201 protein-coding genes and 1 riboswitch (2 of these 202 cut by a window edge) are annotated in these 230,686 nt (G+C 67.9%); of the genes, 110 read left to right on the plus strand and 91 right to left on the minus strand.

What is annotated here, in order from left to right:
- From FZ938_RS10430 to FZ938_RS10455, 6 genes are all read right to left on the minus strand, one after another.
- A protein-coding gene (locus tag FZ938_RS10430) for a D-alanyl-D-alanine carboxypeptidase family protein (protein ID WP_149198417.1) crosses the window boundary here: on the minus strand, window positions 1-777 show its 5' portion. 414 nt of this gene lie to the left of the window's left edge; 777 of the gene's 1,191 nt are visible here — the first part of the coding sequence; its start codon is at window positions 775-777; the stop codon falls past the left edge of the window.
- A gap of 87 nt (window positions 778-864) precedes the next feature.
- Window positions 865-1,824 (minus strand): septal ring lytic transglycosylase RlpA family protein, encoded by a 960-nt coding sequence (locus tag FZ938_RS10435; protein WP_149198418.1) that lies wholly within the window; start codon window positions 1,822-1,824, stop codon window positions 865-867.
- 133 nt (window positions 1,825-1,957) lie between these two features.
- A complete protein-coding gene (locus FZ938_RS10440; RefSeq protein WP_246457830.1) occupies window positions 1,958-2,752 on the minus strand; it encodes a YdcF family protein in 795 nt (264 codons plus the stop codon).
- A gap of 99 nt (window positions 2,753-2,851) precedes the next feature.
- Window positions 2,852-3,433 (minus strand): class I SAM-dependent methyltransferase, encoded by a 582-nt coding sequence (locus FZ938_RS10445; protein WP_149198420.1) that lies wholly within the window; start codon window positions 3,431-3,433, stop codon window positions 2,852-2,854.
- Window positions 3,434-3,487: 54 nt separating this feature from the next.
- The gene (locus FZ938_RS10450) at window positions 3,488-4,189 is read right to left on the minus strand and encodes an exopolysaccharide biosynthesis protein (protein ID WP_246457833.1); all 702 of its coding nucleotides are present in this window, start codon (window positions 4,187-4,189) and stop codon (window positions 3,488-3,490) included.
- Complete coding sequence (locus FZ938_RS10455; RefSeq protein ID WP_149198421.1) at window positions 4,186-6,096, minus strand: ABC-F family ATP-binding cassette domain-containing protein; 1,911 nt, start codon at window positions 6,094-6,096, stop codon at window positions 4,186-4,188. The genes FZ938_RS10450 and FZ938_RS10455 overlap by 4 nt, the downstream gene beginning before the upstream one ends.
- Window positions 6,097-6,380: 284 nt before the next feature.
- Here FZ938_RS10455 and betB point away from each other — a divergent pair, with 284 nt between their 5' ends.
- The 5 genes from betB (at window position 6,381) to FZ938_RS10480 (ending at window position 12,012) form a co-directional block, all read left to right on the plus strand.
- Window positions 6,381-7,850, plus strand: a complete 1,470-nt coding sequence (betB, locus tag FZ938_RS10460) for a betaine-aldehyde dehydrogenase (RefSeq protein ID WP_149198422.1) — start codon at window positions 6,381-6,383, stop codon at window positions 7,848-7,850.
- Between the two features lie 44 nt (window positions 7,851-7,894).
- Complete coding sequence (gene betA, locus FZ938_RS10465; RefSeq protein WP_425529365.1) at window positions 7,895-9,670, plus strand: choline dehydrogenase; 1,776 nt, start codon at window positions 7,895-7,897, stop codon at window positions 9,668-9,670.
- A gap of 52 nt (window positions 9,671-9,722) precedes the next feature.
- The gene (locus FZ938_RS10470; protein ID WP_149198423.1) at window positions 9,723-10,700 is read left to right on the plus strand and encodes a choline ABC transporter substrate-binding protein; all 978 of its coding nucleotides are present in this window, start codon (window positions 9,723-9,725) and stop codon (window positions 10,698-10,700) included.
- Window positions 10,701-10,920: 220 nt separating this feature from the next.
- Window positions 10,921-11,343: a nucleoside-diphosphate kinase gene (ndk, locus tag FZ938_RS10475; protein ID WP_085089708.1), complete on the plus strand. Its 423-nt coding sequence runs from the start codon at window positions 10,921-10,923 to the stop codon at window positions 11,341-11,343.
- A gap of 156 nt (window positions 11,344-11,499) precedes the next feature.
- Window positions 11,500-12,012, plus strand: a complete 513-nt coding sequence (locus FZ938_RS10480; protein WP_149198424.1) for a hypothetical protein — start codon at window positions 11,500-11,502, stop codon at window positions 12,010-12,012.
- A gap of 27 nt (window positions 12,013-12,039) precedes the next feature.
- Here FZ938_RS10480 and FZ938_RS10485 read toward each other — a convergent pair whose 3' ends face one another.
- Complete coding sequence (locus tag FZ938_RS10485; RefSeq protein WP_149198425.1) at window positions 12,040-12,393, minus strand: cupin domain-containing protein; 354 nt, start codon at window positions 12,391-12,393, stop codon at window positions 12,040-12,042.
- Window positions 12,394-12,668: 275 nt separating this feature from the next.
- Between FZ938_RS10485 and FZ938_RS10490 the strand changes: the two genes are divergently transcribed.
- From FZ938_RS10490 to FZ938_RS10500, 3 genes are read left to right on the plus strand one after another with little or no spacing between them, the layout of a single operon-like run.
- Window positions 12,669-15,203, plus strand: coding sequence for a response regulator (locus tag FZ938_RS10490; RefSeq protein ID WP_246457835.1), 2,535 nt, complete (start codon window positions 12,669-12,671; stop codon window positions 15,201-15,203).
- Between the two features lie 8 nt (window positions 15,204-15,211).
- Window positions 15,212-17,110 (plus strand): response regulator, encoded by a 1,899-nt coding sequence (locus FZ938_RS10495; protein WP_149198427.1) that lies wholly within the window; start codon window positions 15,212-15,214, stop codon window positions 17,108-17,110.
- Window positions 17,111-17,169: 59 nt separating this feature from the next.
- The gene (locus FZ938_RS10500) at window positions 17,170-17,364 is read left to right on the plus strand and encodes a hypothetical protein (RefSeq protein WP_149198428.1); all 195 of its coding nucleotides are present in this window, start codon (window positions 17,170-17,172) and stop codon (window positions 17,362-17,364) included.
- A 40-nt stretch (window positions 17,365-17,404) separates the two neighbouring features.
- Here FZ938_RS10500 and FZ938_RS10505 read toward each other — a convergent pair whose 3' ends face one another.
- From FZ938_RS10505 to tssJ, 6 genes are all read right to left on the minus strand, one after another.
- Window positions 17,405-17,590, minus strand: coding sequence for a hypothetical protein (locus FZ938_RS10505; protein WP_136704195.1), 186 nt, complete (start codon window positions 17,588-17,590; stop codon window positions 17,405-17,407).
- A gap of 413 nt (window positions 17,591-18,003) precedes the next feature.
- The gene (locus FZ938_RS10510; protein WP_174757275.1) at window positions 18,004-18,423 is read right to left on the minus strand and encodes an ATP-binding protein; all 420 of its coding nucleotides are present in this window, start codon (window positions 18,421-18,423) and stop codon (window positions 18,004-18,006) included.
- A 47-nt stretch (window positions 18,424-18,470) separates the two neighbouring features.
- Complete coding sequence (locus FZ938_RS10515; RefSeq protein ID WP_149198430.1) at window positions 18,471-20,492, minus strand: serine/threonine-protein kinase; 2,022 nt, start codon at window positions 20,490-20,492, stop codon at window positions 18,471-18,473.
- Window positions 20,474-24,142 (minus strand): type VI secretion system membrane subunit TssM, encoded by a 3,669-nt coding sequence (tssM, locus tag FZ938_RS10520; RefSeq protein ID WP_149198431.1) that lies wholly within the window; start codon window positions 24,140-24,142, stop codon window positions 20,474-20,476. The genes FZ938_RS10515 and tssM overlap by 19 nt, the downstream gene beginning before the upstream one ends.
- A gap of 17 nt (window positions 24,143-24,159) precedes the next feature.
- Window positions 24,160-25,692 carry a type IVB secretion system protein IcmH/DotU gene (icmH, locus tag FZ938_RS10525; protein ID WP_149198432.1) on the minus strand — a complete coding sequence of 511 codons (1,533 nt, stop codon included), beginning with the start codon at window positions 25,690-25,692 and terminating at the stop codon, window positions 24,160-24,162.
- On the minus strand, window positions 25,689-26,381 hold the full coding sequence (tssJ, locus tag FZ938_RS10530) for a type VI secretion system lipoprotein TssJ (protein WP_149198433.1): 693 nt from the start codon (window positions 26,379-26,381) through the stop codon (window positions 25,689-25,691). Before tssJ ends, icmH begins: the two co-directional genes overlap by 4 nt.
- A gap of 264 nt (window positions 26,382-26,645) precedes the next feature.
- Here tssJ and FZ938_RS10535 point away from each other — a divergent pair, with 264 nt between their 5' ends.
- Complete coding sequence (locus FZ938_RS10535) at window positions 26,646-27,383, plus strand: tetratricopeptide repeat protein (RefSeq protein WP_246457842.1); 738 nt, start codon at window positions 26,646-26,648, stop codon at window positions 27,381-27,383.
- Window positions 27,384-27,405: 22 nt separating this feature from the next.
- On the opposite strand, the gene FZ938_RS10540 is transcribed toward FZ938_RS10535, so the two are convergent.
- The 9 genes from FZ938_RS10540 to tssA all read right to left on the minus strand — a co-directional run bounded on the left by FZ938_RS10540 (window position 27,406) and on the right by tssA (window position 38,099).
- Window positions 27,406-28,947, minus strand: coding sequence for a class I SAM-dependent methyltransferase (locus FZ938_RS10540; protein WP_149198435.1), 1,542 nt, complete (start codon window positions 28,945-28,947; stop codon window positions 27,406-27,408).
- A 43-nt stretch (window positions 28,948-28,990) separates the two neighbouring features.
- The gene (tssG, locus tag FZ938_RS10545; RefSeq protein WP_149198436.1) at window positions 28,991-30,076 is read right to left on the minus strand and encodes a type VI secretion system baseplate subunit TssG; all 1,086 of its coding nucleotides are present in this window, start codon (window positions 30,074-30,076) and stop codon (window positions 28,991-28,993) included.
- Window positions 30,040-31,872 carry a type VI secretion system baseplate subunit TssF gene (gene tssF / locus FZ938_RS10550; protein ID WP_149198437.1) on the minus strand — a complete coding sequence of 611 codons (1,833 nt, stop codon included), beginning with the start codon at window positions 31,870-31,872 and terminating at the stop codon, window positions 30,040-30,042. Before tssF ends, tssG begins: the two co-directional genes overlap by 37 nt.
- Window positions 31,865-32,341 (minus strand): type VI secretion system baseplate subunit TssE, encoded by a 477-nt coding sequence (gene tssE / locus FZ938_RS10555; protein WP_085089694.1) that lies wholly within the window; start codon window positions 32,339-32,341, stop codon window positions 31,865-31,867. Before tssE ends, tssF begins: the two co-directional genes overlap by 8 nt.
- A gap of 154 nt (window positions 32,342-32,495) precedes the next feature.
- Entirely contained in the window at window positions 32,496-33,293 is a 798-nt protein-coding gene (locus FZ938_RS10560) for a type VI secretion system accessory protein TagJ (protein ID WP_149198438.1), read from the minus strand.
- Window positions 33,294-33,343: 50 nt separating this feature from the next.
- The gene (tssC, locus tag FZ938_RS10565) at window positions 33,344-34,906 is read right to left on the minus strand and encodes a type VI secretion system contractile sheath large subunit (protein WP_149198439.1); all 1,563 of its coding nucleotides are present in this window, start codon (window positions 34,904-34,906) and stop codon (window positions 33,344-33,346) included.
- A gap of 7 nt (window positions 34,907-34,913) precedes the next feature.
- Window positions 34,914-36,407 (minus strand): type VI secretion system contractile sheath large subunit, encoded by a 1,494-nt coding sequence (gene tssC, locus FZ938_RS10570; protein WP_149198440.1) that lies wholly within the window; start codon window positions 36,405-36,407, stop codon window positions 34,914-34,916.
- A gap of 4 nt (window positions 36,408-36,411) precedes the next feature.
- Window positions 36,412-36,918, minus strand: coding sequence for a type VI secretion system contractile sheath small subunit (gene tssB, locus FZ938_RS10575; protein ID WP_149198441.1), 507 nt, complete (start codon window positions 36,916-36,918; stop codon window positions 36,412-36,414).
- Window positions 36,919-36,962: 44 nt separating this feature from the next.
- Window positions 36,963-38,099 carry a type VI secretion system protein TssA gene (tssA, locus tag FZ938_RS10580; protein WP_149198442.1) on the minus strand — a complete coding sequence of 379 codons (1,137 nt, stop codon included), beginning with the start codon at window positions 38,097-38,099 and terminating at the stop codon, window positions 36,963-36,965.
- A 278-nt stretch (window positions 38,100-38,377) separates the two neighbouring features.
- On the opposite strand from tssA, the gene FZ938_RS10585 reads away from it, so the two are divergent.
- The 22 genes from FZ938_RS10585 (at window position 38,378) to FZ938_RS10690 (ending at window position 66,508) form a co-directional block, all read left to right on the plus strand.
- Window positions 38,378-38,689 (plus strand): hypothetical protein, encoded by a 312-nt coding sequence (locus tag FZ938_RS10585; RefSeq protein WP_149198443.1) that lies wholly within the window; start codon window positions 38,378-38,380, stop codon window positions 38,687-38,689.
- Window positions 38,690-38,707: 18 nt separating this feature from the next.
- Window positions 38,708-39,091, plus strand: a complete 384-nt coding sequence (locus tag FZ938_RS10590; protein WP_085089687.1) for a PAAR domain-containing protein — start codon at window positions 38,708-38,710, stop codon at window positions 39,089-39,091.
- A 4-nt stretch (window positions 39,092-39,095) separates the two neighbouring features.
- The gene (locus FZ938_RS10595) at window positions 39,096-40,163 is read left to right on the plus strand and encodes a class I SAM-dependent methyltransferase (protein WP_149198444.1); all 1,068 of its coding nucleotides are present in this window, start codon (window positions 39,096-39,098) and stop codon (window positions 40,161-40,163) included.
- A 249-nt stretch (window positions 40,164-40,412) separates the two neighbouring features.
- On the plus strand, window positions 40,413-43,097 hold the full coding sequence (gene tssH / locus FZ938_RS10600) for a type VI secretion system ATPase TssH (RefSeq protein WP_149198445.1): 2,685 nt from the start codon (window positions 40,413-40,415) through the stop codon (window positions 43,095-43,097).
- 152 nt (window positions 43,098-43,249) lie between these two features.
- The gene (locus tag FZ938_RS10605) at window positions 43,250-43,726 is read left to right on the plus strand and encodes an Hcp family type VI secretion system effector (protein WP_085089684.1); all 477 of its coding nucleotides are present in this window, start codon (window positions 43,250-43,252) and stop codon (window positions 43,724-43,726) included.
- Between the two features lie 141 nt (window positions 43,727-43,867).
- Window positions 43,868-45,988 carry a type VI secretion system Vgr family protein gene (locus tag FZ938_RS10610; protein WP_149198446.1) on the plus strand — a complete coding sequence of 707 codons (2,121 nt, stop codon included), beginning with the start codon at window positions 43,868-43,870 and terminating at the stop codon, window positions 45,986-45,988.
- 64 nt (window positions 45,989-46,052) lie between these two features.
- Entirely contained in the window at window positions 46,053-46,622 is a 570-nt protein-coding gene (locus tag FZ938_RS10615; protein WP_246457844.1) for a DUF6931 family protein, read from the plus strand.
- A gap of 4 nt (window positions 46,623-46,626) precedes the next feature.
- Window positions 46,627-47,934, plus strand: coding sequence for a type VI secretion system-associated FHA domain protein (locus tag FZ938_RS10620; RefSeq protein ID WP_149198448.1), 1,308 nt, complete (start codon window positions 46,627-46,629; stop codon window positions 47,932-47,934).
- Between the two features lie 54 nt (window positions 47,935-47,988).
- Complete coding sequence (gene tssK / locus FZ938_RS10625) at window positions 47,989-49,323, plus strand: type VI secretion system baseplate subunit TssK (protein ID WP_109073059.1); 1,335 nt, start codon at window positions 47,989-47,991, stop codon at window positions 49,321-49,323.
- 30 nt (window positions 49,324-49,353) lie between these two features.
- Window positions 49,354-50,124 carry a hypothetical protein gene (locus FZ938_RS10630; RefSeq protein ID WP_149198449.1) on the plus strand — a complete coding sequence of 257 codons (771 nt, stop codon included), beginning with the start codon at window positions 49,354-49,356 and terminating at the stop codon, window positions 50,122-50,124.
- Window positions 50,121-52,277: an MFS transporter gene (locus FZ938_RS10635; protein WP_149198450.1), complete on the plus strand. Its 2,157-nt coding sequence runs from the start codon at window positions 50,121-50,123 to the stop codon at window positions 52,275-52,277. Before FZ938_RS10630 ends, FZ938_RS10635 begins: the two co-directional genes overlap by 4 nt.
- A gap of 5 nt (window positions 52,278-52,282) precedes the next feature.
- On the plus strand, window positions 52,283-53,362 hold the full coding sequence (locus tag FZ938_RS10640) for an ABC transporter substrate-binding protein (RefSeq protein WP_149198451.1): 1,080 nt from the start codon (window positions 52,283-52,285) through the stop codon (window positions 53,360-53,362).
- A 10-nt stretch (window positions 53,363-53,372) separates the two neighbouring features.
- Complete coding sequence (locus FZ938_RS10645; protein ID WP_149198452.1) at window positions 53,373-54,164, plus strand: GNAT family N-acetyltransferase; 792 nt, start codon at window positions 53,373-53,375, stop codon at window positions 54,162-54,164.
- 73 nt (window positions 54,165-54,237) lie between these two features.
- The gene (locus tag FZ938_RS10650; RefSeq protein ID WP_149198453.1) at window positions 54,238-55,053 is read left to right on the plus strand and encodes a hypothetical protein; all 816 of its coding nucleotides are present in this window, start codon (window positions 54,238-54,240) and stop codon (window positions 55,051-55,053) included.
- Window positions 55,050-56,477 carry a HAMP domain-containing sensor histidine kinase gene (locus FZ938_RS10655; protein ID WP_149198454.1) on the plus strand — a complete coding sequence of 476 codons (1,428 nt, stop codon included), beginning with the start codon at window positions 55,050-55,052 and terminating at the stop codon, window positions 56,475-56,477. Before FZ938_RS10650 ends, FZ938_RS10655 begins: the two co-directional genes overlap by 4 nt.
- 9 nt (window positions 56,478-56,486) lie before the next feature.
- Window positions 56,487-58,640, plus strand: coding sequence for a PP2C family protein-serine/threonine phosphatase (locus tag FZ938_RS10660; protein ID WP_149198455.1), 2,154 nt, complete (start codon window positions 56,487-56,489; stop codon window positions 58,638-58,640).
- 104 nt (window positions 58,641-58,744) lie between these two features.
- The gene (locus tag FZ938_RS10665; RefSeq protein WP_085089672.1) at window positions 58,745-59,083 is read left to right on the plus strand and encodes an STAS domain-containing protein; all 339 of its coding nucleotides are present in this window, start codon (window positions 58,745-58,747) and stop codon (window positions 59,081-59,083) included.
- A 74-nt stretch (window positions 59,084-59,157) separates the two neighbouring features.
- Entirely contained in the window at window positions 59,158-59,559 is a 402-nt protein-coding gene (locus FZ938_RS10670; protein ID WP_149198456.1) for a response regulator, read from the plus strand.
- 250 nt (window positions 59,560-59,809) lie between these two features.
- Window positions 59,810-61,222 carry a BON domain-containing protein gene (locus FZ938_RS31360; protein WP_281399719.1) on the plus strand — a complete coding sequence of 471 codons (1,413 nt, stop codon included), beginning with the start codon at window positions 59,810-59,812 and terminating at the stop codon, window positions 61,220-61,222.
- A gap of 244 nt (window positions 61,223-61,466) precedes the next feature.
- Entirely contained in the window at window positions 61,467-62,075 is a 609-nt protein-coding gene (locus FZ938_RS10680; RefSeq protein ID WP_149198457.1) for a TetR/AcrR family transcriptional regulator, read from the plus strand.
- A gap of 42 nt (window positions 62,076-62,117) precedes the next feature.
- Window positions 62,118-63,392: an efflux RND transporter periplasmic adaptor subunit gene (locus tag FZ938_RS10685; protein WP_149198458.1), complete on the plus strand. Its 1,275-nt coding sequence runs from the start codon at window positions 62,118-62,120 to the stop codon at window positions 63,390-63,392.
- Window positions 63,389-66,508 (plus strand): efflux RND transporter permease subunit, encoded by a 3,120-nt coding sequence (locus FZ938_RS10690; protein WP_149198459.1) that lies wholly within the window; start codon window positions 63,389-63,391, stop codon window positions 66,506-66,508. Before FZ938_RS10685 ends, FZ938_RS10690 begins: the two co-directional genes overlap by 4 nt.
- Window positions 66,509-66,528: 20 nt before the next feature.
- On the opposite strand, the gene FZ938_RS10695 is transcribed toward FZ938_RS10690, so the two are convergent.
- The gene (locus FZ938_RS10695) at window positions 66,529-66,993 is read right to left on the minus strand and encodes a hypothetical protein (RefSeq protein ID WP_149198460.1); all 465 of its coding nucleotides are present in this window, start codon (window positions 66,991-66,993) and stop codon (window positions 66,529-66,531) included.
- A gap of 246 nt (window positions 66,994-67,239) precedes the next feature.
- Between FZ938_RS10695 and FZ938_RS10700 the strand changes: the two genes are divergently transcribed.
- Both FZ938_RS10700 and FZ938_RS10705 read left to right on the plus strand, forming a co-directional pair.
- Complete coding sequence (locus FZ938_RS10700) at window positions 67,240-69,228, plus strand: PAS-domain containing protein (RefSeq protein WP_246457383.1); 1,989 nt, start codon at window positions 67,240-67,242, stop codon at window positions 69,226-69,228.
- Window positions 69,229-69,397: 169 nt separating this feature from the next.
- The gene (locus tag FZ938_RS10705; protein ID WP_149198461.1) at window positions 69,398-69,610 is read left to right on the plus strand and encodes a hypothetical protein; all 213 of its coding nucleotides are present in this window, start codon (window positions 69,398-69,400) and stop codon (window positions 69,608-69,610) included.
- An 84-nt stretch (window positions 69,611-69,694) separates the two neighbouring features.
- Here FZ938_RS10705 and FZ938_RS10710 read toward each other — a convergent pair whose 3' ends face one another.
- Together FZ938_RS10710 and FZ938_RS10715 are read right to left on the minus strand one after the other, a co-directional pair.
- A complete protein-coding gene (locus FZ938_RS10710) occupies window positions 69,695-73,198 on the minus strand; it encodes an indolepyruvate ferredoxin oxidoreductase family protein (protein ID WP_149198462.1) in 3,504 nt (1,167 codons plus the stop codon).
- A 258-nt stretch (window positions 73,199-73,456) separates the two neighbouring features.
- Window positions 73,457-74,494, minus strand: a complete 1,038-nt coding sequence (locus FZ938_RS10715; protein WP_149198463.1) for a response regulator — start codon at window positions 74,492-74,494, stop codon at window positions 73,457-73,459.
- Between the two features lie 377 nt (window positions 74,495-74,871).
- On the opposite strand from FZ938_RS10715, the gene FZ938_RS10720 reads away from it, so the two are divergent.
- A complete protein-coding gene (locus FZ938_RS10720) occupies window positions 74,872-75,432 on the plus strand; it encodes a cation diffusion facilitator family transporter (RefSeq protein ID WP_246457385.1) in 561 nt (186 codons plus the stop codon).
- 23 nt (window positions 75,433-75,455) lie between these two features.
- Here the strand turns inward: FZ938_RS10720 and FZ938_RS10725 are convergent, their stop codons facing one another.
- Window positions 75,456-76,730, minus strand: a complete 1,275-nt coding sequence (locus FZ938_RS10725; RefSeq protein ID WP_149198465.1) for a lytic murein transglycosylase — start codon at window positions 76,728-76,730, stop codon at window positions 75,456-75,458.
- A gap of 377 nt (window positions 76,731-77,107) precedes the next feature.
- On the opposite strand from FZ938_RS10725, the gene FZ938_RS10730 reads away from it, so the two are divergent.
- Together FZ938_RS10730 and FZ938_RS10735 are read left to right on the plus strand one after the other, a co-directional pair.
- Window positions 77,108-78,175, plus strand: coding sequence for a CgeB family protein (locus tag FZ938_RS10730; RefSeq protein ID WP_149198466.1), 1,068 nt, complete (start codon window positions 77,108-77,110; stop codon window positions 78,173-78,175).
- Window positions 78,176-78,268: 93 nt separating this feature from the next.
- On the plus strand, window positions 78,269-78,766 hold the full coding sequence (locus FZ938_RS10735; RefSeq protein WP_149198467.1) for a GNAT family N-acetyltransferase: 498 nt from the start codon (window positions 78,269-78,271) through the stop codon (window positions 78,764-78,766).
- Between the two features lie 9 nt (window positions 78,767-78,775).
- On the opposite strand, the gene FZ938_RS10740 is transcribed toward FZ938_RS10735, so the two are convergent.
- Window positions 78,776-78,991: a hypothetical protein gene (locus FZ938_RS10740; protein WP_149198468.1), complete on the minus strand. Its 216-nt coding sequence runs from the start codon at window positions 78,989-78,991 to the stop codon at window positions 78,776-78,778.
- 360 nt (window positions 78,992-79,351) lie between these two features.
- Window positions 79,352-79,600, minus strand: a complete 249-nt coding sequence (locus tag FZ938_RS10745) for a hypothetical protein (protein WP_149198469.1) — start codon at window positions 79,598-79,600, stop codon at window positions 79,352-79,354.
- Between the two features lie 305 nt (window positions 79,601-79,905).
- On the opposite strand from FZ938_RS10745, the gene fumC reads away from it, so the two are divergent.
- The 4 genes from fumC (at window position 79,906) to FZ938_RS10765 (ending at window position 82,784) form a co-directional block, all read left to right on the plus strand.
- Entirely contained in the window at window positions 79,906-81,297 is a 1,392-nt protein-coding gene (gene fumC / locus FZ938_RS10750; RefSeq protein WP_149198470.1) for a class II fumarate hydratase, read from the plus strand.
- A gap of 85 nt (window positions 81,298-81,382) precedes the next feature.
- Window positions 81,383-81,598 carry a ribbon-helix-helix domain-containing protein gene (locus tag FZ938_RS10755; RefSeq protein WP_149198471.1) on the plus strand — a complete coding sequence of 72 codons (216 nt, stop codon included), beginning with the start codon at window positions 81,383-81,385 and terminating at the stop codon, window positions 81,596-81,598.
- Window positions 81,599-81,690: 92 nt separating this feature from the next.
- The gene (locus FZ938_RS10760; protein ID WP_246457387.1) at window positions 81,691-82,440 is read left to right on the plus strand and encodes a DUF599 domain-containing protein; all 750 of its coding nucleotides are present in this window, start codon (window positions 81,691-81,693) and stop codon (window positions 82,438-82,440) included.
- 137 nt (window positions 82,441-82,577) lie between these two features.
- Window positions 82,578-82,784 (plus strand): hypothetical protein, encoded by a 207-nt coding sequence (locus FZ938_RS10765; RefSeq protein WP_149198472.1) that lies wholly within the window; start codon window positions 82,578-82,580, stop codon window positions 82,782-82,784.
- A gap of 15 nt (window positions 82,785-82,799) precedes the next feature.
- On the opposite strand, the gene FZ938_RS10770 is transcribed toward FZ938_RS10765, so the two are convergent.
- From FZ938_RS10770 to purE, 5 genes are all read right to left on the minus strand, one after another.
- On the minus strand, window positions 82,800-84,518 hold the full coding sequence (locus FZ938_RS10770; RefSeq protein WP_246457389.1) for an EAL domain-containing protein: 1,719 nt from the start codon (window positions 84,516-84,518) through the stop codon (window positions 82,800-82,802).
- A 373-nt stretch (window positions 84,519-84,891) separates the two neighbouring features.
- Window positions 84,892-86,055, minus strand: a complete 1,164-nt coding sequence (locus FZ938_RS10775; RefSeq protein ID WP_149198474.1) for an acyltransferase family protein — start codon at window positions 86,053-86,055, stop codon at window positions 84,892-84,894.
- A 70-nt stretch (window positions 86,056-86,125) separates the two neighbouring features.
- Complete coding sequence (locus FZ938_RS10780) at window positions 86,126-86,566, minus strand: hypothetical protein (RefSeq protein WP_149198475.1); 441 nt, start codon at window positions 86,564-86,566, stop codon at window positions 86,126-86,128.
- Between the two features lie 61 nt (window positions 86,567-86,627).
- Window positions 86,628-87,752: a 5-(carboxyamino)imidazole ribonucleotide synthase gene (locus tag FZ938_RS10785; RefSeq protein ID WP_149198476.1), complete on the minus strand. Its 1,125-nt coding sequence runs from the start codon at window positions 87,750-87,752 to the stop codon at window positions 86,628-86,630.
- Between the two features lie 36 nt (window positions 87,753-87,788).
- A complete protein-coding gene (purE, locus tag FZ938_RS10790; RefSeq protein WP_149198477.1) occupies window positions 87,789-88,325 on the minus strand; it encodes a 5-(carboxyamino)imidazole ribonucleotide mutase in 537 nt (178 codons plus the stop codon).
- A 215-nt stretch (window positions 88,326-88,540) separates the two neighbouring features.
- Here purE and FZ938_RS10795 point away from each other — a divergent pair, with 215 nt between their 5' ends.
- Complete coding sequence (locus FZ938_RS10795; RefSeq protein WP_246457391.1) at window positions 88,541-89,005, plus strand: group III truncated hemoglobin; 465 nt, start codon at window positions 88,541-88,543, stop codon at window positions 89,003-89,005.
- A 122-nt stretch (window positions 89,006-89,127) separates the two neighbouring features.
- On the opposite strand, the gene FZ938_RS10800 is transcribed toward FZ938_RS10795, so the two are convergent.
- Window positions 89,128-89,328 carry a YdcH family protein gene (locus FZ938_RS10800; protein WP_085089646.1) on the minus strand — a complete coding sequence of 67 codons (201 nt, stop codon included), beginning with the start codon at window positions 89,326-89,328 and terminating at the stop codon, window positions 89,128-89,130.
- Window positions 89,329-89,600: 272 nt separating this feature from the next.
- Here FZ938_RS10800 and FZ938_RS10805 point away from each other — a divergent pair, with 272 nt between their 5' ends.
- Together FZ938_RS10805 and FZ938_RS10810 are read left to right on the plus strand one after the other, a co-directional pair.
- Entirely contained in the window at window positions 89,601-90,695 is a 1,095-nt protein-coding gene (locus tag FZ938_RS10805; protein ID WP_149198478.1) for an ATP-dependent 6-phosphofructokinase, read from the plus strand.
- 24 nt (window positions 90,696-90,719) lie between these two features.
- Window positions 90,720-91,175: a TIGR02444 family protein gene (locus FZ938_RS10810; RefSeq protein ID WP_246457393.1), complete on the plus strand. Its 456-nt coding sequence runs from the start codon at window positions 90,720-90,722 to the stop codon at window positions 91,173-91,175.
- Window positions 91,176-91,180: 5 nt separating this feature from the next.
- Here FZ938_RS10810 and FZ938_RS10815 read toward each other — a convergent pair whose 3' ends face one another.
- Window positions 91,181-91,615, minus strand: a complete 435-nt coding sequence (locus FZ938_RS10815; RefSeq protein WP_149198479.1) for a hypothetical protein — start codon at window positions 91,613-91,615, stop codon at window positions 91,181-91,183.
- 183 nt (window positions 91,616-91,798) lie between these two features.
- On the opposite strand from FZ938_RS10815, the gene FZ938_RS10820 reads away from it, so the two are divergent.
- Window positions 91,799-93,595: a tetratricopeptide repeat protein gene (locus FZ938_RS10820; protein ID WP_149198480.1), complete on the plus strand. Its 1,797-nt coding sequence runs from the start codon at window positions 91,799-91,801 to the stop codon at window positions 93,593-93,595.
- On the opposite strand, the gene FZ938_RS10825 is transcribed toward FZ938_RS10820, so the two are convergent.
- The 5 genes from FZ938_RS10825 to FZ938_RS10845 all read right to left on the minus strand — a co-directional run bounded on the left by FZ938_RS10825 (window position 93,571) and on the right by FZ938_RS10845 (window position 97,384).
- Complete coding sequence (locus tag FZ938_RS10825; RefSeq protein WP_149198481.1) at window positions 93,571-93,834, minus strand: hypothetical protein; 264 nt, start codon at window positions 93,832-93,834, stop codon at window positions 93,571-93,573. The genes FZ938_RS10820 and FZ938_RS10825 overlap by 25 nt on opposite strands.
- Before the next feature lie 101 nt (window positions 93,835-93,935).
- Complete coding sequence (locus FZ938_RS10830; RefSeq protein ID WP_149198482.1) at window positions 93,936-94,616, minus strand: carbonic anhydrase; 681 nt, start codon at window positions 94,614-94,616, stop codon at window positions 93,936-93,938.
- 144 nt (window positions 94,617-94,760) lie between these two features.
- Window positions 94,761-95,357 carry a UbiX family flavin prenyltransferase gene (locus tag FZ938_RS10835; RefSeq protein WP_149198483.1) on the minus strand — a complete coding sequence of 199 codons (597 nt, stop codon included), beginning with the start codon at window positions 95,355-95,357 and terminating at the stop codon, window positions 94,761-94,763.
- Window positions 95,358-95,482: 125 nt separating this feature from the next.
- The gene (locus FZ938_RS10840) at window positions 95,483-96,097 is read right to left on the minus strand and encodes a DUF1013 domain-containing protein (RefSeq protein WP_109073098.1); all 615 of its coding nucleotides are present in this window, start codon (window positions 96,095-96,097) and stop codon (window positions 95,483-95,485) included.
- 270 nt (window positions 96,098-96,367) lie between these two features.
- On the minus strand, window positions 96,368-97,384 hold the full coding sequence (locus FZ938_RS10845; protein ID WP_149198630.1) for an NAD(P)H-quinone oxidoreductase: 1,017 nt from the start codon (window positions 97,382-97,384) through the stop codon (window positions 96,368-96,370).
- Window positions 97,385-97,522: 138 nt separating this feature from the next.
- Here FZ938_RS10845 and FZ938_RS10850 point away from each other — a divergent pair, with 138 nt between their 5' ends.
- Entirely contained in the window at window positions 97,523-97,720 is a 198-nt protein-coding gene (locus tag FZ938_RS10850; protein ID WP_109073099.1) for a DUF1192 family protein, read from the plus strand.
- A 61-nt stretch (window positions 97,721-97,781) separates the two neighbouring features.
- Here the strand turns inward: FZ938_RS10850 and FZ938_RS10855 are convergent, their stop codons facing one another.
- Together FZ938_RS10855 and FZ938_RS10860 are read right to left on the minus strand one after the other, a co-directional pair.
- Window positions 97,782-98,606: a DUF2189 domain-containing protein gene (locus FZ938_RS10855; RefSeq protein WP_246457395.1), complete on the minus strand. Its 825-nt coding sequence runs from the start codon at window positions 98,604-98,606 to the stop codon at window positions 97,782-97,784.
- A gap of 176 nt (window positions 98,607-98,782) precedes the next feature.
- Window positions 98,783-98,965: a DUF4169 family protein gene (locus FZ938_RS10860; RefSeq protein WP_149198485.1), complete on the minus strand. Its 183-nt coding sequence runs from the start codon at window positions 98,963-98,965 to the stop codon at window positions 98,783-98,785.
- A gap of 276 nt (window positions 98,966-99,241) precedes the next feature.
- On the opposite strand from FZ938_RS10860, the gene FZ938_RS10865 reads away from it, so the two are divergent.
- The 9 genes from FZ938_RS10865 (at window position 99,242) to FZ938_RS10905 (ending at window position 109,127) form a co-directional block, all read left to right on the plus strand.
- Window positions 99,242-102,478 (plus strand): AsmA family protein, encoded by a 3,237-nt coding sequence (locus FZ938_RS10865; RefSeq protein ID WP_149198486.1) that lies wholly within the window; start codon window positions 99,242-99,244, stop codon window positions 102,476-102,478.
- Window positions 102,479-102,600: 122 nt separating this feature from the next.
- Window positions 102,601-102,945, plus strand: coding sequence for an accessory factor UbiK family protein (locus tag FZ938_RS10870; protein ID WP_174757277.1), 345 nt, complete (start codon window positions 102,601-102,603; stop codon window positions 102,943-102,945).
- A 232-nt stretch (window positions 102,946-103,177) separates the two neighbouring features.
- Window positions 103,178-103,681 (plus strand): type III secretion system chaperone family protein, encoded by a 504-nt coding sequence (locus tag FZ938_RS10875; RefSeq protein WP_111066289.1) that lies wholly within the window; start codon window positions 103,178-103,180, stop codon window positions 103,679-103,681.
- A gap of 37 nt (window positions 103,682-103,718) precedes the next feature.
- Window positions 103,719-104,543 carry a pyrroline-5-carboxylate reductase gene (proC, locus tag FZ938_RS10880; RefSeq protein WP_149198487.1) on the plus strand — a complete coding sequence of 275 codons (825 nt, stop codon included), beginning with the start codon at window positions 103,719-103,721 and terminating at the stop codon, window positions 104,541-104,543.
- Between the two features lie 12 nt (window positions 104,544-104,555).
- Window positions 104,556-105,038 (plus strand): YbaK/EbsC family protein, encoded by a 483-nt coding sequence (locus tag FZ938_RS10885; RefSeq protein WP_149198488.1) that lies wholly within the window; start codon window positions 104,556-104,558, stop codon window positions 105,036-105,038.
- Window positions 105,039-105,116: 78 nt separating this feature from the next.
- On the plus strand, window positions 105,117-105,815 hold the full coding sequence (locus FZ938_RS10890) for a TetR family transcriptional regulator (protein WP_149198489.1): 699 nt from the start codon (window positions 105,117-105,119) through the stop codon (window positions 105,813-105,815).
- Between the two features lie 173 nt (window positions 105,816-105,988).
- A complete protein-coding gene (locus FZ938_RS10895; protein WP_149198490.1) occupies window positions 105,989-106,423 on the plus strand; it encodes a phasin family protein in 435 nt (144 codons plus the stop codon).
- Between the two features lie 154 nt (window positions 106,424-106,577).
- Window positions 106,578-106,913 (plus strand): tRNA-binding protein, encoded by a 336-nt coding sequence (locus FZ938_RS10900; RefSeq protein ID WP_149198491.1) that lies wholly within the window; start codon window positions 106,578-106,580, stop codon window positions 106,911-106,913.
- A gap of 213 nt (window positions 106,914-107,126) precedes the next feature.
- A complete protein-coding gene (locus FZ938_RS10905; protein WP_149198492.1) occupies window positions 107,127-109,127 on the plus strand; it encodes a methyl-accepting chemotaxis protein in 2,001 nt (666 codons plus the stop codon).
- Window positions 109,128-109,207: 80 nt separating this feature from the next.
- Here FZ938_RS10905 and FZ938_RS10910 read toward each other — a convergent pair whose 3' ends face one another.
- A complete protein-coding gene (locus tag FZ938_RS10910; RefSeq protein ID WP_246457397.1) occupies window positions 109,208-109,948 on the minus strand; it encodes a response regulator transcription factor in 741 nt (246 codons plus the stop codon).
- 951 nt (window positions 109,949-110,899) lie between these two features.
- Between FZ938_RS10910 and FZ938_RS10915 the strand changes: the two genes are divergently transcribed.
- The 4 genes from FZ938_RS10915 to der all read left to right on the plus strand — a co-directional run bounded on the left by FZ938_RS10915 (window position 110,900) and on the right by der (window position 115,273).
- Complete coding sequence (locus FZ938_RS10915; protein WP_085089627.1) at window positions 110,900-111,541, plus strand: response regulator transcription factor; 642 nt, start codon at window positions 110,900-110,902, stop codon at window positions 111,539-111,541.
- 283 nt (window positions 111,542-111,824) lie between these two features.
- Window positions 111,825-112,469 carry a tetratricopeptide repeat protein gene (locus tag FZ938_RS10920; RefSeq protein ID WP_149198493.1) on the plus strand — a complete coding sequence of 215 codons (645 nt, stop codon included), beginning with the start codon at window positions 111,825-111,827 and terminating at the stop codon, window positions 112,467-112,469.
- A 9-nt stretch (window positions 112,470-112,478) separates the two neighbouring features.
- Window positions 112,479-113,837: an outer membrane protein assembly factor BamB family protein gene (locus tag FZ938_RS10925; RefSeq protein WP_149198494.1), complete on the plus strand. Its 1,359-nt coding sequence runs from the start codon at window positions 112,479-112,481 to the stop codon at window positions 113,835-113,837.
- Between the two features lie 41 nt (window positions 113,838-113,878).
- Window positions 113,879-115,273, plus strand: a complete 1,395-nt coding sequence (der, locus tag FZ938_RS10930) for a ribosome biogenesis GTPase Der (RefSeq protein WP_109149973.1) — start codon at window positions 113,879-113,881, stop codon at window positions 115,271-115,273.
- A 79-nt stretch (window positions 115,274-115,352) separates the two neighbouring features.
- Here der and FZ938_RS10935 read toward each other — a convergent pair whose 3' ends face one another.
- From FZ938_RS10935 to FZ938_RS10950, 4 genes are all read right to left on the minus strand, one after another.
- Entirely contained in the window at window positions 115,353-115,565 is a 213-nt protein-coding gene (locus tag FZ938_RS10935; RefSeq protein ID WP_085089623.1) for a SlyX family protein, read from the minus strand.
- 75 nt (window positions 115,566-115,640) lie between these two features.
- Entirely contained in the window at window positions 115,641-116,930 is a 1,290-nt protein-coding gene (locus FZ938_RS10940) for an Nramp family divalent metal transporter (RefSeq protein ID WP_149198495.1), read from the minus strand.
- Between the two features lie 230 nt (window positions 116,931-117,160).
- Window positions 117,161-119,362: a helicase-related protein gene (locus tag FZ938_RS10945; protein WP_149198496.1), complete on the minus strand. Its 2,202-nt coding sequence runs from the start codon at window positions 119,360-119,362 to the stop codon at window positions 117,161-117,163.
- Window positions 119,359-120,168: a TrmH family RNA methyltransferase gene (locus FZ938_RS10950; RefSeq protein ID WP_246799001.1), complete on the minus strand. Its 810-nt coding sequence runs from the start codon at window positions 120,166-120,168 to the stop codon at window positions 119,359-119,361. The genes FZ938_RS10945 and FZ938_RS10950 overlap by 4 nt, the downstream gene beginning before the upstream one ends.
- A 159-nt stretch (window positions 120,169-120,327) precedes the next feature.
- On the opposite strand from FZ938_RS10950, the gene FZ938_RS10955 reads away from it, so the two are divergent.
- Entirely contained in the window at window positions 120,328-121,425 is a 1,098-nt protein-coding gene (locus FZ938_RS10955) for a patatin-like phospholipase family protein (protein WP_149198498.1), read from the plus strand.
- A 3-nt stretch (window positions 121,426-121,428) separates the two neighbouring features.
- Here the strand turns inward: FZ938_RS10955 and FZ938_RS10960 are convergent, their stop codons facing one another.
- Together FZ938_RS10960 and FZ938_RS10965 are read right to left on the minus strand one after the other, a co-directional pair.
- A complete protein-coding gene (locus FZ938_RS10960) occupies window positions 121,429-124,557 on the minus strand; it encodes an efflux RND transporter permease subunit (protein WP_149198499.1) in 3,129 nt (1,042 codons plus the stop codon).
- Window positions 124,558-124,572: 15 nt separating this feature from the next.
- Entirely contained in the window at window positions 124,573-125,790 is a 1,218-nt protein-coding gene (locus FZ938_RS10965; RefSeq protein ID WP_149198500.1) for an efflux RND transporter periplasmic adaptor subunit, read from the minus strand.
- A 358-nt stretch (window positions 125,791-126,148) separates the two neighbouring features.
- Here FZ938_RS10965 and FZ938_RS10970 point away from each other — a divergent pair, with 358 nt between their 5' ends.
- Window positions 126,149-127,213 carry a lytic transglycosylase domain-containing protein gene (locus FZ938_RS10970; protein ID WP_246457398.1) on the plus strand — a complete coding sequence of 355 codons (1,065 nt, stop codon included), beginning with the start codon at window positions 126,149-126,151 and terminating at the stop codon, window positions 127,211-127,213.
- A gap of 445 nt (window positions 127,214-127,658) precedes the next feature.
- On the opposite strand, the gene guaA is transcribed toward FZ938_RS10970, so the two are convergent.
- Window positions 127,659-129,227: a glutamine-hydrolyzing GMP synthase gene (gene guaA, locus FZ938_RS10975; RefSeq protein ID WP_085089616.1), complete on the minus strand. Its 1,569-nt coding sequence runs from the start codon at window positions 129,225-129,227 to the stop codon at window positions 127,659-127,661.
- Between the two features lie 36 nt (window positions 129,228-129,263).
- Window positions 129,264-129,842 carry a GNAT family N-acetyltransferase gene (locus FZ938_RS10980; protein WP_149198501.1) on the minus strand — a complete coding sequence of 193 codons (579 nt, stop codon included), beginning with the start codon at window positions 129,840-129,842 and terminating at the stop codon, window positions 129,264-129,266.
- Window positions 129,843-130,122: 280 nt separating this feature from the next.
- Here FZ938_RS10980 and lptG point away from each other — a divergent pair, with 280 nt between their 5' ends.
- The 3 genes from lptG to pdxA all read left to right on the plus strand — a co-directional run bounded on the left by lptG (window position 130,123) and on the right by pdxA (window position 133,875).
- Window positions 130,123-131,217 (plus strand): LPS export ABC transporter permease LptG, encoded by a 1,095-nt coding sequence (gene lptG / locus FZ938_RS10985; RefSeq protein ID WP_149198502.1) that lies wholly within the window; start codon window positions 130,123-130,125, stop codon window positions 131,215-131,217.
- Between the two features lie 172 nt (window positions 131,218-131,389).
- The gene (locus FZ938_RS10990) at window positions 131,390-132,850 is read left to right on the plus strand and encodes a peptidylprolyl isomerase (protein WP_149198503.1); all 1,461 of its coding nucleotides are present in this window, start codon (window positions 131,390-131,392) and stop codon (window positions 132,848-132,850) included.
- The gene (gene pdxA / locus FZ938_RS10995) at window positions 132,847-133,875 is read left to right on the plus strand and encodes a 4-hydroxythreonine-4-phosphate dehydrogenase PdxA (protein ID WP_149198504.1); all 1,029 of its coding nucleotides are present in this window, start codon (window positions 132,847-132,849) and stop codon (window positions 133,873-133,875) included. Before FZ938_RS10990 ends, pdxA begins: the two co-directional genes overlap by 4 nt.
- Before the next feature lie 74 nt (window positions 133,876-133,949).
- Here the strand turns inward: pdxA and FZ938_RS11000 are convergent, their stop codons facing one another.
- A complete protein-coding gene (locus FZ938_RS11000) occupies window positions 133,950-134,591 on the minus strand; it encodes a LabA-like NYN domain-containing protein (RefSeq protein WP_246799002.1) in 642 nt (213 codons plus the stop codon).
- 265 nt (window positions 134,592-134,856) lie between these two features.
- Between FZ938_RS11000 and rpoZ the strand changes: the two genes are divergently transcribed.
- From rpoZ to era, 7 genes are all read left to right on the plus strand, one after another.
- Window positions 134,857-135,291 (plus strand): DNA-directed RNA polymerase subunit omega, encoded by a 435-nt coding sequence (rpoZ, locus tag FZ938_RS11005; RefSeq protein ID WP_085089611.1) that lies wholly within the window; start codon window positions 134,857-134,859, stop codon window positions 135,289-135,291.
- A gap of 142 nt (window positions 135,292-135,433) precedes the next feature.
- Window positions 135,434-137,593: a RelA/SpoT family protein gene (locus tag FZ938_RS11010; protein WP_149198506.1), complete on the plus strand. Its 2,160-nt coding sequence runs from the start codon at window positions 135,434-135,436 to the stop codon at window positions 137,591-137,593.
- A 141-nt stretch (window positions 137,594-137,734) separates the two neighbouring features.
- Window positions 137,735-138,487: a pyridoxine 5'-phosphate synthase gene (locus FZ938_RS11015; protein WP_149198507.1), complete on the plus strand. Its 753-nt coding sequence runs from the start codon at window positions 137,735-137,737 to the stop codon at window positions 138,485-138,487.
- Window positions 138,484-138,984 carry a holo-ACP synthase gene (acpS, locus tag FZ938_RS11020; RefSeq protein ID WP_246457399.1) on the plus strand — a complete coding sequence of 167 codons (501 nt, stop codon included), beginning with the start codon at window positions 138,484-138,486 and terminating at the stop codon, window positions 138,982-138,984. Before FZ938_RS11015 ends, acpS begins: the two co-directional genes overlap by 4 nt.
- Window positions 138,981-139,748 carry a signal peptidase I gene (gene lepB, locus FZ938_RS11025; protein ID WP_149198508.1) on the plus strand — a complete coding sequence of 256 codons (768 nt, stop codon included), beginning with the start codon at window positions 138,981-138,983 and terminating at the stop codon, window positions 139,746-139,748. Before acpS ends, lepB begins: the two co-directional genes overlap by 4 nt.
- The gene (gene rnc / locus FZ938_RS11030; RefSeq protein WP_149198509.1) at window positions 139,749-140,534 is read left to right on the plus strand and encodes a ribonuclease III; all 786 of its coding nucleotides are present in this window, start codon (window positions 139,749-139,751) and stop codon (window positions 140,532-140,534) included.
- A 271-nt stretch (window positions 140,535-140,805) separates the two neighbouring features.
- The gene (era, locus tag FZ938_RS11035; protein ID WP_149198633.1) at window positions 140,806-141,711 is read left to right on the plus strand and encodes a GTPase Era; all 906 of its coding nucleotides are present in this window, start codon (window positions 140,806-140,808) and stop codon (window positions 141,709-141,711) included.
- 119 nt (window positions 141,712-141,830) lie between these two features.
- Here the strand turns inward: era and FZ938_RS11040 are convergent, their stop codons facing one another.
- Window positions 141,831-142,136 (minus strand): hypothetical protein, encoded by a 306-nt coding sequence (locus FZ938_RS11040; protein WP_149198510.1) that lies wholly within the window; start codon window positions 142,134-142,136, stop codon window positions 141,831-141,833.
- A gap of 472 nt (window positions 142,137-142,608) precedes the next feature.
- On the minus strand, window positions 142,609-142,890 hold the full coding sequence (locus tag FZ938_RS11045) for a (2Fe-2S)-binding protein (protein WP_149198511.1): 282 nt from the start codon (window positions 142,888-142,890) through the stop codon (window positions 142,609-142,611).
- Between the two features lie 207 nt (window positions 142,891-143,097).
- Between FZ938_RS11045 and FZ938_RS11050 the strand changes: the two genes are divergently transcribed.
- On the plus strand, window positions 143,098-144,069 hold the full coding sequence (locus FZ938_RS11050) for an SAM-dependent methyltransferase (RefSeq protein WP_211101045.1): 972 nt from the start codon (window positions 143,098-143,100) through the stop codon (window positions 144,067-144,069).
- 24 nt (window positions 144,070-144,093) lie between these two features.
- Here the strand turns inward: FZ938_RS11050 and FZ938_RS11055 are convergent, their stop codons facing one another.
- Window positions 144,094-145,674 carry a matrixin family metalloprotease gene (locus FZ938_RS11055; protein ID WP_149198512.1) on the minus strand — a complete coding sequence of 527 codons (1,581 nt, stop codon included), beginning with the start codon at window positions 145,672-145,674 and terminating at the stop codon, window positions 144,094-144,096.
- Between the two features lie 95 nt (window positions 145,675-145,769).
- Window positions 145,770-146,765 carry a patatin-like phospholipase family protein gene (locus tag FZ938_RS31365; RefSeq protein WP_149198513.1) on the minus strand — a complete coding sequence of 332 codons (996 nt, stop codon included), beginning with the start codon at window positions 146,763-146,765 and terminating at the stop codon, window positions 145,770-145,772.
- A 324-nt stretch (window positions 146,766-147,089) separates the two neighbouring features.
- Between FZ938_RS31365 and FZ938_RS31370 the strand changes: the two genes are divergently transcribed.
- The 5 genes from FZ938_RS31370 (at window position 147,090) to FZ938_RS11080 (ending at window position 153,301) form a co-directional block, all read left to right on the plus strand.
- On the plus strand, window positions 147,090-147,218 hold the full coding sequence (locus tag FZ938_RS31370) for a hypothetical protein (protein WP_256379245.1): 129 nt from the start codon (window positions 147,090-147,092) through the stop codon (window positions 147,216-147,218).
- 283 nt (window positions 147,219-147,501) lie between these two features.
- Window positions 147,502-148,209, plus strand: coding sequence for a protein phosphatase CheZ (locus FZ938_RS11065; RefSeq protein ID WP_149198514.1), 708 nt, complete (start codon window positions 147,502-147,504; stop codon window positions 148,207-148,209).
- A gap of 121 nt (window positions 148,210-148,330) precedes the next feature.
- Complete coding sequence (locus FZ938_RS11070; protein ID WP_246799004.1) at window positions 148,331-149,026, plus strand: hypothetical protein; 696 nt, start codon at window positions 148,331-148,333, stop codon at window positions 149,024-149,026.
- Window positions 149,023-149,745, plus strand: coding sequence for an OmpA/MotB family protein (locus tag FZ938_RS11075; protein ID WP_149198516.1), 723 nt, complete (start codon window positions 149,023-149,025; stop codon window positions 149,743-149,745). Before FZ938_RS11070 ends, FZ938_RS11075 begins: the two co-directional genes overlap by 4 nt.
- A gap of 1 nt (window position 149,746) precedes the next feature.
- Window positions 149,747-153,301: a tetratricopeptide repeat protein gene (locus FZ938_RS11080; RefSeq protein WP_149198517.1), complete on the plus strand. Its 3,555-nt coding sequence runs from the start codon at window positions 149,747-149,749 to the stop codon at window positions 153,299-153,301.
- A gap of 68 nt (window positions 153,302-153,369) precedes the next feature.
- Here the strand turns inward: FZ938_RS11080 and FZ938_RS11085 are convergent, their stop codons facing one another.
- The 6 genes from FZ938_RS11085 to FZ938_RS11110 all read right to left on the minus strand — a co-directional run bounded on the left by FZ938_RS11085 (window position 153,370) and on the right by FZ938_RS11110 (window position 158,178).
- The gene (locus FZ938_RS11085; protein ID WP_149198518.1) at window positions 153,370-153,915 is read right to left on the minus strand and encodes a fasciclin domain-containing protein; all 546 of its coding nucleotides are present in this window, start codon (window positions 153,913-153,915) and stop codon (window positions 153,370-153,372) included.
- 158 nt (window positions 153,916-154,073) lie between these two features.
- On the minus strand, window positions 154,074-155,972 hold the full coding sequence (locus tag FZ938_RS11090) for a potassium transporter Kup (RefSeq protein WP_149198519.1): 1,899 nt from the start codon (window positions 155,970-155,972) through the stop codon (window positions 154,074-154,076).
- A 264-nt stretch (window positions 155,973-156,236) separates the two neighbouring features.
- Window positions 156,237-157,037: a flagellar type III secretion system pore protein FliP gene (gene fliP / locus FZ938_RS11095; protein WP_149198520.1), complete on the minus strand. Its 801-nt coding sequence runs from the start codon at window positions 157,035-157,037 to the stop codon at window positions 156,237-156,239.
- Window positions 157,034-157,372, minus strand: coding sequence for a FliO/MopB family protein (locus FZ938_RS11100; protein ID WP_149198521.1), 339 nt, complete (start codon window positions 157,370-157,372; stop codon window positions 157,034-157,036). Before FZ938_RS11100 ends, fliP begins: the two co-directional genes overlap by 4 nt.
- 21 nt (window positions 157,373-157,393) lie before the next feature.
- Window positions 157,394-157,807, minus strand: coding sequence for a hypothetical protein (locus tag FZ938_RS11105; protein ID WP_149198522.1), 414 nt, complete (start codon window positions 157,805-157,807; stop codon window positions 157,394-157,396).
- Complete coding sequence (locus tag FZ938_RS11110) at window positions 157,804-158,178, minus strand: EscU/YscU/HrcU family type III secretion system export apparatus switch protein (RefSeq protein WP_149198523.1); 375 nt, start codon at window positions 158,176-158,178, stop codon at window positions 157,804-157,806. Before FZ938_RS11110 ends, FZ938_RS11105 begins: the two co-directional genes overlap by 4 nt.
- A 232-nt stretch (window positions 158,179-158,410) precedes the next feature.
- Here FZ938_RS11110 and flgB point away from each other — a divergent pair, with 232 nt between their 5' ends.
- From flgB to recA, 8 genes are all read left to right on the plus strand, one after another.
- Window positions 158,411-158,815 (plus strand): flagellar basal body rod protein FlgB, encoded by a 405-nt coding sequence (gene flgB, locus FZ938_RS11115; protein WP_109150050.1) that lies wholly within the window; start codon window positions 158,411-158,413, stop codon window positions 158,813-158,815.
- Between the two features lie 44 nt (window positions 158,816-158,859).
- Window positions 158,860-159,270, plus strand: coding sequence for a flagellar basal body rod protein FlgC (gene flgC / locus FZ938_RS11120; protein ID WP_109073147.1), 411 nt, complete (start codon window positions 158,860-158,862; stop codon window positions 159,268-159,270).
- 52 nt (window positions 159,271-159,322) lie between these two features.
- Window positions 159,323-159,622, plus strand: a complete 300-nt coding sequence (gene fliE, locus FZ938_RS11125; RefSeq protein WP_149198524.1) for a flagellar hook-basal body complex protein FliE — start codon at window positions 159,323-159,325, stop codon at window positions 159,620-159,622.
- Window positions 159,623-159,664: 42 nt separating this feature from the next.
- Window positions 159,665-160,024, plus strand: a complete 360-nt coding sequence (locus tag FZ938_RS11130; RefSeq protein ID WP_149198525.1) for a flagellar biosynthetic protein FliQ — start codon at window positions 159,665-159,667, stop codon at window positions 160,022-160,024.
- Entirely contained in the window at window positions 160,021-160,791 is a 771-nt protein-coding gene (gene fliR / locus FZ938_RS11135; RefSeq protein ID WP_149198526.1) for a flagellar biosynthetic protein FliR, read from the plus strand. The genes FZ938_RS11130 and fliR overlap by 4 nt, the downstream gene beginning before the upstream one ends.
- A 13-nt stretch (window positions 160,792-160,804) precedes the next feature.
- Window positions 160,805-161,881, plus strand: coding sequence for a flagellar biosynthesis protein FlhB (flhB, locus tag FZ938_RS11140; RefSeq protein ID WP_149198527.1), 1,077 nt, complete (start codon window positions 160,805-160,807; stop codon window positions 161,879-161,881).
- A gap of 131 nt (window positions 161,882-162,012) precedes the next feature.
- The gene (locus tag FZ938_RS11145; RefSeq protein ID WP_149198528.1) at window positions 162,013-164,544 is read left to right on the plus strand and encodes an ATP-binding protein; all 2,532 of its coding nucleotides are present in this window, start codon (window positions 162,013-162,015) and stop codon (window positions 164,542-164,544) included.
- A 153-nt stretch (window positions 164,545-164,697) separates the two neighbouring features.
- Entirely contained in the window at window positions 164,698-165,777 is a 1,080-nt protein-coding gene (recA, locus tag FZ938_RS11150) for a recombinase RecA (protein ID WP_014247796.1), read from the plus strand.
- 94 nt (window positions 165,778-165,871) lie between these two features.
- Here recA and FZ938_RS11155 read toward each other — a convergent pair whose 3' ends face one another.
- Together FZ938_RS11155 and FZ938_RS11160 are read right to left on the minus strand one after the other, a co-directional pair.
- The gene (locus tag FZ938_RS11155) at window positions 165,872-166,447 is read right to left on the minus strand and encodes a hypothetical protein (RefSeq protein ID WP_149198529.1); all 576 of its coding nucleotides are present in this window, start codon (window positions 166,445-166,447) and stop codon (window positions 165,872-165,874) included.
- A gap of 106 nt (window positions 166,448-166,553) precedes the next feature.
- Window positions 166,554-169,166: a glycosyltransferase family 2 protein gene (locus FZ938_RS11160; protein WP_149198530.1), complete on the minus strand. Its 2,613-nt coding sequence runs from the start codon at window positions 169,164-169,166 to the stop codon at window positions 166,554-166,556.
- A 256-nt stretch (window positions 169,167-169,422) separates the two neighbouring features.
- Between FZ938_RS11160 and FZ938_RS11165 the strand changes: the two genes are divergently transcribed.
- Both FZ938_RS11165 and FZ938_RS11170 read left to right on the plus strand, forming a co-directional pair.
- Entirely contained in the window at window positions 169,423-169,833 is a 411-nt protein-coding gene (locus FZ938_RS11165; protein WP_149198531.1) for an HIT domain-containing protein, read from the plus strand.
- Window positions 169,834-169,890: 57 nt separating this feature from the next.
- Window positions 169,891-170,088, plus strand: coding sequence for a hypothetical protein (locus tag FZ938_RS11170; RefSeq protein ID WP_149198532.1), 198 nt, complete (start codon window positions 169,891-169,893; stop codon window positions 170,086-170,088).
- A 62-nt stretch (window positions 170,089-170,150) separates the two neighbouring features.
- Here FZ938_RS11170 and FZ938_RS11175 read toward each other — a convergent pair whose 3' ends face one another.
- The 3 genes from FZ938_RS11175 to FZ938_RS11185 all read right to left on the minus strand — a co-directional run bounded on the left by FZ938_RS11175 (window position 170,151) and on the right by FZ938_RS11185 (window position 175,132).
- Window positions 170,151-171,104 carry an ACT domain-containing protein gene (locus FZ938_RS11175; protein ID WP_149198533.1) on the minus strand — a complete coding sequence of 318 codons (954 nt, stop codon included), beginning with the start codon at window positions 171,102-171,104 and terminating at the stop codon, window positions 170,151-170,153.
- Window position 171,105: 1 nt separating this feature from the next.
- Entirely contained in the window at window positions 171,106-174,747 is a 3,642-nt protein-coding gene (mfd, locus tag FZ938_RS11180; RefSeq protein WP_149198534.1) for a transcription-repair coupling factor, read from the minus strand.
- A gap of 76 nt (window positions 174,748-174,823) precedes the next feature.
- Entirely contained in the window at window positions 174,824-175,132 is a 309-nt protein-coding gene (locus tag FZ938_RS11185; protein ID WP_149198535.1) for an FAD assembly factor SdhE, read from the minus strand.
- A gap of 225 nt (window positions 175,133-175,357) precedes the next feature.
- On the opposite strand from FZ938_RS11185, the gene sugE reads away from it, so the two are divergent.
- Entirely contained in the window at window positions 175,358-175,675 is a 318-nt protein-coding gene (gene sugE, locus FZ938_RS11190; protein ID WP_149198536.1) for a quaternary ammonium compound efflux SMR transporter SugE, read from the plus strand.
- A 171-nt stretch (window positions 175,676-175,846) separates the two neighbouring features.
- Here the strand turns inward: sugE and FZ938_RS11200 are convergent, their stop codons facing one another.
- The 4 genes from FZ938_RS11200 to tldD all read right to left on the minus strand — a co-directional run bounded on the left by FZ938_RS11200 (window position 175,847) and on the right by tldD (window position 179,013).
- Window positions 175,847-176,386, minus strand: a complete 540-nt coding sequence (locus tag FZ938_RS11200) for a glycine cleavage system transcriptional repressor (protein ID WP_149198538.1) — start codon at window positions 176,384-176,386, stop codon at window positions 175,847-175,849.
- A 108-nt stretch (window positions 176,387-176,494) separates the two neighbouring features.
- Window positions 176,495-176,782 carry an immunity protein Tsi6 family protein gene (locus FZ938_RS11205; RefSeq protein ID WP_149198539.1) on the minus strand — a complete coding sequence of 96 codons (288 nt, stop codon included), beginning with the start codon at window positions 176,780-176,782 and terminating at the stop codon, window positions 176,495-176,497.
- A gap of 86 nt (window positions 176,783-176,868) precedes the next feature.
- Entirely contained in the window at window positions 176,869-177,429 is a 561-nt protein-coding gene (locus FZ938_RS11210) for a polymorphic toxin type 46 domain-containing protein (protein ID WP_149198540.1), read from the minus strand.
- 150 nt (window positions 177,430-177,579) lie between these two features.
- Entirely contained in the window at window positions 177,580-179,013 is a 1,434-nt protein-coding gene (gene tldD / locus FZ938_RS11215; protein WP_149198541.1) for a metalloprotease TldD, read from the minus strand.
- 229 nt (window positions 179,014-179,242) lie between these two features.
- Between tldD and FZ938_RS11220 the strand changes: the two genes are divergently transcribed.
- The 10 genes from FZ938_RS11220 (at window position 179,243) to FZ938_RS11270 (ending at window position 189,419) form a co-directional block, all read left to right on the plus strand.
- Window positions 179,243-180,622 (plus strand): DUF3422 family protein, encoded by a 1,380-nt coding sequence (locus tag FZ938_RS11220; protein ID WP_246457401.1) that lies wholly within the window; start codon window positions 179,243-179,245, stop codon window positions 180,620-180,622.
- 692 nt (window positions 180,623-181,314) lie between these two features.
- Window positions 181,315-182,166 (plus strand): cytochrome c oxidase subunit II, encoded by an 852-nt coding sequence (coxB, locus tag FZ938_RS11230; protein ID WP_149198543.1) that lies wholly within the window; start codon window positions 181,315-181,317, stop codon window positions 182,164-182,166.
- Window positions 182,167-182,298: 132 nt separating this feature from the next.
- On the plus strand, window positions 182,299-183,933 hold the full coding sequence (gene ctaD / locus FZ938_RS11235) for a cytochrome c oxidase subunit I (RefSeq protein ID WP_174757279.1): 1,635 nt from the start codon (window positions 182,299-182,301) through the stop codon (window positions 183,931-183,933).
- 151 nt (window positions 183,934-184,084) lie between these two features.
- On the plus strand, window positions 184,085-184,996 hold the full coding sequence (gene cyoE / locus FZ938_RS11240; RefSeq protein WP_149198544.1) for a heme o synthase: 912 nt from the start codon (window positions 184,085-184,087) through the stop codon (window positions 184,994-184,996).
- Entirely contained in the window at window positions 184,993-185,178 is a 186-nt protein-coding gene (locus tag FZ938_RS11245; RefSeq protein WP_149198545.1) for a hypothetical protein, read from the plus strand. Before cyoE ends, FZ938_RS11245 begins: the two co-directional genes overlap by 4 nt.
- On the plus strand, window positions 185,178-185,819 hold the full coding sequence (locus FZ938_RS11250) for a cytochrome c oxidase assembly protein (RefSeq protein WP_149198546.1): 642 nt from the start codon (window positions 185,178-185,180) through the stop codon (window positions 185,817-185,819). Before FZ938_RS11245 ends, FZ938_RS11250 begins: the two co-directional genes overlap by 1 nt.
- A gap of 21 nt (window positions 185,820-185,840) precedes the next feature.
- Window positions 185,841-186,716, plus strand: coding sequence for a cytochrome c oxidase subunit 3 (locus FZ938_RS11255; RefSeq protein ID WP_211101046.1), 876 nt, complete (start codon window positions 185,841-185,843; stop codon window positions 186,714-186,716).
- 33 nt (window positions 186,717-186,749) lie between these two features.
- The gene (locus FZ938_RS11260; protein WP_149198547.1) at window positions 186,750-187,157 is read left to right on the plus strand and encodes a DUF983 domain-containing protein; all 408 of its coding nucleotides are present in this window, start codon (window positions 186,750-186,752) and stop codon (window positions 187,155-187,157) included.
- Entirely contained in the window at window positions 187,154-187,954 is an 801-nt protein-coding gene (locus FZ938_RS11265; RefSeq protein ID WP_149198548.1) for an SURF1 family protein, read from the plus strand. The genes FZ938_RS11260 and FZ938_RS11265 overlap by 4 nt, the downstream gene beginning before the upstream one ends.
- Window positions 187,932-189,419 carry a carboxypeptidase M32 gene (locus FZ938_RS11270; protein WP_149198549.1) on the plus strand — a complete coding sequence of 496 codons (1,488 nt, stop codon included), beginning with the start codon at window positions 187,932-187,934 and terminating at the stop codon, window positions 189,417-189,419. Before FZ938_RS11265 ends, FZ938_RS11270 begins: the two co-directional genes overlap by 23 nt.
- Window positions 189,420-189,833: 414 nt before the next feature.
- Here FZ938_RS11270 and trpE read toward each other — a convergent pair whose 3' ends face one another.
- The 5 genes from trpE to FZ938_RS11295 form a co-directional block, all read right to left on the minus strand.
- The gene (gene trpE, locus FZ938_RS11275) at window positions 189,834-191,345 is read right to left on the minus strand and encodes an anthranilate synthase component I (RefSeq protein ID WP_149198550.1); all 1,512 of its coding nucleotides are present in this window, start codon (window positions 191,343-191,345) and stop codon (window positions 189,834-189,836) included.
- A gap of 42 nt (window positions 191,346-191,387) precedes the next feature.
- Window positions 191,388-193,268, minus strand: coding sequence for a peptidylprolyl isomerase (locus tag FZ938_RS11280; RefSeq protein ID WP_149198551.1), 1,881 nt, complete (start codon window positions 193,266-193,268; stop codon window positions 191,388-191,390).
- A 220-nt stretch (window positions 193,269-193,488) separates the two neighbouring features.
- Window positions 193,489-193,668: a CsbD family protein gene (locus FZ938_RS11285; protein ID WP_149198552.1), complete on the minus strand. Its 180-nt coding sequence runs from the start codon at window positions 193,666-193,668 to the stop codon at window positions 193,489-193,491.
- Window positions 193,669-193,779: 111 nt separating this feature from the next.
- Window positions 193,780-194,106 (minus strand): hypothetical protein, encoded by a 327-nt coding sequence (locus FZ938_RS11290; RefSeq protein ID WP_149198553.1) that lies wholly within the window; start codon window positions 194,104-194,106, stop codon window positions 193,780-193,782.
- A 35-nt stretch (window positions 194,107-194,141) separates the two neighbouring features.
- A complete protein-coding gene (locus FZ938_RS11295; protein WP_149198554.1) occupies window positions 194,142-194,357 on the minus strand; it encodes a hypothetical protein in 216 nt (71 codons plus the stop codon).
- A gap of 187 nt (window positions 194,358-194,544) precedes the next feature.
- Here FZ938_RS11295 and FZ938_RS11300 point away from each other — a divergent pair, with 187 nt between their 5' ends.
- A complete protein-coding gene (locus tag FZ938_RS11300; RefSeq protein ID WP_149198555.1) occupies window positions 194,545-194,886 on the plus strand; it encodes a YnfA family protein in 342 nt (113 codons plus the stop codon).
- Here the strand turns inward: FZ938_RS11300 and FZ938_RS11305 are convergent.
- Window positions 194,858-195,118 (minus strand): hypothetical protein, encoded by a 261-nt coding sequence (locus FZ938_RS11305; RefSeq protein ID WP_149198556.1) that lies wholly within the window; start codon window positions 195,116-195,118, stop codon window positions 194,858-194,860. The genes FZ938_RS11300 and FZ938_RS11305 overlap by 29 nt on opposite strands.
- Window positions 195,119-195,693: 575 nt before the next feature.
- On the opposite strand from FZ938_RS11305, the gene FZ938_RS11310 reads away from it, so the two are divergent.
- The 3 genes from FZ938_RS11310 (at window position 195,694) to FZ938_RS11320 (ending at window position 200,021) form a co-directional block, all read left to right on the plus strand.
- Window positions 195,694-197,844: a putative bifunctional diguanylate cyclase/phosphodiesterase gene (locus FZ938_RS11310; RefSeq protein WP_149198557.1), complete on the plus strand. Its 2,151-nt coding sequence runs from the start codon at window positions 195,694-195,696 to the stop codon at window positions 197,842-197,844.
- Window positions 197,845-197,941: 97 nt separating this feature from the next.
- Entirely contained in the window at window positions 197,942-198,964 is a 1,023-nt protein-coding gene (locus FZ938_RS11315) for a Fe(3+) ABC transporter substrate-binding protein (protein ID WP_149198558.1), read from the plus strand.
- 1 nt (window position 198,965) lies between these two features.
- Window positions 198,966-200,021 (plus strand): ABC transporter ATP-binding protein, encoded by a 1,056-nt coding sequence (locus FZ938_RS11320; protein ID WP_149198559.1) that lies wholly within the window; start codon window positions 198,966-198,968, stop codon window positions 200,019-200,021.
- 42 nt (window positions 200,022-200,063) lie between these two features.
- Here the strand turns inward: FZ938_RS11320 and FZ938_RS11325 are convergent, their stop codons facing one another.
- Window positions 200,064-201,851 carry an ABC transporter ATP-binding protein gene (locus FZ938_RS11325; protein ID WP_149198560.1) on the minus strand — a complete coding sequence of 596 codons (1,788 nt, stop codon included), beginning with the start codon at window positions 201,849-201,851 and terminating at the stop codon, window positions 200,064-200,066.
- Window positions 201,852-202,041: 190 nt separating this feature from the next.
- Between FZ938_RS11325 and FZ938_RS11330 the strand changes: the two genes are divergently transcribed.
- Window positions 202,042-203,040 carry a patatin-like phospholipase family protein gene (locus tag FZ938_RS11330; protein WP_149198561.1) on the plus strand — a complete coding sequence of 333 codons (999 nt, stop codon included), beginning with the start codon at window positions 202,042-202,044 and terminating at the stop codon, window positions 203,038-203,040.
- Window positions 203,041-203,104: 64 nt separating this feature from the next.
- Here FZ938_RS11330 and FZ938_RS11335 read toward each other — a convergent pair whose 3' ends face one another.
- Window positions 203,105-203,284, minus strand: a complete 180-nt coding sequence (locus FZ938_RS11335) for a hypothetical protein (RefSeq protein WP_246799005.1) — start codon at window positions 203,282-203,284, stop codon at window positions 203,105-203,107.
- A 166-nt stretch (window positions 203,285-203,450) separates the two neighbouring features.
- Between FZ938_RS11335 and FZ938_RS11340 the strand changes: the two genes are divergently transcribed.
- Window positions 203,451-203,957, plus strand: coding sequence for an RT0821/Lpp0805 family surface protein (locus FZ938_RS11340; RefSeq protein WP_149198562.1), 507 nt, complete (start codon window positions 203,451-203,453; stop codon window positions 203,955-203,957).
- A gap of 119 nt (window positions 203,958-204,076) precedes the next feature.
- Window positions 204,077-205,975: a potassium/proton antiporter gene (locus tag FZ938_RS11345; RefSeq protein WP_149198563.1), complete on the plus strand. Its 1,899-nt coding sequence runs from the start codon at window positions 204,077-204,079 to the stop codon at window positions 205,973-205,975.
- A gap of 16 nt (window positions 205,976-205,991) precedes the next feature.
- Here FZ938_RS11345 and FZ938_RS11350 read toward each other — a convergent pair whose 3' ends face one another.
- Entirely contained in the window at window positions 205,992-207,665 is a 1,674-nt protein-coding gene (locus FZ938_RS11350) for an ABC transporter permease (protein ID WP_149198564.1), read from the minus strand.
- Between the two features lie 97 nt (window positions 207,666-207,762).
- Window positions 207,763-209,589: a translational GTPase TypA gene (gene typA / locus FZ938_RS11355; RefSeq protein WP_149198565.1), complete on the minus strand. Its 1,827-nt coding sequence runs from the start codon at window positions 209,587-209,589 to the stop codon at window positions 207,763-207,765.
- Between the two features lie 275 nt (window positions 209,590-209,864).
- Here typA and FZ938_RS11360 point away from each other — a divergent pair, with 275 nt between their 5' ends.
- Complete coding sequence (locus FZ938_RS11360; protein WP_246457402.1) at window positions 209,865-211,835, plus strand: autotransporter assembly complex protein TamA; 1,971 nt, start codon at window positions 209,865-209,867, stop codon at window positions 211,833-211,835.
- Between the two features lie 104 nt (window positions 211,836-211,939).
- Window positions 211,940-216,247 (plus strand): translocation/assembly module TamB domain-containing protein, encoded by a 4,308-nt coding sequence (locus FZ938_RS11365; RefSeq protein ID WP_246457403.1) that lies wholly within the window; start codon window positions 211,940-211,942, stop codon window positions 216,245-216,247.
- A 52-nt stretch (window positions 216,248-216,299) separates the two neighbouring features.
- Here the strand turns inward: FZ938_RS11365 and FZ938_RS11370 are convergent, their stop codons facing one another.
- The 4 genes from FZ938_RS11370 to FZ938_RS11385 all read right to left on the minus strand — a co-directional run bounded on the left by FZ938_RS11370 (window position 216,300) and on the right by FZ938_RS11385 (window position 219,069).
- Window positions 216,300-217,160 (minus strand): class I SAM-dependent methyltransferase, encoded by an 861-nt coding sequence (locus FZ938_RS11370; RefSeq protein ID WP_246457405.1) that lies wholly within the window; start codon window positions 217,158-217,160, stop codon window positions 216,300-216,302.
- A complete protein-coding gene (locus tag FZ938_RS11375; RefSeq protein WP_149198568.1) occupies window positions 217,157-217,468 on the minus strand; it encodes a hypothetical protein in 312 nt (103 codons plus the stop codon). Before FZ938_RS11375 ends, FZ938_RS11370 begins: the two co-directional genes overlap by 4 nt.
- 137 nt (window positions 217,469-217,605) lie before the next feature.
- Window positions 217,606-217,941, minus strand: coding sequence for a hypothetical protein (locus tag FZ938_RS11380; protein WP_109152017.1), 336 nt, complete (start codon window positions 217,939-217,941; stop codon window positions 217,606-217,608).
- 201 nt (window positions 217,942-218,142) lie between these two features.
- Window positions 218,143-219,069: a lytic transglycosylase domain-containing protein gene (locus FZ938_RS11385; protein WP_246457407.1), complete on the minus strand. Its 927-nt coding sequence runs from the start codon at window positions 219,067-219,069 to the stop codon at window positions 218,143-218,145.
- A gap of 563 nt (window positions 219,070-219,632) precedes the next feature.
- Between FZ938_RS11385 and FZ938_RS31030 the strand changes: the two genes are divergently transcribed.
- Window positions 219,633-220,553: an RNA polymerase sigma factor gene (locus tag FZ938_RS31030; RefSeq protein ID WP_246457408.1), complete on the plus strand. Its 921-nt coding sequence runs from the start codon at window positions 219,633-219,635 to the stop codon at window positions 220,551-220,553.
- Between the two features lie 327 nt (window positions 220,554-220,880).
- Here the strand turns inward: FZ938_RS31030 and FZ938_RS11395 are convergent, their stop codons facing one another.
- Window positions 220,881-221,045, minus strand: coding sequence for a DUF1328 domain-containing protein (locus FZ938_RS11395; protein WP_085090676.1), 165 nt, complete (start codon window positions 221,043-221,045; stop codon window positions 220,881-220,883).
- 339 nt (window positions 221,046-221,384) lie between these two features.
- On the opposite strand from FZ938_RS11395, the gene FZ938_RS11400 reads away from it, so the two are divergent.
- Complete coding sequence (locus tag FZ938_RS11400; protein ID WP_149198570.1) at window positions 221,385-221,807, plus strand: hypothetical protein; 423 nt, start codon at window positions 221,385-221,387, stop codon at window positions 221,805-221,807.
- Between the two features lie 2 nt (window positions 221,808-221,809).
- Here the strand turns inward: FZ938_RS11400 and FZ938_RS11405 are convergent, their stop codons facing one another.
- Window positions 221,810-223,876 (minus strand): YjbH domain-containing protein, encoded by a 2,067-nt coding sequence (locus FZ938_RS11405; protein WP_149198571.1) that lies wholly within the window; start codon window positions 223,874-223,876, stop codon window positions 221,810-221,812.
- Window positions 223,877-223,965: 89 nt separating this feature from the next.
- A complete protein-coding gene (locus tag FZ938_RS11410; RefSeq protein WP_109109402.1) occupies window positions 223,966-224,385 on the minus strand; it encodes an OsmC family protein in 420 nt (139 codons plus the stop codon).
- Window positions 224,386-224,555: 170 nt separating this feature from the next.
- Here FZ938_RS11410 and FZ938_RS11415 point away from each other — a divergent pair, with 170 nt between their 5' ends.
- The gene (locus FZ938_RS11415; protein ID WP_149198572.1) at window positions 224,556-225,500 is read left to right on the plus strand and encodes a cation diffusion facilitator family transporter; all 945 of its coding nucleotides are present in this window, start codon (window positions 224,556-224,558) and stop codon (window positions 225,498-225,500) included.
- Window positions 225,501-225,521: 21 nt separating this feature from the next.
- Here FZ938_RS11415 and FZ938_RS11420 read toward each other — a convergent pair whose 3' ends face one another.
- The 3 genes from FZ938_RS11420 to murJ all read right to left on the minus strand — a co-directional run bounded on the left by FZ938_RS11420 (window position 225,522) and on the right by murJ (window position 229,114).
- A complete protein-coding gene (locus tag FZ938_RS11420) occupies window positions 225,522-226,037 on the minus strand; it encodes a phasin family protein (protein WP_149198573.1) in 516 nt (171 codons plus the stop codon).
- Between the two features lie 87 nt (window positions 226,038-226,124).
- Window positions 226,125-227,333 (minus strand): O-succinylhomoserine sulfhydrylase, encoded by a 1,209-nt coding sequence (gene metZ / locus FZ938_RS11425; RefSeq protein ID WP_149198574.1) that lies wholly within the window; start codon window positions 227,331-227,333, stop codon window positions 226,125-226,127.
- A gap of 80 nt (window positions 227,334-227,413) precedes the next feature.
- Window positions 227,414-227,493: riboswitch (SAM riboswitch) on the minus strand.
- 34 nt (window positions 227,494-227,527) lie between these two features.
- On the minus strand, window positions 227,528-229,114 hold the full coding sequence (murJ, locus tag FZ938_RS11430; protein WP_149198575.1) for a murein biosynthesis integral membrane protein MurJ: 1,587 nt from the start codon (window positions 229,112-229,114) through the stop codon (window positions 227,528-227,530).
- A 247-nt stretch (window positions 229,115-229,361) separates the two neighbouring features.
- Between murJ and FZ938_RS11435 the strand changes: the two genes are divergently transcribed.
- Window positions 229,362-230,686, plus strand: partial view of a hybrid sensor histidine kinase/response regulator gene (locus tag FZ938_RS11435; RefSeq protein ID WP_246457409.1) — the 5' portion only. Its footprint extends 1,165 nt past the window's final position; the window shows 1,325 of its 2,490 coding nt (coding positions 1-1,325); the start codon lies at window positions 229,362-229,364; its stop codon lies off the right edge, out of view.

A 230,686-nucleotide genomic window follows, 5' to 3' on the forward strand; every position in this document is an offset into this window, starting at 1 on the left:
CAGCAGGCGCCGCCCCTCGCGCTCGCCCGACGCGGTCAGACCATAGCCGCCTGCGTCGGTGTGGCCGGTCTTCAGCCCGTCCACATTCATGTTGCGATAGAGCAGCGGGTTGCGGTTGCCCTGGGTGATGCCGTGATACTTGAACTCCCGGATCGAATCATACTTGTAGAATTCGGGGAAATCCTTGATCAGGCGTTCGGCGAGGATCGCCAGATCGCGGGCGGTCATATAGTGGTTCGGGTCGGGCCAGCCGGTGGCGTTGACGAAGTTGCTGCTTTTCAGCCCCAACTCGCGCGCCTTCTTGTTCGCCTGTTCGGCGAAGGCCCCTTCCGATCCTGCCAGCCCTTCGGCCAGCACGATGCAGGCGTCGTTGCCGGACTGAACGATCATGCCCTTTAGCAGGTCGTCGACCTTGATGTTGTTGTGAAGCTCCACGAACATCTTGGAGCCCTGCATCCGCCAGGCCCGCTCGCTTACCGGCAGCGTGCTCTCCAGCGTCAGGCGGCCGGCCTTGATCGCCTCGAAGACCATGTAGGCGGTCATGATCTTGCTCATCGACGAGGGCGCCATCCGCTCGTCGGCGTTCTTCTCGAACAGCACGGTGTCCGAGGTCAGATCGACCAGGATCGCCTGCTTGGCGATGGTGTCGATGGTCGCGGCCTGGACCGAGACCGCGGTGAAGCCGGCGCCAATCGTGGCCCCGGCCATCGCAATTCCGGCCGCAACAGCAACGGAACGGCCGAAAACGGCACACAGGCGGACGACAACAGCGTTCATGGCAACAATCCTCCAAGGGCACTCGGTACAGGCATTGGGTCACTGGCGCTCGTGCAGAGCGGCCGGGAATGAGGTCGGGTGGACGGATCAATCCACCACGATTTTGGCCTCCGTAAGGCCGGCCTGGATGATCTGGTTCAGCAGGCTGTCGGCACGCTCCACATTGTCCAGCGGGCCGACGCGGACACGGTGCAGGGTCATGCCGGCCGACCGCGTCTGGCTGACGCTGGCGCGCTGGCCGATGGTGGACAGCCGGGCGCGGGCCTTCGCCACATTCTCCTCGCTGCCGAAGGCGCCGACCTGCACATAGATGGCCTCGTGGGCCTTCACCGGCAATTGCGCCACGACGGGGGCCGGCACGAATCGTCCCTCCGACATGCTGCCGGCGATGGTGGACGGCGGCGGAATGGGGGCGCCGACCACCGCCGGGCGCGCGGCGGCCAGGGTCGTCACCGGTCCGGCCGGCCCGGTCACCTCGATCCGGCCGCGCGGAGCGGCCTTCGGCGGCGGACCGTCGAGTTCGGCCAGCATCGGGGCGGGCGTGCCCTGGCGCGCCGCGGCGGCGATGGCGCGGCTTTCCTCCGCCAGGATCTGCACGCGCACCTTGGCGGTGCCGGGACCGTCGAAGCCCAGCAGCTGGGCGCCGCGGCGCGACATGTCGATGATGCGGCCGTTGGCGTAGGGGCCGCGGTCGTTGACCCGCACGACGATGGACCGGCCGTTGTCCAGATTGGTCACCCGCACCAGGCTCGGCATAGGCAGCGTCTTATGCGCGGCGGTCAGCTCGTTCTGGTCGTAGATCTCACCGTTGGCGGTGTTCTTCTCATGGAAGCCGGGGCCGTACCAGGACGCGATGCCGGTCTCGTCGTAGCTGTAATCTTCCTTGGGATAGTACCAGACGCCGTTGATCTGATAGGGCTTGCCCACCTTGTAGATACCGCTGGTCGGAAGGCCCGAGCCGGTGCCGGCGGGCTTCTGCGCGCAGGCGGCGAGCGCTGACACGCCCACCAGCACGACGACCCTGCTCACCCCGCGCCAGCGACGCATCCGCCAAACCCCTTCCTTCCCCAAACCCGGCCGGAACGCCGGGGCGGCGGCACTCTAGCGGAGTGGCATCGCCGCGCCAATGCCTCGAACGCGGCAGAAACACGATGACACAGCCCGTACGCGGGCAGGACGCTCAGGGGCCGGGGAACAGGCTTCCGGTGCGGCCCATCAGCCGATAGGCGGTCAGCCCGATCCACTCCCGCACCGCATCGTCGAGGATCACCAGATTCTGCCCGAACTCGAAGCGCAGGTAAGGCTTGGCGTCGTGGCGGGTGCGGTAATCGACGGGGTAGGGGATCACCTCCCACCCGATCTGCCGGAAGATGCCGACCGACCGCGGCATGTGCATGGCCGACGTGACGAGGACCCAGCGCTCACCCGGTGCCGGCTTGACCATCTCCTTGCTGAAGACGGCGTTTTCCCAGGTATTGCGGGAGTCCGCCTCATAGATCACGCGATCTTCGGGAATGCCGGCCTGGAGCAGGGCGGCGCGGGCGGTCACGTCCTCCTTGTACTCCTGGCCCAGCAGCCGGCCGGACCCGCCGGTGAAGACGGCCTTGGCTTCCGGATGGCGGCGGACGAGGTCGGCGAACCCCAGGATCCGCTCCGCCGCCTCATTGACGGAGGGATCGCCGCGGTCGGCGGTGATCGGCGGGTTGACCGCGCCGCCCAGCATGACGATGCCGTCGATCCGCCCCTCCGGCTCCACCCGCGGGAAGCGGTTCTCCAGCGGCAGGGCGACCAGCGCGCCCACCCCCGTATACATGACCACCAGAAGCAGCACCGCCGCCAGTGTCACCAGCCGCCGCCCCGCGCGTTGCCAGCGCCGCGTCCGCAGCAGCAGCGCCCCCAGCGCCACCGCCAGCACCAGCGCATTGCCGGGCGCGAAGACGCCCCACAGCAGCTTCGACAGGATGAAGGACAGCACCGGGGCATCCATGACTGTGAGCGAGAGGGCGGAGCATAAGCAGGGCAATTGGAGGGGGCAATGACGCTCCCTCTCCCGGGGCGGGAATGGGCTTCAGCCTCACCCCCGCCAGTACCCCCACACCGATGCCGGCGGCAGGTTCCGCAGCGTGAAGCCCAGCCTCTCGCCCTTCAGGTCCAGCGCATTGCGGTTCAGCGGCGAATGCGGCATGAAGCTGTAGAGGAGGAAGCGCCCACCCGGCCGCAGGATGCGGAAGGTGGCGTCCAGCACCTCGCGCTGGAACTCCAGCGGGAAGGTGATCATCGGGATGCCGATCACCACCGTGCCGACCTTGCCGCACAGCGCTTCGCCCAGCAGTTCCGGCGCCTTGCGGCAATCGTCGGCGATGACGGTTACGGCCGGGCATCGGACGCGCAGATGGCGGGCGAGGTCGCGGTCGATCTCGAAGCTGTAGAGCCGGTCGGCGGAGATGCCGGACTCCAGGATCGCGGCGGTGATCGGGCCGGTGCCGCCGCCGAACTCCACCACCACCTCGTCGGCCTCACAGCGGATCTCGCGGGTGATCCGGCGGCGCAATGCCCGGGAGGACGGAGCGACCGACCCCATCGCCCAAGGATCGGCCAGCCAGCGGCGGAAGAACAGCCAGGATTCGGAAAGCGTGGCGGATGCTGTCTCGGTCATGCGGGCCTCCCTGGTTTGGGGCGGCCCGTCACCCATCGTCCCGATGCGGCCGCCTTAATGCAGAGTTGCTGCCAGAAGTTGGTGACCTGCGTATGACAGGCTGCTCGCCACCAGCGTCAGGAACACCAGCGCCGCGGCGGTCAGCCCGAGGCCGAGGCCGATGGCGCCGCCGTCGCGCTCGATCAGCCCCAGCGAGATCAGCACCAGCGCGAAGCCCGGCAGCCAGCCGGTCAACGGCAGCGGCACGATGCAGGTCAGCGTCAGGATGAACAGCAGAAGCCCGAACCAACGTTCCTGATCGATGCGGGCAAGCCGGTGGAGCCGCGGCTTCAGCATCCGCTCGATCCCCGTCAGGCGCGGCATGGCGGCATCCAGCGTGCGCGCCGCCAGCCCGGTGCCGATGGACCGCCGCAGCAGCCAGTCCGGCAGCCGCGCCCCGCGCCGGCCGAAGGCGAGTTGGGCGGTGTAGAGCACGATGGGCAGGTCGAACAGGCAGGACACGCCCAGCGGCACCGGCGCGATGGTGGGCAGCGACAGCGCCAGCAGGATGGTGCCGAGCGAGCGGTCGCCCAGCGCCCGGATCAGGTCGCCCAGCGTGACCCGCCCGGCCGGCAAATTGGCGCGGAAGCGGGCCAGCACGTCCGACGTGCGCTCCTCCTCCGTTCCGCACAGGGCGGGCAGGGCGATGGCGCCGTCGCGCTGCGGCTTGCCGACCTCGTCGGCGAGCGGGTGGTCGATGTGATGATCGGCGTTCAAACGCCGGCCTCCGCCGCGGCGCTCTCGTAGAGTTCGAGCGCCTCCAGCCAGGTTTCCTCTGCGGTCGCCAGCTTCTTCTCCACGGTGCCCAGTTCGATCTGCAGCTTGGTCAGCTTGTCCGACGGACCGCTGTAGAGCGCGGGGTCGGACATCTTCGTCTCGATCTTGCGTTTTTCCTCGCTCAGCTTCGTCACCAGCGCCTCGGCGTCGGTGGCCTTGCGCTTCAGCGGGGCGAGCGCGGTGCGCGCCTCGGCCGCGGCGCGGCGCTGGTCCTTCTTGTTCGGTCCGGCGTCGCGCTCCGCACCGCCCTTGGCGCCGTCATTCTTGGCTGCCGCCCGCTCCGCCTTGGCGCGGTCGAGCAGATAGCGGCGGTAGTCGTCCAGGTCGCCGTCATAGGCCTGCACCGTGCCGTCGGCGACCAGCAGCAGCCGGTCCACCGTCATCTCGATCAGGTGGGGGTCGTGGCTGATGATGACGACGGCGCCGGGGAAATCGTTGATCGCCTCGATCAGTGCTTCGCGGCTGTCGATGTCCAGATGGTTGGTCGGTTCGTCCAGCATCAGGATATGCGGGACTTCCCGGCTCATCAGCGCCAGCAGAAGCCGGGCCTTCTCGCCGCCCGACAGATTGGCGATCTTGGTCTCCGCCTTCGCCTGGGGGAAGCCGAAGCGGCCGAGATGGGCGCGCACCTTCTCCTCCAGCGCCAGCGGCATGATGCGCTGGGTCTGCTGGATCGGCGTCAGCGACAGGTCCAGCTCCTCGGCCTGATGCTGGGCGAAATAGCCGATGCGCAGCTTGGGCGGGCGCCGCATCTCGCCGGCCATCGGCTGCAGCCGGTTGGCCAGCAGCTTGACCAGCGTCGACTTGCCGTTGCCGTTGGCGCCCAAGAGGCCGATGCGGTCCTCCATGTCGATGCGCAGGTTGACCCGCCGCAGGATCACCTTGTCGCCATAGCCGATGCTCACCCCCTCCAGCGCGATCAGCGGCGGCGCCAGCTCGTCGGGAGGAGGGAAGTTGAAGACGACCTCCGGATCGTCCTCCATCAGCGTGATCGACTCCATCTTCTCCAGAAGCTTCAGGCGGCTCTGCGCCTGACGGGCCTTGCTGGCCTTGAAGCGGAAGCGGTCGACATAGGACATCATGTGCTTGCGCCGCGCTTCCTGCTTGGCGGCCATGGAAGCGATGCGCTCCTGGTTGGCGCGGCGCTGCGCCAGGAACTGATCGTAATTGCCGCTGTAGGTGACGAGCTTGCCCTGGTCGATGTGGATCGTCGTGGTCGGAACCGCGTTCAGCAGTTCGCGGTCGTGGCTGACCAGCAGGATGGTGTGCGGGTAGTTCTTCAGATAGCCCTCGAGCCAGATGGTCGCTTCGAGGTCCAGGTGGTTGGTCGGCTCGTCCAGCAGCAGCAGGTCGGGGCGGGAGAACAGCACGCCGGCCAGCGCCACGCGCATCCGCCAGCCGCCGGAGAAATCCGAACAGGGCCGCTGCTGCGCTTCGGCGTCGAAGCCCAGGCCGGACAGCACCTGCGCGGCGCGCGACGGAGCGGAATGGGCCTCGATGTCGGCAAGGCGGGCATGGATTTCGCCGATGCGCATCGGGTCGGTCGCCGTCTCGGCCTCCGCCAGCAGGGCGGTGCGTTCGGTGTCGGCGGCCAGCACGGCGTCGATCAGCGTGGTGGGGCCGCTTGGGGCCTCCTGCGCCACCATGCCCATCCGCATGCCCGCCGGCAGGGTGACTGCGCCGGCATCCGTCTGCAGCTGGCCCGAGATCAGCTTCAGCAGGGTCGATTTCCCGGTGCCGTTGCGCCCGACCAGCGCCACGCGGTGCCCCTTGGGCACCACCGCCGTCGCATGGTCGAACAACACTCGGCCGCCGAAGCGGAAGGTCAGGTCATTGATGTGCAGCATAGCGCGCGAGGATGTAGCACGAGGGGCCGCCGATTTGAAGCGGGGGTCGCCGAATGGCACGGCTTTGTCTCGCGCGGGACGGCCCGATTGCCCTGCCCAGGACCGGGTGCGGGCCGACAAATTTGTTTGAACACGACCAATGTGGAGAACGGAATCGCCACCCGCTTTTTTTTAATTGAACGTTCAATCAATAAAAATCAGGCTGTGCTTCTGGAAAGATGGTGCTGCGAACCAATGCACTTTTGGACCCTGGGACCTGGGCTCAGGAGGAGGGGAGACAGGAGATGACGCGATTCGGACGGCAGGCCCATTACGTCCACGGTCGCCCCTTCCCGGGCGAGGGTGAGGAGCGCTTCGCCACCGTCAATCCGGCGACCGGGGAAACGCTGGCCGAGGTCGCGCAGGCGACATCTGCGGACGTGGACCGCGCGGTCGACAGCGCACGGGCCGGGCAGGCGGTGTGGGCGGCGATGACGGCGATGGAGCGGGCGCGGGTGCTGCGCCGGGCGGTATCCCTGCTGCGCGAGCGCAACGACGCGCTGGCGGAAATCGAAACGCTGGACACCGGCAAGCCGCTGAGCGAGACGAGGGCGGTCGACATCGCCACCGGCGCCGACGTGCTGGAATACTACGCCGGTCTCGCCCCCGCGCTGGAAGGGCGGCAGATCCCGCTGCGTCCAAGCTCCTTCGTCTACACGCGGCGCGAGCCGCTGGGGGTGGTGGCCGGGATCGGCGCCTGGAACTATCCGATCCAGATCGCGCTGTGGAAATCGGCACCGGCGCTGGCCGCCGGCAACGCCATGATCTTCAAGCCGAGCGAGTTGACGCCGCTGACCGCCCTCCATCTGGCGGCGATCTACAGCGAGGCCGGGCTGCCCGACGGCGTGTTCAACGTGGTTCAGGGCGATGGCCGGGTCGGCGCCCTGCTGGCGACCCATCCCGGCATCGAGAAGCTGTCCTTCACCGGCGGGGTGGAGACCGGCAAGCGGGTGATGGCCGCGGCCGGCGGATCGACCCTGAAGGAGGTGACGATGGAGCTGGGCGGGAAATCGCCGCTGATCGTCTTCGCCGACGCCGATCTCGACCGCGCCGCCGACATCGCCATGATGGCGAACTTCTACAGCTCCGGTCAGGTCTGCACCAACGGCACCCGCGTGTTCGTCCACCGCAGCATCGCGACCGCGTTCGAGGAGCGGCTGATGGCCCGCGTGCGCCGCATCCGCATGGGCGATCCGCTGGACCCCGACACCAACTTCGGCCCGCTCGCCAGCTTCGCCCACCGCGACAAGGTGCTGCGCTACATCGAGACCGGCAAGGGGGAGGGCGCGCGGCTGCTGGCCGGCGGCGGCGTTCCGGAGGGGCCGGCCTTCGCGCGCGGCGCCTATGTGGCGCCCACGATCTTCACCGACTGCCGCGACGGCATGACCATCGTGCGCGAGGAGATTTTCGGCCCGGTCCTGTCGATCCTCACCTTCGATGACGAGGAGGAGGTCGTCACGCGGGCCAACGCCACCAGCTACGGCCTCGCCGCCGGGCTGGTCACCAGCGATCTGGCCCGTGCCCACCGGGTGATCCACCGGCTGGAGGCCGGCATCTGCTGGATCAACGGCTGGGGCGAATCGCCGCCGGAGATGCCGGTCGGCGGCTACAAGCAGTCGGGCATCGGCCGCGAGAACGGGGTCGAGACGCTCGACCATTACACCCGCGTCAAATCGGTCCAGGTCGAGCTGGGATCCTACTCGTCGGTGTTCTGAGACCGTCTTTCAGGGAAGCCCGCTTTTCAAAGAAGGGGTGTTCGATGTCGAATCAACCGACCTCCGGTGCCGCTGTGCCGGAGAACGGCACCGCCATGCCCTCCGTCTCCCAGGCGGTGCGCGAGTATGACTACATCATCGTCGGCGCCGGGTCGGCGGGCAATGTGCTGGCCTGCCGCCTGACCGAGGATGCCGGCGTCAGCGTCCTGCTGCTGGAAGCGGGCGGACCCGACCACCGGCTGGACTACCGCACCCAGATGCCGGCGGCGCTGGCATTCCCGCTGCAGGGCCGCCGCTACAACTGGGCCTACGAGACCGAACCCGAACCGCACATGGACAACCGTCGCATGGAGTGCGGGCGCGGCAAGGGGCTGGGCGGGTCGTCGCTGATCAACGGCATGTGCTACATCCGCGGCAACGCGCTGGACTATGACGGCTGGGCCGAGCTTCCGGGTCTGGAGGACTGGAGCTATCTCGACTGCCTGCCCTATTTCCGCAAGGCGGAGACGCGCGACGTCGGCCCCAACGCCTATCACGGCGGCGACGGCCCGCTGTTCGTCACCACCGCCAAGCCGGGCGTCAACCCGCTTTACGAGGCGATGGTGGAGGCGGGGGGGCAGGCCGGCTATGGCCGCACCGACGATCTGAACGGCTACCGCCAGGAGGGCTTCGGCCCGATGGATCGCACGGTGACCGCGCAGGGCCGGCGCTGCAGCACGGCCCGCGGCTATCTCGACCGGGCACGGGAGCGGCCGGGGCTGACCATCGTCACCCATGCGATGACCGACCGCATCCTGTTCGACGGACGCCGCGCCGTCGGCGTCGCCTATCTGCGCAACGGCACGCCGGTGACGGCGCGGGCGCGGCGGGAGGTGCTGCTGTGCGCCGGCGCCATCGCTTCCCCGGCGATCCTGCAGCGGTCGGGGGTGGGGCCGTCGCCGCTGCTGCGCGAGCTGGGGGTGGCGCCGGTGATCGACCTGCCGGGGGTCGGCGGCGATCTCCAGGACCATCTGGAGATGTACATCCAGTATCACTGCCGCCAGCCGGTGTCGCTCTATCCGGCGCTGAAATGGTGGAACCAGCCGGCGATCGGCGCCGAATGGCTGTTCCTGGGCACCGGCATCGGCGCCAGCAACCAGTTCGAGGCCGGCGGCTTCATCCGCACCGGCGACGACGTGCCCTGGCCCAACATCCAGTATCACTTCCTCCCCGTCGCCATCAGCTACAACGGCACCAACGCGGTGGAGGCGCACGGCTTCCAGGCCCATGTCGGCTCGATGCGTTCGCCCAGCAAGGGGCGCGTGCATGCCCGCTCGCGCGATCCGGGGCAGGCGCCCAGCATCCTGTTCAACTACATGGCCGATCCGCAGGACTGGCAGGAGTTCCGCGCCGGCATCCGCATCACCCGCGACATCATGCGCCAGCGTGCCCTTGCTCCTTATCGCGGGGAGGAGATCAGCCCCGGCGCCGATTGCGTCACCGATGCCGACCTCGACGCCTTCGTCCGCCATCACGCCGAGACGGCCTATCACCCCTGCGGCACCTGCCGGATGGGGACCGACGACGGCGCGGTGGTGGACGGCCAGGGCCGGGTGCATGGGCTGGAGGGACTGCGCGTCATCGACGCCTCGATCATGCCGCGCATCATCACCGGCAACCTGAATGCCCCCACCATCATGATGGCGGAGAAGCTGGCCGACGCGGTGCGCGGCCGTCCGCCGCTGCCGCGCGCCGACGTCCCCTATTACGTCGCCGACGCCGCCATCAGACAGAAGGAGTCCCAGAGGGAGTCATTGAAGGACCAGCGACTGCGGGCCTGAGACCCGCGCGCCGATAACGACAACGATAACCACAAGCAAGGAGAACAGGGATATGGGCAAGACTTTCGGTAAACTCTCGGGCCTCGCCGTCGGCCTGATGCTGGCAGCCGGGACCGCCGCCCTGCCGGCGGGGACGGCTCTCGCCGCCGATCCGGCATCCTGCAAGTCGGTGCGTTTCGGCGATGTGGGCTGGACCGACATCGCCGCGACGACGGCGCTCGCCTCCGTCACGCTGGAGGCGCTGGGCTACCAGCCGACCACCAGCATCTCGTCGGTGCCTGTCGTCTATCTCGGGCTGAAGACCAAGTCGCTGGACGTGTTCCTGGGCAACTGGATGCCCACCATGGAAACCTTCATCAAGCCGGTGCTGGAGGATGGCTCGGTCGAGGTGACGCGCGTCAACCTCGAAGGCGCCAAATACACGCTGGCCGTCCCGACCTATGCCGCCGCCGCCGGGTTGAAGAGCTTCAAGGATCTGGCGAAGTACAAGGACAAGCTGGACGGCAAGATCTACGGCATCGAGGCCGGCAACGACGGCAATCTCATCATCGACAAGATGCTGAAGGCCGATGCCTTCGGCCTGAAGGACTTCAAGCTGGTGGAATCCAGCGAGGCCGGCATGCTGGCCGAGGTGAAGCGCGCGACCCGGACCAAGAAATGGATCGCCTTCCTGGGCTGGGCGCCGCACCCGATGAACAAGACGATGGACATCACCTATCTGGCCGACGGCGACGACTGGTTCGGCCCGAACTTCGGCGGTGCCACCGTCAGCACCAACGTGCGCAAGGGCTATGCCGCCGAATGCCCGAACGTCGGCAAGTTCCTGTCCAATCTGGTCTTCACCGTGGACATGGAGAATTCGGTGATGGACGGCATCATGAACGGCGGCCGCAAGCCGGAAGCGGTGGCGGCCGACTGGCTGAAGAAGAACCCCGCCGTCCTGAAGACCTGGCTGTCCGGCGTCACCACGCTGGACGGCAAGGACGGTCTGGCCGCCGCGCAGGCCAGGCTGGCCGCGCTCAAATCCTGACCTGACGCCGTCTTTCCGCATTGCCTCCTCGACTCCGGCCGTGGCGGGATTCCGCCGCGGCCGTTTTTTCGGGAGGCAGGCGACGTCCGCCTCCAAACGAACGCCTTGCCGCGCCGCGAAAGCGCCTCTATAAAGCGGCCCATCCGGCGCCCCGGTCTTCCGGCGGCGCCTCCGTGTTTTTCAAACGGCGAAAAGCCCCATTCCCGCAGGAGTCACCACCATGGCCGTCGAACGGACCCTCTCGATCATCAAGCCCGATGCCACCCGCCGCAACCTGACCGGCAAGATCAACGCCAAGTTCGAAGACGGCGGCCTGCGCATCATCGCCCAGAAGCGCGTCCAGCTGTCCAAGGCCCAGGCCGAGCAGTTCTACGGCGTGCATCGCGAGCGTCCGTTCTTCGGCGATCTGGTCTCCTTCATGATCTCCGGCCCGGTGGTCCTGCAGGTTCTGGAAGGCGAGAACGCCATCGCCCGCAACCGCGAGATCATGGGCGCCACCAACCCGGCCAACGCCGCCGAGGGCACCATCCGCAAGGAGTTCGCCGAGTCGATCGAGGCGAACTCGGTCCACGGTTCGGACGCCCCGGAGACCGCCGCCCAGGAGATCGCCTTCTTCTTCGCCGGCATCGAGCTGGTGGGCTGATCCTGCTCGCTTGACCGTCGGTCAGGCTTGCCGAAAGGGCCGCTCCCGCAAGGGGGCGGCCTTTTTTGCGTTTTGCGTCAAGCTCTGGCAGTATCGGGGGCCGTGAACATTTTGCCCCGCAGATGCCGGGGCCGATCCCGACAGGAGTTGCCCGCGATGGAATCCCAATCCGCAAAGCCGATCATCGCGGCGCTGCTGCAACCGCTGCCGGTGCTGACCCAGCCGCAAGCCCGCAACGACCTGTCCGACGAATCCGTGGTGCGCCTTCTGGTCCGCCAGTTCATCGACCTCAGCCTGGACGCCTTCAACCAGGTCCTGCAGGGCAAGCTGGACCAGGATGAGGCGGTGGACGGCATCAATCGTCAGGCCATCGCCCTGAACTCCGTCTTCCTCGGCAACAGCGGCTTCGAATCCGTCATCACCCACCCGTGGAACACGCCGGAACAGCTGGGCGCCTTCCTGAAGGACGTGGTGGCGTTGGAATATCCGGAGGACGACTGCGTCCGCGCCATGCTGATCCATCTGGCGACCCAAGTGATGCACGCGCTGCGCCTTCCCGACGAGGAGCGCAACGAGGAGGTGGAGGCGCTCACCCTCGACGCCGCCGACCTGCTGCTCGGCCGCGCGCCGGAAGACGACGGCGAGATCGACATCGACATCGACGTCTGAGCGGTCGCCTCCCTTACCCCGGCGGCTTCATCCCGCCGGGTTCAGGTTCACTTCGATCAGCACCGTGTCCTCGATGAAGTCGGCGCTGTGCCAGGCTTCGGGGTCGAAGCGGATAACCATCCCCGGCCGCAAATCCACTGGACCGGCTTCGCAGGTCAGCAGGGCGCGGCCTTCCACGACGATGACGAACTGTTCGTGCGCATGGGCGTGGCGCGGGGCGGCGGTCCCGGCCTTGATGACGATGTGCTTCAGCGACGCACCGGTGCCGGGAAAGCTGCGCCGCTCAACGCCCTCTGCGGTCTGGGCCGGCAGGTTGCTCCAGGTGATCACGTCGGCATTCGGTGCGGCATTCGGGGCGGCCTTCGGCGTGGCGGGGGGCATGGTGGGGTCCTTCCTTGCGAAACTCACCGGCTTTTCAACGTCAACCCGTTGATACGGGCACCGTCGCATCCCGGATCTCCCGCCGCTCGCCGGAACTGCTTCAGGCTGTCGAATTCGTGCCAAAGCCGGGGTGCTAAACCTGCTGTTAACGCCTGACCTTCTAAGACGGGACAATCCGGCGGCATTGCCGCCGGACGATCTTCCGGACCGACGGAGGCTATGTGGACGTTGCAGACACCGACCGACCGCTCCGCACTGCGGGTGCCGCTGAACCGGTGTCCGGGCCGTCCCGTCTTTCCGCCGCGCTGCCCTGCGTCCTGGGCGGGCTGATCGGCTTCGGCACGCTTCTGGCCCTGTCCGCATCCGGCAGGATCGATCTGCCGGCCGCCGCCGCACTGGCCGTCGCCGGCGGGCTGTCTTTGTGGGGCGCGCTTCGTGCCGGGTCCGCCGCCTCGGCGCTGGCCCGCTCCGACGCCGCCCTGGTCGAGGCACTGGACGAGTTGGACGGGTTGCGCGCCCGCGCCCGCGACTTTGCCGCCGTTTCCCCCGGCTGGTTGTGGGAAACCGGGTCGGATCACCGTTATCTGTCGCTGTCGGGTGGGCTGACGGCTCTGCTCCGTTGCGATCCGCGGACGATATTCGGCGATTCGCTGTTCGACCTGGGGACCTTGGTCGCCGACGAGGCGACCTGGGCCGAATACCGTGCCGACATCGAGGCCGGCCGGCCCTTCCGCGACCTGGAGGTGAGTTTCGAAGGGGTGGACGGCCGCGACCTCGTGCTGCGGCTCAACGCCGTGCCGGTGCGCGGCGCCGACGGGCGCTTCCGCGGCTATCGCGGCTGCGGCGTCGATGCCACCGCCGAAACGCTGGCGCTGGTGGAGGCGCGCTTCATGCAGGCGGTGGTGCATGATGCCATCGACAGCGTGTCCGAAGGCTTCGTCCTGTTCAGCGCCGACGGCCGGCTGCTGATCTGCAACGAGCAATACCGCCGTGCCTATCCGACCATCGCCGACATGCTGACACCCGGCAGGAGCTTTGCCGAGATCCTGCGCGCGGCGGCCGAACGCGGCGGTTTGGAAGGTGCGGACGACATCGGCGCCTGGGTGGAGCAGCGGCTGACCCGCCACCTGCAGCATTCCGCCCCGGTCGACGGCCGGCTGTCCGACGGGCGCTGGTACCGCATCAGCGAACATGCCACCGGCACCGGCGGCGTGGTGAAGATCCTGATGGACATCACCGAGCTGAAGACGCGGGAGGAGGAGCTTGCCCAGCAGACCGCCCGCCTGGAACAGACGGTCGCCGCCCTGCGCGAAAGCGAACTGCGCTACCGCCAGTTGGTGGAACTGGCGCCCTACGGCATCGTCATCTGGGACCGCGCCGCCATCCGCTTTGCCAACGGCGCCGCCGCCGCGATCCTGGATATGGCGGCCGAAGCGCTTGAGGGCCGGCCGCTCGCCGGCTTCCTGGAGGATGGCGATGCGCTGGCGGCGATGCTCGCCGGTGCCGCCGATGGCGAGGAACAGCGGCTGGAATGCGACGCCCTGCGCCCCGATGGCGAGCGCCGCCGGCTGGAGGTCGCCGCCAGCCAAGCCGTCTATGCCGGCGGGCCGGCGGTTCTGCTGGTGTTGAACGACATCACCGACCGCCGCCGGGTGGAAGGCGAACTGCAGCGCGCCCAGAAGATGGAGGCGGTGGGCCGGATGGCCGGGGGCATCGCCCATGAATTCAACAACATGCTGACCGCCATCGGCGGCTTCGCCCGGCTGGCGGAGCGCAACCCCGCCGATCCCGACCGCGTGCTGACCTGCGTGCAGGAGATCGCCAAGGCGTCCGAACGGGCGGCGGCGCTGACCGGCCAGCTTCTGGACTTCTCCCACCGCCGCGTCACCGACGAACGCGAGGTGGTGGCCGTCGCGCCGCTGGTGCGCGACCTGCGCGTCTTCCTGAAACCGCTGCTCAGCGCCGGCATCGACGTGGCGATCCTGGCGGAAGATGAAGGCGCGCATGTGCTGGTCAACCCGGTCACGCTGAATCAGGCGCTGCTGAACCTCGCGCTGAATGGGCGCGACGCCATGCCCCACGGCGGCACCCTGACCATCGCCCTGACGACGGAGGTTCCGGACGATGCCTTCTTCGCCCGCCATCGCAGTCTGAGGCCCGGCCGTTACGTGGTGATCCGCGTGACGGACCAGGGCACGGGCATCCCGGCCGAAATCCGCGACCGTATCTGGGAGCCCTTCTTCACCACCAAGGAGCCGGGGAAAGGCACCGGGCTCGGCCTGTGGATGGTTTACGGCACGGCGCAGCAGTCCGGCGGTGCCGTTGAACTGGAGGACGTGGCGGGGGAGGCTGGGCACGGCGCCAGCTTCGCCCTCTACCTGCCCGCCGTCGATACGCCCGCCGAGCCGACCGGGTTCGATCCACTGCACGTTGCCGAGGGAGAAGGGGCGGTCATCCTGCTGGTCGATGACGAGGACTCGGTCCGCCGCTACCTGCGCCTCGTGCTGGAGGAGGCCGGCTGCACGGTGGTGGAGGCGTCGGACGGCCAGGAGGCGTTGACCCGTTATGACGAGGCCGGCGGCCTGTTCGACGCGGTGGTCAGCGACGTGTCGATGCCGCGGATGAACGGCCTGGAACTGGCCCGTGCGCTGGAGACCCGCAACCAGCTTCTGCCCATCCTGTTCCTGACCGGCTATGCCTCGCGCGAGACGGCGGCCGGGCTGACGGCGCAGGAGGGGCGGCAGATCGTGATGAAGCCGGTGACGCCGGAGCGGCTGCTGGCCGCGCTCCGCGATCTTCTGGCCTTGTGAGGGCGGGGATGGAGGCTTCCCGTCACGACAGTCCGGCAAAGGGACCGGCAGCGGAGCCGGCGCCGGACGAGGCGGAGGGAACGGCTCCGGCCGCCTGTCGCGAGCCTGCCGATTTCTATACGCCCGCCGGCCGCGACGGTGTCGGCCGCTTCTGCCGCCGCTTTCTCGACGAGAATGCGCTGACCGCAACGGAACTGCTGCACCACCCGCGCCACCAGACGGCGCTGTCCAACACCGCCACTTTCGTCGCCATCCTGACCCAGGCAGAGCGGGCGATGGACCGGAAGGGCGGGATGACCCCGCTGGTCAACGAGATCGCCCGGCTGTCGCGCGAACGGCTGAAGGAAAATCCGCCGCCCGACTTCCTGCCCGACGCCTATCCCGGCACGGCGGCGGAACTGCTGTCGGTCGGCGGCTTCCTCGGCCGCTTCCTGCTCGATGCCGCCGTCACCCAGCACATCGCCGCCTGCCGCAGCTTCGCCGAGAAGGCCGAATCGCTGCTCGATCTGGCGGAGACCACCGAGCATCCCGACGCGCTGACGCCGCTGGAGCGGTTGCTGGGCGAAATCCTGCTGAGCGACGCCGGTACCGCGTCCTGCGCGCGCGATGCGCCCTTCGTCACGCTGATCGACTTGATCGTGACGCTGATCGCCGCCGACCGGCCGATGCCGGACGAGGCTCCGCCGGTGTTCCGCCGGCTCGACGCGCTGATGCGCCGGGTACCGATGCCGGGATTGCGCGATGCGCTGGCCGCCGCCTTCCGCCGCGAGATGGCCAAGCCTGCCTGCTTCACCATCGCCAGCGCCGGCGACATGTTCGGCATCGAGGCGGTGCAGCGCGAGATCCTGGCGTTGAGCGATCTGTCCACCCGCCTGCGCGACCGCGAGGGCGCCTATGTCGGCGGCGCCCGCACCGAAGCGGCCCTGCAGCGCCGCACCGCCCTGCTGGTCAACGAGGACACGGTTCCGGAGATCACCCGCGGCCGCAATTTCGTGCAGAAGCTGCGCATCCTGCTGGTGCTGCAGAAGATGCCGCTGTCGCCCTCCGCGGCCAAGGCGGTGACCGATTACCTGAAGAGCTTCTTCGACAGCCGCGATTTCGCCGGCCGCCTGCTGGACTGCTGGAAGGACCGGAACGAGAAGCTGAAGGGACTGGCGGAGGTGCAGCGCATGGTGCTGTCCAGCGCCTTCCCGGAGGAGGAGCGGGAGTATCTCGGCAGCCAGCTCGACGACATCCAGAACGCCTTCCTGCGCACCCAGCGTGTGTTGGCTCCGCTGATCCAGGCCAAGGACGATCCGCCGGTGGACAGCGTGCTCGACATCGTCCGGCTGGCAGGGGAGGGGGGGATCTGCAGCGGCAAGAGCCGGCTGGCGGTGGCCCGCGTGCTCTACCGCCACTGCCACCGCCCGCGCTTCGTCCGCCATGTGCTGCTGAACGCGCCGGGAGCGAAGGAACGGGCGGCGCGGGCGAACTGGCTGCGGCAATCGCTGGCGATGGTGGGCGTGCCCTTCATCGACCTCGCCGCGCAGCGCGTGCTGGTGGTGGATGACGAGGCCGGGCCGCGCGCCCTGGTCGCCTCCGTCCTGCAGGACCTCGGCGTCGGTCATGTCGACACCGCTGCCGATGGGCAGGAGGCGCTGGAGCGTTTCCAGGCCGATGGCACGGCCTACGACCTGATCATCTGCGATTGGATGATGCCGCGTTTGAGTGGTCTCGACCTGCTGAAGCAGGTCCGCGGGTCCCGCAGCGACCTGCCGTTTTTGATGGTCACCGCGCTGGCGACGCTGGAGGCGGTGAAGAAGGCGCTCGCCCATCAGGTCAGCGGCTACATCGCCAAGCCCTTCACGCCGGACCAGCTGGAAGAGAAGATCTTCCTGGTGCTGGCGCAGAAGGGAATCGGCGAGTAGGGGACTTCCGCCGCGCCGGACTGTTGTGGTGTGCGAGACCCCATCGAAGGAGCCATCCCATGACAGACCAGAAATCCGCCAGCAGCAATGTGCTGTCCAACGAACCCGACCGCGACATCGCTGATCCGCTCGACGCGGCCAAGGAGGTGTCGGATACCGGCAAACCGATCACCCCCGATACCGAATCGGCCAAGCATATCGACCGCCCGGCGGAAAAAGGCAAAGCCGGAAAGACTGCCAAAAAGACTGAATGAAGGGGAACCTCTCTCCCAGGGCGGGCGAGAGACATCGGGCTCAGCGCAACTCCAAGCCGGCCTGCTTGAAGGCGCGGGCGAGGGCATCGACGATGGCCGGGTCGACCTCGCCCGTTCCGTAATCGAGATTCATGACGGCGTACCACGGCACGCCGGCCTTGTTCGCCAGCATCCGTGTCGACCAGCCAAGGCGCAGGCGTGCCTCTTGGCACTGCGACCCGGTCATGATGCGTCGACTCCACACGTTAGCGTTTGCCTTCCATGGCCTAGCCCCTGGTCCGCCGCGAGAAGCCCGAATGGCCTATCCCACCCGCAACCTGGGGCTATCCATGATAGTGCAAGAAATTGCCCGGCTTGTCATGTGTCGGGTTGTTGCATAGCGAAACGCTCTGCTTTGCTGGATTGTCATGGAAGACAATTCGCCGGCATTCGATGAAAACCGCAGGAAGTCCGCAAGGCCATCAATAAGACCGCACCAGTGATGGGGACTTGCCCCCGACTGCCGGCTTATGCATCGAACCGCAGGCTCGACAAGGGATCTATGAAGATTTTTTGGAGTGAGTTTTACAGAGTGCCTCGCCGCTTCCGGTTGCGTCATTCCGCACGCCTTCAGCCCCAGAGTCCTTAGCGCCAGAGCCCTCAGCCGATGCTCTTGGACAGCAGGATCAGGTTGCGGCCGCCCTCGCGCCGGTAGCTGGCATGGTCCATCGTCTTCTGGACCAGGAACACGCCCAGGCCGCCGACGCGGCGGTCGTCGACGTCGCTGGTCAGATCGGGGGGCGGGGCTTCGGCGAAGGGGTCGAAGGCGTCGGCATCGTCCTCCACCTCCGCCCGCAGTTCGGTACCGCCCGCTTCCATCCGCACCCGGATCTCGTGCGGGCCGGCATCGCCATAACCGTAGGACACGGTGTTGGTGATGAGTTCGTCGAAGCAGAGGTTGAACTTGAAGGAGAGGTCGGGGGGCAGGTCGTTGCGCTCGATGAACTCTTCCACCGCGGCGGCCAGCCTTTCCAGTTCGGACAGGTCGTTGCGCAACACCATTTCCAGGCGGTTCGTCACGGTATCGTCCATCCGCTCTGCCCCCATTCCGGCCCCCATTCCGCCCGCTATGCCGCCACGCCGGCCACTGCCCAGCGGCGCAGGGCCGTCAGGGCGATCCGTTCCACCTCGCTCCAGCCGAGCCCGCCCGCCATATCCGCCAGCGCCACCAGCCGGCTGCGGGCGCCGGTGTCGCCGACCGGCGCGTTGCCCAGGTCGGCGGTCAGCCCGGCGACGAGGCCGTAGAGCATGGTCGACAGGCTGTGCATCAGCGCCGCGCAATCCGGCGCGGTCAGCCGGGTGGCGAACAGATACAGCTGGCCGACACCGCGCAGTCGGGCGGCGAAGCTCTCCGCCGTACCGGCTCCAGTCGCGACCTCGCCGCGCAACTCTTCCACCGACAGGCTGGCGAAGCGGCCGGCGGCGGCGATGAATTCGGCCACAGCGTCCTGGGGCAGGCCGCCGGTGGCTTGGCCGCCGGTCTCGAACAGGCGTTGCGCCATGACGATCAACTCCTCGATGTTGGCGAGGATGATGGCGACGCCGAAGCGGGCCAGCCCGTCGTTGCCGTCGGTGCAGGCGCGCAGGATCTGCGTCACCTTGCGGATGACCTGCACGGCGAACATCAGCATGGCACTGCGGCTCTGCGCCAGTTCGGCCTCGGCGCCCAGCTCCTCCAGCGCATGCTGCAGGATCTCCAGCCGCAGGAAGTCGAGCGACAGCATCTGGATGTCCGGGTTGTCGCCGTCCATCAGCACGCGGTTCAGCTCGCCGGAATAGAGGAAGAAGCGGCCGGACAGGTCGAAGGCGATGCGCGCCGCCGACATCCTGGCCCGATCGGCCGCCGGCGTGCCGGCCAGCGCACGGGTCATCGCCGCGAACAGCCGGACCATCGGCATCCAGTCGCGCCGCTGGCTGGCGGGCGCGGCGCGCGGCGCCGGGGTGGAGGCGACGATCAATTCGGTCAGCGGCTCGATCCCGGCACCGAGCAGAACCGACTGCCAGCGCTGAATGTCGCCGCCGCTGCCCGCCTGCCAATCCGCCAGCATGTCCAGCAGTTCGGTCAGCTTGCGGGCGTCCAGCGGCTGGCCGGGGATGGCGCGCAGGGCCGTTTCCAGCGCCGCCGCCAGCGCATCCCGGTCGCGCAAGGGGGCGACGGTCGGAACCTCAGCATTGAACAGGGTCAGTTCGGCCGTGGGCACCGCCGCCTGCATGGTGCCGGCAACCACCAGCGCGTGGCGCAGCGCCTCGGCGAACTCCGCGGCGCTGGCGTAACGGTCGGCCGGCGCCTTGGCCAACGCCTTCAGGATCACCGTGTCGAAGGGCGGCGGCAGTTCCGGATTGCCGTGCGACGGCGGTGGCGGCTCGACGAACAGGATCTGCTGCATCACCGTGGCGACGGAGCCGGAGAAGGGCCGCCGCTGCGCCAGCAGGTAATAGAGCACCACCCCGGCGGAGAACAGGTCGCTGCGCGCGTCGGCCTTCTCCCCGCGCAGCACCTCCGGCGCCATGTAGGCGGGGGTGCCCAGCAGGTCGCCGGCCTGGGTCAGGTCGGAGGAGGAGATTTGCGCGATGCCGAAATCGGCCAGCTTCGGCGTCAGGTCGTCCTGCACCACGATGTTGGCCGGCTTGATGTCGCGATGGATGACGTTGCGGGCGTGCGCGAAGGCCAGCGCGTCCAGCACCGACGCCATCAGGGCGCCGCCCTGCTGCACCGACAGCGGCGTGTCGGCCTCCAGATACTGCTTCAGCTCCCGCCCCTGGATCAGCTCCATGGCGAGGTAGGGTGCGGCGCCCTGGCCCATCTCTCCAAGGCCGGCATCCAAGGTGCCGTAATCATGGACCCGGACGATGTTGGGGTGGTCCAGCTTCAGCCCGATCTGCGCCTCCCTCCCGAAGCGGGCGAGCACGGCGTTGCGCTCCGCCGCCGCCAGCAGCTCGGCGCGCAGCAGCTTCAGCGCGACCGGCCGTCCGGACCGCCCGTCGGTGGCGCGATAGACCACGCTCATCGCACCCTGGCCTAGCACCCCCTCGACCCGATAGGGGCCGATGGGGCCGGGAAGCGCGCCGCCTACAGCGCCGTCGGGCATCGGAAACTCTCCAGCAGGTTCTTGCCGAAGGGGTTGTTCACGCTGTCGGCCCGCAGGGCGAAGACCGCCTTGCGGGTGCCCACCGTCACCGAGAAGGTGAAGCGGTCGGGCTGCGGCGTGGACTCCAGCTTGCCGTCGGCGAGGAAATGGAACAGGGCCCAGGGACCCTGACGCGAAATGCCGGCCGGTTCGCCCGGCAGCGGCGGGCCGAAGCCGAGACGCACGCTGCTGGTGCCCTCCGCCCCCGGCCATTTCATCACCTGCGGGCGCGGCGGGCCGTGCTGGTAGATCAGCGTCTGGCCGTCGATGTCCATCGCCACCTGGGTTGCCTTTGCGTCCAGCTCCACCGGCGTGATCTCGAACACCACCTTGGCGGCGGTCGCCCCGGCCGGGAACAGACTGTCGCGGATGCGCGCCGCCCGTTCGAACTGGTCGAGCACGGCGGGCGGAATGCCCAGATCGACCTGATCCACCTTTTGCCATGCCCAGGGGCTGACCGTCATGTCGACGAAGGGGCGCAGGTTGGTGTTGAAGAACTGGTCGATCATGCCGCCCGGCGCGAACAACTTGGCGAAATCGGCCGCGGTCACGTCGACCGGGCTGTTCGGCACCATGGGGAAACGGTTGTCGAGCGCCGCCCGGCAGAAGGGCAGGACGGTGGACTGCCAAGCCTTGTTGATCTGCACCCGCGCGCCGCCGGCGCTGACCGTCGCCGCGCTCTGCGCCACGGTGGCGACCATGCCGCCGACCGGATCGGGCAGGTCGCGGGCGAGATTGCGAAGCTGCGCCGCCACCGCCCCCTTGTTATCACCAACTCCGGCGCCGCCGGCCAGCCCGGCCAGCAGCGCGCCGTTCTGGTCGGGCGCGTTGGCGGCCCGCGCGATCTGCTGGTACAGCTCGCCCAGCAGCTTCAGCGAGTCGTCCAGCTTCGGCGGCGCGCCGCCTTCACCCTGCACCAGCTCGCGCAGAGCCTTGAAGTGGTCGTTGATCGGCTGGCCCGGCGGCGGCCCTTCCGGCTGCAGCGAAACCCCGGCCAGCCGCGCCAGATAGGCGGCGTTGGTGCCGGTGGACTCCACCGCCTTCTCACCCGCCTGCGCCTGCTGCGCCACCCCGGCCAGCGGCCCGCCGGCCACCGGTCCCTTGCCATCCGCCGGCTTGTCGCCATTGGGCTTGTCGGCCGGGCCGGGCGCCAGCGTGGTCTGCCGCACCATGGCGGTCAGCCACAGCTTCAGCGGCGATTGCGGGCCGGACAGCGTGTTCAGCACGTCGGCGGCCTGGTTGAGGCTGCGCAGCGGCACGATCACCACGTCGCCCAGCATCTCGTCCCACTGGCGGGCGTAGCGGTCGAGATAGACGGCGAGGATGCCCTGTTCCAGCCGCTGCGCGCTGGCCACAGCCTGCGGGCCGCTGCTCGGCTGGCCCAGCACCCAATTCTCCGCCACCAGCGCCTTGGCGACCTTGGGCAGCGCCGGCAGCACAGCCTTGTGGAAACCGTCATAGGTGTAGAGGCCGGGGACGCCGTCCGACAGCGGCTTGCCCGACGGGCGGATCAGCACCCGCCCGGCCAGCGGCCCGGCATTGTCGACCAGCCGCCAGTCGGCCAGCGCCTGGATCTCCGGACGGTCGCGCAGGATGGCGAAGCCGCGTTCGGCCAGCGGATAGTTGGTCAGGCTCTGCCGAGCCTCCTCGACCAGCGCCTCGTCCAGCGGCATGGCGGGCAGGGGGGCGGCCAGCATGGCGTCGAGATGGGTGCGCAGGTCGCGCCGGATGCCGTCATAGGCTGGCCCCGGCAGCGACGCCATCCAGTCCAGCGCCATCCACTCCGACACCAGCGACTTGTCCATCGGCCCCTTGCCGGCCAGCATCAGATAGACCTTCAGCGCCTGGAACAGGTATTCGGGCCGGCCACGCTCGTGGCGCAGCTGCCCTTCCACCCGCAGGAAGACGCGCGGCAGCAGCACGGCGTTCAGCGCCCGGCCATAGACCGTCCCGCTCAGCCGGCCCAGCCGGTCGCCCTGATAGAGGCCGCCGGTCATCTCCAGCGGCGGCGGCTCGGTCCAGCCGGCGGGGATGGCGCGCAGCGTGTTCAGCGGCGGCACGATGGTGATGAAATCGGTGTCGTCCACCTTGGTCAGCGACCGCGGTGCGGCGGCGAGCGGCTCCAGCTCGGCCTGCGCCTTGGCGGCGGCGGCATCTACCCCGGCGACCAGGGCGGCATTGCCGGTGAAGCTGTTGGCCCAGAAGGCGGCGACCGCCAGCCCGGCCAGCAGCATCGCCGCCATTGCCCCGCCGCGCAGCAGGCGCCGCCGCCGCTCCAGCCCGCTGTCGGCGCCGACCAGCCCGGCCTCGGCGAACACCACCTCGCGCAGGGTGCGGGTCAGGAAGTAGCTGCGCCCGCCGCTGGCCGCCGGCAGCACCGGCCGCTCCAGCCCGAAGGACCCCGCCACCATCTCCGACAGGCGGTCCACCGGGGCGCCGTCCTGGGTGCCGCTGGTCAGATAGACGCCGCGCAGCAGCGCCCGTTCCTCGTAGCGGTTGGGCTCGAAGATCACCATCAGCAGGTCGGCGATGGCCGGCTTCAGCGCGGCGATCTGCGCCGGGAACAATGTGTCGAGCGAGCGGCGCTGGATGTCGGATTCGCCATGGACGCGGTCCAGCACCCGGCGGGCGATGCGGCCTGTCAGTGCGTCGAACTCCTCGCCGAAACGGTAGACCGGGGCGTCGTCGCCCTTCCTGCCGTCGTCCAGCGGGAAGGTGACGCCCCAGACCTGCTCGCGCTCCTCGCGGCTGAGATCGTCGAAGAACTCGGCGAAGCCGGCGATCAGGTCGGCCTTGGTCAGCAGCACATAGACCGGAACGCGCGACCCGACCTGCCCGCGCAGCTCCTTCAGCCGCAGCTTCAGCTGCTCGGCATGGCCCTTGCGCTCCGGCTCGCTCCAGGCGGCAAGCTCGGCAAGGCTGACGGCCAGCAGGATGCCGTTCACCGGCTGGCGCGGGCGGTGGCGCTTCAGCAGGGCGATGAAGTTCTTCCACACCTTGCCGTCGATGGCCGGCTGGCTGTCCTGAGTGATGTAGCGCCCGGCGGTGTCGATCAGCACCGCCTCGTCGGTGAACCACCAGTCGCAGTTGCGGGTGCCGCCGACGTCGCGCAGTGCAGCCCGCCCCATCTCCGCCGCCAGCGGAAAGCGCAGGCCGGAATTGGCGAGCGCCGTCGTCTTGCCCGCCCCCGGCGCGCCGATCAGCAGATACCAGGGCAGCTGGTAGAGATAGCGCTGTCCCCATTTGCCGCCGAAGCGCGCCTTGCGCAGCTGGTCCAGCGCTTCGCGCAGCCGGCCGCGCAGCAGGTCGGTCTCCTGGCCCACCGCTTCGGAGTCAGGATCGGCCTTGGCGGCCGGCGTCGCCTTGGTCAACGCCTGCACCATGCGGTCGTTGGCGCTGCGGTGGCGGTACAGCGACCACTGCATCGCCAGCGCCCACACCAGCAGGATGCCGAACACCGCCGCCAGCCGGATGGTCGCATCCTCCAGCGGGAAGGCGCCGGACACGGCGACGAGCGGCCCCAGGAACCAGACGATGGCGCCCAGGCACAGGGCCGCGACCAGCGTCAGGAACCAGCGGGAGGTCAGGGCGGAGAGGATGGATTTCAGCATCGGTGTTTCGCCATCGGTCAGGGCGCCAGCACGATGTCGACGCGCCGGTTGGCCTGCCGGCCCTCCGCCGTCGTGTTGGGGGCGATCGGGTCGGTGTCGCCGCGCCCTTCGGCGCTCAGGCGGCTTCCACCGTCCTTTGAGGCGTCGGCGCCCAGGATCTCGGTCATCAGCCGCTGCACCTTGTCGGCCCGCGCTTCCGACAATTCCTGGTTGGACGGGTAGCGCAGCGAACGGATGGCGACGCTGTCGGTGTTGCCGATCACCGAGATCCGGCCCTTCTCGGGGCGTAGCGCCTCGGCCACATGCTTGAACACCTCGACATAGCGCGGCTCGATGCGGTCGCTGCCGGACGCGAAGACGTTCAGGCGGGTGCGGACCAGCACGCGACCGTCGGTGCCGCCACTGACCTCGACCAGCCCGGCCTTGATGTCGGCGGCCAGCGCGGTGGCCACGCGGTCGGCCACGGTCCGGCTGGGCGGCGGGGCGGGCAGGGTGGCCGGCGCCTCGATCCGCGCGACCTGAACCGGCTTGTCCGGGATCAGCCCGGCCAGCCGGCGATAGGCGGCGTCGGACTGATCGGCCAGGGCGAAGACGAACCAGGCATAGAGCGCTGCCAGCAGCGCCACGATCATCACCGCCGGAACCCAAAGCGGGATGGTGGCCGCCAACGGGCGGAAGCCATCGGCCTGCCCGCGCCAATGGGGCGACAGGTCGCGTTCCGCCTCGCCGCGCTGCTTGCGGATGACGCGGTACAGCCGGTCGCGCAGCTTCGCCAGATCGCTGTAGCCGCGCTGCATGACGCGGAACTTGCCCTCGAACCCCAGCGAAACGCAGAGGTAGAACAGCTCCAGTTCCATCAGGTGGCGGTCAGGCGCGTCGGCCATCTGGTCGAGCAGGTCGAAGAAACGCTCGCCGCCCCAGGTCTCCTTCTGGATGGTGGAGACCATGCTCTTGTGCGCCCACAGGCTCTGGCTGCCCCAGGGGGTCGCCAGCACCACGTCGTCCACCGTGGCGCACAGTGCATAGCCGGCATTGCGGATCTGGGCGGCGGGCAGGCCGGCGCGCACCGTCGCCGCCTCGAACCGCTGCATCTCCGCGATCACCCGCTCGCGCAGGGACTCCACGTCGCGGTGCTGGGGCAGATCGCGCACCCGCACCACCATCGCCAGGATGGGCGCCGCGGCGGTGATCAGCGGGTTGTCGCTGACCGCGGTCAACGCCGTCAGCGCCGCGTCGTCCAGCGGCCGGAAACCGGGGGAGAACGGCGCCTGGACGGGGGCGGACGCGGATGCCGGCGGTGCGGACGCCTTGGCCGATGCGAAGGCGGGCGGCGAGAAGGCTGCCGGCGAGAAAGCTGCCGGAGCGGGGGCGGGGGAAAAGGATGGGGCGCCCTGACCGAAGGCGGGCGGCACCAGCCCGGCCGCCGGATTGGCGGCAGGACCGCCGGCCGGTGCGGCCGGGCGCTGGAACGCCATCGGCTGCATCACCGTGGCGTCGATGTCGTCCGGTTCGTCGAACGGGTTCTTGTCGGGCGGCGGCCGGACGCTCATGACGGCCCCTTCACGATCAGGTTGTGCTTGGCGGCGGGCGGCTGGTCGGTGGAGACCTTCGGCGCGGGTTCAGCCTTTTCGGCGCCGGGCTTTTCCGCCTTCGGCTTCTCGGCATCCGGCTTATCGGCGTCGGCTTTGTCCGCGTCCGGCTTGTCCGCGTCGGGCTTGTCGCCCTTGGCCTCGCCATCGGCGGCTGCGCCCTCGCCGTCCTCGCCATCCTGCCGGACCAGCGAGATGGTGCTGCCCTTGGCGGTCAGGACAAAATTGTTCGCCTTGTTCGGCTCCACAGGCTGCAGGGCGCGCCAGCCGGCTTCCTCATAGGCGCGGAAGGCGGCGGCGATGGCCAGCGTCTTGACGTCCGGCTTGGGCTGGATCGTCACGGTCTGCCTGTTGTCGGGCTGCGCCGCCACTTCCTGCCGGTCGAGCAGGGTGGGGCCGAGCGTCGCCTTGTCCTGGTCCATGACTTGGAAGAAATCGGCGTTGGCGAAGGCGTCGCTTGGACCGAGCTGGTAGAGCCGCAGCATCACCGGAGACGGCCGGCCGCTCGGATCCGGGTTCAGCGCCTTCGCCCCAATCACGGTCAGCCGGATGGTGGTCGGCGGCGGAGGCTTCGGGGCGGAGGAGCAGGCGGCCAGCGCCAGCGCTGCGGCCAGGGCGGCAGCGGACCATGTCGTCTTCCGGATCCGCATCCAGCCGGCAATCCTCTGCATCACCACACCTTTCCCCTTATACGTTCGGGTATAGCAGGGCACGAACGGATGGTCATCCCTAACCAAAGGCGCCGGCGTGACAATTCCTCGACCGCCGGCTGGAGAGGTTGAACCGGGACCGCCAGCGGGACAGACTCGGGGGGAGGGGACGGTCCACAACGAAGCGGCGAATGGAATAAAGCCGGTTCGCGCGCTGTTCGTGTTGCGGATCCCCAGGGGATAATTGACGAAGGTACCAACGCCATGCCCACGCTTTGGACCCGGATGAGAGCCGAACTGGGCGACAGCGACGCGCAGTACCGGCTGGCGGAGATGCTGCGGACGGCCGATGTCGTCGCCTCCGTCCCCTGGTACCGGCGCGCGGCCCGCCAGGGCCATGTCGCGGCGCAGACCATGCTGGCCTTCCTGCTCGCCAACGGCATCGGCGTGCCGCCCGACCCGCGCCGGGCGGTGTCCTGGTACCGCCGCGCCGCCGCCAAGGGTGATGTCGGGGCGCAGAACAACCTGGGCTTCATGCATGAACATGGCGCCGGCGTGCCGTGCGACCCGGCCAAGGCGGCGCTGTGGTACCGGCTGGCCGCGCTGCAGCATTCGGCCCCCGCCCAGGTCAACCTCGCCCTTCTGCTGCTCGACGGCCGCGGCGTCGACCGCGACGAGGCCGAGGCGGTGCGCTGGCTGCGCGCCGCCGCCGAACAGGGCCACCCCGCCGCCCAGTACCGCCTGGGCCTGTGCCTGCGCGAGGGGGTGGGCATCGAACGTGACGCCGCCGAAGCCGCCCTGTGGCTGCAGGCCGCGGCCGCCGCCGGTGACCGCGAAGCGCTGGTGGCGTTGGCCGAACTGCGCCAGACCGTCGTGCCGGCCTGGGCCGGTGGCGCGGAGGAAAGCGGCGCGGAGGATGAGGACGAGGCGATCGAATGGCGGCATCAGGCGGAACGGCGTCCCATGCAGGACGCCCGTGCCGGAGCGATGCCGCCGGGCTGACGCCCGTCCCGACCGGTTCCTGTCATTCGATCACGCCCAGCTTGCGCCAGACCGGCAGGCTGTTGCGCAGGCACCAGTCCATGCTGTCGGCGATGGCCTTCCGGCTGGCGTCGTCGGCATTCTCCGGCGCGGCCAGCCGGCGCATCGCGTGGCCGACCAGCGCATCCAGCGTCTCCGGCACGCCTTCGCAGAGGCCGTCATAGAGCAGCGCCTCCATCGTGCTGACATGCAGGCCGGCCCCGCCGACCGAGGCGGCGAAGGCGCTGCTCTTGCGCCCCTCGCTGGTGGCGAGTTCGTTGGCGGCGGCGCGGTTGTGGGCCAGCACGCCCGGCAGCGGCGTCACGGTCTCGGGCGGGTTCGGCACCGGGATCGCCTGGTTGGAGCCGGTCAGCATGCCGGCGATCTCCACCGCCGACAGGTTGCCGCCGGCCCGCCGCACCTCCGGCAGGTCGATCAGTTCGGCGATGCGGCGCGGGCCGTCGGCCAGCACGTCGAAGATCGGCTCGTAATGCTTGGCCTCCAGCGTCGCCTCGCCCAGCGGCACCTGGATGGTGGTGCGGGCATCGGCGCGCGGGATGGTCAGCGCCATCGCCATGTCCATCAGCATCGCGTCGCGCTTGGCCACGCTGATGCGCCGGGCGCCGCGCACGAAGACGTCGCGGCGGAAGGGCCGGCCGACGCAATAATCCTTGAAGGTCTCGCGCAGGCTGGGCACGCCGATGGTGTCGAGCGCCTTGCGCTGGTCGGGCGTCAGGGCGAGGTCCGGGTAGTTCTCGAACAGGGTGGCCGAACCGGCATAGGTCAACTTCGCCTCGCCCAGTTCGCGCGCGACATCCACATGGTAGAGCGGCTGCCAGCTGCCGTTCAGATACTCGTGCGCCAGATAGACCGACTGGTCGGTGGCGCTCTGCGTCTTGGTCTCGCCGCGCAGCTTTCCGAACATCGCCTCGTCGCCCAGGATCTTGGCCCCGGCCTTGTAGAGCTGTTCGGCGAAGTCGAGCCCCGCCTTGACCTGCCGGTCGCTGCGCTCGTGGACCAGCCCGGAATACTCGTAGAGCAGCCGCTGCAGCGGCATCATCGGCGCCCAGCCCGGCATGGCGTTGTAGCTGACATAGACCAGCCCGCCCGGCTTCAGCTTCTTCGCCAGGAAGCGCGCGATGGCGCCTCGGTTCATCGGGCTGACCCAGCTGTAGACGCCGTGCAGCGTGACGAAGTCGAACTCCGGCAGCTCCGGCCCCTCGCCGTCGGCCATCTCGGCGAAGCTCGCCTCATGGAAGCTGATGTTGGTCAGGCCGGCCGCCTCTGCGGCATCGCGGGCGCGGGCGATATGGGCGGGGTGAAAGTCCACCGCATGGAACCGCCCCTGCGGGTTGGCCGCCGCGAACAGCGCCACCGTCGTGCCGTGGCCGCAGCCGAGTTCGCAATAGTCGAACCCGTTGGCCGTGGATGGCGGAGCGATGCCGTTGATCAGGCAGCTCAGCGTCAGATGCGCCGGCCCCTGTTCACGGTAGAAGCCCGGCAGATATTCGATGTCCGACACATAGCCGGCGCTCCAGTCGCTCATTGGGTCCTCGTCGTTCTAAGGCGGGGCGTCGCAACGGCGCGCCTCACAAATCCTGCATCGGAAACACCGCGTCCTTGCGCTCGACCGGGCTCGGCGCATGCAGCACCCAGCCGTTCCAGCCCAGCCGCGTGGCGTCGCGGTCGTCCTCCCCGGCGGCCAGCCGGGCGCCCGGCACCTCCGGCGCCTGCAACGTTACCTGAAGCTCGAAATCCAGCTCCGGCCCGACATACATGCGCACTAGATCCCGCAGCTTCCGGAACTCGCGGCCTTCCGGCATGAAATCGCGGAACTGGTCATGGTTCAGCGGGCCGATACGCAGGCGGAACTTGCCCTGGACGTCCCAGGCGCGGTCGCCGGCCAACGCGTCGATGCCCAGCCGGCAATGCCGGCCCTCCGGTTCGGCCAGCGTCGGCAACCGGGTCTGCCCGTCCGCAGCGATGGGCAGCCAGCCGCCGACGAAGCTCTCCACCATCACCGGCCGGCCGAGGAAATCCGACAGCATCTCCTGCAGATCGACGGCCGAGCGGGTCCCGCGCGACAGCAGCCCGGAATAGTGCAGGAGCGTCTCGTCCTCCACCACCAGCCGCTTGGTTAGCGACGGCTGGCCGATGCCGACGAAGCTGGACAGCGTGGTGCTGACCGGATCGGGCTCGCGCGAGCCTTGCCCCCGCTCGAAGGACACCGGCAGCCGGTATTTGGCCCAGGCGCGGTAGAACAGCGAAAAGCTGCGGTGATGGAAGACGTCGAAGAAGTCGCGCAGGGACCGGTTCCGCTCGCGCAAGCTGCGGATCATGATCTCGGTGTAGTGCTGCGGCAGCACGCCCAGCGGCCCGACCAGCCCGAGGAAGGCGCCGACCACCGTCGGCGGCCGTCCGTTCTGGCCCGGCTCCGCCCCCGCCACCTGATTGCCGGGGAAGGTCAGCGAGGTTTCGGCGCGCAGGCGCACCACCTCCTCGCGCGGGTCATGGTCATGGCCCACGGCGTGGCGGCGGGCGTTGCGCGGGTCGCGCGCATCGCGCCGGGCCTGCCATTCCAGCACCCGCACCGCCTGGAAGAAGTCGAAGCGGTGGGGGGTGCGGAACAGCCGGTCGATCACAGAAGCGGGCGGTTGCCGGCGCGGGCGGGCCATGTGCGGAGCACTCCGGTGCGGCCCTTGACCGTAGCGGTCAGCCGCGTGAAGGAATTGATCGAGCAGTACAGCCCCAGGAAATGGTCGAGGATCATCGCCAGCAGGAACATGCCGCTGCCGCTGAAGCGCTGCGGGTCGAATTCGATACCGACATCGATGCCGCGGCAGATGGCGTCGCCCCAGGCGACGTCGCCCGGCCGCGATGGCGCCCGCGCAGTGCCGCGCTTGGTCGTCACCTTGACGAGGCCGTCGGCGATGCCGCGTGTCTCGGCCGAATCGCGGAAGTCATAGAGCCGCAGGATCTCGCGCAACGCCTCCGTCCCCTCCGCCCCGCCGGAGATCGACAGGTGGTTGAGCAGCAGGTGGGAGACGAGACGCCAGCGGTGCCCCTTGCGTTCGGCGATGCGCAAGGTGGGCGTCGGCGGCGTCAGGCAGGCGACACCGGCGACTGCCGCCATCCCCTCCATCAGCTTCAGGTGCGGATGGCCGCCACCATAGGGCAGCTGCGACGGCAGATCGCGGTTCAGGCAGGTCGTCTCGACCGACAGCACCGATTCCGCCGGGCTGGACGGGTCGAAATCGAGATCGACCAGGGCCAGATGCACCTCCGTTCCCGGATCGCGACCGCCGGCCGGGCGGCGGCTGGCGGTGAAATAGGTGCGGCTGACCGCCTCCACCCCGCCATGGCGCAGGCCGTAGAAGGGCAGGAAGCGCCGCTGCTTGCCGTCGGGATCGGTGGCCAGCACGCTGTCGACCGAATAGACCTCCAGCGCGCCGGGGCGGCGGGCGTCGGGCACCACCCGGTGCTCGTGCTGGGTCTGGGTCAGCGCCACCGGCTCCGCCCGCTGGCGGAACAGGTTGACCACCGGGGTACAGCCCAGGGCGAAATTGTCCTTCGACACCGCGCGTTCCATGTCGCCGTCGGTGCTGTTCAGATAGATGAAAATCTCCAGCGTGTTGCCGGCACGGCGCAGCACCTTCGGCGAGATGTTCAGGTCGAAGAACAGGAACTTCTCGGGAAAGGCGAAATATTCGGTCAGCAGCCGGTAGCCGCCATGGGAACGGGCGGGGTAGGGCAGCATGCCCTCCTCGTCGCCGAAACCGACCGGGCGGATGGCGTCGGGGCCGAGGATCACCGCGTTCGGGTCATGCGGATCGTCGGCCAGCGCCACCGAGACGGCGTTGTTGAAGATCAGTTCATGCAGGGCATAGACCTGCTGCGGCTGGCCGCGCAGGAAGAAGCGCAGGGTTTCCGGACCCAACTCGGTGAAGGTCATCTCCGGCACGCGGCAGCGCAGGGTCAGCCGCAACGCCGCCACCGCGTCGCCCGCCCGCGGGTTGGGCGGCGCCACCAGCGGCCGGCCGCTCAGAACCGCCTGATCCAGATCGACCGGCCACAGCGTCGCCGGGTAGACGGTGCGGAAGCGGCAGGTCTCGCCGCGCAACGCCTCGGTCTCCAACTCCGTCCCCTTCGGCACGGTGTGGGCGCCGGTCAGGTCGGGGCTGCTCCGCATCTGCACCACCGCCATCGACGGGATCGGCGCCAGGTAATGCGGATAGAGCACGTCGAGCAGCGTGTCGACCAGCTCCGGATATTCGTCGTCCAGCTTGCGGCTGATGCGGGCGTTGAGGAAGGCGACGCCCTCCAGCAGCCGGGCGACATGCGGATCCTCCACCGCGTCGGCGCTGAGCCGCAGCCGGCCGGCGATCTTCGGATGCGCCTCCGAGAACTCCGCCGCCATGCGGCGCAGATAGGTCAGCTCGCGGTTGTAGTATGGGAGGAGTTCGTCAGCCACGGGCCTTGCTCGTCACGGTGACCATGTTGGAGGTGGGATCGACCACCGAATCGAAGACCATCGGCTCGGGCGCCGGATCGGCATGGATCAGCGCCTCGATCCGGAAGCGCAGCGTGCGGTCGGCCGGGTCGCTGTTCTCGACCATGCTCACCGCCAGTTGGGCGAAGCGCGGCTCCCACCGCCGGATCGCCGCCTCGATCTGCGCCACCACCTCGCGCCGGCGGGATTCGGTGCCGACATTCTCGACCAACAGGTCGTGGCAGCCATAGCCGAGGATCGAGTCTGCCAGCTCCGTCAGGTCGTCCGGCCAGCCCAGCACCCGCCGCCGGGTGTTCAGCAGGTTCTCCAGGTCGCGCCGGATCGCCGCCCGCAGGTCCGCCACGGTGTGCGGCCGCGGCGCCATGTGCTCCGGCGTGTCGTCGAGCAGACGGTCCAGGACGGACAGGGTGATGGACTGGTTGCGATCCATGAGGTGGCTTTCGGAAGGTGCTTAAGTACTTACCCCCACCCTGACCCTCCCCCGCTGGGTGGGGGAGGGGACAGCTGCTGATGCGGGAGAGCGGCGGCAGTCCCTCCCCCGCCCAGCGGGGGAGGTTAGGTGGGGGCACCTGACTTGAGCTTCCTCACACCGCCCCCGAAAACTCCAGCGTGCCCAGCTGCATCATCGGCACCGCCTCTTCCCCCACCAGGAAGCAGCGCTGACCCTGTCCACGCACCGGCGCGTCCTCCGACCATTCCGTCACCCGGCCCAGCTTCACCGCGGCGTCGGCATCGGCGGGCGCGCCGCCGTACAGCGCCGGCAGATAGACCTCGCCGTCCGGGCCGCCGCGCACCACCATGTGGGCCGGGCGCCACAGCAGGTCGCGCGGCCGTTCGGGCGCGCGGAACTCGACCAGTTCCACCGTCTCGGTGGCGATCCAGAAATACTTGCCGGTGCTGGTGAAGACCTCGAAGAAGCCGCCGGCCAGATCGTCCAGGTCGCGGAAATCCTCGAACGGCGTGCCGTCATGGCTGCCGGACACCGGCGGGCGCATTTCCTCCGCCTGGGCCAGCTTCGCCACCGCGTCGGCGGTGTCACCGGCCCGGAGCGCCACCAGCGCCTCCAGATGCAGGCGCAGATGGTCGGCCGGCTGGTCGATGAACTCCGGCACCCGGCCGTCGGCGAACAGCTGGCCCCGTGCCTGCTCGGCGCGCACCAGCTGGCGGAACAGCGCCATGGTGACGGCGACCTGCGGCTCCTGCGTGCCGATGGTGTCGAGCTGCAGGTCGGCGCGCTCCAGGTTGCCGGCGAAGCTCAGCAGCTCGGCCAGGAAGACGCGGCGGTCGAGATCGGTCGGCTTCTTCTTGATCTCGCCGTTCAGCGCGGTGATCGCCTCGTCGAGGCGGCCCGCCTGGAACAGCTGGGCTGCGGTTTCGCTCATGATCGGTTTCTCCCCTGGATGGAACGCCTGACCTCGCCGTTGTCGCCGGGTCACGCCGCTCCGCCGGTTTGGGCCAGCTCCGTCACCAGCTTGAAGGTCGAGAAGACCTGATCGAGCTGGAAGTGCGGCCGTAGATGGATGACACATTGATAGTTGCCGGGCTTGCCCGGAATGGCGCGGACCTGGATGCTGCCCTCGCGCAAGGGATAGCGCGCCTTCTGGTCCAGGCTGGCATCGTCGTTGCCCAGGCAATAGCCGTGCAGCCAGCTCTGCAGGTCGCGCTCGCATTCCTCCGGCGTGACGAAGGCGCCGACGCGGTCGCGCACCATCACCTTCAGGAAATGGGCGAAGCGCGCCACGCAGAACATGTAGCGCATCATGGCCGACAGCCGGGCGTTGGCGGTCGCCGTCATGTTGGTGTACTGCCCGACCCGCTGGACCGACTGGTTGCCGTAGAAGACCAGATAGGGCGTGTCCTTGCAGCGGCTGACCGGGATGAAGCCCAGATCGTCCAGATCCCGTTCCAGCTGGTCGGAGATCGAGACCTCGACCGAGAATTTCTGTGCCACCTTGGTGGCGTCGGTGGCGAAATCCGGCACCACCAGTTCGGTCACCAGCCCACCGCCGACCACGTCGCGCTGGGCGCCGCGGATGTCGGCGAACCAGCCGTGATGCAGGAAGGAGCGGATCAGCACGGTGCCGAAGGCGTATACCGCGTTGCCCCAGCAATGGTCCTCCAGCCGCATACCGCCGGCAACTCCACCGGCCCCGCCGAGGGATTCTTCGCGGTAGCGGAAGCCGTGGCGGGCCTGCGGATCGTCGCCATAGGGTTCGCGCATCAGCACGCGCGGCAACGCCACGCCGATGAAGCGCGAATCCTCCGTCTCCTGGAAGCGGTGCCAGCGCTGGTATTCCGTCTGCCGCAGCACCGATTTCAGGTCCAGCGGCAGGCCAAGCTCGTGGAAGGTCTCCAGCCCGAACAGCTCCGGCGCGGCCCCGACGATGGCCGGGGCGAAAGCCGCCGCGGCGACCTGGGCCAGCCCCTTCAAGCCGGACACGTCGTCGGTCGGCCGTTCCTTGGTCGGGCGGTGCTGTACCGCATAGTCGCACAGCAGCACGCCGAACGGACGGCCGCCGGGCATGCCGAATTCATCGCTGTAGACCTTGTTGAACAGCTGGCTTTGGTCGAACTCGATGGCGCGTTCCTGGTCACGGCACAGTTCGGCCCAGGTCAGGTTCAGCAGCCGCAGCACCACCGTCTCGGCGGTCTGCGCCTGCTTCACCAGCGTCCGCACTCCGCGCCACGACGCCTCCAGCGATTGGAAACGCTTGTGGTGCAGGATGGCGTTGACCTGCTCGGACAGCAGCGCGTCGATGGCCGCGATGTCGCGGTCGAGCGCGGCGCGCAGCGTGTCCAGGCTGTCGTAGACGGGAAGGGTGATCCCGAACCACAGCCGAAGCGCCTCGCCCGGCCCTTTCGCCGCCAGAAAGGCGTCGAGCAGGCCGGGGTCGTCGCGGCCGATCGCCATGTCGACCGCCCGCAGACGCAACGGCCGTTCAAGGACCGTCGCCTCCGCGTCGTCGGCATGAAATTCAGCCGCTGCCTCGCTCATGCGGCTATCAGCCGGCCTGCGGGATGCGGGCGACCATGCGCATGGAGGTGGTCAGTTCCTCCATCTGCAGCCACGGGCGCATCCAGGCGACGGCGTTGTAGGAGCCGGGCTTGCCCGGGATCTCCTTCACCTGCACCTTGGCTTCGGCCAGCGGGTACTTCGCCTTCATCTCCTGGCCCGCGGCTTCGTTGCCGTTGACGTAGTTCAGGATCCAGCGGTTCAGCCACGCCTCGCAGTCGCTCGCCTCCATGAAGGAGCCGATCTTGTCGCGCGCCATGATCTTCAGGTAATGGGCGAAACGCGAGGTCGCCATGATGTAGGGCAGGCGGGCGGAGATCGCGGCGTTCGCGGTCGCCTCCGGCCGGTCGTACTTCTTGGGCTTCTGCGTGGTCTGGGCGCCGAAGAAGACGGCGTAGTCCTGGTTCTTGTAGTGGCAGAGCGGCAGGAAGCCCAGCTTCGACAGCTCGGCCTCGCGGCGGTCGGTGATGCCGATCTCGGTCGGGCACTTGGCGTCGCTGTCGCCGTCGTCGGAGGTGAAAGTGTGGAAGGGCAGGTTCTCCACCTTGCCGCCGCCTTCGGCGCCGCGGATGGCCGTGCACCAGCCATACTGCGAGAAGGCGTTGGTCAGGCGCTGGCCCATCGCGTAGGACGCGTTCATCCAGCAATAGTCATTGTGCTCCATCGGCCGGGCGATACCGCCCTCGTAGGGAGCCTCTTCGTACTCGAACTCTTCGATCGGCTTGGTGTTGGCACCGTAGGGCATACGGGCCAGCACGCGCGGCATCGTCAGCGTGACGAAGCGGCTGTCGTCGCTCTCACGGAAGCTGCGCCACTTGGTGTATTCGACGCTGTCGAAGATCTTCTCGAGGTCGCGCGGCTTCGACAGCTCGGTCATGTCCTCGAAGCCGAACAGCTTGGGGCTGGCGGCGGAGATGAAGGGCGCAAAGGCTGCGGCGGCGACGTTGGAGACGCCGGTCAGCAGCTCCATGTCGTCGGGGTGGTTGGTGAACTCGTAATCGCCGATCAGGGCGCCGTACGGCTCGCCGCCGGCCATGCCGAACTCGTTCTCGTAGATCTTCTTGAACAGCTGGCTCTGATCGAACTCGACCGCCTTGGAGATGTCCTTGTACAGGTCCTTCTTCGGGCAGTTCATGACGCGGATCTTGAGATTGCTCCCCGTCTCCGAATTCATGACCAGATAGCTCAGGCCGCGCCACGATCCTTCCAGCTTCTGGAATTTCTCGTGGTGCATGATGGCGTTGAGCTGCTTGCTGATCTTGGCGTCGATCGCGGCGATCGCCTTGTTGATCGTCTGGCCCAGGTTCTTGTTGAAGGTGACCGTGCCGGCCAGCGCTTCCTGGGTCAGGGTGCGCAGCAGCTCCTGCGCGCGATCCGGCTCGGTCTGCTTGGTCGCGGCGATGGCCTGGTCGAGGATCGAGAGGCCGGTACCTTCGGCGACCGCGCCGGCGGCGGCAGCGCCCTGGGTCTGAGCGTCGCTCATGGGATCAGCCCTCCTTCGTCTCGGAGCCGAGCTCGCCGCTCAGCGCCTTCAGCTCGTCGGTGTTCTGCAGCACGCGCTCCAGCAGCCCTTCCAGCTCTTCCGAGCGGTCGGCCTTGCTCAGCAGGTCGCGCAGCTGGTTGCGGGTCTCCAGCAACTTGCGCAGAGGCTCGACCTGCTGGACGACGCGGCCCGGCTCGAAATCCTCCATCGACTTGAAGGCGAGATCGACCGACAGCTGGGTGCCGTCGTCGGCCAGAGTGTTGTCGACCTTCATCTTCAGGCCGGGCGTCATGCGGGCCATGACGTCGTTGAAGTTGTCGCGGTCGATCTGAATGAACTTGCGGTCCTTCAGCGGCTTCAGCGGCTCGGTCGGATCGCCCGAGAAGTCGCCGAGGACGCCCACGACGAAGGGCAGCTCCTTGACGACGGTCGCGCCTTCGGTCTCGACGTCGTAGGTGATGTGGACGCGGGGCTTGCGCACGCGATCCAGCTTCTGGTGGATACTCGCCATGTGATCGGACCTCCCTGCTCACGCCGTAGGATAGGCGATGATCGTCAATACCCGGATTGCTCTGCCGGCGGCGGCGCCTTGGCGCCGGAAGCGATGAAGAACTGCCGCCGCGTTTCCTCGTCGGTGATGAGTTCCTGCAAAAGCTCCTGCAGCGACATGCGGCCGCGGCGCACCACCTCCTCCAGCGTGTAGGAGATGGGGGAATGGGGTTCCGTCTTGCGGAAGAAATCGGCGACCTGCAAGAGGACCTTGAAGGCCTCCTCGCGCGTTGTCACAGCCCCGCTGGCCTGGACCTTGGCCGTCGCGGCCACCGCCCCGCCGCCGGTCGCCACCAGTTCGGTCGATCCCGAAGGGCTGTCGGCCGCCGCCGGATCGTCGCCGGACAGGGTCGCCAAACGGTCGCGCGCGGCATAGTTCACCGCGTCCAGCGCCGCCGTCAGCACGTTGCGGATGTTGCCGGCGGGCGGCGAATCGTAGCCGGCCTTGTCGTAAAGGATCTTGCCCAGCGCCTCGAACTCGTCGATGGCGCCCTGGATGTCCTCGACCAGCGTCTTGAACTCCGGCGCCGGCGTCTCGCGCACGCTCTGCTCGAACTGCTCCCAGGTGACGGCGCCGTTGTCGATTCGCGCCTGTCGGCGCGCCTCGTCGGTGATCTTCGCCAGCTCGATGGCCTGCTCGTACTGCCAAAGCGAATAGGGGATGTCCCCCATCGTCAGCGGCACCTTGCGGATCGGCTGGATCAGCGTGCCGTCGGCCGATTCGCCGTTCAGGCCGGTCAGCGGCCCGACGCGTGTGGCGATGCCGTCCTCGTCCGGCGCGGGATACAGACCGTCCCAGAACCGCTCCACCAGGCCGCGGGCCAGCGCGAAGCCGTCACGCAGTCCGGCATAGCCCTCCGCCCGCAGCAGCGCCTCGATGAACCAGGCGGTGACCTCCAGGTCCTTCGCCTGGGTGCGCAGGATTCTGGGGCTGACCTCCAGGATGGTGCGCCATTCGGGCAGCAGCCCGCCGGCGTCGTCCTCCACATCCATGGAACGTTCCGCGGCGCGGGCGGCGCTGCGCGCATCCTTCACCGTGTAGTAGTCGGCCGAGGCATTCTCGCGCAGGTCGATTCCGGATTCGGAATCACCCTCGATCGGCTGCAAAAGCTCTTCAATGTCGAAAATTTGCGGTGACGCCATGTAAGGAGAACACCCTTTCCGCATTCATATGAAGGAAGCGATAGTCGACCGCCGACTCTCCCGCGAATTTGGGAGCAAGCGTTCGAGCCGCAAAATTGATAGCGTTACTTACAACGGTTCGACAAGGCTATTCGTCATGGCAGGCCTGGACGAACGAAATATTGCAGATGCGTAACAAATTAGCCGGTGGGCTACCCAGACAAGCTTGACGAAACGCAATTGCGGATGAATGCTGCCGGTCTGACGTCGGAACGAAGCCCCTCGGGATGCCTTTTGCGATGACTCCTGGCGCCAACCCGTACAACCCGCAAGACATGGCCATAGGCCCGCCGGTCGATGTGGCCGTGACGGTCGAGACCGCCATGCCCGTGCTGGTGGAGAAGCGCGACGCCTCCGGCCGGCTGCTGGCACGGGTCGGCATCGCCGCGGGGATGCTGGAGGGGCCTTGCTTTTTCTATGCGGAGGATGGCGAGACGGTGGTTTCCCGGATGATGTTCCGCGCCGGCCGCCCGCTTCTGCCGCAACCGCCGGGCGTCCCGTCGCCCTTCCTGTCCGGCAGCCCGGTGGCTGCCGGCGAATCGCTTTTCTGACCGGCCGGAGTCACCAGGATGCCGCCCGCCGCCCGCCTCGGCGACCTGATCAAGCAGGACACGCCGCACTGCCACGCACCGATCCACCCGCCGGCCCCGGTGCCGGCGCCGGCACCCCATCCGGGCCTGCCGCTGGCGATCATCCTGGGCAGTCCGACGGTGCTGATCGGCAAGATGCCGGCGGCGCGGCTGACGGACATCTCCGCCCCCTGCGTTCTGCCCGGCTGCATTCCCGCCGGTCCCGGCATGATCTCGCAAGGGTCCGGCACTGTTCTCATCAACAGCCTGCCGGCTGCCCGGATCAACGACATGACCGCACACACCAGCTGCGTCGCCCCGATCCCCGCACCGGTCGGCAAGGTGCTGCCGCCCGGCTGCCCCACCGTCATCATCGGCGGCTGACCGCATGCGCCTCGGCCATTTCGAGAGCCTGCGCCCGGTCTGCCCGCGCTGCCTCGCCACCGGCGGAGCCGCGGTGCCGCTGGTGCTGGGCATGGTGGAGGAGGCGACGGCGGAGGATGTGCGCTGGGGCACTCTGGTGTGCGGCGACGCCGCCTGCGCCATGGAATATCCCATCGTCGACGGGGTTCCGATCCTGGTTCCCGACCTGCGCGGCTGGATGGCCGCCAACGGTCATCTGCTGACCACGCGCACCGACCTGCCGGCGGCGATGGAGGGTGTGCTGGGCGACGGCTTCGGCCCCGACAGCGCCTTCAACGCCACGCGCCAGCACCTGTCCAGCTATGGCTGGGACCATTACGGCGACCTCGACCCCGAGACGCCGCCGGGCGAGGCGGGGTCGGTGGTGCGCTGTCTCGACGCCGGGCTGGATCGGCTGGGTGCGCTGCCGGCCGGTCCGGTGCTGGATCTTGGCTGCGGCGCCGGACGGACCAGCTTCGAACTGGCGGAACGGACCGGCGGTCTCGTGGTCGGGCTCGACCTGCACTGGCCGCTGCTGATGCTGGCGCGGCGGGTGATGGAACGGGGGGAGGCGGTCTTTCCGCTGCGCCGCTCCGGCATCGCCTATGACCGCCGGCGGATCGAGGCCCGGTTCACTGGGGCGGAGCGGGTCGATTTCTGGATCGGCGATGCGATGTTCCCGCCCTTCCCGCCACGGCGATTCGCCCTGGTCGCGGCGATGAACGTTCTGGACTGCGTGGCCTCGCCGCCGGCGCTTCTGCGTGCGATCGACGGGGCGGCGGCGGACGGCGGCGGCGCGATTCTGGCGACGCCCTTCGACTGGTCGACGCAGGCGACTCCGGTGGAGGCCTGGCTCGGCGGCCATTCCCAGCGCGGCGACGATGCCGGCCGCTGCGAAGCGGTGCTGGCCCGGCTGCTGACGCCGGGGGCCCATCCGCAATCGGTCGGGCGGCTGCACGCCGAAGGAGAAGCCCTGGACATGCCATGGACCGTCCGCATGCATGACCGCGCATGCATGCAATATCTTGCGCATATCGTCATGTTGCGGACGTGAAACGGGCAAGTCGCGGAGTGACAATCCGTCTGCTGCGAGGTATCGCAGTGGATTTTTCCAAATGGCTTGGCCACAGTTCGACTTGCAGCCGCAGGATGAACCACCCGGATGGGGGCCAGCCGGATTTTTGAGGTCGAGCGGTTCCGGTTCCCGATGCGCGCCGCGCGGCGCCGATCGGCGGGGCCGGCCGCGGAAGGTCCGAAGGGCCTTCGGTTGGAACGATAAGGGTCACACGAAGGGGGTGGAGCTATGGTGGCGGTCGATCTGCAGAGCATGATTTCCCGGCTGAATCCTCTGTGCCGGCGGGCGCTGGAGGCGGCGGCCGGACAGACGCTGTCGCGTACGCATTACAATTGCGAGATCGAGCACTGGCTGCTCCAGCTGATCGGTGCCGCGGACGGCGACATCTCCGCCATCCTGCGCGTCTATGAGATCGACGCCGGCCGGCTGTCGGCCGACCTGACGCGGGTGCTGGACAAGCTGAAGACCGGCAACAGCCGCGCCCCTGCGCTGTCGCCCAACCTCGTCCAGCTGATGCGCGAGGCGTGGGTGCTGGCCTCCCTGCAGTATGGCGAGGGGGCGGTGCGCTCCGGCCATCTGCTGGCCGCCCTGCTGTCCGACGAATCGCTGTCGGCCCAGGCGCGCGACATGTCCGGCCAGTTCGCCAAGATCACCGCGGATGTGCTGCGCCGCGACCTTCCCAAGATCGTCGCCGACACGGCCGAGGCGCGCACCAGTGCACCGGTCGCCGCCGCCGGTGGTGCTGCCGGCGGGGCCGCCGCCGCGCCGAAGGTGGGCGGAGCGACCCCTAACCTCGACCAGTACACCATCGACCTGACCGACCGCGCCAAGAACGGCAAGATCGATCCGGTGCTGGGCCGCGACGCCGAGATCCGCCAGATCATCGACGTGCTGACCCGCCGCCGCCAGAACAACCCGATCCTGACCGGCGAGGCCGGTGTCGGCAAGACGGCGGTGGTGGAGGGCTTCGCGCTGCGCATCGCCGCCGGCGACGTGCCGCCGGACCTGCGCAACGTCCGCCTGCTGTCGCTCGACCTCGGCCTGCTGCAGGCCGGCGCCGGCATGAAGGGCGAGTTCGAAAACCGGCTGAAGGGCGTCATCGACGAGGTGAAGGGCTCCAGCCAGCCCATCATCATGTTCATCGACGAGGCGCACACCCTGATCGGCGCCGGCGGGCAGGCGGGCCAGAACGACGCCGCCAACCTGCTGAAGCCCGCCCTGGCGCGCGGCGAGATGCGCACCATCGCCGCCACCACCTGGGCCGAGTACAAGAAGTATTTCGAGAAGGACCCGGCGCTGACCCGCCGCTTCCAGGTGGTGAAGGTGGAGGAGCCGGCGGAACCGGTCGCCGTCGACATGATGCGCGGCCTGACCGCCACGCTGGAGAAGCACCACAAGGTCCGCATCGTGACCGAAGGGCTGATCGAATCGGTCCGCCTGTCCAGCCGCTACATCCCGGCGCGCCAGTTGCCCGACAAGGCGGTCAGCCTGCTCGACACCGCCTGCGCCCGCGTGGCGATGAGCCAGACCGCGACCCCGCCCGCCATCGAGGACCGCCGCCGCACCATCCAGCTGACCGAGACCGAGGTCGCGATCCTGGAGCGCGAGGAGGCCATCGGCATCGACCATGCCGAACTGCTTGCCGCGCTGAAGGACAAGATCGCCGCCACCCAGGCCGACCTTGAGGCGCTGGAAGCCCGCTGGACCAAGGAACTGGAGCTGGTCAAGGCGATCAACGAGACGCGCGACCAGCTGGTTGCCGCGCACGAGCAGGCCAAGGCGCCGGCCGCGGAGGGCGCGGCTCCCGCCGAGCCGCTCGACGCTGAGGCGCTGAACGCCAAGCTGAGCGCGCTGACCGCCGAGCTGACCGCGCTGCAGGGCGAGGATCCGCTGGTCAAGGTCGCGGTGGACGGGCAGGCGGTGGCCGAGGTGGTCGCCAACTGGACCGGCGTGCCGGTCGGCCGCATGGTCTCCAACGAGATCAAGACCATCCTGTCGCTGGCCGACCGCATGAAGGAGCGGATCATCGGCCAGGACCACGCGCTGGACGCCATCGCCCAGGCGATGTGGACCAGCCGGGCCAAGCTGACCGACCCGCGCAAGCCGATCGGCGTCTTCCTGATGGTCGGCACGTCGGGCGTCGGCAAGACCGAGACGGCGCTGACCCTGGCCGACCTGATCTATGGCGGCGAGCAGAACGTCACCACCATCAACATGACCGAGTACAAGGAGGAGCATAAGGTCTCCCTGCTGCTCGGTTCGCCTCCCGGCTATGTCGGCTTCGGCGAGGGCGGCGTCCTGACCGAGGCGGTGCGCCGCCGGCCCTACAGCGTCGTGCTGCTGGACGAGCTGGAAAAGGCCCATCCCGGCGTGCAGGACATCTTCTTCCAGGTGTTCGACAAGGGCACGATCAAGGACGGCGAAGGCCGCGACATCGACTTCAAGAACACCGTCATCATCATGACGTCGAACGCCGGCACCGACCTGATCCACAAGCTGTGCGCCGATCCGGAGACCGCGCCGGACGCCGACGGACTGCTGGAGGCGCTGCATCCGGAACTGCAGAAGAGCTTCAAGCCGGCCTTCCTCGGCCGCTGCACGGTCATCCCCTACTTCCAGCTGTCCGACGAGAATCTGTCGAAGATCGTGGTCCTGCAGTTGAACCGCATCGCCAAGCGGGTGGTGCAGAACTACAAGGCCGCCTTCTCCTACTCCGACGATCTGGTGCAGAGCATCGTCAGCCGCTGCCAGGAAGTGTCGAGCGGTGCCCGCAACATCGAGACCATCCTGAGCCGCACGCTGCTGCCGGAAATCTCGTCCCGCATCCTCGCCCGCATGGGCGACGGCGAACCGATCACCCGCGTCCACGTCTCGGTCGATGGCGAAGACCGCTTCGTCTACGACATCGCCTGATACGCAATGACGCGGGAGGGCCGGGGCGGGAGCGTGAAAAAAAAACCGGGCGGTGATGCCCGTCACAGCACCCGCCTCAATTCTTTCGTAACCATACTGCACAGATCAAGCTTACCCGTTAAGACCGACCTTCAAAGAGCGAGGAGACCAACATGGCGATCTACATCAAGTACGAAGGCATCGACGGCGAGGCCACCCACGAGACCCACAAGAAGTGGCTGGACGTCGGTTCGCTGCAGTGGGGCGTCGGCCGCGCCATCAGCACCCCGTCGGGTTCGACCGCCAACCGCGAGGCCTCGGAGCCGTCGGTGTCGGAAGTGACCATCACCAAGCTGATGGACAGCTCCTCGCCGAAGTTCTTCGTCGAATCCTGCACCGGCGCCATCGGCAAGAAGGTGCAGATCCACCTCGTCACCACCGGCAGCCCGGGCAACACCTATGCCGAGTACACCCTGACCAACGCCCTGGTCTCGGCCTACTCGATGTCGTCGGGCGGCGACCGTCCGTCGGAGTCGATCTCCATCAGCTTCACCAAGATGGAGTACAAGTTCATCCCGTACGACGACAAGAACAAGGCCGGCACGCCGATCTCGGTCTCCTACGACCTGTCGACGACCAAGAGCGCCTAAGTTCGCCTGCGCTTGCCCCCCCGACCCTCCCCCGCTTCGCAGGGGAGGGAGAGATTCCCTCCCCCGCCCAGCGGGGGAGGGTTAGGGTGGGGGCAAGACCTTCCTCGAGCATTGCTTCCCAACACATAGGACCAAGCCCGCATGTCGGATGCGCCCACCATCTCGCAGACCGGCCGGCTTCTGTCGCTGACCTCGCCGTTGGGCGCGGACGTGCTGATCCCGGTGGCCGTCGAGGGGGAGGAAGGGCTGTCGCGCCTGTTCCGCTACACCATCACGCTGATCTCTCCGCGGATGACGATCGCGCCGGCCGACATCCTGGGAAAGTCGCTGACGCTGTCCATCGCGCGCAAGGGCGGCGATCCCCGCATCGTCAACGGCATCGTCAGCAGCTTTTCCGCCGGGCCGCTGGCCCTGCGCGGCTACCGCCAATACACCGCCGAGATCGTGCCGACCCTGTGGCTGGCCACGCTGCGCTCCGACTGCCAGGTCTTCCAGGAGAAGACCGTCGTGCAGATCGTCGACGCCATGCTGTCCGACTGCGGCGTCACCGAGGTGAAGAAGCAGGGGCTGTCCGGCACCCACAACGCCCGGCCGGTCTGCGTCCAGTACCGCGAGACGCACTTCGATTTCATCGCCCGCCTGCTGCAGGACGAGGGCATCTATTTCTATTTCCAGCACGAGGCCGGCAAGCACACGCTGGTGCTGAGCGACAGCGCGTCCGGCTACACCGATTGCCTGGACAAGGATGTCATCCACGCCGCCTCGGTGCAGGGCAACACGCTGGCCATCGACGGCTGGGCGCATTCGCAATCCTACGTGTCCGGCAAATGGACGCTGAAGGACTATAATTTCGAGACGCCCAGCACCGACCTGACCGCCAGCACCACGACGGTGCTCAGCGTTCCCGCCTTCAAGTCGCACGAGATGTTCGGCTACCCCGGCGGCCATATGGTGAAGGCCGACGGCACCACCCTGTCGCGCCTGCGCATGGAGGAGACTGAGACCGGATACGAGCGGGTGGAGGGCAGCGCCACCTACCGCGGCCTGTTCGCCGGCGGCAAGATCTCGATGACCGGCCATGCGGTGACGGCGGAGGTCGGCAAGGGCTATGTCCTGACCGATCTGGCGCTGAGCGCCCAGGACCAGAGCCATCTGGGCAACGGCGGCGTTCCGCCCTCCTTCTCCTGCCGCTTCGCCGCGATCCCCGACGCCACCGTGTTCCGTCCGCCGCCGGTGCCGCGCCCGCGCACCCATGGGCCTGACACCGCGACCGTGGTCGGCCCCAGCGGCGAGGAGATCTACTGCGACAAGTACGGCCGGGTGCGGGTGCAGTTCCATTGGGACCGTAAGGGCACCAACGACGAGAAGAGCTTCGTCTGGCTGCGCGTCGCCCAGACCATGGCCGGCAAGAACTGGGGCACCATCTTCACGCCGCGCGTTGGCATGGAGGTGCTGGTCGATTACATCGGCGGCGATCCCGACCGGCCCCTGATCGTCGGCTGCGTCTACAACGCGGAGAACATGCCGCCCTACACGCTGCCCGACAACAAGACGCAGAGCGGAATCAAGACGCGCTCCAGCAAGGGCGGCGACACGGCCACCTTCAACGAGCTGCGTTTCGAGGACAAGAAGGACGCGGAGGAGATCTACTTCCACGCCCAAAAGGACTTCACCCGGATGGTGGAGAACGACGACAAGCTGACCGTCGATCACGACCAGACCATCACCATCAAGAACAATCGCACCGAAACGGTGTCGGAAGGCAACGAGTCGGTCACCATCGCCAAGGGCAACCGCAGCGTCACCGTGTCGGAAGGCAACGACAGCCACGAGGTGTCGACCGGCAACCAGTCCCTGACGGTGGGGGAAGGCAACCGGACAGTCACCGTCAGCAAGGGCAACGACACCCACACGGTCAGCAAGGGCAACCGGACGGTGGAGGTCGGGCAGGGCAACGACAGCCTCACCGTCGGCCAGGGCAACATGGCGATCGACGTGAAGCAGGGCGACTATGCGCTGAAGCTCGGGCTGGGCGACGTGTCGGTGAAGGCCAGCACCGGCAAGATCACCATGGAGGCCACGACCTCGATCGAGCTGAAGGTCGGCGGCAACAGCGTCAAGATCGACCAGACCGGCGTCACCGTCAAAGGCCTGATGGTCAAGGTCACCGGCGACAGCCAGGTGCAGATCAAGGGTGCGATGACGCAGGTGAACGGCGACGCGATGGTCCAGGTCAAGGGCGGCGTGGTAACCATCAATTGACGAAACACCGTCCAGAGTGGGGCGGTCTTCACAAGCGGGGTTTGGGACGGTGGACATCGGGTTGTTGCCGAAGTTGCGCTTCGCCCGTGCGGCCGAAGCGGTCGCGGGGCTGGACCTGTCGGCGGAGGCGAAGGCGCTGTTCGCGCCGAACGCCCCGACATCCGCCTACCTGAAGGCGCTGATCGACGCCGAGCTGTATGCGGACGCCATTCGCCTGCTGGGTATCGCGCTGCCGCGGCGCGAGGCGGTGTGGTGGGGCTGTCTGGCCGCCCGCGGCGCGCTTCCTGCCGAGCCGGCGCCTGCCGACGGGGCCGCGCTGGAGGCGGCGGAGGCCTGGGTCTTCCGCCCGACGGAGGAGAACCGCCGCGCCTGCTTCGCCCCGGCCGAGGCGATGAATTTCGAGACGGCCTGCGCCAATGCCGCCATGGCGGCCTTCTGGTCCGGCGGCAGCCTCGCCCCGCCCGACGCGGCGGTGGTGGTGCCGCCGGGCGACGGGCTGACCGGCACCGCCGCCGCCGCCGCGGTGCTGCTCGCCGCCGCTGCGGTCCCGAAGGAGATCAAGGCCCGTCACCACGCGTCGCTGGCCCAGGCACTGGACATCGCCAATGGCGGCAGCGGCAAGGTGGGAGGGTGATCGGATGAAACTTCGCCTGACCCTGATCCAATGCCCGCCGTCGCAGGGCGCCGACATCGCCCGCGACCTCGGCACCGGCCGGCTGGTGATCGGCCGCGGTCCCGATTGCGACTGGATACTGAACGATCCGGAACGGACGCTGTCCAAGATCCACTGCATGGTGGAGTTCAAGGGCGGCGTCTACATCGTCATCGACAGCTCGACCAACGGCGTCTTCCTCAACGACGCGCCGGCTCCGATCGGCCGCGGCAACTCCGCCGTGGTGGGGGAGGGCGACCGGCTGCGCCTGGGCGGCTTCGTCATGCGCGCCGGCTTCGCCGCGGAGGAGGCGCCGGCCGCCAACGATCCCTTCCTGGCGGTGCTGCGCGGCTCAGACACCCCGGCGCAGGCGGCGCAGGCGGCGGAGGACGACCCCTTCGCCGTGTCGGCCTTCAACAGCGGCGCCGTTCCGGTGATGCCGATCCCGGAGGACGAGGACCTGTTCGGCGACCTGCCGCGTGCCGACGACCGATGGAGCGGCAAGCCGTCCGGCGGTTGGCAGCCGACGGCTGCTGTGGCGCAGCCCGACGCCTACGGCCGCGATGCCGACTGGGCCGGTGCGGCCCAGCGCGATTTCTCGCCGGACAGCCTCGGCACCATCCGCGTGGAGCCCGAACGACTCGCCTTCGATCAGGGAAGCGGCAGCGCCGCCGGCGGACAGTCGATCCCCGACGACTGGCTGGACGATCCGGTCGATCTGCCGCCGGCCCAGCCGTCGCCGCTCCCCGCGGCGCCGGTCTCGCCCCCGCCACCGCCCCTTGCAATGCCCCCGCAATCCCTGGCGGACGGCCTTCCGCCCGAGGACTGGGCGGACGATCCGCTGGTGCCGCCCGCCTTCGGCGCGCGCCCGGCGCCCTCGGCGCCGCCGGCCGCTGGCACCGGTCCTGAATCCAGCTTCGCATCCGCCTTCGCATCGGGCGCCGGTTCCGACCCTCTGGCCCGCGCGCTGGCCGATGTGGTGCTGTCGCTGGTTCGGCGGCAGGCGGCGCTGGAATCGCTGCTCGGCCTCGATCCGGAGGACACGCTGACGCAGGGGAACTCGCCCCTGCTCCGTGCGGCGGATGCCGACGATGCACTGAGCCGGCTGCGCGCCTTGCCGCCGGGCGAGGCGGAGGCACTGCTGCAGTCGGCTGCGGCGGACGGCGCCGCCCACCAGTCGGCCCTGCTGGCGGCGGTGCGCGAGCTGACGGGCGAGACGGCCGACGGCGGCACCCGGCTGGCGGCGCTCTACCGCCGGCTCCTGCCGATCCACCGCCACGCGCTTGGCGGCTGACGGCGGAGGACGACCCATGACGACGACCACCAGCCTGCAAGAGGGAAAGCGCCCATGAGTTGGGACGACAAGGTCATCTGGTCCGAAGGCATGTTCCTGCGGGCGCAGCATTTCCAGCAGCAGGACCGCTATGTCGAACGGCTGGTGCGCGGCCGGGTGGCGGGCCTGCGTCCCTTCGCCTGGGGCATCAGCGAACTGACGATCAACCGCGAGCTTCTGGCCGTCGGCAAGTTCGCCGTGCTGCGCTGCAAGGGTATCCTGGAGGATGGGACGCCGATCAACATCCCCGACGACGACGATCCGCCGCCGCCGCTCGACCTGCCGGAGACGCTGGCGAACAGCATCGTCTATCTGGCGCTGCCGGTGCGCCAGCGCGGCGGCGTCGAGTTCGAGGTGGGCGAGAGCGCCGACGCCGCCACCCGTTATGTCGGCGAGGAGACCGAAACGGTCGACGCCATCGCCGGGTCTGCCAGCGTGTCGCGCATCCGCACCGGGCGGCTGCGCCTGCGCTACCGGCTGGAACGGCAGGAGCGCGCCGGCTACCATTGCCTCGGCCTCGCCCGCATCCAGGAGGTCCGGTCGGATCGCCGGGCCACGCTCGACGAGCGCTACATTCCGCCGGCCCTGAACGTCCAGGCGCTGGCCCCTTTGGCCGGCTACGTAACCGAGATCCAGGGCCTGTTGAACAGCCGGTCGGAGGCGCTGGCCGCCCGCGTCGCCGGGTCCAACGGGCGCGGCGCCGGCGAAATGGCCGATTTCCTGATGCTTCAGGTCGCCAACCGCTCCGAACCGCTGTTCGCCAACATCGCCCGCATGCCCGACATCCATCCGGAACGGCTGCACGGCATGATGCTGTCGCTGGCCGGCGAACTGGCCACTTTCACCGCGGTCAACAAGCGGCCACCCGCGTTCCCGCCCTACCGGCACGACGACCTGCAGGCGACGATGGAGCCGGTGATGGCGGAGATCCGCCGGTCGCTCAGCGCGGTGCTGGAACAGACCGCCATTCCAATCGACCTGCTGGAACGCAAATACGGCATCCGCGTCGGCACCATCGCCGACCGCTCGCTCATCACCACGGCCACCTTCGTGCTGGCGGTGCGGGCGGACATGCCGGGCGAGGCGCTGCGCCGCAATTTCCCGGCGCTGGTCAAGATCGGTCCGGTCGAACAAATCCGCGAGCTGGTCAATGTCCAGTTGCCCGGCATCCGAGTAAGACCGCTGCCCGTCGCACCCCGGCAACTGCCCTATCATGCCGGGGCGGTGTATTTCGAACTCGAACGCGGTAGCCCGATTTGGAAACAGCTTGCAACGTCGGGCGGAATCGCGGTTCATCTAGCGGGTGACTTCCCCCAAGTGGCGATGGAGCTTTGGGCGATCCGTGGCTGATGCATCACCAATTCGTCATGTAGGGCTGCGATGAGGCTGGGCGGCGTGCTGGCCTTGCGCACGGGCGCCGTCATTGCCGCGACGGTGGCGACGGCGGTTCTACTGTCCGTCGCCCTGTCCGGGCTGAAATTCGAACAGAAGCTGCGCGAGGTCACGACGTCCCGCCTGACGGTGGTGGCGGACGAGATGAGGCGGCGGGTCGAATACGGGCTGACGCTCGGGCTCGACCTGTCCGAACTGGTCGATCTGCAGGCGCAGGCCGAACGCGCCGCCTCCGGCGAGGAGATCCTCGGGGTGGAGGTGGTGGACGACCGCGGCATCGTGCTGTTCGCGTCCGACCGCAACAGCGTCGGCCGCCCCAGCCCGATCCATTGGAACGAGGACCCCGGAAGCATGCTGCGCCAGCGCGTCGACGGCGACGTGCTGGTCATCGGCACCGGCGTGCGCAACAGCTTCGGCCAGACGGTGGGCGAGGTGATCCTGCGCTCCTCCCTCACCGGCCTGAAGGCGCGGGTCGCGGCGGTCGAAGGCGGGCTGCGCTTCGGTACCCTGGTCCTGGTGCTGATCGCCGCACTTGCGACATTCGCCGCCGTCTTCGTCGTCGTGCGCCAGGGCGGCGGTCGCCGCGGACTGGCCGCCGGCGCGGCACCCCTGGGCGTGGTGCGCGACCGTCTGAACCACGGCATCGCCGACGCCGACCGGGCCATCGAGGACCTGGAGCGGGAGTTGGATGCGATGGCTCCCCTCGGCATTCCATCGGTGAACATGGCATCGCCGATGCCGAAAGGGGCCGCGCCATGACCGGAAAAGGACAGTCCAACGCCGCGAAGGCCGCGCCGGACCGGCAGCGCGACCCGATCAGCGCGCTGGTGCTGCGGCTGACCATCGTCACGGTGGCGGTCCTCCTCGTGGCGGCGGGGGCGGCGTCCTGGCTGTCGTTGCGCAGCTTCGACCCGTTGTTCCAGCCGGAACTCGCGCGCAAGGCGCAGACGGTCGGCGGCCTGCTGGCGGTGCAGATCGACCGCGGCCTCGGCGTCCGCATCCCGCTGGACCGCATGGCCGGCCTCGACGCCCTGCTGGCGGCGGAAGTCGATCGCCACGACGACATCGCCTACATCGCGGTGACCGATCCTGCCGGACGCATCGTGGCGACGGCGGGCAAGCCGCTCGCCGGGCTGTCGTCCGTGCCGGCCGACCGGCTGTCCGGCCCCGCCGACGGACGGCTGGTGAGCGGCTTCGTCGATGTCGAGAACCCGCTGGGTGGAACGAATGCTGCGGCCGGCGCGCTGCATGTCGGCATCGACAGTGCCTTCCTGGCGAAGGCCTCCACCGATCTGGCGCTCGACGTGCTGTCCGTGGTCATCGTCTCCGTCCTGCTGATCTTCGAAGTGCTGCAGCTGGTGGTGAATCTCGCCATGCGGCGGGTGCTGACCCTGCGGCTGCTGGCCGACCGGGCGGAGGAGGGCGATTTCCGCGCCACCTTGCCGGTGATTCCCGAACCCGCCGGAACGCAAGCTGCCGGGGCAAATGACGACCGCGCGCTGGAGGGCGGCGTGCGCGCCGCGCTCGACAGCGTGAATGCCCGCCATGCCGGCCTTGCCGCGCGGGTGGCGGACCTGCGGCGGCGGCTGGGCAACGACGATCCGCGGGTCGACCGGGCGGAGGCCGGGCTGGCGGCGCTCGCCAGCCGTTTCCGCTTCCGCGATCCGCAGTCCGCGACGCCGCCGCCGACACCGCTGAACCTCGTCTTCCTGCGTCTGCCGGTCTTCCTGTTCTGCCTGTCGGAGGAGCTGTCGCGACCCTTCCTGCCGGCCTATGCCAAATCCTTCGCCGGCGAGGTGCCCTGGCTGACGCCGGACATGGTGGTCAGCCTGCCGATCACGCTGTTCATGCTGATCTGGGCGCTGTCGCAGCCGGGCGGCGCGCGCTTCTCCGAACGCTGGGGCAGGGCGCGTTCCTTCACCATCGGGGCGCTGCTCGGCTCCGTCAGCCTGGCGCTGACCGCCTATGCCGACTCGCTGTTCGAACTGATGCTGTGGCGCTGCCTGACCGCGCTCGGCTACGGGTTGGTGCTCATCACCGCGCAGGGCATCGTGGTGGACCACACCACGCCGCGCAACCGGGCGGCCGGCATGGCGATGTTCATCGGCGCCCTGCTGGCGGCCGGCGTCTGCGGTCCGGTCGGCGGCGGCATCATCGCCGATCAGGCGGGCTTCCGCGCCACCTTCCTGCTGGGCGCGGTCCTGGCGCTGGGGTCCGGCCTGTCGGTCAGCCTGCTGCTCCTGCGTGGCCGTTCGGCGGCGCGTCCGGCCGGCGCCGCGCCGCGTCCGGCGATGGGCAGCGCGCTGCCGCTGTTCCGCGATTTCCGCTTCTCCGCCCTGATGGTGCTGAGCGCGATCCCGACCAAGATCGCCTCCACCGCCTTCCTCTTCTGCCTCGTGCCATTGCTGCTGACCGCCGACGGTGCCACCAAGGCGGAGATCGGCCGGGTGCAGATGATGTATTTCGTCGCCTTCATCCTGGTGTCGCCGCTGGCCGCCAGCCTGTCCGACCGCTGGCAGGCGCGGCGCGGCTTCATCGCCGCCGGCGGCATCGGCACGCTGGCCAGTTGCCTGCCCATCGTCGCCACCGAGGCGCTGTGGGGGCCGCCGCTGGCCATCGCCCTGTTCGGGCTGTCCCAGGCGCTGGTCGGCGCGCCGCAGCTGACGCTGGTCTCGCAGATCGCCCGCGAGGGCGGCCTGCAGGAGACCGCGGCCATCGGCTGGTACCGGCTGATCGAGCGGCTCGGCGGCGCGCTCGGCCCCGTCACCGCGATGGCGGTGGCGGTCGCCACCTCCTACCGGGAGGCGATGCTGGGCATCGGCCTTCTGTGCGGGGCGAGTGCCCTGCTGTTCTGGATTCTCTTTCGCACCGGCCGGCCGGCCACCCCGGCGACCCGGCCGCAGGAGGCTTGACCGCGATGAGCGCTAACTTCTTCGACGAGGACGACCTCCTCCGCATCCGTCGCCGTTCGCTGCTGCGGCTGGCCGCCGGTGGGCTGGCGCTGCCGGGCCTGCCGCTGGCCGGCAACTCGCTGATCGGGTCGGCGCTCGCCGCCGCTGTGCCGGACAGGACCTTCCGCATCACCATGGTGCTGGGTCGCGGCGAGAGCGACAATGAATATGGCTTCAAGGACTATCTGGCCCGCCGCGGCCTGAAGGTCGACTACACCATCCGCAACACCGGCGGCGACACCGCCAAGCTGCCGGGCATCATCGAAGAGATCAAGGATACCCGTCCCGATCTGATCTACAGCTGGGGCACGCCGCAGACCCGCGGCCTGATCGGTCCGTTCGACCAGCCCGATCCGCGCAAATACGTCACCGACATCCCGGTCGTCTTCACCTTCGTCGCCGCCCCGGTGGATGCGAAGATCGTACCCGACCTCGCCCGTTCGGGGCGCAACGTCACCGGCACCATCCACATCGCCCCCATCGCGGTCCAGTTGAACACCATCCAGGCTTACCGTCCGATCAAGCGGCTGGGCGTCGTCTACAACCCGCAGGAACGCAACTCCGTCCTCACCATCGAGGGGCTGCGGGCGGAGACGGCGTTGCGCGGGCTGGAACTGATCGAGGAGCCGGTGCCGCTAAACGACCGGGGCGAGCCGATTTCCGCCGCGGTTCCCGACGCCATCGCCCGCGCGGCGCAGCGCGGGGCGGAGATGCTGTATATCGGCCCCGACACCTTCATCGCCTTCCACAACCGCAGCGTCGTGGCGGCGGAGGCGTTGCGGCTGCACCTGCCGACCTTCTCCGTCACCGAGCTGATCGTGCGCACCGACAAGGCGATGCTGGCGCTGGCGAGCAGCGCCTACGGCATCGGCCGCTTCACCGCCTTCAAGGCGGCGCAGATCCTGCTGGACGGCGTCAAGCCGGCCGAAATCCCGGTGGAAACGCTGAAGCGCTTCTCCGTCATCATCAACATGGCAACGGTGCGGTCGCTGGAATATTACCCGCCCATCGGCCTCCTAAATTTCGCGGAAATCATCGAATCGTGAGTGGCGAATTATGAGCGTCCTGCCCCCCGTCCCCCTGCCGTTCGGCGCGATCCCCTTGCGCGGCGACGCCGCGCGCGCGGTCGCCGCCGTCCGCCTGCGGGCGCTGGCCGCCAACCTGCCGGACGGGCTGACCGTCCGCATGATGGACCTGGACGATTCCAATCTGCTCGCCGACTTCCGCGTCCGCGTGGTGGCGACGCTGGAGGACCCCGACCATTACCGCATGGCGGGGGAGGTCGGGAACTTCGTCGCCGACCATCTGGGCGACCGCGGCCTGACCGCCGGCATCTTCCGCAAGGGCGCGCTGGTCGCCTATGGCGCGCTGGGCCTGCCGTCGGCCGCCGATCCCAACCGGGGCCGCGATCTCGATCTGCCGGAAGCGGAGCTTCCCTGGGTCGCGCACATGTCGTCGGCGATGGTCGATCCCTCGGAGCGCGGGCGCGGTTTGCATCACCGCCTGATCGACTGGCGGATCGAAGTGGCGGAGGCGCTCGGCCGCCGGCATCTCGTCACCACCGTCAGCACGCGCAACCACCGCAGCTGGGGTCATCTGGCGCGGCACGGCATCTATCCGAAGCGGCTGGTCCGCGTCGGCGGCGATCTGGTGCGGCTGCTGGTCCACCGCGATTTCACCGTCGACCCGGTCTTCGACACCGCCAGTGCCGAACTGGTCGCGGTGGAGGAGCTGGCGTCCCGCTGGGACGTGTTCGATCGCGGTCATGTCTGGGGCCGCGTCGCGGTGGGCGAGGGAGCGTCGCAACGCTGGTACGCACTGTGCGGCCGGGAGCGCGATCCGCGCTGATTGGGCCGCGCTGATTGGGTGGCGCTGATCGCGCCGATGCGGATCGGCGTGTGGCCGGAGGGAGAGGACCGGGATGGGATCGGGCAGTTTCGGGGCGCGGCTGGCGGCGTTCGTGGCGGTGGCGGTGTTCGTCGCCGGCCTGTCCGCCGTCGTGCTGTGGACGCGCGAACAGGCGCGCCGCCTGGACGAGGCCGTGACCTCCCAGGTCGGCTTCGTGCTGAGCGAGGCGAAGACCTCGCTCGAAACCCAGCTGAACCTCGGCCTGGCGCTCGGCGACCTGCCGCAGGTCGATGTGCTGCTCGCCCGCGCCCGTGCCGCCCTACCGGGCATCCAGTCCGTCGCGGTCCTCGACGAGGCCGGCACCATCCTCTTCTCCACCAACGCCGTGGAGGTGGGGGAGGCGCTGCCGCCCCGCGCGGCATCGGCGTCCGACGGTCCCGAAAGTGACGTCAGCGGCTTCTGGTCGGAGGAGCGCGGGGCCGAGCGGGTCTATGGCGTCGGTCTTGCCACCAGCTTCGACACCGCGGCCGGCAGCGTCCTGGTGCGCATGCCGTCCGGCGCGATGGCCGAGCCGATGCGCCATTATGCCCTGACCCTGTCCATCGGCGCGGTGCTGATCGTGCTGCCGCTGGCCCTGGTCGGCTGGCTGGCCGGGCTGGGGATCGCCGCCGGGCCGCGCCGCTCGCTGGCCGAACTCGCCGCCGCCCTGGAAGGGCTGGGGGAGGGCGCGACCGCTGTTGCCGCCCCATCCGCCGCCCGGATCGACACCCGATCCACCGCCCAGGCCCTCGGCCTGCCCGCACCCGCCTTCGCCGATGCGGTGCGGCGGCGCCTGACCATCCTCGACGAGGCGGAGCGCGAAGTCGCCCGTCTGGACGAACTCGCATGACATCGCGCAGCCACCGCTCCTTCATGCTCGGCATTCCCGCGGTCATCCTGCTGGCGGCAGCGCTGGCGATGGCCGGGGTCGGGCTTCTCGGCACCTGGCTGGCGCAGGAGCAACTGGGCGAGGCGCGGGCCGCCAAGGCCGCCGCGGTGGCGGAGGCGATGCAGCACGATCTGGAGCGCGCCATCGGCTACGGCATCCCGCTTCCGCGGATCGAGGGAGTCGGCGCCTTCCTGCAAGGCATCGCCGACCGCAACCCGGATATCGGTTTCCTGGCTCTGACCGGCGCCGACGGCCTGCTTCTCCAATCGGCGGCCAGCGGCGGCTCCCTTCCCGACCGCAAGGAGATGGAGACGCTGGTCGGCTCGCTGCGCAGCCTGCCGACGCCGGAGACACGCGCCGCGACCCTCCAGCCGATCGAACGCGATGGTTTCCTGATCCTGCGCCTGCCGGTGCGTATCGGCCGCCTGTCTTCGGAAGGCGGTGGCGGCGGGGTGGGGCAGCCGCCCGCCGGCCATGTGCTGGTGGGGGTGCAGCCCGGACAGGTGCGCGGCCAGATCGCCGGGGAACTTGCGACCGTGGCTCTCGGCGGTCTGGCGGTCCTGCTGCTGCTGGCCGAGTTGGCCGGCGTGCTGGCCCGTGCCAGCTTCCGCGCGCCGCTGCGCCGGCTGGCCCGCGCGATGGAGGAGGCAGCGGCCGGCCGTTTCGCCACGCTGCTGGGCCGCCGTCCGCGCGATCAGGTCGGCCGTCTGCTCTTCTCCTTCAACGCCCTGGTCTTCGGCCTGCACGAGCGACGCCAGCGCTTCGCCGCCCATGCGGAGGAGGTGCGCGCCGCCGTCTTCGACCCGGAGGTCGCCGAGGCCGTCGACCGCACCCGCCGCTCCGCGCTGGAGGCGCTCGGCTCCGGTCTTGAGGCCGCTCCCCGGCGCGAGGTCGATTCCCGCGCCGACGACATCCATTCCTTCGCCCTGCTGGCTGCGACCTCCGCGGCGATGCTGGCACCGGGCGCCGGGGACCTGTCCGGCGGCATGCTCGCCGCCCTGCCGGCGGTCGCGCTTGCCGGTCTGGCCGCCGGTTACGTGATTCCCGCCCGGCTGCGCCGGATCGCCGCTCTGCTGACCGCGCTGCTTCTGCTGGCGGCGGCGGTCTCGGCGATCGCCGCGCCGTCTGGGTCCGCTCCGGCGTCCGGCTTCCTCGGCGCGCTGTCGGGAGGTTTCGCCGGCGGGCTGGCGCTGTCCTATGTGCGGCATCAGGCCGGGGACGGTGGTCTTCCATCGATCCTGCGGGCGCTGGCGGTCGGTGCCTTGGCCGCGCTGCTTTGGGCGGTGGCGGTCGATTGGGATGGCGGGTTGCTCGCCGCGTCGGCCATGCTTCCCGCCGGGCTGGCCCTGCTGCTGGCGCGGCCCATCGTCGTTCCGCGGAGCTGAGAGACCCCCATGCTGCTCCAGACCCGCATTATCCTGTTCGTGCTCGCCACCGTCACCATCGTGGCTGGCCTGCTTCTCGGATTCGCCGCGCTGCGAGAGGACGCCGCCGACCACCGTGCTCGCGAACTGGAATTGGCACGGCTCGAAACCTCCTGGCAGCTCGCCGTCTCGGGTGCCGTCGGCCGCATCGACCAGGGCCTCGGCCGGTTGGCCGGCGACGCAGAGATCGCCCGCGCGGTGGAGGTGGAGGAGCGCGGCGCGCTCGACCGCCGGGTCGCCGCGCTGGGGATTCTCGCCGCCCCCGCCACCGGCGGCATCACCGACGTCAACCTGCTGTCGAAATCGGGCGACCTGCTCTACAGCAGCGATCCGGCATTCGATCCGGCGCCTCTGCTCAATCGCGGCGCGCTCGATGCCATCCTGTCCGGGCAGAAGCTGGCGCGCGGCGTCCGTCTGGTCGATGGCGAGCGTCTGGTGGTGGTGGCCGGCGTGCCGATCTATGCCGGGACCGGGGCCGGCGGCGGCGCGGGAAGCGGGGCCGGCGTCACCGGTGCGGCGGTGGCAGGCTTGGATTTCGTCGCGGCGCTCGACGTGCTGCGGCGGACCACCGGCGGGCGCGTCTTCGCCGTCAGCCGCAGCGGTGCCGCACTGGATGGCGAGACCGATCCGCTCTGGCCGGCGGTGAAGCCGCTGGTCCGCCCGGCGGAGCGCAGCATCGCCCATGTCGCCGACGGCGGGCGCCGCTACGCGCTGGCCAGCCTGCCGGTCGCCGATCTCGCCGGCGGGCGCGTCGCCACCGTGCTGATCGCCACCGACGTCACCCAGGCGGTGGAGGAGCAGGCACTGTGGTCGGTCGCCTATGTCGCGGCGGTCGGGCTGGTGCTGCTGGGCGCGCTGGGATTGCTCTACGGCTTCCTGCGGCGGAACTTCTCCACGCTCGACGGGGCGGTGAAGGCGCTTCAGGACCTCTCCCACGGCCGCGTCATGGGCTATGTCGAGCTGCCGGCCGGCAATGACGAGATCGGCCGGATCGCCGGCGCGGTGGAGGTCTTCCGCGGCGTGATGCGCGAGATTGAGCGCAGCGCCGGCCAGCGCGAACGCCGCCTGCGCCGCCAGCAGCGCTTCATCCGCCGCCAGATGGAGGCGCTGGCGGTCACGCTGGAGGAGGACGCCCGCCAGACGCTGTTGGAGGAGCTTCGCCAGATCGAGGCGGAGACCCACGACACCCAATCCGCGCAATCCAAGGGGGTGGGCGACGAACTTGGCCTGCTGGCGCTGGGCTTCTCCCGTCTGGCGACGCGGGTCAGCACCCAGCAGGTGCAGCTGACCCAGATGGTGCGCGACTTGCGCGAGGCCTTGGAAGACAAGCGCCGTCTCATCAGCCTGCAGCAGGAGCTGGAAATCGCCCGCACCATGCAGCTGACCATCCTGCCCCAGGTCTTCCCCGATCTGGCCGAGCTGGACATCGCGGCGCGCATGATCCCGGCCAAGGAGGTCGGCGGCGATTTCTACGATTTCTTCCCGATCTCCGAGCACAAGGTGGCGCTGGTCATCGCCGACGTGTCGGGCAAGGGCATCCCGGCGGCCTTCTTCATGCTGATCACCCGCACGATGCTGCGCGCCATCGCCGAATCGGGCGTCGGCCCGGCTGAGACGATGCGCCGGGTCAACAACCTGCTGGCGGCGGAGAACGAACAGATGATGTTCGTCACCGTCTTCTATGGCGAGCTGGACCTGCGCACTGGCGTGCTGGCCTATTCCAACGGCGGCCACAACCCGCCGCTGCGCATGACCGCGTCCGGGACGGTGAAGGAGCTGGAGCGCACCCCCGGCATCGCGCTGGCCGCCATGCCCGACATGCCATTCGGCGAGAAGAGCCTCATGCTCGACACCGGCGACATGGTCTTTCTGTTCACCGACGGCGTCACCGAGGCGTTCAACGGCGAGAATGTGATGTATGGCGACCCCCGTCTTGCCGCCGCGGTCGCCGGCCAGTCCAGCGCGTCCGCCCGCGACGGGCTGGACGGGGTGCTGACCGACGTGGCCCGGTTCACCGCCGGTGCGCCGCAGTCCGACGACATCACCTGTCTCGTCCTGCGCTGGCGCGGGGCGGCGGACGCTCCGGTGTCCGCCCTGGCGGCGCTGTCCGATCCGGTCGCCTGACGGCGGCGGCCGGGAGGAATCATTCGCTGCACCGCGAATGCATCGTCGGGCGACTGCCGACATGGTATAAGCACCAATGTGGTAATACGAGGCGAGGGCAGGGTATGAACATCACCGAACAGTCGGTCAACGGCGTCACCGTTCTGCGGGCGGAGGGTCGGATCGACAGCGGCAATGCCGGCGAATTCGAATCGGCTCTGCTGTCGGCCATCGGTGCCGAAGGCACGCGGCTTGTTGTCGATATGGCCCAGCTTTCCTACATCAGTTCAGCCGGGCTACGTTGCCTGCTGGTCGCCGCCAAGGCGGCACGGACGAAGCGCGGTTCGATCGCCCTTTCGGCCATGGCGCCGCACATCCGCGAGGTGTTCGACGTCAGCGGCTTCTCGTCCCTGTTCGAGATCCACGCCGACGCGGCTGCGGCGGTCGCGGCACTCGGCGGGTGAGGGGATAAGGGGGCGGGCTTCCGCCGGCCGTTGCCGGCTTTTCGATAAGGCGGTTCCCAAAAGGAACCGGGTGCATGATGGGAAGTGCCATTCGGCCCAACATCCTGGTCGTCGAGGATTCTCCGGCCGTCCGTTTGTCCGTTGCCGGCTATCTGGAAGGGCGCGGTTTCGAGGTGACGGAGGCGGAGAACGGACGTGCGGCCATCCGCGCGCTTGACCGCCGCAGCTTCGACCTGATCGTCACCGACGTGCTGATGCCCGAGGTCGACGGGATCGAACTGATCAAGGCCGCGCGCAACGCCCAGCCCGAGGTGAAGATCCTCGCCATGTCCGGCGGGGCACCCAACATGCCGGCGGGCTATCTGCTGAAGATGACGCGCATGTTCAATGCGGATGAGATCATCTACAAGCCTTTCCTCAACGAAGAGTTGGGAGCCGCGGTTGCCCGTCTGCTCGACCAGCCGCTGCCAAATTAAGCAGATCGAGGCGTCTGCCCAATAATGGGGCGCAAAAGAAAACGGCTTCGGTGCATGAAGCGCCGAAGCCGCAAGTGATGCGTGGAACCAACCGCTCTCCACCACGCAAGTACCGTGCCAGAACTCTCGGGATCGCCGGGGGCCGGCTGCTGAAAATCCGGAACGCCGTTTGACCGCTCCTGTTGTTCGGGGAAGGACGGGCGCGCCCACGCCATGCGTGACGCGAAGCCCGCACTCCAAGAATCCGGAAATGAGGGAGCCGACCACGATGGCGCAGTATGAGAATCGGTGGCGGGGCGAAGGCCGCGACTGGCGCGACGACGACCGGGAGCCGAACCGGCATCGCGACTGGGGCGAGGGGCCGCAGCGCAGCGGCGTCTATGGCCAGGACGACGACCACCGTCACGAAAGCATGTATCGTCCGCAGGCCCACCGCCACCAGGACGACCAGGGCCGCAGCTACCGCGATGCCGGTTACGGCGGGCACGTCGGCAACGAATCCGGCAGCTACGGCCGCGAGTCCCGTTTTGACAGCGACGACCGCCGTGGCGATACCTCCCGCGAGACGGAACGAGTTTATGACCGCAACTTCGGCGGCGGCCGTGACATGAACCGCGGCGGCTACGGCGCCGGCTATGGCGGGCGCTCCGGCGGCAGCGGTTATGGCGGCTATGCCGGGGCCGGCAATGCCGGGACCGAGGGCAACTATACCAGCCGCGACATCGGCAGCGCCGATTACCGAGACCGCGATTACGGCGTGCGCCCCTATGGCGAGAACGACCGCGGCGTGCGTGGCCGCGGCTCGCTCGGCTATGGCGGGCGGGAGTATGGCGAGCGCGACGATCGCAACCGCGATTACGGCTCGCGCGGCTATGGTTCCCAGGGTGGCTATGGCGTCGGCTATGGGTCTGACGACCGCAACCGCTCCTGGGGCGAGGACCGCGGCACCATGTTCCGCGGCGGGGAAGGCCGCCGCGATTATGGCGGCGGCTATGCCGACGACCGGTACGAGCGCCGGGGCGACGACCGTGGCCGGAACCGCGATCGCGGCTTCTGGGAACAGGCCGGCGACGAGATCGCCTCCTGGTTCGGCGACGACGATGCCGAGCGGCGCCGCCACGAGGACGAACGCCGTGCCGCCCAGCATAGAGGCCGGGGCCCGCGCGGCTACAGCCGTTCCGACGATCGGGTGCGCGAGGACGTCAGCGACCGCCTGACCGACGACGCTTATGTCGACGCCTCCGACATCGAGGTGACGGTCAGCGGCGGCGAGGTGACGCTGACCGGCATGGTCCCCGACCGCCACACCAAGCGCCGCGCCGAGGATGTCGCCGAATCGGTGTCCGGCGTCACCCATGTGCAGAACAACCTGCGCGTCCGCAGCCAGACCGGAAGCCAGGGCGGCACCGGCTGGGGCAGCTCCACCGGCGCCGGCGCCTCCGCCATGGCGACCGCGGGCAGCGGCACCACCTCTGGATCGATGTCCGGAACCACCGGCGGGCATCAGGGCTCCGACACCACCACCGGCACCGCCGGCGGGCTGGGTGCCGGCACCAGCGGCGGCCCGGCCGGCGCCTCGGCGGGTACGGGGTCGATGGCCGGCTCCACAACCGGCGTGACCGGCTCCAGCGGCACCGGCCGCTCTCCCACCACGCGGAGCTGACCGGCAGGCATCGCATGCTGCCGCAAGGGCGCGAAGACCGGCCTCCCAGGCATCTCCGCCTGGGCGGGTCGGGCTTCGCGCCCGTTTCATTAGGGGACGGCGCCTGCCGCGGTGACGCCGTCAGTCCGTTGCCGGGCAAGGGTTTTCCACAGATGACGTGGAATTCATTTTTCTTGGAGACTGGTTCCTTGACACTCTAAGGATCTCGACTATCGTCAGTTTTTGAAACCCGTGAGTTCCATTCATGCCTCTTGATGCGGAAGAGATACCTGACTGGCGCGCTCGCCGGCGCGAGGTGATCCTCAACGCCGCGGCGGAGCTGTTTGCCGGCCGCGATTACGCCTCCGTCCAGGTAGAGGAGGTGGCGAAGCGGGCTGGCGTGGGCAAGGCCACGCTCTACCGCTACTTCCCCTCCAAGGAAGAACTGTATCTGGAATCGCTCGAACGGGCGCTGGGTGGGCTGGAGCACAAGCTGAACGCCGAACTGGCGCCGCAGCAGGTTCCCGCTTCCGTTCGCCTGTCGGCGATGGTCTCCGCCCTGGTCGATACGCTGAGCGAGCAGCTGCAGACGCTGAAGCTTCTGGGCGGCGATCAGTCCGATCTGGCCGACCGCACCCGCCGCATCCTGCGCCGCCGCAGCCAGCGCAGCGCGACGGCCCTGCAGCAGGTCCTGGCGGATGGCATGCAGTCGGGCGAATTCCGCAAGATCGACCTGGAAATCGTTCCGTTGCTGATCATCGGCATGGTCCGTGGCGGGATCATGCAGGTGGGCGACCGCCCGCGCGAGGCGCTGGAGCGCTCCGTCATCGATCTTCTGATGTCCGGCATAACCAACCTGCCCCCCTTCATATAAGCGTTTGCCGGCCACAGGCTCCGGCGTTTGGAGTCCCATCCGATGAGACGGTTTTTCCTGGTCCTGCTGATCGCCGCGCTGATCGGCGGCGGCGGGTACTACTGGTATGCCTTCCACAATGCCGGGGCAGGTGGCCATAGCACGGCGGGGAATGGGCCGAACTTGCAGGCGCAGGCATCCGCCCGCACCGTGCCGGTGGTGACCCAGACGGTGGCGGTGCAGGCCGTGCCGGAACAGATCGTCACCATCGGCAGTGTCCAGCCCATCGCCGCCATCGCGATCAAGGCCCGCGTCGACAGCGTGGTGGATACGGTTGCCTTCACCGAGGGACAGGAGGTGAAGGCCGGCGACACGCTGTTCACGCTCGACAGCCGCTCTCTCGACGCCCAGCTGCGTCAGGCCCAGGCCAATCTGGAGCGCGACCGCGCCAATCTGGACAAGGCCAGGGGCGACGTGAAGCGCTATGGCGAGCTGGTCCGCACCAGCGCCATCTCCCGCACCACCTACGACGCCGCCGTCGCCACCGCCGATGCGCTGGAAGGGACGGTGAAGGCCGACCTCGCGGCGATCGAGGCGGCGAAGGTGTCGCTCAGCTTCACCCGCATCACCGCGCCGATGGACGGCCGCACCGGCACGATAACCGCCAAGGTCGGCACCATGGTGCGCGCCGCCGACGCCAACCCGCTGGTCACCCTGACCCAGCTGCGCCCGATCAACGTCTCCTTCAACGTCCCGGAAAAGCATCTGCCGGCGATCCGCGCCGCAATGGCCGCCGGATCGCTTCCGGTCACCGCCAGCATCGCCGGCGGCCACGGCGAGAAGGCCCAGGGCAAGCTGTCCTTCGTCGACAGTCAGGTCGATCAGCAGACGGGCACAATCCTGGTGAAGGGCGAGTTCCCGAACGCCGATACCCGGCTGTGGCCGGGCCAGTTCGTCGACACCGCCCTGACCCTGCGGGTCGAGCAGGACGCGCTCACCATCCCCGATCTGGCGGTGCAGACCGGCCAGAAGGGCCGCTTCGTCTATGTCGTCAAGGCCGACGAGACGGTGGAGGTCCGCCCGGTCACCATCGAGCGCAGCCACGGCGGCCTCAGCGTCGTCGCCTCCGGCCTGCAGGCGGGGGAGCGGGTGGTGGTCGACGGCCAGTCGCGCCTGTTCCCCGGCGCCAAGATCAGCGAACGCGCCGGCAAGCCGGCCGCTCCCACGGCCGAAGGCGGCCGGCGCCAGGGCTCCGCCGCCCAGGGTTCCGCCGCCAAGGGCTCTGCTGTCGAGGAGACCGCCGGTACCCGGACGCAGACCGCCGGGGGTGCGACGTGAACCTCTCCGAACTCTGCATCCGCCGTCCGGTGATGACCATTCTCCTGACGGCGGCCCTGGTGCTGAGCGGTCTGGCGGCCTACCGCCAGCTGCCCACCGCGGCGCTGCCTCGGGTGGATTTCCCGGTCATCAGCGTCAGCGCCAGCCTGCCCGGCGCCTCGCCGGAGACGATGGCGGCATCGATCGCCAGTCCGCTGGAGCGCGAGTTCTCCACCATCGCCGGCATCGACACCATCACCTCGAACAGCACGCTCGGCAGCACCAGCATCACCATCCAGTTCGTGCTGGAACGCGACATCGACGCGGCGGCGGCCGATGTGCAGGCGGCCATCGCCCGCACCCAGCGCCGGCTGCCGGCGGAGATGACGACCCCGCCCAGCTACCGCAAGGTAAACCCGGCCGACCAGCCGATCCTGTTCCTGTCGCTGAACTCGCCGACCCTGCCGCTGGCGCGCCTGAACGACATCGCCGAGACGTTGATCCAGCCCAAGGTCGCGACCCTGCCGGGCGTGGCCCAGGTGCAGATCTACGGCTCGCAGAAATATGCGGTGCGGGTACAGGTCAACCCCAACGCGCTGGCCCTGCGCGGCATCGGCATCGACGAGCTGCAGAAGGCGCTGGCCGCCGCCAACGCCAACACGCCCGTCGGCACCCTGACCGGCCAGCAGCAGCAGCTGGTGATCGCGGCCAACCCGCAGCTTCCCGATGCCGACGCCTTTCGCCAGCAGATCGTCGCCTACCGCAACAACGCCCCCGTGCGGCTGGGCGACGTGGCGAAGGTGCTGGACAGCGTGGAGAACGACCGAACCGCCAGCTGGCTGAACGGCACCCGCAGCATCATGCTGGCGGTGCAGCGCCAGCCCGACGCCAACACCGTCGACGTGGTGGACCGTGTGCGCGAACTGGTGCCGGTGTTCCAGGCCCAGCTTCCGGCGTCGACCGCCATCCAGGTGGTAAACGATCGGTCGCAATCGATCAGGCAAGCGGTGGAGGACGTGCAGTTCACGCTTGCCCTCACCATCGTGCTGGTCGTTCTGGTGATCTTCCTGTTCCTGCGCCGACTGTCGGCGACGCTGATCCCGGCGCTGGCCGTGCCGATCTCGCTGATCGCGACGGCGGGCGGCATGCATCTGCTGGGCTTTTCCGTCGACAACATCTCGCTGATGGCGCTGACGCTGGCGGTCGGGCTCGTGGTGGACGACGCCATCGTCATGATGGAGAACATCGTCCGCTACGTCGAAGAGGGGATGAAGCCGTTCGATGCCGCGATCAAGGGCTCGCGCGAGATCGGCTTCACCATCCTGTCGATCACGCTGTCGCTGGTCGCGGTCTTCATCCCGATCCTGCTGATGGGCGGCGTGGTCGGGCGGCTGTTCCACGAATTCGCCCTGGTCGTGACGATGGCGATCGCAGCCTCGGCCTTCGTGTCGCTGACGCTGACGCCGATGATGTGCTCGCGCTTCCTCACCCATGCCCATGACCAGAAGGAGAACTGGTTCGGCCGCACGCTGGAGGCGGGCTTTTCCGCCCTGCTGAACGGCTATGGCCGCACGCTGCGCTGGACCTTGCGCCACCGGCCGCTGATGGGGCTGGTGATGATCGGCACCATCATCGGCACCGTCCTGCTCTATCAGGCGATCCCCAAGGGCTTCTTCCCGACCGAGGACATCGGCCAGATCTTTGTGACGACGGAGGCGCGGGCCGATATCGCCTTCCCGGCCATGGCGGAACGGCAGCAGCAGGTCGCCGCCATCGTCAAGGCCAACCCGGCGGTGGTGGACGTCATCTCCTCCGTCGGGACCGGCGGCAACACCGGCAACATGGGCCGCATGTTCATCACCCTGAAGCCGCGCGACGAGCGTCCGTCGGCGACCGAGGTGATCCAGCAGCTTCGCCGTCAGGTCGCCGGCATCCCCGGCATGGCGGTCTACATGCAGCCGGTGCAGAACCTGCGCATCGGCGGCCGGTCGTCAAAGAGCCTCTACCAGTACACCATCCAGGGCCTGGATCTGGACGAGCTGTACCAGTGGTCCGACCGGCTGGAGCAGGCGCTGCGCGGCATCCCGATCCTGCAGGACGTGACCAGCGACCTTCAGCTAAACAACCCGCAGGCCTATGTCCACATCGACCGCGAAAAGGCGGCGACGCTGGGCATCGGCGTCGATCAGGTGCGCTCGACCCTCTACAGCGCCTTCGGCCAGCGGCAGGTCTCGACCATCTACACCCCCAGCAACGATTATCAGGTGCTGATCGAGCTGGAGCCGAAATACCAGGGCGACGACAGTTCGCTGTCGCGCATCTATGTCCGTTCCGCCACCAGCGGCAAGCTGGTGCCGCTCGACGCCTTCGCGCGGGTGGAGCGCACGGCCGGCCCGCTGGCGGTGGCGCACCAAGGGCAGCTTCCCGCCGTCACCCTGTCCTTCAACCTGGCCCCCGGCGCCTCGCTTGGGCAGGCGGTCGACCTGATCCGCGGGGCGGAGCGCGAGATGGGGCTGCCCGCCACCATCACCACCGGCTTCGCCGGCACCGCGCAGGTGTTCCAGGATGCCCAGTCCGGGCAGGCCCTGCTGCTGGCGGCGGCGGTGCTGGTGATCTACATCGTGCTGGGCGTGCTTTATGAAAGCTTCATCCACCCGCTGACCATCCTGTCGGGCCTGCCCTCGGCGGCCATCGGGGCGCTGGCAACGCTGATTCTGTTCGACACCGAACTCAGCGTCATCGCCATCATCGGTATCCTGATGCTGATCGGCATCGTGAAGAAGAACGCGATCATGATGATCGACTTCGCGGTGGAGGCCCGGCGCAACGGCATGGCGGCGCGCGACGCCATCGAGCAGGCCTGCCTGCTGCGCTTCCGCCCGATCATGATGACCACCATGGCGGCGATCATGGGCACCCTGCCCATCGCCATCGCCCACGGTGCCGCCGCCGAACTGCGCCAGCCCCTGGGCCTCGCCGTGGTCGGCGGGCTGTGCGTGTCGCAGGTGCTGACGCTCTACATCACGCCGTCGCTCTACCTCTACATGGAAGATTTCGGCCACTTCGTCGGCAACCTGTTCCGCAGCCGCAAGGCGGACGTGCCCCATGGCCCGATGCCGGCCAGTGGGGACGATTGAGGCGGCAACAGGGGGGAGGCTTACACCGCGATCTGCGTGACCATCGGCGTGTTCACCCCGGCATCGGCGCGGCGGTAGGCGTCGATGGCCTCCGACCAGGGTTCGATGGTCAAGCCACTGCCCATGGCTTCCTGATGGATGCTTTGCGCGACATAGCCGGCATTGGGAAGTGCGTTCAGCGGCACCGGCCCGCCATTGACCGGTCCGGCGTTCTCATCCGCACCGCCGATGGCAAATCCGCCGGTCGAGCTGGCCGACGATTTCGCCCGTGTCGCCGTCGAGTCGGCATCGGCGCGCCCGCTGCTCTGCAGGGCGTCGCCGGTCGCCTCGGTGCCGTCCTTGCCGCGTTTGCGTTCCTCCTCGCCTGGGATGCGGCGGATCGGCTGGACCGCCGCGGCGTCGCTCGCCAGCATCTGACGCAGCTTCGCGAGGCCCGCGTTGGGCGACGCGCCGGTCGGTGCGGGAAGGGCGGCCAGTCCGGACAAGGGGCGGTTACCTCAGAACTGCCAATGGGAGACGGAGTAGTGATGCATCGCTCAAGCAGTATCGCTCATCCGGCGATCTTGCACAAACCACCGGCGATTCGAAACAGGGTAGTGCGGCAAAGGTTCCGAAATACTTAAAATGCCCCACAAATGTCCCCGGATTGCGACTCCATGGCGCAGAGGAGAACTCGGCAGGAGTGAATGGGGCTGTTACAGTAGCCCGTTCGATAGCGGACCAGCAAAACGATGGATGGCGCGCAGACCTTGCCAGCCCAGATTCCCGACCTACCGACGACCCGTCCCCTTCCTGGTGACGGACCTGGGCCGGAGCCCGCGGCCGGCGACGATCTCGCCGTGCTGGCTTTGGAGCAGATGGACCAGGGCGTCATGCTGGTCGATGCCGACCTGACAGTGCGCGTCATCAACGGCCGGATGTACGAGATGTTCGAGGTGCCGCGCGGCTACATTCCCGGCGCCGACTATGCCCGTATCGTCCGTTACCTGGCCCAACGCGGCGAATACGGTCCCGGCGACCCCGAGGCCATCGCCGCCCGCCATCTGGATCGCGCGCTCCGCGCCGACCCGCCTCTGTACGAGCACCGCCGCCCCAATGGCCGGGTGCTGGAGGTGCGGACCCGCCCGACCTCCGGCGGCGGCTTCGTCCGTACCTACTCCGACGTGACCGAGCGGCGGCGGGCGGAGGACGACCTTGCCACCCAGCGCCACCTGCTGCGCCTGACGCTGGAGAATATGGGGCAGGGCATCGTCCTGCTCGACCGCGACCTGCATTACATCGCCTGGAACAGCAACGCGCTGGACATATTGGGCGTCACCGAGGAGGTGATACGCGCCAACCCGGCGTTGCCTGATCTGGTGCGGCACCAGATCGCCAGCGGCATGGTCGGCCTGCCGTCCGGCGCCCCCGACTTCGGCGACGACCTGGACGCCAAGACCGTTTATCTGATGGACCGCATCGGCCGGCCGGAACGGGAGTTCGTCTATGCCCGGCCCCAGGGCGACGGCCGCTTCATCGAGGTGCGGGTGGTGCCGCTGCCGGACGGCGGGCAGGTGCGGACCTTCACCGACATCACCGACCGCCTGATCGCCGACGAGGCGCTGCGCCAGAGCCGCGAGATCCTGACTGGGGTGATCGACGCCATTCCGGCCCTGATCGACGTGAAGGACCGCGACGGCACGGTGCGCCTGACCAACCGCTACTACCGCGAGACCTATGGTCCCGCCGCCGCCCCGCCGCCCGGCCCATCCACGGACCGCGCCATCGCTCTCGACCGGCTGGTGGTGGACAGCGGCCAGGGAGTCCCCTTCCACGAGGACCGCGCCCCCGACGGCGACGGCGCGATGCGCGACTGGCTGACCACCAAGATGCCGCTGACCGACGATGACGGCGAGGTTACCCACATCGTCACCGTGGCACTGGACATCACTGCGAGAAAGCGGGCGGAAGCCGAACTGCGCGACGCCCAGGCCAGCCTGATCCAGGCGGAGAAGCTGTCTTCGCTGGCCCAACTGGTCGCCGGCGTGGCGCATGAGGTGAACACCCCCATCGGCGTCACCCTGACCGCCATCTCCCATCTGGCGGAGGAGGTCGGCCGCATCCGCACATTGTTCGAGGAGAACCGCATCCGCCGCAGCGATTTCCAGGAATTCCTGGACGTCGCATGGGAATCGACGCGGATGATCCTGTCGAACGTGGAGCGCGCCACCGGCCTGATCCAGAGCTTCAAGCAGGTCGCCTCCGATCAGGCCAGCGGCGAGCGCCGCGCCTTCGACCTTGCCGCCTATGTCGACGAGGTCCTGCTGAGCCTGCGCCCCCGCCTGCGCCGCACCCGCGTGTCTGTGGAACTGGACATTCCCACCGGCCTGATCGTCGACGGCTATCCCGGTTCCTTCGCGCAGGTGCTGTCGAACCTGATCATCAACGCCCTGGTCCACGCCTTTGACGAGGGCGAGCCCGGCCGCATCCTGCTGTCCGCCCGCGAGCAGCCGGCCGGCTGGATCGAGATGCATTACGCCGACGACGGCAAGGGCATCCCCGCCGACATCCGCTCCCGCATCTTCGACCCCTTCTTCACGACCAAGCGGGGCATGGGCGCCAGCGGCCTGGGCCTCAGCATCTGCGCCAACATCATGACCGGCACCATGCGCGGCAGCATCGCGCTGGAGGACGGCGAGGGGAGGGGGACGCGCTTCGTGCTGCGGTTTCCGGTGGGGTAGGGGATGGCTTGCTCGGGACCGTGCTCAGGGTGAATCTACCCAGGAATAGTCTACAAGGATTGGCCATCCCCTTGCGAATTCGCAATGCCACCTGCTCAACATACCATTAGACTGCGCTCATATTCCTCATCAATGCCGCGAATCGCGGCACTGGAACGGAGCACACGCCATGGCCTCCCACGCCGACCTGAACGCCCCGATCTATGAGCACTTCAACCCCGGCATCTTCCTGCTTGGGTTGCTCGCGGCAGCGCTGATGCTGCTGATCCTGCCGATCGGCTTCATCTTCCACCCGAGCATCGTCCTCTATGCCGCTCTGCTCGGCACGGCGTTGTTCTTCGTCGCCATCTGGAAGATGACCGCCGGATCGAAGCGTCCCTGATAAAAGAATGCGCCCTCCCCAGCATCACCGGGGAGGGCGCCTTCGCCTCACCTCACCTCACCTCACTGAACGACCCGAACCGCCTCACTCCGCCGCCAGCGGCTGCGGGGTGGCGACCGGGGTGCGGAACGTCTCCAGCAGCTTGGCTTCCTTCGCCTTCGCCGCCGCAACATTGCGAGCCTTCACCGGACCGTAGCCGCGCATCTCCATTGGCAGGGTGGCGATCTCCACCGCCAGAGCCAGCTTCTCGCGGGTCAGGCCGTTCAGCAGCTCGCCCACCACCGCCTCGTAATCGGCGATCAGCTGGCGTTCCTGCCGGCGCTCGGCGGTGCGGCCGAACGGGTCCAGCCGGGTGCCGCGCAGGCGCTTGCCCTTGGCCAGCAGGCGCAGGGCGTGCAGCATCCACGGGCCGAAGGTCTTCTTCTTCGGCTCGCCACCGTCCACCTCGGTCTCGCCCATCACCGGCGGGGCCATGTGGAAGGTCAGCTTCCAGTCGCCTTCGAACATGCGCTGCACATTCTCGACGAAACCGCTGTCGGTGTAGAGGCGCGCCACCTCATACTCGTCCTTGTAGGCCATCAGCTTGAAGTGGGCGCGGGCGACCGCCTCGGTCAGCGCGGTGGAGCCGGGGACCTTCTGCTGCTCCGTCCGGCGGGTCCAGTCGATCAACGCGTGGTAACGGGCGGCATAGGCGGCGTCCTGGTAATCGACCAGGAAGCGGTGGCGGCGCTCGATCACCTCCTCCAGGCTGCCGGACTGGCGGCGCTGGTCGAGCAGCAGCGACGGCGTGGTCTGCACCGCGTCCTGAGGCTTCGCGGCGGCTTCCACCGCGGCCAGATCGACGGCGGCGCGGCGGCCCCACTGGAAGGCGTCGAGGTTCAGCTTCACCGACACGCCGTTCAGCTCGATCGCCTTGACGATCGACTCCTCGGTCAGCGGGATCAGCCCCTTCTGCCACGCATAGCCCATCAGGAACGGGTTGGCGTAGATGCTGTCGCCCAGAAGTGCGGTGGCCAGCTTCGTCGCGTCGAAGGCGTCGACATTGGCGTCGCCGCCGCAGGCCTTGCGGATGTCGCCGACCAGATCGCGCACCGGGATCACCATGTCCGGCTTCTTGATGAAGTCGGCGGTGATGCTGTCATGGGTGTTGATGACGGCGCGGGTGCGGCCGGCGGTCATCTTCGACAGGCCGTCGCCCGCCGCCGCGACGATCAGGTCGCAGCCCAGCACCGCGTCAGCGCCGCCGGCGGCGATGCGGACGGAGTGGATGTCCTCCGGCGAGTTGGCGATGCGGATGTGGCTGGTGACGGCGCCGCCCTTCTGGGCGAGGCCGGTCATGTCGAGCACGCCGACGCCCTTGCCCTCGATGTGGGCGGCCATGCCCAGCAGCGCGCCGATGGTGACGACGCCGGTGCCGCCGACGCCGGTGACATACAGGCTCCAGGTCTTGTCGAAGGCCGGGATGGCGGGGGCGGGCAGGGGGGTGGCGTCGGCCGACTTCGCCTGCGCAGGCTTCGGTTTGCGCAGCTGCCCGCCTTCCACCGTCACGAAGCTGGGGCAGAAGCCCTTGGTGCAGGAATAGTCCTTGTTGCAGCTGGACTGGTCGATCTGGCGCTTGCGGCCGAACTCGGTCTCCTGCGGGATCACCGACACGCAGGACGATTTGGCGGAGCAGTCGCCGCAGCCTTCGCAGACCAGCTCGTTGATGACCACGCGCTTGGCCGGGTCGACCATCTTGCCGCGCTTGCGGCGGCGGCGCTTCTCGGTGGCGCAGGTCTGGTCATAGATCAGGACGCTGACGCCGGGGACCTCGCGCATTTCCTTCTGCACGCGGTCGAGGTCGTCGCGATGCTCGACGTTGGCGTATTGCGGCAGGCCGCTGTTGATGCCGTACTTCTCCGGCTCGTCGGAGACGACGGTGATGCGCTGGACGCCCTCCGCCCGCAGGACGTTGGCGATGGACTGCACGGTCAGCGTGCCGTCGAAGGGCTGGCCGCCGGTCATGGCGACCGCGTCGTTGAACAGGATCTTGTAGGTGATGTTCACCTTGGCGGCGATGGCCTGACGGATCGCCAGGATGCCGGAGTGGAAATAGGTGCCGTCGCCCAGATTGGCGAAGATGTGCTTTTCATCGGTGAAGGCGGCCTGACCGACCCACGGCACGCCCTCGCCGCCCATCTGGGTGAAGGTGTCGGTCGAGCGGTCCAGCCACGTCGCCATGTAATGGCAGCCGATGCCGCCCAGCGCCCGGCTGCCTTCCGGCACGACGGTGGAGGTGTTGTGCGGGCAGCCGGAGCAGAAGGTCGGCTTGCGCACCACGCGGGCGACATGGGCCTTCTGCTTCTCCTGCGCGTCGAGGAAGGCGATGCGGCGGACGAGGTTTTCGTTGTCGATGAAGCGCTGCAGGCGGCGGCCGATCACCACGGCGATCTGGGCCGGGGTCAGCTCGCCGGCGCTGGGCAGAATCCATTCGCCCTGTTCGTCGAACTTGCCGACCACCTTCGGGCGGACGTCGGGGTTCCAGTTGTAGAGCTGTTCCTTCAGCTGGTTCTCGATGACCGCGCGCTTCTCCTCGACGACGACGATCTCTTCAAGACCCTCGGCGAAGTGGCGGACGCCATCGCGCTCCAGCGGCCAGGGCATGCCGACCTTGTAGACGGTGATGCCCCAGTCGGCCGCCATCTCCTCGGTGATGCCCAGCTCGTCGAAGGCCTGACGGACGTCGAGATAGCTCTTGCCAGTGGTGACGATGCCGAAGCGCGGACGCGGGCTCTCCATAACCACTTTGTCCAGCTTGTTGGCACGCGCGAACGCCAGGGCGGCGTACAGCTTGTGCTTCATCAGCCGGTGTTCCTGTTCCAGCGGCGGGTCGGGCCAGCGGATGTTCAGGCCGCCCGGCGGCATCGGGAAGTCGGCGGGGATGATCGGGGACACGCGGTGCGGGTCGATATAGACCGACGCCGAGGTGTCCACCGTCTCCGCGATCGTCTTCATGGCGATCCAGCAGCCGGAAAAGCGGCTCATCTGCCAGCCGATCAGGCCGTAGTCCAGGATCTCCTGCACCCCCGACGGGTTCAGCACCGGGATCATGGCGTGCATGTAGGCGTGTTCGGACTGGTGCGGGAAGGTGGAGGATTTGCAGTTGTGGTCGTCGCCGGTCAGCACCAGCACGCCGCCGTTCTTCGAGGTGCCGGCCGCGTTGGCATGCTTGAACACGTCGCCGGAACGGTCGACGCCGGGGCCCTTGCCGTACCACATGGCGAAGACGCCGTCATACTTGGCGCCCTTGAACATACCGACCTGCTGGCTGCCCCAGACGGCGGTGGCGCCAAGCTCCTCGTTCACGCCGGGCTGGAACTGGATGTGGTTCTTTTCCAGGAACTTACGGGCGTTCCACAGATTCTGGTCGAAGCCGCCCAGCGGCGAGCCGCGATAGCCGGAAATGAAGCAGCCGGTGTTCAGCCCGGCGGCGAGATCGCGCTGGCGCTGCATCATCGGCAGGCGCACCAGCGCCTGGGTGCCGGTGAGGTAAACGCGCCCCTCTTCGAGCGCGTACTTGTCTTCCAGTGAGACAGTTGCGAGCGCCATTCTTCATTTCCTCCCATCGGTCGGCAGCCTGGCAAAATCCTGGACGGAGTGCTGGGGCGCCGATTTGTTCGCTGGGCAAAAAGGTAATGAAGGCTGTCTTATATCGCAACGCCTGTGGCCGGCCGGATCGCAAAAAGCAAGGATCGGCCGGCAACCGGCGGTCTTCCGTAACGGAGCGTATGGAATGCCCTGCCTTGCGGAAATTCCCGCTCCGTTTCCTTCTCGCCCTGAGCCCGCCCAAGCGATATGGGGATGGACTCAGCGGCTGGTGAGGGGGGATTTGCCCGGAGGGGTCGGGCTGCCGCCTTCGGGCCAGCTGCCGAAGTCGCTGTGGCCGCGGGCGGCGAGGGTGCGGACGCTGGCGCGCAACGTGCGGATCAGGCAAAGCGCCACCGCCATCGACTGGGTGCTGCCGTCCGACCCCACCAGCCAGCGCAATGCCGCGGCATGGGCCTGCAGGGCGTCGGTATAGCCCTCGACATCAGGCTCCACCCAGGTGACGCAGGTGGACAGCGACGCGACGATGGAGGACGCGGCGGAATCGCCGGCGGCGGCGATCTGCAGGTCGGACAGGGAGTGGCGCAGCCGGCTGCCGATCGGGTCGGGCCGGTCGATCGCCGCCTCCAGCTTGTCGAGCGCCAGCAGCAGCCGCACCCGCTTCGGATCGTCGCTGCGCATGGTGGCGGCGCTGCGATCCGGCGGTGCCGCCGATGCGGGGACGGTTGAGGGCGGGAAGGTTGAGGGCGGGGTGGGAGGGGGCAGTTGCGCCGCACCGCTTGCCGCCGGGCGCGGCGCCGCGGGCCGGGGGGAGGGCAGTCCGGCGGTGGAAGCGCCACCTTGATCGGCCGGACGCGCACTGTCGCGGCTCGGCTCCGCATTGCCGGTTCGGGCGGCGCCGTCACGGCGGTTCAGAACCGCGTCGATGCGCCGGGCCAGCGTGGCGGCTGGCACCGGCTTGGCCAGCACGGAATCGGCGCCGGCGTCCCAGGCGCTGCGCACGGTGGCGAGGTCGGCGTTGGCGGTCAGCACGATGATCGGCATGTTGGGCCGCAGGCTGCCCGGCGACTGGCGGATCCATTGGATCAGCTGCGCGCCGCCCACCGGCTCCATCACCCAGTCGGTCACCATCAGGTCGAACACCTCGCGCCGCAGGGCGTCCTTGGCCTCCTGCCCGTTGGCGACCGCGGTGATCTGGCCGACGCCCCAAAGCCCCAGCATGTCCTTCAACGCCCGCTGCAGCAGCGGATTGTCGTCGACAATCAGGATCTTGATGGGGGAGGCGGGGCGCTTCGTCATGGAGTGGTTCCGATGATGCGGCTGTGTCTGTCCCCATATCCGCCTCGCCCAGCTCCTTTTCATGGAGGGGGACGGGTAAGCGACCAATGAGACGCCCGATGCGCCGTTGGGTGGACCGGGTTATCCCCTCAGCCGTTCGAAAGGGTAGCAGGCCGGCGGCGCCACCCCTTTCGATGCGCAGCCATGGATGCGGCGCATATCAGGAAATACTGATGGCGATGGACGCGCCGCCCCCGTGATCCTATGATTCCCACCATTCTCCTATGGGAAAGGGCAGTGCGATGGATGGCGGATGCGGTGGCGGATCCTGCGGTGGCGGATCTTGCGGCGGAGGGTCATCTCGTCCGTCCGGCGGGCCGGACGACCTGAAGCACACGATGCGGATGGCGATGGTGGTGAACGGGCTGCTCGGCGCCCTGCTGCTCGCGGCCGCCAACGCGACGCAGGCGGTGTCGCTGTGGGCGGCGGCGCTGCTGGTGCTGAACCACGCCGCCGGCCATGCGGTGACCCTGGCCGGAATGGGGCGGCGACCCGACCTGCGCGCCCGGTTGTCGCTGCTGCAGGGGGTGGCGCTGGCCGTCGCCGCCGTGGCCTTGGTGGTGACGGCGGGGCGCAGCATCGCCGGCATGGCGATGCCCGACGTGCCGCTCGCCAGCCTTGCCCTGCTGCTGGCCATCGGCGTGACGGTGGCGAGCGCGACCCTGCTGTTCGCCAACCGGCGCGGCACGCTGACCCTGCGGGCGATCTGGCTGTGTTCGCGCAAGGATGTTCTGCCGCTCGCCGCCGGGCTGGTCGGTCTGGCGGCAAGCTGGCTTCTGCTGGACGGCGCGCCGGATGCGCTCGTCGGCGCCGGCGTGGCGGCGGTTCTGCTGGCCGGCGCCTGGGGGCTGCTGCGCGGCTGGATGGTGGGGGAGGGGAAGTCTGCGCCGATGCGTTAGACCGCCCCCCGACACCGCCCCCTTTACGACCGCTGCCGCAACCGCTCCAGCAATCCCTTGGTGGCGAAGCCGTCCGGGATTTCCCCGATGGACGCCTGGAACCGCCGCACCGCGTTGCGCGTGTTGGCCCCGACGATGCCGTCCGCCGCGCCCGGCTCCATGCCGAGCGCCCCAAGCCGCTGCTGCAGGTCGATGCGCTCGTCGCGGCTCAGCGCCTGTTCCTCGCGCGGCCAGCTGCCGCGGACGCCGGGCTTGCCGGTCATGCGGTCGGCCAGCAATGCCACGGCCAGCGAATAGCTGGTCGACGGGTTGTAGCGCATGATCGCGCGGAAATTGTCACGCACCAGGAAGGCCGGCCCGCGATGCCCGGCCAGCACCAGGATCGCCGCGGAACCGTCGCCGTCCAGCTCGCTTTCGTCCAGCGGACGCACGCCCAGCCGGCGCCATTCCGAAAGCGGCTTGGTGATGCTTAGCTCCGCCTGATCGTAGGGGAAGCCGTCGGGCAGCCGCACTTCCTGCCCCCAGGACTCGCCCGGCCGCCAGCCGTTGGCGAGCACGAACTTGGCGGTGGAAGCCAGCACGTCGGGCATGCTGCCCCAGATGTCGCGATGTCCGTCGCCATCCTCGTCCACCGCGTTGCGCAGGAACACGGTCGGCATGAACTGGGTCTGGCCCATGGCCCCAGCCCAGGAGCCGCTCATCCGTTCCGGCGCGATGTCGCCGGACTCGAGGATGCGCAGGGCCGCCAGCAGTTCCGAGCGGAAATAGGCGGCGCGGCGGCCTTCGAAGGCCAGCGTCGTCAGCGCGTCGATGACCGAGAAGTTGCCGGTGGACTTGCCGAAATCCGACTCCACCCCCCAGAAGGCGACCAGGATCTCCCCCGGCACGCCGGTGCGGCGGGTGATGCGGGAAAGCAACGCCGCATGCTCCTGCAGCTTCTGCCGGCCGTCCTGGACGCGCTTTTCATTCACGGCGCTGTCCAAATACTGCCACACTTGCCGGGTGAACTCGGGCTGGGCCGAGTCCAGTTCCACCACGCGGTCGGACAGCTTCACCCGCTGGAAGGCGCGGTCGAAGGTCTGCGGACGGATGCCCTGGCTCAGCGCTTCGGCACGCAGGGCCGCCAGCCATTCGGTGAAGGAGACGGACTGCTGCGCCGCCGCCGCCGCCGGGGCCGGGATGGCGGCAGCCGTCGGGGTGCCGGAGACGACCGGGGCGGTGGCGCCGGTGCTCTGGCAGCCGGCCATCAGAAGGGTGGCGAGAAGGAGGCGGGCGGGATGACGGAACGGGACTCGCATGCGCTCGACCGTGATCGGAGGGGGAACCGGGGCGTGACCCTAAGGCTCCCGGCCGCAAGGCTCAACCGACAAATGGACGCCTCCGGGGTGGAACCCCCGATTGCGGGGGCGACACGCTTGCAGGGCCGGCGGACCGGTCCATATCAAAATCCAATGCATCGCTTTCGCAATTCCCGTCCGGCGGGGCTCCACCCTTCGGGGATGGTCCCGGGAAGACCGGTTCCCGACAGGGTTGACGGGACGGGAGCGAAGTCCGGAACACCGCCTTCCTCAATCGCGTTGAACTGGAGGCGCTTCGATCCGGAAACCGCATCGATCGGGTACCGCTTCGACGAAGAGGCCGCCTTCTGTCACGGAACGCCAAGGGTGCCGTCGCCATGAAAATCGTGATCTTCGGCTTGACCAACGGGTATCGCCATGATGGCGGGCACAGATCGCGCTGGCGTGCGCTGATCCAGGCGCTGGCGATCCGCGGCCATCGCGTCGTCGCGGTCGAACGCAGCGGCCCGGATGCGCCGACGCCCTGGACCATTCCCGGCGGCGACGTGCTGTCCTACGGCGCCTGGGACGATGTCGCCGTGGAGGCGGCGGCGCAGGCCGACGATGCCGGCGTTGCACTGGTGGTGGCGCAAGGGCCGGACGCCCGCCATGCCGCCGACCTCGTCCGCCAGTCCAAGGCGCCGCGTCGTGTGCTCTACGATCCCGAAGCGGCGGTCAGCCTGACCGCGCTGGAGGCGGGGGAGAGCGTGGCCCATCTGCCGGCCGACGGGCTGGGCGGCTTCGACATGGTGCTCGCCTCCTGCGGCGGGCCGGCGCTGGACCGCTACCGCGCCAAGGCCGGTGCGGAGTCGGTGGTCCCGCTCTATCCCTGGATCGTGCCGGAGGTGGACAAGCCCGGCGACTTCAAGCGGGAGTATCTGGGCGACCTCTGCTGCATCGTCGGCGGGCCGGACGGCATCCGCGAAGGGCTGGACAATTTCTTCATCAACCCCGCCCAGCGGCTGACCCGCCGTCGCTTCGTGCTGGTCGGCGCCGATTTGCCGGACGGCGTGCCGCGCGCCTCCAACATCCTGACCTTCCCCGATCTCGACCCTGCGCAGCATGCCGACGTGCTCGCTTCGGCCAGCCTGGCGCTGACGCTGGCCCGTGACGACGAGCGCAGGATCGGCTGGTGCCCGTCCGACCGGCTGTTCCTGGCCGCCGCCTGCGGCTCCGCCATCGTCGCCGACCAGTGGGAGGGGCTGGACAGCTTCTTCGAGCCCGGCCGCGAGATCCTGGTCGCCGCCCAGACCGACGACGTCACCACGGCGATGATGCTGCCGCGCAACCACCTGACCGACCTCGGCCGCCGGGCGCGCAAGCGGGTGCTGGCCGAACACAGCGCCGAACGCCGCGTGCAGGAACTGCGCGGCATCCTCGACCTGAAGGGCGGCGGCGACGACTGACGGCGTCATGTTCAACGGGAGTGCACAAGAGCGGGGAGCGGGCTATGGTCCGCTCCCCGTTTCGTTTGCCCCAAATCAGGGAACCTGTCGCCGATGCCGACCGTCACCATCCGCCCTGCCGTCGAAGAGGACTGCTCCACCATCCTGCGCTTCGTCCGCGAACTGGCGGAGTTCGAGCGCGAGGCCGATGCGGTCAAGGCGACCGAGGAGGATTTCCGCCGCGACGGTTGGGGGCCGCAGCCGGTGTTCGAGGCGCTGATCGCCGAACTGGACGGCACGCCGGCCGGCTTCGTGCTGACCTTCCGCAACTTCTCCACCTGGGAGGGGCGGCCCGGCTTGTATGTCGAGGATCTCTACGTCACGCCGGACGCGCGGCGCTACGGCGTCGGCCGCAAGCTGCTGGCCGCGGTGGCGCAACGCGCGGTGGAGCGCGGCTACCGTCGCGTCGATCTGAGTGTCCTGGATTGGAACCCGGCGCGCGGCTTCTACGACCGGATCGGGTTCAGCCAGATGAAGGAATGGCTTCCCTACCGCCTGACCGGCGAAGCGCTGGCCAATCTCGCGGCCGAGGGTTTGGCCGGGGAGAAGTAAGGCGGGGGATCAGACGGCGCGGTTCAACGCGGACGCGCCGATGATCTCGGCATAGTCGGCGCGTTCGTTGCGCAAGTTGGCCAGTAGATCGACCAAGCTGTCGCGAACGAAAGCGTCGTCCTGCTCGACGATGGTGTCTTGGGTCAATCGAATGAACTGATCGAGAAGCGCGATATGGGCCGCAGAGGACGCGTTGATCTTCTTGGTGTTGACGGCGCCGATCATGTAAATCTCCCTTGGCCTGAGCGTTCCCGATGACTTCATAAAGCCATCGGTCCAGTTAAAGACTTCCTAACAGGACTATGCAGCAGGTGGTATCTTCGGGGGTACTTCCGATCTATGGTCGCGTCGCCTACGACCACTCCGAAGAGTTACCTCGAACGTCTGGGGTGACGCCCGATGCCCTGCAACAATGGGTCACTGCCGGATGTCCCGGCGGGTGCCATGCACTATGACAACACGCACCGCTATGTCTGGTTGCTCAGACCGCCCGAGGGAATTGGAGGGAGGGACTACCAAAGGGTGCAGTCCCGTCAACCCCGTTGGGGAACGTGTCCCCCTGAAAATGCCGGCGGCTCGATGTGATCAGGCGGCGCGGCGGGCGGTCATGCGGTCGCGTGCGTCGGCGCGTTCCAGCGCGCGGGCGACCAGATCGTCGAAAATCCCGCCGATGGGCGCATCCAGCACGGCGGCCCGCCCGGCCAGCATCGGGCCTTCCATCAGGACGGATCCTTCCTCCCCCGTGCCAAGAACGCGCCAGCCGCGGCTCTTCATCTCCGAAACGCGCGTCCGGGCAATGAAGGCGCGGATATGGTCGTGTGCCAGATCGTCCATTCTGTTCCCCTTGTCGCTGTCGCCCAATGCTGTCGCCGAAATTTGTCGATGACCGCCCGACTTGCGGCGGCTCAACCGGTCTCTCGGAAAAGGGTACGGAAGAACTGCGAACGCAACAAGAACAAATTCGGGGGTGAAGCGAGGATTTCTGCCGAGTCGCCCAAGCTCCCGCTTGGACCGCCCCGAAACGCCCCGTCAATCCGCCCCTTGCCGTCCGTGCCTTCACCGCAAAGATCAGGCGGGGCGGGAGCATTTGCAACCCGCCCCATCCGTGACCAAAAGCGGCGATCAGGAAAGGTTCGACCATGAGCGGTGTCCGCACCGAAACCGACAGCTTCGGCCCCATAGACGTTCCGGCCGACCGTTACTGGGGCGCGCAGACCCAGCGCTCGCTCCAGAATTTCCGCATCGGCGGGGAGCGCATGCCGGCCCCGCTGGTGCGTGCGCTGGGCATCCAGAAGCGCGCCGCCGCCGCCGCCAACCTGAAGCTGGGCGTGCTCGATCCCAAACTGGGCGCCGCGATCATGGAGGCGGCGGACGAGGTGATCGACGGCCGGCTGGCCGACCATTTCCCGCTGGTGGTCTGGCAGACCGGCTCCGGCACCCAGTCCAACATGAACGCCAACGAGGTGATCGCCAACCGCGCCATCGAGAAGCTCGGCGGCACCATGGGGTCGAAGACGCCGATCCACCCCAACGACCATGTCAACATGGGGCAGTCGTCCAACGACAGTTTCCCCACCGCCATGCACATCGCGGCGGCCGACGAGATCGTGCGCAGTCTGATCCCGGCGCTGGAGCATCTGCGCACGGCGCTGGATGCCAAGTCCGATGCCTTCCAGGACATCGTCAAGATCGGCCGCACCCATCTGCAGGATGCCACGCCGCTGACCCTGGGGCAGGAGTTCTCAGGCTATGCCGCCCAGGTCTCCTATGGCATCGCGCGGGTGAAGGACGCGCTGCCGCAGATCTACCGGCTGGCCCAGGGCGGCACGGCGGTCGGCACCGGCCTGAACGCCAAGCCCGGCTTCGCCGAGGCGTTCGCGGAGGAGGTGGCGGCCTTCACCGGCCTTCCCTTCGTCACCGCGGAGAACAAGTTCGAGGCGCTGGCGACCCATGATTCGCTGGTCGACGTGCATGGGCACCTGAACACGCTGGCGGTGTCGCTGATGAAGATCGCCAACGACATCCGCCTCTTGGGCTCCGGCCCGCGGTCGGGCATCGGCGAGTTGTCGCTGCCGGAAAACGAGCCCGGCTCCTCCATCATGCCCGGCAAGGTCAACCCGACCCAGTCGGAGGCGATGACGATGGTCTGCGCCCAGGTGATGGGCAACCACACCACCGTGACGGTTGCCGGCGCCACCGGACATTTCGAACTGAACGTTTTCAAGCCGGTGATCGCCTTCAACGTTCTGCAGTCGATCCGCCTGCTGGCCGATGCCGCGAACAGCTTCACCGACAATTGCGTGGTGGGAATCGAGGCCAACCGCGACCGCATCGCCAAGCTGGTGTCGGACAGCCTGATGCTGGTGACGGCGCTCAATCCCCACATCGGCTATGACAATGCGGCGAAGATCGCCAAGAAAGCCCACAAGGAAGGGACAAGTCTAAAGGAGGCCGGACGCGAACTCGGACTCCTGACGGATGAGCAATTCGATCAATGGGTTCGACCCGAACGGATGGTTGGTCCCGGTTAAGCTTGGGGTTAGGGTGGGGTGGTTCCCGGCCGTTCCGGCCTTCCTCTGACCACCCCCATCTCCCACTTGCGGTGCGTGCGTGACCATGAAGAAGCGTTCGGTCCTGATCGCCGGCCACCCCACCAGCGTCTCCCTCGAGGAGGAGTTCTGGGACGCCCTGAAATCGGTCGCCCAGGCCCGCGGTCTGTCGGTGAACGCCCTGATCGAGGAGATCGACCAGACCCGCACCGGCAATCTCTCCAGTGCCATCCGCGTCCACGTTCTGAAGGCGGTGCAGGGGCGCGGAGCCGGGGAAGGGTAAGAGAGTGGTTCGCGGACAGCCGCAATGGACAGCCGCCCGCCGCCGGCGTACACGCTTGCTGGCCGTCCGCCTCCCGACGAGACCCCGCCGCCATGCCACCCGCCGCCATGTCCGCCGCCATACCCGCCGACGTCACCACGCTCGACATCATCGCCTTCGTCTGGTTCGTCGGCTCCTGGGTCGGCTTCACCATCACCCAGGACCATCTGCTGACCGGCCGCAATGTGCTGAACCAGCATCTGCGGATCGTGCGCCGTCACTGGATCGAACGGATGCTGGAGCGTGACAACCGCATCATCGATTCGCAGCTGTTCGGCCACACCATGCACAGCTGCACCTTCTTCGCCTCCACCAACATGCTGGTGCTGGCCGGCCTGATCGGGTCCTTCGGCGCGGCGGAACGGGCGCAGCAGTTCGTCTCCGACCTGTCCTTCGCCGTCCAGACCTCGCCCCAGCTCTTCGAGATCAAGATGCTGCTGATGGTGGTGATCTTCACCTTCGGCTTCTTCAAGTTCACCTGGGCGCTGCGCCAGTACAATTACTGCTGCGCCCTGATCGGTTCGGCCCCAATGCCGCCGGTGCCGCCGGAGGACCGCAAGGTCATCGCCCAGTCGATTGGCGAGGCCTTGACCCTGGCGATCACCGCGTTGAACGGCGGTATCCGCGCCTATTACTTCGCCCTGGCCGCCCTGGTCTGGGTCATCGGCCCGATTCCCCTGATCGCGGCGTCCAGCGGCGTGGTGCTGGTCCTTACCCGCCGGCAGGCATTTTCCGCCACCGAGAAGGTAATCCGCGCGCAGACGCAATGGTTGGAGAGAAACGATTCAACCAAGATGAAATAACAATTAAAAAGCTGTCATTTCTCCCGCGTGTGCGACCAAATATCCTCTACCTGATGGCGAGTTGCAGCGTCTAAGGTCGACGCATCAAAGACGGAGCGCCGTACTTCCCGCGCGGCGCAGAGGATATGAGGGCGACGATGGACGCCGATACCGCACTGAGCATCATGGATACCCTGGACCAGGCCGAAGCGCTGCTGCGCCGCATGCACCTGCGTGACGGCTGTGCGGGCGCGAACGCGCTCGCCCATAACCGGCAACTGCTGGACGCCGCCCGCCACCGGCTGGAGCAGGTCCACAGCATCGACGGGATGGGTGACTTCGCTGGAGCGACGGCGCTCGCCTGATCCGGCCGGCCCGGCTCAGCCCTTCAGCAGCACCTTGCCGCCGCTGCGCACCTTCGACCAGTCCTTGGCGAAATAGGCGAAGTCCCGCGACGGCCGGCTGAACAGGAAGCCCTGGGCCAGCGACACCCCCAGCCCGGTCAGCAGGTCGGCGTGCACCGTCTCTTCCACCTGCTCGCCGATCAGGTCCAGCCCCAGCTGGCGGCAGACGTCGACCATCGACCGCAGCATGGCCATGTCGCGCGGGTTGCCGACGGCGCCGCGGACGAAACTGCCGTCGATCTTGGCGTAATCGGCCTGGATGCCGTACAGCGACTGGAAGCTGGTCGAACCGGCGCCGACATCGTCCAGGCAGATGCGGAACCCGCCCTCGCGCAGCTTCTGCAGCACCTCGTTCAGCTTGGCGATGTCGGTGACGACGACGGTTTCCGTCACTTCGATCAGCAGCTTCGCGGCCAGATCGCCATAAGGGGCGACGACCGACTGGAACTGCTTGAGGAAGATCGGGCTCATCAGCGTCTTGGCCGACAGGTTGATCGCCACGTCCGGCAGCTTGGGCTCCTTGCGGAATTCCTGCAGCGTGTCCAACACCGTCCGGGTCAGCAGCAGGTCGAAATCGTAGATCAGCCCGACATCCTCGGCGAATGTGATGAAGTCGGCCGGCGACTTCATCCCGTCGACACGGGTCAGCGCCTCCAGATGGTGGACGGCGCCGGTGCCGATGTCGACGATCGGCTGGTAGACGACGATGAAGTCGCGGTTGTCGATCGTCGCGCGAAGCTGGCCGATCCGTTCCACCGCGCCGGCCATCAGCCGGTTGGCGCCATCCTCCAGGCTGGAGATGGTGAACTCCCCGCCCTGCGCCGAGGCGAAGGCCTGCACCGTATAGACCAGCGCGCGGGCCGCATCCGCCGCGTCCAGCCGGTCGTCGGCCATGTCCAGCGTCCAGGACCGGATGCCGCCGGGCAGGGCGCCGCCCGCCGCCTCGATGATCTGGGCGATGTGGCCCTGCACCTCGTTCCCGTCGATGTCGGTGGTATGGACGATGCCGTACCGATCGCCGGTCAGCTGCCCGGCGCTGTCGCCGTCGGCGGAAATGCCGCGCAGATAGGCGTCGATGCCCTCGCGCACCTCCGCCGCGGCGCCTTCCGGCATCGCCTCCACCATCGCCTGCAGACCTTCGACAAGCAACAGGGTCAGCCCCTGGTCGAGCCCCTTCTCGCGGGCGGCGAGGATCCGCTCCTCCAGGATGCCGGCGAAGCCGGTCTGGTCCAGCAGTTCGCCCTGCGCGGCGGCTGCTGCACCGGCACCGTGGCGTTGCGGTGCGGTCAACAGCACGGTCAGGAAAAGCGACCCCGGACAGGAATCGAGCCGGCAACCGCCCAGCAGGGCCGGGAACTGCTGCCCGTCGAAGGCCTGGAACAGCACGCGCGACGGCTTGATCCGCGCCTTCTCCCGGATGCGGTCGAACAGGACATGGACGTATTTGCGGTCGCCGGGCGCGACCACCTCCATCAGGTTGGTGCCGACCAGACCGCCGACCTCGCCCTTGGTCAGACGGCAGCGTGCCCCTGCGGAAAACAGGATGTTGCCCTGCGCGTCCGTTTCGATCAGCAGGTCAGCGGCAGCAAAGGCAAACCCGACGAAGCGGTCGCGGTCGCGGCTCGACGCCTGACGGCGCGGCGCCGCCGGACCGGCAGCCGGCGTCACCACCGGGCCGATGGCCGGTGCTATCACCGGGGCGGAGCGTCCTGCACTGTCTTGCGCCAACGGCATCGTCATGAGGTTACAAATTGCATCAAAGTTTAGAGAGTTTCAGGATGAATGTGACCGAGAGTAACCAATATCGCCATAGGTTAGAAGAGAGTCTGTTGCCGACGACCTTCGGCTTAACAAAACGCGACAATTTGTGTCATCTATTCCGCAAATGCTAACGACCCTGCGGCGCCTTACCTTCTGCCTGTCTTCTCGAAAATTATCGTTACCGAAAACTTGACGCCATCATTCCGCTGCCGCAACGATCGCCGTTCGGAGTGCCGGTCGGGAATCGGCAGCTCCGGCGAGCGGGTTGTCGAGGGGGCGCCAGAATTCCCGCGCCCGGTGTGCCGGCTCAGGTGACTTCCACGGTTGCCGGTTGCGCTGTGGGTTTGCGCCGGCCCAGAAGCACCGCGTTGAAGCTGGCCTGTCCGGGCATTTCGACGAAGCGGTAGGTCAGGGCGGACACCCCGACCACCGTCGCCAGATAGGCGAGGGCAAGCCCATCCATCACCCAGGTCGCACCGAAGAAGATCAGCCGCGTCTCGCCGCTGTCGACCACCGACTCCACGAACATCGGCTGGCCCAGCAGCTTCTGCATTACGGCCGCAATCTTCTGGTACAGGGCGATGACCAGCGCATGCACCATGTAGATGGAGTAGGAGCGGGCGCCCAGCCACCGGAAGGGCCGCCTCGCCAGCAGCCGCGAGAACGATCCACCCTCGAAGGCGAACACCCAGACCACCAGACCGAACAGCAGAGGCGAGGCGAAGGACAGGGCGTTGCCGCGCGCCATCGCCACGAAAACGATCACCACGGCCAGACAGGCCGCCTCGATCTGCCCCGCCATCGGCAGCCTTGACAGCCCGGCGCTGCGGGCGGCCAGGAACAGGCGGTACACGATATGCCCGGCGAAGAAGCCGTACAGGCAGCGGAAATAGCCAAGGTCGAAACTGCTGTCGATGTATTGGTCCGACCATCCCATGACGACGAAGGCGCCGGCGGCCGACAGAGCCACGGCCGACGCCGTCACTAGCCAGGGGCGGCGGGCCAGCAGGCAGACCAGGGCAAAGGTGACATAGGCGAAAAGCTCCGCGCTGATCGACCAACTCGGCATGTTCCAGGTCAGTTCGCCCTCGACGCCCAGCGAATGGACCAGGAAGAGGTTGCTGAGGATGGACGACGGCGCGAAGCGGCCGGTGAAAGCCCCGGCCTCGCCGTGAATCGCCAAGGCCTTGACGATCTCCAGCGGAATGAAGGCGACCAGGGTGACCGCATGCAGGGGCCAGACACGGCCCAACCGCCGGACAAGAAAACTCCCGGCGTCCGGGGCCGAGTTCAGGCGCCCGAGATAGGCATGGGTGATGACGAAGCCGCTAAGGACAAAGAAGAAGTCGACAAACAAATAACTGCCGCGAATGAACGGATTAAAATAGAAATTCCCTAATGCGCTAAAATGAAACAAAGCCACGAATAAGGCGCATAAACCGCGCCAGCCGTCGAGCACTGGAAAGCGCATTGGGATTCTCCAAATCCGGGTATCATCTCAGTCAGGTCATTTCGGCTGCCGATACTATGGTTGCGGCGAATTATTCCTTCGAATGGTAAGGAATATTGCGCCCAATAACCGCCAGGTGAAAGTAAATGCCAGCCATGCAGTCAAATAGTCGAAAATATGGCTTATTTCGAAGGATTGCGGCGGCTACCTCCGTCAGGTCGCCCGTGTGGAGTGTACGATTCCCAGGGTGTGCGGATGCGCCGGGTTGGCGGACGGTCATATCGCCGATCGCGCGGGACGCCGCACGGATTCGCTTCCCTGCCACCTGCTGGTTGCCGCCGGGGCGGTACGCCTCCTGCGGCCAGCGGTTGAACGTCCCCGTGATTGTGCCCGGCCGTTCCGCCCGGCATCCTTCATCCATCTCGTCGCGGCCGGAAAACCGGATGATGCCCATCCACCGGCGCAGCGCGTGCAGTGGCTGCAGATCGGCCGTGGCGAGAACGAATTCGGCCCTGACATGAAATCCTGGCACGAAAAAGGCCCCGCGACCGGTCCGGTCGCGGGGCCTTCAAGTCTTTGCGTGATCCGGACCGTCAGCGGCGCGCGAACAGCCGGTTGACGTGGCCCATCTTGCGGCCGGGCCGCGCCTCCGCCTTGCCGTACAGGTGCAGCCGGGCGCCGGGTTCGGCCAGCAGGTCGGGCCAGCGCAGCACGTCGTCGCCGATCAGGTTGGTCATCTCGGCATCCGCCACCCGCTCCACCGATCCCAGCGGCAGGCCGCAGACCGCGCGTACCAGCTGTTCGAACTGGCAGGTGGCGCAGGCGTCCATGGTCCAATGTCCGGAATTGTGCGGACGCGGCGCCATTTCGTTGACCAGCACACTGCCGTCGTCGGTGACGAACATCTCCACCGCCAGCACGCCGACCAGATCCAAAGCCTCGGCGATGCAGCGCGCGATGCGGTCGGCCTCCGCCGCGGTCCGATCCGACACCTTGTCCGCCGCGGCCGGGGCGATGGTGACGTCGAGGATGCCGTCCTTGTGGCGGTTCTCCACCGCCGGATAGGCGACCATCGTGCCGTCGGCGCCGCGGGCGACGATCACCGACACCTCGCAGGCGAAGGTGACGAAGCCCTCGACGATGCCCTCCACCCCCGGCTTGCCGCCGCCGATGCCGGCCCAGGCGGCGGCCGGATCGCTGCCGCTGTCCAGCCGCGCCTGCCCCTTGCCGTCATAACCGAGCCGCGTCGATTTCAGCACGCAGCGCGGGCCGATCTCCGCCACCGCGCGGGCGACCTCCTCGGCGCTGTTGGCCGCGCGCCAGGGTGCGGTCGCGATGCCGAGCGTGTTGACGAAGCTCTTCTCGGCGATGCGGTCCTGCGCCACCGACAGCACGTTCGGGCCGGGGTTCAGATTGGTGAAGCGGCGCAGATGCTCGGCGGTGGCGACCGGCACATTCTCCCATTCCAGAGTCACCACGTCGACCGAGCGGGCGAAGCGCTCCAGCGCCTCCAGATCATCCCAGTCCGCCACCGTCGCAGCGGCGCTGACCTGCGCCGCCGGGCTGTCGGCCGCGTCGGGAGCATAGACATGGGTCTTGTAGCCCAGCCGTGCGGCGGCAAGCGCCGTCATCCGGCCGAGCTGTCCGGCACCCAGCATGCCGATGGTGGAACCGGGGGCGAGGCGGGGCAGGGGGGCGCCGGTTGGCTTGCCGGTCATGGCGGTCGGGCTTTCTGTCTGTCAGGCGGGATCGCGTCAGGTGGGATCGTCTACGGGGGCCTCGGCCACTGCGGCGGTCTGGCGGGCGCGCCAGCCGTCCAGCGCCTCTGCCACCGCCGGATCCATCAGCGCGATGACCGAGCCGGCCAGCAGGGCGGCGTTGATGGCGCCGGCCTTGCCGATGGCCAGCGTGCCGACCGGGACGCCGCCCGGCATCTGCACGATCGACAGCAGGCTGTCCATGCCCTTCAGCGCGTGGCTTTCGACCGGAACGCCGAACACCGGCAGCGGCGTCATCGACGCGGCCATGCCCGGCAGATGGGCGGCGCCGCCGGCCCCGGCGATCACCACCTTCAGCCCGCGCGCCTTGGCGGTGGTGGCGTATTCCACCAGCCGGTGCGGAGTGCGGTGGGCGGAAACGATGCGGACCTCGTGCGGGACGCCCAGCGCCGCCAGCGTGTCGGCGGCATGCTTCATCGTCGTCCAATCGGACTGGCTGCCCATGATGATGCCGACCAGCGGCTGGGCGCCGGCAGCCGAAGGGGTGCTGTTCGGGGAGTGATCGGCGGTCACGGCCTGGCGCTTTCCTCAAGGTCCGGAAAGCGGCGCATTATAGGAAGAGTCGGGCGCCTGTCCAGAGGCGCCTCTGCGCCTCTTCCTGCGGCCAGGATGAATCCGAGCCTGCGGCTGCGACATTCCGGCCCTTCCGATGGAACATGGTTCCACCTATGGTGCCGTCATATATGGACTGGATAGACCCTGCTCATTCCCGGAACCGGACCCATCGCATGACCGACGCCGCTCCCAACGAAGACCCCAACGACGACCGGCGCAAAGAGCACCGCGACATCCGCACCGCGATGGCGGAGGAACGGATGGCCGCCGTCGGCATCGACGAGGCGACGATCGAGACGCTGGTGCGCACCTTCTACGGCAAGATCATGAAGGACGAGGAGCTTGGTCCGATCTTCGGCCGCGCCATCACCGATTGGGAGCCGCATCTGCGCAAGATGATGGATTTCTGGTCGTCCATCGCCCTGCTGACCCAGCGTTACGACGGCCGCCCGATGCCAGTCCACATCTCGCTTGGGCTGGAGCCGCCGCATTTCGAGCGCTGGCTCGGCCTGTTCCGCGAGACCGCCCACGAGGTCCTGCCGGCCGAGGGCGCCAATTTCCTGATCGGCAAGGCCGAGAACATCGCCCGCAGCTTCCAGATGGGCATCCAGTTCTTCACCGTGCCCAAGAAGGAGTGAGGGTGCTTTCCCATCAGGCAAGCCGTCATTCCCGCGAAGGCGGGAATCCAGGCTTTTCAGGTGCTTGATCGGGAAGCCTGGATCCCCGCCCTTGCGGGGACGACGTCAACAGGCCCGTTTGGTTAAGCAATGATGTCCGGCAGCAGCCGGCTCTCCAGGACCATGATCTGGTCCTTCAGCATCAGCTTGCGCTTTTTCAGCCGCTGCATCTGCAACTGGTCATAGGGCGCGCGTTCGACCAGCCGGGCGATGACGTCGTCCAGGTCGCGGTGCTCGCTGCGCAAGCTCGCCAGCTTTTCCTTCAAAATCTCTTGCTCGTTCATCGCGCCCGTTAGGAATGGCCGTTGCCCCGGGTGGATCGGGGGTGCTCTTGCGGGTGACCCGTTGGCTGGGCGGGCCGGACTATACCAGAAATCCGGCGGCACGGCACCGCCAAACCGCCGGTTCGGTCCTTTGGCCATCCGGGATATCGCCGCGGCGAGGGGATCGGCCCGATGCCTCCTTTGCGGATACCGGCAATGATTGCGGGAAACGCCTGTTCCGGTAACATGGTGGTCCATTTCAATGAACAGGCGAACGGGACGGGAAACCCTCAATGACTGCCCCAATTAAAGCCGGCAAGCGTATCGGCATCCTGACCAGCGGCGGCGATTGCGCCGGGCTGAACGCGGTCATCCGTGCGGTGGTCCACCGCGCCACCGGCTATGGCTGGCAGGTGCTGGGCATCAAGGAAGGCACCCAGGGCCTGCTCCAGCGTCCGGTGCAGTACCAGACGCTCGACCTCGGCTCCGTCGACGGGCACATGATGCGCCAGGGCGGTACCATCCTTGGCACGACCAACCGAGGCGACCCCTTCGCCTATCCGATGCCCGACGGCACGCTGAAGGACCGTTCCGACGAGATCATCGGCGGCTACCGCGAACTCGGCCTGGACGCGCTGATCGGCATCGGCGGCGACGGCAGCTTCGCCATTCTGCACAAGCTGGCGCAGAAGGGCGGCTTCCCGATGGTGGGCGTGCCTAAGACCATCGACAACGACCTGGGCAAGACAGAGGTGTCGGTCGGCTACGACACCGCCGTCGCCGTGGCGGTGGAGGCGCTGGACCGCCTGCAGCCCACCGCCGCCAGCCACCACCGCGTGATGGTTCTGGAGGTGATGGGCCGCGACGCCGGCCACATCGCGCTGGCGGCCGGCATCGCCGGCGGGGCCGACGTGATCCTGATCCCGGAAATCCCCTATTCCATCGAAAGCATCGCCACCAAGATCAAGGACGTCCGCGATTCTGGGCGCAATTTCGCCCTGGTCGTGGTGTCCGAAGCGGTGAAGACGCTGGAAGGCACCGGTGTGAAGAAGATCCTCCAGGGCGGCGAGAAGCGCTATGGCGGCATCGGCGACTATATCGGCGAGAAGATCGCCGACGCCACCGGAGCCGAGACCCGCGTCACCGTGCTCGGCCATGTCCAGCGCGGCAGCATGCCCAGCCCGCGCGACCGCCTGATCGCGTCGGCTTTCGGCGTCCATGCCGTCGACCTGATTGCGGAAGGCAAGTTCAACCGCATGGTCGCCTGGTCCAACCGCAGCGTCATCGACGTGCCGATCACCGAGGCGATCGAGCATTACTCCTGTGTCGAACTGGACGGCGCGCTGGTGAAGACCGCCCGCGGCCTGAACATCAGCTTCGGCGACTGACGGGCGCCTCATGAGCGGCGCCCCATGACAGGCTCGATGTCGGCGAACCCGTTCTGGGACTTTTCCCTGGCCGTCTACGGACGGCCGGGGGTGCCCGCCTGCTGTCTGGCCTTGCAGGACCGGCGCGGGGTGGACGTCAATGTCCTGCTGTTCGCCGCCTGGGCCGGGCTGGATTGCGGCATCCGCCTGTCCGCCGGGGACATTGCCCGCATCGACGGATCGGTGTCCGGCTGGCGCGATGAGATGGTGCGCCCACTGCGTGCCCTGCGCCGCCGCGCCAAGACGGAGGACGACGCCCTCTACCGCCGCATGAAGGCCGCGGAACTGGAGGCTGAGCGCGTCCAGCAGGACCGCCTGTTCGCCGCCGGCGGGTTCCTGCCGCAGCCGGGCGGCAGCGTGGAACTGGCCGCCGCCAACATGGCGCTGCTGGTGCCGGGCGGCGACCCGGCGCTGGACGAACTGGTCGGGGTGCTGAGTTAGACCGCCTACCTGTTCAGAATCAGCTCGTCCGGATTGCGGGTGACGTTCGACACCAGCACCGGCTTGCCCGCATAGAAGGCGCTGCAGCGCTTGCCGCTGACCAGACGGGTCAGCGCCGCTTCCCACTCGCGCCCCTTGGGGCCGATGATGCGCAGTTTCAGCTGGTCGACCAGCGGGACGACCTTGAAGGACTCGATCTCGATCGGCTCGGCGCTGGTGGTGGTGAAGACATCCTGCTTCAGCGTCAGGGTCTTGCCGTTGATCTCCAGCGTCACGTCCTGCGCCCACGGGCAGCCGTTCGACTTGGCGCCTTCGTTGGCTTGCGCGGCAGCGATCCCGGAGCCCAGCAACAGGGCGGCGGCGAGAGCGACCCGGTGGAGGCCGGATTGGCCCCGGCGGAAGCCGGATTGGCAAAGTGCCCGGATTGGGCGGGAGTTCATGATCCGCTCCTCAGGAGTGCGGCGCGGACAATAGCGATGCGTCAGCCTCATGACAATCCAGGGAAAATCCCGATTCTGTGACCGTTTGCGACGATTTCCGACCGTGCCCGGCTGGACCGGGGAGGGGATGCCGGGGCATGATCTGGGCCCCGGCAACGCGCCCGCCAACCCGCAAGAGTTCCGATGGTTACTTTGTCGCAGGCCCTGCTGATCGCCCTCGACCACCATCAGGCGGGCAGAGTGGCGGAGGCGGAGGACATCTATCGCCGAATCCTCGACGCCGATCCGGAACATGCCGATGCCATGGAACTGCTGGGCGTGCTCGCCGCCCAGACCGGCCGCCTCGGCTTGGCTGGGCGCATCCTGCGCTTTGCGGTAGCGTTGCGTCCCGACGGCGCCGGCGGCCTTTCCAACCTCGCCGGGGTGGAGCAGTCGGCCGCTGCATTGGACAATGCCGTGCGGCTCTATGGCCGGGCGTTGCGTCTCATGCCCGACCTTGCCGACGCCCACGCCAGCCGTGCCGGTGCCCTGCGCCGGCTGGGGCGAATGGAGGCGGCGCTGCTCGCCACCGCCGAGGCGCTGGCCCTGGCGCCCGGCCATGCCGACGCGCTGGCGAACCGGGCCGCCGCCCTGCTGTCGTCCGGAGACTCCTCGGCGGCCGAGCGTTGTGCCCGCCGCTCGCTCCGCCTGAACGCCCGCTCCGCCGTCGCGCACGCGACCCTGGCCGCAGCGCTCGCCGCGCAACGCCGTTGGGCGGAGGCGGAGTCCGCCGCCCGCGATTCGCTGGCGCTCGACCGAAATGCCGGCGAGGCGTGGGAGGTGCTGGGCGCCGTCCTGGCCAAGCTCGGCCGCTTCCCGGAGTCGCTTGAGAGCTTCACGGTAGCCGAACGGCTGCGGCCCGGCCCCTCGACAAATTCATCGCTGTATGCGGCCCGCGGCACCGCCCTGATCGCCATGGCCCGCCCGGCGGAGGCGGCTGCCGACTTCGAGCGCGCCCTGGCCGACCGGCCGCAGGATGCCGGCCTGCATTGGAATCTCGGCTTTGCCCGCTTGATGGCCGGCGATTACGCGCGCGGCTGGCCGGAGTTCGACTGGCGCCGCCACGACGACCGCGCCGAACCGCCCTGGCGCCGCTTCGCCCAGCCGACATGGCGCGGCGAGCCGCTGAACGGCCGGACCATCCTGCTCTATGCCGAACAGGGGTTGGGCGACACGCTGCAATTCCTGCGCTATGTCCCATTGGTGGCGGCCCGCGGCGGCCGGGTGGTTCTGGAGGTGCAGCGCCCCCTGCTGCCCCTGCTGGAGCCGATGCCGGGCGTGGAGGGGGCGGCGCAGGTCATCGCCCGCGGCGACCCGTTGCCGCCCTTCGACCTCGAATGCCCGCTGATGAGCCTGCCGCGCGCCTTCGCCACCGTCGTGGACTGCGTGCCGGCCGATATCCCCTATCTGCGTCCCGATCTTCTGCGTGTCGGCCGCTGGCGCGACCGGCTGGGGGCGCATGGCGCGATGCGCGTCGGGCTCGTCTGGGCCGGCAACCCGCGCTTTCCCGGCGACGAGGAGCGCTCACCCAGGCTGGCCGGCCTGCGCGGGCTGCTCGACGTGCCGGGCTGCCGCTTCTACGGTTTGCAGATGGGGCCGGGGCGCGCCGACCTCGCCGACGCCGTCCTGCCGGGCAGCTTCACAGACCTGGGGCCGGAGATCGGCGACTTCGCCGATACTGCGGCGATCATGGCCAACCTCGACCTCGTGGTGTCGTCCTGCACCGGGCCGGCCCATCTGGCCGGGGCGCTCGGCGTGCCGACGTGGCTGGCACTGCCCTTTTCGCCCGACTGGCGCTGGCTGACCGGCGGCGACGACAGCCCGTGGTATCCGACCGCCCGCCTGTTCCGGCAGCCGGCACCCGGCGACTGGCCGTCGGTCGCCGGGCACATGGCTGCCGAACTGGCGGCGCTGGCTCAGCGTTTCAGGCCGTTGCCGTAGCGCGAGCAGTCGTAATCGTCGGTCCCGGCCTCTGCCCGACCGCCGTTGGAGGTGTTGTAGCGCGGATCGTCGCAGCGGCCGTTGCGGGCGTAGGACGAATCGGAACTCCCCGACCCGAACAGCCCGCCGCCGCTGCCGCCGAACAGGCCGCCGCCACTGCCGCTGCTGCTGGTCTGGTTGCAGGCGGCGAGCGCCAGCGGCACGGCGGCGATGATAAGGACTCGAAGCGCGGTCTTCATGGCATTCCCTTCCCGGTTGGTGGTGGCGAAGAAAAAGCGTTCCTTCGCCTTCAACAGGGCAGGGCGCCGATAAATTCCCGCGTCTGCGCTTCGCTCGATCTTTACTCGAACGGCTGGAACAGGCGCGTGGTGGGATTGATCGCCCACATTTCGCCCGTCTGGATGTCGAACCACCAGCCATGGATGTTCAGCGTGCCTGCTTCCACTCCTTCGCGCACGAAGGGGAAGGTCATCAGGTTGTCGACAGACGCGCGGACCGCCGCCCGCTCGATCACTGCCGGGGTGTCCTGTAGCTTTTCCGCATCGGCCCGTGCCTGTTCGGAGCCTTCCGGCCCGACATAGGGGTCGAGCGCCGAACCGGCGATGGACACCCAGGGCGAAATGAAATCGTCCTCCGACTTCTGGCCTGCGCGCAGCCGGATCAGGCCCTGGATGCCGCCGCACTGGGCATGGCCCAGCACGATGATCTCCGACACCTTCAGCGACTTGACCGCGTATTCGATGGCGGCCGAGGTGCCGTGATAGGCGCCGTCGGGCTGATAGGGCGGGACGAGGTTGGCGACGTTGCGCACGACGAACAACTCGCCCGGTTCGGCGGTGGTCAGCAGGGCGGGATCGACCCGACTGTCGGAACAGCCGATCACCAGAACCTCCGGGTGCTGCCCTTCGGTCACCAGTTGCCGCATGCTGTCGGGCCGGCGTTCGTAGTAACGGGCGCGGAAGGACTTGATGCCGGCCAGAAGCTGGCGGATGGGCTCGCTCGGTTTGCTGCTGAAGGGCATGGTCGGCCTGTTCCCGTTGCTGCCGGCCGGCGGCGTTGCCGGCTCCGCGTCATGATTCATTGACAGCGGTATAACGGCATTGCGCCCGCGCACCAAGCCGCCAGTTGCGTGGTGCCGCAACAAGCCGTTCGCGGCGTTGGCCGGTCAGGCCTCCGCCGGCCGTTCGCCCCACCGCCGCAGGTTGCCGGCGTCCAGTCCGAACAGGTCCAGCACCCGCCCCACCGAATGGTCGACCAGATCGTCGATGCTCTGTGGCTTGGCATAAAAGGCGGGGACCGGCGGCGCGATCACCGCGCCCATTTCGGCCAGCGCGGTCATGGTGCGCAGATGGCCCAGATGCAGCGGCGTCTCCCGCACCATCAGCACCAGCCGTCGCCGCTCCTTCAGCGCCACGTCGGCCGCCCGCGTCAGCAGGGTGGAGGTGACGCCGCTGGCGATCTCGCTCATCGTGCGGACGGAGCAGGGAGCGACCACCATGCCCAGCGTGCGGAAGCTGCCGCTGGACACCGCTGCGCCGATGTCGGCGGCGGCATAGCTGACATCGGCCAGCGCCCGCAGCTCCGCCACCTTCATGCTGGTTTCATGCGCCAGCGTGACCTCGGCGGAGCGGTTGACGACCAGATGCGATTCGACGCCGATCCGCCGCAGCGTCTGCAGCATGCGGATGCCATAGATCACCCCCGACGCGCCGCTGATGCCGACGACGAGCCGGGGCGGAGAGCTGGTGGGATCATCGGTCATGGCGGGCTTCTATGCTCTCATCAAGCGGCATTCCCTCTCCCGGGGCTCTCAGCGGATCTTCGATCCGTCTGACGCCGTCAGCACAAACGAAGTTTGTGCGAGAGGCGGGAGAGGGATACTCACCCTCAGTGCGCGTCTTCCTGTTCGGAATAGCGGTCGTCGTCGCGGTTCTCGCCATAGAAGTCCTCGGCGGCTTCCTCCGGCGGGCGGGGCACGCCACCGCGGCGGATGGCCAGCGCCAGTGCTTCTTCCAGTTCGCGCTGCGAGCAGAGGCCCAGCATCACCGGGCCGCGCGGCTTGATGTTGGCGACGTTCCAGTGGGTGCGGTCGCGCACCGCGGCGATGGTCGGCTTGGTGGTGCCGATCAGGCGGCAGATCTGGGCGTCCGACAGCTCCGGATGGTGCTTCAGCAACCAGGCGATGGCGTCGGGCTTGTCGCCGCGCTTGGTGATCGGGGTATAGCGCGGGCCCTTGGACCGGGAAGCGACCTGCGGCAGGTCGGCGACCAGAAGCTTCAGGCGCAGATCCTGATTCTTCTCGCAGCGTTCGATTTCCTGCTTGGTCAGCTGGCCGTTGGCGATGGGGTCCAGCCCCACCATGCCGACCGCGACCTCGCCGTCGGCGATGGCCTGGACTTCCAGCGAATGCATGCCGCAGAAGGCGGCGATCTGCTCGAAGGACAAGGACGTGTTCTCGACCAGCCAGACGGCTGTCGCTTTCGGCATCAAGGGCAGTGCCATCATCCCTCCTGACAAACTCTTCACCGGTCGCACCCGCTGGCGGGTGGTGCGGCCGGTCGTTCGAACTGGTTATGCGGTGCGGGGGCGGCTTCGCGACCCCGGGGCGGCCGCCCCATTCTCGTCACCACGATATAGGGCGAATACCGGTCCGCGTAAGCATGCTTGCGCAGGCGCACCGGGAAATCCCGGCCGCCCGCTCGCCTCTGCTAACCTGTCTTGCCGGTCGATGGCAAGCCCGACGGCGCGGATGTGACGAAGAAAAGCGCAAAATCAGGCGGCGTCCGGCCCGACCGTCAGCACGATCTTGCCGATATGCGCGCTGCTTTCCATCAGCCGGTGCGCCTCGTCCGCCTGTTCCAGTGGGAATGTGCTGTGAATCTGCGGCCTGATGCCGCCGGACTCCAGCAGCGGCCAGACATGCTCGCGGAGCGCCGCGGCGATGCGGCCCTTCTCCGCCACCGGTCGGGCGCGCAGGGTCGATCCGGTCAGGGTCAGCCGCTTGGTCATCACCGGGGCCATGTTCAGCGACACCTTCGCCCCCTGCAGGAAGGCGATGGAAACGTGGCGGCCGTCCACCGCCATGATGTCGATGTCGCGGGCGATGTAATCGCCGCCGACCATGTCGAGCACGACGTCGACGCCGCGCCCGCCGGTCGCCTCGCGGATCACCGCGACGAAATCCTCGGTCTTGTAGTTGATGGCGCGGTCGGCCCCCAGTTCCTCGCAGGCGCGGCACTTGTCGTCGCTGCCGGCGGTGGTGAACACCGTGGCGCCGAAGGCCTTGGCCAGCTGGATGGCGGTGGTGCCGATGCCGCTCGACCCGCCATGGATCAGCAGGGTCTCGCCGCGCTTCAGCGCGCCGCGCTCGAACACGTTGGTCCAGACGGTGAAGAAGGTCTCCGGCACCGCCGCCGCCTCGACCATCGACAGCGGGGCGGGGACGGGCAGGGCCTGCACCGCCGGCACCACGCAATATTCGGCATAGCCGCCGCCGGCCACCAGCGCGCAGACCTTGTCGCCGCTGGCCCAGTTCTCCACCCCCTCGCCGATGGCGATCACCGTGCCGGACAGCTCCAGCCCAGGAAGGTCGGACGCGCCCGGCGGCGGGTCGTAGCGGCCCTGGCGTTGCAGTGTATCGGGGCGGTTCACCCCGGCGGCGGCGACCTCCACCAGGATCTCGCCGGGACCGGGCACCGGCGCCGGGCGGCGGGTCGGGCGCAGCACCTCCGGTCCTCCGGGCTGGGTGATCTCGACGCATCGCATGCTGTCGGGCAGGCTCAAGCCCATGGCGGTCGTCCCTTCCATTTTTGTCTGTCCGTTCCGGCGCCTGACGGCACCGGCACGTTGGCATTGTCCGGTGCGAAAGGTAGATTTGCCGGACCGGCCTGACAAGGCGAACCACGCGGCAGGGGAGGGACCCACAGCATGGCCATCGACGACCGTTTCGAGGATCTGGAGCCGCGCAAGGCCAAGCCGGCGCCCAAGGACCTGACCGTGATGGGCGTGGCCGAGATCGAGGCCTACATCGCCACGCTGGAGGCGGAGATCGACCGCGCCCGCGCCGCCATTGCCGCCAAACAGGCGCAGAAATCGGCGGCGGAAGCGTTCTTCAGGAAGGGCTGAGGCGCCAAAGGAAAAGGCCCTTCCCGCCGGGGGGAAGGGCCTTGAATTCCAAGTGTCTGTCTTACCGCCCGATGCCGACCAGATCGCGGTAGCAGTGCCACGACGCGTGCCCGATCACCGGCAGGGCGATCGCCAGCCCGAGAAAGGCGGTGACCATCCCGGCGCTCATGAACAGGGCGATCAGGAAGGCCCAGGCGATCATCGGCTTGATGTTGGCGCGCACCACGGCGATGCTGGTCGCCATGGCGGTGAAGACGTCGGTCTCGCGGTCCAGCAGCATCGGCACCGACACCACGGCGATGGAGAACACCGCAGTGGCGATTATTCCGCCGAACACGGTCCCGGTCAGCAGGAACGGAATGGTCTCCGCCGAGAAGAAGATGCGGTCGACCAACTGGTCCAGCGCCGGCGGCTCGCCGGAGAAGAACAGCGCGAAGATCAGGAAGGCGACGCGGATCCAGGCCAGCATCGCCAGCATCAGCACCAGACCGACTCCGGCGATCTGCACCCCGTTGCGGCGATAGGCCGCCACCACCTTGCCGAAGGTCGGCCGTTCCCCCAGCTCCAGCAGGCGGCTGGTCTCGTACAGCCCGACCGCGAACAGCGGACCGACCAGCATGAAGCCCGCCGCCATCGGCAGCAGGAGATATTCCATGTCCAGCATCGCCAGTCCGACCACCAGGACCAGGCTGGAGATCACCGCCAGCGCGCCATAGGCGAAGCTGATTGCCGGTGCCGCCATCATGTCCTGCCAAGCCGACGACAGCCAAACCCACGGACGGTCAATCTCGACCGTCCGGATCGGCGGCAGCCAAGCGGGAGTATGGCCGGGGGTGTGCGTCTGTGGCGATTGAACCGATCCGCGAAACGACGTCATGTCGACCATGTTGACGGCCCTCCCCATGAACCAAGGACAGCGCCCGCCGGCGCTCATGGAGGCACTCTCACACAGTCGCTCTGATAGTCGCAATAGGGAACTATCGGCATACCAAATAGTAACAAATCAGCTGAGGTTATTCCGACTCCCAAGCTTGGTCTTTCCCGTCCTTTCGGTCGATGCCGTCACTCCTCGCCGTCAAGCTTATGTCCGTCCAAAGTCTGAGTTCTCCGCTCGGCTTCCTTGCGGTCGCGTTCCTTCTCCGCTTTGGTGCGGCCGAATCGGGCCCGATTCGCCTCGGCTTCCTTGGTGCGCTCGGCCTTGTCGCGGGTCTTGCGGAAACGATTGAGGTTGACCACGTCGCCCATGGCACGGTCTCCGGTGGCTGATTTCAATGGTTCGGGCGCCGCGCGGCCGGTCGGGGCGCTCGGCGGGCGGGAATTTTCGCGGAAAAAATTCGGGCCGGCCCCGACTTGGCCGTGGGATTGCCCAAATTGCTTGTTTCTTCTGCGGGCGCTAGCTTACCGAAGGACGGCGCGCACCGGAAGCGAACGGTGCGGCGGGTGGGGGAACGAGTCTTTGTATCGACGTGGCAAAGGGGCGCGGCCGACGACAAGGCCGGTCGCAGGGAAGGCGGAAACCCGGTGAAGAAGATCCTGATCGCTGCACTGGCCGGACTGGCGGTTCTGGCCGGCCTGCTGTTGGCGGCGCCTAGCCTTATCGACTGGAACGCCTACAAGGGCGCCATCGCCGAGCGGGTGTCGCAGGCGACCGGCCGGCAGGTGGAGTTGCATGGCGACGTCGGCTTCACGCTGCTGCCGTCGCCGGCCCTGACCGTGCGCGATGCCCGGCTCGCCAATGCCGCCGGAGCCGCCGAACCCGACATGGTGCGCCTGAAGAAGCTGGATGCCCGGGTGGCGCTCGGTCCCCTGCTGGGCGGGCGCATCCAGGTTGAGAGCATCGCGCTGGTCGAGCCCACCTTCGTGGTGGAGGTGCTGAAGGACGGCCGCATCAACTGGGACCTGTCCACCGCCGGCACCCGCGCCGGCGACGGTCTGGGCGCCGCCGAGGGGCTGGTCTCCGCCGTCAGCTTTGATCAGGTGATGATCGACAACGGCACCATCATCTACCGCGACGACCGCAACGGCCGGACCGAGACGGTCGAGAAGCTGAACGCCCGCATCGCCGCCGGCAGCCTGAACGGCCCCTTCCAGCTTCAGGGCGATTTCCGCCTGCGCGGCCTGTCCCTGCATGGCGAGGCGACCGCCGGCCGCTTCACCGAAGGGGCGGCGGTGCCGGTGCGCGCCACCCTGTCGATGCCCCACACCGACGCGACCCTGCGCTTCGCCGGCATCCTGACCGGCGGCGGGGCCGGCGGCGGGTCCAAGGTGCAGGGCGACCTGCGCGCCGAGGGCAGCGACTTTGCCAAGCTGGTGGACGCCCCCGCCTCCGGCTGGGCTCCCGCCGCGCTGAGCCAGTCCTTCGGCCTGCGCGCGACGGTGGAGGCGGGGACCAGCCTTGCCACCTTCTCGGGCCTGGAAGCGCAACTGGGCGACACGCGGGCCACCGGCAACGCCACGCTTCGCGCCGGCGACCCGGCCAAGCGCGAGATTCCGCGCACCGAACTGACCCTCGCCGTCAACCGGCTGGACCTGGATGCCTGGCTGGCCCAGGGCGGGCGCAACGGCACCGCGGCCGGCGGCGGCAGCGGCCGGGGCACCCCCGCTCCCGCCGCCGGCGCCACGGGCGCCACGGGTGACAAGGCGCCGTTTCCGTCCTTCGCGCTGCCGACCGGCGTGGAGGCGAAGTTGGACGTCGCCATCGACGCCATCGGCTACAACCGCGGCGTGGTTCGCCAGGGCCGGGTCGAGGCAAGCCTGTCCGCCGGGCGGCTCAACATCGACCGGGTCAGCGCGCTGCTGCCCGGCGGTTCCGACTTCGTCGCGGCGGGCGAGGTGACGACGCCGGGCGGGCAGCCGACGCTCGACCTGCGGATGGAGGCGAATGCCGACAACCTGCGCGCCCTGCTGGAGTGGGCGAAGCTCGATCCGCGCGGCGTCCCGGCCGACCGGCTGCGCCGCGCCTCGCTGTCGGCCCGGCTGCAGGGCCATGCCGACCGCTTCGAACTGTCGGGCCTGGATTTCCGCTTCGACAGCAGCCGGCTCAGCGGCGCCGTCGCCTATGTCGACCGCGGCCGGCCGGCCTTCGGCGCGCGGCTGGAGCTGGACCGCCTGAACCTGGACGGCTATCTGCCGGCCGATCCCGCCCCCACGCAGCCCACACCCCAAACCCAGCCCGCTCCGCGCCCCACCGCATCCGACAGCGGCCAGACCCCGCAGCGGCTGCTCGGCCTTGCCGACGCCAACCTCGATCTGCGGGTCGGCCAGCTGACGGTCGGCGGCCTGCCGGTCCAGGGGATTCATCTCGACGCCACGGTCGCGTCCGGCGCGCTGACGGTGCGCGAGGCCAAGGTGGACGACGTCGCCGGCCTGCAGGCGCGGATCGACGGGCAGGTCGCCAGCCTGATCCCGCTGCGCGGCGTCAACCTCGCCCTGGCGGCGCAGGCGCAGTCGCTCGGAGGCCTGCCCAGCGCCGTGTCCTGGCCACCCGGCCTGCCGGTGCCGGAACGCCTGGGCGCGGTCAGCGTCAAGGCACGGCTGGCCGGCGACGGCGAGCGGCTGGCGGTGGAGGCTTCGGCCGGCATGCTCGGCGGCACGGTCGACGCCGGCGGCGCCCTGCTCGGCCTCGACCGCAAGCCCGAAGCCGACCTGAAGCTGCGCGTCACCCATCAGGAGATGGGACGCATCGCCGCCCTGTTCACCGACAGCGGCCTTGCCCGCGCCTATGGCCCGCTGGACCTCTATGGCGAGCTGTCGGGCAATGCGGCATCCCCCGTCCTGAAGAACCTCCAGGGGCTGGTCGCCGGCATCCCCGTGCGCGGCAAGCTGACCCTCGACCGCAAGTCGGAGCGGACCGTCTTCCAGGCCGACATCCAGACCGGCGACCTCGATCTCGACCGGCTGCGCAATGCGCCGCTGGTCGGCGACGGCGCCGGCCGCTCCACGACCGCCGCCGCCGATCCCGCCGACCTGCCGCCCGCCGACCCGTTTTCGGACCTCGGCTGGATGCGGTCGCTGGACGGGCGGCTCGCCCTGACCTCCACCTCCCTGACGGTGGCTGGGCAGCGCATCGTCCAGCCGGCGCTGCGCGCGACCCTGGACAACGGCATCGCGACCCTGGAGCAGCTGGACGGCGAATGGCAGGGTGGGCAGATTGGCCTCAGCGGCCGGCTCGCCGCCGCGCCGGGGCAGGCGCCGAAGCTCGACGCCGACCTCACCGTCATCAAGGCCGACATGGGCGGCGCGCTGTCCGGCTTCGCCGGGCTTGGCCTCAGCGGCGGCACCGTCGATCTCGACGTGACCCTTTCGGGCAGCGGCCGTGGCGACGCGTTGCTGCGCAGCCTGACCGGCCGGGGCCGGGCGGTGGCGTCGGGCGGCGTGCTGCGCGGCGTCGACCTCGCAGCATTGCGCAGCCGTCTCGCCGGGGCCGAGCGCACGCAGGAGGTGCTGGGCGCCGTCGCCGGCGCGCTGCAGGGCGGCGAGACCAAGCTGGACCGGCTGGACGCCCGCTTCGCCATCGACAGGGGAGTGATCCGCACCGAGGACGCCCGCCTGACCACCGCGCCGGCGGACGGCACGCTGACCGGCACGGTCTCCCTTCCCGACGAACGGGTGGATCTGGGACTGGCGCTGGCGGTGAAGGCGGACGGCGATCTGCCGCCGCTGACGCTGCGCATGGCAGGTCCCTGGTCCGCGCCGAACCAGACGCTGGACCTGAAGGCCCTGCGTGACCACTTCAACGCAGCCGCGCCCGGCAAATAAGGCCCGACCGAAACCACGTCCCATCCACACGGGCCCACCTACGGGCCACGGGCGTTCCAAGGGCGTTGAAGTCGCGGCGTGTGGCGTCCATAATGAACGAACGGTAACCGGAAGTCAGAGCGATGCAGGTGGACAACAGGATTTTGGACGACCTCGCCCGTGTGGCAGGTGGCGCGCTCGGCGCCTTCTCGTCCTTGCGCGAAGAGGCCGAAGGCCAACTGCGGGCCCAGCTCGAACGGGTTCTGTCACGGATGGACGTCGTCAGCCGCGAGGAGTACGAGGCTGTCCGCGCAATGGCTGCCAAGGCCCGCGAGGAGCAGGAGGCGATGGCCGAGCGGCTTGCCGCGCTGGAGGCCACCGTTGCATCGCTGAGCGCCGCGAAGGCACCGCAGCCGGTCTCGGCCGGTTCCGAGCCCACCGCCGCAGGCGAGGACAAGCCCGACACCACGGCCTCCCCGGCACCCTGAGCGATAGCGCCGCCGCACCTACAGGGACCCTTCCTCCCGTCGACACGCGCGGTCATCCCGCGGCGCGTGTCGACGGGAGGGGCGGTCTGCGGCAGCGCCAAGACCGGCCTCGGCCCAGCCCGCCTTTTCATCATCTTCGGGGTATTGCCCCGGACCGCGCGCCAACGCCGGCGCGTCGCTTCGGTCCGGGTGAACGGTACCGCCCATAGCGCCTTCACAGGAGGACGCGCACATGTCGGCAGTCGCCGTAGAGACCACCACTTCCGCCCACAATCCGCTCGACGTGGTCGAGGAGATCGTCACCGCCAACGAATGGCCCTTCGACCGCGCCACCGAGGACGAGCTGGTCGTCGAGATCGGCGGGCGCTGGTGCGATTACCGGCTTTATTTCGTCTGGCAGCCGGACGTCAGCGCGATGCAGTTCTCCTGCCAGTTCGACATGAAGGTCCAGGCCGCCCGCCGCACCGCCGTCGCCGAACTGCTGGCCGAGGTCAACGGCCGGATGTGGCTCGGCCATTTCGACGTCTGCTCCGAGGAGCACACGCCGATGTTCCGCCAGACCATGCTGCTGCGGGGTTCGCGCGGCGCCGCGGTGGAACAGCTCGAGGATCTGGTGGAGATCGCCCTGTCGGAGTGCGAGCGCTTCTATCCCGCGTTCCAGTTCGTGATCTGGGGAGGGAAATCGGCGCCGGAGGCGGTGTCCGCCGCCATTCTCGACACCATGGGCGAAGCGTAAAAGACAAGAAGCCTGAGCGAGGGGAGAGGTCACGGTCATGACGGCGGAATCGGGTGCGTCGCTGCTGCTGGTCGGTTGCGGGAAGATGGGCGGGGCGATGCTGGACGGTTGGCTAGCCGCCGGGACCGCGTCGCGCGTCGTGGTGGTCGACCGCGCCGGCCTGCCGCAGTCGGTGGCGGGCGACGCCCGCGTCACCCCGGCAACCGGTGCCGACTCCCTGCCGGACGGCTTCGTACCCGACGTGATCGTCCTGGCGGTCAAGCCGCAGGTGATGGAGGACGCGCTGCCGTCCTACCGCGCCCTGGTCCGCCCCGGCACCGTCTTCCTGTCGATCGCCGCCGGCAAGACCATCGCTTATTTCGAGCGTCTGCTGGGGGAGGGGGCGGTCGTCGTCCGCTCCATGCCCAACACGCCGGCCGCCATCGGTCGCGGCATGACCGTCGCCGTTCCGAACTCCCGTGTCAGCGCCGCCCAGCGCGATCTGTCCGACCGCCTGCTGCGCGCAGTCGGCGACGTCGCGTGGGTGGATGACGAGGGGCTTCTCGACCCCGTCACCGCCGTGTCCGGCAGCGGACCGGCCTATGTCTTCTTCCTGGTCGAGGCGATGGCCAAGGCCGGCGAGGCCGCCGGTCTGCCCGCCGGTCTGGCGATGCGGCTGGCCCGCGCCACCGTGTCGGGGGCCGGCGCCCTGCTCGACGCTTCGCCCCAGCAGGAGGCCGCCGACCTGCGCAAGGCGGTGACCAGCCCCAACGGCACCACGCAGGCCGCCCTTGAGGTGCTGATGGCCGATGACGGTTTGCAGCCGGTGATGACCGCCGCCATCGCCGCCGCCACCCGGCGGTCGCGCGAGCTGGCCGGTTGAGAGGGTGCCGCCATGACCACCCTCAGCCCCTCCGCCGCCCGCGTCCAGGCACTGCTGGACTGCATCGGCCTCGGCCATCGTGTGATCGAGCATGAAGGCAGCACCCGCACCTCTGAGGACGCCGCCAATTCCGTCGGCTGCGAGGTGGCGCAGATCGCCAAATCGCTGATCTTCCGCACCAAGGAGACCGGCCGTCCGGTCCTGGTCGTCGCCAGCGGCGCCAATCGGGTGGACGAGAAGGCGGTCGGCCGTCTGATCGGCGAGAAGATCGAGCGCGCCGACCCGGAGTTCGTGCGCGAGTCGACCGGCTTCGCCATCGGCGGCGTTCCGCCCATCGGTCATGCCGTCCCGCCTCTGGTGCTGATCGACGACGACCTGCTGCGGCTGGAAACCATCTGGGCCGCCGCCGGCACCCCCAACGCCGTCTTCCGCCTGACCCCCGCCGATCTGGTCAGCATGACCGGCGGCCGGGTGGAGACCGTGCGCAAGGCATAACTGAAGGGGTGGACGGGTGACGTTCGCCCGTCCGCACACCACCTTATCAGGCGATCCCTGTCGCCTGGAGGTGGTGCCATGTCCGACATGTCGTCCGACAAGCCTGAAGACAACAGCTTCCGCTCAGACCCCGCCCGGGATTTTGCGGACCCCGACGCCCTTGACCGTGCCGTGGCATCGGCGGCGATGGGGCTGGCGGCCGAGAAAGGCTGGCGCCACGTCAGCCTGCTGGAGGTCGCGCACACCGCCGGCATCCCGCTGTCGCGCTTCCATCACCGCTATCGTGGGCGCGCCGACCTGCTGGCGGCGGTGTCGCGGGTTGCCGATGAAACCGTCCTTGCCGGCGATATCGCCGCCGATCCGACCGAATCGGCGCGCGACCGGCTGTTCGACGTGATGATGCGCCGCTTCGACGCTCTGCGCCCCTTCCGCGACGGTCTGCGGTCGGTGGTGCGCGACCTGCCGGCCGATCCCGCGACGGCGCTGGCCTTCTCCTGCGCCTTCGGCCGTTCCATGGCCTGGATGCTGCGCGCCGCCGGGATCGACCCGGACCAGCGCGGCGGCGCGGCACTGGTCGCCGGCCTCGGAACCGTCCATGCGCGGGTGATGCGTGTGTTCCTGAACGACGACACCGCCGACCTGTCGCGCACCATGGCGGCGCTGGACAACGCGCTGCGCGGGGCGGAGCGCTGGGGCGCGACCTTCTGCCGCTGGACCAAGCGGCGCGGTCCGCTGCACCGGTCGTCGGGAACAGAGTCCATGTCGTCAGGCATTTAGCGACGTGCTGGAGTTCCGCGGCGGGGGCTTTCTCCCGCCAAGGTTATGCTGCGGCGCAAAAAACCGCATTGACTAACTTTTCGGCACTCTGCATAGTCGGCATCTGTAATGTTGCGACGCAACATGTCCGTATACAGATGCGGGCAGCAAACACCGATACTGGGACGAGAAACATGGCCAAGATCAGCGGTAACCCTTTCCTCGAATTCGATCCGTCCAAGCTGATGGGCGACCTGAAGGTGCCGGGCGTGGACGTCGAGTCCATCATCGCCAGCCAGCGCCGCAACATCGAGGCGGTGACCGCTGCCAACCAGCTGGCCTTCGAAGGCTTCCAGGCCATCGTCCGTCGTCAGGCCGAGGTGCTGCGCACCGTCGCCGAGGACGTGAACCGCGCCGTCGGTGAACTGACCGCCGCCGGCACCCCGGAAGAGAAGGCCGCCAAGCAGGCCGATCTGGTCAAGACCGCCTTCGAGAAGTCGCTGGCCAACATCCGCGAGCTGAGCGAGATGATCGCCAAGTCGAACACCGAGGCCGCCGAGATCCTGACCAAGCGCGTGTCGGACAGCCTGGACGAGGTCAAGGCCGCCATCGCCAAGGCGAAGTCCTGATCCACTCCGGTCCGCCGGAAATCAGCGAAGAGGGGTCGCCGTCGGCGGCCCCTTTTTCGTTTGTGCCTGACGGTCCGGACGCGCCTTCCCGGTTCCGATGCCGGTGTCGCCGCGCTACGCTGGCGTCGATCGCAAGAACCGCATCGGACCCGCCATGACCATTTCTTACGACGACTTCGCCAAGGTCGACATCCGCGTCGGCACCATCCGCGTCGTCGATGCCTTTCCGGAGGCGCGCAAGCCGGCATACAAGCTGACCATCGATTTCGGCGGCGAGATCGGTACCAAGCGCAGTTCCGCCCAGATCACCAGCCACTACGCCGCCGAGGCGCTGGTCGGCCGTCAGGTGTTGGCGGTGGTGAATTTCCCGCCCAAGCGCATCGGTCCCTTCACCAGCGAGGTTCTGTGCCTGGGCCTGCCCGACGCCGAGGGCGCCGTGGTGCTGGTCGGCCCGGATCATGCGGTTCCTGACGGCGCGCGGCTGTTCTGATTTCGTCCGTTTTGCTGGGACGGCATGAAAGATTCGGTCATGCCGCACCTACGAAAAAATCACCCCGAGGTTGAATTCATGCGGCTCTCATAAGGCGACAAGTTGCCGCAGGGTTCGTATGTATTTTAAATGAATGCAGTCTAAACCGGGATGGCATAGTGCGGCGCGACTGCGACTTCGCACCTGCAACATGTCTCCTGGTGGATGGCACTCATGGACGCCCTTCGCGCCTTCGTCGGCCGGCTTTCGATCTCCACGAAAGTCACGGTGTTGAACCTCTTCGGCATGCTGGTTCTCAGCACGGCCATCCTGTTCGCGATCGGTCAGGTGATCGTGCGCGACCTCGAACGGCAGGCCATCGAGATGCAGCGGCTCAGCATGGACATCGCCTGGTCGTCGCTGCAGGAGCGCGGCGGCCAGTTCTCCGTTGCCGACGGCAAGCTGCTGCTGGACGGGGTCGTGATGAACGACAACAACCTCGTGGTCGACAAGATCAAGCGCATCACCGGGGGTACCGCCACCCTGTTCCTGGGCGACCGCCGCATCGCCACCAACGTCGCCAAGCCGGACGGCACGCGCGCCGTCGGCACCACGCTGGCACAGGGTCCGGCCTATGAGGCGGTGCTACGCCAGGGCGTTCCCTTCCGCGGCATGGTCGATATCCTGGGCGAGCCCTATTACGCCGCCTATGATCCGATCAAGGACGCTGCCGGCAAACCGGTCGGCATCCTCTATGTCGGCATCAAGAAGGCGGAGGTGTTCAAGACCTTCGACGACAGCATGCGCTTCGCCACCATGCTGGTGGTGATCTGCGCCCTGGTTCTGGCGGTGCCGGGCTATCTGGTGTCGCGTTGGCTGCTGCGTCCGCTGGGCCAGCTCAGCCAGGTGATGACCGCGCTGTCCTCCGGCGATCTGTCGGCGAGCGTCGCCGGCGTGAACCGCCTGGACGAGATCGGCGCGATGTCGCGCTCCGTCCTCGTCTTCCGCGACGGCATGGCCGAGGCGGAGCGCCTGCGCGCCGAGCAGGAGCATCAGCGCATCCAGGGCGAGGCGCAGAAGCGCAAGGCGCTGCAGTCGATGGCCGACACGGTGGAACTGGAAAGCCGCAGCGCCGTCGAACGCGTCGCCGCACGCACGCAGGAGATGGACCGCAATGCCGGCGCCATGGCGACATCGGCCGGGCTGGTCGGCTCAAACGCCCAGAACGTCGCCGCCGCTGCGGCCCAGGCGCTCAGCAACGCCCAGGCGGTGGCCTCCGCCGCCGAGCAGCTCTCGGCATCCATCGAGGAGATCGGCAATCAGGTCGGCCATGCCGCCGGGGTCACCCGCGCCGCCGTCGCCGCCAGCAACCGGACCGAGACCACCATCGAATCGCTGTCCTCGGCGGTCAGCCGCATCGGCGACGTGGCGGAACTGATCCAGGGCATCGCCGCCCAGACCAACCTGCTTGCCCTGAACGCCACCATCGAGGCGGCGCGGGCTGGGGAGGCGGGGAAAGGCTTCGCCGTCGTCGCCGGCGAGGTGAAGAACCTCGCCAACCAGACCTCGCGCTCGACCGAGGAGATCTCGCGCCTGATCGCCGAAATCCAGGCGGTCACCGCCCGCAGCGTTGAGGAGGTGCGCGACATCAGCCGCACCATCGGCGAGATCGACGCCATTTCCGGCACCGTCGCCGCCGCGGTGGAACAGCAGGCGTCGGCGACCCAGGAGATCTCGCGCAATGTCGGCCAGACCGCCGGCGCGGCCACCGATGTCTCCATCCGCATCGACGAGGTGTCGCGCGAGGCCAAGGTGACGGAGGAGCGCGCCGACATGCTGCGCGCCGGGGCGTCGGAAGTGACCCACAGCATCGACGAACTGATGCATGTGCTGGTGCGCGCCGTGCGCACGGCGACCGACGATGTGGATCGCCGCAGCGTGCCGCGCTATCGCGTCGAGGCACCCTGCATCGTGGAGGGGGCGGAGGGTCGGCTGACGGTGCGGCTGCTGGACATTTCGCGCCATGGCGCGGCGCTGGACGAGGCCGACGCCGTCGGCACCTGCGGCACCCTGCTGTTCGACAGCCTGGGCGTGGCGCTGCCCTTCGACGCCTTCAATCGGGAAGAGGGAGTGGTGCGCGTCCGCTTCCGGCTGGCCGAGATCGACCGTCAGGCCTTCGATACCCGCTTCGATCGGTTCGAAGAGGCGATGGCCGGGCGCCGCCTGGCTGGCTGATCCAGGTTTGCCGGATCAGAACTGGCTGGGCGGCAATGCCGGACCGCGCGATGTGCCGACGGGCGGGCTAGGGCAGCCCCTTAGACCCCGGCCCGGCGGACGGCGGCGGCGTGGACTGGCGGCGGCGTAATGCCGGTCCGCGCCTGTTCCAGGGCTCCCTGCTGCCGGGCGGCGAAGACGCCGGCCTCCGTCCGGTTGCGGAAATGCAGCTTGGACAGAACGCTGCGCACCATCGACTTGATGACCGCTTCCGACAGGTCCAACGCGTTGGCGATGGTGCGGTTGTTCATGCCCTCGCCCAGCAGGCGCAGCGTCTCGAATTCCGGATCGGACAGGCGTGGCAGAAGCGTCAGCCGGATCTCGTCGACGCCAAGGCGTGACAGGAACTGCTTGGGCATCAGGCAATGGCCTTCCAGCCCCAGATCCAGCAGCTCGTTGATGCGGTCGACGTTCAGATCCTCGAACACCCACGCGTCGGCGAAGGCCAGGATATGGGCGGCGTCCAGCAGCTCACGCGAAGACAGCACGACGACGATCCGCGAGCGGCGGGACAGCCGCAGATAGACCATCGGTTCGTTCTCGCGCAACGCGGTGAACTGCTGCAGCCCGATCAGGATCGCATCCGGCGTCAGCGCGCTCTGGGTCAGTTCTCCGATGTCGTGCAGAACCGTGACCCGGTGACGACCGCCACGGTCCAGTTGCTGCACCACGTTCTCGGTCAGCGCGTTGTTGTCGAGAATCAGGCAGACATGCATGGGAGTCACCGCGTTGCGGGTCTGGTGAGATGCTTTCTCATGGGCGTACTCATGGTGTGTGTGCATGGGTCAGCTCTATCTGGAGGAGGCATCCACGGCCGGCCCGGCTCAGGGCATTGCCGCCTGCGTCTAAGGGTTGAAGAGGAACCGGCCGGTTGGCCCAGGCACGTCATCATAAAACTCACGTCATCCGGAAAATTATTGTGGGCATCGAAGTATTTCCGCGCGGACTGCAAACTCCCCCTTCATCGGGATCGGGGAAGTCCTGTTCGCACCGCGTGATTTAGAAATGAACCGGGCTCCGCGTAAATCAGGCGATGGATGATCAGCCAAGATCGCCTATCGTCTCCTTGTTGGTCGCCTCAGGTTTCGAAACGGTAACACCTATGGAATGATGTGTGCTGAGCGGGTCACAGGGGAATGCGCGTTGGTACAGGCATCCATCAGGGATATCCTTTCGGTTTGGTCGGCGGTTTTCCTTACTCTTCTGCGCGTTCGAATCGGGATTAACCAAATCCCTGCCACACGAACGTCGCAAAGATGGCAAGGTTCCAGAAAAATTCCCGTCGCTAATGGAGACAACAGGTCTCCTTTCGAATGATCCCGATCGGGCCAAATGAATCTGATGCGCTCGCGCGATAACTCCGTTCGCGCGCGCAGAAGAAACTATGACTTTTGGCGGAAGTAATTCTTGGTCGTACCATGACCAAAGGTGCCTCGAAGAGGCATGTCGGCTTCGAATGACCTATGGCCCTTGTCAGGATACAGGGTCCCGACCGATCGTGGTATCAGATACCCAACACAGCGAAGAACAAGCCCACAACGGCAGACGGTCTTCCGGCCGATGTCCGCAGAGGGCGTACAGACCAATCGACCACCAAGCCATGTATTCGGCGCGAATGTGGTGATCCGGGTGCCGCGGGGGCGTGCCGGACAACATCGACAACAGCCCTGACGGGCGGTCGTTCGCAAGCGGACGGCACCGGCAAGGGTCGGCGAGCGAGGATGACGGGGACCATGAAGATTCTGATCGGGGACGACCATCTGCTGTTTCGCGAAGGCCTGCGCCGTCTGCTGGAACAACTGCAGGGCGAGGCCAGCTTCGTCGAGGCCGGGACCTTCGACGAGGTGCTGGACCAGTGCCGGGCCGGCAGCACCTTCGACATCATCCTGATGGACCTGCATATGCCGAACTGGCCGGGCTTCGACGGCCTGCGCGAGATCCAGGCGCTGCAGCCGGGCGTGCCGGTGGTTGTGATCTCCGCGTCGGAGGCCCTGGGCGACATCCGTGGCGCGCTCGACCATGGCGCGACCGGCTACATCCCGAAGTCGAGCAGCGTGAAGGTGATGATGGGCGCCCTGAACCTGGTGTTCTCGGGCGGCATCTACCTGCCGCCGGGCGCGCTGACCGCCAGCATGGAGGCCGCGCCGCGCCGCCGCACGGTGGACATGTCCGACCGCAGCGCCGGCTATGGTCTGACCCAGCGCCAGCGCGAAGTGCTGGAATGCCTGCGTCTCGGCAAGTCGAACAAGCAGATCGCCTATGAGCTGGGCCTGTCGGAAGGCACGGTGAAGATCCACGTCACCGCCATCTTCAAGTCGCTGGGCGTCAAGAACCGCACCCAGGCGGTCATCGCCGCCGCCGCCATGTCGGCGTAAGAGTCGAGGGTCCGAACGACGTCGACCGATCCGGGGCACGTACGGGTCGCGGAACTGGGCCGTGGGGCATCGCCTCCACGGCCCGTTTTCTTTTGGCGGCAACGGCCGGACACCCGTCCACGGCAGTGAGCCTCTTGACCCGGCGGGTTGCCCGATGCTATCCGCCCCTCTTGATCTTGTGGAATCATCCGACCGGCTCGCCGGCCGGACGGGTTCCGCCTGACCCGCGCCGCCATCCGGGCCGTGCGCGACGCCGCCACCGCAGGGACGCAACCGCAGCGCCATGAGCGATATTTTCCGCGAAGTCGACGAGGATCTGCGCCGGGACCGCGCGGAGCACCTGTTCAAGAGGTATGGCGGCGCCATGATCGCCGCGGCCGTCCTGGTCGTCGCCGGCACCGGCGGCTACAGCTACTGGCGCCATTGGCAGGCGCAGCAGAAGCAGGAGCAGACCGCCGCCCTGGTCACCGCCATCTCGCAGAGCGCCCAGGGACCGGAGAAGGGGGTGGAGGCGCTGTCGGCCTTCGCCGGCTCCGCCAAGCCCGACCTCGCCGCCATCGCCCAGTTCAACGCCGCGGCGCTGCTGATCCGCCAGACCAAGCCGGACGAGGCTGCGACCATCTATGACGGCATCGCCGCCAACAGCTCCGTGCCGGCCGAGTACCGCGACCTCGCCACCCTGCTGGCGGTGACGCAGCGTGCGGAAAAGGGCGACCCGGCCCAGCTGACGGCGAAGCTGCAGCCGTTGACCGCCGACACCAGCCCCTGGCGCTTCACGGCGCGCGAGCTGACGGCGATGCTGGCCGCCCGCGCCGGTGACACGGAAAAGGCGCGCACGCTCTACAAGCAACTGGCGGATGACCAGCAAGCGCCGTCGGGCGTGCGTGGCCGTGCCGCCGATCTCGCCTCCCTCTACGGCAAGGGCTGATCCAGGGCCATGAAGAACAACAAGATGAAGGCCGGCTCCATCCGCCGCGCGGCGCTGCTGTCCGCATCGCTGCTGTCCGTCTTTCTCGCCGGCTGCGACACCATCGACGGCTGGTTCGGCAAGACGCCCGATCCGCCCTTGCCGGGCAAGCGCGTCGCCGTTCTCCAGCGCGAGCGCAAGGTGGAGCCGGACGCCCAGCTCGCCGCCGTCGCCGTGACCGTGCCGCCGCCGGTCGCCAATGCGGCCTGGGCGCAGCCGGGCGGCACGCCGGACCATGTGCTGGGCAACCTCGCCTTGTCGGCCAACCCGTCCGACGCCTGGCGCGCCGACATCGGCTCCGGTTCCAGCAGCTCGCGCGCGCTGCTCGGCACGCCGGTGATCGCCGACGGCCGCATCTTCGCGATGGACGCCGACTCGCACGTCTCCGCGCTGAACGAGCGAAGCGGCCAGTCGCTGTGGCGGGTCGACACCCGGCCGGAGAATGAGCGCGGCGGTGCCACCGGCGGCGGTGTCGCTTATGCCGACGGCCGCGTCTATGCCGCCACCGGCTTCGCCGAGGTGCTGTCGCTCGACGCCGCCACCGGCAAGATCCTGTGGCGCAAGCGCATCGCAGGCCCGGTCCGCGGCGCGCCCACGGTGGTCGGCGGTCGCGTGCTGGTCATCACGCTCGACAACCAGACCATCGCGCTCTCCACCGACGACGGCGCGGTGCAGTGGTCGCAGCAGGGCATCCTGGAGACCGCCGGGCTGCTCGGCGCCGCCAGCCCCGCCGCCACCGGCACGCTGGTCGTCTCCCCCTATTCCTCCGGCGAGTTGTTCGGCCTGCGCCCGGAAAACGGCCGCGTGGCCTGGCAGGACAGCCTGGCCGCCATCCGCCGCACCGGCCAGCTGAGCAATCTGGCAGACATCCGCGGCCTGCCGGTGGTCGACCGCGGCAATGTCTACGCCATCGGCCATTCCGGCCGCATGGTCGCCATCGACGAGCGGATCGGCGCCCGCATCTGGGAAACGGAAATCGGCGGCGTCCAGACCCCCTGGCTGGCCGGCGACTACCTGTTCACCGTCACCAACGACCAGGAGGTGGTCGCGGTGGCGCGCCAGAACGGCAAGGTCCGTTGGGTGGCGCCGCTCGCCCGCTTCAAGGATCCGGAGGACAAGTCGGGTCCGATCGTGTGGTCCGGCCCGGTGATGGCGGGCAGCCGCCTGTGGGTCACCGGCTCCAACGGCCAGCTGCTCGGCCTGTCGCCGTCCGACGGCCAGGTGGAGGTGACCCGTTCGCTCCCCACCGGTTCCTACTTGCCGCCGGTCGTTGCCAACAACACTCTTTATGTGCTGTGCGACAACGGAACGCTCGTCGCGTTCCGCTGATCGCGGATTTCCTCCGTCTGTTGTGAAAGGCCTTTGGCCCCATGTCGTTCACCGTGGTCCTCGTCGGTCGGCCGAATGTCGGCAAATCGACTCTCTTCAACCGTCTGGCCGGCAAGAAGCTGGCCCTGGTGGACGATACGCCGGGCGTCACCCGTGACTGGCGCTCGGCCCCGGCCCATGTCGGCGGCCTGTCCTTCACGGTGGTCGATACCGCCGGTCTGGAGGACGTGACCGACGACAGCCTGGAGGCGCGGATGCGCCGCCAGACCGAGCAGGCGCTGGAGCGCGCCGACGTGGCGCTGTTCATCATCGACGCCCGCGCCGGCATCACGCCGCTGGACCGCCATTTCGCCAACCTGCTGCGCCGGAGCAAGACCCCGGTCCTGCTGGTCGCCAACAAGACCGAAGGCAAGGCCAGCCAGCCCGGCATGTTCGAATCCTACGAGCTGGGCCTGGGCGATCCGATCCCGCTGTCCGCCGAGCATGGCGAGGGCATGGCCGATCTGGTCGAGGCGCTGCTGCCCTACGCCCCGCCGGAAGACACCGGCGAGGTCGAGGAGAAGGACGACGGCTTCGACCCCTCCATTCCGGTCGGTGACCAGCCGGAGCCGGAAGAGGACCGCAGCAAGCCGATCCAGATCGCCATCGTCGGCCGTCCGAATGTCGGCAAATCGACCCTGCTGAACAGCCTGCTCGGTGAGGAGCGCGTGCTGACCGGCCCCGAGGCCGGCATGACCCGCGACGCCATCTCCGTCGACTGGGAATGGCGCGACCGCCGCTTCAAGCTGGTCGACACCGCCGGCATGCGCCGCCGCGCCCGTGTGGACGAGAAGGTGGAGAAGCTGGCGGTCGCCGACAGCCTGCGCGTCATCCGCATGGCCAATGTCGTGGTGCTGGTGGTCGATGCCGCCGCCATCCTCGACAAGCAGGACCTGACCATCGCGCGCCTGGTGATCTCGGAGGGCCGCGCCCTTGTGATCGCCGTCAACAAGTGGGACACGGTCGACGACCGCGCGATGGCGTTGCGTCAGGTCGAGGACAAGCTGCAGGCCTCGCTCGGCTACATCAAGGGCGTGAAGGTCGTCACCATCTCGGCGCTGAAGGGCCACAAGCTCGACACGCTGCTGGACGGTGTGCTGGAGACCTACAACGTCTGGAATCGCCGCATCCCGACGGCGCAGCTGAACCGCTGGATCGAAGGCGTCCTGGAACACCACCCGCCGCCCCTGGTCGAGGGTCGCCGGGTCAAGATCCGCTACGTCACCCAGGTGAAGACCCGTCCGCCGACTTTCGCGCTGTTCGTCAACAAGCCGCTGGATTTGCCGGAAAGCTACCAGCGCTACCTGACCACCCACTTGCGCGACAGCTTCGACATGCCCGGCGTGCCGGTGCGCCTGCTGCTGCGCAAGGGCAAGAACCCCTACGCCGAGGATTGATCCGGAGATTCCCTCTCTCCACAGGCGGGGAGAGGGAAGAATGTGAGTGGGTCAAACGCCGCCACAAAGCCAACCCGACTCAATAATGCGGCGGCGGCCGGTCGTCCTGCGGAGAGGCGATGGCATACTCCGCCGCCTCCACCCGATCGCGCATGCGCTTCAGCTGGGCGGTCAGGCGGTCGATGGTCTGGCCCTGGGCGAAGATGACCTCGGACATCTCCTCCGCCATGCGCTCGTGATGGGCGAGGCGACTTTCCAGATCGGCGAGGCGTTGTTCGAGAGCGGGATCCATTAGGCACCGGTCAGGGTAAGGGAAACGGGCCGCAAGATGGACCATTCCCCGCTCCGGGTCGAGATGCCTTTCCGCTCACACCATCGCGGTGGTGCCGGCCAGCCAGCCGGACAGGCCGGTCAGCACCAGCACGGTCAGGCTGGCCAGCCGCAGGGTCAGCGGCGCCATCGCCAGCCCGCCCATCAGCTTGTCGTTGCGCAGCAGCAACAGCATCGGGATCAGGATGAAAGGCAGGGTGAGCGCCAGCACCACTTGGCTCAGCACCAGCAACCCGTCCACCGCGCCGTCGCCGGCACTGCCCAGAACCGCCAGCGCCGGGATCAACGAGGCGCCGCGGGTGATCAGCGCGCGGGTGATCGGGCGCAGCCGCAGATTCAGGAAGCCTTCCGTCACCATCTGCCCGGCCATGGTGCCGGTGGTGGTGGAGCTTTGGCCGGCGGCCAGCAGGGCGATGGCGAAGACCAGCGCGGCGACGCCGCCGATGCTGCTGCCCAGCAGGGCGTGCGCATCCTCGATGCCGGGGGCGCTGCCGGCTCCGGCCCCCAGAAAGGCGACGGCGGCCACCGCCAGGATGGAACCGTTGACCAGACCGGCCAGGGCCAGCGCGGACGACAGGTCGATGGTCAGCCAGCGCGCGGCTTGTCGGCGCTCCTCCGCCGTCTTCACCCCGGCCAGCCGAGAGCGCACCAGACCGGAATGCAGGAACAGGTTGTGCGGCATGACGGTGGCACCGATGATGCCCAGCGACAGGTAGAGCATCTGCGGATCGCGGGCCAACTCGACGCTGGGCATCAGGCCGGCCAGCAAGGCGGCGGGGTCTGGGCGGGCGATCACCAGTTCCCAGGCGAAACAGACCACCACCACGCTCATCAGCGCGCCGACCACCAGTTCCGGAGTGCGGCCACGGGCGCCGGGCAGGGCCAGGATGCCGAAGGTCAGCACGGCCGAGATCACCACGCCGGCCATGATCGGGAGGCCGAACAACAGCTTCAACGCGATGGCGCTGCCCAGCAACTCGGCCAGATCGGTGGCGATCATCGCCAGTTCCGACACCGCCCACACCAGCATCGCCACCGGGCGCGGGAAGCGCTGGCGGATCAGCCGTGCCAGATCGGTGCCGGTCGCCAGCGTCAGCCGGACGATCAGCCCCTGCAGGAAAATGCCGGCCAAACTGGCGATCAGCACCGCCGACAGCAGCGCGAAGCCGAAGCTGGAGCCCGCTGCGATGTCCGTCGCCCAGTTGCCGGGGTCCATATAGCCGACCGCCACCACGAAGCCGGGGCCGAGCATGGTCCAGAAACGGCGCCCGCCCGCCGGGGCGGCAGTATGGACGGTATCGGCGATTGTGGGGGATGCGGTCTTCACGCCGGTTGCTCCTGAACGATCCGATGGCGGCCACAGGCTTGGCTGCCGATGCAACATGGCAAGATATTTCGATAGCGTCCAATCGATGGTTTCTAATATCGAGATAGATGCTGCCTATCGATTCGGGCGCTCTGCCAAGGCAGGTCCAGTTCAGAACAGTGGGGTCGTCACTTCGTTCGCAGTGCAGCAGTGCCATGCGAATGAATTTCGCCGGGAACCATCCGGGATGTTCAGCGGCGGCGCGGGCCGAAGCGCTTGCGCGGGGCGCCGCGGAAACCGGCGGCCGGCGGCGGTTCGCGGCGGCGGGCGCGGGAGGCCAGCGCTTCGGACAGGCGCCGGCCGATGGCGTCGCGGGCGCTGCGCACACGCTCCCTATCGGGCAGCGCATCCGGGAACTTGCGGGACGCCCAGAAATAGAGGTCGCAGGCGCGCGACGCCGCTTCCAGCACATCTGCGGCCAGACCGTCGAGCCGCGCCGGGATCAACCGGCCGAGCGGCAGGGTCTCCCCAGCCTCGACCGCGTCGAGAATGGCGGCGAAGACCTTGGCGTCCTCCGGCTCCTCCAGATCGGCGGGGGCGAGCAGCAGATCGAGCTTGGCGACCAGCGCCAGCCGCCGGGCGTCCAGCATCGGCGCGGCACGGCGCAGCCCCGACAGGTCGGCCAGCCGGAAGGGGGAGCCGGTGGTGGCGGCGGCGCCGAAGCACTCCACCAGCAGCCGCGTCTCGTCGCTGTCGATATGGCTGGCGAGGCGGGCCAGCATGGCGCGGGTCGGGCGGACGGGCAGGGGAGCGTCGGCGCGCAGGCGGCGGTCTGGCGCCTCCAGCAGGCGCTTCAGCGCGGCGGGGGTGCCGCGGGCGATGACGCCGAAATGCCCCTCCTCGAACTGGCCGAAGCGGCCAGCGCGGCCGGCGATCTGCTTCACCTCCGTCGCGGTCAGCGGGCGGACGCTGCTGCCGTCGAACTTCTCCAGGGCAGTGAACAGCACGCGGCGGCAGGGCAGATTCAGGCCCATGCCGATTGCGTCGGTCGCCACCACCACGTCGGCCTCGCCGGCCAGGAAACGCGCCGCCTCGCGCCGCCGCACCGCCGGGGCCAGCGCGCCATAGATGGCGGCGACCGACAGGCCCTGGGCCAGCAGCGTATCGCGGACGCTGTGGACCTCGCGGCGGGAGAAGGCGATCAGGGCGTCGCCGCGCTCCACCTCCGCCCAGTCGAGTCGGCGGTCGAGCATCGACAGCGGGGTCTTGCGGTCGAGTTCCACCACCTCCAGCGCCTCGCCGAGATGGGCGGCGGCGCGCTCCACCAGCGGGCGGACTTCGGGCGCGCCGAGGATATAAACGGTCTCGGCCGGCACACCCATCAGCGCGGCGGTCCAGGCCCAGCCGCGCGCCGGGTCGGCCAGCATCTGGATCTCGTCGATCACCGCGACCTCGACCGGGCGGTCGGGGTCCATCACCTCGATGGTGGAGGCGGTATGGCGGGCACCGGGGGTGCGGATCTCCTCCTCCCCCGTGATCAGGGTGGTGGGGGTGCCTTCGGCGTTCAGCCGCTCCATCACCTCCAGCGCCAGCAGGCGAAGGGGAGCGAGATAGACGCCGTCGCGCGCCTCGCGGAGCGCGGTGATGGCGCGGTGGGTCTTGCCGGAGTTGGTCGGGCCGATCACCAGGACCAGCCGGCGGTTCATGCCGCGCGCCACCGGAAACAGCCGTTCGAAGCGGGAGAAGTCGAAGTGGCGGTCGACATAGAGCCGGCCGCGCGCCTCCGCCCGGTCACGGCGCCACTGGTCATAGTCGCGGTCCCAGCGGTCGAGAAGTTCGTCGGCGTCGGTGCGGTTGCGGGCGGCCTTGCCCAACCGCTCGGCGAGGCTGGCGAAGCCCCAGTCGGGGTCGTCTCCAGCCCGTTCCGCCAGATCGCGCAACCTGGTGGCGACGCGGGACAGGGCGTCGTCCAGGGCGGCGCGCAGGGCCGGGTCATGGTCGAGCCGGGCCGACAGTTCGGCATCGGACAGGTCCGACAGTTCCAGCGCGTCGAAGGTCCGGGAGACTTGCAGGCGGATCGCCGGTGACAGGCCGGGCCAGGGAAGGTCGTCGGCGCGGATGGCGCGGACGCGGGTGCGGTCCTCGCAGGACAGCAACGCGGTGTGGGTTCCGGCCAGCGCGCGGCGGCCCTGGGCTAGCAATGCGTCGCGGCGGTGGGCCCGGTCGATACGGCCGGTGATCTCCAGCAGGATGGCCTCGCGCCGCTCCGCCGGGACCAGCAGGTCGCGCTTGCCCTTCGGCAGCGGCAGGCCGAGCGGCACCAGACCGCGCGCCTCGGCGTCATGCATCCGCAGCACGCCGGCCGCCCCCAGCGTCGTCACCTCCGGATGGGCGACGGCGAGGTCGTGGACCAGATGCGGGTCGGCGGCGGGTGTGGTGGTGTCGTCAGTCATGCAGCCTGTCCGGAGGCGATGTGGTGCAGCACGATGCCGCTGGTGGTCGCCACGTTAAGGGAGTCGAAGCCGCCGGCCATCGGGATGCGGACGCTGCGGGCACGGGCGAGCAGCGCAGGGGGCAAGCCCGGCCCCTCCGACCCGAACAGCAGGGCGGCGCGGCGGGGCGGGGGCAGGGCGGCCAGGGTCTCGGCACCGGCGGGGCTGAGCGCCACCGCCTCGAACCCGAACCGGTCGAGCAGGGCGAGCGGGTCCTCGTCGGCGGCGAGCTTGGCCGTCGGCACCAGGAGGGTGGCCCCCACCGACACGCGGATCGCCTTGCGGTAGAGCGGATCGCAACAGCCGGGATCGAGGATCACCGCATCGGCACCGAAGGCGGCGGCGTTGCGGAAGATGCCGCCCATGTTGTCGTGGTTGCCGATGCCGAACAGCATGACGATCCGGGCGACCGGGCCGCAGGCATCCAGCAGGTCCGCCGCGGTGGGTACGGCGGTCTTTTCCCCCACCGCCAGGATGCCGCGATGCAGGGGAAAGCCGGCGATGCGGTCGAACACGGCCTGCGTGGCGGTGTAGACGGGGGTGTCCGCAGGCAGCGCAGCCAGCATCGGCTCCAGCGCCGTCACCCGCTTGTCGGCGATCAGCAGAGAGCGGGCGCGGTAGCGGGTGGATTGGACGAGGCTTCGCACCACCACCGCACCCTCGGCGATGAACAGCCCATCCCGGCCGACGAGATCGCGCTCCCGCACGTCGCGGTAAGGTTCGATGCGCGGGTCCTCGGGGTCGGTGATCGGGATGATGGTGGGCAAGGGACGGCTCGGCATCTGGAGTGTGCGCCTACTTAGTGCATGTCGGGGCGGGTTTCCAATGCCGTTGCCCGCATGCCTCCATGGGTATAGCCCCTTGCCGATGCACAAGCCCCCGCTCATGTTGCGATGCAGCAAAAGAAAGTTGGAGGCGTGCCGGCCATGACCATGATCCGAAAGCTGTGGGACCGCATGCGCGGCAAGGGGATGCCCGCACCGCGCGCTCTGTCGGCGGAACCTCTGCCGGCGGAACCGCTGGAACTGTCGGGACCGGGGCCGATGCTGGCCCTGCCGCGGCCCAAGCCGACGCTGGCGCTGGCGTTGCAGGGCGGCGGGGCGCATGGGGCCTTCACCTGGGGCGTGCTCGACAGGCTGCTGGAGGAGGACATCCGGCTGGTGGGCGTCAGCGGCGCCAGTGCCGGGGCGATGAACGCGACGATGCTCGTGCAGGGATGGGCAAGGGGCGGTCGTGACGGGGCCCGGGCCGAACTGGCGAATTTCTGGGAGCGGGTGAGCGCCGCCGGGCGGCTGGGGCCGATTCGGCCGAGCGTGACCGGCCGTCTGCTCGGCCGCTGGAACGTCGACCACGCGCCCGGATCGCATCTGGTGGATTGGGCGAAGCGCTGGATCACCCCCTATCAGACGCAGTCCGCGGATTTCCACCCCTTGCGTGGCCTGCTGGCCGAAATGGTGGAGCCGGAACTGATCCGGCGGAGCGGTCTGCGGCTGTTCGTCAGCGCCACCAATGTGCGGACCGGAGCCCTGAGGCTTTTCGACGAGACTGAGGTCGAGGTCGACCATCTGCTCGCCTCGGCCTGCCTGCCGAACCTGTTCCGCGCCGTGCGGATCGACGGGCAGGATTACTGGGACGGTGGCTATCTCGCCAACCCGCCGCTTTCGCCGCTGGCGGAGGCCTGTCCCGGCGCCGATCTGATGGTGGTGGCGATCAACCCCTTCACCTGCGCCACCACGCCGGAGGACCCCGCCGGTATTGCGGCCCGGTTGAACCAGATCACCTTCAACGCCGCCCTGCTGCAGGAGATGCGCTGCCTGTCCGTGCGCGGCGACGCCCCGCGCCTGCACCTGATCGGCGCCGACGAGCATCTTCAGGACCTGGGGCTCTATTCGAAGCTGATGACCGACTGGAGCTTCCTGAACTGGCTGCGCGACGCCGGGCGCGAGGCGGCGGAGCGGTGGGTGGCGGAGAATCTCGGCCGTGTCGGAACGGAAGGCTCCGCCCGGTCGCCGGCCCTGGCGTGACCCTCACTCCGCCGGGTGATGCTGCTGGGCATCGGGGTCGGTGTGGGCGAACCAGCGCTTCATCCGGCGCGACAGCCCATCCAGATAGGTCAGCGCCACCGGCACCACCAGCAGAGTCAGGATGGTGGAGGACAAGAGGCCGCCGATCACCGCATGGGCCATCGGCGCCCGCTGCTGCGCGCCCTCGCCGATGCCGAGCGCCAGCGGGATCATGCCGAAGATCATCGCTGCGGTCGTCATCACGATGGGACGCAGGCGGATGATGCCGGCCTCCACCAGCGCGTCGTGCAGGCTGGCGCCGCGCTTGCGCGACTGGTTGGCGAAATCGACCAGCAGGATGGCGTTCTTGGTCACCAGACCCATCAGCATGATGAAGCCGATGGCGCTGAAGATGTTCAGCGTCGATCCCGCCACCAGCAGGCCCAGGAACACGCCGACCAGCGACAGCGGCAGCGAGGCCATGATGGCGAGCGGCTGCAGGAAGCTGCCGAACTGCGAGGCCAGGATCAGGTAGATCAGGATGACGGCGAGCGCCAGCGCCTGCGCCGCGTAGCCGCTGGTCTCCGCGATGTCCTTGGTCGAGCCGCCGAAGACGATGCGGTAGCCGGGCGGCAACTCGATCTTGGCGAGCGCCGCCTGCAATTCGCGCCCCGCATCGCCGGCGGCGCGGCCCTGGACGTTGGCCTGGACATTCACCTCGCGTTGCAGATCGCGGCGGTTGATCTGCGAGGCGCCGAGCGTCGTCGTCACCTCCGCCACCTGGGACAGCGGGATCATGCGTGGCGTGCCGTTGGCGTCCACGCCGCCCGACAGATAGATGCGGTCGAGGTCGGCGCGGCCGGCGCGGGCGGCCTCCGGCAGGCGGACCAGAACGTCGTAGCTCTCGCCGTCCGGCGCCTTCCAGCTCGACACCGTGTCGCCGGCGAACAGCGGGCGCAGCGTATCGGCCACCATGGTGGTGCTGATGCCGAGGTCGCTGGCAAGGTCGCGCTCCAGCCGCACGGCGAGCGTCGGCTTGGCCGCCTTCAGCGTGCTGTCGACATCGACGAAGCCGGGAATGGCGCGCATGGCGCCGACGACCTTCTGCGACAGCCGGTCCAACTCGGCGATGTCGCGGCCCTGCACCGATACCTGGATCTGCTTCTGCACGCCGCCGACGCCGGGAATGGCGATGCCCATGGTGACGCCGGGGATCGCCGACAGCCGTTGGCGCAAAAGCGGGGCGAGGTCGTTCGGCGAGCGCTTGCGTTGGTCGATGGGGACGTAGCGCAGATAGATGCTGCCGCGGTTGTGACCGATCGACACGCCGGTGTTGACGGTGCTGTAGGTATAGGCGATTTCCGGGAATTCGCGGATCTCGGCCTCGACCTGTTTGGTCTTGGCGGTGGTCGCGGCGAGCGAGGAGCCGACGGGGGTTTCCACCTCGACGATCTGTTCGCCCAGGTCGGCGGCGGGGACGAACTCCACGCCGATGCGCGGCACCAGCAGGAAGCTGCCGAAGAAGATCGCCAGCGCCGCGATCATCACCAGCCAGCGCCGGCGCAGGCCCCAGCGCAGCAGCCGGCCATAGCCGTGCGAGACGGCGGTGAAGCCGCGTTCGAATGCCGCCGCGAAACGGCCGAAGATGGAGCGGCCGTGCTTGCCGTGGGCCGCCGGATCGTACCAGACGCTGGACAGCATGGGGTCGAGCGTGAAGGACACGAACAGCGAGATCAGCACCGCCGCCGAGACGGTGATGCCGAATTGCAGGAAGAAGCGGCCGATGATGCCGCCCATGAAGGCGACCGGCAGGAACACCGCGACGATGGTCAGCGTGGTCGCCAGCACCGCCAGCCCGATCTCCGCCGTGCCGTCGAGCGCCGCCTGCCGGTGGCCCTGGCCGCGCGCGAGGTGGCGCATGATGTTCTCGCGCACGACGATGGCGTCATCGATCAGGATGCCGATGGCGAGCGACAGCGCCATCAGCGTCATCATGTTCAGCGTGAAGCCCATCGCCGCCAGCATGCCGAAGGTGCCGAGCACGGCGACCGGCAGGGTCAGGGCGGTGATGACCGTGCTACGCCACGACCCAAGGAAGACCATGACGATCAGGATGGTCAGGATGCCGCCCTCGACCAGCGTCTTCTGCACGTTGCTGAGCGAGTTGGTGATGCCGCGGGAGCTGTCGCGCACCACCGCCAGCGTCACGTCGGGCGGCAGGGAGCCGTTGGTCCGCAAATCCTCGATAGCCGCCTGCAGGCCGCGCGCGACCTCCACCGTGTTGGCGCCCTGGACCTTGACCACATCGACGGCCAGCGCCGGGTTGCCGTTCAGCAATGCTGCGGAGTCCTGCTCCTCCTGGCCGTCGATCACCTCGGCGACCTGACCCAGCCGCACCGGGCTGTTGCCGCGGCGGGCGACGATCAGGTCCAGCAGGTCGCGCGGATTGCGCACGCGCCCCTCCACCTGCACCACGCGCTCCCGCCCTTGGCCGGTGACGGTGCCGGCGGGGACGTCCTGATTCTCGCCGGTGACGGTGGCGATCACCTCGTCGACGCCGACGTTCAATGCCTCCAGCTTTTCCGGCTTCAGGCGGACCAGGATCTGGCGCTTCACCCCGCCGGCGATGGTGGCCTTGCCGACGCCGCGGACATTCTGCAGCCGTTTCAGGATGATCTGGTCGGTCAGCGTGGTGAGGTCGCGCAAGGACCGCAGGTCGGAGGTGACGGCGATGGAAAGGATCGGCTGGTCATCCGGGTTGAAGCGGGTGATCTGCGGGTCCTTCACCTCGTCCCGGAAGGTGGCGCGGATGGCCGAGACCTTTTCGCGCACGTCCTGCAACGCCTGGACCGAGGAGGTCTTCAGGTCGAACTCCGCGATCACCACCGACTGCCCCTCGTATGAGCGCGAGGTCAGCGTCTTGATGCCGGCAATGGTGTTGATCGCATCCTCGACCGGGCGGGTGATGTCGGTCTCCACCGTCTCCGGGCTGGCACCGGGATAGCTGGTGCTGACCACCACAACCGGGAAATCGACGTCGGGAAACAGGTCGACGCCCAGCCGGTTGTAGGAGAAGAGGCCGAGCACCATCAGTGCCACCATCATCATGGTGGCGAAGACGGGGTTGTCGACGCTGATGCGGGTGATCGGCATGGGGGCGGGTCCGGGTCAGGTGCCGGCGATCTTGACAGGGCGACCGGCGGTCAGGCCGGGCAGGTTGCCGGTGACGACGCGGTCGGCCGGCGCCAGCCCCTCCACCTGCACCAGATCCCCACGCGCCCACGACGCCAACCGCGTGACCGGCCGGCGCAGGGTGTGGCCGTCGGCGACGACCAGGACGAAGTCGCCCTGCTCGTCATGGCGGACGGCGACCGTCGGCACCGCGATGGCGCCCGATGCCTGCGCCACCAGGACCTCGCCGCTGGCGAACATGCCGCCGCGCAGCGCGCCGTCCCTGTTGTCGATCGTCACATAGACGGGAATGGCGCGCGATCCCGCCCGCGCCATCGGATTGATGCGGGCGACGCGGCCGGCGAACTCGCGCTCGCCGAAGCCTTCCACCCGCAGGGCCGCGGCCTGGCCGACGGCGAGCCGCGCCACCTGCTCCGCCGGGACGGTCGCCTCGACCTCCACCCGCGACAGGTCGACGATGGTGAACATGGCGGCGTTCACCGCCAGATTCTCCCCCGGATTGACGGAGCGTGTGGCGACCATGCCGTCGATGGGACTGACGACCACCGCGTCGCGCAGGGCCTTGCGCGCCAGTTCCACCTGGGCGGCCAGCGCATCGACCTGGGCGCGCTGGAAACCGAAGCTGCTTTCGGCCTGATCCAGGCTGGTGTCGGAAACGATGTTGCTGCGGTTCAGCGTGCGGTTCTTGGACAATGTCTTTTCGGCCAGCACCATCTGGGCGCGGGCGCCCTCCAGATTGGCCTGCTTCTCGTTCAGGCGGGCCGTCAGCTCGACCGTGTCGAAGCGGGCCAGCACCTCGCCGCGGCGGACCGCCTGCCCCTCGCGCACCAGCACCTCGGCCAGCCTCGCGGCCACTTCCGCCTTCACCGCCGACTGCTCCATGGGGGAGACGGAGCCGCTGAGGCGCACGGTTTCCGTCAGCGCGCGCGGCGCGACCGCCGTCACTTCCAACTCCGTCAGTTCCACCGGCCGTTCCGCTGCCGGTACGGGCGGAGCGGCGGGCGGTGCCGCGCTGCTGCGGGCACGCCACAGGGCAACGCCGCCGCTGGCGACGAGCAACACCAGAAGGACCAGCAACAGCCGGCCGAACCGCCGCCGCGGACGGGGCGGGGGCGGGGCATCGCCCTGCGGCAGAGGCCGCTGGGGCTGCAAAGGCTGGGGAGCCGGTGTGAAGGTCCGTTGCGGGGCGGTCATGATGGTCGATCCAGTTCGGCCCGCCCTTCGCGGTCGAGGCGGCGTCGGTTGAGGGTGCGGCCGTTGCCCTCCATTAGGGGTGGCGCGGATGTTCCGTCAAGGTTCTCATTGTCGCGCCTTATGACAGGATGGGAGCACGGGATGGTCCTATCCAGATGGGCAGCGAAGATTGGCATACCAGCATTTGCCAAAAATCCTAATTGTCGACTTCGTTACAAGGGATAAATCGGGCAACTTTGAGGCATCTTCGGGACAGGATTCGACAAACGGCCGTGATGTCGCTTGACAGGCGTGGCCTATACATTGAAAAGCGATCCATCTCTTGCCCCGCCCGCGCCAACAGCACGGAAATTCACTCGTGGTCATACGAAACCTCGCGACGATCAACGCCGCCGGTGCAATGCTGTGCCTCGCCCTTGGTCTGGCCGGCTGCGCCTCCGAAGCGCCGCAGGTGCAGACGGCCCCGCCGGTCGAAGCCGCCTATGTCCCGGACCCGAACGATCCGCTGTCGCGCTGGGTCCCGCTGATCCGCGAGGCTTCCCAGAAGTACGACATGCCGGAGAAATGGATCCGCGCGGTGATGATGCGGGAGAGCAATGGCCGTGCGACCACCAACAGCGGCAAGGTGCTGACCAGTTCGGCTGGTGCCATCGGGCTGATGCAGGTGATGCCCGGCACCTATGAGCTGATGCGGACGCAGTACGGTCTCGGTCCCGACCCGTCGAACCCACGCGACAACATCATGGCCGGCACCGCCTACCTGCGCGAGATGTACGACCTGTTCGGCGCTCCCGGTTTCCTGGCGGCGTACAATTGCGGCCCGGCCTGCTATGCCCAGCATCTGGCCGGCAAGCAGCGGCTGCCGCGCGAGACCAAGATGTATCTGGCTGCGCTGACCCCGGTGCTGCGCGGTTCCGCGCCGCGCGAGCCGTCGCAGGCCGCCGGCGCCTCGGCCATCGAGGTTGCGGTGGTGCCGGACGACGCGCCGAAGCCGCAAGGCGGCAAGCCGACCGCCCCGCCGCAGCAGTCCGAGCCGGCACCGGTCGTGGTGGCCTCCGCCGCCCCCGAATCCCGCCCCACCGAATCCCGTGCGGTCGAGCCGCGCCGTATGGAACCGCGCCCGGCCGAGCCGAAACTCGCCGAGCCGGCCCCGGCCCCGGCCGCCGTGGCGGTGGCATCGCTGCCTGCACCCGTGCCCCCCGCCGCCAAGCCGGTCCAAGTCGCCAGTCTCGACTCGGCGCCGCCGACCACGCATCGGGTCAGCCCGCAATTCACCACCCAGGTCGCGGAAGCGCTGCTTCCCCCGCAGTCAGTCGGCAAGGGAGAGCGCGTGGTGATGCGCTTTGTCTCCCAGCGGGCCGACGGCTGCGGCAGCCTCGCCGGTCGCGACCGCGCCTGCGTCGCGCTGGCCGACGCACGGTAAGAAGGGAGAGGCCAGCCGTTTTTCCACATTGCGGGAGAACTGGGCCGGCCTCCGTCCTCTCAGCGTGAGCTGAGCGATTTTTTTGCGCCCTTGCGGTCAGATTGATCCGCATCACTTACGGATCGCCTCGCCACTGGCATAACGGTGAGATGGACCGGTCCGAACACACATCCAGCCCATATCCCCCCTGCACCTGTTGCGGTAAAGAGGTGCTGCTTGGCGAGCCCATGTATTGGACGCCGGAGCGGCCGGGTCATGTCTGGCACGACCTGTGCGCACAGCGGGAGGGCCTGCTGCCGGCCAGCCCCAAGCCAGTCCGCGGCAAGCGGCGCAATCCCAGGACGCAGACGGTCGAGTCGCTGTTTTGACCTGCACCTGAACGGACAAAAGAAAAGGGGCGGTTTCCCGCCCCTTCGTCCTTTGCCGGCGGAAGCTTCCGCCTGCCTCACTCCCACTCGATGGTGCCGGGCGGCTTCGACGTGATGTCGTAGACCACGCGGTTGACGCCGCGGACCTCGTTGACGATGCGGTTCGACACGCGCGCCAGGAAGTCGTGGGGGAAGGGATACCAGTCGGCGGTCATGCCGTCGGTGGAGGTCACCGCGCGCAAAGCCAGCACATGGTCGTAGGTGCGGCCGTCGCCCATCACGCCGACGGTGCGGACCGGCAGCAGAACGGCAAAGGCCTGCCAGATCGCGTCGTAGAGGCCGGCGTTGCGGATTTCCTCCAGATAGATCGTGTCGGCCTTGCGCAGGATCTCCAGCTTCTCCGGCGTGATCTCGCCGGGGACGCGGATGGCGAGGCCCGGACCGGGGAAGGGGTGGCGGCCGATGAAGGCCGGCGGCAGGCCGAGTTCGCGGCCCAAAGCGCGCACCTCGTCCTTGAACAGCTCGCGCAGCGGCTCGACCAGCTTCAGCTTCATCCGCTCCGGCAGGCCGCCGACATTGTGGTGCGACTTGATGGTGACCGACGGGCCGCCGGTGAAGGACACGCTCTCGATGACGTCGGGATAGAGGGTGCCCTGGGCCAGGAACTCCGCACCGCCGACCTTGGCGCTTTCCTCGTCGAACACGTCAATGAACAGGCCGCCGATGATCTTGCGCTTCTGCTCCGGATCGGTGACGCCGGCCAGCTTGCCCAGGAACAGGTCCGACGCCTCGCGGTGGACCAGTGGAATGTTGTAGTGGTCGCGGAACAGCCGCACGACCTCCTCCGACTCGCCGGCGCGCATCAGGCCGGTGTCGACGAAGATGCAGGTCAGCTGGTCGCCGATGGCCTCGTGGATCAGCACGGCCGCGACCGACGAATCGACGCCGCCCGACAGGCCGCAGATCACCTTGCCCTTGCCGACCTGGGCGCGGATCTTCTCGATGGCCTGCTGCTTGAAGGCGGCCATGGTCCAGTCGCCCTTGATGCCGGCGACGCGGTGGACGAAGTTCGCCAGCAGCTGGGCGCCGTGCGGGGTGTGGACCACCTCCGGGTGGAACTGCACGCCGTACATGCGGCGCTGGTCGTTGGCGATGGCGGCGAAGGGCGCCCCGTCGCTGACCGCCACGGCGCGGAAGCCGTCGGGCAGGGCGGTGACGCGGTCGCCGTGGCTCATCCACACCTGTTCCTTCGACCCGACCTCCCACAGCCCGTCGAACAGGGCGCAGGGCTCCTTGATCTCGATGAAGGCGCGGCCGAATTCGCGGTGGTCGGAGCCGGAGACGTTGCCGCCCAGCTGCTGGCACATCGTCTGCTGGCCATAGCAGATGCCGAGCACCGGGACCTTCAGGTCGAACACCGCCTGCGGCGCACGCGGGCCGTTCGCCTCGGTGACGGAGGCCGGGCTGCCCGACAGGATGATCGCCTTCGGGTCATACTCGCGGATACGCTCGTCGCTCATGCCGAAGGGATGGATCTCGCAATAGACCCCGCTCTCGCGCACACGGCGGGCGATGAGCTGGGTGACCTGCGACCCGAAATCGAGAATGAGGACGCGTTCGGCGGAAAGGGAAGCGGCGCTGGACATCGACGAATCCTGATGCGGGGGACTCAAGGCCCCTCACTACCGCACCTCCGGCCCCGCCGACAAGCGTGCAAGCGGCGTCAGGTCGCGCCAGCCATAGGCGATCTCCACCAGATCGGTGCTGGCGAAGCGGATCGGCCGTTCCGCCACCTTGATGCCGCCCAACCGTTCGTAGAACCAGCGCGACGGGTTGTCGCGCAGGCACCACACCGCGGCCGAACGGACACCGGCCGCCAGAAAACGGTCGGCCATTGCCGCCATCAGCCGCCGTCCGATGCCGTAACCCTTTGCATCATCAAGCAGATAGAGCGCGTGGAACTCCCCCGAATGTCCCTGCACCGCGACCCGCCGCGTGCCGAAGGAGGCGATGCCGACGATGGTGCCGGGGGCGGCGATCCCGCCGGCGACATCGACGGCGACGAAGGCGCCCTGGCCGGGGCCGCGCGTCTCGGCGATGGCTGCCCAGCGCTGGGCGGCGGCCGGCTCGGACAAATTGACCAGGAACTGCGCTGGGATCAGGCCGGGATAGGTCGACTGCCAGCTCTGCACATGGACGCGGGCCATGCCGTCGGCGTCCGACGCGCGCGCCCGGCGGATTGCGACCGTGGTGTCCGTCATCGACCGACCCTCCCGTGCAGCCTCTATACCAACAGTTTGGGGTGCGGATGCAGGAAGTCCAGCCGGAAAAGGAGGCAGGAATTCGTCACCAACGATAGGGCCGCGCGATTGGCGGGAGGGAGGCCTGCCCCCGGCCCGGTTGTCATCGCGCCGCAACAGGGGTAAACAGCCGGGACTGTTCCGGCGGGGGCCCGCACCGATCCAATCGGGCGGGACCGCGCCAGTCCGCCTCAAGCGCCATGGCGGCGCGTCGGGCGGGGCTCCGGAGACCGGACACCGCATGTATTCCTCGCCTACGCTTTCCCGTTACATCGGGCGGCAGTTCATCGTCTGGTTCTGCCTGCTGATGGTGATCCTGCTCGCCATCGTGCTGCTGCTGGACACGGTGGAGCTGCTGCGCCGCGCCGGCACCAAACCACATGTGACCTTCGGGCTGGTGGTGGAAATGGCGCTGCTGAAGCTGCCGGAGATCGGGCAGCAGATCTTCCCCTTCGTCATCCTGTTCGCGGGCATGTTCACCTTCTGGCGGCTGACGCGCAGTGCCGAGCTGGTGGTCGCCCGTGCCGTCGGCGTGTCGGCCTGGCAGTTCCTGATGCCGGTGATGTTCGCCGCCGCCGCCATCGGCGTGGTGAAGGTCACGCTGATCAATCCGGTCGGCGCCGTGTTCATCGCCAAGTACGAGCAGTTGCAGGACCGCTATCTGAAACTGCAGTCGAGCACGCTGAACATCTCGCGCTCCGGCCTGTGGCTGCGCCAGACCAACGAAAAGGAACAGTTCTTCATCCATGCGGAGCTGGTGAACCCGGTGACCTTCGAGCTGTCGAACGTCATCGTCTTCCTGTTCGACGCCGACCAGAACTATCTTGGCCGCGTCGACGCGCCCAGCGCCGAGCTGAAGGACCGCAAGTGGGAACTGCAGGACGCCGTTCTGAACCGAGCCAAGAAGGATCCGGAGAAGCTCGACAGCTACACGATCCCGACCGAGCTGGACATGGCCACCATCGAGGAGAGCTTCGCCCCGCCGGAGACGATCTCCTTCTGGGAGCTGCCGCGCTTCATCCACACGCTGGAGACCACCGGCTTCCCCGCGGTGCGGCACCGGCTGCATTACCAGTCGCTGCTGGCCCAGCCCTTCCTGTTCCTGGCGATGGTGCTGTTCGCCGCCGCATTCTCGCTGCGGCTGCCGCGGCGCGGCGGGACGATGGCGATGGTCACCGGCGGCGTGCTGACCGGATTCGTCCTGTTCGTGATGACCGACGTGGTCCGCACCTTCGGCATGTCGGAGACGATCCCTATCGTGATGGCGGCCTGGAGTCCCGCCGGCATCAGCCTGCTGCTGGGAACCGCGGCCCTTCTTCATCTTGAGGACGGTTGACGCAAGCCGGCCGGATGGGGGTGGGGCCATTCGCCGCAAAGCGGCCGGTTAGCCCCTTCGGTCATAATTCCGCCCAGTTGGGTTTGCACTGGTTTGCCGGGACCGATTCCGTTTGCATGGGGCACCGGCCCCACCGTAATAACGGGCGACCCGTTTTTGGAGCTTGAGCAGCATGTCGAGTTTGCGAGCCGTCCGGACCACCGTCGCCGTGGCGACCGCCTGCGCGCTTCTGGCCCTGCCCGCCGCGGCGCAGTCCGTCAAGGCGGCCGCCGGTGCGGCGGCGCCCCGACCGACCGACCAGGGCACGCAGGTGGCGCGGGCGCCGGGGTCCGAAGGCATCGCCGCCGTGGTGAATGACGAGGTCGTCTCGGTTTCGGATGTCAACGCCCGCATCCGCATGGCTCTGCTGAATTCCGGTACCGCCGGCAATCCGGAGACGATCAAGCGCCTGACCCCGCAGGTGATGCGCCTGCTGATCGACGAGCGCCTGCAGATGCAGGAGGCCAAGCGCCTCGGCATCACGGTGTCCGCCTCCGAGATCGAGGACGCAATCAAGCGCATCGCCGAGCAGAACCGGATGAACGGCCAGCAGCTTCAGGAAACCCTGAAGCGGCAGAATGTCCCGGTCTCCACCCTGAAGGATCAGATTCGCGCGCTGCTTGGCTGGCAGAAGGTGATGCAGCGCCGCATCCGTCAGGAGGTCGTCGTCGGCGAGGACGAGATCGACGCGGCGATGGAGCGGCTGAAGGCCAACATCGGCAAGCCGGAATATCTGGTCGCCGAGATCTTCCTGGCGGTGGACAGCCCCGACCAGGACGACGAGGTGCGCCGCAATGCCGAACGTCTGGTCGAAGAGGTGAAGCGCGGCGGCAACTTCGCCGCCCTGGCCCGTCAGTTCTCGCAGTCGGCCGGCGCCGCGTCGGGCGGCGATCTCGGCTGGGTGCGCAGCGGCGAACTGTCGCCGGAGGTGGACAAGGCGCTGGCCGGGATGCGCGGCGGGCAGCTGTCGGCGCCGGTCCGCACCGCCACCGGCTACCATATCCTGCTGGTGCGCGGCCAGCGGCCCTTCGGCAGCAGCGGCGGCGAGATGCCGATGCCGGTCGCCCAGCCGCCGGCGCCCCGTCCGCAGGCTCGGCCCGACGTGGCCAAGGCCACGGTCAACATGAAGCAGATCATCATTCCGATCGAGTCCAAGGAGCAGGCCAAGGCCGTCAAGGAGCAGGCGGAAAAGTTGCGGAAGTCGATCAAGAGCTGCTCCGACTTCCAGGCCCGCGCCAAGGAAACCGGCATGCCGGAATCCGGTGACATGGGCACCATGCGCGTGAAGGACATGGCGCCGGGCCTGCAGAACCTCGCGCTGGGCATCCCGCTGGGGCAGGCCAGCCCGGTGCTGATGAGCCCGGCCGCCGCGGTGATCCTGATCGTCTGCAAGCGCGACGTACCGATGATCCAGCCGCCGCCGCAAGCCCAGCCGGCGCCGCCGCCGCCGCCGGCCCCGACTCCGATCCAGGAGGCCAAGCTGCCCGGCCGCGACGAGATCGAGCGCGAACTGATCTCCGAGCGGGCGGATCTGCTGTCGCGCCGCTATCTCCGCGACCTGCGCCGCACCGCCTTCATCGAGACGCGCCTGTGACCGCTGCCCCGCCGGACAACCTGCCGCTGGCCCTCACCATGGGGGAGCCGGCCGGCATCGGCGGGGACATCACGCTGAAGGCCTGGGTGGTCCGGCATGACGCCGGCTTGCCGCCCTTTGTCGTCCTCGACGATCCTGCGCGGCTGGCGGCGCTCGCCGCGACGCTCGGGCTGGCGGTTCCGGTCCAGGCGGTGTCGTCCCCGGACGAGGCTGTGGCGCTGTTCGACCGGGCGCTGCCGGTTCTGCCGGTGGGACTCGGCACGGCTGTCGTCGCCGGAAAACCTGACCCCGCCAACGGTGCGGCGGTGATCGCCAGCATCGACCGGGCGGTCGCGCTGGTGCAGGGGGGGCAAGCGGCTGCCGTGGTCACCAACCCGATCCAGAAGTCCTCGCTCTACGCCGCCGGCTTCCGCCATCCCGGCCACACCGAATATCTGGCGCATTTGGCCGGATTGGCCGACGAGCCGATCATGATGCTGGCGGCGGCCGATCTGCGGGTGGTGCCGGTCACCATCCATGTCTCGGTGCGCGACGCGGTGGCCCTGCTGACCACAGAGGCCATCGTCCATGCCGGCCGCGTCACCGCGGCGTCACTGGCGCGTGACTTCGGCATCGAGCGGCCGAGGCTGGCCGTCGCCGGGCTCAATCCCCATGCGGGGGAGGGTGGGGCGATGGGGCGCGAAGAGATCGACATCATCGAGCCGGCCATCGCCATCCTGCGCGCCGACGGTATCGACGTCTCCGGCCCGCGCCCGCCCGACACGATGTTCCATGCCGCCGCCCGCCGCGGATATGACGCCGCCCTGTGCATGTACCACGATCAGGCGCTGATCCCGGTGAAGACGGTGGATTTCGACGGCGGCGTGAACATCACGCTGGGCCTGCCCTTCGTCCGCACCTCGCCCGACCACGGGACCGCGCTGGACATTGCGGGCACGGGCGCCGCCAATGCGACCAGCCTGATCGCAGCGCTGAAAACTGCCGACCGGATGGCGCGGAATCGGCGGCGGGTGAGCGCTCCTTAAATCCGGCAAATCACCGCCGCAAATGAAAAAGGAGCGCTTGTGCGCTCCTTTTTTTTGCCGGTCCTCCGGTGCGATCAGCCCCGATCGTCGGGATCGTACATCGTCGGTCCACCCTGTTGGTCATGGTGGGACGGCCCCTGCTCCCGGTGATGGTGAGTGCGGGCGATGAAGGGCGCCAGTTCCTGGAGTTCGATGAAGTTGTCGGCCTGACGGCGCAGTTCGTCGGCGACCATCGGCGGCTGCGAGCGGACCGTGCTGACGACGCTGAAGCGCACGCCCTTGCGTTGTACCGCCTCAACCAGCCGGCGGAAGTCGCCGTCGCCGGAGAAGAGCAGGATGTGATCGACATGGTCGGCCATCTCCATCACGTCGATGGCCAACTCGATGTCCATGTTGCCCTTGATCTTGCGCCGCCCCGACGCGTCGGTGAATTCCTTGGTCGGCTTGGTGACCATGGTGTAGCCGTTGTAGTCGAGCCAGTCGACCAGCGGCCGAATCGGGGAGTATTCCTGATCCTCGACCAGCGCAGTGTAGTAGAAGGCACGGACCAGCCGGCCTTCTCCGGCGAACCCGTCACGCAACCTTTTGTAATCAATGTCGAAGCCCAACGAACGCGCCGCGGCGTAGAGGTTGGCGCCATCTATGAACAGAGCGAGACGCTCTTCCTTGTAAAACAACTTGCTGACATCACGCGGCAAAGTCGAATTGCGGTCCAATGCCAGGATCCTTTCATTGCTGTTTGTGAAAAAATGGATGGATTACGCGGAAAGACCCGCGTTCCAATTTTGAAATCTAGTGTATTGGGCGCAAACATACAAGGGGGCAGCGGCCGCCGACTGTGCAGGAACACCGCGATGATGTATAAGGACACTTCCGGGACGTTACCCTGACGCAATGCAGCAACGCTGTCGTTCGCGCTTGCACCTATCGGGCCACATCCATATAGTCTAGAGCCTCCTTTGACTCCGGAGTTCGTCTGGCATGGCCCGCGTTACCGTTGAAGATTGCGTCCTGAAGGTTCCGAACCGTTTCGAGCTGGTCATGATGGCCGCCCAGCGCGCCCGCGAGGTCGCGAGCGGCGCTCCGCTGTCGATCGACCGCGACAACGACAAGAACCCGGTCGTGGCGCTCCGCGAGATCGCGGACGAGACGGTGTCGCTGGACTATCTGAAGAACGCCCTGATCAAGGGGCATCAGAAGCATGTCGAGCCGGACGAGCCGGAGGAAGAAATCGTCGAGCTGATGGCCGGCGAGAACGACTGGGCTGCCCGCGGCAACACCTCGCTGGGCGACGAAGACGGCATGAGCGAGAGCGACGGCGAGGAACTGGGCGAAGAGGACGACATCGCCGCGGACATGGATGCCGAGCCGGGCGCTGGTTTCGCCATGACCGAGGATCCCGACGGAGACCTCTGATTCTGGACAACGACCGCAGAACACGGAGGGGGCTCGACGCCCCCTCGTCGAAGAATGGGGTGGGGAGCATCCGACTCCCTTTCGGTTCGTTCAGGACCACCACGCACACAATTGAGGCGCCGCGCGCGCCGGGTCGGGCCGCATGATCCGGCAATACGAGCTTGTCGAGCGCGTCAAGGCGTATGATCCCTCGGCCGACGAGGATCTGCTCAACCGCGCCTATGTCTATTCGATGAAGGCGCACGGGTCGCAGACGCGCGCGTCGGGCGATCCCTACTTCCTCCATCCGCTGGAGGTCGCCGGTATCCTGACCCAGATGAAGCTGGACGCCGGCACCATCGCCACGGCACTGCTTCACGATACGGTCGAGGACACCGTCGCCACGCTCGAGGACATCGAGCGGGTGTTCGGCAAGGAAATCGCCCGGCTGGTCGACGGCGTCACCAAGCTGTCACGGCTGGAACTGAACAGCGAGCAGGCCAAGCAGGCGGAGAATTTCCGCAAGCTGGTGCTGGCCATGTCGGAGGACATCCGTGTCCTGCTGGTGAAGCTGGCCGACCGGCTTCACAACATGCGCACGCTGTTCCACCTGAAAAAGCCGGAAAAGCGCCGCCGCATCGCCCGCGAAACCATCGAAATCTACTCGCCCTTGGCCGAACGCATCGGCATGCACAAGATCAAGGACGAGCTGGACGATCTCGCCTTCGCCGAACTGAACCCCGACGCGCGCGACAGCATCCTGGCCCAGCTGGCCCGCCTGCGCAGCGAGGGCGAGAACCGCGTCCAGACCATCATCACCGAGCTGCGCGAACTGCTGGCGGCCGAAGGGCTGCCCGACGTATCGGTGACCGGCCGCGAGAAGTCTGCATATTCGATCTGGCGGAAGCTGCAGCGCAAGAATGTCACTTTCGAACAGCTGTCCGACATCATGGCCTTCCGCATCACGGTCGGCACCGTCGGGGAATGCTATCAGGCTCTGGGCATCGTGCACGCCCATTATCCGGTCGTGCCGGGGCGCTTCAAGGACTACATCTCCACGCCCAAGCCCAACGGCTACCGCAGCCTGCACACCGGCGTGATCGGTCCCGGCCGCAACCGGATCGAGGTGCAGATCCGCACCCAGGACATGCATGAGATCGCCGAGCTGGGCGTCGCCGCCCACTGGGCCTACAAGCAGGATCACCAGCCGCGCCCGACCGGCGGCGAATACCGCTGGCTGCGCGAGCTGCTGGACATTCTGGAGCATGCCCAGAAGCCGGAAGAATTCCTGGAACACACCAAGCTGGAGCTGTTCCAGGATCAGGTCTTCTGCTTCACCCCGAAGGGCGACCTGATCGCGCTGCCGCGCGGCGCTACGCCGGTCGACTTCGCCTATGCCGTCCACTCGCAGGTCGGCGACCATTGCGTCGGCGCCAAGATCAACGGCCGCATGCTGCCGCTGCGCACCCAGTTGCAGAACGGCGATCAGGTCGACATCGTCACCTCCAAAGCGCAGACGCCGGTCCCGGGCTGGGAACGCTTCGTCGTCACCGGCAAGGCGCGCGCCCGCATCCGCAAGTTCCTGCGCACCCAGCAGCGCGCCCAGTACATGGAACTGGGCCGCGGCATGCTGATGCGGCAGTTCAAGTCGGAAGGCTACGAGTTCACCGAAAAGGCTCTGGAAAACGCGGCCAAGATCTTCCAGCAGCCGACGGTCGACGATCTGATGGCCGGCGTCGGCTCCGGCCTGCATTCGGTGCGCGAGGTCTTCCACGCCGTCTTCCCCGGCCACAAGGCGCAGGCCGCCCCCGCCCTCCGCGAGACGGAGGAGAGCGCGCCGAAGCCGAAGGCGAAGAACCGCAAGGAATCGGCACTGCCGATCCGCGGCCTGATCCCGGGCATGGCCGTGCATTATGCCCGCTGCTGCCACCCGCTGCCCGGCGACCGCATCGTCGGCATCGTCACCACCGGCAAGGGCGTGACGATCCACACCATCGACTGCGAGACACTGGAAAGCTTCCACGAATCGCCGGAACGCTGGATCGACGTGTCGTGGGAGACCGGCCCGGATTCGCCGGAGGAGCATGTCGGCCGCATCAGCGTCGTCATCGCCAATGAACAAGGCTCGCTCGGCACGCTGTTCACGGTGATCGGCAAGAACCAGGGCAACGTCATCCATCAGAAGATCACGAACCGCAGCACCGACTATTTCGAGCTGCTGATCGACATCGACGTGAAGGATGCCAAGCACCTGACCAACATCATGGCCGCCCTGCGCGCCACCCCGGCCATCCATTCGGTGGAGCGGGCGCGGGGGCGCTGAGATCTCCATCATTCGACGGTAAATTCCCTGTCATCCGCGGGTAAATCGGTCGGTTCGGCGTGACGGAACGCCGGAGCACCGCTATATAGACGGAATCGCCCCCGCCCGTTCCGGCGGGCGGCGACGCTTTGGAGTCCGTGCATGTCCCGTTTCCTGCGCCTCGGCGTGAACATCGACCATGTGGCGACCGTCCGCAACGCACGCGGCGGGGCGCATCCCGACCCCGTGCGCGCGGCGAGGCTGGCCATCGAGGCCGGTGCCGACGGGATCACCGCGCATCTGCGCGAGGACCGGCGCCACATCGTCGATCGCGACATCGAGCGGCTGATGGCCGCAATCGACCGTCCGCTGAACTTCGAAATGGCCGCCACCGACGAGATGCTGTCCATCGCGTTGCGCCACAAGCCGCACGCCGCCTGCCTCGTGCCGGAAAAGCGCACCGAAGTGACGACCGAGGGCGGATTGGACGTGATCGGCCAGTACGACCAGTTGGTGCAACGGGTCGGGGACCTCGGCGCCGCCGGCATCCGCGTCTCGCTGTTCATCGATCCGGAACCGGCGCAGCTCGACGCCGCCAAGCGGCTTGGCGCCCCGGTGGTGGAACTGCACACCGGCGCCTATTGCGATGCCCATGACCCGGCAGCGCGCGAGGCGGAGCTGGCGCGCATCGTCCGCGCCGCCGCCCATGCCGAGGCGATCGGTCTGGAATGCCATGCCGGCCACGGCTTGAGCTACGACACCGTCGGCCCGGTGGCGGCGATCCAGACCATCGTCGAACTGAACATCGGCCATTTCCTGATCGGGGAGGCCATCTTCGTCGGGCTGACCAACTCAATCGCCCGCATGCGCAAGGCCATGGACACGGCGCGGAACGCGACGGCGCCGGCCTCATGATGATGTCCGGCACAATCCTCGGCATCGGCAACGACCTGATCGATATCCGGCGGGTCGAGAAGTCGCTGGAGCGTTTCGGCAAGCGCTTCATCGACCGCATCTTCACCGATATCGAGCAGGCCAAGTCCGAACGCCGCGCCGGCTCCGCCGCGAAGAACAACGCCCGCGCCTCGACCTATGCCAAGCGCTTCGCCGCCAAGGAGGCGTGCTCCAAGGCGCTCGGCACCGGGTTCCGCGACGGGGTGTTCTGGCGCGACATGGGGGTGGTCAACCTGCCGTCCGGCCAGCCGACCATGCGCCTGACCGGCGGGGCACTGGCGCGGCTGGAGGCGATCACGCCGCCGGGCATGCGCGCCCGCATCCATGTGACGCTGACCGACGAATACCCGATGGCCGAGGCCTTCGTCGTCATCAGCGCCGAACCGATCGAGTCCACTCCCACCGAATCCGCCCCCAGCGTGTCCGCAATGCCCACCAAGACGGCGAACCCAGAATGACCTTTCAGAAAGAAACGGCGACCAGCGCCAAAACCAAGGAATCCGGGTTCGCCGAAACCGTCAAGACGGTGATCTTCGCCGTGCTGATCGCCTTCGGTGTTCGGACGTTCGCTTTCGAGCCGTTCAACATCCCGTCCGGGTCGATGATCCCGACCCTGCTGATCGGCGACTATCTGTTCGTGTCGAAATACAGCTATGGCTACAGCAAATACACGGTCGGCTTCGGCCTGCCGGTGTTCGAGGGCCGCATCTTCGGCTCCATGCCCGAACGTGGCGACGTGGCGGTGTTCAAGCTGCCGCGCGACAACAAGACCGACTACATCAAGCGGGTGATCGGGCTGCCGGGCGATACCATCCAGATGATCGGCGGCATTCTGCACATCAACGGCCAGCCGGTGAAGCGCGAGCGGATCGAGGACTATGTCACCACCGATCCGCTGGGCCGCAGCATTCGCACCGCGCAGTTCATCGAGACGCTGCCGAACGGCCGCACCCACCGCATCATCGAGGAGTCGGACAACGGTCCGCTCGACAACACCCCGGTGTTCAAGGTGCCGGCCGGCCATCTGTTCATGATGGGCGACAACCGCGACAATTCGCTGGACAGCCGCGTGCCGTCGCAGGTTGGCTTCGTTCCCATCGAAAACATGGTCGGCCGCGCCGAATTCCTGTTCTTCTCGCTCGACGAGGGCACGCGCTTCTACGAGATCTGGCGCTGGCCGGTCGATCTGCGCTTCAGCCGCCTGTTCAACGGAGTCCGGTAAGTGTCCATCGTCACCAAGGCGCCTGCCGACGCGGGCGCCGGCTCCGAACCCGAGGCCGATGGTGCCGTCCAATCAGCGGATGTCGCCGGCCTCGCGCATGCTCTGGGCTACGAGTTCTCCAATCCGTCGCTCCTGCGCGACGCCGTCACCCACCCGAGCCTGATGGGGCTGGAACGGGCAGGCCGCAAGTCGCACAAGGGGCCGGGCATCGCCTATGAGCGGCTGGAGTTCCTGGGCGACCGCGTCGTCGGGCTGGTGGTCGCGCAATGGCTGCTGGAGCGCTACCCGAACGAGCGCGAAGGGGCTCTGGCCAAGCGGCATGCCGCGCTGGTTCGCCGGGAATCGCTGGGCCGCGTCGCCGACGCCATCGGGCTGGGGGCCTACCTGCGCCTGTCGCCGGCGGAAGCGCAAAGCGGCGGACGCGAGAACCGCACCATCCTGGGCGATGCCTGCGAGGCGGTGCTGGGCGCCATGTATCTCGACGGCGGGCTGGAGCCGGTGACACGCTTCGTCCGCGAGGCGCTCGCCAGCGAGATCGACAAGGCGACGCCGCCGCCGCTGGACAGCAAGACGACGCTGCAGGAATGGGCGCAGGGGCGCGGTAAGCCGCTGCCCCGCTATGAACTGATCGAACGCAGCGGCCCGGCGCACGAGCCGCTGTTCGTGGTTGCGGTGCATGTCGCGGGGATGGAACCGGTCAGCGGATCCGGCTCGTCGAAGCGCGTCGCAGAAAAGAAGGCGGCCAGCGCATTGCTGCGCCAGGTGGGAGTACAGGTCGATGACTGACGGTCGCGACGACATCGACAAGATGCAGAACAAGACGCCCGGTTCCGAAGCTGCGGAGCCGACCCCTGAGTCCATTGTGCCGGAGTCGGTGACGGACGACGAAGCGCTCGACCATGAGGATGGCGGCGACATCGGGGCCAAGGACGCCGACGAGGGCGCTGAAGAGGGCGACTTCGACGACGAAGATGGCGAATACGAGGACGGTGAGTACGAGGATGATGAGGATGCCCCGCGCGGGCAGCCCATCTCCGTCCTGCCGCCGCTGCCGACGATGCCGGAGCATCCGAGCTGCGGCTTCATCGCCCTGGTCGGCGCGCCCAATGCCGGCAAGTCGACGCTGCTGAACGCGATGATCGGCAGCAAGGTGTCGATCGTCAGCCCGAAGGTGCAGACCACCCGCACCCGCGTGCTGGGCATCACCATCCAGGGCGACGCCCAGATGATCTTCGTCGACACCCCCGGCATCTTCAAACCGAAGCGCCGGTTGGACCGCGCCATGGTGGCGGCGGCCTGGCAGGGGGCGGAGGACGCCGACGTGATCGGCGTGCTGTACGACGTGTCGCGCCGCTCGATCGACGAGGACACCCGCAGCATCGTCGCCCGGCTGAAGGAGCAGGGGCGCGAGGCGATCCTGATCCTGAACAAGATCGATCTGGTCAAGCGCGACGTCCTGCTGGGCATCGCCGACGCCTTCCAGCAGGAGGGCATCTTCTCCGACATCTTCATGGTGTCGGCCTTCACCGAGGACGGCGTCGCCGACCTGAAGCAGTTTCTGGCGAACCGGTTGCCGGAAGGGCCTTGGCATTTCCCGGAGGACCAGATCTCCGACATGCCGATGCGCCTGCTGGCGGCGGAGATCACCCGAGAGAAGCTGTTCCTGCAGCTTCACCAGGAACTTCCCTATTCCGCCACGGTCGAGACCGAGGTGTGGGAAGAGTTCGACGACGGATCGGTGAAGATCTCGCAGGTCATCTTCGTGCAGCGCGAAAGCCAGAAGGCCATCGTGCTGGGCAAGGGCGGCCAGCGGATCAAGGCGTTGGGTTCCGCCGCGCGATCCGAGTTGACGTCGATGCTGGAGCGCCGCGTCCACCTGATCCTGTTCGTGAAGGTGCGCGAGGGGTGGGTCGACGATCCGGAACGCTATTCGGCCTGGGGGCTGGATTTCGGGGCGTCCTGAACGACAAAGGCCCTCTCCCGCGGGAGAGGGCCTTTTTAATTCCGGGGCCGAAGCTTTATGTTGACGATCGGATTCACGCTTCAAAACGATTCCGATTTTACGCGATCCGATCTAAAGCCTCAGGCGGCCATAAGGCGCAGATGGCCGTCGAAGTCGTCCAGTGCGCGCATCAGATCCATCATCGCCTGATCCGCTTGGGCACGGGCGAAGGGCCAGGCGTCGTCATCGGCCATATGAGCGGCCTCGATGCGGGCGGTGGCGCGATTGTTCAGTCCGCGAAGGCGGTCGAGCGTGCGCTCCCACGTCTCCCGCCGGTCGCTGTCCGCGCGCTCCACCATCGATCGCAGGGTTTCCATGCGGTCGGTGGCGCGCAGCACAAGCTCACGGCTCAGCGTGTCGAAGGCTTGCCGGTTGCGGCGGCTCATGAGATGTCCTCCTTTGATCCTCAACCGATTTTGACCTCTCGGCCGGCTGGCAGGTTAGCCCCGCGCCGACACTGCGCAAACGCACCGGAAGCGCAGTCGTCACAGCCCCTTTGGGAGAAGCCGTAACGATTTTGCAATGCGATTTAGCAGTTGCGGGATATCCGTCCGAATCCAAATCCCGCCGGGTTGCCCAGGCCTGAAAAGGACAAGGCAAACCCGGTGGCCGAGGAAGTCTTCCTGGTTGGATTGCGTTTCCTCCTGGGCCGGTTTCATCCGGCCCGTTGGCGCTTTTATACGCCGCCTTTTTGACGACGTTCTTTTGTTTTGGTGACGCTTTTGTGCCGGATTGGCAAGGCAGGGTCAATCCGCCCAAAAATCATAGACAGCGCGCAATCTGTCGCAGCCTAAAGGCGAGGTTGTAACCCTGGAATCGGGCGGAAAGTCGGAAGTGGTAGAGCGTTCGTGTGCGTGCTCACTCGGCCGCGACGGCGTAGGCGGGAATGGCTTCGAGATTGGCCGGTTCCGGCATCGCCGTGCCGCAGCAGGGGGCGGTCGCGGGCGTCGCGGCGATGGCCGCCTGTTGGGCCATGGCGGCGCGATGCTCGCTGGCCATGCTGCGCATGGTGGGCACGCATTTGCCGCATTGGACCTGGCAATTGTGATGGCGGAACACCGAGGCAGGGGTCGTCGCGCCCTGGTCGAGCGCGGCCTTGACCTTCTTGTCGTTCAGCGCGTGGCAGATGCAGACGTACATTGGCCCTCGGCGACGGTCGGTGTGGCAAGAACTCCGAACCCAGCAATAGCTGAGACTGAGAATCGTTGTCAATGCCGCTATTGCGAACCAATCGCATATAAGAGCTTTCGCGACGCTTTGTCACAACCTCCTTCGCGTCAGTTCGAAAGGGGGGATCCCGCATCCTTGCGCTTGCATTCGGCGGCCGGCGGCGGTAGCCCGTGGGGCATGGACGACAGCACCCCCAAAAACGCCTCCCCCAACGCTCCGCAGCCCTCACCGGGCGCGGTGGTGACCCCGCTCGGCCAGACGATCTATCTGGCGGCGGACGGCTTCCTCGACGATCTGGTGGCGGAACTGGGGAAGGTCGCGTCGGTCGACGGCCGGCTGGTCTTCGTCGACGGACCGGCTCGGCCGGCCGCCTGGGCACAGAACATCTGGTACGACCCGGTGCGCATAGAATTCGCTTCGATCAAGGGCGGTGCCAAGGCATTGCGCGGGATCCAGCGCAATTGGGCATTGTGGTCGCAGCGGCATCATCGCCGCGCCGCCCTGATCCAGGAGAACCTGCCGCACGTGTCGGCCAAGCCGGTGGTCTTTCCGTCGCCCCTGCCGACGGCGCCGCTGGGCTCCTGGACGCTGACCGACGAGTCCACCATCATCGCCGCGGCACGCTGCTCCAGCCCCTTCCGCAACGGCGAGGTGACCTTCGTCGAGAACCGCACCGTTCCGCCCAACCGCGCCTATCTGAAGCTGTGGGAGGCGCTGACCCTGTTCGGGGAGCAGCCGGGGCCGGGCGACCGCTGCCTCGACCTCGGCGCCTGTCCGGGTGGCTGGACCTGGGTGCTGCATGAATTGGGGGCGTCGGTGGTCAGCGTCGACAAGGCGCCGCTCGACCCCGCCATCGCCGCCCTGCCGCGGGTGGAAATCCGCCAGGAAAGCGCCTTCGGGCTGAAGCCGGCGGCGGTCGGCCCGGTGGATTGGCTGTGCTGCGACGTGATCTGCTACCCGACGCGGCTGTTGCGGCTGGTGAAGGAGTGGATGGACAGCGGGCTGGCCAAGCGCTTCATCTGCACGCTGAAGTTCCAGGCGGAGACCGACCATGAGACCGCCCGCGCCTTCGCGGCGATCCCCGGTGGCCGGGTGATCCACCTGCACCACAACAAGCATGAACTGACCTGGATGTGGCCGGCGCAGTGAGCGCCGTCCCTTTGCCCACGTCCCTCAGGCCAGCGCCCGCCCTTCGGCATAGCCGAAGCTGACATAGTGCTGCCGGGCGCCGGACAGGCTGCCGCCGACGGCGGCATTGACGTCCGGGTTGGCGGCTAGATAGGCGGCGGCATTGAATCTGCCGAGCGACCGTCCCTCGAAGCGGCCGAACTGGATGTAATGCAGTTCCACGGCCTCGCGGTTGTTGCCATAGGCGGCGATCAGGTCGGGGTTGCTGGCTTCGTAGGACAGCGTGTCGAACAGGCTGGCGTTGCGGCCCTCGCGATAGCCGTTCGTGATGAAATGACGGGTCGCCGCGGTGGCATCGGTTCCGAAGGCCGAGATCAGATCGCCATAGCCGGCCAGATAGTTATAAGGGTCGAATCCGCTCAGGCTGCGGCCTTCGTAAACCCCGGAGTTGGCGAGATGCTGCGCCGCCGCCGCCGTGTCGGTGCCGAACGCGGTGATCAGGTCGCCATTCGACGCGATGTAGCGCAAGGTGTCGAAGCTGCCGGACACGGTGGCCGACAGGGCGCTGCTGCTGTCGGAAAAGCGCAGATATTCGATGTTGGTCAGGACGTCGGTGCCGTTAGGGCCGTTGACGATGGTGCGGCTGCCGTCCAGCTGTTGGACGCTGTATTGTGCGCGGCTGCCGCTGAACACCACCGTATCGGTGCCGGCGCCGCCATCCAGCATATTGCCCAGGCTGTTGACGGTGAAGCTGTCGTTGCCGCTGCCGCCGATCGCCTGCTGCATCTTCGTGCCGTAGGCCAGCGCCAGGAAGGTGGTGGATCCGGCGCTGCTGAACTGTCCGTCGCGCAGGTCCAGCGACAGCGATGCCGTCTGGGCGCTGCCGTTCAGACTGTTGTGGCCGTTGGGATCCCACAGGGTGGTGAAGCTGCCGGTGTTCAGCGAATAGCTGGTGTCGCCGGGGGCGGCCGACATGTTGGCGCCGTAGAGATACTGGATCGCCGCGATGTCGTAGAGGCTGGGGCCGGTCAGATAGGTGCCTGACGGCAGGGCGTCGCTGTCGTTGTAGGACATGATGCTGTAGGCATAATTGTCCTGTGCGGACGACAGGTACGGACCCTCCGTCCCCCCGTCGGAGCCGGCATTGTAGTTGCCTGGATGCTTCAGGCCCAGCGCATGGCCGATCTCGTGGATGATCGTCATGTAGCCGTAGCTGCCCGTCGTCGGGTTGGTGTTCGTGGAGCTGTCGTTGGCCAGGAAGACCTGACCGCCCTGGGAGGCGGTGGAGGGGTAATAGGCGTAGGCCGCCGACTGGCCGTATTGGCGGTTGGTGCCGAAGGCCACATCCGCGGTGGTGGGATTGGCGACCTCGGTGAAGGTGATGTTGGCGACCGCGCTCCATGCCGCCAGCGCCTGCCGGACGGCAGCCTGCTGGGCGCTGTTCATCGCCGCAAAACCGGCGGAATCGGATGAGGAGACTTGCCGCGCGCTGGTCAGGAAACCATAGGTCACGGTCACGGCGGCGCCGACGGAACTGCCGTTCAGCACGGTGCCGTTGTTGCCCCAATGTGGCGTCCCGCTGGGGAGCAGGGCGGAAATGCTGGAGGTCAGCGCTGACTGGCTCATGGACGCTCGGTTCCCGCGGCGGTCGGTTGGGATGTCCAGAGGGATTCCGGACTACCGCTTATACGAAATACGAGCACGGTTCCCAGCGCAACAGGTCAGGCACGGCGCAGTGCCAGTTCGATGGATGGACGTAGCATCGAGGCGGCGGCATGGCCGATTTCCACCGCCTCCGCCGCGCGGTCGAACTCCAGGATGCCGATATGGGCCAGCCGCGGCGCGATCAGCACATCCGGCGGCTCGCCCGCCAGGCGCGAGCGGGTGATGCGGTCCTGCATGATGTCGATGGAGCCGGCCATCACCTCCAGGGCGTTCGGCATCGGCTTGTGGGCCTGGGCATCATCGATCTGATCGGCCAGGAAACGGGTCCGCCGGGTGGGCTTGCGGCCGAGCCAGTTGGAGATCTGGCTGGTCAGGTGCGAAAAGGCGGGCGAGCCGGCATCGCCGCCGGCGACCACCGGTTCCGGCACCTTGGCCGCCACCGCTCTGACTCCATCCGATTTGCCGCGGCCGTTCGGCCGGCCCAGCGGCGACAGCTCGCTGTTCAGGTTGACCGCCACCACCACGTCGGCACCAAGGGCCCGGCACAGCGAGACCGGCACCGGATTGACCAGCGCGCCGTCGACCAGCAGGTGATGGTCGCGCCGCACCGCCGGGAACAGGCCGGGCATCGCGGCCGACGCCAGCACCGCCGACATCAGCGGCCCGTCGCGCAGCCACATCTCGCGCCCGGTCGACAGGTCGGTGGCGACGGTGGCGAAGGGTAGGGGCAGATCCTCGATCAGCACATTGCTTCGTTCGTTGTCGAAGCGGCCGAACGCCTTCTCGGCGGCGACCAGACCGCCGCGGCGGAAGGTGAGGTCGATGATGCCCAGCATGCCCAGCCAGCCCATCTTCTGCGCCCAGGACTGCAACTCGTCCATCTGGTCGGTCAGATAGGCGGCCCCGACCGCGGCCCCGATGGAGGTGCCGCAGATGATGTCGGGCTTGATCCCGATTTCCTCCAGCGCGCGCAGGACGCCGATATGCGCCCAACCGCGCGCGGCGCCGCTGCCCAGCGCAAGCCCGATCTTCAAGTCGGTTCCCTTCGCCATCCGCTTCCCCCGTCAGCGCCCCCGCCAGCTTAGCGGCCGGCGGCTTGATCTAGAGCTTATCATCTAGGCATCGCCGCCCGGTATCGGAAGCTGCCGGAAGTGGCACGCCGCCGGAGCGCCGGCGATCGCCGCAGTTGAAATGGCGAATGGAGAAAATTTATCCGATCTTTGACTTGGATCATCGGCTTCAGGGCGGCGACTGTGGCATTTCTGTGCCAGTACGAAGGTATGATCGCCGTTCCGGCTGATTTTAACCATGCGTCAACTGGACCCGATGCATTTTCGTTGCGTTGCAGTGTAGTTCCCGAACGCGGAAGGCTTGCCATGGCCGACGAACTGAAAAGCTTTAGAAAGGACTGGAAACGCTGGTCGACCGCGGAGCGGCTGATTGCCGTCACCTTGCTGGTCCTGGCTGCGCTTCTTGGTGCGCCGGCCGCCGCCGGGCTGTTCTGAGTCACGACCCGACACCATTTGGTCGCGCGCGCCACAGTGTTGCGCGCCGGCAACTTCAGTGCCGCCATGGACGCCGGGGCGCGGTCCTCTTTACGGGCTATTAACCGTCACGACTCTAGGCTTGGTTGGCTCGGACAGTTCCTGGGACGGTTGGGCGCCACGATCGGACGGAGCGTCGAACCTCCGCCGCAATGGCACTCGACGGGCGCTCGCTGGAGGGCGCGGACCGGGGTGGTTCCGGCATATTCCGCCAAGGCCTTGCCCCTCTCGCTGGACACGCCCGATGACCTTCTCCGCCCAATCCGCCGTGACGGAACAGAAGCTCCTGAGACAGCGCCTCGACGCCGCCTTTGCGGAAGCAGCAACGCCGCTGTCGCGCGACGAGGTGACGGATATCGTCCGCAACATCCTGGGCAGCATGGACGGCGACATTTCCGCGACCGACCTGCGCCTTTACAAAGAGGTCGTTGACCTCGCCAAGTTCATCGAGACGGCCAAGCAGGAAATCGCGGCGCTGCAGCCGGCCGAAATCCGCGACGAACATATCCGCACCGCCACGGACGAACTGGACGCGGTGATCGGCGCGACCGAGAAGGCGACCTTCGCCATCTTCGACGCCTGCGACGCCATCGGCGCCATCGCCGGCCAGACGGACGCGGACAGCTCGGCGAAGCTGAACGACCAGATCACCAAGATCTACGAGGCCTGCAACTTCCAGGACATTACCGGCCAGCGCATCAGCAAGGTGGTGCGGACGCTGAAGCACATCGAATCGAAGGTCGACATGATCGTCGCCGCCTTCGGCAGCGAAGTGCGGCAGAACCACGCCCCGCGGCTGGCCAAGCTGGCGGCGGAGGAGGCGGAGGCCGCCGTCCATTACGAACCGATGAGTGCGGACGAGGCGGAACAGCAGCTTCTGCATGGACCGCAGCTGCCGGGCAATGCGATGGACCAGGACGAGATCGACCGTCTGCTGGCCAGCTTCGACTGACGCCATGCTGCCCGGCGCACCCATCAGCAGGCCCACCGGCGGCCACACGGCCCAAGGTGCAGGGCCGGGGACGGGGAATGCCGGGCTGCCGCCGCTGCGGGTGGCGCGTGCGGGTGTCGGCGTGGGCGGACATGCCAACCCGAACAACGGCAGCATCCTGCTTCTGCTGTCGCTGTTCCTGCTGCTTCTGGTCTTCTTCATCGTGCTGAACGCCAATTCGGTGCAGACGGTGCAGAAGGTGAAGGCGGTCGCCGCTTCGCTGGAGCGGACCTTTCCCAGCTTCGTCATCGACCCGCGCCTGCGCGACGGTGCCGAACCGGTGGCATCGCGCGCCGGCACGGTGTTCGCCGTGCAGCGGTTGGAGGATGTCGGCACCCTCTTCGCCACCGCGGTGGCGGTCGCCAAGGTGGAGGTGGTCGCCCCCGGCCAATTGCTGGAGGTCCGGCTGCCGGCCGACGACCTGTTCCTTCCCGGCACCATGACCCTGCGGCCGGACCGCCAGGGCCTGATCGACCGCATCGCCGACGCCCTGCGCCAGTCGCGCCAGGGCGAGCGGGTGGAACTGGACGCGCTGCTCGGCATCGGGCCGACGGGAACGCCCAGCCAGCCGCCGGGCCCGGTCGCCCGTGCCGGGGTTCTGGCCCGCGCGCTGGTCGAGGACGGGGCGCCGGCCGGCAATGTCACCATCGGGATCGAACGCGGGGAGCCGGGCGGCGTGCGGCTGCTGTTCTCCCTGCGCTGGGACGAGGACGGGGCGGCGGCGAAGGCGGCCCCCAAGCCGGCATCGAAGGCGGGGAAGACGGAGGTGCGGAAATGATCCGCATTCCGGGCGTCGTCAACAAAGCCGAGGCGGCGGCGGAAGATCGCAGCGGCCAGCGCAAGACGCTGTGGCTGATCAGCTTCACCGACCTGATCTCCCTGATGCTCGCCTTCTTCGTCCTGATGTATTCGATGAGCGAGCCGGAGGCGGAGCGCTGGACCCGTCTGGCGAAAGGCGTGGCGGAGGCGATTCCCGCCGCGCGGTCGACCGCCAGCAGTCCGTCGGACCGGCCCGCCGATCCCGGCGCCGCCTTCAACGCCAAGGCGGTGGAGGCCAGGGCTGCCATCGACCTGCATTATCTGGCGGCCCTGCTGGGAAGCCAGCTGCGGTCGAATACGGAACTGGCGGTGATCGACGTTCGGCGCGAAGATGACCGTGTCGTCATCCGTCTGCCGGGCGAGCGAATGTTCGATCCCACCGGTGCCGCCTTCACCGAGGAGGGTCGGCGGGTGCTGTTCCTGCTGGGCGCCGTCATCGGCCGGATCGGCAACCGGATCGAATTGGTCGGCCATGCGGAGCACGAGGATGCGACGGGCGGCGTGGCCTGGGAACGGGCGCTGACGCGGGCCGTCGCCGTTTCCGCCGCGCTGCGCGAGACCGGCTATCGCCGCGATCTGGTGGCACGCGCGGTGATGTTGCCGGTCGATGGGGCAGGGGGTGCCGGCAACGGGCGCCTGCCGGTCGACATCGTGGTGCGAGAGGAAGGAGCGGATTGAGGTGACCGACCGGACGGCCCAAGAGTGGAAGCGCTGGCTGCGCGGCTGTGCCGCCGCGGTGGCGCTGCTTGCCATGCCGGTCCTGCTGTCTCCCCAGGCCGCGGACGCCGCCACGGTGCCGGTGCGCGGCGGAACCCACAAGGATTTCGGCCGGCTGGTCTTCGACTGGCCGGGCAAGGTCGATTACACCGCGTCGGTCGAGGGCGATCGGCTGGTCGTCACCTTCACGGACAGCATCGACGCACCGCTCGACCGTCTGGTGCGGGCGCTGCCCGGCTATCTGGCCGCCGGACGGGTCGAGGCGGATGGCAAGACGGTCTCGTTCGACCTGAAGCGCCCGGTCTCGCTGAAAAGCTTCCGCAACGGCAACGCCATCGCCATCGACCTGTCGCCGGCCGCGCCGCAGACGGCCGCCAAGGCGGAGGACGCGAAGCCCGAACCCGCGAAAGCCGAGGCTGCGAAGCCGGCGCCCACCGCCGGACGGCTGCGCGTGCGCGGGGCTGACCAGCCGGACCAGAGCCGCCTGACCTTCGAGTGGCCGTCGCCGGTCGGCTACACGGTCACGCGCGACGGCGCTGCGGTCACGGTCGCTTTCGACAAGGGCGGCACCGCCGACCTGTCGGCGGTCTCCAAGGCGGCACTGCGCAACATCCGGAATGTGGAAGCATACCGACGGGCCGACGGCGCGCTGGCGGTTACGCTGGCCGTGCCGCAGGACGCCGAGGTGACCGACAGCGCATCCGGCAAAGCGGTGGTGCTGTCCGTCGGCAATCCCGGCTCGCGCGCCGGCCTGCCCAAAAGCGACGGCGCTCAGCCTGCCGCCGGTTCCCAGGGGACCGCAGCGGGGCAAGGCAGCAGCCAGGGAAGCAGCCAGCCGGCGCCGGCCAAGGAAACAGCCAGGGAAGGCGGCAGGGACACGCCCACGATGGCTTCGGCCACCTCCGGCCGCTCCGCCATCGCGGCGAATGCCGCGGCGCCACACTCGGCGGCCAATGCCGCGGCGCCCAACACTCCGCCGGCGGAGGCGAAGGCCGCGCCCGCGGCGCCTGCCGATGCCAAGGCCCAGCCGGTGGCGGGTCCGAAGGGGCCGGTGCTGACCTTCGACACCGGCGGACCGGCCTCCATCGCCGTCTATCCGCGGGCGGGCCAGCTTTACGTCGTGTTCGACCGGCCGATGCCGATCGGCGCCGGGAAGCTCAGCGGACCGGGGGCTGAACTGATGGGCGCGGTGGAGCCGGTGCCGGCGACCGGCGGCAGTGTGTTCCGCACCAAGATCGGCCCGATGGTGTGGCCGACGGTTGAACGGCAGGGCACCACTTGGCGCATCCTGTCCTCCGCCCGCCCGGCCAACATGGGCAGCACCGGCGATCTCCGGGTGGAGCCCGATCCCGATTTCCTTCTGGGCGCCCGACTGCTGGTGCGCGCGCCTGACGCGGCGAATATCGTGCAGTTCGCCGATCCCGACGTCGGCGACCGCATCCAGGTGGTTCCGCTGCCCAGCCCGGGGCAGGGCGTGCCCGAACCACACCGTTACCCCGACCTGGAAGTGATGCCGTCCTATCAGGGCGTGGTGGTGCGGCCGATCTCCGACAATGTGACGGTGCGCGCGATCAAGGAGGGGGTGGAACTGACCACCGCCGGCGGCCTGCACCTGTCGCCGGCGGCCGACGCCGGCAACCCGGCGGTCGCGCCGCCGCCGCCGGCGCCGCCCCCCGGTCCGGCATCCGCGCCCCAGCCGGTCCCGTCGCAGATGGCTGCGGCGCCGCTTCCGGTCACCCCTCCGCCCGGCGGCGCCTCGTCCGCCATGGAACCGCCGAAGGCGCAGCCCGCCCAGATGCAGGGCCGCCGCCTGTTCAACCTGCCGGCCTGGAAGCATGGCGACCTCGACCATTTCACCGAGGCGCGGCAGGACCTGCAGCTGGCCGTCGTCAATGCGCCGGAATCGGAGCGGCCGAAGGCGCAGCTCGACCTCGCGCGGTTCTATTTCGCCAATGGTTTCGGGCAGGAGACGCTCGGCATGCTGGACGTGCTGCAGCAGAACCAACCCGACCTGGAAGGCTGGCCGGAGTTCCGCGCGCTGCGCGGCGCCGCCCGCGTGCTGACCGGCGACCTCGACGGGGCGGAGGCCGACCTGTCGATCCCGTCGCTGGCCGGCAATCCGGAAGCCAATCTGTGGAGGGCCGCCATCGCCGCCGACCGCCGCGACTGGCCCAAGGCGATGGCCGGCTTCAAGGCGTCCGGCCCGATCCTGAACAGCTACCCCGAACCCATGATCGGGAAGCTCGGCCTGCGGGCGGCGGAAGCGGCGCTGGAGACGCGCGACACCGGCACCGCCAAGCGGCTGTTCGACCGGGTGATCGAGCACAGCGGCCCGGATCAGGAGGAAAACCCGCAGACGCAATATCTGCGCGGTCTGCTCTTTGCCCAGACCGGCGAGATCGATCAGGCGCGGGAACAGCTGACCGCCGCCTACAACAGCTATGACCGGCTCTATCGCGCCAAGGCCGGGCTGGCGCTGACCAATCTGGAGCTGTCGGAAGGCAAGATGTCGCCGACCGCCGCGGCGGAGCAGCTGGCCGGCCTGACCTTCACCTGGCGCGGCGACGATCTGGAGATGCAGATCCGCTCGCGCATGGGCGAGGTGCTGATTGCCGGCGGCGAATATGCCAAGGGTTTCAACACGATGAAGGAAACGGCGGCCCTGGTCGCCGACACACCCAGGGCCGAGGCGATCACCAAGGAGATGTCGCGCATCTTCGCCGACCTGTTCAAGGACGGGGCGCAGCGACTGCCGACGCTGGACGCGCTGCAGCTCTACGACCAGTTCCGCGAGCTGACCCCGGTGGGCGAGGCCGGCGACGAGATCATCCGGCAGCTGGCGGAACGGCTGATCTCCATCGATCTGCTGAACCGTGCGGCCGACCTGCTGCAGCATCAGGTGGAATACCGTCTGTCCGGTCTGGACAAGGCGCGGGTCGGCACCCGGCTGGCCTCCGTCCGGCTGCTCGACAACAAGCCGGAAGAGGCGCTGAAGGCGCTGGAACTGTCCAACGTCGCCGGACTGCCGGCCGATCTGACGGCCGAACGGCGGCTGATGCAGGCCAAGGCGCTGGCCGAGCTGAACCGCGGCGACGAGGCGATGCAGCTTCTGGCCCAGGACGACAGCACCAACGCCAACCTGCTGCGCGTCGACATCGCGTGGAAGGGGCAGAAATGGGATGCGGCGGCGCTGGCCCTGAACAAGGTGATCGGCCCGCCCCCCGCAACCGGCAAGCCGCTGGATCCCAACATGTCGCAGTTGGTGCTGAACCGGGCGGTGGCGCTGGCGCTGGCCGGCGACGGCAACGGGCTGAACCTGCTGAAGAAGGATTTCGAAGGGTCGATGAAGGGCGGGCCGAATGAGGACGCCTTCCGCATCCTGACCCGCCCTGAACAGGCGATGGGCCTGATCGACGTCGGCACCATCCGCTCCCGCGTTGCGGAAGTGGATATGTTCAAGAAGTTTTTGAAGGAATATCGCGGTGGTAAGCAGGCCGGCGATAAGCCGACCTCATAAGGCGGCGGGACGCCTTGCGGGGGAATGCTGCGCCCCGCCGCCCGCTCCGCGCCGTTGGCCGGGGGCCGTTACTTCGGCAGCAGAACCTTGTCGATGACATGGACGACGCCGTTGGACTGTTCGACATCGGCGATGGTCACGCGCGCCATATTGCCGGAGGCGTCGGCGACCATCACGGCGTCGCCGGACTGGGTGAAGGTCAGCGGCATGCCTTCCACCGTCTTCAGCATGGCCTTGCCGTTGCCCTTCTTGATGTCCGCCACGATGTCCCTGGCGTCCAGCTTGCCGGGAACGACGTGGTAGGTCAGCACCTTGGTCAGCTGCGCCTTGTTCTCCGGCTTCAGCAGGGTGTCGACGGTGCCGGCGGGCAGGGCGGCGAAGGCCTCGTTGGTGGGTGCGAAGACGGTGAAGGGACCCTTGCCGTTCAGCGTGTCGACCAGTCCGGCGGCCTTCACGGCGGCGACGAGGGTGGTGTGGTCCTTGGACTGGGACGCATTCTCCACGATGGTCTTGCTGGGGTACATCGGCGCGCCGCCGACCATCTTTTCCATGGCCGCGTTGGCGCAACCGGCAAAAAGAAGGGTGGCGATCGCCACGGTGGCAACCTTCTTCATAGCATTCCCTCTTATCGGTGAAGGTCCGCTTCCCGCGGACACATCACCGTTACGGGGGAGGCTTCCAGTCAGATCACAGCAGTTTCTGTGCGTGATGCTGATTTTTGTTTGCGTGAAAGAGGTAATTCTTTCGTGGTGAGGACGCCGCCTCCCGCCGGCTAGAGCTGCACCTGCGTTCCCAGCTCGACCACGCGGTTGGGCGGCAGCTTGAAGAAGTCGGTGGCGCTGACCGAAGTGCGGGACATCACCACGAACAGCTTCTCCCGCCACAGCGCCATCTGGGAGTTCATCTGCGGGATCAGCGTCTCCCGGCCCAGGAAGAAGGAGGTCGCCATCACGTCGAACTCCAGCCCGAAGGCCTTGCACAGCCTCAGCGCCTTGGGGATGTTCGGCTCCTGCGAGAAGCCGTAGCGCACTGTGATGCGGTAGAAGCCGTCGGCCAGCCCCTCCACCACCACGCGGTCCTTGGCGGGGACCCGCGGCACATCCTCCACCACCACGGTGACGAAGACGACGCGTTCGTGCAGGACCTGATTGTGCTTCAGGTTGTGCAGCAGGGCGATCGGCACGGTGTTGGAACTGGAGGTCATGAAGACCGCCGTGCCCTTCACCCGCTGGATATCGCCCTTCTTCGCCTGCCGCTGGATGAAGGCGTCCAGCGGCAGCGATTCCTCGGCCAGCCGCTTGGTCAGCACGGCCCGGCCGCGGCGCCATGTGGACATCAGCCCCAGCGTGACGCAGGCGATCACCAGCGGCACCCAGCCGCCATGGGGAATCTTCACCGCGTTGGCGGCGAAGAAGGAAACCTCCACCGTCAGGAAGGTCGCGCCGACGGCGAAGCAGAGCGGCAGGCTCCAGTTCCAGCGCCGCCGCGCCACCACCAGGAACAGGGTGGTGGTGATGATCATGTCGCCGGTCACCGCGATGCCATAGGCGGCGGCGAGACGGCTGGATGATTGGAAGACCAGCACCAGCCCCAGCACCGCGGCAAGCAGGCCCCAGTTGGCGCGGGGAATGTAGATCTGCCCCTCCTCCTCGTTGGAGGTGTGGCGGATGTCGAGGCGCGGGCAGAGGCCCAGCTGCACCGCCTGCCGGGTCAGCGAGAAGACGCCGGAGATCACCGCCTGACTGGCGATGACGGTGGCGGCGGTGGACAGGCCGATCAGCGGATAGAGCCCCCAATCCGGCGCCAGCAGATAGAAGGGGCTGCGCACCGCCGTCGGGTCGTTCAGCAGAAGCGCGCACTGGCCCAGATAGTTCAGCAGCAGGCCCGGCAGCACCACGGCCAGCCAAGCCACCTGGATCGGGCGGCGGCCGAAATGGCCCATGTCGGCATAGAGTGCCTCGCCGCCGGTCACGGCCAGCACCACGGCGCCCAGCACCAGGAAACCGGCGACGCCATGCTCGGCGAAGAAGGCGATGGCATAGTACGGGTTGAAGGCGACCAGCACGCTCGGCTGCCGGATCACCTCCAGCAGCCCGAGGATGCCGAGCGTGGAGAACCACGCCAGCATGATCGGGCCGAACAACGCGCCGACGCGCGAGGTGCCGTGGCTCTGGATGGCGAACAGGGCGATCAGGATGGCGACGGTCAGCGGCACCACCGCCGACTCCAGCGCCGGCTCCGCCACGCCCAGTCCCTCGACCGCGGACAGCACGGACATCGCCGGGGTGATCATGCCGTCGCCGTAGAACAGCGCCGCGCCGAACAGGCCGAGCGCCGTCAGGACCGTCAGCTTGCCCGACGCATCCGGCCGCGTCTTGGACGCCAGCGCCAGAAGCGAGAGGATGCCGCCCTCGCCCTTGTTGTCGGCCCGCATGACGAAGCCCACATATTTGACGGTGACGACCACCACCAGTGCCCAGAACACCAGCGACATGATGCCCAGAACGTTGTCATGGGTCAGGGCGAGCCCATGCTCGCCGGCGAAGCATTCTCGCAGCGTGTAGAGCGGGCTGGTGCCGATGTCGCCATACACGACCCCGAGGGCACCCAGGGTCAACGTCGCGAGCTTGCCGGAGTCGGGCGGCGCGGCCTTCAAAGCGGTATCAGTCATGCAGTGATTGCGGTCCGAAGTTGGTCCGTCGTTCGATGGCGCCCGATGCGGCGGCGATGGTCCGGTCCGTCGCTCCTTCGGCGGCGGCGAACGGGCGGAACCATCCGGCGGAACCGGCTTACCGGCCAATCATCCCACCGACGCACATCGCCTTTCCTCATACGCGCTTACGGCGCGCAACGCCAGCACGGGCTTGCGCCGCGAAGGCCAAGCCCGGGGGCTGCGACGAAGTGCGCAGGGCTTTTCCCGCTATGCGCGCAATTTCTAAAGAGTGCCGAAGCTGCGCGCCAGCGATCCGGCGATCAGATACCACCCGTCGACCAGCACGAAGAAGATGATCTTGAACGGGATGGCGACCATGGTCGGCGGCAGCATCATCATGCCCATCGACATCAGGATCGACGATACCACCATGTCGATGATGAGGAAGGGCAGGAACAGCAGGAAGCCGATCTCGAACCCGCGCTTGATCTCCGAGATCATGAAGGCCGGGACCAGGACGTGCAGCGGCATGTCGTTCGGCTCCTGCACGTTCGGCAGGCGGGCCATGTCCATGAACAGGCGCAGGTCCTTCTCGCTGGTGTGATGCAGCATGAAATCGCGCAAGGGCGCCACCGTGCGGCGGAACGCCTCCATCTCGTCGATTTCCTGGTTCATCAGCGGCTGGATGCCCTGGGTGTAGCTGCGCTCGAACACCGGGGCCATGACGAAGAAGGTCAGGAACAGCGCCAGCGACATCATCACCGTGGTCGGCGGCACCTGCTGCACGCCCAGCGCATTGCGCAGGAAGGAGAGCACGATGACGATGCGGGTGAAGGCCGTCATCATGATGAGGATCGACGGCGCCAGCGACAGCACCGTGATCAGGCCGATGGTCTGGACGATGCGGCCGGTGGCGGTGCCGCCGGCGTCGCCCAGGTCGAAGGTCAGGCTCTGCGCCAGCGCCGGCCCGGCGCTCAATCCCAGCGCCACGCCGAAGACGAGCGCCAGAGCCAGTCCGGCAAAAACCGGCTTCCAGACCGGCTTCCACCAGGAACTCAGGCGCCTCAGGATGGCCGCCGTCATCGCGGCTGGCTCCCGGCCGGCGTGGAAGCCGCGGGCGTGTCGGCCGTCCCGGCGAGCGCCGTGTCGAACCCCCCGGCCGGGGCGCTGTCGACCAGCAGGTCCCCGTTGGCGCTCAGCAGGATCAGATGCTCGCGGTCGTCGCGGCGGACCAGGATCAGGCGCCGCTTGGCGTCGACCGGCAGAGCCTCAACCACGCTCAACCGGCGTTGGCGGGCGCGTCCGCGCACGGTGCCGCCGGCCATGCCGACCCGGCGCATCACCCAGGCAACGACCATGATGAGCGCCACCACGAAGACGAGCGCCATCAGGAAACGGATATACTGGTCGAGATCCATGGAAACGGCAGGCTTTCTCTGTCAGGGCGTATCGTCGGAACGGCCCGGAGCGGACGGCCCCCCGGAGCGGCCGTAGGCGGCGGCCGCGCGCTGGCGGGCGGTGTGCGGATCGTCGCGGCCGGCCAGCGCGGCGGCGATGGTCTCCTCCCGCCGGGCCTGCTGGTCGGTCAGCGCGGCGGCCAGCGGCGCCAGCGCCGCGACCAGATCGCCGAGCGGGCCGAGCAGGGTCCGCGCCTCCCCCTGCGGCAAGGCTTCGGCGGCGAGGCAAAGATGGGCGACGCGCTCTTCCAGCCCGACAAGGTCGATCAATACGCCGGCCTCGGCCTGCGTGCGCGCATCGTCGAGCGTTGCACCCAGCGCCGCCGCCTGTTCCGCGATCCGGCCAGCCGACTCGGTGCTTTCGGGCGAGGGGGAAGCGGTTGGCGGCCGGATCACGGCTTGTCCTCCTCCATGATGTCCTCGGAGCGCGATTCCGACGGCATCGTGCCGTTGGCGCGATAGACATAAGCGAGAATTTCCGCCACGGCGGCGATGGCTTCGACGGGGATGTCGCTGTCGACCTCGATCGCAGACAGAATCTCGACCAGGTCGGCGTCTTCGCGCACCTTCACGCCGTTGGCGAAGGCGACCTCCAGGATCTGCTCCGCCACCGTGCCCTTGCCGGTGGCGACGATCCGCGGCAGCGTCTCCGTCCCCAGATGGTATTTCAGCGCAACCGCGACCGGCCGCCGGGCAAGGGGACCCCGGGCAGGGGACTGCGTCTTGCCGGCTGGCGGCGAGGCGGGTGGGCGGGCTTGCGCGGACAACAGGGCGGCCTTGTCGAGGGGGGCGTCGAGGGGGTCCTTCCTGGGCCGCATCCTGGACCGGTAGGCTTAACGAACTGTAAAGGCGGCAGGGCCGGCCAATTCGCGTCGGTGGAGATTCATCCTTCGTTAACGCAAACGCGTGACCATCGGAGACTGTGGCGATGCCCGTCCTGGGCGGCGTTCAGCGGAATTGGCAGCGGTATTCCAGCGGCATTGGGGCGGGATCAGGGCCATGGACCTCGGAAATCTCGGCATCTTCAAACTTATGTCGCGCAAGATGGACTGGTTGACCCAGCGTCAGGAAGTCATCTCGCAGAACATCGCCAACGCCGACACGCCGGAGTACAAGGGCCGCGACCTGAAGCCCTTCACCTTCCGCGACGCGCTCGGCGACAGCCGGCGGCTGACCCCGGTGGCGACCAATGCGTCCCATCTGGCCGGCACCCGCGGACCGGGCGGCATGGCGCAGGAACAGAAGGTGCGAGACCCGTACGAGACGGCGCCGGACGGCAACAACGTCGTCCTGGAAGACCAGATGATGCGGATGAGCCAGAATTCGATGGATTACCAGACCATCACCAACCTGTACAAAAAGCAGGTGGCGATGATCAAGTCGGCGATCCGGTCGGGCAGCTGAGTGCCTTTGGCAGGGTGCCGGCGGGTATTTGAGGAGGCGGTGCGATGGATCTCTACAAGTCGATGGCGGTTTCCGCCTCGGGCATGAAGGCGCAGGGCACGCGCCTGAAGGTCATTTCGGAGAATCTGGCGAACGCCAACACCACCGCGGAAACGCCGGGCGATCTGCCCTATCGCCGCAAGACGGTCATCTTCAAGAACGAGCTGGACCGCGCGATGGACGTCGACAAGGTCCGCGTCGCCAAGGTCGATGTGGACAAGAGCGATTTCCAGCGCCGCTACGATCCTTCCCATCCGTCGGCCGACGCCGACGGCTATGTGCTGATGCCCAACGTCAACTCGGTGGTCGAAGCGATGGACATGCGCGAGGCCCAGCGCAGCTACGAAGCCAACCTGTCGGCCATCGACACGGCGCGCCAGATGCTGACCCGCACCATCGACATCCTGCGTGCCTGACCTCGTCCCGCCCAATCGCTCCTGAACCTCCCGACCGACCGGAACCGCTGCCATGATCAATCCGCTGAACGCCGCCGCGGCCTACGCCACCACCGCCGCCAAGACGACCGGCCCCGGCATGGCCGCGCGCGATGGCCTCTCCTTCGGTGACGTGCTGGAGCAGGCGGCAAAGGAAAGCATCGGCACCATGAAGAAGAGCGAGGACATGTCGGCCCTGGCCGCCGTCGGCAAGGCCGATCTGAACGACGTCGTCCAGGCCGTGACCAACGCCGAGGTGACGCTGCAGACCGTCACCGCCGTGCGCGACAAGGTGCTGAACGCCTATCAGGAAATCCTGCGCATGCCGATGTGACGGCGTCCGTTTCGCACCCACCGCCGTCCTGAACCCGCCGTCATGAGCGAGACCGAAGTCATCGAGCTTTGCCGCACGTCCATCGTCACGCTGGTGATGGTGTGCGGGCCGATTCTGGTCATCATGATGGCGGTCGGCACCGTCATCTCCATCTTCCAGGCGGTTACCCAGATCAGCGAGCAGACCCTCGCCATGGTGCCGAAGGTGCTGCTGGTCTTCGGTCTCAGCATCCTGCTGATGCCCTTCATGCTGGGCAAGCTGACCGATTTCTTCGAACATGAGGTCGCCGACCGCATCGTCGCGATCGGCGTCGGCGCCACCGACAATGGCGGCGCGCCCTTCACGCCCGGCACCGGCGTGACGCCGCCCCCGGCGCCGACCGCGGCCGCGGCGGGCCAATGAACGTCCTGCAGCAACTGCTGGGCGAACAGATCTTCGTCTGGATGTTGGTCTTCATGCGGGTCGGCACCGCCTTCAGCGTGATGCCGACCATCGGCGATGCCTTCGTTCCCACCCGCATGCGCCTGCTGTTCGCGCTGGCGGTCAGCACGCTGGTGGCGCCGGCGATCCGGCCGATGCTGCCGCCGATGCCCGGCAATCCGTTCCAACTGATGGTGCTGGTGGCCGGCGAGATGACGGTGGGAATTTTCCTCGGCACCATCGCCCGGCTGCTGATGGGCGCGCTTGAGGTGGCCGGCACAATCATCAGCCTGCAGAGCGGCCTTGCCAACGCGCAGATCTTCAACCCGGCGCTGGCGACATCAGGCTCTCTGCCCGGCTCGCTGATGGGCTGGCTGGGGCTGCTTCTGATTTTCGTCACCGACCTGCATCATCTGCTGATCATGGCGGTGGTCGACAGCTACGCCACCTTCACGCCGGGAGCGGCGATCCCGATCGACGACATGGCGAACGTGGTCGGGCAGCTGGTGTCGAAAAGCTTCATGCTGGGGGTGCAGATGGCCGCCCCCTTCCTGATCACCGGCATGCTGTTCGCGCTGGCGCTGGGGCTGCTGAACAAGCTGGCGCCGCAGGTGCAGGTGTTTCAGCTGTTCACGTCCGTCCAGGTGCTGCTCGGCCTGTTCATGTTCGCGCTGACGCTGGGTGCGATGATGCTGTTCTGGCTGTCGCGCTTCGAATCGACCTTCATCGAATTCCTGAAGCCGCTGTAGAGGGGGAACGCCGGTGTCGGAAGAGGCGGACGAGTCCTCCAAAACAGAGGACCCGACATCCAAGAAGCTCGACGAGGCCCACAAACAGGGCCAGTTCGCGATGACCCGCGAGGCCGCGAACTGGTTGATGGTCGCGGCGATGCTGGTGGTGCTGGTCTCCATCCTGCCCGGCACCATGAAGGGGCTGGTGTTCCGGCTGAATTACTATTTCGAGAATCTGGACCAGTTCACCTTCGATCGCGCCGGTGTCGGCGCGCTGCTGTTCCGGGTGATGCGCGACGTTATGTGGGCGCTGTGGCTGCCCATCCTGCTGTTCGTGGTGGCCGGCGTGCTGTCGACCATCGGGCAGACCGGTTTCCACGTCTCCTGGGAACTGATCTCCCCGAAGTTCAGCAAGCTGAACCCGCTGCCCGGCCTGATGAACATGTTCAAGGCCAACCAGGGGGTGGAACTGCTGAAGAGCATCGTCAAGCTGGCGGTGGTCGGCGGCGTCGCCTACATGGCGCTCGTGCCGATGTTCGGCGGCATCGAGGCCTATATCGGCATCGACATCGTCACCTTGCTGCTGCAGATGGACGGGCTGGCCCACCGGCTGCTGATCTGGGTCCTGGTGGTCCTGACCTTCATCGCCGCCGGCGACTTCCTGTGGCAGAAGCAGCAGTTCGACAAGAAGATGAAGATGACCAAGCAGGAGGTGAAGGACGAGCACAAGCAGCAGGAAGGCGATCCAGTCGTCAAGGGCCGCATCCGGCAGTTGCGGTTCGAGCGCGCGCGCAAGCGCATGATGGCCGCGGTGCCGAACGCCGACGTGGTGGTCACCAACCCGACCCACTTCGCGGTCGCGCTGAAATACGACCCGACCCAGATGGGCGCGCCGATGGTGCTGGCGAAGGGCGTCGACCAGGTCGCCTTCAAGATTCGCGAGATCGCCGAATCGAACAATGTTCCGGTCATAGAAAACCCGCCCCTCGCCCGTGCGCTCTATGCCGCTTGCGATATCGACGAAGAAGTTCCGTCCGAGCACTATCGGGCGGTCGCCGAAGTCATTACCTATGTCTTCAAGCTCAAAGGGCGGGCGCTGCGCAACTGATCCGGCTCCGTAACGGTTGACCGGACCGGGTGGAGCGGCCGACCATCTCAGGTGGCGCGACGGAGATGCCCGGTCGGTAGCATCCGGTCCGGGGCAACTCCCAGGAAGACCGTGTGGGGTTTGGAGTATTGGTGGACGACACAACTTCCCTTTCCGACACCGCACGCAATGCAGCGAACCACCGGGCATCGTCCGGCGGAGTGCTGATGCTCATCCAATATGCGCTGGCGCCGGCCGGTCTGCTGGTGCTTGCCGTCGGCCTGCTGCTGGACCGCGACGAGGTCGGCTGGCTGGGCGCCGGGCTGGCGGCTGCGGGCGTGGCGCTGCTGATCGGCCGCAGCGTGTCGGTGGTGCGGCGGTCGGCGCGAATCGGCGCGCTGCTGAGCGGTGCGCTGGAAGGGATGCCGGCCGGCCAGCTGGTCTGCGACGGGGCCGACGAGGTGGTGTTCGTCAATGCCGCCTTCCGCGAACTGGCGGGTTGGCGCCGCGGCGAACGGCCGCTGGACGCCCTGGCGCGCCAGTTCTCCGGCGACCCGGACAGCGCGCGCGAATTCCGCCGCCTGCGCGAGCGGGTGAGGGCCGGTTCCGCCGCTTCGGCCGAGCTGGCGATCCCGGCGCTGGACAACCGCCCGCCGGAATGGCGCAAGGTGCAGGGGCAGCCGGTCGCCGGCTTCCCCGGCTCCGTCCATTGGCGGATCGAGGACATCACCGCGCGGTGGGAGCTTGAGCATGTCATGCTGCGCGAGCAGGCGAAGCTGGCCGACTTCATGGAGCATGCGCCGGTCGGCTTCTTCTCGGTCGATCAGAACGGCCACTTCCTGTTCGTCAACGCCACGCTGGCCCAATGGCTGGAGGCGGCGCCCGGCGACCTGACGGACGGCGAATCGCGGCTGCACGGCATCCTGGCGGCGCCCCCGGTCTCCGCAGCACCCTATGACCTGTTCGACCATGGCGGCGGCGAGCAGCGCGGCGAACTGACCATGGTGGGGCTGCGCGGCCGGCGTTTCCAGGTTGCAGTGGCGCAAAGCGTGGTGCGGGCCGACGACGGCACCATCCACACCCGGTCGGTGGTGCGCGACCTGTCGCCCGAGCGGGAATGGCAGGAGGCGCTGCGCCAGTCCGAACAGCGGTTCCAGCGCTTCTTCGAGGACGCGCCGATCGGAATCGCCTTGGTCGACGAAACCGGCCAGCTGACCGAATGCAACGAGGCCTTCCTGGCGCTGATCGGCAGCGAGGCCGGCAGCGTCATCAACCGCCCGATGGCCGACCTGATCGTCCCGGCGGAGCGCGAGGCGGTGACGGCGCGGCTGAAATCGGTGCAGGGCGGCGCCGACCCGGCCCACCCGCTTGAGGTTCGGTTGTCGGGCGGGCGGGAACTGACCGCCCAGCTCTATGCCCGGCGCCTCGCCAACCCGGTGCGCACCGATGGCCGCACGGATGGCGGCAAGGGAGATGGGGTGGGCCTGATCCTGCACTTCATCGACATGACCGAGCGCAAGAGCCTGGAGGCGCAGTTCGCCCAGTCGCAGAAGATGCAGGCGGTCGGCCAGCTGGCCGGCGGCGTGGCGCACGACTTCAACAACCTGCTGACGGCGATGATCGGCTTCTGCGACCTGCTGCTGTTGCGGCACAAGCCGGGCGACCAGTCCTTCAGCGACATCATGCAGATCAAGCAGAACGCCAACCGTGCCGCCAACCTCGTGCGGCAGCTGCTGGCCTTCTCGCGCCAGCAGACCCTGCAGCCGCGCGTCATCAACGTGACGGACGTGCTGGCGGAGTTGGCGAACCTGCTGCGCCGGCTGATCGGCGAGAACATCGAACTGAAGATGATCCATGGCCGCGACCTGGGGCTGGTCAAGGTCGACCAGAACCAGCTGGAGCAGGTCATCATCAATCTGGTGGTCAATGCCCGCGACGCCATGGCCGGCGGCGGCAAGCTGATCATCAACACCACCAATTACGTCGTCACCCAGCCGGAACGGCGGGAGCACGAGACGATCCCGTCCGGCAGCTACGTCTCCATCGAGGTGATCGACACCGGCTGCGGCATCGCGCGGGAGAACCTGCAGCGCATCTTCGAGCCCTTCTACACGACCAAGGAGGTCGGGTCGGGCACCGGGCTGGGCCTGTCGACCGTGTACGGCATCGTCCGGCAGACCGGCGGCTTCGTGCTGGTCGATTCGGCGGTGGGGGAAGGGACGACCTTCACCATCCTGCTGCCGCATCATCAGGGCGAACTGCGCCCGGTCGACACCGCCGAACCGCGGGAGCGGCGCGGCAGCGACCTGACCGGCACCGGCACCATCCTGCTGGTGGAGGACGAGGACGCCGTGCGCGTCTTCTCCGCCCGGGCGCTCCGCAACAAGGGCTATCAGGTGCTGGAGGCCAAGAACGGCGAGGCGGCGCTGCAGCAGATCGAGACCAACGGCGCCTCCATCGACCTGCTGATCACCGACGTGGTGATGCCGCAGATGGACGGCCCGACGCTCGCCCGCCATGTCCGCAAGCTGCGCCCGGAGATGCGGGTGATCTTCATCTCCGGCTATGCCGAGGACCGTCTGGGCGAGATCGACGGCGTCGAAGTCGCCCATTTCCTGCCCAAGCCATTCTCGCTGAAGCAGCTGGCCTCCAAGGTGAAGGAGGTCATCCGCGACGGACGGTGAGAGCGAAAAATCGCCTGCAAGAATGCCCCCGAACATGCCCCGTAAAATAGGAACGCACGGGCAACATCAGGTCTTGCAAACGAGAACGAAGAGAGTACATTCAGCCTCGTTGCAAGAGCGCCGACCGTGTGTTCTAAGAGAGGGGTACCGGGCATGTCGTCCGCACAGCTTCGTTTGGTCGAGAAGGATTCCATGGACAAGCAGAAGGCGCTCGATGCCGCCCTGAGCCAGATCGAACGCGCGTTCGGCAAGGGCTCGATCATGAAGCTTGGCGCCCGTGAGAACTTGGTCGAGACGGAGGTCATCTCCACCGGCTCCCTTGGTCTCGATATCGCGCTGGGCATCGGTGGCCTGCCGAAGGGCCGCATCGTCGAAATCTACGGGCCGGAAAGCTCGGGCAAGACCACGCTGGCGCTGCACGCCATCGCCCAGGCCCAAAAGGCCGGCGGCACCTGCGCCTTCGTCGACGCGGAGCATGCGCTCGACCCGTCCTATGCCCGCAAGCTGGGCGTCAACATCGACGAGCTGCTGATCTCCCAGCCGGATGCCGGCGAGCAGGCTCTGGAGATCGCCGACACGCTGGTGCGCTCCGGCGCCATCGACGTGCTGGTGGTAGACTCGGTGGCCGCGCTCGTTCCGCGCGCCGAACTGGAAGGCGAGATGGGCGACAGCCACGTCGGCCTGCACGCCCGCCTGATGAGCCAGGCCCTGCGCAAGTTGACCGGCTCGATCTCCAAGTCGAACTGCCTGGTGATCTTCATCAACCAGATCCGCCTGAAGATCGGCGTGATGTTCGGCAACCCGGAGACGACGACCGGCGGCAACGCGCTGAAGTTCTACGCCTCCGTCCGTCTCGACATCCGCCGCATCGGCTCGATCAAGGACCGCGACACCGTCGTCGGCAACCAGACCCGAGTCAAGGTGGTGAAGAACAAGATGGCCCCGCCGTTCCGCGTGGTCGAGTTCGACATCATGTATGGCGAGGGCGTGTCGAAGGTGGGCGAACTGCTCGACCTCGGCATCCAGGCGGGTGTGGTCGACAAGTCGGGTGCGTGGTTCAGCTATGACGGCACCCGCATCGGCCAGGGCCGCGAGAACGCCAAGACCTATCTGCGCAACAACCCCGAGATGGCCGATGCGATCGAGGCCAAGATCCGCGGCAACGCCGGTCTGGTCGCCGACGCGATGATGGGCACCCCGGAAGCCGACGGTGAAGCCTCCACTCCGGAATGACGCCAGGGCAGATCGATTGAAAAGCCCCGCCTTCCGAAAGGGAGGCGGGGCTTTTTTGTTGGGAGATGTGGGAGGTCAGGGTGGTGTCTGCCCTTCACACATCCACCACCATATGCGGTCGGAACGCCCCCTCCAGCGTCAGCAGCAGGTGGAGGTAGACCGCCACCTTTCGCGCGCGGTCTGTGTTGCGGGCAAGGCAGTCTCGCAGTTGTTCCGCCAGCCGGGCGGCTTCCGGATCCAGTTCCGGTGCGGCGGTGATGGCGGCCTGGACGATGTGCTCGGGATCGACGGGCAGCGGAGCCGCCGGATCCTTCAGCAAGGCTTCCGCCAGCGCATCTTCATCATGGTGGACCGGGGACGGAGCGGCCGGGGGTGGTGGCGCGCGGCTGGACAGATGGCTGCGGAGATTTTCCTTCAGCCGGGTCCGCTGACGCTCATCCAACCCATCGAACTGGTCGACCTCATCGAACAAGAGGTCATAGAGGCGACGGCGCTGCGGATTGGGCGGATTGTGGTCGCGCCGTTCCTGCTCACGGTGGTGCCGTTCCTGGCGGCTGTTGCGGCGGCTGTTGCGGTCGGTAGCGCTGCCGCTCCGCTCGACGCCCGTGGTGGTGCGGACGCTGAACTCCGGCGGGCCGATGCCGCGCCCGGATGTGAGATTGCCGGACATGAGCCGCCTCCCGGGGAAACCACTCCCTCAGCGGTCAAGTCTGGCAGAGCCGGCGCTTTCGTCAATGCGAAAGCGCCAAGCCCCTATCGGCCAATCGTCCGGTCCGTCAGTCGCCGGCCCCGGCCCCGACGGCACTGTCGGCGGCTTGCGGCTTGCTCTTGCCGAAGCCGATGGTGGGGAAGACGTTGATCAACGCGGTGATGAAGGCGGCCAGATAGGGCAGCGACTGCACGACCAGCAGGCCCGACCACATGAAGGCGTCGCGGTTCTCGTGGCCGAAGACCATGACGATGGCCAACGCCGCTCCCCACAGCGACACCAGCAGCACCAGCTCCTCGCGCGCCATCAGGAAGGCCTGCATCAGCGCCGGCTGGTTCTCGCATTTGGGCGTGCGGACAAAGGGGCGGCCGGAGGTGAAGATGCCCAGCCACATGGCGCGGCCGACCGTGTGGGTCAGCGCCATGCCGGCCACCGCCGCCCCGACCTTGTCCCAGAAGCCGCACTTCACCCGCGCCTCGTAGAGCCAGAGCGAAGCGCCGACCTTGAAGGCGAAGACGCTGAGCGTCGGGATCATGAAGACGTTCGGCGGGAACTCGAAATATTTCGGGAAGGCCATCAGGCCGATGGACCAGATGATGCCGGCGATGCCGAAGATCATGTGGGCGGCGTCGGCAAACCAGGGCAGCCAGCCGGTGATGAAATGGTACTTCTGGCCGGCCGTCAGCTCCTTCGCGCCCGGCGACAGCTGGCGCCAATGGTGCTTCAGGATTTGCACGGCGCCATAGGCCCAGCGGAAGCGCTGAGTCTTGTAGGCGGAGAAACTGTCGGGAACCAGGCCCTTGCCGTAGCTTTCCGGCATATAAACGGCCTCATAGCCATGCTCGAACAGGCGCAGGCCGAGGTCGGCGTCCTCGGTGATGCACCACTCGCCCCAGCGGCCGACCTTTTCCAGGGCCGACTTGCGGATGATGGTCATGGTGCCGTGCTGGATGATTGCGTTGCGCTCGTTCCGCTGGATCATGCCGATGTGGAAGAAGCCGGCATATTCCCAGTTGGTCATGCGCTGGAACAGGTCGTGTTCCCACTCGCGATAGTCCTGCGGCGACTGCACGAAGCCGACCTCCGGCCGGTTGAAGTGCGGGATGGTCGCCTTCAGCCAGTCGGGATGGACCTGATAATCGCTGTCGATGACGGCGATGTGTTCGGCGTCGGGGGCGGTTTGCGCCAGACCGAAATTCAGCGCACCAGCCTTGAAGCCCGGCCAATTATCGAGGTGGAAGAAGCGGAACTTCGGTCCCAGCTTCTTACAGTATTCCTCGATCGGACGCCAAACCGCCGGATCCTTGGTGTTGTTGTCCAGCAGCAGGACTTCGTAATTCGGGTAATCGAGGTTGGCCAGCGCGTCCAGCGTCTGCATGACCATGTGCGGCGGCTCGTTGTAGCAGGGCACATGGATCGACACCTTCGCCGCGTTGGGCAGCGGCGCGGCGGAGCAGGGGATGAACTTGCGCTTGAACTTGTGCTGCCAGACGACCTCGGTCAGCTCCATGCCGTCGATCAGCATGACCGCGAACAGCACCAGCTGGCAGAAGATCAGCAGGCCCCAGGCGATTTCGGTGGTGAGTGCCAGTCCGGCCGCCGATGCCGCGCTGACGGTGAAGACCAGGACGGAAGCCACCGCCTGGATCAGCGCGCCGTAGAAGATCTGGCCGCCGATCTTCAGGTCGCTGCGGCGCCACAGGAAGAACACCAGCGGCAGGAAGCCCAGCGCAATGGCGGTGGCGCACTTGATCTCCCAGTTGCGGACCTCATGCACCCCGCCGATCATCGGGAACTTCGGGTTGCGCTGATAGTCCCACAGGCCCCAGCTGGTGCCGGCGGTGCCCTCGATCTCCCGCTTCCAGGGCTGGTCGAAGGCCTCCATGATGAAGTAGTCGAGCTTGTTCTGGGCGGCGACGTTCAGGAAGTTGCGGATGAACTTCGCCTGATTGACCTGGCTCGCCTCGGCGCCACGGCGCCACGGGCCATCGGCCGGCCAGCCGATCTCGCCGATCAGGATGTGCTTGTTCGGGAACTTCTGCTTCAGCTCGTTGTAGCGGAACATGGCGTAGTCGACCGACTGGTCGACCGGCACGCCTTCCCAATAGGGCAGCAGGTGGACGGCGAGGAAGTCCACGGCCTCGGCCAGTTCCGGGTTCTTCAGCCAGACGTGCCACGGCTCGGCGATGGAGACCGGGACGTTGACCTTCTTCTTCACCCGCTTGATGTAGTCGATGGCCTGCGGAACGGTCAGGTCGGCGCGCAGGATCGCCTCGTTACCGACCAGCACGCGGCGCACGTTGCTGTTGGCGCGGGCCAGCTTGATCAGGCCGGCCAGTTCGGGCTCGTCGATTTCCGGCTTGCCGGTCGTCCAGGCGCCGGCGGTGACCGGCAGCCCATGCTTGGCGGCGATGGCCGCCACCATTTCGGAACCGTCGGTGGTCGAGTAGGTACGGACGGCCTTTACCGCGCCCTCCAGCGCGTCCATGTCCTGCTCGATGTCCTCGGCGGACGCCTTGTCGCCCTTCGACGGGCTCTTGTCCGAATGGAAGGGGGTATAGGCGACGCCGGTGATGGCGCCGGCCCAGGACCGCTCGTCCACCGGACGGTTCCACAGCGCCCAGAAGGCGATGTTGCCGAGGATCACCAGGATCAGAACCGCAAAGGCCGATTTGCGCATGTGGGTCGTTCTCGCTCGCCGCACCAGAAAACATGGATACGGCCCGTGGAAATGGCGCAAGGGGACCGTTGCCGCCCCGACCATGTCCTCGGACCGAACTCTACAATCGTCAAACGAATGCCGCCCGTGCCGTATGGCCGGCGCGCACGGCAATCTATACAAGCTTCGCGGTTGCCCCGCCACTGCCGGCTATAACAGGGCAGCCTCCGGATTATTCCCCGGCGGCGCCCGGCGCAGGCCATGAATGGAGTGAAGCATGTTTTCCCTTAACGAACGGCTACGGGCCGACACCCGCCCTGTGACCGATCTGGGGCTTTGCCGGGTGCTGCTGATGAACAACCGGCTGTGGCCATGGCTGATCCTGGTGCCGATGCGTGAGAGTGCCGTGGAAATCCACCGGCTGGACGAGGAGGATCAGGCGACGCTGATGCGGGAGATCGCACAGGCTTCCCGCGTGGTGGAGCGGCTGTACTCGCCCGACAAGATGAATGTCGGGGCGCTGGGCAACATGGTGCCGCAGCTGCACGTCCATGTGATCGGGCGGACGCGCGGCGACCCGGCCTGGCCGGGGCCGGTGTGGGGTTCCGGCCATGCCGAACCGTATGAGGCGGCGGAGGCCGATGCCCTGGTGGAACGGCTGGCCGAGGCGTTCCGAACGACGCCGTGAACTTTATCGGGCGGTGAGTGTTTGAGTGGTCAACCATCTTCTCGGGAGACCGCCGCCATGACCGATCAGGACCGCTCCAAATCCGTGACCTCCGACGCGCCGTCGGACGCCGCCCAGCGAATCGAGGACAAACTGGTCGACAAGACCGGCAAAGCGTCCGGCGATCCCGACAAGCCCGTCCAGAAGAAGTGGGAGGAGATGGGTGAGCGGGAGGAGATCATCGAACAAAGCCAGCGCGAGGGCGGCGGGGCGTAAAGGGCGAGCAATTGGCCCATGGCTGTTGGGCATCCCCTCTCCTTTCCGCAGAGAGGGGAATGCTACCGCTTCACCGTGCAGGTCAGCGCCAGCACGTCCGCCGCCTTTTCCAGATCGTCGGCGCGGACCAGCACATAATCGGTGTTGTAGGTGGAGATCGCGAAGATCGGCAGATGGGCCTGGGCCAGCGGAACGGCAATGCGGGCCAGGATGCCGAACAGGGTGAAATCGACCACGCCCTCCACCCGGAAGGCGCGCCAACCGCGTTCGGCCTTGACGCCCTCCGGCACCCGGTCCTCGCGGCAGAGAATCGACAGCTCCTCTCCCGTCCGGGTGGCGCCGACCAGCGGGTCGGTCCAGTCGAGCCAGTCGGGCAGGCCGCTGCCGGGCGGAAGCTGCGCCACCGCAAGACGGTCGGGCAGGATCGACAGGGTCAGGCCGGTCTGCTCTCGCACAAGGGCGGCTGTCAGCGTGGCTTCGTCCACCTCGAAAGGTTTCAGGATGCGCCGGGCGCGGGCGGCCAGCGACGGGACGCCGGAGCGCATGGCGCGGCCCAGCATCTCCGCCGAGGTAGCGCGCAGGTTGGCGTCCGATTCGGCGAGATCGACCACCGCCTGCAATGCGCTGGTCTGGACGATGCGGCTGGGGCTGTTCTCGAACCAGTCCGCCAGCAGGACGGCGGCGCGGTGGCGCTGCTCCTCCGTCATGGTCAGGCGCGGCACGATCTGGGCGAGGTGCCAGCGTACCTCCGCCTGCTCGATGGCGACGGCGTCGGTCAGCAGATGCTCGACATAGGGATCGAGCCAGCGGGCATTGCCGCGCGAGACCCGTTCCAGCGCATCGGCGGCGCGCATACGGACGCTGGCGTTGCGGTCGAACAGGCAGCCGACCAGCTCCGCCAGCTTGCCGCGGTCGGCCGATACCTCGTCGGCGACGGAGGGGGCGTCGCCCACCGTCCGCCGGTCGCCGATGGCCAGACGGCGGGCCAGCGAGGCATTCCTGATCAGCTCATCCATCTCAGCGCCGTCCGGTCGGACGGCCGAAGCGCGACGGCGTGCCGAAGCGCGAGGCGATCTTGGCGCCGGTCGGCTTGGGCGGCGGCGGGGGAGGGGGCGGCGGCGGGGTTTCGCCGCGTGGCACGCCACCGCCCGACGCCATCTCCGCCAGATCCTTCACCAGCTTCTGCACGCTGCGCACGCGGGCCTGCGGGTCGGGCCATTCGCGGATGTAGACCAGCTTGTGGTCGGGCCGCAGCTTCATCAGCGTCAGATGCTGGGCGATGTAGGTCAGCAGCTTGGCCGGCTCGGCATAGAAATTGTCGTGGAAGGCCAGCACCAGTCCCTTCGGCCCGGCATCGACGCGGTCGATGTTGGCTTGTTTGCACCAGCGCTTGATGGTGACGACGTCCAGCAGGTTCTCCACCTCCTCCGGCAGCTTGCCGAAACGGTCGATCAACTCCGCGGCGAAGCCATCCACCTCCGCCCGGTCGACCAGATCGGCGATGCGGCGGTAGAGCGACAGGCGCACCGTCAGGTCGGGGACGTAGCTTTCCGGAATCAGCACCGGCGTGCCCAGGTTGATCTGCGGCACCCACTCCTGCGCGGCTGCGGCGGCGACGGCACCCTCCTGCATAGCGGCGCGGGCGTTGGCGACGGCCTCCTCCAGCATCTGCTGGTACAGCTCGACGCCGACCTCGCGCACTTGCCCCGACTGCTCCTCGCCCAGCAGATTGCCGGCGCCGCGGATGTCCATGTCGTGGCTGGCGAGCTGGAAGCCGGCGCCCAGGCTGTCCAGCGTCTCGATGACGTGCAGGCGCTGCTGGGCGGTGGCGTTCAGCGGCTTGTTGGGTGCGTAGGTCAGATAGGCGTATCCGCGCTTCTTCGACCGGCCGACGCGGCCGCGAATCTGGTAGAGCTGCGCCAGTCCGAACAGGTCGGCGCGGTGGACGATCAGCGTGTTGGCGTTGGGGATGTCCAGGCCGCTTTCGATGATGTTGGTGGCGAGCAGAACCTCGAACTTGCCCTCGTCGAAGGCGGTCATCACGTCTTCCAGCTCGCTGGCCGGCATTTGGCCGTGGGCGGTGACGATCTTGACCTCCGGCACCAACTCGCGCACCCGTTCGGCGACCTTCGCCAGATCCTCGATACGCGGGCAGACGTAGAAGGTCTGGCCGCCGCGATAGTGCTCGCGCAGGATCGCCTCGCGGATCACCACCGGGTCGTAGGGCAGGACGAAGGTGCGCACCGCCAGACGGTCGACCGGCGGGGTGGCGATCAGCGACAGCTCGCGCACGCCGGACAACGCCATCTGCAGGGTGCGCGGGATCGGCGTGGCGGTCAGCGTCAGCACATGGATGTCGGCGCGCAGCTCCTTCAGCCGCTCCTTCTGCTTGACGCCGAAATGCTGCTCCTCGTCGACGATCACCATGCCGAGCCGCTTGAAGTCGAGCCCCTTGGCGAGCAGAGCATGGGTGCCGACGACGATATCGGCCGTGCCCTCCGCCAGTTCCTTCTTCACCAGCGTCTGTTCGCGGGCGGTGACCATGCGCGACAGCTGCACCACACGCACCGGCAGGCCGGCGAAGCGGGTGGAGAATGTCTTGAAATGCTGGCGCGCCAGCAGGGTGGTCGGCACGACGACGGCGACCTGCTTGCCGCTCATCGCCACCATGAAGGCGGCGCGCAGGGCCACTTCGGTCTTGCCGAAGCCGACGTCGCCGCAGACCAGACGGTCCATCGGCCGGCCGCTGCCGAGATCGGTGAAGATGTCTTCGATCGCCTTCAACTGGTCGTCGGTCTCGGGGTAGGGGAAGCGGGCGGCGAATTCCTGATAGACCCCCTCCGGCGTCAGCACCGGATCGGCCTTTTTCAGCATCCGCTCCGCCGCGATCTTCAGCAGGGCTTCCGCCATGTCCTTCAGGCGCTTCTTGACTCGCGCCTTGCGGCCCTGCCAGCCGGCGCCGCCCAGCTTGTCGAGTTGGACATTGGCGTCTTCCGAGCCGTAGCGCGACAGCACCTCGATGTTCTCGACCGGGACATACAGCTTGTCGCCGCCCTCATAGACGATGCGAAGGCAGTCGTGCGGGGCGCCGGTGACCTCCAGCGTCTCCAGCCCGTCATAGCGGCCGATGCCGTGGTCCATATGGACGACGATATCGCCCTCATGCAGGGCCGAATGCTCGGCGATGAAGTTGGCGGCCTTGCGCTTCTTCTTGGCCGGGCGGACCAGACGGTCGCCGAGGATGTCCTGTTCGGTGATGACGGCGAGGTCGGGGGAGGTGAAGCCATGCTCCATCCCCAGCACGATGGTGCCGATGATGCCGCGGTCGAAACGGCGGACATCCTCCATGTTCTCCGCCGGCTCCAGGCCGGGGATGCCGTGGTCGGCAAGCACGTTGGACAGGCGGTCGCGCGATCCGGCCGAATATCCCGCGATCAGCACCCGGCGGCCGTCGGCACGGAGCGCCCGGATATGGTCCTTCACCGCGTCGAAGACGTTGATGTCGGGGCGGTTGCGTTCTTCCGCGAAGTCGTGGCCACGCTTGCCGCCAGCGTCCACCGTGCCCTTGATCCCGGGGGGAGTGGAGAAGATCTGGAGCTGCGCTACTGCGCGCTCGGCCATCAGCGCGTCCCAGACGGTGGCGTCGAGGAACATCGAGGCGACCGGCACCGGCTTGTAGACCGGCGATCCCGCCCGCTTCTCGATGGTCATCATCGAATCGCGGGAGGCATGGAAATCGACCACCTGCGCGATGCGGGCGTCGCGCGCCTCGTTGGCCTGATGGTCCAGGCTGACGATGCCGCGCGGCAGGTAATCCAGCACCGTGTCCATGCTCTCATGGAACAGCGGCAGCCAATGTTCCATCCCGCCATAACTGCGGCCGGCGGAAATCGCCTCGTAGAGCGGATCGTCGTCGGTCACCGCGCCGAACAGCTCGCGGTAGCCGGAGCGGAAGCGGGCGATCCCGGCCTCGTCGAGGAAGACCTCCGACATCGGCTTCAGCTCGACACGGTCGCGCTTGTCGGTGGTGCGCTGGGTCATGGGATCGAAGGCGCGCACTCCCTCCAGCTCGTCGCCGAACAGGTCGAGGCGCAGCGGCTCCTCCGTGCCCGGCGGGAACAGGTCGACGATGCCGCCGCGCACCGCGAACTCGCCCGGCTCCCGCACCGTCTGGGCACGGGTGTAGCCGTTGCCGGCGAGGTAGCGCTGAAGCTTCTCCAGGTCGATCCGGTCGCGCAGCTTGGCGGTGAACACCGCGTCCTTGAAGGCGCTGCGCGGCGGCACCCTCTGCACGACGGCGTTCACGGTGGTCAGCACGATCAGCGGCGCCAGACCGTCGCGATTCGACGCCGTCTCGCGCCGGGCGATCAGACGGGTCAGCGTGTCGATGCGCCGGGCGACGATGCCGCCGTTCGGCGACACCCGGTCATAGGGCAGGCAGTCCCAGGCCGGGAAGGTCAGCACCTCCAGCTTCGGCGCGAAGAAGGCCAGCGCCTCCGCCAGCAGGGCGCAGCGCGTGTCGTCCAGCGCCACATGCAGCAGGCCATAGGCCCCGGCCTTCTGCGCAAGCTCCGCCAGGATGCGGGCGTCATGACCCTCGGGCGCGCCGCCGATCAGGAGACGGCCGGCGCGGCCGGGCTGGAGATCGTAACTGACCAAAGGAGGATGCCTCGGAGAAGGGGAGTGCTTGTCGGGAAGCCTTGACCGGCTCCGTCAGGAGTCTTGACCGGCTCCGTCACGAGCCTTGACGTGGTGTGTAACGGAATGCCGTCAACAGGCGCATCACGTCATTGTCATGCTCGGCCGGCACCGGCTCCCGCCCTGACATCCAGTCGTAGAGGTCGGGATCGCCAAGCTCGAGCAGCGCCTCGAACCGGTCGAGCATGGCATGGTCGAAGTCGCCGACATGGGCGTCGGCGAAGCTGCCCATCAGCAGGTCCATCTCCCGCGTGCCGCGGTGCCAGGAGCGGAAGCGCAGGCGCTTGCGACGGTTTTCAATCGATTCGGCCTTCTCGGGAGCCGGTGCGGTACCGTTTTCGGTCATTGCTGTCCAACGTCGAAAGCCCCCAGCGCCACCAGCGGCGAAGGGGGGAACCATTCAGGAACCCCATCCTGCACGGGCCGGCGCGGCGATGCAACCATGGCTGCCTGCCTTGACCCTGGCCAACTGATGTCCTATCTGCGCTCAGACCCGTGGGGACGACCCCACCGATGGAAAGAGGGTAACCGGGTGGGGACGACCCCGCCATTCCAGGACGGAGTCGCCGTCATGGCGTGGGTCACGCTGTTCTTCGCCGGTCTTTTCGAAATCGCCTGGGCCGTCGGCCTGAAATACACCGAGGGCTTCACCCGCCTGGTGCCGAGCGTGCTGACCGCCGCGGCGATGCTGGCGAGCATCCTGCTGCTGGGCGTCGCGCTGAAAAGCCTGCCGCTGGGGACCGCCTATGCGGTGTGGACGGGAATCGGCACCGTGGGCACCGCGGTGCTGGGCATGATGCTGTTCGGCGAACCCGCCGGGGCGCTGCGGCTGCTGTGCATCGCGGCGATCATCGGCGGGATCGTGGGGCTGAAGGTTCTGCATGGGTGAGTTTGGGGGCTAGGTGTGGAGTGCGGGGTGCTGGTGCCCCCTCCCTAACCCTCCCCCGCTAACGCGGGAGAGGGAACTCCGCCGCTTCGCAATTCAGTTTACGCCGACAAGCATTCTGCCCCCTCTCCCGCGAAGCGGGGGAGGGATGGGGAGGGGGCATTCAGCACCCCCTCAAAGCGCCTCCGTCCGGCAGGTCAGCCCCAACGTCTCCGCCGTGTTCGCCACCGCAGACAGGCAAACTTCCGCCCGCTCCGCCGGGATCGACACCGAGAAGCGCAGGACGTAGCGCTCGCCGGCGCGGTCGGGCAGGGTTTGCGCGTCCAGACGGACGATGTTGGCGTCGAACTGGGTGAAGATCTCAGACAGGCGCGCCACGAGTCCGGGCTGGTCGCCGCCCGACACCTCGACGCGGTGGGTGACCAGCGCCTGCGGGCCGGGCTGCGGGTCGAAGGCGAACGGGCTGACCTTCACTTCGGCGCCGGCCAGGACGGGCAGGGACGACAGGCTGGCCTGAACCTCCGCCACCGTCAGGTTTTCGGGCAGTTCGCAGACGGCGGAGAACTCGGCGCCGCTGCCCAGCGAGGCGAAGGTGGCGTCGCGCAGGTTGATGCCCTGTTCGAACAGGTGGCTGGTGATGCCGGAGACCAGACCGACCCGGTCGGGACAGAAGGTGGAAACCAGGGCCAAGCCAGCAGTCGATTCCGTCGCCATCGCACGTCTCCCGTGATCGGATTTCTTCGAGGGGCACGGGTTCGGCCGTGCCGTCCGGATGGGCGATCATCGAAGCGGGGTGCCGGGAACGCCAGCACAAAATATCGCTTAGCCGCCAAACAGCCGGCGGGTGGCGGCTCTGATGGCGTGAAGCTTCGCCGCCAACTCCGGGTCGATGTCATCGACATAATGGGAGGCGAGCAGGCCGAAATTCAGGTCGTCGGCGCGGTCCAGCCGCTTGGCTCCGTCCCGCGCCGCAGAGTCGACATAGTCGAGCTGGCGCCGGATGCTGGTCAGCCAGCTGTTCTCCGGCTCCCGCCGTTCCAGCGCGGCAACCCCGGCCTGGGCCTGCGCGATATGGCGGCGCAGATCGTCGGTGGTGGCGATGTCGGACATGGCGGGACTCCGTTGCGAAAGGCGGCGGCCAGTCTGGACCATCGCCGCCATCGGGAGAACAGCGACGGCGGCGGTTGGTCACGACCTTACTGGACCAGCCCGCCGCTGGTGACGCCGGCCTTGACGGTGTTCGGCACCACGACCTGGGCGCAGCCGCCCTTGGTCTGCACGCTGGTGCCGGGGGTGGTCCAGCTGTCGACGATGGGGGCGGCGACCGATTTCAGCCCCTGGCCGGCGGGCAGAACCGCCTTGTATTCGGCCCGGCCGGCGCCGGAGATGCCGAGGCAGTCGGGCGTCGCCGTCACCACCGGAGAGAAGAAGTTGCCGAATCGAATGCTGTCGTAGCCGGTGCGGACATACTGGTACCAGGTGGTGCCGGCGGCCACGTCGATCACCTCCAGCGGCTTGGAGAAATCGATGCCCTTGGAGTCATCGGCGTAGCGGGCGGAGGTGAGGTCGGTCGAGGAATAGAAATAGCTTGCCACCACCACGCGCGCGTTCAGCTGGTCGGCGCTGGTGCCGGCGGACTTGGCGGCGACCACCTGCTCGGCGGTGGGGGCGGTCTGGGCGTGTCCCGGCAGTGCCGAAACCATCGCCAGTCCCAATGCGAGTATCGCTGCCTTGAAAATGCGCGGAAGTGAATACATGGGCAGTCATCCAGTCCGGAAGGTTGAAAATCTCAGATAGGACGATACCAATGCAATCGGGTGCTCCAAGCCCGAAATGCGAAGAGGGGCCGGACCGCATGTACGGTCCGGCCCCTCTTCAAGGCACGGGAGTGGGGATACCCCTGGGCGTCAGGCGGCGGTGCCGCCAACGGTCAGGCCTTCCAGCTTCAGCGTCGGCTGGCCGACGCCGACCGGTACGCCCTGGCCGTCCTTGCCGCAGGTGCCGACGCCGGGGTCGAGGCGGCTGTCGTTGCCGATCATCGAAACCTTGGTCAGGCTGTCCGGCCCGTTGCCGATCAGGGTGGCGCCCTTCACGGCGGGACCCAGCTTGCCGTCCTCGATCAGGTAGGCCTCGCTAGCGGAGAAGACGAACTTGCCGTTGGTGATGTCGACCTGACCGCCGCCGAAGTTCTTGGCATAGATGCCCTTCTTGACGGAGGCGATGATCTCTTCCGGCGTGTGGTTGCCGTTGCGCATCACCGTGTTGGTCATGCGCGGCATCGGGTTGTAGGCGAAGCTCTGGCGCCGGCCGTTGCCGGTCGGGCGCATCCCCATCAGGCGGGCGTTCATGCGGTCCTGCATGAAGCCGACCAGGATGCCGTCCTCGATCAGCGTGGTGCACTGGCCGGGCGTGCCCTCGTCGTCGACGCTGATGGAACCGCGCGAGTTCTCGATGGTGCCGTCATCGACGATGGTCACGCCGGGGGCCGCGATGCGCTGGCCCATCAGCCCGGAGAAGGCGGAGGTCTTCTTGCGGTTGAAGTCACCCTCCAGCCCGTGACCGATGGCCTCGTGCAGCAGGATGCCGGGCCAGCCGCTGCCCAGGACCACCGTCATCTCACCCGCCGGGGCCGGGACGGAGGCGAGGTTGACCAGCGCCTGCCGCAGCGCCTCGTCGACGAAGCCGCGCCAGGTCTCCGGCTGGATGTAGTGTTCGTAGGTGACTCGGCCGCCGCCGCCATAGCCGCCGGTTTCCATCCGGTCGCCCTCGGCCACCACGACGGAGACGTTCAGGCGGACCAGCGGACGCAGGTCGGCGACGCGCACGCCGTCGGCGCGCATGATCTGCACCGCCTGCCATTCGCCGCTGATCGAGCAGCTGACCTGCCGCACCCGCTCGTCCTTGGCGCGGGCATAGGCATCGATGTCGGCCAGCAGCTTCACCTTTTCCTCGAAGGGAACGAGGTGAAGGGGGTTGTCGGGGATGTAGAGCGCGCGGTTGGTGCCGGCCGGCGGTTCCGCCAGCGTGCCGGTGTGGCCGGCCTGCACGGCGCGCACGGTGGCCGCGGCGCGGCGGATCGCATCTTCCGACAGGTTGCTGGCATGGGCGTAGCCGGTCGCCTCGCCGGCGATGGCGCGCAGGCCGAACCCCTGGGTGGTGTCGAAGCTGGCGGACTTCAGCTTCCCATCGTCCCAGCCCAGCGACTCGCTCTGGGCGTATTCGAGATAAAGCTCCCCATCGTCGGCACTGTGCAGGGCGTCCTGCACGACGCCTTCCACGCGGGCGCGGTCCATGCCGGCGCGGTTGAAGAAGAGATCGTCGGTGACGGCAAGCGCGCTCATGAAAACTCCGAACCTGTGATGGGGCGGAACCCGGTCTGCCCGGCCCGATGGCTTGTGCCGGCCTTGTTCCATGGTAGGACACAGTGTCATAGCGGGCGGTCTCGCGCCGCACCGTACGATGTGTTCTAACGGACTGACTATAGTGTGGCGACGCTGGCGCGATCCGGCAAGTTCGCCGATGCCGGATTGTGTATCCTCACGGTACGGTGCTGGGATGGCGGAGGAAAGCATGGGCGACGGAGCGGTGCGGACGACCACGGATACCCTGAACCGCGCCGGCGCCTCCGGAATCGGTGCCGGCATGACCGGGCCGCGTCCGCTGCGGGACCATCCGCTGCGGCAGACGCTGACCAACGAGGTCCATGCCCGGCCACCCGAATCGCTGGCCGCGCCGGTGCGCGCCACCATGTTGGCGATGCTGTCGGGGGAGGGCGCGGCGGAGTCCGACCGCCGCCATCTGGAGGCGCTGTGCGACTGGGCCGGCGTGGTCCGGCCGCCGCAGGGCGCCACCCACCACAGCGCCTCCTTCGGCAGCTTTCACCTGAAGTGGGAGCGGCATACGGAATTCTCGGCCTGGACTGTCTTCCGCCCCAGCGCGATGCCGGCCGGCTCCCTGGCCGATCCATTCCTGGAGCCGGCGCTGCACGCCCTGCCGCGCGACTGGCTGGCCGGATTGCCGGGCGAGCTGCTGGTCGGCATCCATGTCGCCGTGCTCTCCCCCGACCAGCCGGAGCCGTCCCCCAACATGATGGCGGCGATGTTCGGGTCGGAAAGCTATGTCGGGTCGCGGATCGCCGGCCGGTCGGCGACCGCCTGGACCGACTTCCGCATCCACGGCGATGGTTTTTCCCGGATGCTGGTCGCCGACCATTCGATGACGCCGCGACAGACCGGCCGCGTCGTCCAGCGGCTGCTGGAAATCGAGACCTACCGCGTGCTGGCCTTGCTGGCCCTGCCGATGGCCCGCGGCGTGCTGCCCCGCATCGGCCCGATCGAGGCCGGGCTGTCCGACGTCACCACCCGCATCGCCAGCCTGCGCGGCCTGCAGGACGAACGCGACCTGCTGGACCGCCTGACCCTGCTGGCGGCCCAGACCGAGCAGATCTCCGCCGAGACCGCCTATCGATTCGGCGCCGCCCGCGCCTACTACGAGCTGGTGGAGCGGCGAATCGAGGAACTGCGCGAGATCCGGATCGAGGGGTTGCAGACCATCCAGGAGTTCATGGACCGCCGCCTGAACCCGGCGATCCGCACCTGCGAGGCGGTGGAGCAGCGTCTCGATTCGCTCTCGCAGCGCGTCGCGCGGGCCAGCAACCTGCTGCGTACCCGTGTCGAGATCGCTGTGGAGGGTCAGAACGCCGAACTTCTCCAGTCGATGGACCGCCGTGCGCAGTTGCAACTGCGCCTGCAGGAGACGGTCGAGGGGCTGTCGGTTGTGGCGATCAGCTATTACCTCGTCGGCATCGTCGGCTATGCGGCGAAAGGGCTGAAGGGCTTCGGGCTCAAGGTCGATCCCGACATGCTGGTTGGGGTGATGATCCCCATCGTCATCGCCTTCGTCTGGTCGGGCGTGCGCCGGATTCGCAAGGTGCTGGTCGGCGGGCATTGAGGGGCGCGGCGTCAGTTTGCCAATTTTCTAGGGCAAGTTTGACCCCCACCTAACCTCCCCCGCTGGGCGGTGGAGGGGCTGCCGCCACTCTCCCGCATCAGCACTTGTCCCCTCCCCCGCCCAGCTCTCGCACAGAGCTTTGCTTTGTGCTGACGCGGCAGGCGGACCGTAGGTCCGCTGAGAGCGGGGGGAGGGTTAGGGTGGGGGCAAGCGCCTATCACCTTCGCTCACCTAGCCCGAAGCCGGAACTTTCCCCATCCTTACCTCCTGAGTCGCCCCCAAGCGCCGCAACAATCCTGCGCGCTGTCCGCGATCCACCCTCTGATCCTTTCCTGCGTCCATTCCGGCAAAAATCCGCATGTCCAACGGACTGCGGCGGAATGTCGCATGGCATGACCCCAGCCTGTGCTCAACCTTTATCCGCACGGCCCATCCGAATGTGAGGAAAAGTCTATGCATACAGTGGGAGAGAGGAAAGGCTTGTAACCCAGCGGGGCGCGGGGATAAGCTCCGGCTGCGGGTATATGTCGCGCTAAGATGGCGTGATCCCTGCATAAACTGGCGTTCGCTGATAAGCCCAACCATGGACCGCGCGAACAGATATTGGTCCGGACCAACAGGGCGGAGGGAGCGTCGGCGGGAAGAGACGACCGCGTGCCATGACGAGCGTCGCGGCTAAGAAGGGGTTGGGGATGAGAAGGCAAAGCCTGTACGCCGCCGGCCTGGCGGCTGTGCTGTCGATGGTAGGGGGCTGGGGTGTGACGACCGCCCTGGCGAACGAGCCGCGGCCGTGGGAGATGGGCATGCAGCCCTCCGCCTCGCCGGTCAAGCACCTGATGACCTCGTTCAACGACCTGCTGACCGTCATCATCACGCTGATCGTGATCCTCGTCGCGGGCCTGCTGGCCTATTGCGTCGTCCGTTTCAACGCGAAGAGGAACCCGGTCCCGTCCAGGACCTCGCACCACACGCTGCTCGAGGTCGCCTGGACCGTGGTTCCGGTCATCATCCTGATCGTGATCGCCGTTCCGTCCTTCAAGCTGCTCTACGCGGCGGAGCGCATTCCGCAGGCAGACATGACCATCAAGGTCACCGGTCACCAGTGGTACTGGGATTACGAATATCCCGACCACGGCAACATCACCTTCTCCAGCTACATGATCCCCGAGACGGATCTGAAGCCCGGCCAGAAGCGCCTTCTGGAGGTCGACAACCGCGTGGTCGTGCCGGTGAACACCACCGTGCGCGTGCTGGTGACGGCGGGCGACGTGATCCATTCCTGGGCGGTTCCCGCCTTCGGCCTGAAGAAGGACGGCGTTCCCGGCCGCATCAACGAGACCTGGTTCAAGGCCGAGCGCGAAGGCGTCTATTACGGCCAGTGCTCCGAGATCTGCGGCACCAACCACGGCTTCATGCCGATCGCGGTGGAAGCCGTGTCCCGGGAAGCGTTCGACGCCTGGGTCGCCAAGGCCAAGACCGCCTTCGCGCCGAAGGATGGCGACCGCGACGTGGCGCAGCGCCCGACCGGCACGCTCGTCGAGTAAACGCGGGTCGAACAAGCGGACTTCGCAACGCCCGCCAGAGGGACGACGCGATAAGAAGAACCTACCCAGCCGCCGGACGTCCGAACGAACCGGATCGGACGGCGGCCAGGGACAGCGACAAAGGGTAGAGACATGGCAAACGCCACACCGGGACATGGCACACCAGGACATGGGGAGCATGCTGGCGACCATGGGCACGGGCATGACGATCATCACGTCCCCGGCTTCGTGCAGCGCTGGTTCTATTCGACCAACCACAAGGACATCGGCACGCTCTATCTGATCTTCTCGGTGATCGCCGGGCTGATCGGCGGCCTGTTCTCCGTCATCATGCGGGCGGAGCTGCAGTCGCCGGGGCTGCAGTTCGTCTCCGACGGCCAGATGTGGAACGTGCTGATCACGGCGCACGGCCTGATCATGGTGTTCTTCGTGGTGATGCCGGCGCTGATCGGCGGCTTCGGCAACTGGTTCGTGCCGCTGATGATCGGCGCGCCCGACATGGCCTTCCCGCGCATGAACAACATCAGCTTCTGGCTGATCGTGCCGGCATTCCTGCTGCTGCTGGGCTCCGCCTTCGTCGGCACCGGCGCCGGAACCGGCTGGACGATCTACCCGCCGCTGTCCTCGACGCTGGGCCACAGCGGGCCATCGGTCGACATGGCGATCTTCGCCCTGCATCTGGCCGGCGCCAGCTCGATCCTCGGCGCGGTGAACTTCATCACCACCATCTTCAACATGCGCGCGCCCGGCATGACGCTGCACAAGATGCCGCTGTTCGTGTGGGCGATGCTGGTGACGGCCTTCCTGCTGCTGCTGGCGGTGCCGGTGCTGGGCGGCGCCATCACCATGCTGTTGACCGACCGCAATTTCGGCACCACCTTCTTCAACCCCGAAGGCGGCGGCGACCCGATCCTGTTCCAGCACCTGTTCTGGTTCTTCGGCCACCCCGAAGTCTACATCATGATCCTGCCGGCCTTCGGCATCATCAGCCACATCGTGTCGACCTTCTCCAAGAAGCCGGTGTTCGGCTATCTCGGCATGGCCTATGCCATGGTCGCGATCGGCGTGGTCGGCTTCGTCGTGTGGGCGCACCACATGTACACGGTCGGCCTGGACGTCGACACCAAGGCCTACTTCACCGCGGCCACCATGATCATCGCGGTGCCGACGGGCGTGAAGATCTTCTCCTGGATCGCCACCATGTGGGGCGGGTCGATCGAATTCCGGGTGCCGATGCTGTGGGCGCTGGGCTTCATCTTCCTGTTCACGGTCGGCGGTGTCACCGGCGTGGTGCTGGCGAACGGCGGTCTCGACAACTACATGCACGACACCTACTACGTCGTGGCGCACTTCCACTACGTGCTGTCGCTGGGCGCGGTGTTCTCGATCTTCGCCGGCTGGTACTACTGGATCGGCAAGATGTCGGGGCGCCAGTATCCGGAGTTCTGGGGCAAGGTCCATTTCTACACCACCTTCATCGGCGTCAACCTGGTGTTCTTCCCGCAGCACTTCCTGGGCCTGTCGGGCATGCCGCGCCGCATCCCGGACTACCCGGACGCGTTCTGGGGCTGGAACATGGTCTCGTCGCTGGGGGCCTACCTCTCCTTCGCCTCGACGCTGTTGTTCGTGTGGATCGCCTGGAAGACCCTGCGCAGCGGCGAACGGGTGCCGGGCGCCTATTGGGGGCCGCAGGCCGGCACGCTGGAATGGTCGGTCAGCTCACCGCCGCCGTTCCATGCTTTCGAAACGTTGCCGCAGGTGAAGTAAGCATGCTAACGGGCGGGCGTCGCCGCGAGGAGGCGCCCGCCCGATAAAAAGGGTACCAAGCCGAGCAGCCCGAAAATGGGCGCAGGCGGCCATGAAATGGCAGAGGGCGCCGGGGTGACGGACCGGGGTTAGAAGACGACAAGGACATGATATGACGGACGTGACGAACGAACTGACGCTCAACCATACCGGAGGGGCGTCGGCCGGTGATTTCATCGAGTTGCTCAAGCCGCGGGTCATGTCGCTTGTGGTCTTCACCGGGCTGGCCGGCATCGTGCTGGCGCCCGGCCATATCCACCCCTTCCTGGCGATGGTCGCCGTTCTGTGCATCGCCGTCGGTGCCGGCGCGTCGGGTGCCATCAACATGTGGTATGACCGCGACATCGACGCGGTGATGACCCGCACGGTGAAGCGCCCGATCCCCTCGGGCCGGGTCGAACCGGCGGAGGCTCTGGGCTTCGGCGTCACCCTGTCGGTTCTGTCGGTGGTGGTGATGGGGCTGGCCGTGAACTGGACGGCGGCGTCGCTGCTGGCGGTCACCATCGGCTTCTACATCTTCGTCTACACCATGTGGCTGAAGCGCCGGACCCCGCAGAACATCGTGATCGGCGGGGCTGCCGGCGCCTTCCCGCCGATGATCGGCTGGGCCGCGGTGACCGGCACGGTCGACCTGCCGTCCATCCTGCTGTTCCTGCTGATCTTCCTGTGGACGCCGCCGCATTTCTGGGCGCTGGCCCTGTTCCGCAACGGCGACTACACCCGCGCCGGCGTGCCGATGATGCCGGTGGTGGCGGGGGAGGCGGCGACCAAGCGCCAGATGCTGCTCTACACGCTGATCCTGCTGCCGGTGGCCGCGGCGCCGTACTTCGTCGGCATCGCCGGACCGGTCTATCTGGCGGTGTCGGCCATCCTCGGCCTGATGTTCGTCGGCTGCGCCGTCCGCGTCCTGCGGGCCGCCGACGACAAGCCGGCCAAGAAGATGTTCGGTTTCTCGATCCTGTACCTGTTCCTGCTGTTCGCCGTGATGATGGGCGAGCAGTTGATCCTTGGAGGGTGGGCATGACGGTGATGGAACGCGACGACCTGACCGATACCCGCACCTCGGTCGAAGAGCAAAGGCGGCAGGAGGCCGACCTTCGCGCCAAGAAGCTGCGGGGCCGCAATCTGGCGGTTCTGGCCGCGCTGCTGGCGCTGGTCGCCCTGTTCTACGCCATCACGGTGGTGCGGATGGGTGGGGCGCACTGATGGCCGGGCGCGACGACAAGCTGCGCCGCCGCAACCGCCTCATCCTCGGCTCCCTGTTCGGGATGGTGGCCGGGATGATCGGGCTGACCTACGCGTCTGTCCCGCTCTACTCCCTGTTCTGTTCCGTCACCGGTTTCGGCGGCACGACCCAGCGGGCGGAGCAGGCTGCGGCGCGCGTCGTCGACCGCAAGGTGACCATCCGCTTCAATGCCGACACCAACTCCGCCCTTCCCTGGTCCTTCAAGCCGGAGCAGAAGGAGCTGGTGCTGAAGCTGGGCGAAACCGGATTTGCCGCTTATCGCGCCGAGAACCGGGCGAACAAGCCCACTGTCGGCACCGCGGTCTACAACGTCACCCCCGAAAAGGCGGGCGTCTATTTCAACAAAATCCAATGCTTCTGCTTCGACGAGCAGATCCTGGAGCCCGGTCAGGTCGTTGACATGCCGGTGACCTTCTTCGTCGATCCGTCGATGGCCGACGATGCGAACATGGACGACGTGACCACCATCACGCTGTCCTACACCTTCTTCCGCGCCAAGGACAGCGAGGCCAAGCTTGCGCAGCACACGGCAGCCGCCACGTCCGAGGCACCGGGGGCAATCAAACAAAAGGCGGAGCCGGGGGCGACCGCCACAAACTGAACAATATGGGGTAGTGAGACGATGGCCGACATCACCCACGGGCAAATGCCGCACGCCGAACCATCAGCCCATGAACCGGGCGCCGGCATCCCGCATCCCTACCATCTGCTGAAGCCCAGCCCCTGGCCGCTGATCGGCGCATTTTCCGGCGGGCTTCTGGCGACCGGGCTGGTCATCTTCATGCACGGCGGCGGCAAGTTCCTGCTGGTGCTGGGAATACTGGCCATCCTGGTGACGATGTTCGGCTGGTGGCGATCCGTCATCCGCGAGTCGGTGGTGGAGCATGCACACACGCCGGTGGTGAAGATCGGCCTGCGCTATGGCATGGCGCTGTTCATCGCGTCGGAGGTGATGTTCTTCGCCGCCTTCTTTTGGGCCTTCTTCCATGCGGCGCTGGAGCCCAAGGTTTCGCCGATCAATCCCGACGCCATCTGGCCGCCGCCGAACGTGCATGTCATCGACCCGTTCGACATGCCGCTGATGATGACGCTGACGCTGCTGCTGTCGGGCGTGACCGTCACCTGGGCGCACCATGCAATTCTCGAGGGACAGAACCGGACGGCCGCCAAGGCGCTGGGGCTGACCGTTCTGCTGGGCGCGCTGTTCACCTTCTTCCAGGGCTATGAGTACGTCCACGCCGCCTTCAAGTTCACCGACGGCATCTTTCCGTCGACCTTCTACATGGCGACCGGCTTCCACGGCTTCCATGTGCTGGTCGGCACCATCTTCCTGGCGGTCTGCTGGGTGCGCACGGTGAAGGGGCACTTCACGCCGGAAAGCCATTTCGGTTTCGAGGCGGCGGCCTGGTACTGGCACTTCGTCGACGTCGTCTGGCTGTTCCTGTTCGTGTCGGTCTATTGGTGGGGTGGTCATGGCGGTGTGATCGCCGCACACTGACGCCACCGGTGCCGAGCCGTTCCGGCGGCCCATATGTCTGCCGGAACGGTCCGAACGGGAGTTCATTGCGTGATCGATCTGTACCCCAGAGTTTCCCCATTGTCGGCGGGCCTGCGCAGCGCGTGCCCGCGCTGCGGCAAGGGGCGGCTGTTCGACGGCTATCTGACGGTGGCGGAGCGCTGCAATGTCTGCGACCTGGATTTCTCGCAGGTCGACAGCGGCGATGGGCCTGCGGTCTTCCTGATCTTCATCCTGGGTTTCCTTGTGGTGCCGGTGGCGCTGTGGGTGTCGATGACGGTGGACTGGCCGCTGTGGCTGCATGCCATCGTCTGGAGCATCGTCGTGCTGGCGCTGACGCTGGGCATGCTGCGGCCCGCGAAGGCCTATGTCGTCGCCTTGCAGTACCGCTATCGCCGCAGCGAAGTGGAGAAGGGTTCGTGAGTGCCGCCGCCGCCGAAGCAGGCGAGCGGCGCCGCTTTCGCCCGTCGCTGGGGGCAACGCTGGTCACTCTCGCCGGGTTGGCGGTGACCATCGGGCTCGGCACATGGCAGCTGGAGCGGCTGCAGTGGAAACAGGTTCTGATCGCCCGGATCGACCGGCAGATGGCCGAACCGGCGGTGCCTTTCCCCGCCCGCATCGATGATCCGGCAGTGTGGGAGTTCCGCCCGGTGACGCTGGCGGGACGCTTCCTGAACGACAAGGAAATGCTGCTGATCGCCCGCCCGCATCAGGGACAGGTGGGCTACGAAGTGCTGACTCCGTTTCGGCGGGTGGATGGGGCCGGCATCGTACTGGTCAACCGCGGTTTCGTGCCGATGGACCGCCGCGATCCCTCGACCCGCACCGCTGCGCGGGTCGAGGGGGAGGTGAGCGTCAAGGGCATCGTTCGCGTGCCGCAGCCTGCCGGATTCTTCCAACCCGGCAATGGGACCCCGTCGCCGGGTTCCGCCTGGATGCGCGCCGATCCGTCGGCGATGGCGGCTGCGCTTTCGCTGGGCGAGGTGGCTCCCGTGGTGGTGGAGATGCTGCCGGGGCAGGGGGCCGGGCTGCCCGGCGCGCCGGCCGGAACGCTGGCGGGGATTGCGCCGCGGGTGGAACTGCCGAACAACCACCTGCAGTATGCCTTGACCTGGTATGGGCTTGCGGTGACGCTCGCCGGGATCTACGTGCTGTCACAGCGCAAGCGCGCCGACACCGGAACCGACGGACGACCCGATGACCGCATATCAGGAGCTTGAACGCCGCCACGCCCGCATCGCCGCCATCGGCGACGCGCTGGGCATCCTCGGCTGGGACACCCAGACGATCATGCCGGAAGGGGCCAACGACGGCCGGGCGGAGCAGACCGCGACCCTGTCGGTGATCGCGCACGAGTTGGCGACCGACCCGCGCATGGCCGATCTGCTGGCCGAGGCGGAGAGCGACGACAGCCTCGACGCCTGGCAGCGCGCCAACCTGCGCGAGATGCGCCGGAACCATGTCCACGCCACCGCCATCCCCGCCGACCTGGTGGAGGCGACCAGCAAGGCCGTCTCCGTCTGCGAGATGACATGGCGCGCGGCGCGGGCGGAGAGCGACTTCGCCAAGCTGCTGCCCTCCCTGACCGAGGTGCTGGCCCGCGTGCGGGAAGGAGCGGAGGCGCTGGGGTCCGTGATGGGGATCAGCGCCTATGACGCGCTGCTCGACAGCCACGATCCCGGGGCACGGGCGGAACGCATCGATGCGCTGTTCGCCGACCTGTCCGGCTTCCTGCCCGACCTGATCGGCGGCGTCCTCGACCGCCAAGCTGCGGCGCCGGCGGTAAATGAGCCGCAAGGGCCGTTCCCGGTCGAAAAGCAGCGCGAGCTTGGCGTCCGCATGATGGAACGGCTGGGCTTCGATTTCAGCCGCGGGCGGCTGGATGTGTCGTTGCATCCCTTCTGCGGCGGGGCGACCGGCGATGTGCGCATCACCACCCGCTACGACGAGGCGAACTTCACCGACGCGCTGATGGGCATCCTGCACGAGACTGGTCATGCGCTCTACGAACAGAACCGTCCGCGTGCATGGTTGAGCCAGCCGGTGGGCCAGTCTCGCGGCATGGCGGTGCATGAAAGCCAGTCGCTGCTGATGGAGATGCAGGCCTGCCGCTCGGCGGAGTTCATCACGTGGCTGGCGCCGGTGGTGCGCGAGACCTTCGGCGGGGAAGGGCCTGCCTGGGAGGCCGACAACCTGCGCCGGCTCTACAGCCGGGTGGAGCGCGGTTTCATCCGCGTCAATGCCGACGAGGTCACCTATCCCGCCCACATCATCCTGCGCTATCGCCTGGAAAAGGCGCTGATTTCCGGTGATCTGACCCTGCCGGACCTGCCGGGCGCCTGGAACGACGGCATGGCGGAACTGGTGGGCGTGGTGCCACCGAACGATCGGCTGGGCTGCCTGCAGGACATCCACTGGCCGGGTGGCGGCTGGGGCTATTTCCCGAGCTACACGCTGGGCGCCATGACCGCCGCCCAACTGTTCGACGCCGCCCGCACCGCCGACCCGGAGATCGTCCCGGCGCTGTCGCGGGGCGAGTTCGCGCCGCTGGTGAACTGGCTGAGGGTGAACGTTCACGAAACCGGGTGCTTCCACGCCTCTGGCGATGAACTGCTGATGACGGCAACCGGCCGCCCGCTGGATTCGTCGGTGTTCAAGCGCCACCTGGAGCGGCGGTATCTCTGACCGCCAATGCGCGGGGAGCTTGCGGAAGCCTCTTGGCAAGCGCGGGAAATGGCTTATCTTTAGGGACAGGTGCGTCGGGGTGTGATCGACCCCGACGCACCCATCCGATCAGCGGTTCAGAAGATCAAGGCACGCCTTGATGATCGGCAACAGCAGGATCAGGAGCGTGAGGATCTTGTCCATCCTCTTCTCTCCCTTGTTGTGTGCGGCGGTGGCGGCCAATCCGCCACCCCGTTCACACCATCCCACTATAGATGCATGGTTGCAGATGTGTGCGGTGCCGCTGTCCGGTGGCGTGCAATTTTCTGTGGATAAGCCAATTCGCAAGAAGAGGCTTTTGTCGCCGGCAACTGTGCCGGCATGAAAAAGGCCGCCCATAAGGCGGCCGTTTTTCGTTGAACGTGACTGCGGCGGTCACCCGCGCGCGGTGGTGCGCAGGGTTTCCTCGGCGGCGCGGATCAAGGCCATCGACTTGTTGACGGTCTCCTGATACTCGGCCTCCGGATCACTGTCGGCGACGACGCCGCCGCCGGCCTGGACATACATCATGCCGTCCTTCAGCACGGCGGTGCGCAGGGCGATGCAGGTGTCCATCGCGCCCGACGCGCCGAAATAGCCGACGCAGCCGGCGTAGACGCCGCGGCGGGCCTTCTCCAACCCGTCAATGATCTCCATGGCGCGGACCTTCGGCGCGCCGGACACCGTGCCGGCCGGGAAGCCGGCGACCAAGGCGTCGAGCGCGTCAAATTTCGGATCGAGGTCACCCTCGACGTTGGAGACGATGTGCATGACGTGGCTGTAGAGTTCCACGATCATCTTGGCCGTGACCTTGACGGTGCCGACCTTCGCCACCCGGCCGACATCGTTGCGGCCGAGGTCGAGCAGCATCAGGTGCTCTGCCAATTCCTTCGGATCGCTCAGCAGATCGGCGGCCAGCGCCTCGTCCTCCGCCGTGGTGGCGCCGCGCTTACGGGTTCCGGCGATCGGGCGGACGGTGACCTTGCCGTCGCGCACCCGCACCAGAATTTCCGGGCTGGAGCCGACAACGGTCAACTCGCCGAAGTCGCAGTGGAACAGGAAGGGCGACGGGTTCAGGCGGCGCAGCGTGCGGTACAGCGCCAGCGGCGACGGTTTGAAGGGGAAGCGGATGCGCTGGGACGGCACGACCTGGAAGATGTCGCCGGCGCGGATGTACTCCTTCGCCTTCTCCACGATCGCGTGATACTCCTCGCGCGTCGTGTTGGAGGTCCAGGCCAGCGGCAGGCCGTTCTCCGTCCGCGGCTCCCGCCGATAGGGCAGAGGACGTTCCAGGTCGGCCAGCGCGTCGGTCAGCCGTTCCCGCGCATCGGCATAGGCGGTGGCGGCATCCTTGCCGGCCCTGGGCCAAACCGGCGTCACCAGAGTGATCGAATCGGTGTGGCTGTCGAAGATGGCGACGATGCTGGGCCGGGTCAGGATGGCGTCCGGGATGTTCAGCTCGTCCGGATTGTTGTCCGGCAGCCGCTCCATCAGGCGGACCATGTCGTATGTCATGTAGCCGAACAGACCGGCGGCCATCGGCGGCAGCTCATCCGGCAGCGGAATCCGGCTCTCATTGATCAGCGCGCGCAACTCTTCAAGCGGTGCCTTGTCGAGCGGCTTGAAGGCGTCGCGGTCGTGCAGGGCGTCGCGGTTGATCTCCGCCCGGTTGCCGCGCGACCGCCACACCACGTCGGGCTTGAAACCGATCACCGAATAGCGGTCGCGCCGCGATCCGGCCCCGCGCTCCGCCGACTCCAGCAGGAAGCCGAACGGACGGCCGTCCGCCAGCTTCATATAGGCGGAAACCGGAGTCTCCAGATCGCTGACCAGCGTGGTCCACACCACCTGCGGCCGACCGGCGGCGTAAGCGGCATCGAAGGTGGTGGTATCGGGCTGGACCTTCACGGCACGGAACCTCTCGGGGTTGCTGTCGGCTGAGCCGGAGACTCAGTTGCTGGCGAAGAACTGATCGATGCGCTGGCGGTGGATGCGGACCGGATACTTGTCGCGCAGCGCGTTGGTGAATTCAGCCACAAGATCGTTCTCCATCCCCTGTTCGACCGATGCGCGGACCGGCGCCAGATCGGCGTCGGCGGCCTTCGGGTCGGCGGGGATGACCTCCTTCAGCCGGGCGACGACCTGGGCGTCCGCGGTGTTGCCGGTGACGACCTCGTTCGGCTTGGCGGCGAACAGCTTGGCGACCATGTCGGCCGGCAGGCCCTGGACCGACTGGGCATCGCGGGTGAAGGGGGCGGTCATGGCGAAGCTGGCGCCGGCCTGGGTGGCCACATCCTGCGCCGCGGCTTCCGAACCCGTTTTCAGGCTGGCGGCGATTTCCTCGGCCTTCTTGGCGGCGCGCTCGGCACGCTGCTCCTGCTGCCAGTCGGCGATGACCTGATCGCGCACGTCGGACAGCGGACGGACGGCGGCGGGGATCACGCTGTCGACGCGGACGGCGGTGAAAACGCTGCCCTCTCCCTCGGCCAGGTTGGAAGTGGCGCCGGTCTTCAGCTGGAAGGCGTTGGGCAGCAGGCCCTTCAGGCCGGGCAGATCGGGGGCGGCGTCCTTGCCGTCCGGCGCCTTGCCGGTGCTGTCGACGGCCGCGACCTTGGTCAGGGCCAGACCCTGGGCCTGCGCCACCTCCTCCAGCGGCGCGCCGCTGGCGAGCTGGTCCTCGACCCGGTTGGCGATGGAGAAGACGGAGTCGAGCGCCTGCTCCTTCTTCAACTCGGCCTCCAACTGGCCACGGACGTCCTCGAAGCTCTTGGTCGAGGCCGGGGTGACGCCGTTGACGGCCATGACATGCCAGCCGAGCGCGCTCTTGATCGGGTCGGAGGGTTTGCCCGGCTCCAGCGCGAAGGCGGCGTCGCCGATCTCCGGCAGGTCGGCCTTGGCGATGTTGTCCAGCGTCACCGGCTCGATGCCGGCATCCTTGGCGGCTTCGGTGAGGCCCTTGGCCTTCGCGGCCTCGGCGATCTGCTTGGCCTTCTCCTCGTCGTCGACCACCACCATCTGCACGGTGCGCTTTTCCGGGGCGCCGAATTCGCTGGCGCGCTCCTCATACGCCTTGCGCAGCTGGGCATCGTCGATCTTGATGTCCTTGGCCAGCGCGTCGGGCGACAGGCGGGCGACCGTCAGGGCGCGGTATTCCGGAGCGGTGAAACGGACCTGATGGTCCTCATACGCCTGCTTGATCATCGCGTCGTCGGGCACACCGACGTCGCCGACGGCGGCGTTCGGCAGGGTCACCACCTCCGCCACGCGCTTTTCGCCGCGATAGCGGTAGAGGTCCTGCACCAGCGGCTGCGGCGGGGTGAGGCCGGCGGACACCGCACCGGCGACCAGCTGGCGCGCCGTCTCGCGCTGGATCATCGCGACATAGGCGTCTTCGGTCAGCTGGTTGTTGCGCAGCACGGACCGGAAGACGTTCGGGTCGAACTGGCCCTGCTGGTTGCGGAAAGCCGGCTCTTCGGCGATGCGCATGCGGACCACTTCCGGCCCGACGGCGATGCCCATGTCGGCTGCCGCAAGGTCGAACAGCGTGCGCTGGATCAGCGATTGCAGCGACTGCTCCAGAAGGCCGAATCGCTTGGCCTGCTCGGCGGTCAGGTTTCCGCCCAGCATCGGGCGAAGCCGTTCCATCTGCCGGCGGAATTCCTGGTCCAGCGCCTGCTGCCCGATCTCCACCTTGCCGACTTCGGCGACGGTGGTGGGGGTGGTGGAGCGGAACACGTCGCCGATCCCCCAGATGCCGAAGCTGAGGATCAACAGCACGAACAGGATCTTGACGACCCAGGAGCCGGCGAAATTGCGGATGAACTGGAGCATGGGACCCGAATCTAAGCGCGTCGTTCGGCCATCCGGCCGGGGCGGCGCATCATAGATAGGGGAGGGTGGGGCGGCAACAGCCCATTTCCACGCCGCCGAACTCCGGCGCTGCTCCTCTCGTCGGCGGCAATTCGCAAACGAACGCCCCGGCCCTGCGGAAATGGCGGGGCCGGGGCGTCGGTTACGCGGCTTGTATTGGAACCCTTGGCGGGTGCCGGGATTACTTCAGCGCATCGCGCAGCGCATCCTTGGCGCCGCCGATGCTGTTCTGCACCTTGCCGGCAGCCTTTTCGCCCCGGCCCTCCGCCTCGGTCTTGGTGTCGCCGGTCAGCTTGCCGGCCGCTTCCTTGATCGAGCCCTTGACGGTGCGGGCGGCGCCCTCGATCCGGTCCTTGTCCATGGTGGCAACCTCTTGCGTGTTGATTATGCCGGAACAACAGGGCGGAAGGGCAAAAGGTCCATTACAAATAGTACACGAAAGACAAGTCGACCTCGTTGAGGGCTTCGGGCATCAGGCCCGGCGCGGCTCGTCGATACCGCGATCAGCCCGGCGCGGTGGGGCGCCACCGCCGATGTGCATCGGGCCGGCGCTGTGCCGGCGCAGCGCCGCCAGTTGGAGGGCGTGGTGGGCGATCTTGTCGCGGAAATCGCGGTCGACGCGGCTGAAGGCGCTGTAGGCCAGCCTCACCGCCGCCGGGGAGCGGGTGCGCAGGGCCTCATTCAGGGAATCGCGCAGGGTGCGCAGTTCGAGGATGCCGGGAACGAAAGCCATCTCGACCGCCTCCGCCAGGATCTCGACGGAACACAATGTCGCTTCGTCGTCGAGCGTAAGCCTCACTCTGCCGCGTCCAATCCGATCGTCGGGGCTGATGGTCAGGAACCGAGCAGGTCGAGAACCGCCGGCAGGCAGCGGTGTCGGGTCAGGCACTCCTCGCAGCATCGGACGGCCTGGGCCGGCTCCGGGCAATGCTGACGGCGCAATGCCTCCAGCCCCTGAAACAGGACGTGCTTCTTCGCATCCGAGATCACGTCGGTGGCCTGGATCGTTTCAAAGGCGTCCCGCATAGGATTGGTCGCGTCTATGAACATCGCCGTATGCCTCCGTTCTTCGCGAATTTATGCCGCACCCCTGATGAAGTCCATGAATGCTCTGTAATATTGCGGCGGCAAATTGAAACGAGCTGTGGCGCAATTCACCGGCGCCCAACGCATTGACGCGGCAATCGGCGATGGGCAGCATCGGCCCGGTCGATGACGGGGAAGAAACGGGGGCAGGATGGCGCGGGCGCTGGGGGCGACACTGGCCGTGTATGGAGCGGCCGCACTGGCGGAGATCGCCGGCTGCTTCGCCTTCTGGGCCTGGATACGGCTGGGGCGGAGCGCATGGTGGGCGATGCCCGGAGTCGCGAGCCTCTGCCTGTTCGCGTGGCTTCTGACACGGGCCGACGCCGACTTCGCCGGGCGGGCCTATGCCGCCTATGGCGGTGTCTACATCGCGGCGTCGCTGCTGTGGCTCTGGCTGGTCGAGGGCGTGCGGCCGGACCGCTGGGACGCGGCCGGCGCACTGGTCTGTCTGGCCGGGGCGGGGCTTATTCTTGCCGGCCCGCGCGGGGGGTGAAGGTCGGCGACAGATTGGGCGGAACCGGCCGGCTGATCGAGCGCCTCAGGGCAGGGCCGTTCACCAGAACGAGGCGGCCGGCGTCGTCCACCCGCAGATAGGCGCCGACGCGCACGGTCCGGCGGAGGATGTCGTCGTTGAGCATGATCTGCGCATCGGCCAGGGACAGCGGGGTGCCCTGGTAGTACGCACGGCCATCGGCGTGGCTGATCTGGCTGAATGCGTTGGTCATGTCTGAATGCTCCCAATCGATTTCTTGAACCGCGGACCGTTGGCGGACCCGAAGCGACGGCAGCACCCGGCGTGACGCTGGTGGTTCACGCCTGTGGCTGCGGCCATTGTCGGACAAACGCCTGGGACGTCCGGTTTATTCCTCCATCGCGGGCTGTTAGGCGAATTGCTTCCCGTGCGGGGAATGTGTGGAGAGAATCCTGGGGCCAATACCGCCGCAGGTCCAGTCCGTTGCGGCGGATGCCACTGAATTGTCGCAGACCACACGCGCAAAAGCTGTAGTGGTGCTGCCGGGCGCGGCCGTTTATTCCGGGAACGGTGCCGCGCATTGAACCATGTCAATCGCGTATCGGACTCTAACCGTTAGAGTGCGAATGCATCACGGGCAACGGATTGCGCAAATGTTTGGCATTTGCGGGATTGCTTGGCGTTGGAAATCAAGCCGGACGGGGTCATAATACCTCCGTCGGGTATCCGATTCAGGCGCCGGGCGGCCGTCGGTGCATCATCAGGCCGGCCTTTCGGCCGGAGTGGAAAAATGCGGATCGTTTCGTGGACCTACAACCGGCGGATCAGATGAACGGTTCCGAAAGCAGCGGTTCCAGCGGGGCGAAAGCCGCCGCGATGCCGCGTGATCCCGCCTTTCTGGCCTCTTTGGCCGCCAGCCTGCTGGACGACGGCGGGATGGCACTGGTCTATCTGGACCGTGACGGCCTGTGCCGCCATGCCGATCCGCATTTCGCCGCGGTTCTGGACCGCTTGCCGGCGGATCTGATCGGCCAGGCGCTGACCGGCATCGACCATCCCGTGACCGCGGCGTTGGCCGCGGCCGTCGCGACGCTGGACGGATCGCCGGTGCAGACTTTCGCGCCGGTCGATTGCCCGACGGTCGATTGCGACGGCCGGCGCTCGATCCTCAGCGGCAGCGTGATCGTCCATCGCGATGCCGCCGGTGCGACTGTCGGCTATCTCGGCACCTTTCACCTCACCGGCGACCCCGACCGCATCGCGGAATTCGTGACCTGCCGGGATTCCTTCATCGCGACCCTGCTGGATGCGGCGGTGGACGGCATCATCGTCTCGGACCGCACCGGCATCATCCGTTCCATCAACCGCGCCTGCTGCCGCCTGTTCGGCTATGAGGACGGTGAACTGGTCGGGCGGAACATGTCGATCCTGATGCCGCCGCCCTTTTCGCGTGACCACGGCCGCTACGTCGACACCTATATGCGGACCGACAGGGCGAAGATCATCGGCATCGGACGCGAAACGCTGGGTCAGCGCAAGGACGGCACGGTATTCCCGATCCATCTCAGCGTCGGCCAGGCACGGCTGGGCGAGGATGTGACCTTCGTCGGCATCATCCGCGACATCTCCGAACGCCTCGCGGCGGAGCAGCGCGCCTCCTACCTCGCGCGGCACGATCCCCTGACCGGTGTCCTGACCCGCACCGCCTTCCTCGAGGAGTGCGAGGCGCTGTTCGCCGGCAGCCGTGCGGAAGGGGGAGACGCGGCGGCGGGTGGAAGCCTGTTCGCCCTGTTCTCGCTCGACGTCGACCAGTTCAGCGACGTGAACGAGGCCTTCGGCTTCCATGTCGGCGACGCCGCGCTGAAGGCGATGGTCAGCCGCGTGACGGAAGTGCTGCCGCCCAACACGATCATCTGCCGCATCGCCGCCGATGAATTCGCAGCGCTGTCACGGGTGACCGACGCCGACCACGCGCGTACGCTGGCCGGCGTGCTGCACGACCGGCTGACCGCGTCGATCTACGCCGACCGGCATTGGGTGCGGCTGCGGCTGTCGGTCGGTGCCGCGGTGCAGGACGATACGGTCAGCACGCTGGAAGACCTGAACGCCAAGGCCAAGCTGGCGCTGCAGGCGGTGCAGCACAACGGCGGCAACGCCGTCTGCTTCTACACGCCGGAAATGGCGGCGGCGGCGACCCGGCGGATGCTGCTCACCATGCATCTGACCCACGCCATCGAGCGCAACGAGCTGCGCCTCGTCTACCAGCCCATCGTCGACAAGGCCGGACAGGTCCGGTCGGCGGAAGCGTTGCTGCGCTGGGAACATCATGCCTTGGGACCGGTTTCGCCCGGCGAGTTCATCCCGGTCGCGGAGGAAAGCGGCCTGATCGTGCCGATCACCGACTGGGTACTGTCCACCGCGGTCGCACAGATGGCGGTCTGGGAGGCGGATGGCGTGCTGCCCGACCGCGTCTTCCTCAACATCTCCGGCCAGCAGTTCCTGCGCGGCAACCTGACCCTCCGGCTGGAGGAGTTGCTGGGCGAGCATCCGTCGCTGCGCAGCCATCTCGGCCTGGAGATCACCGAACAGGCGGCGGTGCGCGACCTGAAGGTGGCGGTGCGGACGTTGGGCGAACTGGCCGACCTGGGCATCCAGGCGGCCATCGACGATTTCGGTTCCGGCTATTCCTCTCTCAGCTATGTGCAGCAGTTGCCGGTGGCGAAGCTGAAGATCGACCGTGCCTTCGTCATCGACGTGCCGGAGAACCCCAAGAGCAACGCGTTGGTCCGCGCCGCCGTCGGCATGGCGCACGGCCTGGGCCTGACCACGGTGGCGGAGGGGGTGGAGACGGCGGAGCAACGCGATTTCCTGGTGTCGGTCGGCTGCGACCTGATGCAGGGCTATCTGTTCGGCCGCCCGATGCCGCCCGAGGCGCTGGCCGACATGGTGCGCTCCCAAGCCGCACCTGCGATCGCCTGATCCCTCGACTTGGGGCGAATCCTGTCTCGACAGCGCCAGCTGCAACTGATATCCATTCTCACGGAATTGAGAGCCATTCGCAGTCCGGGAGTGATGGATGTTCATCGACAAGATCGCTGGTGTCGCTTTTGCCGTCGGTGCCTTGACCGCCTTTTCGGTCCAGGCGCAGGAAGTCAATGTCTACAACTCGCGTCATTACAACACCGACCGCGCGATCTATGAAACCTTCACGAAGTCGACCGGAATCAAGGTCAACATCATCGAAGGCAACCATGATGAACTGATCCAGCGCATGAAGTCGGAAGGCCCCAGCAGCCCGGCCGACCTGTTCATCACCGTGGATGCCGGCCGTCTGGCCGCCGCGGCCAAGGAAGGGCTGCTTGCCCCGGTCACCTCGCCGGAACTGGAGGCGATCAAGGTTCCGGCCAACCTGCGCGACCAGGCAGGGGCTTGGTGGGGCCTGTCGAGCCGCGCCCGCATCATCGTCTATGCCCGCGACCGGGTGAAGCCGGAGCAGATCAAGGATTACGAGGATCTCGCCAAGCCGGAGTGGAAGCACCGCGTCCTGACCCGCAGCGGCACCCATCCCTACAGCCTCGCCCTGACCGCCTCGATGATCGAAGCGCTGGGCGAGGAGAAGACGGAGGAGTGGGTGAAGGGCCTCGTCGCCAACCTCGCGCGTCCGCCGCAGGGCGGCGACACCGACCAGATCAAGGCGGTCGCGGTGGGCGAGGGCGACGTCGCCATCGCCAACACCTATTATGTCGGCAAGATGATCACCTCGGCCAAGCAGGAGGACCGCGAGACCGCGGCGAAGGTCGGCGTCATCTTCCCCAACCAGGGCAACCGCGGCACCCATGTGAACCTCAGCGGCGCCGGCGTGGTGAAGACCTCCAGGAACCAGGAGAATGCCCGCAAGCTGCTGGAATATCTGCTGAGCCCGGAGGCGCAGCGCCAGTTCGCCGACGGCAACATGGAGTATCCGGTCAACCCGGCGGTCCAGCCGCATCCGGAACTGGTGAAGCTCGGCAGCTTCAAGGCGGCCGAGGTGAATGCCGCCTCCTTCGCCGCCCACACGCCGCAGGCGCTGCGCATCATGGACCGTGCCGGCTGGAAGTAAGATGACCGACACCCTCGCCCCTTCCGTCATCCTCTCCGGCATCACCCACCGATACGGGCAACTGACCGCGGTCGACGGCGTATCGCTGTCGGTCGCCCCGCGCGAGGTGGTGTGCATCGTCGGCCCGTCGGGTTGCGGCAAGTCGACCCTCTTGCGCCTGATCAGCGGGCTTGAATCGGTCCAGAAGGGCGAGATCGCGGTGGAGGGGCAGCAGCTCGCCACCGCGGGCCGGTCTCTGCCGCCGGAAAGGCGGCCGGTCGGCATGATGTTCCAGGACTTCGCGCTGTTCCCGCACCTGACGGTGGCGGGCAACATCGCCTTCGGCCAGACCGACCGTCCGCGCGCCGAACGCATGCGGCGGGTGAATGAGTTGCTGGAGACCATGGCGCTGACCCGCTATGCCGACGCCTACCCGCACACCCTGTCGGGCGGCCAGCAGCAGCGGGTGGCGCTGGCCCGCGCCATGGCGCGCGACCCCAAGGTCCTGCTTCTGGACGAGCCTTTCTCGGCGCTGGACGAACAGCTCCGCCGATCGGTGCGGGAGGAGGTGGTGCGGATCATCCGCGCCAGCGGCATCGCCACCATCGTCGTCACCCATGATCCGGAAGAGGCGATGGAGATGGGCAACCGCGTGGTGGTGATGGAGGCCGGACGCGTCGTCCAGGCCGACACGCCGGTGAACCTCTACCAGCGCCCGGCCAACAGCTTCGTCGCCCGCCTGTTCGGCGAGGTGAACCGCTTCGAGGCAACGGTGCGCGACGGGCACATTGTCACGCCGCTCGGCCGGGTCATGGCGCCCGGCCTGCCCGGCGGAACCAAGGTCGAGGTCGCCTGTCGGGTGGAGGATTTGGAGCTGGTGCCGCTGGGCGCCCGGCCCGATGCGGTGCCGGTGCGGGTGCGGCATTCCAGCTTCCTGGGACCGGCGACGCGGGTTTGCCTGGACCTCGGTGGCTCGGAGGTCCATGCGCGCCTGCCGGGGCATGTCAATGTCCGCGCCGGTGAGGAGCTGTCCGCCGCCATGGCGGCCGAGCGGGTGATGGTGTTTCCGGCGGGGTGAGGGGCGGGGATTCTTGCGAGGCAAGACCCCCACACGACCATCTCACGCCCCCGCCCGCACCTCATCCTCGCCGAACTGCAGCCGGCACAGCCGCGCATAGGCGCCGTCGGCGGCCAGCAGCGCCTCGTGCGTGCCCTGTTCGATGATGCGACCGCCTTCCATAACCACGATATGGTCTGCATTGCGGACGGTCGCCAGACGATGGGCGATCACCAGCGTGGTGCGACCCGCCGTCAACCGTTCCAGCGCCGCCTGAACCAGTCGTTCGGACTCGCTGTCCAGGGCGCTGGTCGCCTCGTCGAGCAGCAGGATCGGCGCATCCTTCAGGAAGGCGCGGGCCAACGCCAGACGCTGGCGTTCGCCGCCCGACAGCTTGACGCCGCGGTCGCCGATCACCGTGTCGTAACCCTCCGGCAGCTTCGAGATGAAGTCATGCGCGGCGGCGGCCTTTGCGGCGGCGATCACGTCGTCCATCCCGGCGTCGAGGCGGCCGAAGCAGATGTTCGCCCTCACCGTGTCGTTGAACAGCACCGTATCCTGGCTGACGATGGAGACCGCGCCGCGCAGGCTGCGCAGGGTGGCGCCGCGCACATCCTGGCCGTCGATCAGCACCTCTCCCCCCGTCACGTCGTAGAGGCGCGGGATCAGGTTGAACACCGTCGATTTGCCGGCGCCGCTGCGCCCGACCAGCGCCACCGTGCTGCCGGCCGGCACATCCAGGTCGATGCCTTTCAGCGTGTCGGCCCCGGTCTCGTAGAAGAAGCGGACGCCGCGGAGCGCGACCGCGCCCTTGGTAACCGACAGCGGCTTGGCGCCCGGCTGCTCGACAATGGTCGGCTGCTGGTCCAGCAGTTCGAAGATGCGCTGGGCGGCGGCCATGCCTTCCTGCAGGGCGGCGTTCAGCGTGCCGATGGCGCGCACCGGCTGGGCCGCCATCAGCAGTGCGCCGACGAAGCCGGAGAAGGCGCCGACCGAGCCCTCGCCCAGCGTCATGCGGTAGCCGGCGAAGGCGATCACCCCCGCCACCGCGACGCCGCCCAGCACCTCCATCATCGGGTCGATGCGCGAGCGGGCGCGCACCGCCTTCATGGTCAGCTGGTAGTTCTCGTGGAAGGCGCGGCCGGCGCGGGCGCGCTCATAGTCTTCCAGATTATAGGTCTTGACCATGCGCGCGCCCGACAGGCTTTCGGTCAGCAGCGAGGTCATGTCGCCCATCTGCGCCTGGGTATCGCGGGAGACGCGGCGCAGTCGCTTGCCGATCCGCACGATGGGCACGGCGGCGATGGGATAGATGATGAAGACGATCAGCGACAGCAGCCAGTCCAGATAGAACATCGACCCGACCAGCGCGATCACCGTCAGGATGTCGCGCACAAGCCCGGTCAGCGTGCGGGTCAGCGCGTTGCGGATCAGGTCGACGTCGTTGATGAAGCGCGAGGTCAGCGCCCCGGTCGGGGTGGCGTGCAACTGCGCCATGTCGGCGGCCTGCAGGTGCGTGAACATCGCCAGCCTGACGTCGGCGATGACGCGCTGGACGATGTCGCTGGTCACCACGGTCTGGGAATAGAGCGACACGCCCTTGATGACGGTCACCGCGATGATCGCCAGCGGGATCGCCAGCAGCATGCCGCGATCCTGGGCGGAGAACATGGCATAGGAGCGGTCGATCAGCAGCGGATAGGCACCGGTGGCCGCCGCCACGATCGCCATCAGCAGGAAGGACAGCAACAGCTTGCCGCGATAGGGGCGCACCCACTCGCGCCACATCCGGGCCGCCAGCCGTTCGGTCGCCGCATCCAGGCGCAGGGGCTTGCCGCTCTTGTTCGTCACGGTCGCATCCGATCTCTTGTCCGATGGGCTCTTGTCCGATGGGGATGGCTTAGCCCATGGGCTTCGGCTTTGTCCACCGGTCGACGCGGCGGCACCCGTGCTGGGTACAGGCTTCCTTTACCGGTTCCGTGGGAAGCTGCCGATGATCGGGGCGGCGAACATCGCGTCGCCGGGGGAAGGGGGAGCGCCCATGCCGAACGGAATTGGCCTCAATGGCACCGGTGCGCGGCGTCCGCGCATCGGTCTTGCGCTGGGCGGTGGGGTGGCGCGCGGCTGGGCGCATATCGGCGTGCTGCGGGCGCTGAAGCGCTATGGGATCGAGGCCGACATCGTCTGCGGCTCGTCGGTCGGGGCGCTGGTCGGCGGCGTCCATTTGGCGGGAAAGCTCGACACGCTGGAAGAGTGGGTGCGCACGCTGACCCGGATGAAGATCGTCGGCTATCTGGATTTGCGACTGCGCCAGGGCGGCGGGCTGATCGGCGGCGACCGGTTGCTGGCGGAGCTGCGCCTGCATCTGGGCGACGTGCGGATCGAGGAACTGCCTTGCCCCTATGCCGCCGTCACCACCGATCTGGTGACCGGCCACGAGGTGTGGCTGCAGCGGGGCGAACTGGTCGATGCCATGCGGGCGTCCTTCTCGCTGCCGGGTGTGTTTCCGCCGGTGTCCATCGACGGGAGATGGATGATCGACGGCGCGCTGGTCAACCCGGTGCCGGTGTCGGCCTGCCGGGCATTGGGCGCGCAGATGGTGATTGCCGTCAACCTGTCCGGCGATATCCTGGGCAAGGCGCGAAAGCCGGGCGCCAGCGTGCCGACCGCCGCCGGTTTCGACCTGCTGAAGCTGGTGGAGGACGAGGCGCCGGGCCAGCGCCCGTTCAGCGGGATCGGCGCCCTGACGCGCCGCATCTTCCGCCGCGACTATGATGGGCCGAGCCTGTTCGGCGTGATGGTCTCGTCGCTGGGCATCGTCACCGACCGCATCACCCGGTCGCGGCTGGCCGGCGACCCGCCGGACGTCCACATCGTGCCGCGGCTGGGCCATATCGGCCTGACCGAGTTCGACCGTGCCGACGACTGCATCCGCGAGGGTGAGGCGGCGGTGGAGCGTGTCCTGCCGGACCTGCACGACGCGCTGGCCGTCTTCGCCACCGGCCCGCGCGAATCGATGCGCGGGCAGGGGCGGGACTGATTGCCTTGCTTGGCGGTCTTGCCTAGTGGTCTTGCTTGGCGGCCGAACTTGGCGATTGATGGCCTTAGTGGTCGATTGCGGTGCCCAGCGCCGCACCGCCCAGGCCGCCGATCACGGCGCCGCGGGTGCCGTCCACCGCGTAACCGCCGGCCGCACCGGCCGCACCGCCGACCACGCCGCCAGTCGAGCAGGCAGTGACGGAAAGAAGCGCGAACACCGCACCGATCAGACGCAAACGGGACATCATGCAACCCTCCTCGTGTTGACTGTTCGGAGTCTAAACACGCGGAAGCGCATTTTGCTTCCATCGCCCCCTGATCTTTCCGTTTTGATACTTTCGGGCGGAACCACTTCCCCTTTCAAGCGTTGACCGGACTTTAACCGTGCAACGTTCAATCGGGGGAACAACCATGCGGTCGATCACCAACCATTTGCGCACCACCGCTCTGGCCGCCACCGCGGCCTTGTCGCTGGCCGCTTGCCAGAACCCCAACGGCGGCATCGGCGGCATCGGCGGAATGAACACGTCGGAGACCGTCGGCACGCTGGGCGGCGCCGTGGCCGGCGGGCTGCTCGGCTCCCGCTTCGGCGGCGGGGCGGGCAAGCTGGCGACCACCGCCATCGGCACGCTGGTGGGCGCCTATGCCGGCCAGCAACTGGCCCGCCATTTCACCGCCGCCGATCAGAACCGCGCGTCGGACGCGGAGGAGCGGGCGGTCGCCAACAACCAGACCATCACCTGGAACAACCCGCAATCCGGCAACAGCGGCACCATCCAGCCGGTGAAGACCTATCAGGACAGCAACGGCCAGACCTGCCGCGACTACAACCATACGGTCGTGATCGACGGCAAAACCGAGGTCGCGCGCGGCACCGCCTGCCGTCAGCCTGACGGAAGCTGGAGGCTGATGTCGTAAGCGTACAGCCTATCCGAATGACCGCCTCCGGGTCCTACGCCTTGCGGATGTGGGAGGTTGCCGTCAAAATCAAGGAGTTCCGCCGGATGGCGGCCTGATGCGAACGGCGTGCGGGGCATATGGAGGCGGTCAGCTACATCATCCTCATCGGATCCACCCTGTTGATCGTCAGCGTGCTGACCAGCTACCTCGCTTTGCGGGTCGGTGCGCCGTTGCTGTTGATCTTCCTCGGCATCGGCCTGCTGGCCGGAGAGGATGGGATCGGCCAGATCTCCTTCAATGATGCCGGCTCCGCCTTCCTGATCGGGTCGATGGCGCTGGCGGTGATCCTGTTCGAGAGCGGGTTCGATACGAAGCTCGCCAGCTACAAGGCGGCGGCGTGGCCGGCGATGACGCTGGCGACGGTGGGGGTGGCGGTGACCACCGGCGTGGTCGGGGTCGCCGCCCATTGGCTGCTGGGTCTGGATTGGACCGAAGCGCTGCTGGTGGGGGCGGCCTGCAGTTCCACCGACGCGGCGGCGGTTTTCTTCCTGCTGCGCGTCGGCGGCATCACCCTGCGCGACCGCGTCCGCTCCACACTGGAAATCGAATCGGGCAGCAACGATCCGGTCGCCATCATGCTGACCATCCTGCTGGTGGAGGCGGCGACCCACGGTCTGGCCTCCCCCGCCGCCATCGTCGGCGAACTGGTGCTTGCTTTCGCCCTCGGCGGGGTGATGGGGCTGGCCGGCGGCTGGCTGCTGGTGGCCTTCATCAACAAGGCGAATTTCGAATCCGGGCTGAACCCGGTGGTGACGCTGACCTTTGCCCTGTTCATCTTCGCCGTCACCAACGTGCTGGGTGGCAGCGGCTATCTGGCCGTCTATGCCGCCGGGCTCTATGCCGGGAATGTCAGGCTGCGCGGGGCGCTGGAACTGCGGCGTTTCCATTCCGGACTGACCTGGCTCAGCCAGATCGTCATGTTCGTGATGCTGGGGCTGCTCGCCACGCCGCGGGAGTTCGCCGGCATGATCCTGCCGGCGCTGGGCGTGGCGGCGGTGCTGATCCTGGTCGCCCGTCCGGCCGCGGTGTGGATGTGCCTGCTGCCCTTCCGCTTTTCCGTGCGCGAGACCAGCTTCATCGCCTGGGTCGGCCTGCGCGGGGCGGTGTCGCTTCTGCTGGCGCTGGTGCCGGTGTTGGGCGGGCTTGAGAACGGCCAGCTGATCTTCAACACCGCCTTCGTCGTCGTGGTCGTCTCGCTGCTGGTGCAGGGCTGGACCATCGGCAGCATGGCGCGGGCGCTGGAATTGATCGTGCCGCCGCGCCGCGGCCCGGTGGAGCGCGTGGAACTTGAGCTGCCCGGCAATGCCGATCAGGAACTCGTGGCCTACACCGTCCATGGCAAAAGCCCGGCGGCGCGCGGTCAGCGCATGCCGCGCTGGGCCAAGCCGTCGCTGGTCATCCGGTCGGGCGCGGTGGTGCCGCTGCACAAGGCGAAGCCCTTGCAGCCGGGCGACCATGTCTATCTGTTCACGCCGCAGCACAGGCTGCCGCTGATCGACAAGCTCTATGGCGGCAGCCGGGCGCTCGATCAGAACGACCGGGAGTTCTACGGCGATCTGGTGCTGAGCCCCGATGCGACGGTGGAGCAGATCGCCGAGATGTACGGCCTGCCGCTGTCGCTGCCGAATGCCCGGCTGACCTTGAGGGACCTGCTGCGCAACGAGTTCGGCGGCTCCTGTGAACTTGGCGACCGGGTGCGCATGGGCGGGGTCGAGCTGATCGTGCGCGACATGGAGGATGACACCATCACTTCCGTCGGCATGGCGCTGGAACCGGCCCGCGTGACCAGCCGGCGCCGGCCGCTCTACCAGCGGATCGCCGATGTCGGCGGGCGGCTGCGCGGGTGGTGGAACGAACACGCCTTCCGGCGCTGGAAGGAACGCGAGAAGCTGCGGGCACGGCGGCCGGAGGCGTTGCCGCCGCCGGCTGAACCGCAGCGAGAGGAACGGGTGGAAAGCCGGAACGACGCCGCCTGAACGTGATCCCCGGAGCTTACCCCCGGTGTCCCGGCCGCGACGCGGCGATGGTGCGGCTGAGATAGATGACCGGCGCCAGCCCGACCAGAACGATCACCAGGGCGGGCAGGGCGGCGTCGTCCAGCCTTTCGGTGGAGGCCATGCGGAAGGCTTCGATTGCCAGCGTGTCGAAATTGAAAGGCCGCAGGATCATCGTCGCCGGCAATTCCTTGGTGATGTCGACGAAGACCAGCATGGCGGCGCTGAGTAGGCTGGGGCGCAGCAGCGGCAGATGGACCCGGCGCAGCACCTGCAACGGCGTGTGGCCGAGCGAGCGGGCGGCGCCCTCCAGATTCGGGCCGATCTTGGCGAATCCGGACTCCAGCGGCCCATAGGCGACGACGAAGAAGCGGATCAGATAGCCGTAGAGGATGCCGGCGATGGTGGTGCCGAGGATGGCGCCCATCGGCCAGCCGGTCCAATCGCGCGTCATCCCGACGGTGATGAGAATGCCGACGGCGATCACCGTGCCCGGCGTGGCGTATCCGAGCGAGGCGAGGCGCGCGGCGCCGGTGGCGAAGCCGCTGCGGTCGTGGCGCACGCCATGGATCACCATCAGTGCCACCGTGACCACCAGCAGCGCGCCGCTGGCGCCGAGGATGAAGGTGTTCACCGTCAGGTCGGTGAAGCGGGCGAGCGTCAGCTCCGTACCGCCGCGCAGAATCATGCGGATCAGCACCGCGCCCGGCAGCAGGAAACCGAACAGCACCGGCGTCAGGCAGACGATCCAGGCCATCACCGTACCGCGGGTCGACAGGCGCGGGGCGGGCAGGGCGCGGTAGCGGCCGGTGGTCTGGTGGAAACGCATCCTGCCGCGCGACAGCCGCTCCAACCCGACCAGCGCCAGCACCACCAGCAGCAGGACGGCGGCCAACTGCGCCGCCGAGGCGGGATCGCCCAGGGCGAACCAGGTGCGGTAGATGCCGACGGTGAAGGTATCGATGCCGAAATAGCGCACGGCGCCGAAGTCGGCCAGCGTCTCCATCAGCGCATAGCCGACGCCGGCCACCAGCGCCGGGCGGGCCAGCGGCAGGGCCACGCGGCGGAAAGCGCCGAAGGCGGTGCAGCCCAGCGTCCGGCTGGCTTCCAGCACGCAAACCGACTGTTCGAGGAAGGCGGCGCGGGTCAGCACATAGACGTAGGGGTACAGCACCGACGACAGCACCAGCCCGGCGCCCCAGGCGGTGTGGATCTCCGGAAACCAGTAGTCGCCGCGCCGCCAGCCGAAGGTGGCGCGCAGGAAGGACTGCAGCGGCCCGGCATATTGCAGGAAGTCGGTGTAGGTGTAGGCCAGCACATAGGCCGGCATGGCCAGCGGCAACAGCAGCAGCCATTGCAGGACCCCTCGCCCGCGGAAGTCGTGCATGGTGACGGTCCAGGCGCAGGCGACGCCCGTCACCAGCGTGACGACGCCGACGATGCCCAGCAGGATCAGCGTGTTGAGGATGTAGCCGGGAAGCACCGTCCGCGCCATGTGCCCCCACAGATCGGTGGAGACGCCGGCGGACTGGACGAAGACGGCAAGGATCGGAAGGGCGATCAGCAGCGCGAGGATCAGGGCGAACAGACCGGTCGGGCCGATACGCGACCATAGCTGGCGGGGAGAGAAGGACGGGGAGCCGGGAGACTTCGCGTCGGTCGCCATCGCCATGCGGAAACATCCTGTCATTCGTACAAAAAGAAGGCGGCGCCTGCTCCCTGGTGGGGGGCAGACGCCGCCGGTACTCTACACTATATGCGAGCCGTTATCAGCTGGCTTCGGCGGCGCGCTGGTGACGCTTGCGCTCGTTCGGGTCGAGGTAGCGCTTGCGCAGGCGGATCGACTTCGGCGTCACTTCCACCAGCTCGTCGTCGGAGATGTAGGACAGCGCCTTTTCCAGGGTCATCTGGATCGGCGGGGTCAGGCGAACGGCCTCGTCCTTGCTGGTGGTGCGGATGTTCGTCAGCTGCTTGCCCTTGATGACGTTGACCTCAAGGTCATTGCCGCGGGTATGCTCGCCGATGATCATGCCCTGATAGACCGGAACGCCCGGATCGATCAGCATCGGGCCGCGGTCTTCCAGGTTCCACAGGGCGTAGGCCACCGCGGTGCCGTCGCTGTTGGAGATCAGCACGCCGGTGCGCCGCGCCGCGATGGCTCCCTTGAAGGGAGCGTAGCCGTGGAACAGGCGGTTCATGATGCCGGTGCCGCGGGTGTCGGTCAGGAACTCGCCCTGATAGCCGATCAGGCCGCGCGACGGGGCGTGGAAGACGATGCGGGTCTTACCGCCGCCGCTCGGGCGCATCTCGATCAGGTCGGCCTTGCGCTCCGACATCTTCTGGACGACGGTGCCCGAGAACTCCTCGTCGACGTCGACGACGACTTCCTCGATCGGCTCCAGGCGCTGGCCGTTCAGCGGGTCGGTCTTGAACAGCACGCGCGGGCGGCTGATCGCCAGCTCATACCCCTCGCGGCGCATGGTCTCGATCAGGATGCCCAGCTGCAGTTCGCCACGGCCGGCCACCTCGAAGGCGTCGCCACCCTCGGTGTCGGCGATGCGCAGAGCCACGTTGCCTTCCGCTTCGCGGAACAGGCGGTCGCGGATCATGCGGCTGGTGACCTTGTCGCCCTCGCGGCCGGCCAGCGGGCTGTCGTTGACCGAGAAGGTCATCGCCAGGGTCGGCGGGTCGATCGGCTGGGCGGCCAGCGGCTCGGCGACTTCCGGGGCGCAGATGGTGTCGGCCACGGTGGTGTTGGTCAGGCCGGCCAGCGCGACGATGTCGCCGGCATGCGCCTCTTCCACCGGAACGCGCTCCAGGCCGCGGAAGGCCAGCACCTTGCTGATGCGGGCGTTCTCGACCAGCTTGCCGTCGCGGCTCATCGACTTGACGGACATGTTGACCTTGACCGAACCCGTCTGGATGCGGCCGGTCAGGATGCGGCCCAGGTACGGGTTCGCTTCCAGCGTGGTCGCCAGCATGGTGAAGGGCAGGTCTTCCTCGACCTTCGGGGCCGGGACATGGTCGCGGATCAGTTCGAACAGCGGGGTCAGCGTCTCGCGGGCGCCGTTCTCCAGGTCCGTGGTCGCCCAGCCATTGCGGCCCGAGGCGAACAGGGTCGGGAAGTCCAGCTGCTCGTTCGAGGCGTCGAGCGAGGCGAACAGGTCGAACACCTCGTCATGCACCTCGTGCGGACGGCCGTCGGGGCGGTCCACCTTGTTGATGACGACGATCGGGCGCAGGCCGAGCTTCAGGGCCTTGCCCAGCACGAACTTGGTCTGCGGCAGCGGGCCTTCGGCCGCGTCGCAGAGCAGGACGACGCCGTCGACCATGGAGAGGATGCGCTCCACCTCGCCGCCGAAATCGGCGTGGCCGGGGGTGTCGACGATGTTGATGCGCAGGTCGTTCCACAGAACGGACGTGCACTTGGCCAGGATGGTGATGCCGCGCTCGCGCTCCAGATCGTTGGAGTCCATGGCGCGCTCAGCCACCTGCTGGTTCTCGCGGAACGAGCCGGCCTGCTTGAGGAGTTGGTCGACCAGCGTGGTCTTGCCGTGGTCGACGTGGGCGATGATGGCGACGTTACGGAGATTCATGGAGCCTTCGGTCTCGCAATGGCACCCCCGACACGCAGCAGCGTCATGCCACAAACAACAAAAAGGCCCAACGAACATTTATCCGTGGGCGCTGTCGGGGAAACTGTTGCGGCGCAATATATGGATCCTTGGCCAAAACGCAAGCGTCGTGCCCTTTGGTCTAACGCGAATTTCCGGGATGGAGCCATGCGTCATTGGACCTTACATTGGGAACGATGATCCGTTTCGCTTCCGCTTCCCGCCGCCGCGCGGCCGCCGCAACGAGGATTGCAGCCGTGCCGCTCAAGGCCCCCATCGCCGCTCCGCTGGTCGCCGCCCTTCTGATGCTGGGGCCGGCAGGCGGCGGGCATGCCCAGGATTCGCCGCCTGACAGCATCCCCGGTGCCGTGCCAGCGGCGCCGCCGCAGAGTGCGTCGCCGGAGGCCGCTCTGCCGGACGAGGAGGTGCGGCCGGCCGGCATCACCTATGAAGTGGACATCACCGGCGTCGAGGATGACGGACTGCGCGGCACGCTGCGCGACGCCTCCACCCTGGTGGAGCTGAAGGACGACCATCCGCCCTCGCTGATCGGGCTGGAGCGGCGGGCCGACAGCGACCGCGACCGTTTGCAGACGGCGCTGCGATCCGCCGGCTATTACGACGCGAAGCTGGACATCCGCATCGAGGATCCCGCGGCGGCCGGCACCCTGCCCGCCGGAGGAGACGCACCGCCGGTCAAGGTGACGGTGGCGGTGACGCCGGGGCCGCTCTACCACATCAAGACGGTGACGGTGCGCGGCGCCGCCAACTCCACCGGCAATTCCACATTGCCGAAGGAGGTCGCGACCGACAATCTCGGCCTAGCCGCCGGTGCTCCGGCGGTGGCGCAGAAGGTGCTCGACGCCGAATCGGAGCTGGTCGGCCGGCTGACCAAGCGCGGCTATGCCTTCGCCAAGGCATCGGATCGCGAGGTGGTGGTCGATCATTCCGACCGGACGATGGATGTCGCCTATACCGTCGACCCCGGCCCGCTGACCCGCTATGGCGCCACCCGGATCGAAGGGCTGCAGAAGGTCGACGAGGATCTGGTGCGCGGGCGTCTCGCCTGGAAGGAGGGGCAGGTCTTCGATCCGACCGCCACCGATCGGGCACGGCAGGACATCGCCGCGCTCCAGGTCTTCGACACCGTCCGCGTGCGGATGGCAGACGAGCCGGGGCCGGACGGCGTGACGCCGGTGATCGTCTCGGTCAGCGAGCGCAAGCGCCGATTCATCGGCGGCGGCGTCACCTATTCGACGCAGGACGGGCTGGGCGCCAATGCCTATTGGGGCCACCGCAACCTGTTCGGTGGGGCGGAGCAGCTGCGCGTCGGTGTCGATGTCGGGCGTGTGGCCGGGTCGTCCGGCGGCACGTCGAGCAAGGGCAACGACCTGCCGGATCTGCGCTTCAGCGTCAATTTCCGCAAACCCGACTTCCTGGCGGTGAAGCAGTCGCTGGTGGTCAATTTCGCCGTGGTGAACGACCAGCCGCCGGCCTATAGCCGAGTCGCATCGGAACTGACGGTCAAGCTGGAACGGCCGCTGACCGACCAGCTGACCGTCAGCTATGGCCTGACCGGCGAGCGCGGTCGGGTGCGGACGGAGGACAAGACCTATCAAACCTCCTTCATCGGCGTGCCGCTGGGGGCGGCCTGGAACGGCACCGACAATCTGCTGAACCCCACCTCCGGCCAGCGGGCCTCGCTGCAGGTGACGCCCTGGTTCCCGGTGGGCGGGGATACCGAGTCGCCCTTCACCTCGGTGCTGTTCAACGGCTCCACCTATTACGATCTCGGCAATGACGGGCGCTATGTCGCCGCGGCGCGGATCGGGCTGGGCAGCATCCTCGGCACTTCGCTGTCGGACATCCCGCCCGACCATCGCTTCTATGCCGGCGGCGGCGGGTCGGTGCGCGGCTACGGTTTCCAGAAGGCCGGGCCGCGTGACCGCTATGACGATCCGGTCGGCGGCCGGTCGCTGTTCGAGATCGGGGCCGAGCTGCGCATCAAGGTGACGGAGAGCATCGGCATCGTTCCCTTCGTCGATGCCGGCACCGTTTATGATTCGGCCTATCCGGACTTCAGCGAGCCTCTGCGCGTCGGCGCCGGTCTGGGCCTGCGCTACTACACCGACTTCGGCCCGCTGCGCGTCGATGTCGGCATTCCCCTCAACCCCGCCGACGGCGATGCGCGTTGGCAGCTGTATCTCAGCCTGGGGCAGGCGTTCTAATGGCGCAATTTCGTCCCAATCCTCCGGGACGATGACCGTTTATTGCGGTTAGGACACGGGTGGCGCTGGTGAAAGGGCATGGTGTGACGGCGGTTCGCTTACTTTTGGTCGGTCTGACGATCCTTACCGGCCTGTTGGCCGGTCCGCAGCCCGTCCGGGCCTTCTCGCTGTTCTCCGGCGATTCCGCCCGCGAATGGCTGACGGAGAAGATCGAAGGGGCGGTCGAATCGCCGGACATGCACCTGAAGCTCGGCGCGATCGACGGCAGCATCCCCACCGACTTCACCATCGCCACCGTCACGCTGGCCGACAGCCAGGGTGTCTGGCTGACCATCGACCGGCTGCATGTGGTGATGTCGCCATCCGCCCTGTTCATGCGCAGCGCCAAGATCGATGCGCTGGAAGCGGCGTCGGTGTCGGTGACCCGCGCGCCGGTCACGACTCAGCCCGCCGCGCCGTCCGACCCCAACGCCTCGCTGCTGCCCAGCCTGCCGGTGGACATCGACCTGAAGAAGCTGGTGGTGGAACGGCTGGACCTGGCGCCGGCGCTGCTGGGCGAACAGGCCGTGCTGCGCATTGCCGGCTCGGTGCTGCTGGAACATGGCGGCGGGGCGCTGAACGCCAACCTGTCGGTCTCGCGCATCGACGACAAGCCCGGACAGGCCGATCTGGTCGCCGCATTCGATCCCGGCAAGAACACGCTCAACCTGTCGGTCAATGCGTCGGAACCGGCCGGCGGCGTCATGGCCCGCGCGCTGTCGATGCCCGGCCTGCCGCCGGTTCAACTGGCGCTGAAGGGCGACGGCACGCTGGACGACTGGACCGGCAAGCTGACCGCCACCGCCGGCGAGGCCGCGGCCCCCACCGGCACGCTCAACGCAGACGCCACCATCAAGAAGGGGACGGAGGGGCATGTCCTGACGCTTGCGGCCGGCGGCAACGTCGCGCCGCTGATCGCCGGATTGGCGGGCGACACGGTGACTCCGCTAATCGGTCCCAGACCGACCCTGAACGCGACCGTGCTGCGGGCGCCGTCCGGCGCCATCACCCTGCGACCGCTGGCGCTCACCGTCGCCGCCGCGAACGCGACGGTGAACGGCGACATTGGCGCCGACTACAACAGCCTCAACCTGCGCTGGACCGTTCAGGCCGGGCCGGACTCCGCCCTGCACCCGCTGGCGCCGCTGTCCTGGCGCGAGGGCGTCGTGGAGGGCTCCGCCGAAGGGGCGCTGAGCGCGCTGAACGTCGCGGTGAACGCCACCCTGCGCGACCTCGCCGCCGACGATCCGGCCTTGTCCCGCCTGACCGGCCCCGAGACCACCCTGGCCGCCCGCGCGCGGATCGACACCGGCAGCGGCGGGATCGGGCTGGAGACGCTGGCGCTGAACGCCGCCGCCGCGCGGGCCGAGGCAAAGGGAACCATTGGCGGCTGGGGTCAGACCGCGGATCTGACCCTGAGCGCGAGCGCCGACGACCTCGCCCCGCTGTCCGGCCTCGCCGGCTGGCCGCTGGCAGGCGCCGTGGCCCTGTCGGGGCCGGTCAAACGCATTGCCGACGGCACGCTGACCGCCGATCTGACCGGTACCATCGACCGTCTGTCCACCGGCACCCCGGCCGACGCCGTGCTGGGCGACAAGGCGACGCTGGCGCTGGCGGCACGCATGGAGCCCGATGGCGCCATGCGCCTGACCGACCTGACGGTGGACGGGCGCAACGGCAAGCTGACCGGCAATGCGGCCCTGGCGGACAACAAGGTCGATGCGCGAACCATCCTGACGGTGGCGAAGCTGGAGCCGCTGGGCACTGCGCTCGGCACGCCGATGGAAGGGGCGGCGACGTTGGAGGCGACCGCCCGCGGCCCGCTCGATGGCATCGAGGCGCAGGCGACGCTGAACGCCCGCGACCTCGTGGTGCAGGGCCGCCGGCTGGGCGCCACGGAGGTGAAGGCGACCGCTGCCGGCCTGCCGGCCACGCCGAACGGCACGGTGTCGGCCCGCACGAACATGGACAAGACGCCGCTGTCGCTCGACGGACGTTATGCCCTGCGTGAGCAGACGCTGCGGCTCGATGGCCTGACCATCGCCAACGGCAGCAACCGCATCACCGGAGAGGCGCAGGTGGCGCTCGACACGCTGCTCGCCACCGGCCGGCTGGAGGGCAAGCTGCCCAACCTGAACGGTCTGTCGGAACTGGCGGGCATGCCGCTGGGCGGCGGGGCGAGCTTCACCCTGGCACTGGACAGCAAGGGCGGCAAGCAGGCGGCCAACCTGACCGCCGACGCCAGCAACCTGCGGGTGGACGGCGAAGGCGGACCGCTGCTGACCGCCCGGAAACTGACCGCGAAAGCCGACATCGCCGACGCGCTGGGCGCCCCCAGCGGCAAGGCGCGGGTGGAGATGACCGACGGCAACGCCGCCGGCAATGAGCTGCGCAGCGTCACCGCTTCCGTCGACGGGTCGCTGGCGAAGGCCGGTTTCCAGGCCAACGCCAATGGTGCCGGCGCTCAGCCGGTCGCGCTCGACCTCGCCGGCGGGTTGGCGATGGATGGCGGCGTGACCCGCATCCGCCTCGACCGCCTGCAGGCGCGCTATGCCGGCGAGGATCTGCGGATGACCGCCCCCGCCACCATCCTGCTGGCCGACCGCCGCTATGAGGTGAAGGAGTTGCGGCTGTCGTCCGGCAATGCCCGGCTGGCCGCCGACCTCGGCCTGAACGGTGAGCGGCTGAGCGGCGAGCTGACCATCGACCGCCTGCCGCTGGCGCTGGCGAAGCTGGCCAGCCCGACGCTGGCGCTGGATGGCGTCGCCAATGCGCGGGCGTCGTTGGGCGGCACGCTGCGCAGCCCGCGCGCCGACGCCACCATTCGGGTCAGCGGGCTGAAGGCGCAGCAGACCACCCAGGCCGGGCTGCCCGGCATCGACGCGACGGCGGACATCCAGTGGCGCGACCGCCGGCTGACCCTAGCCAGCCGTGTCGCCATGCCGAAGAATGCCGGCACGCTGACCGCCAACGCCGTCCTGCCGCTGGTGATGGACCCGGACAGCTACGCCGTCAGCGTGCCTCCGAACGGCGCGCTGGAGGCGGCGGTCAACGGCACGGTCGATCTGTCGCTGGCGAACGACCTGCTCGCCGCATCGGGCGACCGGGCGCGCGGATCGCTGCGGCTGGACGTGAGGGCCGGCGGCACGGTGGACAAGCCGTCGCTCGGCGGATCGGTGGTGTTGACGAACGGGCGCTACGAGAACCGTGCCTCGGGTGCCGTCATCACCAATATCGAGGCGCGGCTGGTCGGCGACGGCGACGTCTTCACCGTCCAGAGCTTCCGTGGGCGGACGCGCAACGGCGGGGTTCTCACCGCCAGTGGTGTCATCCGTCCGGGTGCCGCCGCCGACCAGCAATTGGACATCAGGCTGCAGGCCGACAATGCCCGGCTGCTGGAGATCGATCTGGTGACGGCGGAGATCGGGGCGAACCTGACCCTGACCGGCGGCTTCACCAACGCCCGGCTGGCCGGGCCGGTGGACATCCGCCGTGCCGAGATCCAGGTCCCCGACCGCATGCCCGCGAATGTCGTCGATCTGAAGGTGACGGAGGTCGGCAAGGGCCGCCGCGCCCGCGGGACGACGCAGGTGTCCACCGCCGGCGGCACGCGCCGGGTGCCGGTACCGGAGGAGGCGCCTCCGGCAGCCTCGCCCTTCGTGCTGGCGCTGGACATGACGGTGAATGCGCCGAACCAGATCTTCGTGCGCGGCCGCGGGCTGAACGCGGAGTTGGGCGGCAACCTGCGTGTCGGCGGCACCGCCGCCGCGCCGGAGGTGACCGGCCGCTTCACCATCCTGAAAGGCAACCTGGACCTGCTGGCCAAGAATTTCGAGTTCAAGCGCGGCATCTTCGATTTCGACGGCACGCAGCCGATCGACCCGCGGCTGGACCTGCTGGCGGAGGCGACTGCCAACGGCATCACCGCCGACGTCGTGGTCAGCGGCACCGCCCGCCAGCCGAAGATCGAGCTGACCTCCCCGCAAGGACTTCCTCAGGACGAGGTGCTGGCCGGCGTGCTGTTCGGCAAGTCGGTCGGCGACCTGAGCGCCGCGGAAGCGGTTCAGCTTGCCCAGTCGGCGGCCTCGCTGGCGGGAATCGGCGGCGGTGGCGGCGGCATCCTGGACAAGGTGCGCCGCGGCCTGGGTGTCGACCGGCTGGATTTCACCCAGGGCGAGAACGGCAAGGGCGGCGCCGTTCAGGCCGGTCGCTATGTCAGCGACCGCGTCTATGTCGGCGTCGAACAGGGCATCGGCGCCAACCAGAGCCGGGCGAAGGTCGAAGTCGACATCACCAAGAACCTGAAGGGCACCGCTTCGGTCGGAGCCAACTCGGAGACCAAGTTCGGGGTGATCTACGAGAAGGATTATTGAGGGGAGAAGGATTATTGAGGGGGGTGTCGGCTGACGACGCCCCCACCCGACCTCACCACCCCACGACGATCCGCGCGTGCGACGGCACCGGCACGATGCCGTCCACCGCCTGGGCATCGAACCGCTTGGCGATGTCCTGCTCCAGCGCCTTGCGCCGCTCCGCGCTCAGTCCCCCCAGCCGGTGGCCGAAGCTCATGTCCAGCGCGGCGCGCCAGAAGGGCTGGCCGGCGGGGGCCTTGCGCACCGGGGTCAGGTCGGTCTCTGAGGTTTCGGCAAAGCCGGCGGCCCGCATCACCTCGGACAGCAATCCCGGCTTGGCGAAGCGGAACAGCGGGTCGAGGCTGCCGTCCTCGCCGAGATGGTCGGCGACCACGTCGCCGATCTCCGCGAACAGGCCGTTGCCGGCGCGCGGACCCCACACCATGAAGGCCGCCTTGCCGCCGGGGCGCAGGACGCGCCGCACCTCGCGCAGGGCGGAGTCCACGCCCGGCACGAACATGATGCCGAAACGGCAGGTCACCCCGTCGAAGGCGGCGTCGGCGAAGGGCAGGGCGGTCATGTCGGCGGCGGTGAAGGTGGGGGCCGGTCCCTCCACGCTGCGGGCACGACGGACGGCGCCGGCCATCATGCCGGGAACAAGGTCGCTGCCGACGACAAGCCCATCGGGTCCGGCGCGGCGCGCGGCGCTCAACGCCGGCTCGCCCGCGCCCGATGCGAGGTCGAGCAGACGGTGCCCCTCCGTCAGACCGGCTGCGTCCAGAAGCGGGCGGTTCAGCTTGTCGGCCAGATCGGCCATCGGATCGGCCCAGCGGTCCCAGGCGTCGGCGCTGGCGGCCCAGCGGTCACGCTCTCTGGCCGCATCGGGAGGGGCCGCATCGGGAGAAGGGGCGTCGGGAAGGACAATCGCGGTCAATGGAGAAGCCTCGCCGTGCCGGCCACGCGCTTGACCGTGTCGGCGTCGTTCAGCCGTTCGCCCAGCGCCGACAGCTCGTCGGACAGCTTGCGGTTGGCGTCGGTCAGTTGCTGGATGCGGGTCTGCGCCGCCTGCTGCTGCTGGGACAGGGTCGCCACCGTCTCCGTCAGCTTGCGGATTTGCTGGGACTGGCGGCCCGCCGCCTCGTTCAGGCTGCGGCGGATCGATCCGACGGCCACCAGCACGACGGTGCTGACGGTCACGCCGGCCATGATGGCGACGATGCTGATCCCGGTGAACCAGTCCATGGGCTGAAAGCTTCGGCCCATTTCACCGTTCGGTCAAGCAGCCTGACAGTCGGCCGACACGACGGACCCGGCGCCGCGGTGGGCGTCGGGTCCGCAAAACTCGGAAATCGGCAAAACTTGGAAATCGATGGCTGGCGTCAGCCGACGGAGCCGCTGACCGGACGCTCCGCCTTCATGCGCAGTTCCTTCAGGTGATCGCCGAAGGCGCGCAGCACCGGCATGATGCGCTGGGTCTGGTCGGTGGTGACGTGGGCGTCCGTCTTCAGCACGATGGTCGGCGCCTCGCTCATCAGGCGCTTGGCACGCATCGGGCCGACCTTGTCGTCGAGGAACATGGCCATGCCCATCAGGATGCCCAGCGTGACGTCGTCCGGAGCCTTGGGCAGGGCCAGGACTTCATGAAGCTCGTTCAGCAGCGTGTAGGCGACGATGGAGGTGCGTTCGATGGTGTCGACGTCGGCGGCCATGGGCATCGGGCAGGTCCTCGGGAAACGTTCGGATGAAACGTTGCAGGTGAGACGCTGGCGGGTGACGCGGGATGGCGTCCCGATGGGCGCCAGCGCTTGCGAAATCCGTCGTGCCCCGAGGGTAATCGTCACTTTATAACCAAAGTGTTAACCAAACGCCGTCCGAGTCGTCCGAGTCGCATTTTTCCGAGTCGCAATCTCCCGTTCTCACCGCTTTCCACTGCTGCGCGTTCTGGTCGAAAGCGACAGCTCGGCGACCTCCTCTCGCGCGGTGCTGACGAGGCCGGCGGACTGCACGACATCCCGGTTGAAGGGATGATAGGTCTGCGCGTAGATGCTGCGGATTTTGGTCACGTAATCCTTCGTCTCCCGGTAGGGCGGGATGCCCTTGTACTGCAGGACCGCCCCCTCGCCGGCGTTGTAGCCCGCCAGCGCATAGGCGACGTTCCCATCGAAATAGGCCAGCAGCCACCGCAGGTACTTCATGCCGCCGCGCAGGTTCTGTTCGGCGTTGAAGGGGTCGGAGACGCCGAAACGCTCGGCGGTTTCCGGGATCAGCTGCATCAGGCCCTGGGCATTCTTGTTCGACACGACATCGACGCGGTAGCCGGACTCGACCGCGATGACCGCCAGCACCAGATCGGGGTCGAGGCCGTAGGTCGGCGCCATCTTCTGCACCATGGCGCGGATTTCGGCGGGCGGCTTGCGGATGATGCCCCATCGCAGGTTGGGCGGCTCGCAGCGGTCGGGCGCCTTCACCGTGGCGCTGACAGTGCCGACCAGTCGCTCCGCCTGCTCGTTGCCGAGGGATGCGGCCTTGCGCAGCCAGGCACGGCCGAGATCGGCATCCTTGGACACGCCACCCAGCCCGGCCATGTGCATCCGGCCGGCCATCAACGCCGCGTCGGCATAGTCCTGGCGGGCGGCACGGCAATAGAGGGATAAGGCGAGCCGGGAGTCGGCCTTCACCCCGTCGGCACGGTCGTAATGCTGCGCCAGTTCATATTGGGCACGGGCGCTGCCCTTGCTGGCGAGGGCCTCCAGCGCGGCGACGGTCTTCTCGGAGATGCCGGCATTCGCCGGTGCCGCCGCCAGCAGGGCGGGCAGGAACACTGCCGCCGACAACGCCGCCATACGTGCCCGGCGGGTGCCGTGCCTGCCGATGCGCCGTGAGGTTGCGGGAGCGCGCGACGCGGACGGTGTACCGCAAAGGTTCGTGTGGCCTTCCACAGGACCCCCCTGTATGATTTTCTTCAGGCTTTCGGAGACCATCGAAAGGTCGGAAGCAGAACTCTTGGGGAGGACGCCGCTGTATCCGTCTGGCCGGGTGTCAGGCGTGGTGGCATAAGCCGAAACGGAAGGCCGGCTGCCGGAAAATACATCGCCGTAAGTGCTTGATGTGGCGCTGCCAATAAAAAATACATAGGCCGATCGACGAATGTCGGTCGGTCTTTTTCTTTTCACGTTGGTCATGCGTCCTCCAATCGAGTTGGAGAAATAACGAAAGACCAGATGTTACGCCAACGCCCGAACGGTGATTGACGTGGGATACACGGGGTACTCTAGGGGTTAACCGGCCCTATTGTATGACCCACTAGCCTTTTTCCCAACTGGCAGCTCCTTTGTGCACTGATTACGTACGGATCGGGCCAGATAATCGGCTGCAAATTCGATGGCCCCGGACGATGGAGTTTCCCTTGGAGATTCCCGCGTCCGGGGCCTTCGCGCCGGAGGCCCCGGCATTGTCGCCCGCACTCCAGAATGCGGTCGGCGTCGCCGTGGCGAACGGCATTGAAGGAGGCATCGTTTCACCGATGGCGAACCACGTCGCGACAACCTTGAGCCACCGACTGCGCGGCCCGGCACTGGCCGATCCGATGCCGTTCGGCGCCGAGGCCGTTGGTCGGACCCGTTCGGACGGCCTGCCGACGTACACAGACCAGAATACCGCCGATGCCGGGATGGAGACCCATTTGACTGCCCATGCGGAGGCCAAGCGGGCCGAAGCCAGCACCGAGGCCGGCGAAGCCGATACGGCCGTAGCCGATGCCGGCGTGGTGGCCGTGCAGGCGGAAACCGAGGACGATTTCCGCCCCGATCCCAATGCTCCTTCCGATCCCGCGGTGATCCGCCAGATCGAGGAGGAAATTCCACGACTGCGCCGGTTCGCCCGCGCCATGGTCCGCGATGCGACGCTGGCCGACGATCTGGTTCAGGAGTGCCTTGAACGGGCGCTGTCGCGCCTGCATCTGTGGCGGCCCGGCACCAATCTCCGCGCCTGGCTGTTCACCATCCTGCGCAACCTTCACATCAACGGCGTACGCCGCCGCCAGCCGGTGGTCGACATCGACGCCGAGGCGCAGGCGGCGATCGGGGCCGCACCGGGCTCGCAGTTCGTGCGGATGGAACTGCGCGACCTGCGCCGGGCCCTTGCCCTTCTCCCCAACGAACAGCGCGAGGTCGTCCTGCTGATCGGTCTGGAGGGCATTTCCTACAACGAGGCGGCCGACATCCTCGGCATCTCCATCGGCACCGTGAAGTCGCGCCTGTCGCGCGGCCGCCGCGCCCTGCGGCTACTGATGGAGGGCCAGAACCCGTCGGACGACGCGGACGCCTGAGCACGGGCGCCTGAGCGGGCGGACATCGGAGACAGGATGGATTTCGCGGGGTGCCCGGTCGCCGGGTGCCCCGTTTTCGTTTGCAACCACGTCAATCCGCAAAGGCGGAAAAAGAACGGCGGCGCCCGTGTCGGACGCCGCCGGAGGCGGGGACAATCGAGGCGCCGCCCGGGCTCGCCGGCCCTGACGTCACCTCGGGAGGAGAGAGTGTCGCAGCGTCAGGAGATACCGTAGTCAACCGGGCGATCCGCCGATGGTTCCTTCGCGTGGGAAAAGGTCCCGGCGGAGAATCCCACTGGCCGATCGCCCGGCCGGATGGCCTCCCGTCTACCGTCGCCGCACCAGACCCATGATCAGGCTGATGGCGAACAGGATCAGGAACAGGAAGAACAGGATCTGCGCAATGCCGGAGCTGGCCGACGCGATCCCGCCGAACCCGAGCGCGCCCGCGATAAGCGCGATGACGAAGAAAACAAGAGCCCAATAGAGCATCATACCCTCCCTCGCTCGGCCGAATAGTCGCCAAGGACTGCCGGCGTCACAGATGAGACAAGTCGTGGCCGCACCCGCCGTCCCGTCGTCTCCGCCACATGGACACTGCCTCGATGGCAAGTCGGGAAGGTGACGGTAAGCACAGCCGGTGCGGCGGCATTCGAAGACCAGAACGCTGTCGTGGGCGCGATGTTCCCGCGTTCCGTCCGGTCGGAGTATCGGGCCGCCGCTTGGGCGGTGCGGGCTGGCATTTATGCAACAAAGGTGCGGCCAGGTTGTTTCGTGATCTTGAGGACCGGCATTCGACGGCAAGACAAGCCGACAGCAGGAGAGGATTCCATGAAGACCGGACTGTTCCTGGCGGCCGTGGCCGCTTCGCTCGCGCTGGCGCCGGCCGCGATGGCGCAGCAGACCTATTCCCAAAGCTATTCGGGTTCCCAAAGCCAGCCGGGCGGCAAGACCCATGCGGGCGCCTATTCCGGCAGCACCGGCGGCGATCTGATGGGATCGTCCGCCATGGAGTCGGGGGGCTCGTCCTCCGGGCCGGCGTCCGGCGTCGCCGCACGCCGCGGTCCCGGGCAGAAGCCGATCGAACTGCGCCAGACGACACTGCTGAACCAGCTCAGCGCCGCCGGCTATGTCTCGTTGCGCGATTTCCGCAAGGACGGGGACCGATACGTCGCCAACGCCATGACCCCGCAGGGCGAGTGGACGACCGTGGTCCTGGACCCGCTCAACCCCACGGTGACGCCGGCCCGCTGACGTCACTCCAATAGTTGAGACCATGTGCCGGTGAGGCGGCCGACGCCCCCCGGCACGCGGAGATCGTAGAGCGGCAGTGGTTGCTGCAGGCGCTGTCCGGCGTCGCGGCCCAGCGTGCGGACCGCCGTTTCCACCGTGCCGCCGACCGGCAGCCATCCCGATGCCGCGATCGGCACCACCAGCGCCAACCCCCAATCCATCCGTCCACCGAAGCGGCTCTGGGCGCCGTCCGGACCCTCGGTCCAGGTGGCGTGGGCGCTTAGGCCGATGCCGCCGTAGAAGCGGCGCATCACCTCCACCGTTCCGCCCCAATCGCCGCCGAGATAGCGCCCGAGCCGCAACGCGGTGGTGGTGTCGGCGCCGGGGCTCTCCCAATAGAGACTGAGATGGCCAGTGCCGCGGGCGTCGCCGCGGTCGAAGGCCAGCAGGCTTTCCGGCCGCCGTTTCCAGACCTGATTGAGGTCGAGGCCGAGCGCCCAGCGGGTGGCGAATGGCTGCAACAGAGCCTCGGCACCGATGCCCGCATACATCTCCTCCAGATGGCCGGCGGACAACCGTGTCATCAGCCCCTCCGCCGGCCGGGCAAGCCACGCCGCATAAGCATGGTCGAGGGCCAGTGGGCGGTCGGCGTAGCGCGGCAGGTCGCTGCGTACCGGCTGCGCCGCCGGCACGGCATTGGTGTCCAGCAGTTGCAGATCGCTCGGCGCATTGATGCGCAGTCCGCCGCCCAGCACCAGCCCGCGCAGAGGCTCCGCCCGCAGCATCACGTCGGTGTGGGTGCGCTGGGCCAGCGCAGTCCCCAACTCCGCCAGATCGAAGCTCGCGACCAGCCGGGTGGACAGGTCGAGCCGGGGGCGCCAGTCCGGCGGCGGGACCGCGGTGGCGGTGAGTTGCGTCGTTCGCCAGATCTCCTCGGCGCTGCCGCGGTGACCGGCGGCCCGTTCCAGATCGCGGCGCAGCAGGGTTACGGAAGCTGTGTCCAGGCCGCCGGCGCCGGTGACGACGCGCAACCGCTCGACCTGCGGTGGCGCCAGATCGGCCAGCAGGCGGGCCGCGTCGCCAACCTCGCGCGCCAGCGGCATCCGTCCGTTTCCGGCCGGATCGAGCCACAGGGTCGCGATCTCTCCGTCGATGTGGGCAGAGCGGACCGGCAGGCCGCGGCTGCGCGCCACCAGGGCGATGGCATCGGCCGACAGGGCGGACCCAGCCGATGGGCGTGGCCCGACGCCGGGGGGAGGGCGGTCGGGGCGGTCGGCATCCACCGCAGGGTCGAAGCGGACCGACAGCCGCAGCATCAGGCGTCTGCCCTGTTCATAGGCCGCGCCCAGGTCGGCCCAGGATGCCGGGCGCCAGGACAGGCCCAGGCTGTAGCGGCTGCCGGGATCGAAGCCCGGTTCGTCCTGCCGCTGGGCGCGGAAGCGGTCGCCGGAGGACTCCAGCTTCAGGCTCAGCCCGTCGACCGGCGTGTGCCACTCCACCCCGCCGAACAGCGCCACCCGCTCGCCGCTGAACCATGCCTTGGGTCCACGCGTGGCCGGCCATGCCGATGGATCGCGATCGCGGCGGAATCGGCCACCGAGGAAGCGCAGCGGGTTGCGCAGCTGCCCGCCCTCTCCCAGCGTGCCCCATCCCATGCCGAGCGTCAGGTCGAGGTCCCACCAGCGCCGCGACAGGGCGACATATTCGCCGGCGAAGCGGCCCTTGCCCGGCAGGTCCAGCCCCGACCCGGTGACGTCGCGCCCGCCGATCACCAGCGCCGGCCCGCGCTCGTCCTCCCGCCGCACCCGGAGCTTCAGATCGAGACCGGGCTCGGTGAGGCCGTAATAGCCGGGATAGGCGCTGTTGCGTGCGGTGACCTCCAGCCAGGGCAGCGGCTGGGCGGATATGGTGTAGTGACGGTGCAGGTCGCCGAGCGCGGTCAGCCCGCCGCTCATCGAACCGTCCGGCGCCATCCGGGCATTCGGCATCTGCAACAGCCCGATCCCGCCCCAATCGGACAGGCTGTATCTTGCCTCATCGGCCAGAGCCGGAGATGCCGCGAGAAGAATGAGAAATGGGGTAAGGCGCACGCACTGATCGCGAAGGTTCGGAGATGCGATCCGATCATTCGCGAGTCATGCGCATGAATGCAACTGAAAAGACGCGGATGCCGTTGCCGTTACGGGGCCTCGACCACCTCGAAGTCATGGGTGATGGTCGCGGTCTGCCCCAGCATGATCGAGGCGGAGCAGTATTTCTCCGCCGACAGGGCAATGGCGCGCTCCACCTTGGCGGGGTCCAGCTTGCGGCCGGTCACGGTGAAATGGACGTGGATCTTGGTGAAGACCTTCGGATCGGTGTCCGCCCGCTCGGCCTCGATGGCGGCGACGCAGTCGGTGATCTGCTGACGGCCCTTTTCCAGGATCATCACCACGTCGAAGCAGGTGCAGCCGCCCATGCCGATCAGCAGCATTTCCATCGGGCGGATGCCGGCGTTGCGACCGCCGGATTCCGGGGCGCCGTCCATTACCACGGCATGGCCGCTGCCGGATTCGCCGACGAACATCTTGCCGTCCACCCAAGTGACGCGCGCCTTCATGACCATTTCCTTCGTTCACTGTTGATCGTGAGTGTCCGCGCGAAGCTAGGCGCCGCGGCGGGGCGGCGCAAGAGGATGCAGAGCCTCCATCGCCGGACTTGTCCGGCGGCGCCCGCACGGCCAAAGTCGGCGGTACTGTGACGTGTATTGCGATGACGGGGCCATTCATTATGCCGCACGGCCATTCCCATGGCGGTTCTTCAGAGGCCGGGCACGACCACGGCGACCATCACCATCACGGACCGGCGCGCTACGACCGGTCCTTCGCGCTGGGGGCGTTGCTGAACATCGGGTTCGTGGTCGTCGAGGCGGTCTATGGGCTGCTCGCCAATTCCACGGCATTGCTGGCCGATGCCGGGCACAATCTCAGCGACGTGATGGGGTTGCTGCTGGCCTGGGGCGCGGTGTGGCTCGGCCGGCGGATTCCGCAGGGGCGCTATACCTACGGCTTCGGCAACGCGTCGATCCTGGCGTCGCTGCTGAACGCGATGATCCTGCTGATCGCCGTCGGCGCCATCCTGCTGGAGGCGGCCTATCGGCTTGCCGATCCGCAACCGGTGGCGGAAACCACGGTCATGGTGGTGGCGGTGATCGGCATCGTCATCAATGCCTGGACCGCGTGGCTGTTCATGGGCGGGCAGAAGCAGGACATCAACCTGCGCGGCGCCTATCTGCACATGGCTGCCGACGCCGCGGTGTCGGTGGGCGTCGTCATCGCGGCGTTGGCGATCCGCTTCACCGGCTGGCTGTGGCTGGATCCGGTGACCAGCATCGTCATCGCGCTGGTCATCATCGCCGGAACCTGGGGCCTGCTGCGCGATTCGGTGCGGCTGGCGATGGATGCGGTTCCCGACGGCATCGATCGGGCGGAGGTGGAGCGCTATCTGGCCGGACTGCCCGGCGTGGAGGAGGTGCATGATCTGCACATTTGGCCGATCAGCACGACGGAAACCGCGCTGACCGCCCATCTGGTGCGTCCCGGCACCGACCAGGGCGACGGTCTCCTGCTGGAGCTCTCATCGGTGCTGAAGGACCGCTTCGGCATCGGCCACGCCACCATCCAGGTGGAGCAGGACGGCAGTTGTTGCCGCCTTGCCCCGCCGGAGGTCGTGTGACCCTTCATGCCAGTTCGCGGGTCAGGCCTGCTCGCGGGCGAGGCGGCGGGCGTTGGCGCGCACCTTGCGGTAGGCGGGGTTCATGCCGGCGGCGGCCAGTGCCGCCGTCGCCTCCATCAGGCGCAGGTTGGCGTGGATGCCGGCATCGACCGCGTCGGCCAGCAGGCGCTGCTGCATATCGACGATCTCCACCGGATTCTTGCAGGTGGCGAGCCCGCCGATGGTGGCGGCGGCCGCCTGGGTCTGCTTGGTGATCATCGTGATCCAGGCCTGTCCAAACTCGCCGATGCCGGTCGCGACCGCATGGAAGGCTTCGACCGCCGCCTCCACCTTCTCCGCACCCATGCGGATGAACTCCGGATTGGCGAAGTCGATGGGGTTCGCAAGCGCAGCCGTCATCATCGCCGTGCGATAGCCGATGGTCTGCGCCGCCGCAACGCCCATTTCGCTGCTGCGAAGGCCGGTCTTGGTAAGCTGCCCCGCCACCGCAAGAAGCCTGTCGGTGGGATGGCCGTTGCCGGCGTTCTGTGATGACATGGGCGTCGCCCCTCTCTCGAAAAAATCGTTGCCGAAACTTGGCTGCAGCATCAACGCTGCACTGCAGCATAAGTTCCGGCACGATCTTTACGCCTCGGCGAGCGCGCGGTCGAGATCTTCGATGATGTCCTGGGGGTCCTCAAGACCAACGGACAGGCGCAGCAGGCCGGGTTCGATCCGCGCCGCGACCTTTTCCTCGTCCGTCAGCTTGGAGTGGGTGGTGGTGGCGGGGTGGGTGATGAGGCTCTTCGAATCGCCGAGATTGTTGGAGATCATCACCATGCGGAGGCCGTTCAGCGTGTTGAACGCCTCCGTCTTGCCGCCCTTCAGGAAGACCGACAGCATGTTGCCGCCGCCGGTCATCTGCTTGCGCACCAGATCATATTGCGGGTGGCTGGGCAGCAGCGGGTACAGCACCTGGGCGACCTTCGGGTGGCTTTCCAGGAACTCGGCAACCTGCAGACCGGCCGACGACTGGGCCTGCACACGCAGCTCCAGCGTCTCCATTCCCTTCAGCAGCAGCCAGGAATTGAAGGGGGAGATGGTCGGGCCGGTGTTGCGCAGGAAGGGATGGATGACCTCGGAGGCGTATTTCTTGTCCTTTGCCAGGATGACGCCGCCCAGGCAGCGGCCCTGACCGTCGATGTGCTTGGTCGCCGAATAGATGATGACGTCGGCGCCGAAGTCGAACGGACGCTGCAGGACAGGCGTGGCGAAGGCATTGTCGACGACGACCACCGCGCCCGCCCGGTGGGCGAGATCGCAGACCGCCTTGAGATCGACGACCTCGAGCCCGGGGTTCGACGGGGTTTCCAGGAAGACCGCCTTGGTCGGCTTGGACAGCGCCTCTTCCCACTCCGTCAGGTTGGTGCCATCGACGAACACCGTCTCGATGCCGTAGCGGCCGCACAGCTCCTTCAGGATCCAATAGCAGGAGATGAAGAGCGCCCGCGGCGCCACCACCCGGTCGCCGGCGCGCAGGCCGCTCATCAGCGCTCCATGCACCGCCGCCATGCCGCTGGCGGTGGCATAGGCCCATTCGGCGCCCTCATACTCGGACAGCCGGTCCTCGAACATTGCCGAGGTTGGGTTGCGGAAGCGCGAGTAGACATGGCGCGTGCCGTCGTTGGCGAAGGCGTTCTCCGCCTCCTCGGCCGAGCCGTAGACGAAGCCGGAGGTCTGGTACAGCGCCTCGCAGGTCTCGTCGAACTGCGAGCGGCGGATGCCGCCATGGACCAGCTTGGACCGCGGGCGCAGCCCCGCGACGTTCGGATTGCGATGATCGGTGCGCGACATTCCGCAACTCTCCCCTGATGATCGCCGGTGGGGCGAGGCCGGCCGCAAACAAAAAACGCCCCGACCGATCGGGTCGAGGCGCGGACGCGGCTCGGACCTTTTTAGCGGATTGTTTTACGTGGCCCGCAAGCCGGTCGACCAAATCACCACGTGGGGTCGCTTGTACGACTGCGTATGACCGCCGTCAAGTGCGGCTAGCCATGACTTGCGGTCTCCTCTGCTCCTTGCGGAGAGGAGGATTTCGACAGCATTCCCTTCATGTCCCCAAGCTTCGCCCCGCCAAGCAGCATCGTCAGTCCCCCGAAGGTCGCCGCCCCGCCGGCCACCAGCAGCGCCAGGGCGGCGAACCGCACCGCGGTGGATGACGCAGCCAGCCAGGGCGCCAGCACACGGTCGCCGACCAGAAGTGCCGCCCCCATGCCGGCTGCCGCAATTGCGATGCGCGGCGCACGGCGTTTCAGCCGGTCGTCCAGGTCGAACAGGCCGCGCCTCCGCATTGCCGCGACCAGCAGCCCGACATCCAGCCATGCAGTCAAACCGGTGGCGAGCGCGATTCCGACATGGCCCAGCCAGGGCATCAGCAGCAGCGCCAGCAGTGCGGTCGCCACCGTCACGATGATGGCGACGCGCACCGGCGTCACCGTGTCGTGCCGGGCGAAGAAGGCGGCGTTCAGCGACTTCACGATCACATAGGCAGGGATGCCGACGGCATAGGCGGCGAGCGCCATCGCCGTGGCCTGCGCCTCCTCCGGGCCGAAGGCGCCGCGCTGGAACAGGACGGAGACGATCGGCGCTCCCGCCACACCCAGCGCGACCGCCGCCGGCAGGCCGAGCAGCAGGCTGAACTCCAGTGCGCGGCTCAGGTAATGGCGGACCATCCGCTCGTCCCCAGCGGCGACATGGCGGGCCAGAACCGGCAGAAGGGCGGTGCCGATGGCGATGCCGATGACGCCCAGCGGCATCTGGTTCAGCCGGTCGGCATAATAAAGGAAGGACACCGCGCCCGACGGCAGCAGCGAGGCCAGCACGATGTTCAGGAACAGGTTGATCTGCATGACCCCGGCCCCGATCGCGCCGGGCCCGATCAGCCGGAACAGCCGGCGCATCCCTTCCGTCACGCGCGGCGGACGCAGCCGCAGGGCGACGCCCGCCTTGCCGCAGGCCCAGGCCATCCAGCCGACCTGCACCGCACCCGACAGCGTGACCGCAGCCGCCATGGCGGTTCCGGGCTCCAGCCCCAGCCGCGGGGCGATCAGCAGGGCGGCGACCAGCGTCAGGTTGAAGGCGATGGGGGCGGCGGCGAACGGGCCGAAACGGTCGAGCGCGTTCAGAACCCCGCCCAGCAGTGCCACCAGCGAGATGAGCGCGAGATAGGGGAAGGTCAGGCGCGCCATGTCCACCGCCAGGGCGAACTTGGCCGGCTCGTCCGAAAAGCCGGGGGCCAGACCATGCATCAGCCAGGGCATGGCGACGACGGCGGCCAGGGTGAAGGGCAGCAGCATCGCCAGCAGCATCGCCAGCGCCTCCTCCGCGAAGCGGATGGCGGCTGCGCGCCCGCGGGTCTGCAACTCTGCAGCGAAGAGCGGAACGAAGGCGACGCCGAAGGCGCCTTCCGCAAACAGGCGGCGGAACAGGTTGGGCAGCTTCAGCGCGACGAAGAAGGCGTCGGCGACCGGCCCGGCGCCGAGCATGGCCGCGGTCAGGATGTCGCGTGCGAAGCCGGCCAGCCGGCTCAGCAGGGTCAGGCCGCCGACGGTGGCGATGGCGCGTGCGAAATTCATCGCGGCGGTATAGCCGGCAAGGGAAGCGCGGCAAAGCCGGCTTTTCGGCGCAGTGGGTGCGGTGCCGTTGGTGGTGGTGATGGCGCTGGTCTGCCTGGGTGGAGCAACTGTCCGCCGCTGCCACCTTGCCGGTAATGGCGTTGCGTCGGCACGGGCGTTACGGCATGCTGGCGTCCGCCTGCCGCTGCCGTCCACATTTTCGCCGATGGACGCGGCCGGCGGACGATCCACTGCGTTCGGGGTATACGTGAAGCGGGCGCTCTGGCTTTTTTCCGGTTTCGGCGGGCGGCTGGTCCTGCCTGCCCTGGCGGTTGCACTGGCCATCGCCGCCCTGTGGTGGATTCTGCTCGACCGTCTGCATCGGGAAGAGCGCCTGCTCGACCAGACGGCCCATGAGAAGACCGCCGTCGTCGCCCGTCTGGTGGAGGAGCATGCGGTTTCCACCTTCCGCCGGGTCGACGACCTGCTGCTGGACCTGATCGCCAACACCGAGCGCAACCGCGCCATGCGCCTGGATTCGCGCCGCGCCTTCGAAGAGGGGCTGGTGGTGGGCGTCCGCGTCTATGACGCCTCGGGCTTGCTGACCATGGGCGGGGGACGGGCAACCTTCCAGGGGTCCATCGCCGACCGCGACGAGTTCCGCATCGCCCGTGACAGCGCGCCGCGCGGGCTGGTGATCGGCATTCCCTATGCCTCGTCGGAGACGCATGACCTGATCATCCCGGTGTCGCGCCGGCTGGAGAACACCGACGGTACCTTTGCCGGGATCGCCGTCGCCGACATTCCGGTCGAATCCTTCGTCCGCTATTACCGCGTACTCGGCCTGCCGCCGGACGGTGCGGCGGCGCTGCTGCGCTCCGACGGCATCATCATCGCCCGCAATGCGGGGATGAACGCGGCGTCGAACCGCGATTCGGCCAATGGAGAGCTTTGGCAGGCGATCAAGCAGCATCCGGTCGGCCATATGCGCCTGATCAGCCCGATCGACGGCGTGGAGCGGATCACCGCCTTCCGGTCGGCTCCAGATTACCCGGTGATCGCGGTCGTCGGCGAATCTGTGGAGACGGTGTTCGGACCCTGGCGCGACAATGCCCGCCTCTATATCGGCTGGGCGGTCGCCACCACGGTCGTGATCCTGCTGTTCGTCATCGCCTTCATCGTCGAACTGCAATGGCGCCGCCACACCGACCGGGCGTTGCGTGTGCGCAACCGGGCGCTGGCCTGGAGCAACGACGGCATCATGATCGCCGACGCCACCCAGCCAGGCATGCCCATCGTCTATGTCAATCCGGCGCTGGAACAGCTGCTGGGTGCGCCGATCTCCGCCCTGATGGGCAGTGGCGCGCTGACCGCGCTGGAGCGGGCGACGAACGACAGGGCGGCACTGCAGCCGCTGCGCGACGCCATCGTGGTGGGCCGGGACGCGCGGGTGGAATTGACCCGTCCCGGCCTTGTCGCGGACGGGGCGGACCCGCAAGGTCCGCGCTGCCTGGAACTGAGCGCGTCGCCGGTGCGCGATCACGACAACCGTCTGGTCAGCCTGATCGCCACCGTCCGCGACATCTCCGAGCA

The organism is Azospirillum oryzae (genome assembly GCF_008364795.1).
In the GTDB taxonomy this organism is placed as follows: domain Bacteria; phylum Pseudomonadota; class Alphaproteobacteria; order Azospirillales; family Azospirillaceae; genus Azospirillum; species Azospirillum oryzae.

Coding starts and splice junctions, on each gene's coding strand:
- FZ938_RS10435 (WP_149198418.1), bottom strand. CDS start 1,824: ATGCGTCGCTGGCGCGGGGTGAGCAGGGTCGTCGTGCTGGTGGGCGTG.
- FZ938_RS10445 (WP_149198420.1), bottom strand. CDS start 3,433: ATGACCGAGACAGCATCCGCCACGCTTTCCGAATCCTGGCTGTTCTTC.
- FZ938_RS10455 (WP_149198421.1), bottom strand. CDS start 6,096: ATGCTGCACATCAATGACCTGACCTTCCGCTTCGGCGGCCGAGTGTTG.
- betB (WP_149198422.1), top strand. CDS start 6,381: ATGACGCGATTCGGACGGCAGGCCCATTACGTCCACGGTCGCCCCTTC.
- betA (WP_425529365.1), top strand. CDS start 7,895: ATGTCGAATCAACCGACCTCCGGTGCCGCTGTGCCGGAGAACGGCACC.
- FZ938_RS10470 (WP_149198423.1), top strand. CDS start 9,723: ATGGGCAAGACTTTCGGTAAACTCTCGGGCCTCGCCGTCGGCCTGATG.
- ndk (WP_085089708.1), top strand. CDS start 10,921: ATGGCCGTCGAACGGACCCTCTCGATCATCAAGCCCGATGCCACCCGC.
- FZ938_RS10480 (WP_149198424.1), top strand. CDS start 11,500: ATGGAATCCCAATCCGCAAAGCCGATCATCGCGGCGCTGCTGCAACCG.
- FZ938_RS10485 (WP_149198425.1), bottom strand. CDS start 12,393: ATGCCCCCCGCCACGCCGAAGGCCGCCCCGAATGCCGCACCGAATGCC.
- FZ938_RS10495 (WP_149198427.1), top strand. CDS start 15,212: ATGGAGGCTTCCCGTCACGACAGTCCGGCAAAGGGACCGGCAGCGGAG.
- FZ938_RS10500 (WP_149198428.1), top strand. CDS start 17,170: ATGACAGACCAGAAATCCGCCAGCAGCAATGTGCTGTCCAACGAACCC.
- FZ938_RS10505 (WP_136704195.1), bottom strand. CDS start 17,590: ATGACCGGGTCGCAGTGCCAAGAGGCACGCCTGCGCCTTGGCTGGTCG.
- FZ938_RS10515 (WP_149198430.1), bottom strand. CDS start 20,492: ATGCCCGACGGCGCTGTAGGCGGCGCGCTTCCCGGCCCCATCGGCCCC.
- tssM (WP_149198431.1), bottom strand. CDS start 24,142: ATGCTGAAATCCATCCTCTCCGCCCTGACCTCCCGCTGGTTCCTGACG.
- icmH (WP_149198432.1), bottom strand. CDS start 25,692: ATGAGCGTCCGGCCGCCGCCCGACAAGAACCCGTTCGACGAACCGGAC.
- tssJ (WP_149198433.1), bottom strand. CDS start 26,381: ATGCGGATCCGGAAGACGACATGGTCCGCTGCCGCCCTGGCCGCAGCG.
- FZ938_RS10535 (WP_246457842.1), top strand. CDS start 26,646: ATGCCCACGCTTTGGACCCGGATGAGAGCCGAACTGGGCGACAGCGAC.
- FZ938_RS10540 (WP_149198435.1), bottom strand. CDS start 28,947: ATGAGCGACTGGAGCGCCGGCTATGTGTCGGACATCGAATATCTGCCG.
- tssG (WP_149198436.1), bottom strand. CDS start 30,076: ATGGCCCGCCCGCGCCGGCAACCGCCCGCTTCTGTGATCGACCGGCTG.
- tssE (WP_085089694.1), bottom strand. CDS start 32,341: ATGGATCGCAACCAGTCCATCACCCTGTCCGTCCTGGACCGTCTGCTC.
- FZ938_RS10560 (WP_149198438.1), bottom strand. CDS start 33,293: ATGAGCGAAACCGCAGCCCAGCTGTTCCAGGCGGGCCGCCTCGACGAG.
- tssC (WP_149198439.1), bottom strand. CDS start 34,906: ATGAGCGAGGCAGCGGCTGAATTTCATGCCGACGACGCGGAGGCGACG.
- tssC (WP_149198440.1), bottom strand. CDS start 36,407: ATGAGCGACGCTCAGACCCAGGGCGCTGCCGCCGCCGGCGCGGTCGCC.
- tssB (WP_149198441.1), bottom strand. CDS start 36,918: ATGGCGAGTATCCACCAGAAGCTGGATCGCGTGCGCAAGCCCCGCGTC.
- tssA (WP_149198442.1), bottom strand. CDS start 38,099: ATGGCGTCACCGCAAATTTTCGACATTGAAGAGCTTTTGCAGCCGATC.
- FZ938_RS10585 (WP_149198443.1), top strand. CDS start 38,378: ATGACTCCTGGCGCCAACCCGTACAACCCGCAAGACATGGCCATAGGC.
- FZ938_RS10590 (WP_085089687.1), top strand. CDS start 38,708: ATGCCGCCCGCCGCCCGCCTCGGCGACCTGATCAAGCAGGACACGCCG.
- FZ938_RS10595 (WP_149198444.1), top strand. CDS start 39,096: ATGCGCCTCGGCCATTTCGAGAGCCTGCGCCCGGTCTGCCCGCGCTGC.
- tssH (WP_149198445.1), top strand. CDS start 40,413: ATGGTGGCGGTCGATCTGCAGAGCATGATTTCCCGGCTGAATCCTCTG.
- FZ938_RS10605 (WP_085089684.1), top strand. CDS start 43,250: ATGGCGATCTACATCAAGTACGAAGGCATCGACGGCGAGGCCACCCAC.
- FZ938_RS10610 (WP_149198446.1), top strand. CDS start 43,868: ATGTCGGATGCGCCCACCATCTCGCAGACCGGCCGGCTTCTGTCGCTG.
- FZ938_RS10620 (WP_149198448.1), top strand. CDS start 46,627: ATGAAACTTCGCCTGACCCTGATCCAATGCCCGCCGTCGCAGGGCGCC.
- tssK (WP_109073059.1), top strand. CDS start 47,989: ATGAGTTGGGACGACAAGGTCATCTGGTCCGAAGGCATGTTCCTGCGG.
- FZ938_RS10630 (WP_149198449.1), top strand. CDS start 49,354: ATGAGGCTGGGCGGCGTGCTGGCCTTGCGCACGGGCGCCGTCATTGCC.
- FZ938_RS10635 (WP_149198450.1), top strand. CDS start 50,121: ATGACCGGAAAAGGACAGTCCAACGCCGCGAAGGCCGCGCCGGACCGG.
- FZ938_RS10640 (WP_149198451.1), top strand. CDS start 52,283: ATGAGCGCTAACTTCTTCGACGAGGACGACCTCCTCCGCATCCGTCGC.
- FZ938_RS10645 (WP_149198452.1), top strand. CDS start 53,373: ATGAGCGTCCTGCCCCCCGTCCCCCTGCCGTTCGGCGCGATCCCCTTG.
- FZ938_RS10650 (WP_149198453.1), top strand. CDS start 54,238: ATGGGATCGGGCAGTTTCGGGGCGCGGCTGGCGGCGTTCGTGGCGGTG.
- FZ938_RS10655 (WP_149198454.1), top strand. CDS start 55,050: ATGACATCGCGCAGCCACCGCTCCTTCATGCTCGGCATTCCCGCGGTC.
- FZ938_RS10660 (WP_149198455.1), top strand. CDS start 56,487: ATGCTGCTCCAGACCCGCATTATCCTGTTCGTGCTCGCCACCGTCACC.
- FZ938_RS10665 (WP_085089672.1), top strand. CDS start 58,745: ATGAACATCACCGAACAGTCGGTCAACGGCGTCACCGTTCTGCGGGCG.
- FZ938_RS10670 (WP_149198456.1), top strand. CDS start 59,158: ATGATGGGAAGTGCCATTCGGCCCAACATCCTGGTCGTCGAGGATTCT.
- FZ938_RS31360 (WP_281399719.1), top strand. CDS start 59,810: ATGAGGGAGCCGACCACGATGGCGCAGTATGAGAATCGGTGGCGGGGC.
- FZ938_RS10680 (WP_149198457.1), top strand. CDS start 61,467: ATGCCTCTTGATGCGGAAGAGATACCTGACTGGCGCGCTCGCCGGCGC.
- FZ938_RS10685 (WP_149198458.1), top strand. CDS start 62,118: ATGAGACGGTTTTTCCTGGTCCTGCTGATCGCCGCGCTGATCGGCGGC.
- FZ938_RS10700 (WP_246457383.1), top strand. CDS start 67,240: ATGGATGGCGCGCAGACCTTGCCAGCCCAGATTCCCGACCTACCGACG.
- FZ938_RS10705 (WP_149198461.1), top strand. CDS start 69,398: ATGGCCTCCCACGCCGACCTGAACGCCCCGATCTATGAGCACTTCAAC.
- FZ938_RS10710 (WP_149198462.1), bottom strand. CDS start 73,198: ATGGCGCTCGCAACTGTCTCACTGGAAGACAAGTACGCGCTCGAAGAG.
- FZ938_RS10715 (WP_149198463.1), bottom strand. CDS start 74,494: ATGACGAAGCGCCCCGCCTCCCCCATCAAGATCCTGATTGTCGACGAC.
- FZ938_RS10720 (WP_246457385.1), top strand. CDS start 74,872: ATGCGGATGGCGATGGTGGTGAACGGGCTGCTCGGCGCCCTGCTGCTC.
- FZ938_RS10725 (WP_149198465.1), bottom strand. CDS start 76,730: ATGCGAGTCCCGTTCCGTCATCCCGCCCGCCTCCTTCTCGCCACCCTT.
- FZ938_RS10730 (WP_149198466.1), top strand. CDS start 77,108: ATGAAAATCGTGATCTTCGGCTTGACCAACGGGTATCGCCATGATGGC.
- FZ938_RS10735 (WP_149198467.1), top strand. CDS start 78,269: ATGCCGACCGTCACCATCCGCCCTGCCGTCGAAGAGGACTGCTCCACC.
- FZ938_RS10740 (WP_149198468.1), bottom strand. CDS start 78,991: ATGATCGGCGCCGTCAACACCAAGAAGATCAACGCGTCCTCTGCGGCC.
- FZ938_RS10745 (WP_149198469.1), bottom strand. CDS start 79,600: ATGGACGATCTGGCACACGACCATATCCGCGCCTTCATTGCCCGGACG.
- fumC (WP_149198470.1), top strand. CDS start 79,906: ATGAGCGGTGTCCGCACCGAAACCGACAGCTTCGGCCCCATAGACGTT.
- FZ938_RS10755 (WP_149198471.1), top strand. CDS start 81,383: ATGAAGAAGCGTTCGGTCCTGATCGCCGGCCACCCCACCAGCGTCTCC.
- FZ938_RS10760 (WP_246457387.1), top strand. CDS start 81,691: ATGCCACCCGCCGCCATGTCCGCCGCCATACCCGCCGACGTCACCACG.
- FZ938_RS10765 (WP_149198472.1), top strand. CDS start 82,578: ATGGACGCCGATACCGCACTGAGCATCATGGATACCCTGGACCAGGCC.
- FZ938_RS10775 (WP_149198474.1), bottom strand. CDS start 86,055: ATGCGCTTTCCAGTGCTCGACGGCTGGCGCGGTTTATGCGCCTTATTC.
- FZ938_RS10785 (WP_149198476.1), bottom strand. CDS start 87,752: ATGACCGGCAAGCCAACCGGCGCCCCCCTGCCCCGCCTCGCCCCCGGT.
- FZ938_RS10795 (WP_246457391.1), top strand. CDS start 88,541: ATGACCGACGCCGCTCCCAACGAAGACCCCAACGACGACCGGCGCAAA.
- FZ938_RS10800 (WP_085089646.1), bottom strand. CDS start 89,328: ATGAACGAGCAAGAGATTTTGAAGGAAAAGCTGGCGAGCTTGCGCAGC.
- FZ938_RS10805 (WP_149198478.1), top strand. CDS start 89,601: ATGACTGCCCCAATTAAAGCCGGCAAGCGTATCGGCATCCTGACCAGC.
- FZ938_RS10810 (WP_246457393.1), top strand. CDS start 90,720: ATGACAGGCTCGATGTCGGCGAACCCGTTCTGGGACTTTTCCCTGGCC.
- FZ938_RS10815 (WP_149198479.1), bottom strand. CDS start 91,615: ATGAACTCCCGCCCAATCCGGGCACTTTGCCAATCCGGCTTCCGCCGG.
- FZ938_RS10820 (WP_149198480.1), top strand. CDS start 91,799: ATGGTTACTTTGTCGCAGGCCCTGCTGATCGCCCTCGACCACCATCAG.
- FZ938_RS10825 (WP_149198481.1), bottom strand. CDS start 93,834: ATGAAGACCGCGCTTCGAGTCCTTATCATCGCCGCCGTGCCGCTGGCG.
- FZ938_RS10830 (WP_149198482.1), bottom strand. CDS start 94,616: ATGCCCTTCAGCAGCAAACCGAGCGAGCCCATCCGCCAGCTTCTGGCC.
- FZ938_RS10835 (WP_149198483.1), bottom strand. CDS start 95,357: ATGACCGATGATCCCACCAGCTCTCCGCCCCGGCTCGTCGTCGGCATC.
- FZ938_RS10840 (WP_109073098.1), bottom strand. CDS start 96,097: ATGGCACTGCCCTTGATGCCGAAAGCGACAGCCGTCTGGCTGGTCGAG.
- FZ938_RS10845 (WP_149198630.1), bottom strand. CDS start 97,384: ATGGGCTTGAGCCTGCCCGACAGCATGCGATGCGTCGAGATCACCCAG.
- FZ938_RS10850 (WP_109073099.1), top strand. CDS start 97,523: ATGGCCATCGACGACCGTTTCGAGGATCTGGAGCCGCGCAAGGCCAAG.
- FZ938_RS10855 (WP_246457395.1), bottom strand. CDS start 98,606: ATGGTCGACATGACGTCGTTTCGCGGATCGGTTCAATCGCCACAGACG.
- FZ938_RS10860 (WP_149198485.1), bottom strand. CDS start 98,965: ATGGGCGACGTGGTCAACCTCAATCGTTTCCGCAAGACCCGCGACAAG.
- FZ938_RS10870 (WP_174757277.1), top strand. CDS start 102,601: ATGCAGGTGGACAACAGGATTTTGGACGACCTCGCCCGTGTGGCAGGT.
- FZ938_RS10875 (WP_111066289.1), top strand. CDS start 103,178: ATGTCGGCAGTCGCCGTAGAGACCACCACTTCCGCCCACAATCCGCTC.
- proC (WP_149198487.1), top strand. CDS start 103,719: ATGACGGCGGAATCGGGTGCGTCGCTGCTGCTGGTCGGTTGCGGGAAG.
- FZ938_RS10885 (WP_149198488.1), top strand. CDS start 104,556: ATGACCACCCTCAGCCCCTCCGCCGCCCGCGTCCAGGCACTGCTGGAC.
- FZ938_RS10890 (WP_149198489.1), top strand. CDS start 105,117: ATGTCCGACATGTCGTCCGACAAGCCTGAAGACAACAGCTTCCGCTCA.
- FZ938_RS10895 (WP_149198490.1), top strand. CDS start 105,989: ATGGCCAAGATCAGCGGTAACCCTTTCCTCGAATTCGATCCGTCCAAG.
- FZ938_RS10900 (WP_149198491.1), top strand. CDS start 106,578: ATGACCATTTCTTACGACGACTTCGCCAAGGTCGACATCCGCGTCGGC.
- FZ938_RS10905 (WP_149198492.1), top strand. CDS start 107,127: ATGGACGCCCTTCGCGCCTTCGTCGGCCGGCTTTCGATCTCCACGAAA.
- FZ938_RS10910 (WP_246457397.1), bottom strand. CDS start 109,948: ATGCACACACACCATGAGTACGCCCATGAGAAAGCATCTCACCAGACC.
- FZ938_RS10915 (WP_085089627.1), top strand. CDS start 110,900: ATGAAGATTCTGATCGGGGACGACCATCTGCTGTTTCGCGAAGGCCTG.
- FZ938_RS10920 (WP_149198493.1), top strand. CDS start 111,825: ATGAGCGATATTTTCCGCGAAGTCGACGAGGATCTGCGCCGGGACCGC.
- FZ938_RS10925 (WP_149198494.1), top strand. CDS start 112,479: ATGAAGAACAACAAGATGAAGGCCGGCTCCATCCGCCGCGCGGCGCTG.
- der (WP_109149973.1), top strand. CDS start 113,879: ATGTCGTTCACCGTGGTCCTCGTCGGTCGGCCGAATGTCGGCAAATCG.
- FZ938_RS10935 (WP_085089623.1), bottom strand. CDS start 115,565: ATGGATCCCGCTCTCGAACAACGCCTCGCCGATCTGGAAAGTCGCCTC.
- FZ938_RS10945 (WP_149198496.1), bottom strand. CDS start 119,362: ATGACTGACGACACCACCACACCCGCCGCCGACCCGCATCTGGTCCAC.
- FZ938_RS10955 (WP_149198498.1), top strand. CDS start 120,328: ATGACCATGATCCGAAAGCTGTGGGACCGCATGCGCGGCAAGGGGATG.
- FZ938_RS10960 (WP_149198499.1), bottom strand. CDS start 124,557: ATGCCGATCACCCGCATCAGCGTCGACAACCCCGTCTTCGCCACCATG.
- FZ938_RS10965 (WP_149198500.1), bottom strand. CDS start 125,790: ATGACCGCCCCGCAACGGACCTTCACACCGGCTCCCCAGCCTTTGCAG.
- guaA (WP_085089616.1), bottom strand. CDS start 129,227: ATGTCCAGCGCCGCTTCCCTTTCCGCCGAACGCGTCCTCATTCTCGAT.
- FZ938_RS10980 (WP_149198501.1), bottom strand. CDS start 129,842: ATGACGGACACCACGGTCGCAATCCGCCGGGCGCGCGCGTCGGACGCC.
- lptG (WP_149198502.1), top strand. CDS start 130,123: ATGTATTCCTCGCCTACGCTTTCCCGTTACATCGGGCGGCAGTTCATC.
- FZ938_RS10990 (WP_149198503.1), top strand. CDS start 131,390: ATGTCGAGTTTGCGAGCCGTCCGGACCACCGTCGCCGTGGCGACCGCC.
- rpoZ (WP_085089611.1), top strand. CDS start 134,857: ATGGCCCGCGTTACCGTTGAAGATTGCGTCCTGAAGGTTCCGAACCGT.
- FZ938_RS11010 (WP_149198506.1), top strand. CDS start 135,434: ATGATCCGGCAATACGAGCTTGTCGAGCGCGTCAAGGCGTATGATCCC.
- FZ938_RS11015 (WP_149198507.1), top strand. CDS start 137,735: ATGTCCCGTTTCCTGCGCCTCGGCGTGAACATCGACCATGTGGCGACC.
- acpS (WP_246457399.1), top strand. CDS start 138,484: ATGATGATGTCCGGCACAATCCTCGGCATCGGCAACGACCTGATCGAT.
- lepB (WP_149198508.1), top strand. CDS start 138,981: ATGACCTTTCAGAAAGAAACGGCGACCAGCGCCAAAACCAAGGAATCC.
- era (WP_149198633.1), top strand. CDS start 140,806: ATGCCGGAGCATCCGAGCTGCGGCTTCATCGCCCTGGTCGGCGCGCCC.
- FZ938_RS11040 (WP_149198510.1), bottom strand. CDS start 142,136: ATGAGCCGCCGCAACCGGCAAGCCTTCGACACGCTGAGCCGTGAGCTT.
- FZ938_RS11045 (WP_149198511.1), bottom strand. CDS start 142,890: ATGTACGTCTGCATCTGCCACGCGCTGAACGACAAGAAGGTCAAGGCC.
- FZ938_RS11050 (WP_211101045.1), top strand. CDS start 143,098: ATGGACGACAGCACCCCCAAAAACGCCTCCCCCAACGCTCCGCAGCCC.
- FZ938_RS11055 (WP_149198512.1), bottom strand. CDS start 145,674: ATGAGCCAGTCAGCGCTGACCTCCAGCATTTCCGCCCTGCTCCCCAGC.
- FZ938_RS31365 (WP_149198513.1), bottom strand. CDS start 146,765: ATGGCGAAGGGAACCGACTTGAAGATCGGGCTTGCGCTGGGCAGCGGC.
- FZ938_RS31370 (WP_256379245.1), top strand. CDS start 147,090: ATGGCCGACGAACTGAAAAGCTTTAGAAAGGACTGGAAACGCTGGTCG.
- FZ938_RS11065 (WP_149198514.1), top strand. CDS start 147,502: ATGACCTTCTCCGCCCAATCCGCCGTGACGGAACAGAAGCTCCTGAGA.
- FZ938_RS11075 (WP_149198516.1), top strand. CDS start 149,023: ATGATCCGCATTCCGGGCGTCGTCAACAAAGCCGAGGCGGCGGCGGAA.
- FZ938_RS11085 (WP_149198518.1), bottom strand. CDS start 153,915: ATGAAGAAGGTTGCCACCGTGGCGATCGCCACCCTTCTTTTTGCCGGT.
- FZ938_RS11090 (WP_149198519.1), bottom strand. CDS start 155,972: ATGACTGATACCGCTTTGAAGGCCGCGCCGCCCGACTCCGGCAAGCTC.
- fliP (WP_149198520.1), bottom strand. CDS start 157,037: ATGACGGCGGCCATCCTGAGGCGCCTGAGTTCCTGGTGGAAGCCGGTC.
- FZ938_RS11100 (WP_149198521.1), bottom strand. CDS start 157,372: ATGGATCTCGACCAGTATATCCGTTTCCTGATGGCGCTCGTCTTCGTG.
- flgB (WP_109150050.1), top strand. CDS start 158,411: ATGGACCTCGGAAATCTCGGCATCTTCAAACTTATGTCGCGCAAGATG.
- flgC (WP_109073147.1), top strand. CDS start 158,860: ATGGATCTCTACAAGTCGATGGCGGTTTCCGCCTCGGGCATGAAGGCG.
- fliE (WP_149198524.1), top strand. CDS start 159,323: ATGATCAATCCGCTGAACGCCGCCGCGGCCTACGCCACCACCGCCGCC.
- FZ938_RS11130 (WP_149198525.1), top strand. CDS start 159,665: ATGAGCGAGACCGAAGTCATCGAGCTTTGCCGCACGTCCATCGTCACG.
- fliR (WP_149198526.1), top strand. CDS start 160,021: ATGAACGTCCTGCAGCAACTGCTGGGCGAACAGATCTTCGTCTGGATG.
- recA (WP_014247796.1), top strand. CDS start 164,698: ATGTCGTCCGCACAGCTTCGTTTGGTCGAGAAGGATTCCATGGACAAG.
- FZ938_RS11155 (WP_149198529.1), bottom strand. CDS start 166,447: ATGTCCGGCAATCTCACATCCGGGCGCGGCATCGGCCCGCCGGAGTTC.
- FZ938_RS11160 (WP_149198530.1), bottom strand. CDS start 169,166: ATGCGCAAATCGGCCTTTGCGGTTCTGATCCTGGTGATCCTCGGCAAC.
- FZ938_RS11165 (WP_149198531.1), top strand. CDS start 169,423: ATGTTTTCCCTTAACGAACGGCTACGGGCCGACACCCGCCCTGTGACC.
- FZ938_RS11170 (WP_149198532.1), top strand. CDS start 169,891: ATGACCGATCAGGACCGCTCCAAATCCGTGACCTCCGACGCGCCGTCG.
- FZ938_RS11175 (WP_149198533.1), bottom strand. CDS start 171,104: ATGGATGAGCTGATCAGGAATGCCTCGCTGGCCCGCCGTCTGGCCATC.
- FZ938_RS11185 (WP_149198535.1), bottom strand. CDS start 175,132: ATGACCGAAAACGGTACCGCACCGGCTCCCGAGAAGGCCGAATCGATT.
- sugE (WP_149198536.1), top strand. CDS start 175,358: ATGGCGTGGGTCACGCTGTTCTTCGCCGGTCTTTTCGAAATCGCCTGG.
- FZ938_RS11200 (WP_149198538.1), bottom strand. CDS start 176,386: ATGGCGACGGAATCGACTGCTGGCTTGGCCCTGGTTTCCACCTTCTGT.
- FZ938_RS11205 (WP_149198539.1), bottom strand. CDS start 176,782: ATGTCCGACATCGCCACCACCGACGATCTGCGCCGCCATATCGCGCAG.
- FZ938_RS11210 (WP_149198540.1), bottom strand. CDS start 177,429: ATGTATTCACTTCCGCGCATTTTCAAGGCAGCGATACTCGCATTGGGA.
- tldD (WP_149198541.1), bottom strand. CDS start 179,013: ATGAGCGCGCTTGCCGTCACCGACGATCTCTTCTTCAACCGCGCCGGC.
- FZ938_RS11220 (WP_246457401.1), top strand. CDS start 179,243: ATGGGCGACGGAGCGGTGCGGACGACCACGGATACCCTGAACCGCGCC.
- coxB (WP_149198543.1), top strand. CDS start 181,315: ATGAGAAGGCAAAGCCTGTACGCCGCCGGCCTGGCGGCTGTGCTGTCG.
- ctaD (WP_174757279.1), top strand. CDS start 182,299: ATGGCAAACGCCACACCGGGACATGGCACACCAGGACATGGGGAGCAT.
- cyoE (WP_149198544.1), top strand. CDS start 184,085: ATGACGGACGTGACGAACGAACTGACGCTCAACCATACCGGAGGGGCG.
- FZ938_RS11245 (WP_149198545.1), top strand. CDS start 184,993: ATGACGGTGATGGAACGCGACGACCTGACCGATACCCGCACCTCGGTC.
- FZ938_RS11250 (WP_149198546.1), top strand. CDS start 185,178: ATGGCCGGGCGCGACGACAAGCTGCGCCGCCGCAACCGCCTCATCCTC.
- FZ938_RS11255 (WP_211101046.1), top strand. CDS start 185,841: ATGGCCGACATCACCCACGGGCAAATGCCGCACGCCGAACCATCAGCC.
- FZ938_RS11260 (WP_149198547.1), top strand. CDS start 186,750: ATGTCTGCCGGAACGGTCCGAACGGGAGTTCATTGCGTGATCGATCTG.
- FZ938_RS11270 (WP_149198549.1), top strand. CDS start 187,932: ATGACCGCATATCAGGAGCTTGAACGCCGCCACGCCCGCATCGCCGCC.
- FZ938_RS11280 (WP_149198551.1), bottom strand. CDS start 193,268: ATGCTCCAGTTCATCCGCAATTTCGCCGGCTCCTGGGTCGTCAAGATC.
- FZ938_RS11285 (WP_149198552.1), bottom strand. CDS start 193,668: ATGGACAAGGACCGGATCGAGGGCGCCGCCCGCACCGTCAAGGGCTCG.
- FZ938_RS11295 (WP_149198554.1), bottom strand. CDS start 194,357: ATGTTCATAGACGCGACCAATCCTATGCGGGACGCCTTTGAAACGATC.
- FZ938_RS11300 (WP_149198555.1), top strand. CDS start 194,545: ATGGCGCGGGCGCTGGGGGCGACACTGGCCGTGTATGGAGCGGCCGCA.
- FZ938_RS11305 (WP_149198556.1), bottom strand. CDS start 195,118: ATGACCAACGCATTCAGCCAGATCAGCCACGCCGATGGCCGTGCGTAC.
- FZ938_RS11310 (WP_149198557.1), top strand. CDS start 195,694: ATGAACGGTTCCGAAAGCAGCGGTTCCAGCGGGGCGAAAGCCGCCGCG.
- FZ938_RS11315 (WP_149198558.1), top strand. CDS start 197,942: ATGTTCATCGACAAGATCGCTGGTGTCGCTTTTGCCGTCGGTGCCTTG.
- FZ938_RS11320 (WP_149198559.1), top strand. CDS start 198,966: ATGACCGACACCCTCGCCCCTTCCGTCATCCTCTCCGGCATCACCCAC.
- FZ938_RS11330 (WP_149198561.1), top strand. CDS start 202,042: ATGCCGAACGGAATTGGCCTCAATGGCACCGGTGCGCGGCGTCCGCGC.
- FZ938_RS11335 (WP_246799005.1), bottom strand. CDS start 203,284: ATGTCCCGTTTGCGTCTGATCGGTGCGGTGTTCGCGCTTCTTTCCGTC.
- FZ938_RS11340 (WP_149198562.1), top strand. CDS start 203,451: ATGCGGTCGATCACCAACCATTTGCGCACCACCGCTCTGGCCGCCACC.
- FZ938_RS11345 (WP_149198563.1), top strand. CDS start 204,077: ATGGAGGCGGTCAGCTACATCATCCTCATCGGATCCACCCTGTTGATC.
- FZ938_RS11350 (WP_149198564.1), bottom strand. CDS start 207,665: ATGGCGATGGCGACCGACGCGAAGTCTCCCGGCTCCCCGTCCTTCTCT.
- typA (WP_149198565.1), bottom strand. CDS start 209,589: ATGAATCTCCGTAACGTCGCCATCATCGCCCACGTCGACCACGGCAAG.
- FZ938_RS11375 (WP_149198568.1), bottom strand. CDS start 217,468: ATGGACTGGTTCACCGGGATCAGCATCGTCGCCATCATGGCCGGCGTG.
- FZ938_RS11380 (WP_109152017.1), bottom strand. CDS start 217,941: ATGCCCATGGCCGCCGACGTCGACACCATCGAACGCACCTCCATCGTC.
- FZ938_RS11385 (WP_246457407.1), bottom strand. CDS start 219,069: ATGGCGGCGTTGTCGGCGGCAGTGTTCCTGCCCGCCCTGCTGGCGGCG.
- FZ938_RS11395 (WP_085090676.1), bottom strand. CDS start 221,045: ATGCTCTATTGGGCTCTTGTTTTCTTCGTCATCGCGCTTATCGCGGGC.
- FZ938_RS11400 (WP_149198570.1), top strand. CDS start 221,385: ATGAAGACCGGACTGTTCCTGGCGGCCGTGGCCGCTTCGCTCGCGCTG.
- FZ938_RS11410 (WP_109109402.1), bottom strand. CDS start 224,385: ATGAAGGCGCGCGTCACTTGGGTGGACGGCAAGATGTTCGTCGGCGAA.
- FZ938_RS11415 (WP_149198572.1), top strand. CDS start 224,556: ATGCCGCACGGCCATTCCCATGGCGGTTCTTCAGAGGCCGGGCACGAC.
- FZ938_RS11420 (WP_149198573.1), bottom strand. CDS start 226,037: ATGTCATCACAGAACGCCGGCAACGGCCATCCCACCGACAGGCTTCTT.
- metZ (WP_149198574.1), bottom strand. CDS start 227,333: ATGTCGCGCACCGATCATCGCAATCCGAACGTCGCGGGGCTGCGCCCG.
- murJ (WP_149198575.1), bottom strand. CDS start 229,114: ATGAATTTCGCACGCGCCATCGCCACCGTCGGCGGCCTGACCCTGCTG.